Source organism: Xenorhabdus sp. NBAII XenSa04 (genome assembly GCF_963866145.1).
GTDB classification, from domain to species: domain Bacteria; phylum Pseudomonadota; class Gammaproteobacteria; order Enterobacterales; family Enterobacteriaceae; genus Xenorhabdus; species Xenorhabdus indica.
Window position 1 is genome coordinate 1 of sequence record NZ_CAWMEB010000090.1, and the last position, 212857, is coordinate 212857.

Below are 212857 nucleotides of genomic sequence, written 5' to 3' on the forward strand. Positions count from 1 at the left end.
GAACCGGATGGCTTTTTTGCATTTTGGGTAATAATTTATTTTTTCAGTTCTTATCCATTATTTTTGCGAGAATATGCAGCCAGTACGGTTCTTTCTGATAAATCCAGATAATCTTCCATTTTCTGCGTCGCTAGTTCTGTCTGGCCTGAATCCAGAAGCTCTAGAATATATGCATTCTTATCGACATAAGGAGCGTATAACAGTTCTGGTTCATTCAAAAGGCCAAAAGCTAAACGAAGTTCTGCCGAAATATTACGGTAGAATGTTATTAATCTTTCACTGTCGGTCAGTTCTACGATAGCGGCATGGAAACGCATATTGGCTGTACCAACTCCGACCCAATCTTGCCGATTTTGACATTGTTGGGCGTTTGCTACTGCTGCCCGCATTTTGGTAACAGCAGGATGCACAGGGTATGCTTGTGCAAGTGCTTGGCATTCAATCAGTTTTCTGACTCGATAGATATCAATAATTGACGCAATATCAGGTATTGCTACAAACACACCACGATTGGGTCGATGTTTTAATAACCCTTCTTGAGTAAGAGTGCGGAATACTTCTCGTAAAGTATTGCGGGAAATTCCAAGTTGTTCACTTAGGATTGCTTCTGATAAACGTTGTCCGGGTAATAATTCCCCGATAACCAGTTTATTTCTTATGATTTCTGTAATTTTCTTACTCAAAATTTGAGGAGAACTCTCTCTTTTCATAGTTATCCATTGGGTGTAGCTGAGAAAAGTACCTTTGGTGTTCAAAAGTTAATCTTCACATATTCTTGAATAACCAGCAAGTTACGATTATTTGCCTAACATAAAATAACATTATTCTTTTCATCCTAATCCTAAAATTGTGTATTTCAATGTCGTTTACCTCAATATGACATGCTTGAAAATTTGGTCGGGAATATGAATAAAGTGATCTCCGTTGGATTTTTACACTATATATACCAATTTTGTTTGATTGTTTTCTCGTCAGAAATTATCTATTGTTCAACGATATTACAATAATGATTTAACAATATGATAAATGTAATCGATTTAAACAGCGATCTCGGTGAGAGTTTTGGACAGTGGAGAATGGGAAATGATGAGGAAATGTTGGGGATTGTCAGCAGTGCAAATGTTGCCTGTGGTTTTCATGCAGGTGATCCGGCAGGAATTTTGCAAACTCTGAAATTAGCGAAGGAAAATCAGATCGTTATTGGGGCTCATGTTTCTTATCCTGATTTAGTTGGTTTTGGCCGTCGTAATATGGATCTTGCCAGCAATGAACTTACCGCAGATGTGATTTATCAGATTGGTGCTTTGCAAGGATTGGCTACATCAATAGGAACAACAATCAGTTATGTAAAACCACACGGCGCGCTTTATAACACGATAGCTAATGATAAAAAGCAGGGTCTGGCGGTTATTGAGGGCATATTGGCAATTAACCCAAATCTTGCATTGATGGGATTAGCTGGCTCAAATATCCTCCGGCTGGCGCAAAAAAAAGGTCTGAAAACTATCTCTGAGGCCTTTGCAGATCGTGCCTATACATCGAAAGGAGAATTGGTTTTCCGTCGTGAAGAAGGTGCTGTATTGCATGATGCTAACTATGTTGCACAGCGTATGTTGCAGTTAGTGACAGAGGGAGGAGTAGAATCTATTGATGGAAAATTCACCCCTATTGAAGCAGATTCTATTTGTGTACATGGTGATAGCTTAGGGGCGCTGGATATGGCCAGACAAATAAAAACTGTCTTGCAACAGGCAGGGATCACCATTCGATCATTTATCCATTCATAACCACATAGATTAATGATTTCAGGAGATAGCCTTGCGTTTTTTACCTGTTAATTTTAATTCCATTATGGTTGAACTCAGCGGATTGACAGAAACACTGATGTTGTTTGATTCGCTGAATATGACACCGCTTTCTGGGATTGAGGAGATTATTCCGGCGGCAAGAACTTTAATGATCCGTTTTCACCCGATGACAATTTCAGTTTATCAATTGGTCGATGAGATTCAGAACCGAAGTCTGCAAACATGCCGCTATGTGAGTGGAAAACAGGTTGAGATCCCTGTGTGTTATAACGGTGAAGATTTAGCTGCTGTTGCTGAAATATTGGGAACTTCAGTACAGGACGTTATACGCCAACACGCCGAAAATGAATATAGGGTGGCTTTTACTGGATTTGCGCCTGGTTTTGCTTACTTGGTTTCGGATATTGCACAATGGAATATTCCACGTCGCAAAACACCAAGAACACGTATTCCCGCGGGCACAGTTGCCTTGGCGGGGGAGTTCAGTGGCATTTATCCTCAGGCAAGTCCTGGTGGTTGGCAACTGATTGGTATTACGAATAAACGCATGTGGGATCTTTCGCGCCCTGAACCTGCTTTATTACAACCGGGTGATCGTGTCAGCTTCCGAAATGTTGAACGAGGTATTGTAACGGTAAGTCTACCTGAAAAATCGTCTATTCCTGATGAAATTTTTGCTGAAATGTCTCCAGAGGGAGTTTTTTGTTCTTTGGAAATAGTATCTGTCGGACTACAAACGTTATTCCAGGATTTAGGGCGTTTGGGAAAATCAAGTTTGGGGATATCGGCATCTGGTGCCATGGATAAAAGTGCCTTGCGTAGTGCAAACCGTATCGTTGGTAACTCTTCTGATAAAGCGTGCTTAGAAATAGTACAAGGGGGATTTAGAGCTGTCGCCAGAGGGAAAATAATTATTGGGGTTACCGGGGCTTTATGTCCAATTCAGATCAAAACCCCGTCAGGGGAAATTTTGCATGTGAATACTTACAAACCTATTGATTTAAATGATGGAGATGAAATCATATTGGGAATACCCAATGCGGGAATGCGTTCTTATCTGGCTGTCAGAGGTGGTTTTATTGTTCCTGAAGTGCTGGCCAGTCGTTCATTTGACACACTGTCTAGTATTGGCCCTGTACCACTAAAACCTGATGATAGACTTATCATAGGGGAAACATCTCATTGTACAGCGGTATCTATTTCTGAAACACCGGCATTCGTAATGCCAAATAAAGATGACGTTGTAGTATTAGATATATTCTTTGGCCCTCGTACTGATTGGTTTGAGCAGACATCAATTGATTTGTTGCGAAACCAAATCTGGCAGATAACTCCACAATCCAACAGGATTGGATTGAGGCTAAATGGTGAGTATGCACTATCACGTATTAAGCACAAAGAGTTACCAAGTGAAGGAACTTGCAGTGGTGCGATACAAATTCCGGCCGATGGGCAGCCAGTATTGTTTCTGGCAGATCATCCTGTGACGGGTGGATATCCTGTTATTGCTTCTGTGGCACATTACCACCTTGATCTTGCTGGTCAGATTCCGATTAATGGCAAAATTCAATTTAATCCTATCAATCAATTCCACGAAATCCAGGGGAGTAAATAGCAGCAATGGACCCTACTGTTAACAATGTAAAAAAGACTACAAATAAAGTATTGATTGCCAATCGTGGTGAAATTGCTGTTCGCATTATTCGTGCTTGTCGTGACTATGGCATACAGACGATAGCTGTTTATGCAGATTCTGATATCGATGCACAACACGTACAATTAGCAGATGAAGCGTACGCTTTAGCAGGAAACAGACCTACAGAAACCTATCTTAATATTCCACGCTTACTGGAAATTGCAAAGCAAACGCAGGCAACGATGATCCATCCCGGATACGGTTTTTTGTCTGAGCGAGCTGAATTTGCCCGTGCTGTAATCGATGCAGGATTGATTTGGATTGGCCCTAATCCTGACACAATTGACGAATTGGGAAATAAAGTTAAGGCACGTAAAATTGCCCGGCAAGTGGGTGCTCCTTTGGTGATAGGAACCACAGAGCCTGTCAAAGATGTGCAGGAAGTTATTGCTTTTACAGAGGAACATGGTTTACCGATTGCCATTAAAGCCGCATTTGGTGGTGGAGGTCGTGGTTTGAAAGTGGCCTGGCGACGAGATGAAGTTGAAGAACTTTACTATGCCGCAGTACGTGAAGCAACAACCGCTTTTGGGCGAGGGGAATGTTTTATCGAACAGTTCCTGAATAAACCGCGTCATATTGAAGCGCAAGTGATTGCAGATAAATACGGTAATATCGTTGTACTTGGCACCCGTGATTGTTCCTTGCAGCGTCGGAATCAGAAACTGGTAGAAGAAGCTCCGGCTCCCTTTTTAACTCAGCAGCAACGAGAACGCATTCATGAAGCGGCAAAAGCGATTTGTGCGGCAGCCAATTATATCGGAGCGGGAACGGTCGAATTTTTGCTCAGTACTGATGGCACACTCTCTTTTTTAGAAGTGAATACTCGCTTACAAGTTGAGCACCCTGTTACGGAAGAAACAACTGGGATTGATTTAGTTATTGAACAGTTGAGGATTGCAGAAGGTTATCCGTTAAGCATCCAAAAAACACCCGCACCAAGAGGGCATTCGTTTGAATTTCGCATCAATGCGGAAGATGCAGGAAAAGGTTTTTTACCCACTTCCGGCACTATTACAACGTTTCTCCCGCCTTCTGGCCCTGGTATTCGTCTGGACTCTGGTGTAATGAGTGGTTCTACCATTCCCGCTGCTTTTGATTCATTGATGGCAAAACTGATTGTCACAGGAACAACGCGTGAACAAGCTCTTGCCCGTGCACGTCGGGCATTACAAGAATTTAAAATCAGTGGAGTAGCCTCTGTTTTACCTTTCCACCGAGCTGTAATCGGACATCCTGATTTTGTCTCAGGAGATAATTTCAACGTTCATACCCGTTGGATTGAAACAGATTTTGCCGATGAACTGGAAACTTCGCTACGTCAGATCCCTGCTGAGGATAAGCATATCACCCGCACCTATATTGAAATTGATGGTCGCAGGCATGAATTGGGCTTGTCATCAGATCTATTGGCAGGTTTAGCAAGGTTAGCGTCTGTCAGTGAGAAGCAATCTTCTCAGCCGATAATAAAGCAAAAAACGCCGCAAGATCCCCACCAGGTAAAGGCACCTATTTCCGGCATTCTGCATTCTTGGTTGGTGCGGGAAGGGGAGAAAGTTAATGAAGGTGATGTGATTGCCATGATGGAAGCCATGAAAATGGAGGTACAGATCCGTGCAAATTGTTCAGGGAGAATCACATTCTGCGTTCAGGCAGGGAATTATCAGGATGCAGATAGAGTCTTAGCCAGAATAGAATATTAATATTTTATCTAAAAAACCAACGGGTATAAGTTTATACCCGTTTCAGCTTTGAGGTGAAGATCTCACTCAGGCTCTTTATCGTCATTAACTTCTTCATTCTATTCAATAAATAAACTTGTCTTTATGGACTCAGGTCGTTAACAAATCTTCGCTAGGAACTAAGAATAGTTGGATTTATTGGGACATGATTCCGAATTCAAATAGTTAAAATTAACGATAGTCACTTAAGGTTATTTACATTTCCTATAGAAATATAAATAATAATAATTATCAATCATGTTTTAACTGAAGAATGTATGTCTAAAATTACCAAAATTTACGCAAGCTTGGCTAAAAGTGGCCTGTGTGTTCCTCTGATGTCAGCATCAATGTTGACAGTCGCTGTTTCTACTAACGCATTTGCAAACACCGAAGGGTCAATCAAAAAATCAACGGCAACGGGCGATACACTCGTTGTTATTGCAGGTAACAATGCAGAACAAGAGAGTGGAAAAGTCAACCGTAACGAAATTAAAGTCAGACAGGCACAAAGCGTCGGTGAGATTTTAAAGAATGTACCGGGCGTTCAAGCGGGTCACCCTAGCGCTTTAGGGCAGCGCTTTAAAATCCGGGGCATGGATGATCAGTTCATCAACGTAACGGTTGATGGTGCACGGCAAGAGGGATATCACTTCCATCATGCGGGGAACTACGGTATAGACCCTGAAATGCTGAAGCAAATTGATATCAGCGTTGGTACGAATAGTATCACCTATGATACCGGAGCCCTTGGCGGTGCATTAAAATTTGAAACCGTTGATGCGGGTGATTTATTAGAACCGGGCCAATTATTTGGTACAAAAGGTAAATTAAGTTATGTCAGTAATGGTTCTGAGTTCCAGCAATCTTTAGCAACTTATGGCAGAGTGGGAGCCGTTGATTTATTAGGCTATTTTAACCATCGTAACATAAATGATGCTGAATCGGGCCGAGATAGCCGCGGAAGAGATTCAATTCCTACCGATGGGAAACTGGTCAATTACTTATTAAAAGCGAAATTCAATCTGACTGATGATCAGTACATCAGTGTATCAAAAGAACATTATCAGAATGATGCGGATACTAATTTCAGATTGAATTTTGGCCCGGATATCAATAAAGGGAAAAAAGGAGCGTACGCTTTAGAGCGTGATGCTTATAATCTTACTTACAGATATGTACCAGTCGATAATGACTTCATTGATTTAAAAATTTCTGCCTATCACACAGAACAAAACTTCAATCATATGAGGGAAGTCGGTGGGCCTGGAAAGGGATTTGACAGTATTGTTGAAACCCAAGGCATTAGGGCGCGTAATGTCTCTAATTTTGATACCCAGAAATTATCCCATGTTTTAACTTATGGGTATGAATATTTTGATACCAGAATGGCATACACTGATGTATCAGAAAATATACACAAAAAAGCAGTAGAAACAGGAAAGTCATCATCTGTTTATTTGGAAGATGATATTCAATTTGCTGATTTCCATATCATACCAGGTGTCAGATGGGATCATTACAAATACAACACTATCAATAAGAACCATGAACCTTTTGAGAGAACTTATGCTCGTTTCTCAAAAGCACTTGGTTTGAAATACGAACCTGGAGCATCAACCACATTATTTGCCAATTATACCGAACTTTTCAGAGGGCCATTGGGCAAAGAGATTGGTCTTGGGCCAAGCAATCACAATGCTAACTTGAAAACTACAACAGGGTACAACTTAGAAACTGGCGTAGCGGGAACATATCCTAGTGTTTTTGCTGAAAACGACTCATTTACTGTAATTGGTAAAGTATTCCAGACCAATTTCAAAAACCTGTCGACGACTTTAGCTAAAAGAGAGCTACAAAACATCCCAAAATCCAGATTAGAAGGGTTTGAATTAGCGACCAAATATAAACTGGATAACTTGTCCTTGAGAGCGACTTACGCCAAAGCGAATAATCAAATTATGCAAGGTAATGAGTTGTTTGACAGAAGATTAGAGTTCACACCAACTATTGGTGATTCTTTCACCATTGGTGGAAATTACTTGTTTGATAAAACCGACATTGAACTCGGTTGGAATTCCCGATTTGTCCGGTCAGCAGACGCGAAAGGGACAGATAGTGGTCGGGTTGTAAATGTACATAAATCAGGATATGGCGTCAGTGATGTGTATATTTCCTGGGCTCCGAAAACTGGCTCATTTAAAAACACAGAAATCCAGTTTGGTATCGATAATATCTTCGATAAACGTTACAACGAACAGTCTTACTATCTGAATATTTATAAAGGACAAGAAGAGAAAGGTCGCGCTTATAAAGCTACTATTTCTTATAAGTTCTAAAGTAAAGAAAATGCCTTAATTTTTAGGAAAAAGTCTGCGGATAAACCGCAGACTTTTTCCAAGATAGCTTGCTAAAATTAGCGCTATTACAGCGTAAAAATCCCAATCAAGGCAACCACAGTCAGAATCGCGGCTGCACCATAAAACACCCATTGACTGGCGGGAATATGAATTTTCAGATCGTGCATACCGTGATGAATACGGTGCAAACCACACCATAGTGGCAGGCTGATCATCAGTAGCAAAAAGATACGGCCAATAAAACTCTGGCAAAACATCAGAATGCGTTCATAAGAAAGCGCTTCCGGTGCCAGTCCCAGTGGCAGCAAAATACCCAGTAGCAGGATAATTGCAGGCCCAACAATGGCACTCCACATACCACCTGCCCCAAACAGGCCCCAGAAAATCGGTTCATTGGAACGTTTTGGTTCTTGATTCATCAGATCCTCCTTGGGGTTAGAGCAGTGCGACACCGAGAATCACGGCACTAGCAATGATAGTCGTTGCCCACAGTAGTTTGACAATCGGTCCTGGTAGCATTTTTTCACTTTTGACAATGATATTGAGCGCCTTAGGAGCCAGCTCAAACCACGTTTTGGTATGCAATAATGAAGCCAGCAAGGTGATAACATTAATCAGTAATATCAGCGGATTTTGCAAAAAAGAGACAAACCCCGCCCAATTTTCGGGGCCGCCTTTCAAAGCAAACAGGCCATAAAGCACTAAGAGACTGAACCAAACAGTGGGAATAGCTGTCCCTTCACGCAGCATATAGAATCGATAGAATCCCAATTTATGCCACCAATTAGGCTCCATGCCTCGTACATAAGGTTTACGTTTTGTCGCCATTACTCTTTTCTCCCTTATTATGGTTTCAGCATAGAGATAATGAAATCTTTAGCACTTTCTGCTTTGCTTTGTTGAATTGCCCCCGCTGGATCAACATGCTTTGGACAAACTTCAGAACAATAACCAACGAACGTACAAGACCAGACGCCATTATCACTGTTGATCTGTGGCATACGCTCTTTTTGGCCGTGATCTCGATTATCAAGATTATAGCGGTGCGCCAGTGTGACTGCGGCAGGGCCAATAAACTCAGGATTCAGGCCAAACTGCGGGCAAGCTGCGTAGCACAGGCCACAGTTGATACAACCGGAGAATTGATGATACTTTGCCATCTGTGCCGGAGTTTGTACATTCGGGCCATCAGAGGGTTTGCGCCCATTGCCGATGATATAAGGTTTGATCGCTTCCAGACTCTCAATAAAGTGAGTCATATCCACAACTAAATCCCGTTCAATCGGGAAATTCCCTAATGCTTCAACTTTCAGACCTTGCGGATAATCACGCAGGAAAGTCTTACAGGCCAGTTTTGGTACGCGGTTCACCATCATGCCGCAGGAACCACAGATTGCCATACGGCAAGACCAGCGGTAAGACAGGTCAGGAGCCAGATTATCCTTAATATAACCTAAGGCATCCAACAGAGAAGTCTGCTCATCGTAGGGCACTTCGTAAGTAGCAAAATATGGCTTGTTATCGATTTCCGGGTTATAGCGCATGACTTCCATTTTCATTTTTTTCATCTCAGTCATTCGCTTGCTCCTTCTGTTTTTTCTCTTGTGCTGCTGCTTCACCGCCATAGACCCGTTTTGCTGGTTGGGATTGAGTGATCTTCACATCACTGTATTCCAAATGTGGGGCACCTTCCGGGTTATAGAAAGCCAGTGTATGTTTCAGGAAGTTCTCATCATCACGTTCTGTGCAGCCTGTATCAAGGCGTTGGTGAGCACCGCGGGACTCTTTACGGTTCATGGCCGAGTGAGCCATACATTCAGCGACCTCCAGACCAAATCCCAGTTCAATGGTATAGAGCAGATCAGTATTGAATACACTGGCGCGGTCACTGATTTGGATGTGTTCAAAACGTTCTTTCAGTTCAGCAATATTATCAATTGTCTTCTGCATTAATTCAGGAGTACGATAGATACCGCACCCTTCTTCCATTGAAGTCCCCAGTTCATCGCGAATTTTCGCCCAACTTTCATTCCCTTTCTGATTCAGCAGTGTATTGAGTTTAGCTCCAATATCGCGAGCTTGCGCATCCAGTGCTTTTTCATTAGCTGATGTGGCTTCCTGAGCACGTTTGACAGCCTCTTCACCCGCCAGACGGCCAAAGACCACCAGTTCTGCCAGTGAGTTAGAGCCGAGACGGTTTGCACCATGCAACCCGACAGAAGAGCACTCCCCAATGGCAAACAGTCCTTTGATGCGGGTTTCACATTGTTGATTGGTTTCGATTCCGCCCATTGTGTAGTGCGCCGTCGGTCTTACCGGGATAGGTTCTTTGACAGGATCTACACCAACATAGGCTTTGGCTAATTCACAGATAAATGGCAAACGTTCGAGTAATTTTTTCTCGCCCAGATGACGCAGATCCAGATGCACAACATCACCACGTGGTGTTGCAATGGTTCGGCCTGCTCGCCATTCATGCCAGAATGCCTGCGAAACTTTGTCGCGTGGCCCTAGTTCCATATATTTATTTTCGGGATAGCCGAGTGGAGTTTCTGGCCCCAAACCGTAATCCTGTAGATAACGATAGCCATCTTTGTTAACCAGGATCCCACCCTCACCCCGGCAGCCTTCGGTCATTAGGATCCCTGATCCCGGTAAACCGGTTGGGTGATACTGTACAAATTCCATATCGCGCAATGGAATACCCTGGCGGAAAGCCATACCCATACCATCGCCTGTCACAATGCCACCATTGGTGTTATAGCGATATACACGTCCGGCACCGCCAGTAGCCATAATGACCGCATTTGCGCGAATTTGAACTTTGCTTCCTTCCATCATATTCAAGGCGACTAAACCACGCGCTTGACCTTCATCAACCAAAATATCGAGGACAAAATGCTCATCAAAACGCTGGATTTGAGGATATTTGAGCGAGGTTTGAAAGAGTGTATGTAGCATGTGAAAGCCGGTTTTATCGGCAGCAAACCATGTGCGTTCAATTTTCATGCCGCCAAAACGACGAACATTAATAGAACCATCTTCCTTACGGCTCCATGGGCAGCCCCATTGTTCCAACTGAATCATTTCTGTTGGACAATGTTTGACAAAATACTCAACCACATCCTGTTCACATAGCCAATCGCCACCAGACACCGTGTCATTGAAATGAAAATCATAGGAGTCATGGGCTTGAGTGACTGCGGCTGATCCACCTTCCGCGGCGACGGTGTGGCTGCGCATAGGATACACTTTGGAAATCAGGGCAATTTTAAGTTGGGGATGAGTTTCAGCCGCAGCGATAGCTGCCCGTAGACCTGCGCCACCGGCTCCGATAATTGCTAGATCAGCATTGAAGGTTTGCACTGGACTTCTCCATTGTTTAAGTGTGGGTTCAAACTAAATAAATCAAAAATCAGTTAAAAGAACCGTTGTGTTATTACTCATCTGTTTCTCTATTTTTGCTATGCTGAAGTAATATTTATTTTTATTTATCAATGCATTATTCGTAATGATGTTATGAATGATTTTCTATACTTTAACGAGGAAAGTTCACTATCTATTATTTTTTGTATGGTTTAATTATAGCGAATCGTGTCGGGGGTAAATTTGATATGAATGCGTATTTTGTGTGATTTTCCCTGCAAAACGTGATCTGACACAGATTTTCTACTTATTGGCATGATGTATGCAATGATGAAAAATAAATTTATCAAATTTTTTGATAAAATTAAGATATAAACACATACTGTAATTAATGACGATTTTATTTTTTAAAAATTATTAGTCAGAATATTAACTGAATAAAAAATACTTATTAAATAAGTCATTTAATAATAAGGTCTATCCGAACTATATTTTTAGGAAAAGCTTTATACATGATTTTTTTTAATGGAATATGGAGTTAAATATAAATATTTCTTAATTTTTGTAATGTTAATTGCGTGTTTTTTCCATTGATCAGTGATTTCAAATGTTTTCTTTGACATATCAAAAATCATCATCTAACTTTTATATATAACTTTTGATTAGAGTTTATTTTCTTTGGGGCACATTTAATAAGTTTTTAATTTTATGTTTATCCGAAGTTTAGAAGGGTAAAAAGGGAATGTAATATATTCTACTGAATAGGAGTGAGAAAATTATTGCATAATCATAAATCAATGTTTTTATCTCTATTCTATATAGGGTCTTAGCGCCAATAAAAATAGGGTGATTTCATTCTAATTAATTGGTGGTTATATTCTGATGATATTGTGATTTTCAATTCAGAATTAAATCTCTACGAATTTTGTTTGTATTTTTTATATAAATAATTATCTAAAGGAATAATCATATGAATATCAAAGATAAACCAGCATCAGCCAATACATTAACAAATACATTAACAGATGGTGAGGTAGAGTACGAAGTAAAAATTTTTAGGCTGCAGACTTATGGACGGGAAGATAGAAGTAGTAATGTTAGGATCACAATTTATCATCCCGAGTATGATTTCCTTTTTTATGAGCTTGCATCTCCTCATCAGGAGATAGGTGGGGTTGCCATATTCATGGGGTTATTGACGGCTATGCTCAACAGATCTTCAGTAAAAATAAAAGCTTCCAGATATCATGGTACACCACATGTTGGTTATATTTCAGAAGCTACATTTACCTGGGAGTAAAAATAAGTCTGACTAATTTACTTTTAAGAAATTTATTAATAACTAAAAATTAGTTAAAGGGTAATCACATGAGCAGCAATAATAAATCAGTATCAAATGAGAAACTAAACAACAATGACTCAACTGTTTTGAGCAATGTAAAAATTAAAGCACTAAAGGCTAATGTTTTATTTAGTAATATTGAAGTCTGTTTTTCGGATTCTGAAGGACATTATTTTGAAAAACATTATTTGGCATATCCTGAACACGATATAGGAGGAGTAGGATTATATTTCGTATTACTGTTAGCTTTAAATACTCCATTTCTTGTATCATTAAAACTTACCAATCATATTTCCCCAGAAGGGTTTCGTTACATTTCAGGTGTTATGGCTGATTTGATGATTGCTCCATCTGATTCAGACCCTCCTTGGGGATAAGATACATTTTTCTACTTTCTACTTTCTACTTTCTACTTTCTTTAAATCCAAATAGAATATTCTAGCACTTGGACATGGATGTCCATATTATTCAATGGAATTAAATGGCTTTTCATAATAGTGAGCCACTAAGGCTAGTGAGAGCTTGGCTCCTTGCGCCGCGAAGAGTCAAGCGGTGTCTTATCATTTTGGAAAGCTATTTAAAATGAAAGTTTAAAATTTATGTTTTATTATCTTCCATGCAGAGATAAGAGAAATTTTGGCTATTTGTATTGCCGAGAATAATTGCTCACTAATTCCATATTGAAAATTTGTCTGGCAAGCAGGATGCGGGTAAACTGCGCGTTTTGTTTTATCTTGGAGTCATTGGAACATGAACGAAGTCGCGGATTGGCAGCCAACTACCCCTATCGCCAACCTATTGAAAAGGGCAGAGATTTTGGCAGAAATACGGCGCTTTTTCGCAGATCGCGGGGTGTTGGAGGTTGAAACACCTGCCATGAGTCAAGCGACCGTCACTGACGTCCATCTTGTTCCTTTCCAGACACGATTTGTCGGGCCTGGCGCAGCGGGTGGCTTGCCTCTGTACCTGATGACCAGCCCTGAATATCACATGAAACGTTTGTTGGCAGCAGGCAGCGGTTCTATTTATCAGATGGGAAAAAGTTTCCGTAATGAAGAAGCGGGGCGTCATCATAATCCTGAATTTACCATGCTGGAATGGTATCGTCCGCATTACGATATGTATCGTTTGATGAATGAAGTAGATGATCTATTGCAGCAAATTCTGGATTGTGAAAGTGCTGAATCTCTTTCTTACCAGCAGGCATTTATTCGTTATTTGGATGTTGATCCTCTGACTGCAAGCAAGGAAAAACTGCGTGAAGTAGCGGCAAAACTTGATCTCAGCAATGTCGCTGATTGTGAAGAAGATCGGGATATCTTGTTGCAATTGCTTTTTACCATGGGAGTTGAAACGCACATTGGGATTGAGAAGCCAACATTTATCTATCATTTCCCTGCATCCCAGGCGGCACTGGCAGAAATCAGTAAAGAAGATCACCGTGTTGCCCAGCGCTTTGAAGTTTATTTCAAAGGTATGGAATTAGCGAACGGTTTCCGTGAACTGACAGACAGCAAAGAGCAGCGCTTGCGTTTCGAACAGGATAACCGGAAACGTGAAGCAATGGGGTTACCTGTACAACCGATTGATGAGTACCTGCTTGAAGCATTGGCTCATGGTATGCCGGAATGTGCCGGAGTTGCATTGGGCGTTGACCGCCTGATTATGCTGGCACTGGGTGCAGAGAGGATTAGCGAGGTGATCGCATTTCCAGTGGGGATCTCTTAACCTGGGTTTTTTGAGTATTAAAGGGGGCATTAAAGTTGTCCCCCTTTTTCATTGTGATATTGATTACTGATGTTCGTGATGTTTTTCCAGGAATTTCACGGCTAAATCAGGGAAATCTGTGAATGCACCATCAACATTCGCTTTATCAAAAACGATATCAAACAATTGATTTCCGCTGGTGGCATATTTTGGCAGTTGATCAATACGGATAGTGTATGGATGTACCACCAGATGGCTGGCGTGAGCTTCTTTCACCATGCCAGTCAACTTAATGTTGTTTGGTGTAGAATCACTGGCGATCAGCATATGGTAATCAGGGCCAATACCGTCAGCATATTTTGCCACTTCTTTCATTGCGCCTGGTTTAAACATCCAGTCATAACTGTAGTTCTGCCACGTGCCATCGGTTTTTTGCTCGTAGGTTTCATTCCAGTCAGTGTAAGCAATAAGTTGAACAAGTTTCAGATCCATTCCCAATTTTGGTTCCAGCTCATTTTTGATGCGTTTCAGTTCATTGGCATCAAAACATTGCAAATAGACTTTATCGCTCTTTTTGGTATAGCCATATTGTTTTAGGACTTCTAATACCTTAGTCGTAATATCTTTTCCTTCCTGACGATGGAACCATGGAGCTTTGATCTCAGGATAAATACCGATATTCTTTCCGGTAGATTTGTTCAGACCTTGAATAAATTCCAGTTCTTCTTGAAAAGTGTGGATACGAAAATCCGATTTTCCCATTGGAAAACGGCCAGGATAGCTTTGTACTTTTTTGCCATCCTTGATATCAAAACCTTCAGTGAATTTCAGAGATTTAATTTCTGGCAAAGTAAAGTCGATGGCATAATAACGCCCATCAGTACGGGCACGGTTTGGAAAACGTTCTGCGACATCCGTTACGCGATCAAGATAATGGTCGTGCAGTACAATAAGTTGATCATCTTTAGTCATAACCAAATCTTGCTCAAGGTAATCTGCTCCTTGCGCATAGGCCATTGCTTTGGCGGGTAATGTGTGTTCAGGTAAATAACCGCTGGCACCACGGTGGGCGATAACAATTTTATCTGTTGCGGCATGTGCAATACCTGACATTGATGATGCTAACAGAATACCAGCCATAATAGCCTTAATAGGGGTCTGCATAGGAGCTCTCCATTTATTCTAATAGGAAGTCTTGAATAAAAAATGATGATACTTACCACTGTACTGATTTTTCGTCGAAAGCCAGAGAAATAGGGAACATTCAGGCCAATTTTTTATATAAAATAAAGACATAACACAATCCTAAATATTGATTTTATCAGTGGTATGTCACAATTTTATGACATAAAAATTTTTTCGACAGGCTCTGTTTATATCTAACCCTGTTCTGTCTGTTATTAAAGGAACAGAAACATAAGATGGAATTGGTTTTTTTGTATTTAGATGATAATCAAATAGTCACTTTAAATGATGTAAACAGACACTGATAAAGTAAGAAATATTTAATATTCGTTAATGTAAGGAAAAATGTGGGATCTTTATGATTCACTTACTCTGAACTTATTCAATCCCGAATATATCAAAAATGGCAGCAGATAGAATAACGGTAATTTCCTCTATTAGACAATGTTTAGGTTGAAGGTGTTAGGGCGTTTATCTCAGAAAATGAAAGATTCAGTATTGCTAATGAAATCGCAGTACAACTTTATTGTACTGCGAATGATAGGGTTATTAATTAACGTCTTTTAGTTAATTATTAGCCTTGACGAGCCATTTCTTGCTTATGTTTGTTTTCACTTATCATAACAAACAACAATAGAATAACGGACAGGATGCTACCACCGACCATGATCATAAAGCCGCCATCCCAGCCTGCGAAGTCAACGGTGTAACCGACAATGGCGCTGGCTGCTACCGAGCCACCCAAATAGCCAAACAGGCCGGTAAAGCCAGCCGCAGTACCTGCTGCTTTTTTTGGTGCTAGTTCAAGAGCATGCAGTCCTATCAGCATAACAGGGCCGTAAATCAGGAAGCCAATCACCAGCATACAGATCATATCAACAGTCGGATTACCTGCCGGGTTTGTCCAGAAGACGATAGTGGCGATGGTAACAAGTGTCATAAAGAAGACACCAGTAGCACCACGATTGCCCTTGAACACTTTGTCAGACATCCAGCCGCACAGCAGCGTACCAGGTATACCTGCGTACTCATACAGGAAGTAAGCCCAGGACGATTTGTCCAGTGCGAAGTGCTTAACTTCTTTCAGGTAAGTTGGTGACCAGTCGAGGATACCGTAACGCAGCAAGTAAACGAATACGTTGGCAACTGCAATCATCCACAGCAGTTTGTTAGGCAGAACGTACTGCATGAAAATTTCTTTTGCCGTCAGTTCTCTTTCATCTTTTTCTGTGTAATCAGTCGGATAGTCGTTTTTATACTCTTCGACTGGCGGTAGACCACAGGATTGTGGAGTATCACGCATCAGAGCTAAGACGATCAAGGCAACCAGGATAGCTGCAAATGCAGGCATATAGAGAGCTGCTTTCCAGTCATTGAACCATGCCATACCTAGGAGGAATAGCAATGGAGGCAAACCACCGCCAACGTTATGAGCACAGTTCCAGATAGAAACAATCCTGCCACGCTCTTTTTGTGACCACCAGTGAACCATAGTACGACCACAAGGAGGCCATCCCATACCCTGGAACCAACCGCACAGGAACAGCAGAGCAAACATGATAGCGATGCTTGAGGTTGCCCACGGTACAAATCCCATAAATAACATGACGGCCGCTGCAAGTATCAAACCCGCTGGCAGAAAGACGCGTGGGTTGGAACGGTCAGACACGGAACCCATAATGAACTTCGAGAAACCGTATGCGATTGAAATACCCGATAGAGCGAAACCGAGATCACCTCTGGAAAAGCCCTGTTCTACCAAGTACGGCATTGCCAGAGCAAAATTTTTCCTCACCAAATAATAAGCAGCATACCCAAAGAAAATCCCCATAAAAATTTGCCAGCGCAAGCGACGATAGAATGGATCTATTTCTTGCGCAGGTAGCCGGGTTTTGTGGGGTGCCGGCTTGAAAATACTTAACATGTTTGTCTCCACATGACTATTTAGTATAAATAGTATGAACTAGTATGAGCGAATCACCACAGCTTACTAGTGATAAGCAGTAAACGAAAATTCGAATTGATTTTTTCTATACCGAAGGAAATGATAGCTAAAACAGGATCATACATCTATGAGGTATCGATAACATATAGATATAATTTCGTAAGGTTCGCAATTTTGAGCGATTTATGGATTTTTTGAAATATATTTTATTTTTATTATCGTGACTTACGTCACAATTAAAGATGTTTGTTTGTTATTTTTGAGCGCTTTTAGTTCGTTTGTGTTCTTTCGCACATAAAGGACTATTATTATTGAGGGAATTAAGATGTCGCTTTAATCATATGGGGATTATCTGCAAAAATATAAAAATTTTTAAACATATAGGAATGAATTAACAGTAATATTTTCTGTTTGTATTATTTCAATCGTTCACTATTTCTGTATTATGTTTCTTTTTTTAGCTATGGGAGTTATTTTTATTTACATGCTTGGCGTTTTTTATAACACAGTTACAAATAAAATGTTTGAATTCCTGTTTGGAAATAATAGATATTACCACAAATAGTTATTCATATTCATGAGATGGGTTTTCATGAAGACATGAATAGTTATTTATAAATAAAATACAATAATATCAAGACGATGAAGTGGTGTATAAGGCGTAATACACTCTATTCGTTAATAAGAATCCTATCCATTTATGGGTTGATTGTTTAATTAATAAAAAATTGCAAAAATATTAATTAATTAGTTATTAAATTTTTATGATACTTTTTGAAGTTTATTTTTTAAATTCAGTTAAAGTCAACATAAGGTATTTGTAGGATCTTGATGTGGACAATAGCTGGAATTTATTGACTAACAGCATAAATATCTCCATTCGTCATGAAAAATGATGATATAAAATGGAGAATAGAATGAGAACATCATTATGAATACTTACACACACAAGGCAATATTACACACAGCATTTACTGGGCAAAAATCCTCATTCTCCAATAACCCTGATATTAATATCAATAATATCAGTTACATGGAAAATAAACTCCAACCATGGTTTGATAATGTACCATCTCGATTAGCAAAATTGGCAAAAACCATGCCGAATGACACTGCTGTCTCGGATCAACATGGAACGCTGGCATTTGGTGAATTACAGAAACGGGTCATGAATGCAGCAAATGTTTTGCGTTGCCATGGTGTCACAATGGGAAGCAATGTTGCTATTGCAGCTGAGAGAGGTATCCCATGGTTTATCACTATGTTGGCGGCCTGGCAGCTTGGCGCGGTATACATTCCTCTCAATACTATGATGCCGGAAAAGCGTTTGAATGATATTCTCGCCAGTTTGCCGGAAAGTATTTTGGTATCTGATGATACAGTATCCATGGGACTGAAAGCATCAACACATATTCCTTTGGAACTGCTTTCAAATACTGTCGGGAAAGTAACAGAACGTATTGATCTGCCTGAGCTAGGTGATCATCCGGCCTACGTGATGTTTACATCCGGCTCTACCGGGCTGCCAAAAGCTGTACAGGTACAGCATGACAATCTGGCAGCCTGTTTGTGTGCATTTGGGAAATTGCTGTCGGTCAATCAAAACGATCGTATGCTTGCACTGACAACTTTCTCTTTTGACATTTCAGTGCTGGAGTTATTGTTGACTGTTGTTCATGGTGGCAGCATCTACATTACATCAATCGATACCCAACGTGATGCGATGGCGTTGTCTCAGACACTGTCAGATCCTCAATTTACACTTGCTCAAGCAACACCAGTCACTTGGTCAATGGCTTTGAATGCGGGCTGGGAGCCTCGCTCAGATATGAGTATGCTCTGTGGTGGAGAGGCCCTGTCACAAGATCTGGCAGATCAACTGACTGCTTCTGGTGGAACTTTATGGAATGTTTATGGCCCGACGGAAACTACAATCTGGTCGACAGCATTCTGTATGAGAAAAGGGGATAAGGTGCAATTAGGTGGGCCAATCCCCGGCACCAGTATCACAATTGTGGATAAGTATTTATATCCTGTACCTAAAGGAACTGTAGGAGAAATCCTGATTGGTGGGTTGGGTGTGACAGCCGGATACCGCAATAATCCCACTGAAACCGCTAAACGATATGTTCCTGATGTAAAACAAAAAGGTAGAAGGGCGTATCTGACCGGTGATATGGCACGTATGCTTGAAGACGGTTCTCTTATTTATATGGGAAGACAGGATGATCAGGTAAAAGTACGTGGTTATCGCATCGAATTAGGTGAAATAGAAATCGCATTGAGAAAACAAAGCGGTGTTCAGGATGCCATCATCCGTGTGGCAGGAAGTGGTGATCTTGCCAGAATACAGGCATTCGTCTTGTTTGATCCTAATATGGTTGTACCGGATGAGTGGGTTCGGGAGACTCAGTTAGCATTAAGGGAACGCTTACATGAAGCCTGGATACCTACTGAATATTATCGTATCCCCTATATCCCTTTGACGAGCAGCGGCAAGCGGGATAGAAAGCGTTTGGAAGAAGTGGCAGAACGTCTGAATGCCAGCTATGACATTGTGCAGCCTCAGACAGAAACTGAAAAACGGGTTTATGCTATCTGGCGTGAGCTGTTGGCGGTTGACGCCTTTGGCATTACGGATGATTTCTTCCAGATTGGCGGGCATTCCATCTTGGTTGCCCGCATGGTAGAGCATATTGAAAAAGCATTCTCACTCAGAGTCCCCATTTCTGGTATCTATGTTGAACCCACTATTGCCAGAATTGCGGCTATTCTGGATGAAATGATCGAGGTATATAAAAGTCATCCTGCTCAACTTGCAGAAAATTATCACAGTGAAGCACTTATCCAGCAACATGCAGAAACACTGAGAAAAGATGTTTACCTGAAAGAAAGCGTGCGCCCGGATGGGTTACCTCATGCAAACTGGTATAAACCTGATACCGTATTGCTGACGGGAGCTACCGGATATCTTGGCTTACATCTATTGGAACAATTGCTGAAACAGACTTCGGCTCAAATTATCTGTCTGTGCCGTGCTGCTGATGAAAAACATGCACGTGACAGGATCAAAGCTGGCTTTGTAAATTACCAGATTGATGTGGGTAATGAGCTTGATCGCGTAGATTTTGTAATAGGAGATTTAGGGCAGCCTCGTTTCGGTCTGTTGCCGGAAACCTGGGAGAAACTTGCGCAAGATGTTGACGTGATTTATCACAATGGTGCGTTGGTTAACTTCATTTATCCTTATAGTGCACTGAAAAGTATTAACGTTGATGGCACCAGAACCGCACTGGAATTTGCCTGTACTTCACGCCTGAAACACTTCCACTATGTTTCTTCCGTGAATGCCTTGTTTGCGACTGAATCACCTCGTCCATTTATGGAAGATGATCGTGCTATGAGTGAAACAGTACGTGATCCTTCCGGTTACTCCGGTAGCAAGTGGGTATCAGAAGGGATCATTAACATTGCCCGTAATCGGGGCGTGCCAGTGAGTATTTATCGTCCCGGTTTGATCCTTGGGCATACCCGTACTGGTGCTGCACAGGGGAATGATTATCTTGTCGCATCCCTGAAAGGTTATCTGGCAATGGGATTCTACCCTGACCATGCGTTGCTGCTTGACATTATACCGGTTGATTATGTTGCTGAGTCATTGGTGCATATCTCTAAGCAGCCTGAATCTGCCGGGAAATTCTTCAACTTGTTTAACCCTGTACAAGTCTCTATCCGGCAGTTCTTCGATTGGGTGCAGGAATTTGGTTATATTCTCAACCCAGTGCCCTTCAATGAAGGGAAAGAGAAAATTCTTGCTTTGGATGACTCGCATCCGCTGTATCCATTGATCCCATTGATTCGGGATATGGCAGAGAAACCTTATCGTGCATTGGACCCTGCTTATGTTCATGAAATCCAGCCAGAGTTGGAGTTGAAACAGACAATGGCAGCATTGGAAGGAACAAATATTCAGTGTCCGGTAATTACATCTGAATATGTCCACCAGGTATTGCGTTATTTGATAGGTACTGGATTCTTGCCACGGGTACTGTCAGAAAGCTACAAACAGGAGACTTTATCATGCAGCAACTAACAGGAAATGAAACTGAGGTTTGGATGGTTGTTATTAACATTAAAAAGCAGTACTCGATTTGGCCTGATGAATCTCTGATCCCAATTGGTTGGATGGCAACGGGTAAGAAAGGTTCTAAGGAAGAGTGTCTTAACCATATTGCGAGTATATGGCCTGAACCAACAAAACAAGTCGTTGATGTCCATTAAGAATGATGGATGAATGTGAATAGATAATATTATTTTATGGAGGGCATGGTCTTGAGAGGCCATGCCTATTTATTTTCCCATCATTTTTTTCTCTTTTATTCCTCTCGGTTATTAAAAAATGCTCAAGAAGTAGTGACAGTTCTCACGATATTAATTTTTTCCCTCTCTTACTATGCGTTTTAAGTTCGTTTTTGTTCCTTATCAAACAATTCTCGCAGATTTTGAATATATCTTGATTATGCCAACCAACATAAAATCAGAGCGGGTTTCCCCGCTCTGAAACTGATGGCCGTTCTGAAACTGATAGCATAGTCTCGCCTCATCAATACAACCAATCTTTACCCATGCGATCTGCTGCCAGAATTGCGGCATAGACTTGTTCCGGAGTTACGGTAAATGGCATATTGTGAATCGTTTCCCCTTCGGCACAACTTGTGATAGCAACCTGCATTATTTTTTTGTGTAGATTCTCATTCTCCCGTAGGCCAAGTTGCTCCAGTGTAACCGGGAGGCCGACTTGTACACAGAAGTCGAGTACTGTTTCTAACTCTTCACTTGGGCTATTTTCCAATATCAGTTGTGTCAACGTGCCGAATGCCACTTTTTCACCGTGATACAGATGGTGGCACTCTTCCAATGTGGTAAAACCATTGTGAATGGCATGGGCAGCGGCAAGCCCTGCGCTCTCAAAACCAATTCCACTATGGTAGGTGTTGGCCTCAATAATATTTTCAACTGCGGGTGTCATAACGCCGGCCTCTACTGCCAGTTTCGCTTTATAACCTTCTGCCAGCAAAGTGTCGTAGCACAGTTTTGCCAAAGTCAGCCCAGTCAGAGAAGTTCCGCCACCAGCCATGGTCAGGTTGTGGGCTGTACTACTGGCACGTGCTTCAAAATAAGTTGAGAGAGCATCTCCCATACCTGATACAAATAGGCGGACAGGGGATTTGGCAATAATATTGGTGTCTACCAACACAATATCGGGGTTTTTGGGGTAGAGCAAATAACCATCAAATTTTCCCAATTCTGTATATAAGACGGAAAGTGCACTGGTGGGTGCATCTGTTGAGGCAAGAGTCGGAGAAAGAATAGTCGGCAACTTCGCGTCGTGTGCCACTGCTTTGGCAGTATCAAGCGTTTTTCCACCACCAATTCCAATCACAGCCTGGCACTGGTTATTTGATAAAATGGCTGACAGGCGTTGTATTTCACTACGGCTGCATTCACCGTTAAAAACTTCAAAGTGGCTGGTTACCTGGTGTTCTTTCAGGCTCTTACTGACAGTATCTCCAATGAGATTCATCACAAAATTATCAGCAATCACGAAAACATGGTCAGCAAGTATTTTAGTATATTGACCGATGTGGGATATCGCATCTGGTCCTTGGATATATTTGGATGGAGACTGGATCACTTTCAGCATAAGAAATATTCCTTCTTCACTGGAAACCCGATGTAGACTGTCACAACGTTGGTGTGTGGCAGGTTATCAGTGGCTTCGGATAAAAGTATTTGTTTGCCTGTCCGCCACCACTATACGACAAAATATACGGGTAGGTGATGTGCAATAGCAGAAAATGAGGGATCTATGAGGAAAAACTGAAAGGAAATTTGCGCCCTGATTAACTTAGGACGCAATGCTGTTTTAACGGGTTTTAGCCAGTGTTTTATCTACTGAATATGAGAAAAAGAACTTGAGAATAAGATTCAGCAAAATACCATAAGCGGGCAGGAAAAAGAGCATGCAAATAAACAACTTAAATGCGTAATCTACTAATGCAATTTCTACCCAATGTGTTGCCATAAACGCATCCGTACTGCGATAGAACGCAATAAAGAAAAATGCCAGTGTATCAAGCATATTACCGAAAAACATGGCAGCAGCCGGTGCTATCCACCACCGTTGTTTTTGACGCAGTCGGTTGAAAACCCCAACATCCAATATCTGACCAAGAACATAAGCCATAAAACTTGCTGCTGCGATGCGGGCAACAAACAGGTTAAACGTTCCTAAAGCTAAAAATCCCTGCCATGTCCCCTGAAAAAATAGTGCGGAGATAAGGTAGGAGATCAGCAAGGCCGGAAGCATGACAGTCATAATAATTCGGCGTGCCAATGGGGCACCATAAATACGCACTGTTAAATCTGTTGCCAGAAAGATAAAAGGAAATGTAAATGCTCCCCAAGTGGTATGAAAACCGAAAATAGAGACAGGCAACTGTACCAGATAATTACTGGAAGTGATGATCAGAATATGAAAAAGAGAAAGCCAGATTAACACAGATACTTTCTGCTGCGTGGCTATTTGCTGCGTAGCTAATTGGAACATATTATACCTTTTTACTGAATGGGGTGAGGGAACCCAGAAACCAATTTTCCCTAAATAATCAGGGAGGACAGATCATACGCTGGCTGAACAACAAAAGCAAAATGCAGCGATTGGCAATATTATGTAATATAATCCGTCGCTATAGATTGTTTGAATTCACAGAGATTGTTATGTCCGATTTTTTTGCTAACCCTGATAAAACGCTTGATACACAGGGGTTGCGTTGCCCGGAGCCGGTAATGATGGTACGTAAGACTGTCCGTCATATGGATGCAGGGCAGACGTTATTAATCATTGCTGATGATCCGGCGACTACTCGCGATATTCCTGGTTTCTGCCGTTTTATGGAACATACGCTGATTGCTCAGGAGACGACGGAAACGCCATATAGATATCTAATCCAAAAAAATGAAAATATTATATGATGATACTGGTAGAAAAATAAACCCGTGCTAAGCTTATTAGTATGGGACTTGGGAATGAATGTTTATCACCTCACTAAGTGCCATATTTCCTTTTGTCTTAATAGCAATCTTGAGTAACTGTAGTGTTATTTTGAAAAGGTGCTTTCTTTGCACCTTTTCAATTTGTTTTCTTCACTATTTTTTATGAGTTGTTAACTATCTTATAAAGTACAACCTTTTAAATAATAATATGGAATAAATTTTAAAAAATCATAAAAGATATCAGTGAAGTCAATTTTCCATATCTTTAGCAATACTTGAAAGATATAATAATCGGTTGAAATAACGTTAATAACTCTCCTTCCCAGTTGATCGATGCCTGATTGATCTTTCAAACACTATCAGAATTTTTAATTTATATCCCCACTCATATTATGAGCAGGGGGTTCTTTCTCTAAATTATGTTTCACTACTATTTTTGTATCGGACTTAAATGGGATTGAATTCATCTTTGGGATTTAATTCGCAGCAACCGAATAGCATTTGCTGTCACTAATGCTGTAGCACCTGAATCTGCTAATACGGCCATCCATAACCCAGTGATCCCAAATAGGCTGGTGACCAAGAATATCGCCTTCAAACCTAATGCAATAGTGATATTTTGACGGATATTGTAGTGTGTTGCCCGCGACAGAGTAATAATTTCTGTCAAACCCGTTAACCGATTGTGTGTCAATGCAGCATCGGCTGTTTCCAGAGCAACGTCAGTACCACTGCCCATCGCTACCCCAATACTGGATGCCTTCATAGCAGGAGCATCGTTGATGCCATCACCGACCATCATTGTGTTGTGCTTTTCATTGAGTCGCATTACCGCTCTGACTTTGTCTTCTGGCAGTAGTCCTGCACGATAATCAATACCTAATTGACCCGCAATCGCCGCTGCTGCACGAGGGTTATCACCGGTCAGCATCACAGCATTGACACCTTGTTGCTTCAGAGACTGAATAGCTTCAATAGCATCCTGACGTAAGGTATCCTGCATAGCAATCAGGCCAATAAATTGCTCATCTTTTACCACGGCAACTGTTGTTTTTCCACTCTCTTCCAGTTCAATCACTCGCTGTTTCCATTTTAGGGATAACGTATTTTCAGGGAGTCGTTCTGGTGCCGAGACCAATATTTTTTGCCCTGATAATTGTCCTGCAACCCCGATACCTGCCAGTGCCTTACGGTTTTCTGCTTCAATAACAGTGATACCTTTACTTTCTGCCTCGTTAAGAATGGCTTTGGCTAATGGGTGATGGGAACCACTTTCTACGGCACTTGCCATGGCCAGTAATGTTTCTACTCTCATATCTTCTACAGGTTCAATATCTGTGACCTGAGGTTTCCCTGCAGTCAGCGTGCCTGTCTTATCCAGTGCAATAGTGGTGACTCTACCGAGTTGCTCTAACGCAGCACCGCCTTTGATGAGCGCTCCACGTCGGGTTGCAGCTGCGAGTGCAGAAGTAATGGCTGCGGGGGTTGAGATAACCAGTGCACAGGGGCAACCAATCAACAACAGAGTCAGACCGCGATAAATCCAGGTATCCCATGGCTCAGCAAGAAATAGAGGAGGTATTATCATGACCAGTGCCGCGAGCAAAATAATCAACGGCATATAAATACGGCTGAATTTATCAATGAAACGTTCAATCGGTGCCCGGCGTTCTTCTGCCTCCTCAATCAATTGCAGAATACGGTCAATGGCATTGTGTCCGGGTTCAGACATGACTTTCATTTGCACCGCGCTATCAACGGAAAGAGACCCCGCTGCGACTTTTTCTCCTTGCTTGCGTTCAACAGGAATAGACTCACCTGTCAGAGCACTTTCATCGAAACTGGCGAACGAGTTAAGGAGCTCAGCATCAGTGGGTAAACGGGCACCAGGAGAAATTTCGATGATATCGCCTGGACGTAACTCGGCGGCAGGAACAGTTTTCTTTCCGCCATTTGTTACGAGTAATGCTTGCTCAGGCACTAATTCCATCAATGCACTGACACCACGGCGGGCACGACCTGCGGCATAGGATTCTAGAATTTCTCCTAGCTTGAACAGCAAGATTACCATTGCAGCTTCTGAAGTAGCATCAATGAACAGCGCACCAATAGCCGCCACGCTCATTAGTGATTCAATAGCAAAGGGAGTTCCGGAGCGAAACAATTTGATGGCTTTGGTTGCAATAGGATATAACCCAATCAACACCGTTGTAATGAAAGCAATCTGCCCGGCGGGTGCGCTGATTTTCGCAATGCCTGCGCTGATAATCATTAATACAGCAAGAGTGAGGATCGGGGAGAATGTTTTCCAGAAGCTCGTCGCTGGTGGAAGTTTAGAAATTGAGTCAGTTTCTTTGATTTCGAAACCGGTTTGTTTGACCGCCTGAACAACGGCAGCACGAATATCGGAATCAGCATCTACGACCAGCTTTTCTGTTGTGAATAGCACCTTGACCTGTTTGGCTTCAGGAATTTTTTTCACGGCATTTTCAATTTTTCCTGCGCAGCTTGGGCAGTCCATGCCATGAATAACCCAGTTGAAGCGCTGGCGGGCAGTGAGCTCAGGAGGTGTTGTATCTTGTGTGACATGAGCGTGATCGAATGAGCAAGAACCACTATTATGATGTGTATGTTTTTTGTCGTGAGCATGGTTTTTTTCATGCTCATCAGGTCGTTTATGCTTTTTATCATTAGAATGTGAACGTTTACTTACATTTTTAATGTTGGCAGAACCTTGAAGGACTCTCTTTGGGGTGGGGATAGAGCCACTTTGTAATTGTTTATGTTTTTTTAAAATAGAGAACATAATGGCCTCTCAATGATGTTGATTCAGGTTGATTACCATTAACTCTACACTTTGGAGTTGACTCCAGAGTCAAACCCCAAAAGAGAAATTTCTTTGATGAATTGTGCTATTTGACATTGAGAGCATTTCGCTCACCTTTGGTGAGCGAAAATAGCGAAATAAATAATATCTCAGTACAGAATTAAATAATTAGTGAACGAATAATCAAAAAATGCCCGATAAAACGACAGGTTGCCACGATTGCTTTTGATAATTTAAAAGGGAAACGATATTGGTCAATAATACTAATACTATGTGCAAAGAGAAGTAAAATGGCTCCGGTCACGGCGGAAAAACGGCTTGCGTTGCCGAGTGCAAAATATTGTTCTCCTGCAACCCAAACCATGATGAGCACCATTATCCAGGTATCCAATACCCGCCAACGTAAAGTATCGAGACGTCTCCAGACAATAAGCATGACCACGATACCGACAACCAGCAAGATCAATGGCAATGGGAAGAAGAAACTGAATTCCATATGTAAGGCAAAGCTGATTGTATAAAGCAAATAACTCAAGAACAGCGCGACAAATGAGAATAGTAAATACTTACTGGGGAGCATTCGGAGTGAGTCAGAAAGTAAAGAAACAATAAGACCGGCAATAATGAAATAGCCTGTTGCTTCGAGATTTGGTGCCTGAAATGCCCAAAATAGTAGAAGTAACATCGTAACAGGGTAAAATACCCATTGTTGCCATCTGACGCCCCGATAGGCCGCATCAATGTATAACCAGCCAGAAAAAAACACCGCAAGAAATGGCCAACTCATATTTTTCCTTTCCTTAAATGTTCAATGCCTGTTTTATCAGGCATTGCTGTTTATGATGGGGTGAAGAGAGAGTACCAATTTTAATTCGATATTAACGATACAACCTGAAATCTATAGGGCATAAAATATAATTTGTTATTTTTTCTTCAGACGCATTTTTTTCTGCCAGGCCAATAATTCAAATACGCCAAAAAAGAAGATCTTAGTTTGTAAAAGGCCGGAAAGTTTTTGGTCTTTAGGCTGGGAATGTTTTAACAATAGCAGTTGGAAAGCATGCATGACCACCGTAAAAACCATAGCGATATCCATAAAGTATTTCAATGGCTTAGGGAAAGGGTGAATCAGATTGAGGATCATGATACCCCAAACACAAACCATAATTGCTCTTCCTAATTGAATAAACATTATTGACTCCAGAATCGTATTTAAGTAGGTCAAGCCGAAAATTACTAACGGCGGATATATAATCGGTATGCAACCTGCCCGGCAATTTTTTCCCGGTGTAAGTGCCAGTTTGTAGGAACTTCTGTCGCGGCAGATTCAGATTCTGCTTCGACATAAACCCAACTCACCTCAGCCAGCCATCCGTTAGTTTCCAGTAACTTGATGGTTTCCGTCAGCATTCCTTTGCGGAAGGGAGGATCAAGAAATACGACATCAAAAGGCGTGCCAGATTGATTGAGATATTGCAGAGTATTGCCTTGCACAACATTGCCGTTTTCTGCTTTCAATAAAGCTAAATTGTTCGACAGTTGTTTTGCCACGTTGCGATCGTACTCAATCAAAGTAGCGTTGTTTGCATAGCGCGATAAAGCTTCAAATCCAAGGGCTCCACTGCCGGAAAAACAGTCCAGACAGCGAGCGCCTTGAATGACCGGCATTAACCAGTTAAATAATGTCTCGCGAACACGATCTGTTGTCGGACGTAACCCTTCACTATCTGGAACTGGTAATTTTCTTCCGCGCCATTTCCCGCCAATAATGCGGATTTGTCCCAAAGGTGTGCGCTGTGATTTTTTAGTCATAGTTTACATAACTTAAATATTTGTTATCGCCGTGATGTAACTTCCCGTCTATTGGGTATAGGCGGCAGATACAAAAAGCGAAAATCAAGAAACCCATTGATTAATTTACCACGAAATCCTCAATAGAATATGTGTTGTGGTCTGATGAAAATGTTAGACTGGATTTTATCATCATTAGAACCTATCTCAGTAGGCGTAATTGTTAAAATATAAAGCGTCTATTGGGCTGGGTTCTTGGCTTATCCCTATATGAGTTCATGATCTGACAAAAGGTAAAGCAATCAGCTTAATGGGATGGGTTGTTACAACGCCATAATTAACCGCGAGGAGTGTAGTGGCCGATGGCAAAAGAGAAAAAAAGAGGTTTCTTCTCTTGGTTCGGACTTGGTCGTCAGGAAAAGAAACAACAAGAAGAACAAATTGAAAAAGAAAAGCGAGTAGAGGAAGAGACGGAACAGCAGCGTCTGGCAGAAGAAGCGGCCCGTCAGGCAGCGAAAGAAGCAGAGCAACAGCGTCTGGCAGAAGAAGCGGCCCATCAGGCAGCGAAAGAAGCAGAGCAACAGCGTCTGGCAGAAGAAGCGGCCCGTCAGGCAGCGGAAGAAGCGGAGCAGCAACGTCTGGCTGAAGAACAGGTTTCTCTACCTAAAGAGCAGGAACGCCCGACCAAAGAAGGTTTCTTTGCCCGTCTGAAAAAAAGTTTGGTAAAAACCCGCCAGAATTTAGGAGCCGGATTTTTCGGATTATTCCGTGGCAAAAAAATTGATGATGAACTGTTCGAAGAGTTAGAAGAACAGTTATTGATTGCAGATATTGGTGTTGAAACAACTCGTAAGATTATCAACAGCTTAACCTCTCATGCCAGCCGTAAGGAATTGAAAGATGCGGAAGCGTTATACACAAAACTGAAAGAAGAAATGTCCGGTATTCTGGCAAAAGTTGATAAGCCGCTGGAAATTGAAAGCAAATCGCCTTATGTCATTCTGATGGTTGGTGTGAATGGCGTTGGTAAAACGACGACAATTGGTAAATTGGCGCGCCAATATCAATCTCAGGGGAAATCCGTCATGCTGGCTGCGGGGGATACTTTCCGTGCTGCGGCGGTAGAACAATTGCAGGTTTGGGGAGAACGCAACAAGATCCCGGTGGTTGCGCAACATACTGGTGCGGATCCAGCGTCTGTTATCTTTGATGCTATTCAATCAGCTAAGGCCAAAGGTGTTGATGTTCTGATTGCAGATACCGCAGGACGCCTACAGAACAAATCTCACCTGATGGAAGAACTGAAAAAAATCGTGCGAGTAATGAAAAAGCTGGACGAAGAAGCGCCACATGAAATTATGCTGACTTTGGATGCCAGCACAGGCCAAAATGCAGTCAGCCAAGCTAAACTATTCCATGAGGCGGTTGGATTGACCGGTATTTCACTAACCAAATTGGATGGTACAGCGAAAGGTGGTGTTATTTTCGCTATTGCTGACCAATTTGAAATTCCGATCCGTTATATCGGTGTTGGAGAAGGCATTGAAGATCTCCGTCCATTTAAGGCTGACGATTTTATAGAGGCTCTTTTTAGCCGAGAGGATTAACTATCAATGATTCGCTTTGAACAGGTCAGTAAAGCCTATCTGGGAGGACGGCAGGCGCTGCAAGGGGTGAATTTTCACCTGCTTCCAGGAGAAATGGCATTTTTAACCGGTCATTCAGGAGCGGGTAAGAGTACGCTTTTGAAACTTATCTGTGGTATTGAGCGTCCGAGCGCAGGTTATCTCTGGTTTGGGGGACATGATATCAGCCGACTGAAATCCCGCGAGATCCCATTCCTGCGTCGTCAGATCGGTATGATTTTTCAGGATCACCATCTGTTATTGGATCGTACCGTATACGAAAATATTGCAATGCCACTGATTATCTCTGGAGCCAGTGCTGAAGATATTCGTCGGCGGGTATCGGCGGCGCTGGATAAGGTTGGCTTGTTGGACAAAGCGAAAAATTTTCCCATTCAACTCTCTGGAGGAGAACAGCAGCGCGTTGGCATTGCCCGCGCTGTTGTCAATAAACCGACTGTCTTGCTGGCGGATGAACCGACGGGAAATCTGGATGGTGAACTATCTGAGGGCATTATGCGTCTGTTTGAAGAGTTTAACCGAGTCGGTGTGACGGTTCTTATGGCAACGCATGATACAGCTCTTATTGAGCGAAGAAATTACCGTATTCTGACGCTGAATCAGGGACGTATGCAAGGAGGGCATCATGGCTAAGCATGTTCGTCATTCTGCAAAAAGAATAACGGCTTCCAAATCCCGTTCCAAGTCATTAAAAGGGGGCTGGCGTGTACAATCACGTTATGCGTGGAAAAGCACCCTGTCGGATATGTTACGTCAGCCACTAGCAACATTGTTGACCATCATGGTTATTGCTATCTCCCTGACATTGCCAAGTGTGTTTTACATTGTCTGGAAAAATGTTAATCAGGCTGTAGAACAATGGTATCCCGTGCCACAGCTTACGGTTTATCTTGATAAATCGCTGAATGATGTCAATTCCAATCAATTGATTGGCGAGCTGAAAGCCATGGACGGTGTGAAATCGGTAAATTATTTATCCCGTGAAGACGCTGTGAATGAATTTCGCGCCTGGTCTGGATTTGCTGGCGCATTAGATATGCTGGAAGAAAATCCGTTGCCCGCGGTAGCGATTGTCTCTCCTAAACTGGATTTTCAAAACTCACAAGCATTAACAACACTGCGTGACCGTGTGGCACAGTTGAAAGGCATTGAAGAAGTCAGAATGGATGATAGTTGGTTTGACCGCCTTACGGCTCTGGCTAACCTCGTTGGCCGAATTGCTGCGGTGATAGGTATTCTGATGGTAGTTGCCTTGTTATTGGTCATTGGTAACAGCGTTCGTTTAAGCATCTTTAGCCGTCGTGAAACCATTAATGTGATGAAACTGATTGGGGCAACAGATGGGTTTATTTTGCGTCCGTTTCTCAATGGCGGGGTATTGTTGGGAATTCTGGGGGCAATTTTTTCTTTACTTCTTTCATACTTGCTGGTTTGGAAACTTTCCAGCATCGTCACAGAAGTGGCCAGTGTTTTTGGTACAACCTTCAGGCTGCATGGACTGAGTTGGGATGAATCACTATTACTGATACTGATTTCAGGTATGATTGGTTGGATGGCTGCATGGTTTGCGACTATCCAGCACTTACGTCGTTTCAGGCCAGAATAGGACTATTTTGTTGGACATTAGATGAACTTTTGGGCTTAATTAAGGTCGAAGAAACTGTTACTGATTTGTGTGCGTTTTCATACAATGCAGACAATTTGAATATGATTTCCACGATGGTAGAATAGATACATCTTTGGCTTGAATAAATCTTATTGATTGCTTCGTGTGAATTCGAAAAAACATCAATTTGGTTCTTAGTTTGAGAGAATTTGAATGACAAAAGAAATGCAAACTTTAGCATTAGTTCCACAAGGTAGTTTGGAAGGATACATCCGTGCTTCCAACGCTTATCCCATGCTCTCTGCAGAGGAAGAGAAGGAACTGGCGGAAAGGCTGCATTACCAGGGAGATCTGGATGCAGCAAAACAGCTGATTCTGTCTCATTTGCGCTTCGTTGTTCATGTCGCTCGCAGTTATGCTGGTTATGGTTTACCGCAAGCGGATTTAATTCAGGAAGGCAATATCGGCCTGATGAAAGCGGTTCGTCGATTTAATCCAGAAGTGGGCGTGCGTCTGGTGTCTTTTGCTGTTCATTGGATTAAAGCAGAAATCCATGAATATGTATTGCGTAATTGGCGTATTGTGAAAGTCGCAACAACAAAAGCGCAGCGTAAGTTATTCTTCAATTTGCGTAAGGCTAAACAACGTTTGGGCTGGTTCAATCAGGATGAAGTTGAGTTAGTTGCCAAAGAATTAGGAGTGACCAGTAAGGACGTTCTGGAGATGGAATCTCGTATGTCAGCGCAGGATATGGCATTTGACATGTCATCGGATGATGACAACAGCCATGACAGCCAACCCGCTCCAGTGCTATTTTTACAGGATAAGGCTTCTGATTTTGCGGATGGTATTGAAGAAGATAATTGGGAAAACCATGCTGCGGATAAACTTTCTGTAGCAATAGAAAAGCTGGATGAGCGTAGTCAGGACATTATCCGTTCCCGTTGGTTGGATGATGACAATAAATCTACTTTGCAAGAACTGGCTGATAAATACGGTGTATCCGCTGAACGGGTACGTCAATTAGAAAAGAATGCCATGAAAAAATTGCGAATGGCGATTGAAGCCTAATGTAATTGACAATTGGCTGAGCATGAAGATTTTTTCATGCTGAATACATACGCTAGTGGATTAAAAGGCGATAAATTTATTTATCGCTTTTTTTATACATACTATTTATGTGCGTAGTGTAGTTTTTAAAGACAAAGCCAATGGTGATAAGAATAAAATGACAACAGTTTCTGCATTTGGTGCCATTACTGCATTGGTTGTTGCCATTGTGCTAGGCCATCTACCACATGGCAGTTTTTTTCATTTGTCTCAACCTTAATCTTTGGTGTATTTGGTTTTACTGGCTAAATTTTTGTCGGCCGAATATATAGGGGAGAGAGGAAATAGTTATGAAGATTGTGATTGCACCAGATTCATTTAAAGAAAGCTTAAGTGCCTTACAAGTAGCAGAAGCGATAGAACAGGGATTTCGGGAAATTCTTCCGCAGGCTGATTATATTAAGCTACCGATGGCCGATGGCGGAGAAGGTACAGTAGAATCGCTGGTGGCTGCGACAGGAGGGAAACGTATCACATGTGCAGTTACTGATCCTTTGGGGAGAACTATTGAGGCTTTATGGGGGCTGCTAGGCGATGGAAGAACCGCAGTTATAGAAATGGCAGCCGCTTCAGGTTTGCACTTAGTGCCGTTGGAACAACGTAATCCTTTAATAACAACAACATATGGCACTGGAGAGCTGATCCTGGCTGCGTTGGCGCACGGAGCACAAAATCTAATTTTAGGTATCGGTGGCAGTGCCACCAATGATGGTGGTGCAGGAATGATGCAAGCACTTGGGGCAAATTTATGGGATGGGGATAACCGCATTCTGCCATTTGGTGGAGCAGCATTAACACGGTTGGAAAGCATCGATCTTTCGGGTCTTGATCCCCGGCTCAAGCAATTGAAAATTGCTGTAGCTTGTGATGTCAATAATCCATTATGCGGTGAGTCTGGAGCATCTGCGGTATTTGGCCCACAAAAAGGAGCGACAGCAGAAATGGTTAAAATACTAGATTCAGCCTTATTCCATTATGGAATGAAAATTGAAGCGGCAACAGGCAGACATGTGATCGATGCTGAAGGGGCAGGCGCTGCGGGAGGTATGGGCGCTTCTTTACTGGGTTGTCTGGGTGCAAAATTACAATCAGGTGTTGAGATTGTGATTGAGACTCTGAAGTTGGAAAAGATGATTCAGGATGCAGATTTAGTTATTACTGGTGAAGGTCGTATGGATAGCCAGACTATATATGGCAAAACGCCTATTGGCGTTGCGCGTATTGCCAAGAAGTTCGGTATTCCTGCTATCGCTTTAGTGGGAGGAATGAGCAAAGACTACCATATAGTCCACCAACACGGTTTGGATGCTGTATTTTCTATTATCCCCGAAGTTTGTACTCTTGCTGATGCTCTGACTAATAGTGTTGATAATCTACGGGTATTGGCACGTAACATTGCGACGGTTTGGAATATGACTGGTATAGAAAAGAAAGCAGATGCCCATTGAAGAATGGATAAGTACTTGAGAGGAGTCAGAAGCCCCCATATTTTGGGGTTTGGCTCAAGCTTAATGGCAGGCTTCTGACAGTGGATTATTTTGACCATTTAACAACCATTTTTCCCTATAATTGTTTCGGCCATGGGAATGTATTGGGTATCGAGTTTATTAACAGAATCTTCCTTGTTATTCTCTTCAAAGCAGTCTTCAAAGAACCATGAAATACGGGTCTCCAGCTTCTTACTAATGGCAACCAAATGAGTGACATTAATTCGATTGGTTCCCCTTTCATAACGTGAAAGTTGTTGCTGACTAATGCCAATTTGTTTAGCTAATGCCGTTGCTGTGATACCCAACTCTTTCCTTTTAATGTAAATACGTTTTCCAATTAACATGTTTGCATCTTCCATATCTTATCCTTTTATTTTCAAATCAGTAAGTTATGGCGTTATCAAGGATAATTGCCCTAGAGCTTCAAAATGGCTTAAATTTACTTCGCCACTGTGCGTAACATAGGGCATACCTTGACGGGTTTAATACCATTCACGGTATGCCCTATTGTTACACCTGATCCGCCGTTTTGTTTTCCGACATGAGCCTTGTTTTTTTTAATGAAATAACCTTTCTTATTAACGTCTTGTAAAAAAAGAACCTTTACTGAGACAAGGTGTACTCTTCCATGATGCAAACCACATTCTCTATTTTGTTGTTACCTTGCATCTTGCAACTACTTTTCCCCCGCAATTGAGTAAAACAACAGGCTGTTCTCTTCATATGAGGAATAATGAAGAGGGCTTTAAACGTTAATTTTGCTATTTATTTTTATTTAATATATTGAATAAAAAGTATTTTTTTTAATTTAATCAATAAAATTATCAATATATTGTTCTTTTATAGAAAATCGCCATTATTTTGTATTTATCTATTTCATTAAGATCTTTCATTAGGTTAGAAACTAAACAAAATATACCAAACTGTTCTGTTTGGATTTATAATCTAGATTTGCGATTTGAAATAGAATTAAGCTCTACAAATACAAGGTGGACTGATATTAACTCTGGGTGATTTGGCTGCTATCGATTTCGAGTAAGTAACAATTTTTCATTACCAATACTATTTAAAAGGAATTAACTATGTGAATAACAAAAAAAATTCATATATTATAATAAATTAAGTGGAATGAGATTTGATATGTAATGAAATTTGACTTAAGTAAAGTTATATAGGATTATGTTTACAGTTTGGTATAAAAATGTTTCGTTTTTGAGTTAAATTTTATTAATTTTAGTTAAGTAAATAGATTTTAATCTTTCATGGCATTACTATTGCCACATCATCTATTTTCTATTAGAAAATATTACTTATAGAAACTTTTCCTACTGAATAATTTTATCTTTCAAGAAAGTAACAACTCACTCGCATTTTTGAATACTGAGAGGCAGCTTGTTTTTTTGCCTGTAATACTATAGCGTTTTTTATTTTTTAGTATAAAAACAAGAAGATATTAATTGTTACATAAAAAGCATATTTTTTATCAAATTTTACGTGTTTATTTTATGCTCTCTATTTTCAGAGAATTTGTTTACTTAGAGATTTTCTTATTGGATATGTTAAAGGAAGCCAAAAGATTCTTATTTTAATCTCGTTATTTAACAATTTGTTATTGCTATAAATAGGTTTTTTTGTGAAGTTATGTGATGTTTATCAGTTTTTGCATATTATACTGGATAATAAATAAACCTTATCTATTTTCGTTTGTTTTTTCAGTTTGCAGTACATGATGATTGGCTGAGGGAATATTTTGTAATAAAAAATTAAATTTTTTATCTAAAGATAGAGTTTCTTAATTTCTTTCATATCTGCAATGATCTAAGAAACTGAAAAAGTGTTTATAACTGTTCACCCTTTAGCATAAAACAGAAATATTAGGTTATAACAAAGTGAGGAGTTTTGTCGGTAATTATTTAATAGTAAAGGAGTTATGGTTTTCTTGGTAGGTTTAGTGTTTTTCAAACTCTCTGGTTTGTCTGGTTAATGTAATAGCCAGATAAACCAGAGAATATAAATGCAGTGCGTCAACTTCATGAAGAATTGTTATAGTTGTGACATTATATTAATAAAATTATCAATATTAAGTAATAGGTTTAATATCTTCATCGGATGACTTTACTCTGGTTTTTTGAAAAAATGTTGAAATAAAAATAAGAAATCTTCTAAAAAAATAGTGCTCAATTTTGAAACTGAATTTGTCACTATAATATATTGTGTTATGGGAAAATTTCCATAATTTTGAAGTTTTATGCTAGTTTTATTTAAAATAGACTGCTTGATATCTTGATATTTAAATTATTATATTGCATCATCATTTTTAATGAGTATATTATAATATCGAAAAAACCTTGTTATATTGTGATTGTTATGAGTGTAAATATCTTTCCCAAGATTTTTTTATTGGAGTATAAGTAATATAATTAGATCTTCAGAGGATAGAATAGTAATACAGAATATTTTTAAAGAGAAATTATTTAATTAAATCATATTATGGTAATCGAAAATCAGTAAAGAGATAAAAATATTAATTATTTAAGTTAGTTACATTAGTCGTCTGATCTTAAATTAATCAATATTAAGTAAACTTAAAGATATATTTGGTAATAATATTAAATTTATTTCAATAATTTCATTTTTGACAAAAATTTGGTGTTGATTAGGAATATTATTTATTTTTCTATTGGACGATAATTTTGAACGTGGAAGATCAATTTTTTACTCTGATGCTGTCTAATCCAGACTGTTAGTTTTTCATTTCAGCAGCACAAAAATTAGTATCGATATCGGTATTTTTTAGAATGCTATAAAACAGAGAGAAAACTATTGTAATTATTACGAATTAATATTACTTAGTATATTATTAATACGAACAGTCATTGGTTTTGTCTCTGAATTTTTGTCATCTATAAAATAGATTTAAGTTAATGAATTAATTTAAGGGAAAGAAATGAGAATTAGAAAAACTTCGTATGTTGATCGTGTTTATCTCCAAATTAAAAATAAAATTACTAATAATGAGTTTAAACCAAATGAACAACTATATGTTTCTAAATTAACTGATCAATTAAATGTTAGTTCTACTCCAATTAGAGAGGCGCTGAATAGACTTTTGCATGAACAATTTGTCATTAAAGGTAATAATAGAGGGTTCTATACACGAAGCCTGGACTATAAAGAGCAATTAGAATTGGTTACTTTACGCGAAATATTTTTGTTATCTATAATTAAATTATTTTTAAACAAAACATCTCAAGAAAATTTAAACGATTTTTCAAAAAAAATTGAGGTTTTGATAAGCAAAGAAACCAATTGTAATGATGAAAAAATAAAAAATGTTGACAGTGAATTCACTATCTTAATACTCAATGCTATAAATAATAATGAACTAAGTAGATTGTATATTAATTGTATAGAAAGAAGTAGTTATCTATGGCATACTTTCATAAAACAAAATGCAGTATATTTCCTGGATATGTACAAGAAATTATTATTTTATATAAAAAAACGGGATTTATCGAATAGCGAAGGAATTATAATGGAGATTTTTGATAAATTAAAGAATAGTAAACATATAGAGTTGTTGTGTTTGGTTAGTGATTAAATGTTTTTCAATTAAACATAATAAAAAATATATAGAGAGATGAGACAATAATGTCTCACCCTATTTTATACATGAATAACAGGTTTTCTCCCTATATAGTAAACTAAAAAGGTATGAAGGTATCGGGTGATCTGTTTCTTTCCGTTTCAAATCTAAAATCCTGTAGAGAATATTCTTTATCAGCTAATTGAATAGCTTTCTCAATACTCATAATAAGAGGCAGATTAAATATTTCTGTTATTTTAAATAGACGTTCTTTTATTGTTCCACTAATAATATAATAGGGTATTTCTAATTCATCTAGGGTTTTTAATAACATACTGTCACAATAATCTCTAAAGTTTTTATTCATTGGACGATGACCATCTTTTTTTAATGGAAGCTCGTTCTTTAAATGGATGAATACATCGAATGTACTTTTCACATGTTGTTTGAAAGCATGTGCATACTGATTAGTAACCTGTTCAAAAAATATCATTTCTGGAGAAAGACTTGATCTGGGAACTGGATCCAGATGTCCTTCTTGGTTGGGATTCATCCCATACTTAACACGGGCAGCAGCATAAATCCATTCTTGTAACGATGAACCATCAGAGACGAAATTATCTTTTAGTAGTGCTTCATGTATCGCCCTACTGGTGTGCCTTCTCATAGCTAATTGTAGAAATTCAGCAGGAGTACATTGTGCCAATCGTTTTCCGGGAACAGCATAAGGCATTATTTCACGAATTGTTTTTGCCAGGGTACGAGGATAACCAGTTAAGTGAGCTAACGCCATAACTGTTCTTGTTTTACCGGATGAATAAGTTCCTGAGATAGCTAATTTCATACCATATTTCCTATTATATATCAGAAGAAGTTGGTAATTTATGTCCTAGTGAACACTTTATTTTTATTCCTGAAAAATTCCCTTCAATATCTACATATCTCCAATATTCACCTCTAACTTTTAGTTTATAAGTAGAAGTAATACGTGTTGTAGCATCATAATTGGATTGGAAATTTCTAGTAGGTGTTGGAGCTTCGATTTCGGTTCTCAACATCCACAGTGTTTCACTATCTTTTCTATTAATATGATCAAGTTCATACATTAATACTTGAGCTAACTGTAGATTAACAACAAAACAGTCAACATAAGTGGCAGAAGGTTGGTAGTGACCATCAATTCCATTTACTGAATGATAAAATTCAGGAATATTTAATTTCACTTTTGCTGAAGCTATGTGGTTTTCACTATCGTAACTTATATTTTGGAGAGATTGTCCACGGAATTTAAAAATGTCCCCATAATAACGTGAATTACTAGGCTCAAGAATATCTGCTGGAGATCTATAGAAGCCATTTTTACAAATAATCTCTGCTACAGGATGTTCTATCTCACAACGTGCTTCCATTTTTCCTATTTGACAATCAAAAATGGAAATCATGGTAACATCATTTGATTTTAATTTTGATGTGGAGTTCCAAGTGATCTTGGCTGAAATATTATCAAGATCTTCTTGTGGAGTGGTTCCTGATTTCAACTTTAAACTTTTCAACCACATTTTTTTACAATTAAAGGAGTCGAATTGAAAACTATGTTTCAAGAAAATTTCACAGAATTGAGTACTTAAAATTAGTGTATCAATACTACTGAGATGTGGAGGTAAGTTTGTATTTTTTTTCTTAGACCAGTCTAATGGATATTCGACTGATAAGAGTGAAATTAATTTTGGATAGTTATCTCCTGAATGATTAAATTGTATATCAATATTCTTAATATTATATACAACACGTCGGTATCCCATGCCAAAAAAACGTGTTTTACTATCACCTAAATAATCATCAATTGAATGACATAGAAATTTTGAATTCATAGCTATTTCTCTTTTTTATATAAATGATGCGGGTTTAGTTAATTATTTTAATTAGATATTATCGCTTTCTATAGTATTTATATATGCATTAATAATATCTTGCACATTTCTTATGTCTGAAAAATAATAATCATTACCAAACGGTTCAACTTTTAATCTTTCATTTAACTCCATAATTAAACGGGCAATCATAAGTGATGTAAAAGCCAAATCGTCAATCAGATTTGAACTCTCATCTATTAAAATGTTATTATAATCATCTCTAATGTTAGCTTGATTAAAAATAAATCTTACTTCTTTTATTATTATTTCTTTAACTATATTTAACTCTTTTAACATGATATTCCTCCATCAACAACAATATTTTGACCTGTAATAAATGCAGCTTCATCTGAACAAATAAACAATGCTACTTTACTAATTTCTTCAATTTTTGATAAGCGACCAATAGGTGTTCTTTTCAATATCTGTTTACGTCTGTTTTCAGAAAGGTAAGACACCATCTCACTATCAAAAAAACCTGGTACTAGTGAGTTAATTCTTATATTAGCAGGGCCAAATTCACGCGCTAAGCTACGAGTCATACCATCAAGAGCAGCTTTGGTTGCTGAATATAATGATACACCTTTATGACCCTTTATTGCATTTATAGAAGAAACATTGAGAATAACTCCTGTATTCCTCTTCAGCATGCTCTTACTACATTCTCTTGTTAGTATTATGGGTGCTAGTATGTTTGTATTAAGTAAAGAAATAATCTCATTGTCCGAAGAAAAAATTAATAACCCTTCAGTTAGTTTTGCAATATTATTTATCAAAATATCGATGTGACCAAATTTTGATTTTACATTATTGACAAATGATTTTATTTTACTCAAATCATTAACATCAACAGATTCCCAATAGAAAAAATTAGCATCAGACAATTGTTTTTGAGTTATAAACTCATTTGAATGACGGCTAAAAGTAGCAACACGATAACCTTTATTAAGAAAGGCTGAAGCCATTGTAGCTCCAAGTCCTTTGCTGCCACCGCTGATGACTACAGTTTTAGGTGGTAGCATTCTTATGCTCCTTTATTTTCAATGAAGAACGCATTTTTTTAAATCGACTAGAATAGTGGGGTGTTATTGAAACCTCATAAGTCATTGGAATTTTAAATTCTTCAAGAAAGTTCTTGCAGTGAACATATAATCGAGATCTTAGATCATCATAATTTTCAGGTTTACTCAAATGTACAATAGCTTTAATTCCCATTCCTGTAATTGTGTTTGGAAATCCTATTACTGTTGCATCAGCTATATTGTTAGCTTGCAAAAGGATATTCTCTACCTCATGCGGATAAACTTTTTCACCTCCAACATTAATAATCTCTGATCTTCTTCCTAATATCTTTACATAATCTCCATCAACTTCAACAACGTCTTCAGTATTGAAGTATCCCTCTTCATCAAAAGGTGATTGAGCATTTAAATATCCTAACATAGCATAGTCTGATTTTATCCACAGAATGTTAGATAGGACTTTGTATTTAAATCCATTATTGCCAAGTTTAATCCATAATTCATTATTATTTTTAGATTTAGTTTGTAAAATGCCTACTTCAGATAGACCATATGTTTGCTTTAACTTAACGTTTGGTAATTTTTCGCTAATCCTTTTTAAAGTAACAGGAGGCATTGGTTCAGTGCCATAAGTAATTAATTTAAGGCTTGATGTATTTGTTTTTTCAATAACTCTTGATATAAGAACCATATTTAAAAAGGTAGGGGTAGTGGGCAATACTTCTACAGCCCATTTTTCTATGGCATTGAATACACTTTCAGGTGTACGTAGTAGAGGAATAATTAATGTTCCCCCATGACTAATGGTATGTAATAGAGTATTAATACCACCAATATGGTCTACGGAAAGAAATGAAAGTATTCTTCTGGGAATTTTTCTTTCTAAATGCTTATCGATTAATTTATTGAAGTCTAATACAGACGCCTTTGGTTGCCCAGTAGTGCCTGAACTAAAAAGCACTAAACCAGAATGTTTTACATCATATATTTTTTTATATAATTCATGTTCAGCAATACGACCAGTATCATTTAGTTCATAATCGTTATTACTAACTTTAATTCTTACTTCAACTTGAGAAACTTCCAAATATTCACTGAGTTTTATTTCTGGAATGTCGCCAATTGGAACGATAACATTATTGTTATTAACAAGTGCCAGAATAATAGCCAAAGTTTTTGGAGAAAACTCTCCTTCTACAGATACAATCGCTCCCTCAGGGAGACCAATGTCTTTTAAGTAATTTATAACTTCAATAGTATCAGAATATAACTCTGAGTAAAAATATCGGTTATTCTTAAAAATAATTGCTTCAGTTTTATTAAATGTATTGCAGCGTTCGATTAGCCAATTCAAAGTCATATCATTCCCTCCTGTTTATGAATGATTCTTGTTATATCACTTTTATATAAAAATGTTTCTATTTTTGAAAATATATTTAAATAGATATTATTAAAAGCCATGTTAATTATATTTATTCAAATTTTTAATTTAGGGATAGATATTAATTCATTAAAATAATCAGTAATCTGTTAAGGTAAGTTATTCATTATTTTCAATAGGATAAAAACATAAATGTTCCATTTTTTTGGGAATGTCTAAAGATATATCAAATAAAATGATAATACATAATCGCGATAATTTTATGTTCACTCATAAAAAACTAATCTTATTGATTTTTACTTTTGTCATTATCATTGACATCCTTATTAAAAATATTGATAGGACGATGGAGAAATCATGATTATGTATATTCCATCAGAACGTAAATCCGTTGTACTGGCTAAATTATTATTACTTTAATGCATGATGGTTGATATTGTTGCACAAATAAATGGGAGAAATAGTGGAAGTTATCCTGTATATAATGAGCATTAGTCAATTAAAAGCAGGGGAAAATATGATAGGATGCAGAAAAATTACTGAATAATGGCTAGCCACGTAAGAACGCTGGACATCAGCGTTCAAGTAAAATGCAGTGATTTGCATCGAATGGCTAAAGCTGAAGATAGTGAGTTCTAGGGTTTCTTCAAGGAAGATGTAAGTAACGCACTACCAGTAACACAAAAGACGGCTAAAAGAAGCATCAACGCAGCTCCAACTAATAACGTAACAAAACTGGGTATCCCTGTTGCAATGAGCGGGCCGATGCTAGCACCGATGAACAGAATGAACCCATTTAAGGCCATGCCTGCGCCACGATTGGATGCTGCTATAGAACCAAACTGAGTGATCATTGCCGGAACGGCAAGAGCTATACCAGTGACGAAAATCAAGCTACTGGCGGCGATGCTGAGCAAGGATTGCGACAACATTGCTTCTAGTGCCAGACCTGATGCTGCAGTTACGTAACCAATAATCGAGATAATCGGCATGCTAAATCGGGCAGAAAGTGGTCCAACTAGTAGTGCTGCAAACATACCGGGTAGCCCAATTAAGCGTAGTAAAATAACCTTGTCTGGAGTAATGTTCAGCATCCACAAATGAGAACCCAATGCTGTGTACATGGCGACAAATGACAGTAGTAGCGTGATATGGGCACACGATAGAAGTAATACTGCTGGTCGGATGATAATTCTGCCTAATGCCACAAAGCGATGCCCCAGATGTCCATCAACAACAGCACGCGGTGGCTCTTTGACCATTGCTGCAAATAGCGGAATAGCAACTGCCAGACATCCCCCAGTCACTATAAATACCCAACCCCAATTCCATTGTAGTACTATCCAAGCGGCTAACACCTGCCCGAAGATGCCCGCTATAAGAAATGATGTGGACATAGTACCAATAGCAGTAGCACGATAGCGTATCGGTACTGCTTCGGTAAGATAGGCTAATGCTATCGGTGCAAAACTGGATGCTGCCAGACCTTGCAATATACGCAGCCCTGCTAGCCATGATAATGATGGGGCGAAGGAACATGCGAATGTGGCGATCGACAATACAATCAATCCCACTAGCATCACTGGTCGGCGACCATATTGATCTGATATCGGTCCCCAAATGAGGAAACCACAGGCATAAGCCAGACTAAAACTTGTCGCGAGAGCAAATGTGACACTCTCTGGATTTGTTGAACCGAAATCCTGACCAACATGTGTGAGCAGAGGAATTGCCAGATAAAGCTGTGTCAGAACGAACAGGGCGATAGTAGCTAGTAAAATAACAACACTACGATTTGCGGTGTGGATCTGATCGAGTGATGCTGATTTGCTTCCTGTATCATTCAGCTTCCCTATGTTATGTGTTTGGTTACTCATGAGCTACTGTCTCCGATATTGGTATCGTTGCACCGAAAATGATGGAATGAGTTTGCCGTGTTGTATACAGTTTCCAGAACTGTTCGGCGATATCTGCCGGTTCGATTGTACTATTCTTGCCGACCCCTCCCGGTGTTCTGTTGACAAAACCATTGACAATTACTTCGCCCACATGGATGTCGTATGGTGCAAGGGTGTGAGTCAGGATTCTGGTAGCTTTGTGTTGGGCAGCTACACTGATAGCAAGCGCAGCATATCCGGTAGCAAAAATGTCGATTTTAGGATCACTGAGAGCCATGATACCGCTGGTAGTGAGTACGGACCCTTTGTGTGCTTTTAGGTCGGGTAAGCACGCCTGAACGGCGGCAATATAGCTAGTAACACGGATCTCGAAACTTTTGCTCAGATCTGAAGGTAAGGTAGACAGTAGATTGCCTTCAATGTCAAGGAAAGCGTTCCAGTGCAGGATGCCGATTGGCCCCAATGCAGAACGTACCTCTGTAACAATTAGTTTCATCTCCTCAATATCATTTAGGTTAGCGGGAAAAGCCCAAGCTTGGATGCCCTCGGCGGCAAATTCCTCCACGGCAGAGGTCAAACGTTGTGCATTACGAGCGATAAGGGCAACGGAATGTCCAGCTTTACCAAAACGCTGCGCAACGGCGTGAGAGATTCCTGGACCGTAACCACAAATTAGTATGGTATGCTTCATAATTTAAACTCCAACTAGAGCGTTGGAGTTTATTATAGTATTATTTTAGCGACGATAACAACTGATAGATGAGAAAGTATTCACAATGGCTTGGGATATCGAAGGAACAAAGCGTAAGATTTTGGAAGCTGCGGTGATAGAGTTCGCCCGATTCGGTCCTGATGGTACAACGGTCGAAAAAATTGCTAAGTTAGCTGGAGTGAATAAGGAACGTATTTATAATTATTTCGGTGACAAGCGAGCGCTATTCTCGGCCGTGCTGCGTAGAGAATTAGCTAAAGTAGCGCAAGCCGTACCTATTCTGTCTTTCGCAGCCGAAGATATTGGGGAATACGCTGGCAGGGCTTACGACTACCATTGTGAGCATCCCGAACTTAGTCGTCTAATGCGTTGGGAAGGATTGATTTTCGACGGTGAAGTTCCGGATGAGAAGCAGAGACGTGAATATTATGGTTACAAAATCCAAGCCATAGTCGATGGTCAACTTCAAGGTACAGTTACACGAACCTTAGAACCCGATCATCTGATCTTTCTGGTGTTGGCATTGGCCGGCTGGTGGTCGGCTGTCCCCCAAGTGGCACGTATGCTAACTGGTTCTGATGATCGGCAAGAGCAGGCTAGACGCAGAACCTCTGTTATTGAGGCTGCTCGTCGTTTGGCATCGTCACCATAAGTAGTGGAAACAGTATGCCTCCTCTGTCAGCATGGTTGTCACCCCCGATTAACAACACTGGAGTATGTTATGCAACTTTCAGATTTAGGAAATAGAATCTGCATTATGGGGCCTTCGAATAGTGGTAAGTCTACACTTGCTAATGCAATCTCCACAAAATGTAATTTGAAAGTCATTCATTTGGATCAGCTTTTCCATTTACCAAATACAAATTGGCAGGAACGCACCGTAGAAGAATTTATCTCACTGCATGATATGGCAATAAAAGAGGAAAGTTGGATAATTGATGGGAATTATGCAAGATGCCTGCCACAACGCTTATCCAGAGCAACGGGGATTATTTTATTAGATATCTCAATGCCATCAAGTTTGTTACGTTACGTAAATAGAACTCTGCTTCAAAGTAATCGTTATGGTGCTTTAGAAGGAGGTAAAGACTCTATCAAATGGAAAATGCTCAGGCATATTACTGTTGTTACACCAAAAAGCAGGAAACGCTATGCTGCAATGTTTGAACAACTGACCATACCCAAGATAAGACTGAATTCCATTAAAGAGATTAAGGAACAATTTGATCAATGGGAGCTTACCCGATAGTTAAATTTATAAACTGTTATCAATCATATTTGTCTATGAATGTAAAAATAACATTCGGTATATCTTGTATCAAGAAAATATAATTCGAATAATTTGTTAATCCCTCTCGCTATTAATAATATTAAAATCCATGATGATGTGAATTAAGTAAACTATTTTATAGTGTGATCATATCAAAACAATTACAACAATGTTTTTCGATAAATCTCCTAATACATTTTCATGGATTTTTATTAAATGTGAATAACAACCAATAACTGATTGATGCTTAAATGAAAAACCAAAATAGGATAATCACCTTTGTTACTAAATTAAGGACTTTTTCTTTAACTTTTTCCTCTGTTTCAATCACTTTTTTATGACTAAGTGGTTATTCTAAAATACCATATGCCATGATGGTTATCTGAGGGAGTATATTATATGTGTAGCTCTTACCTATTTTTTGTATACTGAAAATGTAAAACGGTTGGCACCAATATCCCGATCTGACTGTTTTAAAAATCACTGCTTAATTTATTTAAGTCCTGTTCAATTTGTGTTTAAAGAAAATATTAAATAATCATTTATAGCGATATATCAATCTCCAACATGAATGCGTATCTTGCATGTCTCATCCCTCATTTGCATTTCATTAAAAGTTAAAAAAATGAAATAGTTATTGGAGTGAAATTCAGGAAACAGAATAACTGATTCTAGTGTTTACAGAGAATGAGGAGTTAGTATGAATAGGCAAAAACTTATGCAGCAGCTCATTATTGCTATTCTGCTTGGAGTGATAACGGGTTGGGGGTTTCATCAATACCTTGATGCTGGTCAGACAAAAGAAGTTGCCTCCTATATCAACATCATTACTGATGTATTCCTTCGTCTGATAAAGATGATTATTGCCCCACTCATATTTGCTACGATTGTTACCGGATTAATGTCAATCGGTGGTTCATCATCGGTAGGGCGGATCACCATCAGGGCGATCATATGGTTTATTATCGCTGGCTTGGTTTCGATTAGTATTGGTATGCTGATAGTTAACCTGTTCCAGCCGGGTATTGGGTTGAATATCGCTATACCTCAACAGACAAATATCGATATTGGCCTCAATACCCGCGGATTTTCTCTGAAAAACTTTATTAGCCATATATTTCCTAGCAGTTTTGCCGCGGCTATGGCGAACAATGAGATCTTACAGATCCTGATTTTTTCTCTCTTTTTTGGCTTGGCGCTGTCATATATTTGCCGGAAAAGCCAGGAAAAAAGCCCTCTTGTAACTATGATTGAAGATTTAGCGCATGTCATGTTCCGCATTACTGATTACGTTATGTCATTGGCACCGATTGCGGTCTTTGCTGCTATTGCTTCGGCCATTACAGTGCAAGGGTTAGGTCTGCTTTATGATTATGGCAAACTTATTGGTCTTTTTTACCTTGGGTTATTTTTACTCTGGGTGGTTTTATCTATTGTTGGATTTCTTTTTCTCGGCAAGAAGATATTTTCATTACTGAGGTTGATTAGGGAGCCAGTGACACTGGCCTTTGCCACAGCGAGCAGCGAATCCGCTTACCCAAAAACGGTGAATGCACTGAATAGCTTTGGTGTCCCGAAAAAAATCTCTAGCTTCGTATTGCCTCTGGGTTATTCCTTTAACCTTGATGGCTCGATGATGTATCAATCCTTTGCCATTCTATTTATTGCACAGGCTTACAATATTGATCTGAGTATCACAGAACAATTCCTGATCATGTTGACGCTTATGATCACCAGCAAAGGTATAGCTGGTGTCGCGCGTGCTTCTGTTGTGGTCGTTGCTGCAACCCTTCCTATGTTTAAGCTGCCTGAAGCGGGTATCTTGCTGATCCTTGCCATCGACCAGCTCCTTGATATGGGGCGTACAGCAACCAATGTGGTTGGTAACAGTATTTCTACTGCGGTGATTGCTAAAATGGAAGAAAATAAAATGGAGGAAAAATAGAATAATTCTAAGCCGGAATCATAAGAAAAAGCGATTACCAACCAAGAGGATTGAATCAGGGCTTACTGTATTCCCTTGCTGAAAGATGATAGGGATATATTTCTTTATAGCATCATATAACCATTTCAGCTCAATATTATTAAATATAAAATCTGCCCTATAAAGTCACTCGTGTTGATTTCAATAAATGAAAAGCCTTGTGCAAATTCAATATAGCAAATAGAAATATTGCAATTACTAACTGTAATTGCTGTGTCAGCATAATAATTATTTTCTGAGGTGGTGTATGAAAAAAATTATTGGAATACTCGGCGGTATGGGACCGGCAGCAACGGTAGATGCAATGGCAAAGATAATTAAAAATACATCAGCAACTTGCGATCAGGAACATATTCCTGTTATTGCCATTTCTTTTCCTGATATACCTGACAGGACAAAGAATATTCTTTCTGGGGAAAAGTCACCATTAAAACAAATGATAGCCACATTAAGAATCTTAGAAGATGCAGGTGCTCAGTGTATTATTATGCCCTGTAATACCGCGCATTATTGGTATGAGGAATTAAAAGTAGAAACCAACGTTCCTTTTCTTAATATGATTGATATTACTTGTAATAAAGTTGTCAATGAAGGAATGAATAATATTGCTATTCTGGCTACGACAGGAACGATAAAAACAGAGCTTTATCAAAATAGATTGACAAAAGAGAATATAAAATTTGTTATTCCTGATGATATTCAACAGGAAATTATTATGGAAAGTATTTTGGCATATAAAAGTGGAAATGGGGAAAAAGCATATCAGTTATTGAAATCGATTATTTCTCAGCTTAAAGATATTAGTGTTGAACATTTTATTCTGGGATGTAGTGAGATACCGATTATTCTTAGTAGAGATGGTAATCATGGAGAATATATTGATGCTACGGAGGAGTTGGTTAAAAGGGCAGTAGAATGGTATTTTTACGATGGGAATTTTTCAGTTAAATAGCTTTGTTATTTTTTTAGAAAGATAGGTGAATATAATTTTCATTTTATTTTGTATTGGTGTATATAAATCAATATCTGTGGAGGCTGTTTCATCTTCTGCATCTCGATTATTCTTAGGATAAGAAGTAAATAATAGACCACTGGTATCTTGTATACCTTTATCTATTGATATTGTTGCATTTAGGTTATGTTGAGCTTTCTTTTTGGCGACGTGAACAATGTCTCTCGGTTCTTGGGCGAGTTTACCATGTCCTTGGCGAGCTTCATGAGCAGCGATTTGCAAAGTGACAGACATAAATCTGTCGTCATCTTTTTCCAGATGAGATTGCAATAACGCTTTAAGTTGCTCTGAACTCGCCATGACCTTCTTCTCGTACCGTATTAAAATAAAATAACTACAAAATTTATTCTGTCTTCTGGCATAGTGCTGATAAAAAATCCATGAAAGACTCAGATACATTTGAAATGGTGGCATAACAAAAGATATGCCACGAATAATGATGGTTATACCCCAATCTCCTTTCTCTTTACCACCCCATAAACGCTACCCGCGAGTATTGCACCAACCAAAATAGCGCCTAAATAAGTCAATACAGGCGTAATCGCTCCCGGAATTAATAATACAAACAATCCACCATGTGGTGCCATAAGTTGCACACCAAAGTACATCGAAAGCGCCTCCGTCACTGCACCACCTAGAATACAACTTGGCAATACTCTAACCGGATCTTTCGCCGCAAAGGGGATCGCCCCTTCGGTAATAAAACACAGCCCCAATACCAGTGCCGCTTTTCCACCTTCGCGCTCACTTTGCTCAAATTTATTCCGTGCAATCATGGTTGCCAGCCACATTGCTAATGGTGGAACCATCCCCGCGGCCATAATTGCTGCCATGGGTCCATAGGTCTGTGCACTTAACAACCCGACACCAAACGCATAGGCCGCTTTGTTAACTGGGCCGCCCATATCCGTACACATCATGCCGCCAAGAATCATGCCAAGGATCACCGCGTTGGTGGTTCCCATGGATTTCAGCCAGTGGGTCAGCCATTCCATAATTGTGGCTACGGGTTTACCTACGATATAAATCATGGTTAATCCGGTGACTAACGCTGCGACTAATGGGATGATTAAAATCGGTTTTAATGCCTCCATGCTTTGCGGTAGATGCAGTTTGGTTGTCAGGAGTTTGGCAACGTAGCCCGCAAGGAAGCCTGCGATAATACCACCGAGAAATCCCGCGCCAGTGCTGACAGCAAGCATACCGCCAATAAGTCCGGGCGCTAATCCGGTGCGTCCTGTGATGGAATAGGCGATATAACCTGCAAGTATGGGCACCATTAAAGCAAGTGCAGAGCCGCCACCGATTTGCATGAGTGCTGATGCTAATGTGCCGGGTTCTTTGAAGGCCTCAATGCCGAATACAAATGACAGTGCAATGCACAATCCGCCTGCGACAACCATCGGCAACATGTAGGATACGCCGGTCATCAAGTGTTGATAGATACTGAGGCTGTCCTGTTTTTTATTGGTGGACGGATTGAAAGCGTTGGCGGTGGAAGTGCTGCCTGTGGCTGTGTCAATCTCGGCTTCGGTCAATGCGTTATCCAGTTCTTGAGCGGTTCTTTTCAAGGCTGCGCCGGTGGAGGTACGATAGAGGCGTTTGCCAGAGAATGGCGAGAGATCTATATCAATATCTGCCGCTACAATCACCAAATCCGCTGCTGCAATTTCTACGTCGGTAATCGCGTTGTTGGTTCCCACGGAGCCACGAGTTTCTACTTTGATCGGCCAGCCACGGTTTTTGGCTTCGGTCTCCAGTGCTTTGGCTGCCATAAATGTATGGGTAACACCTGTCGGACAGGCGGTGATGGCGATGATATTGATGGGGTTTTGTTGATCCGTGCTGACGATATTTTGCTGTTGGTAAATATTGGCTTGTGTTTTGGCATGATGGATAAATGCTTCCGGTTCACGGATCGCTTGTTCAGCAGGGCCTGTGAAGGTTTTTTTGCCTTGCAGGTTAAGTGAGGTTGGTGCAGATTCACCGATAATGATCACCAGCTCGGCATTGTCCACATCGGTAACAAGAGAAAGTTCATGCCTGACGGCTGTATTTTCCAATATATGTTTAGCGAGGTAAGCGCGCGCCTGTCCTTGTTTATCGTTGCTGATAATGAGTGTTTTCATGATGTTCTCTTCTTATTGTTGTTTTTCGATGGATAAGTGGGGAACGCAGTCAGTTCGACTTTTGCCATGAGTCGGGCGAGTTGTTGACGGTCGATGTTCCCAATGTTGCTTTGGCTGACAGTCATGGCGGAGATGGCGGTAGCAAGGCGTAATGTGTGCTCACTGTCTTGCCCCATCATCAGGCCGTAAATCAGTCCGCCGACCATTGCATCACCAGCGCCAACAGTGCTGACGATTTCACAATGCGGTGGTTTAGCGAGCCAGATTCCCGCTGAATTGACCAAAACCGCGCCTTCTTCGCCCAATGAAACGACGACATGCGAGATTTCCGTAGCACGCAGTTGATGGGCGGCAGTGATGATATCTTCGAATGTTGGTAAAGGCCGCCCCGCCCAGATTTCCAGTTCGCGGCGGTTGGGTTTGACCATCCACGGTAGAGCCTTGAGCCCGGCAGTCAGGGCTTCTCGACTGCTATCAAATACCACGCACATACAGGTTTCGCGTAGGCGTTGCATCCATTCAGTGAAGTCATCCAGTTCTACACCCGTTGGCAGGCTGCCGCTTACGCACACCATATTGAATTCACTCAGCCATTGGATGGAATCTTTGGCGAAATGTTGCCACTCTTCTTTGCTGACGCTGGATCCTGAAAAGTTGAAATCAGTAACCAAGCCATTCTGTTCAGTCAGTTTGACGTTGGTGCGTGTTCGTCCCTCTACAACCTGAAATCGATTGACAATACCCAGTTCTGCAAAGTGTTTTTGAAAGGTATTTTGGTTTTCTCTGCCCAGAAAACCCCCTACGGTGACGTCGATACCGAGTGTTTTTAGGATCTTGCCAACGTTGATGCCTTTGCCTGCCGGATATAATCCCACGGTCTGGATGAGATTGACTTCGCCGGTTTTGATGTTTTCAACCCGTCCAATCAGATCATAAGCAGGGTTCAGAGTGATCGTCGCGACTTTTTTGTTCATGCCATTTCCTCGCCCATGTTTTTGTTAATAAGAGATTCAATGGCGAGCAGGGCCTCTTTGGCATCGGAGCCGACCGCGGTAAAGCGAATCCGTTCGCCCTGTTTAACGCCTAAGCCTGCAACTTGCATTAGCTTACTCCCATCAACGGGAGTGCTGTTTCCATCAAGATAGGTGATGGTGATTTGGCTATGGAATTGTTTGATGGTGTTAACCAGAAGTGCGCTGGGACGGGTATGCAGGCCATGTTTATTGGGTAGGATAAAATCCGCAGTCAGTGCGTTTTTTTGAGGCAGTATCGTTTCTTGTGCTACATCCATTGTCAGTCGTTCTACGATGGCTGTGCTATTTTTGGCACGCAACAGGTACTCACCTTTACCTTGTTGTAGCAGGGTGCTGAGATTATCTAGAAAACCGTGCAGTTGATCGTCTGCGCAAGCGATGGTTAATAACAATCCAACGGGTTGTTTATCAACAGTAAAAGGCGTTTTGGGGCGGGAGATAGCAATTGCATTGTGCAAATTGCCCTGCGAACTGTCACTGAGCCAGATACCTTGGCCAAGGTGTATGGGTGGCTTGGTAAAGACATCGGCCATAAATTTTTCATTCACTGCATTGGCTTGTTGTAGCCGAGCGATGTTTATTGCCTGCAAGGTTGTCAGGTCATGTGCGTCAATATCCAATGTGAGCGTGGAGTTATCCAGAACATAGGCGGATTTGGTGTTCGTTAATAAATGATAGAGTTCATTTACATCGGTGGTTTTTGCCATCCGGCTGGCGCGGTTTTCATCACCAATGATTGGGATCAACTGATGCAGCAGATTAAGGTGTTCGTCGGATTTTGCCGCAATGCCGATAACAAGGTAGACGGTTTGGTTATCGCCCCAGTCGATCCCGTTCGGAAATTGCATCACTTGTACGCCGGTTTTCAGTACGTTGTTGCGGGTTGTATGGGGGCCATGTGGGATGGCAATACCATTACGATTCAGCTTTTTAAGTAAAAAATAACATCAAATGAATTTATGTTATTTTTATTATTTAATAAGCCAATTAATTGGGTTTTTTAATATTAAATCTTTACCGGAATAATTTAATCTTGGTAATAAAGCGAACTAATATGATTTTTATTACCAGATTGTTTTATAGCTATTAATTATTTTTTGTGATGAGGGTAAATAATGTCAATTATCTGTATTATTGGGAATGTATCGCCAAAGAGTTAGCATGTAAAGTGAGGACTTGGGTTATTTTATGAAATGGTGATGGCGATCTTGGTTATTTTAATTCCAATGCAACTTATTAATAATAAAAATAATGTTAACCGAAGGAGTATTTCAATTAAAGGAAATGGTATTCAGGGATTAGAACCAGATTTAGGCTGTTACTTTTCATGCCCCAGATAAGCAGCCAGAATTCAGCCTGAAAAGTGGTTTCAAAACGGTCATTTTTAAAGAAGCGGAAAAGCTGGCTCAGATCTTCCGAGGTCTTGAGATTTTCAGCCAGCTCAGCGTCAAAAATTCATTTCCCAATCCCCACCGGATACGACGCAAACAAATACCCATCAAAATTAGGATCATCCACATCGGATAACTCAAGCAAACTCTGTTTCACATTTTCTAAATGTTGCCACATTGTTTGCTTCGCTGCCGCGGGATCTTTTTTGATCATAGCCGCCAAAATTGCCTGATGATCACTCAGCCACGCTTTACGATAGTCAGTATTGGTAATTCGGCTATGTAGTTTCATCCACATAGGGTTATTCTCACGCCATTCCCAAGATTGCTTAAGTAATTCAACCAGCATACTGTTATGCGTTGCCTGCGCGATGGCTAAATGAAATTCCCTATCACCGGATTCACTTGCTCCCGAAATCAGATCTTTTTTCTCTTTTTCTAATGCATTGCGCATATTGGCAATATCGACCGGAGTCACCTGAAGCGCTGCAAACTCAGCGATATTACTTTCCAATAATTGTCGCGCTTGTAATAACTCAAAAGGCCCGGCGGCATTGATAGTCGTATCGCTTGGATAAGAGCATGGCAGTTGGATGAGATAAATACCTGAGCTTTTGCGTACTTCAATGAGGTTTTCCAATTCCAGTACAATTAACGCTTCACGAATAAGGGTACGAGAAACGCCGAACTTTTCTGCAATTTCTCGTTCTGTAGGTAAACGATCACCGGGAGAATAATCCATATCTATAATCATCTGACGTAATGATTGGGCTACTTCATGATAGGGACGCTTGGGGTCTGCAAAGTTCATCATTAATGCCGCCGTAAGGTAATGTACTTAAGTGGAACGACTAAAAATGATGTTATTCTAAGACATCAATGCCAGAAATATAACCACCTATTCTTGTTGCAACAAAGGGTCTTGAGAGAAAATCATTCTATTTTACGCACTCTATTTACCATTTCGAATAATTCCGGTTGAGTTTTAGCAATATCGTCATACATGGGGTTAACCGCCTTTTGAAAAAGGGTCTTATCCACGACAATAAACTCAACACCTTGTTTTTCTGCTTTTGCACGCTGTTCCTGTTCTGATTTCTCCCAAAGTTGAATCATGTATTTTGAGGAGTTCAGCGCTGCTTTTTTTACAATCTCTTGCTGTTCAGTGGTTAATTTATTCAATGAGTTGTTTGATATTAACAGAACATCAGGGATCATCGTATGTTCATCCAGGGAAAAGAATTTTGTCACTTCACTATGGCGGCTTAACGTGAAAGAAGTCATGTTGTTCTCAGCCGCATCCACAACCCCTTGTTGCAATGCGGTATAGAGTTCACCATAAGCTAATGGTGTTGGACTCGCTTTTAACCTTTTCACCATTGTAATGGCCGTCGGACTAGGTTGTACGCGAATTTTCAAGCCTTTTAGATCTTCAGGCGTTCTAATCGGTTTTTTCGCATAAAAACTGCGTGCACCTGCATCATAGTAAGTGAGGCCAATAAACCCGATATTTTGACTTGAATCGAGGATTTCTTTACCGATATCACTATTGATGACGTGTTGATAGTGCGCTTTATCACGGAATAAATAGGGCAGGTTAAAAATGGAATAAGCCGGAGAGAAGGCTTCTAATTCTGCCGCATTGGATTTAGCAATATCTAAAGCGCCGTTTTGCATCAACTCGATGGATTCACGTTGGTTGCCCAATTGAGAATCAGAATAGATGCGAATACGGACTTCCCCGTTGGTTTTTTCTTTCACTTCATTAGCGAACTCGGTCATGGCTTTATGGACGGCATGGTCTCGGTTCTGGTTATGGCTAAGTTTCAGTGTCGTCACGGCGAAAGCCTGAGATGCGCTCAGCATAAGCATTACGCCAGTCGCCATACTGACTATACCTAAAACCTGTCGTTTGTTGTTCTGCATGATTGGTTCTCCAGAGATGAAGATAGGTTTTTGTTATTTTCTCATTTGGGTAAATAATAATCAGTTTTTCACATGTTAGGCAAAGATCAAAATCAAAATTGGTATTCCAATATCACAAAAATAGATGTTATTGGTTTACCTTTTTTGTTTTGTGATCTATTACTCTCTTTTTCAGATACTTATTTCAATGTCTTTAGTGCGATCAGTATAGATTATAATTTCTATGTGGTCTTTTAGTTGGTAAACCAAAATGACAGGAATGGGATAAATGAAAAACTTTGTAGAGATGACCAATAAAAGTTTGGCGTTTTTTACCATCTGCCTGCTGGCCTTTCTGGTTTTATGTGTGTCATGGCAGGTGATTTCACGTTATGTCTTAGATGCACCGAGCACCGAGACAGATGAATTAGCACGTTATCTTTTTATGTGGGTCGCAATGATTGGCGCTGCATATACCACCGGGCAACATCGTCATCTTGCTATCGAACTGCTGATGATGAAATTAACAGGAATAAAGAAAAGTATTATTGGCCTGATTATTCAGGCAGCAATTATTTCATTTTCTTCCATTGTGCTGCTTTATGGTGGCAGCCTGCTTGTTTTATCGACACTGGAAAATGGTCAAATCACACCTGTATTAGGCTGGCAGATGGGATACATCTATTTATGTTTGCCTGTTAGCGGAATATTGATGATTTTCTATGCGCTTGTTGATGTGATCTCAATTGTTCAGCATTTTTCTGGTCAACCACCCGTTATGTCTGAGAATCATTCACTTGAAAGATGAAGGGTAGATAAGAGGTTAGAGTATGGATTGGTCTGTCATTGCCGCACTCTTTGGCACATTTGCACTATTACTGGCATTGAGTGTCCCCGTTTCTTTTGCAATCGGCTTATCTTCGTTAGTCGCCATTACGATGACATTGCCGCTGGAATCTGCGATCACGGTTGTCGCACAGCGTATGGCTGCGGGAGTCGATAACTTCTCTTTATTGGCGATCCCGTTCTTTATCCTTGCTGGAAATATGATGAATCAAGGCGGGATAGCTGCACGTTTGATCAATCTGGCTAAAGTGATAGGCGGCCGTTTGCCGGGATCATTAATGCACGTCAATATCATGGCGAACATGTTGTTCGGGGCAATTTCAGGCTCGGCCGTAGCATCCGCGGCTGCGGTTGGGGGAACAATGGCGCCGATGCAGAGAAAAGAAGGCTACGATCCTGAGTTGTCTGCTGCTGTAAATATCGCTTCTTGTCCTTCTGGTTTGCTGATCCCGCCTAGCAATACCTTGATTGTGTACTCGCTGGTTTCGGGGGGAACCTCTATTGCTGCCTTGTTCCTGGCAGGTTATATCCCCGGCATTATTATGGGGATTTCACTCATGGCCGTGTCTGCCATTATTGCCAAGAGGAAGCGCTATCCTGTTTCACCCCGGCCAACTTGGAGAGAATTTTTTGCTACAGCGTGGCAAGCAATACCGTCATTAATGCTCATTGTGGTGATTATGGGCGGGATTATTGCCGGGATCTTCACGGCGACAGAAGCATCAGCTATTGCCGTTCTCTACAGTTTTATTCTCGCAGTGATTATCTATCGTGAAGTGAGTTTCAAACAACTGCCCAAAATTATTCTTGATTCTGCCGTGACCACATCGATTGTTTTACTGCTGATTGGCGTATCAATGGGCATGTCCTGGGCGATGGCCAATGCTGATCTGCCGTACCTGATTGCGGATGCGTTGATGATGGTGTCTGATAATCCGCTGACCATCTTGCTGGTCATTAATATCATCCTGCTAATTGTGGGGACCTTTATGGATATGACACCTGCCATTTTGATCTTCACACCGATTTTCTTGCCTGTTGCGATGAACATGGGGATCGATCCTGTTCATTTTGGCATCATTATGACGTTTAATCTGGCCATTGGAATTTGTACTCCGCCCGTAGGCAGTGCCTTATTTGTGGGTTGCTCTGTGGGGGATGTGAGCATTGATAAGGTACTGAAGCCACTGCTCCCGATGTATGTTGCGCTGATCTCGGCGCTGGCGCTGGTGACATATCTGCCGCAATTGAGTTTATGGTTACCTGAATTAGTCTTGAATTAGTTATAGGGGGAATGATGAAACAAACCTGGCGTTGGTATGGGCCTGAAGATCCTGTTTCATTAGCGGATATCCGTCAGGCGGGAGCAACAGGGATTGTGACGGCATTACACCATATTCCTAATGGTGAAATCTGGCCTATCAAGGAGATAAAACAGCGTAAGGCACTGATTGAAGCCTGTCAACTTGAGTGGACAGTTGTAGAAAGTGTTCCCATTCATGAAGATATCAAGACGCATACCGGGGAGTACGATCGATGGATCGAAAACTATCAACAAACCTTGCGTAACCTCGCTACTTGCGGGGTCAAAACAATATGCTACAACTTTATGCCTGTTCTGGATTGGACACGTACTGATCTTGAATATGAATTACCTGATGGCTCAAAAGCATTGCGCTTTGATCAAATCGAATTTGCTGTTTTTGATATCCATATTTTGCAACGTCATGGCGCAGAGAAGGCGTATTCCGATGATGAAATTGTGCAAGCACAATCACGCTTCACTTCAATGACGGAAGAAGAAAAACAAAAACTGACAAATACGATCATCGCTGGTCTGCCTGGTGCAGAGGAAGGTTATACCTTAGAACAATTTCGCCAACACTTAAAACGTTATAAAGGAATTGATAAGGCCAAATTGCGTGAACATTTTGCTTATTTCTTGCAAAAGATCATTCCGGTTGCGGAGGAAATCGGCATCAAAATGGCCGTTCATCCTGATGATCCCCCTCGTGAGATCTTAGGCCTGCCACGCATTATTTCTACAATAGAGGATATGCGTTGGATAGCCGAAACGATAGACAGTGATGCCAATGGTTATACGATGTGCACCGGATCTTACGGTGTGCGCGCGGATAATGATTTGGTGAAGATGATCAAATCATTTGCTTCCCGTATCTATTTCCTCCACTTGCGTTCAACTGTACGTGAAGAAAACCCATTCACGTTCCACGAAGCGGCACATCTTGCTGGTGATGTAGATATGTATGAAGTGATCAAAGCGGTTGCGGAAGAAGAGCATCGCAGGTTGTCAGTGGGTGAAAATCACCTTATTCCAATGCGGCCTGATCACGGTCATCAAATACTTGATGATTTGAAAAAGAAAATTAACCCCGGCTATTCCGCAATCGGCCGTCTGAAAGGGCTGGCTGAAATTCGTGGCCTTGAGTTGGGTATCCATCGTGCCATGATGGAAAAAAATCTTGTCACTGCGATAACCTCAGTCCCATGCCCTCACTGGACAACCGAACGCCTGACTTCCCGTATTGTGCATTTAGGCTGCGGTGCATTCCATCGTGCGCATCAGGCGCTTTATACCCATCACGTATTAGAACAAACGGACAGTGATTGGGGATACTGTGAAGTGAACCTGACGCTAAACGGTGTTTCACTGATCGAAAATCTTAAAAAACAATCCATGCGCTATACCGTCTCAGAGAAAGGGCAGGGGAAAACCACATTAAAAATTATTGGCTCAATGAAAGAAGGGATGCACCCGTTAATTGATGGTACTCAGGCAATTATCGAAAAAATGGCGAACCCTGATGTCGCAATCATCTCTTTAACAATCACTGAAAAAGGCTATTGTACCGATGCCACAACAGGGCGTTTAGACCCAAATAATGAGCTGATTATTAAAGATATTGCTAATCCTGCTGTGCCGAGATCAGCCATAGGATATATCACGGCGGCATTAAAATTGCGTTTTGAACGAAGCCTGCCTGCCGTGACGATTTTATCGTGCGATAACGTCCGGGAAAATGGGCATGTTGCCCGTGAGGCCGTGTTAGGTCTGGCACGTTTGCAGGACAAAAAATTGGCACAATGGATAGAAAAGCAAGTGACATTTCCCTGCACGATGGTGGATCGTATTGTGCCGGCTGCTACACCAGAAACGTTAACCGAAATTGCCCAACAGCTAGGTGTTGCAGATCCGTGTGCTATTGCCTGCGAACCTTTCCGTCAATGGGTGATTGAGGATAACTTCGTGAATGGGCGTCCAGATTGGGATCTGGCCGGTGCACAATTTGTGGATGATGTGGCGCCATTTGAAATGATGAAATTGCGCATGTTAAATGGTGCTCATTCATTTCTGGCCTATCTGGGCTATTTGGGCGGCTATGCGTATATCTCCGATACCATGAAAAATGCTGATTATCGTCAGGCAGTGTACGCACTGATGCTAAACGAACAAGCGCCAACACTGTCGATGCCAGAAGATAGCGACTTAATGGCTTACGCGGATAAATTGATTGAACGGTTCACTAACCCTGCGTTAAAACACCAGACAAGGCAAATTGCGACCGATGGCAGCCAGAAATTGCCACAGCGCATGATTGATTCCATTGAATGGCACCTTTTGAGGGGAAGTGATTATCGCTGTTTAGCGCTCGGTGTAGCAGGTTGGATGCGTTATATCAGCGGCGTGGATGAGCAAGGTCAACCCATTGATGTGCGTGATCCATTAAAAGAGACCTTTGCGGCGATTTTTGCCAAATACGATTATTCTGTTGCTGTGGCGGAAGATGTGGTGAAAGAGCTACTGGCAATTGAATCGATCTTCGGTAAGGAATTAGCCAAAAACCGTGACTTTATCGATAACGTTACCAAAGCCTACCAGAACTTACTCAATGTTGGCGCCCGCCAAGCGGTTGCAGCCCTTTGACCATAGAGGAAATGTAATGAAAACCTTTATGTGTGAAGATTTTCTGTTAAATAATGACGTTGCTCGCCGCCTGTATCATGATTATGCGGCGTTGATGCCTGTTTATGACTATCACTGTCATCTTAATCCCAAAGAGATTGCGCAAAATCGCCGTTTCCACAATCTTGGTCAAATTTGGCTGGAGGGCGATCATTATAAATGGCGTGCGATGCGTGCGGCAGGAATTGAAGAAGTGCTCATTACCGGTACGGAAAGCAGTGATTACGAAAAATACCTCGCATGGGCGAACACGGTTCCTCTGACGATCGGCAATCCACTTTATCACTGGACACATCTGGAGTTGCGACGCCCATTTGGCATTAACGGAAAATTATTTGGGCCTGATACCGCAGAGGCTATCTGGCATGAGGCGAACGAGAAACTTTCTCAAGGTGAATTTTCAGCCCGCGGCATTATGCAGCAAATGCAGGTACGAATGGCAGGAACAACGGATGATCCCATTGATTCTCTCGAATATCATCAACAGATCGCCAAAGATAAAGACTTTACCATCAAAATATTACCAAGCTGGCGCCCGGATAAAGTCTTTAAAATTGAGTTGCCAGATTTTTGTGACTATCTCGAACGGTTAGAAGAAGCCGCAGATGTCGCTATCGGGCGTTTTGCTGATTTATTGCAGGCATTAGAGCGTCGTCTCAAACACTTTCAGGATCACGGTTGTGTAGCATCGGATCATGGGATTGAACAATTGCGTTATGCACCGATACCTGACGAAAAAGTGTTAGATATTATTTTGCAAAAGCGCAGACAAGAGCAATTACTCAGTGAATTAGAAGTAGCACAATTCACAACAGCGGTGTTGGTTTGGTTAGGCAAGCAATACGCAAAACGCGGTTGGGTGATGCAAATACATATTGGCGCCTTGCGTAATAACAACACACGTATGTTTAATCGGTTAGGGCCAGACAGCGGCTTTGATTCTATCGGGGATAATCCTATCGCTTACCCATTATCACGCTTGCTGGATGAGATGGATAAAACAGACCAATTACCGAAGACCATCCTTTATTGCTTAAATCCTCGCGATAATGAAGTGATCGCAACGATGACGGGCAACTTTCAGGGCGGAAGCCTTGCGCAAGGTAGTAAAAATATCGGGGGCAAAATCCAATTTGGATCGGGCTGGTGGTTTAACGATCAAAAAGACGGTATGCAGCGTCAATTAGAGCAACTCTCCCAATTAGGCTTATTAAGCCAGTTTGTCGGTATGCTGACAGATTCACGAAGTTTCTTATCCTATACCCGCCATGAATACTTTCGTCGTATTCTCTGCAGTATGTTAGGGAACTGGGTCGAAAATGGCGAAATTCCCCATGATGAAAAAATGTTGGGGCAGATAGTTCAGGATATCTGCTTTAATAATGCGAAACGTTATTTTCAGGCTGTAAAGGATTAAAAGATGCAGAGGCAGAAAATTGCTCTGATTGGCGAATGTATGATTGAGCTAAATGGCATCCCATTTGGTGCTATGACACAGAGTTATGGCGGTGATGTGCTGAATAGTGCAGTTTATCTGGCTCGTGCTGGGGGCAAGAAGTTTGATGTCCATTTCGTCACGGTGATGGGTACTGATCCCTTGAGCGAAGGCATGATCTCATCTTGGCAGCAAGAGGGAATTAATACATCGTTAGTGTTGCGTGATAATGCACATCAGCCCGGTTTATACCTGATCCAGCTTGATGAAAAAGGTGAGCGCACGTTTCTTTACTGGCGTAATAACTCGGCGGCACGTTATCTCTTGCAGAATCCTGATTATCCCAGATTGCGTCAGCAATTACAGAACATGGATGTGCTTTACCTCAGTGGGATCAGCCTGGCTATTTTGCCCGAACATGATCGCCAATTGCTGCTCATTGATTTGAAAAAGTTATCTTCTGAAGGAAAAGTGATTTTCTTTGACAATAACTATCGTCCGGCCTTATGGGGAAATAAAACACAAGCCCGTGAGTGTTATCAGCAAATGTATGTTATCACTGATATTGCGTTAGTCACTGACGATGATGAAGCGAGTCTATGGGGCGATATGTCAGCTGAGGAAAGTTTTCATCGCCTGAAAAGCATGGGGGTTAAACAAGCCATTATCAAAGCGGGTGAACAGGGTTGTTTTTATCGTGACTTAAGTGGCTGCTATGCCACACAACATATTAAGACTCAACCTGTTACACCTGTTGTTGATACCACTTCGGCAGGTGATGCGTTTAATGCGGGTTTTATCGCGGGGCTGTTAAATGGGAAATCGATTCATGATTCAGCATTAATGGGGCATCAGCTCGCAGGGGTTGTGATCCAACATAAAGGCGCGATTATTCCGCAGACAGTGACACAAGGGATTACCGCTAGTTTTTTTAATTCGAACGAAATCGGAGATGAATTTTATTAAGTATCGTTTCTACACTATTATTATTGGTAATATCGTTCAATTTGAGGTTTGAAATCTATAGATTGAATGTCTTTAATTTCTTGGATTTCTGAATACATTTCTGGATAGTTCTCATCTCTATACCTGATATCTTCTAGTCATGAATAATTTCTATATTTTATTCTAGTGGATGCATCAAAATTCAGGAGTTAACCGATCAAATTAATAGAGATAACATAAATTATATACTTCCTGATAATATTTAATGGAGGTTTATTATGGAAGGTATTTTAAATTTTGTTATGAAATTACATTAATATTTCCTAAATTAGCAAGGATAACAACAAACTATGAACAATATGTCTCTATTGAAATAAGAGAAAGTAGTGAAGGACTTGGTTTTTTGATTTTTAACAATGCAGACAGATATTGCTAATTATCTGTATTGTTTGGAAAGTATCTTTAAGGTATTAAAGAATAAAGTAAGGTTTTTGATTATTCTCATAGAGGGTGATAGCGATCTTAATGATTAGAATTTTAGTAAAAATAATTAATTATAAAATGCATTATTAAAATAATAAAAAATAACTCTAATAAATGAATATCTTATATTATCAGAAAAGCGTTTTGTTTTTGTATGACAATCATTGATATGAAAAAGGCATCAGGATGTTGTGACGAAAGGAGGATATCGGCATCGGTTGGTGGCTTTAGTGAGCAGGGTAATGAAACGATTGAGGTGAAGGAAGGTTTTGATGGTTTGGGTAATTTATTGAAAGAAAAAAGATTTTTAGTTTAAAAACTAATCAATAAGAAATCATTTCCAACTGGGTAATTTGGGTTCAGAATGGCATGAAATGTCGTCATTTATGAAATGTTAATAAAAAATGGCTTATTGCCATTATTTCAGCTTTCAATTTCGGCGTACTGCGTTTATTATGCGCGCTTCGTAATTTCAACCGGCGCCACTGGCTTTGAGCTTCAGCGGAGAAATGATGCCTCCTGCTAGCTGACACAGTCTTTTCCCGTGGCGGTTCTATCTGCATTATTCCAAGGGATAGATGATAGCATAAATGACTGAGAATACCTCTCTGATACCGCTCGTTGAACTAAAAGCCTTGAGTAAGGGCTTCGACGGCAAACAAGTTATTTCACAGCTCGATCTGACAATCAATGATGGCGAGTTCTTAACCATTCTTGGGCCATCCGGTTGTGGTAAAACCACAGTACTTCGTCTGATTGCCGGGCTGGAAGATGCCGATAGTGGCAAAATTTTACTGGAAGGGCAGGATATTACCGATATTCCGGCGGAGCACCGTCACGTGAATACGGTCTTCCAGAGTTATGCCCTGTTCCCCCACATGACCGTATTTGAAAATGTTGCCTTTGGGCTACGTATGCAAAAAACACCGGAAAAAGGGATTGCTCCGCGTGTTGAAGAAGCATTACGCATGGTACAGCTTGAAGAGTTTGCTCAGCGTAAGCCCGCTCAGCTTTCCGGCGGGCAGCAGCAACGAGTGGCGATTGCCCGCGCGGTTGTTAACAAACCGAAGGTTCTTCTGCTGGATGAATCGCTGTCAGCGCTCGATTATAAGCTGCGTAAGCAGATGCAGAACGAGTTGAAAGCGCTCCAGCGTAAACTTGGTATCACCTTTATCTTCGTGACGCATGATCAGGAAGAAGCACTGGTGATGTCTGACCGTATTGTGGTTATGCGTGATGGACATATTGAACAGGATGGCACACCCAGAGAGATCTATGAAGAGCCAAAGAATCTGTTTGTTGCCCGTTTTATCGGTGAAATCAATATTTTTGATGCCAACGTGTTGTATCGTGTTGATGAGCAACGCATACGCGCTGACGTGGAAGGTCATGAATGTGACATCTTCACGCCTCTGCCAGTAACCGCCGGACAAACATTGAAGGTACTGCTACGCCCGGAAGATTTGCGTGTAGAGGAGATCAACAATGGTGAGCAGGTGTCAGGTCTGATTGGTTATGTACGTGAACGTAATTACAAAGGTATGACGCTGGACTCCGTGGTCGAGATGGAAAACGGTAAAATGGTTATGGTGAGTGAGTTCTTCAATGAAGATGATCCCGATGTTGACCATTCCCTGAACCAGAAGATTGCTGTCACTTGGGTAGAAAGCTGGGAGGTTGTGCTGGTCGATGAAGAAGACGCGTAAACTATTCCAGAATATTGTCATTACAGGCATGGTTTTTTGGCTGATATTGTTTGTTTTTCTGCCGAACTTGATGATTATCGGAACCAGCTTTCTGACTCGTGATGATGCTAATCTGGTACAGATGGTCTTTTCGCTGGATAACTATACCCGCTTGTTCGATCCGCTATACGCCGAGGTGCTGATACACTCGCTGAATATGGCTATCGTTGCAACGTTGTGTTGTCTGGTGATTGGTTATCCATTTGCCTTTTTTATGGCGCGGATGCCGAAAAAGCTGCGCCCGCTGCTATTGTTCCTGCTTATCCTGCCATTCTGGACGAACTCTTTAATTCGTATTTATGGTTTGAAGATGTTTCTCAGTACCCGCGGTTATATGAATGATTTTCTGCTGTGGACTGGGATTATCGATAAACCGCTGCGCCTTATGTATACCCCCGAAGCTGTGGTGTTGGGTCTGGTTTATATTTTGCTGCCATTTATGGTAATGCCTCTCTATTCCAGTATTGAGAAGCTGGATAAATCTTGTCTGGAAGCGGCACGTGATCTGGGCGCAGGGAAATTGCAGACTTTTGTCCGTATCATCATTCCGCTGACTATGCCGGGTATTATTGCTGGCTGCCTGTTAGTGTTGTTGCCTGCGATGGGGCTGTTCTATGTGGCTGATTTGATGGGGGGGGCGAAAAACCTGTTGATCGGTAATGTGATTAAAAGTCAGTTCCTCAACATTCGCGACTGGCCGTTTGGTGCGGCAACCAGTATCTGTCTGACGCTGGTTATGGGGCTGATGTTATGGATTTACTATCGTGCGGCTAAGCTGCTGAACAAGAAGGTGGAACTGGAATGATCGGACGCCTGTTGCGCGGTGGTTTTATGACTATCGTTTACGCTTACCTGTATATCCCGATTATTATTCTGCTGGTAAGTTCGTTTAACCAGTCACGCTTTGGCATTAGCTGGCAGGGGTTCACGACAGAATGGTACAGCCTGTTATTTAGTAATGACAGCCTGTTGCAAGCCGCAGGGCATTCTCTGACAATGGCAGTTGTTTCCGCCACATTCGCCACGATGATTGGTTCATTAACCGCGGTTGCCCTGTATCGTTATTCATTCCGTGGCAAAAAGTTTGTTAGCGGTATGCTGTTTGTGGTGATGATGTCGCCGGATATTGTGATGGCGATTTCATTGCTGGTGCTGTTCATGCTGCTGGGCGTTTCACTGGGATTCTGGTCACTACTGTTTTCTCACATCACTTTTTGTTTACCGTTTGTGGTGGTAACTGTCTATTCCCGCCTGAAAGATTTTGATGTCAAAATGCTGGAAGCAGCCCGCGATTTGGGGGCGAGTGAACTGACTATCTTGCGTAAGATTATCCTGCCGCTGGCGATGCCGGCAGTCATGGCGGGATGGTTGCTGAGTTTTACCCTGTCGATGGATGATGTCGTTGTTTCTTCATTTGTGACGGGGCCGAGTTATGAAATCCTGCCACTTAAGATCTATTCAATGGTAAAAGTGGGAGTTTCACCGGAAGTAAACGCATTAGCTGCTATTTTATTGGCTATGTCACTGGTATTAGTGCTGATTAGCCAATTTGTGATGCGTGATCGTACGGGTAAGTCTTAACTTTAATTTAAGCGTAGTCACAAGTTGGCTGCGCTTTTACTTCACTAATAACATCATTTTTATCCCAATTAACCAGAGTTTCTTTCTCAATCTCTGATTTAACAAGGAATAAGTGGCTTTACCCCATGAAATGACGCTTTTATAATGGCCGTTTTTTTGGGGTAGGTTCATGTCGAACCTGCTATATACGGTAATAACGCGATAATTACGCACCAACTGCGGGGAAACACTACATGAAAAACAGCATGAAAAAGTGGTTCTATCTGTTAGCCGCTGGGATGATGGCATTAAGCATTGGTTCGGTGAATGCTGCTGCCGCTGATGATGGCAAGACACTCTATTTCTACAACTGGACTGAATATGTTCCGCCTGGTTTGCTCAACCAGTTCACTAAAGAAACTGGGATCAAGGTGATTTATTCCACCTATGAATCTAATGAGAGTATGTATACCAAGCTGAAAACCTATAAAGATGGGGCTTATGATTTAGTTGTGCCATCCACTTACTTTATCTCCAAAATGAGTAAAGAAGGAATGTTGCAAAAAATCGATACAAGCAAACTCAGCAACTTCCACAATCTTGATCCTAATCTGCTGCATAAGTCTTTTGATCCGAAAAACGAATATTCCATCCCTTATATTTGGGGAGCGACTGCTATTGGTGTCAACAGCGACAGTATCGATCTCAAAACCATTACTTCCTGGGCTGATTTCTGGAAACCTGAGTATAAAAATAGTTTGGTATTGACGGATGATGCACGTGAAGTTTTCCAGATCGCGCTGTTAAAACTGGGCTACTCCGGTAATACAACCGATCCGAAAGAGATTGAAGCGGCGTATAATGAACTGCAAAAGCTAATGCCAAATGTACTGGCATTCAATTCTGATAACCCTGCTAATCCATTTATGGAAGGTGAAGTTGATGTCGGCATGATGTGGACGGGCTCTGCTTATGTTGCGCGCCAGGCTGGAACACCTATCGATATTATCTGGCCAAAAGAAGGCGGAATTTTTTGGATGGATAGCCTGGCTATTCCGGCAAATGCTAAGAATGTCGATGGAGCGATGAAGCTGATTAATTTCCTGCTGCGTCCTGAAATTGCGGCGCAGGTTGCCGAAAAAATTGGCTACCCGACACCAAATCTGGCCGCGAAGAAACTGCTGCCAGCGGCTGTGTCAGGGGATAAATCACTGTATCCTGATGAAGCCATGATCCAAAAAGGGGAATGGCAGAGCGACGTTGGCGGTGTTAATGTCCTGTATGAAAACTATTTCCAAAAACTGAAAGCGGGTCAGTGATCCGGGATTTAATTAGAATGAAAGGGAGTGTTTGGCTCCCTTTTTAATTCTTGCGAATTACTGTTTAAAGACCTGGCTACGATGCCAGTTAATAAAGCCTTCCAAAGGGTAATAGTCTCTGTTTTGAGGAAGCAATATATAGGCGCGCAGTATCTGCTGGCGGAAATGGGGATCGCGCATTTTACGGATATCACTTAAAGAGAAATCCAATTGATTGGCGAGTAATTCCTGTACGCTATCAGGGAAATGTTCACTAAGGATTTGTTGCGCTAATTTATCGATTAAGGCGGGTTTATTGCGTAACAACTGATAGCTTTGTTGATCGAAACCACCTTTGACGTTGAATTCAATCAGCTCGCGTTTTGGTGGCTCTTTGCTGCCTTTTTGTGGTGTGCAAAGTTCTGTATTTTGCAACTCCCAAAAACCATCACTACGCAGTCGCCAGAAAGGTAAGGTGGGATAGTGATTTTTACGTCTTGGGCCAAAATGATTAAGGAGATTCAGTAATGGCTGGTGGATCTCCTCTCCATAATCAAACAGTCGTTCATGACCTTTCTGGTATTGAGAGAGTACATACAACAACAATAACGGCTTATGTGGCGCACGTTGATCACCCTTGCGCCATACAGAAAGGTTTGAGATCGCAACTTGTAGTTCTTTGATTGTAGGCATGTAAGTTGTTTGATTAAGGGATAAAGGTATAGGTATAAAGGTATTGCGATCATGCTCGCAAAAGTGGTGAAGGGCAAGGTGTTGGTTGAAAGAGTAATACTATCTGGTATTCCGATGGAACTAAGACAAATCAAGCAATATATATCCCATTGACTTATCCCATAAGAAATCTATTCATTCCAATGAACTTAATCAGGAGGCTTTCTATTTTGAGAGAGCTGGTTTGATGGTGAAGATGTTACTTCTGATTTTATGAATCAATAGAGAACAACCAGGTGAACAGGTCAGGGAAGCTTTTATCAACATTACGGTCAATTATGTATCAACTCTGTAATATTGATAAAATTAATTTATGGTGCTGAAAGATAGACGAAACCCCAAAAGAATCTGGATATTATTGAGGAGTTCGCAGCACGTTTAGAAGTTATGATCTATGGTTTTGATGCGGTTGCTCATACTGTTCAGGTTCGCGCTGTGTTAGCAAAAAAGAAACATCTTAGTCCTTGGCTTTGGCTTTATTGTGGTAATCCTTCACGGTATTTATCCGTTTAAATAAAATATATACCAAGCTCCATTTTGGGCTGTTTTAACCCGTTGGTCGAGAAGTGAATACATTATGGAGATTCGAGCATATTATTCTTTTATTTTTATTATTTTCATTTAATCAATAGATTTTTCTGGTAGAAATAAAATTGAACTGATATCAATTTTAAATTTTATGATTCAATGAAATTGGTTTAAGGAGTATTCTTACTAAATACAGCATAATTAGAGAACTGTTTTTATGAGCCTTAAAATGATAATCGTTGTTTATATCAAATTTGTAAACGCATCATTCAACGTTATACTCCAAACTACAAGAGTTGATTTCGGGTTAAATACTCTAACCAGAGGATACATATTATGAAAAGCTTGAAGTTATCAGTTGCAGCATTACTGGTGTTGTTTTCAAGTGCAGTAATTGCAGCGCCCACGGTATCAACAGATCACACGACCAAAACGGGCACAACAGTGGAAAAGAGTGTCAAAACGACCAAAAGTAAAATGAGTTCGTTAGAAAAGAAAGCCGGTGAAAACAGTAAGAAATCAACGAAGAAAGGAAAAACTAAAGCTAAAAAAGGTGTGAATACTGCGCTTTGTAAAGACGGAACTTATAGTAAGAGTAAATCGCGTAAAGGCGCATGCTCACGCCACGGTGGTGTAGACAAATGGTTATAGTTTCACGGTGACTTTTCATTATGTCTAATCAGGGGGCTTAGGCCCCCTGATTACTTTCCAATAAGAATTTATTTTTTTATTTTTACGCTTAATATATCCGTTATTGTGAGCGTGATATTATTCTTAATATTGTGTCCTTATTTATTTAATCTCACTATTAAAACATGATTAACCACTAAAATAGATAACTAAAAATAGATAAATTTATATCTAATGATTCACATAACTAAATTAATTTCTGCATTGATAATTTAAGATGGGTGCGAAATGATTTTTTTATTAAAAATAAATGAGTTAATCATAATATTGTGAATCAAATATTCTTTATTTTAGATGTAAAATAGTAGGGAAACATGTAATAAATAACACTATTTGCCAGATAAAATCCCAATAATTATTACACTTATTTACGGTATTAAGTAAAAAATATAGATTATTGTCAGTAACGTGCTAATATTCGTTACGTAATTAACCTTACGAACCACGAATAAAGATAGCTATATATTGATTGCTTTGTTAATATTCGTGTGTTTTTTATCCAGAGTAATAAAACGAGGAGAAGCAAATGCCCTCTCGAATGATGATGAGGACAACTGCGGTCTTCGCTTTCTTTCTCTCTTTAATCTTTACTGGATTGAGCAATGCTTCAACCAATAGCTCAAAAGTGAAAGAGTATTCTCACAGTGGCATAAAGCATCATTTGCCTGATTTACGGAAATACCCTTCAGGTACGCCCAGGAAGAAAGCGTTTTTAAATATTGTTGTCCCTGTAATTGATAAGCATAATCAACAGATTATGCAAGACCGCACATGGCTCCTGTCGCACCATAAATCACATAACTGGTCTGCACAGGATATCAGGCGATTGCAGAAGATCTGCATGGATTACAAAATGACTTGTACCTCACTAAAATGGGTCGATTGGCATAATTTATTGAGTAGAGTTGATATTATTCCGACCCATTTTGTTGTGACTCAGGCTGCCGCAGAATCAGGATGGGGAACATCAGAACTGGCGCAGAAAAACAATAACCTGTTTGGAATGCGTTGTCGCTCATGCGGCAATGCTAAAGGGAAAATTAAGGGTTATTCAGTTTATGATTCGATTGAAGCTTCTGTTGTCGCCTATATGAAAAATATGAATACGCATCGTGCTTATGAGTCACTGCGTACTTCACGTGCAAGGCAGAGAATAGCACAGATGCCACTTAATACCGGCAAACTGATCGATCATCTTAAAGGTTATTCCGAATTAGGTGCTGGCTATAATCGTTATTTACATAAAGTATTTAATGGCAATAAGGAATTGATTTCACAAGTACAGGAATACGGGAAGTGATTGCCAATAAATACGAGTAATATGGTTACTCTTAAATAATCCGCACTGTATTAATTACAATGTGGATTATTTTTTATCATGATAGTCTAAAAAACCGTTAGCACATCATAGCATCGCGAAATAGATCATGCCGACAATTGCTCCTGTTGTACCTAAGATAGTTTCCATGATTGTCCATGTTTTTAAGGTCTGTCCTTCTGTTGCTCCGGTAAATTTACCGAACAACCAGAAACCAGAATCATTGACATGGCTGAAGATTAATGAGCCTCCAGCGATACATACAGAGAGTGCTGCCATTTGTGCGCCGGAATAACCCAGTTCACCGATAACAGGTAATATCAGGCCGACAGTGGTCAGACAGGCGACAGTGGCTGAACCCTGTATCACACGTACAGCGCCTGCCAGAATAAAACATGCCAATGCGATTGGCAGGCCGGCACCAACCAATGCGCTACCCAACGCCGGCCCTACACCGGAATCAATCAACACTTGTTTGAAGACACCGCCCGCACCTGTAACCAGTAAGATAATTCCCGCTGGTTGGATTGCCGCAGAGCAGACATCCATTACTTTTTCTTTGCTCATGCCACGACGAATTGCCAGGCCATAAATCGCCACCAGACAAGCAATTAAAATCGCAGTGAAAGGATGACCGATAAATTCCAGCCACTGATACAGTGCAGATTGTTGATCAACAAAACGGGCACCAATGGTTTTCAATCCGACTAATACTAATGGAAATAGTACCAGCACCAAACTGAAGGCAAAAGAAGGCATTTGGTTCTTACCAATGCTTGGTGTGCCCAGATCTTTGGGTAAATCCAGAGTGACATATTTGCTGATGAAATTACCGTATGCGGGGCCAGCCAGTAACATACCGGGAATTGCTGCGCTCAGGCCAATCAGGATCATCCAGCCAAAATCTGCTCCCATTTGAGACGCCAGCATCATTGGAGTTGGCCCCGGCACCAGAAACGCCGCCGCTGCTGCCACACCGGCAAATAATGGAACTGCCAGTTTTACCACATTACCGCCAGTCCGACGTGCAACAGCAAAAACCACGCCGATCAACAGTACAATCGCTACATCAAAAAACAGGGGTAATGCACAGATAAGGCCTGCAATACCTAGCGCATAATTAGCCCGTTTTTCACCGAAGCTGCCTAGTAACTTCACGGCGATTTGATCTAGTGCGCCAGTTTCATGCAGGATTTTGCCAAACATGGCCCCTAGTGCGACTACAATAGCAAGGAAGCCCAATGTGCCTGACATACCGTTTTGCATAGTTTGAGCGATTTTTTCTACTGGCATCCCGGAAAAAATACCGGCTCCCATTGAAACCAACATCAAAGCGATAAAGGCGTGCATTCGGGCTTTCATCACCAAAAACAGCAGCAGAAGAACAGAGCCGACAGATGTCAGCACCAGCGTTAATGTACTCATTAATACGCCTCGGTAATATGGTGGATTGTTTTAATTGTGTTTTTAATTACTTCATCAAGAGCTGATTTGATATCAATAAGATGGATATCTTTCTCATCAATTGTCGGTTCTTCTAATGCTTCAAATTGGGAGATCAACATTTGTGGTTTGAAAAAATGTCCTTTGCGTGCTTTCAGGCGGCTTTCAATTAATTCAAAATCCCCCTGCATATACAGGAATGACAAGTTTTTGTTACCGTTACGCAGAATATCCCGGTAGCGTTTTTTCAGGGCAGAACAGACCAGCAAAGAGATGTTATTGGTACGTTGCATGGCAAAAATGGCATCATTAAGCGCTTCCAGCCACGGTTGACGATCATCGTCATTCAAGGCATGGCCTTCTGCCATCTTCTTAATATTGGCGCGGGGATGAAGGAAATCTCCATCTAAAAATGCAGCATCCAGTTTACGGGTAATACCATTGGCAACGGCAGATTTACCACTGCCGGATACCCCCATTAATATAAAAACATGGTTTGGCTGTTGGATATCGCTCATCATCAAACTCCTTTGTGCAGATTTTGTCACTTGGTCGTCCTTGTGATTGAACTGCAATATTTTCTTTGTGAAATATTACCCGTGAAATGTTACCGGTAACTATTTATTAGCAACATTATCAGTAGCAAAGGACAGGGAGCAATCAATCAAGATTGCTAAAAAAGGAAAATGTGAGGCCTATTGCAATTGAAGATGGGAAAATATCATTTTAAGCTACAAAAATTAAACACTTTCACCTAATGAAAGTGTAAAGCCAACGTCAATAAGGGTTTGTTCTGGTTTTTCGCCCTTCAGACGGGCAAGCAATGCCTCTGCTGCCTTGCGTCCTATTTGGTTACGGGGGGTCAATACGCTGGCAAGTTTGGGGGTCATTACCTGACCGACATCATGTCCATGGAAACCCGCTACAGCGATGTCTCCCGGTACTTTGATCCCCTGACGCTGACATTCAAATATTGCTCCAATTGCGATATCGTCATTGGTACAGAACAGGCCGTCGACATCTGGGTATTTCAGGTAAGTTTCCTGTAAGAGTCGGGCTCCCAATGAGTATGATGAGCTGGCAGGTGTCATCACTTTTCTTGGTTGTAATCCTGCACTGCGCATTGCCATTTCATATCCTTCTAAACGGATCAACGTTCTTTCATCTTGTCGGGCGCCGAGGTAGACAACATTCTGGCAACCACGTCCGAGCATGGATTCTGTCATCTGACGTGCTGCTTCAAAATTATCGATACCAACGGCGACATCAAGACAAGGCGATACACTGTCCATCAGTTCTACAACGGGGATACCCGTGGTTTCCAATATTTTCAGGGTCTTGGGAGTATGTGTTCGTTCGGCCAAGATCAGGCCATCAATATTATAGGAAAGCAGGGAGAGCAGGCGCTCTTCTTCTTTCTGTGCTGAATAACCATAATGCGCGAGCATCGTCTGATAGCCATGACAGTTTGTCACATGTTCAATACCGCGGATAACTTCGGCGAATACCTGGTTGGTTAATGAAGGAAGTAGCACCCCGATTGTCCGGCTGGTGGAATTGGAGAGAATATCCGGCACACGGTTAGGAATGTAACCCAGTTGATCCAAAGCCGCAGCAATCCGTTTCCCTAAGGCTTCGGAAACCTGATTTCTCCCCGCGAAGCGGGGAGAAATCACACGCATCTTGAAGTTAGATTGGTATAGATATCAGGAATAGTTACTTACCCAGATCCAGTCAATTTATTGAGAGCAGATAGAAATTATCAGAGTAAAAAATAACCAGTCTGAAATTATTTGTATAAAAGTCACTCATTAAAATATTTTCAGTAATTTATTAATTTATAAGCATTTTTAGTTAAGAATGGATAAGGTGGCTTATGCTAGTCTGCCGAGTCTTTCATTTTCCTTTGAGTGTATTATGACCTTAACTAACTTCAGCAAATTGTTAGCCGCTACATTCTGTCTTGTAACTTCATACAGTTATGCAGAAAATGAGCGCCCACTGTTTTCATTGACGATGACTGAATCTGGTGTACCGCAAACGAATAGCGATGGTAGTTTGTCCCGCTCTGCAAAATCAGAATCGCGTATTCTGCCGATTTGGGGGGATGAAGCTCGTGCCAAAGGCTATGATCTTCCTGAGCCATTTGGTGTCAGTTATGGTTATATGAACCTGCGCCAGAATGTTATTGTGGATAGTATTAAGTTTGGATTTACTAATCCACTTGTACATCAGGCATGGAAAGATATGCTTGTTGTCAATGCAGGTGATACCCGGAGCAAAAATGAAACCCATTTACTGAAACTGGATACATGGGTTTTACCTTTCTTGAATGTATATGGTGTTTATGGAAAGACTAAGGGCATATCAAGAACTAATCTCGATAGTATTTACTTTGGTGATATGAGTGAACCCACAATGGAAAATATTCCTTTTGAATTAAACTTCAAAGGAAAAAGCTATGGCGGAGGTGCAACGCTTGCTGGTGGGTATAATCAGTTTTTTGCCACTTTGGATGCTAACTATACACGTACTAATCTGGATGTTTTAGACGGTGATATTAGTGCTTTTGTTGTCACACCACGCGTCGGTTATGAATTTGTTTTCAACCCCTTATTCACTGGTCAGGGAAATAGTAAAATTCAGGTATGGGTTGGTGCAATGTATCAGGATATTACTCAACGTTTTAAAGGTGATGTCAGCAAACTTGATTTGCCATCCGACTTAGCTGATTTGTTTCAGCCAGTTATTAATAATACTGCAGAAAATGGCAAATTTAGATCAGACATCAAATTCGACGTCAAACAACATCTTGCCCATAAATGGAATAACACTGTCGGTGCTCGTTTCGAAGTCACCCGTAATTTCAATATATTATCTGAAGTTGGCTTCGGTAACCGAAACAGCTTCTACGTTTCTGGTGAGTTTCGTTTTTAATGTTGAACCTTATGACGCTCAAAAGGCTGGTGATATCCAGCCTTCTTCTTTTTACAGCCACATCAGTTTACGCAGATATCTTGCCTGATCGGCAAAAAATTGATGGCTGGCTTGAAGAGTTAGGTGGCAGTAATCAATTCGATGCCAGCAAGAAGATTGACTGGGGGGTGTTGCCCGGCCCATTTTATACGCCTGAAATGGGTGTGGGGATAGGCGTGGCGGTGGTTGGGCTTTATCGCCCTGACAGTAGCGATCATATCAGTCAAAATTCTTCTCTGGGGCTTAGTGGTTTTGGATCATCCACGGGTGCATTTGGCCTGAATTTTACCAATTACAATTTTCTTGCCAATGATCAATGGAGGTTATTTATTTCCGGTACGCTCAATAACATCCCTACCTATTATTGGGGGCAAGGTTATCGTGCCGGGAAGGAGAATCGCAATAAAGAAAGCTATCGCTCGCAGGAGTTTGATATTCGCCCCCGTGTGCTTTATCGCGTTGCTGATGCAACCTACATGGGATTAGGCTGGAATTTCTCATCCGTCAATGCCAATGACACCGATGCTAAGGCGAAGAAATATTTTGCACAGTCCATTGGTGGTCCTTCTGTCATAAGTTCTGGTGTCAGTGCATATTTCAGTTATGACACACGGGATTTTTTGCCTAACCCTCAGCATGGTCAAGCTATTGAGCTTATTTATACCTATTTTTCCCCTGAATTAGGGGCAGATCATCATTTTCATATCACTCAATTACAGTTCTCGACTTATCATCAGCTATCTGAAAAAACTGTGCTAGCCTTTGATAATTATGCCCGTTTTAGTGCAGGTGATGTACCGTGGAACCAATTATCCCTGTTGGGGAATAGTCGGCGTATGCGTGGCTACTATGAAGGGCGCTATCGCGACAAAAACATCTTCACCACTCAATTGGAGTTAAGGCATAAGCTGGACTGGCGCCACGGTATTGTTGGTTGGATAGGTACGGGAACATTGAGTGATACCCCTTCAAAATTGGGTAACAGGCATTGGCTCCCTTCAATTGGCGTGGGCTATCGTTTTGAGTTTAAACCACGTATGAACGTCAGGTTAGATTTTGGTATCGGAAAAGACAGTACCGGGTTCTATTTTCAGGTTGGAGAAGCATTTTGAAGCAATTGGTAACACTGTTTCTAGCAACATTGTTTTTAAGTTTTCTGTTGATAGCGTGCCAAAGTAAATCAGCCCCCGTTACACCTACGCCTGTCGAGCCGATGCTCAGAAGTGACACACAAGAACAGGCGGAAACCGATTGGCCAGTTCTGAGCCCTCTTGATCCTCCTGAGGGGTTAAGAGCGTGCTGTGTATTCGGTTACAACCTGAAAGCAGAAGCATTGGGGATCCCTATTCCTCTCTATAGTATCGACAATATTGTTGAAGCTGAAAAATTGGGAGAACACCACTATAACGATAGTGTTTTGGGAGCGAGTGCTGCGTTATTGGGGTTCAGTAATGAAAAAATCGGTTTGCTATATACCGAGAAAGGCGGGTTTATTGATATTGCTCATGTAAGAGATACCGCAGACTATACCCTTTATTTCTTTAGCCAGATTTATGCTCATCTTGGGCAAGAGTGGGTGTTGACGCTGGATAATGAACTTGCAGCGCGTAAAATCCACTTTTTTGCATTCACACCGCCGGAAGATACCACTGAACGTTATACTCTGAGTGCTTACCTGGCCGCGAAACTCGCTTTTCAGTTAGCCGCCTGGCATGAAATTGCCCAATGGTACGGCTATCAGTCTATTCCCGGATTCTCAGAAGCTGTTTCGGCGTTTTCCCCAGAAGATCTCTATTCCAATCTGTTGGGCGCGAGATTGGCACTGACGCTGATTTTGCAAGGTCAGGCATCTTCTGTAAGTCAATTCTCTGTTGCTATCGCAAATATCCTGCCAATCGCATTACATGAACTGGGTACTTACAATAGAGCAGGTACAAAAAAGATGTTTGATGAGGTTGATGGTGTATGGTGGAACAGTTATCGGCGTGTTTCTAAAAAATTTCTGTTGCTACGCAGGAACTATGAAACCCAGGATGATCGTTATCCATTAATGCCATTTGATAAAGAAAAGTCTGCTTTACGTCTCTCTTTGCCTGAGTATTATCAACATTTCTCGCTGGATAAGTTAGCAGAATTCCAGTTATGGCCAACGGATAAGATGAAAAACCTACCTGTGCCACAACGCTATTGGACAGTGAAAGATTTTCCAATGCTGGCGGAAAAAGCTGAAAAACAGGACATGAAACAGTTGTTGAATAATAAATAGCTGTTTATGTTTTATCTCCCGACTAGATAACGACTAGATAAGGTTAAATACTAATTCTCAAGCAACTGTAATACCTAAAAGCCAATTTTGGACGACCTCAAAGCGGGGATTGAGCAGGAGTGTAGCTTAACTACACTCCTGCTATATCAATTATATCAATTATGCTGACAAGACGATTTTCAATGCTTTTTCTTGGGCCGCATGACTAAATACGTCATAAGCGGTTTCTATTTCATTCAATGGATAATAATGAGTGACCAGCTTTTCAGGTGCGATTCGGCCGGATTGAATGCTTTTCAGTAGCATGGGAGTACTGCTTGTATTGACCAGTCCAGTGGTAATAGTGATGTTTTTGATCCAGAGATTTTCCAGATGTAAATCGACGGATTTACCGTGGACTCCCACATTAGCAATAAACCCACCCGCAGCAATGATGTCCTGACATATCTTGAAAGTTGCAGGGATACCCACACACTCAATGGCAACGTCTACACCAAAGCCACCAGTCAGTTTGTTGATGATTTCTGCTACATTTTGTCGTGTCGGATTGATAATTGTGTTAGCGCCGAGCTGCTGAGCGACGCTAAGACGGTTATCATCATTATCGATCATGATGATGTGTGCCGGAGAGTAGAATTGTGATGCCAGTAGTGCCGATAGTCCGACAGGCCCTGCACCAATCAAGGCGATAGTATTTCCGGGTTGAACTCTGCCATTAATAACACCAATTTCAAAGCCTGTTGGCAGAATGTCACTCAGCATTAAGGCCGCTTCTTCATCGACACCATCCGGCAGGCGATGAAGACTATTATCAGCATGGGGAATACGTACTTTTTCTGCCTGTGTGCCATCAATCTTATGCCCCAGGATCCAGCCTCCATCTTTACAGTGCGCATAAAGCTGACGTTTACAATGAATACAACTACCGCAGACGGTGATACAGGAAATAATCACTTTATCACCGACCTTGATATTGCGGACGGATTCTCCAACTGACTCAACGATCCCAATACCTTCATGTCCTAATGTCCGGCCTTGCTCGACAGTAGGAACGTCTCCTTTGAGGATATGCAGATCTGTGCCACAGATTGTTGTTTTGACGATGCGGATGATAGCATCTGTTGGTTCGATGAGTTGGGGTGGCGCTTTTTCTTCCCAGAGTTTTTTTCCGGCTCCGTGATAAACAAGTGCTTTCATATAACCCCCTTCACAGGTGATAGTTGTCACTTATGTTATTAGTTGTTTGAAGTTTAGCAGATATATAACGTTTTCGGTCTTCGAGGGTGTTCTCTGAGCCAAATATACACAAGTTGGCCCTTGGGGTTTGTTATCTCTGGAAGGCGTGAAACAGGATAGAAACAGCCCCTTGTTGGGGCTGTATGTATCACTCATCTTGTTGTTCTTCTTTTTCTTTAGCTGCCTGGAGTTTCTCTTTATCTGTCATTTCCTGTTTCTTTTTCAGTTTTTGCCAGATGCGGCTTTCCTGACCTCGCCAGAGACGTTGGATATTATCATGGTGTCGCATAAGTATCAGACATGAAAGCATTGCGACAGGAAAGGTGAATTCCGGTTTGAACCACCAGACGTAGAAAGGCACGACGAGGGCACCAATGATTGCACCTAATGAGGAGTAGCCGCTCAATAATACGGTCAGTACCCATGTCCCGGCAACCAATCCCATTAAATCCCAACCAATGGCAGCAATAGAGCCGAATGCGGTGGCGACACCTTTGCCTCCTTTGAAATGGAAAAAGATTGGGTAAATATGTCCTAAACAGGCAGCGATGGCGATAATGCCTAAATAAAAAGGTTGAACATCGAGTTTATATGCCAGCCAAACAGGGATCATGCCTTTCAATACATCGCAGATCAGTACTGCCAGCGCGGCAGCTTTGCCGCCAATACGCAGGACATTTGTTGCTCCCGGATTACCGGAACCATGCTGGCGGGGATCGGGTAATCCTGCCAGACGACAGATCAATATCGCGCTGGATATAGAGCCACACAGATACGCGAAGATGATCATACCAAGCGCGATAGCACTCATAAGATATCTCCAATGAATAAAGGTCGTTTTCTTTACTATAACAATGGATAATACGCACATTTAGCCGGAAGTGGTATCCGGTGAACCGAAAAACGGAGAAACGGCGTGATGGATATCGTATTTATTGAACAATTAAGCGTCATTACTACCATTGGCGTATATGATTGGGAACAAACAATTAAGCAAAAGCTGGTGTTTGATATCGAAATAGGTTGGGACAATAAACGTGCAGCTTCCAGTGATGATGTTGAGTACTGTCTGGACTATGCCAAAGTCAGTGAAACAGTGATCCGGCATGTGGAAAATCAGCGATTTGCTTTAGTTGAACGTGTGGCAGAAGAAGTGGCTGATATTTTGCTGGAGCAGTTTAAGGCGCCGTGGGTCAGAATTAAAGTCAGTAAACCAGGCGCAGTAGCACAAGCAAAAAGTGTGGGTGTCATGATTGAACGCAGAGCGAATTAATGCTGATTTTGTTGCCAGTTAGTAATGGCGAATTGGCGTTGTCGCTCTAACTCTGTACGGATTTCAGCCCCCTGAAAACCACGGGCAATGATCTGTTGAACATTAACCTGACTGGCAATCGCAAAGGCTTCCCGCAAATATTTTTCAGGTGGATAAACAGACGTTTTTAGCCCTGTACAGGCAAAAGCATCGGCTTTGCTACAGACAGCTAATTGCTCAATACGTTGAGGTTTTCGCCACGCGTCAATGGTATTGAACAGTATTAGCAATTTTTCTGCCGATAATTGTTCAGCAGTATGTACCCAGTCATAATATTGCGCCACGATACCGGCAAGGTCACGTGCTGAATTAGGTATGCGTAACCGTTCGCACATCTGCTTAATCTGTTTGTTTCCGGTGTGAGTGCAAAGTGAGGCGAAGCGGATATCGATATCAGTGCTCAGTTGAGTGGATATTTGCAGGATATTCAGAGAATGAATCCCCATATCCTTCGTCATAGAAGTCACACCAAACAGATTATCGATTTCAGGGAAAAGAAGCGCCAGAGCACCACAATCACGTAAGACCTGGAAATAAACGTGGGGAGATTGTGAGGCGAGTGCTTTTTCAGTTTCCCGCCAAACCCGTTCAGGGGTTAACGATGATAACTCACCGCTCGCTGTCATTGCAGAGATAAGTGTTTGCGTTTCTTTCGCAATGGAAAAGCCTAAATGAGCAAATCGGGCAGCAAAACGTGCCAGACGCAGTACACGTAGTGGGTCTTCTGAAAACGCTTCCGAAACATGACGCAGGATACGATATTTAAGATCTTCTGTACCGTGATAAGGGTCGATCAATTCGCCTTCAGGAGTTTGTGCAATGGCATTAATGGTCAGATCCCGACGTAACAGATCTTCTTCCAAAGTAACATCGGGAGCCGAGTAACAGGTAAAGCCGGTATACCCCTGACCGGATTTTCTCTCTGTCCGTGCCAGCGCATATTCTTCATGCGTATTGGGATGCAGAAAAACCGGAAAATCTTTTCCAACCTGTTGGTATCCCTGAGATAACAGCTCTTGCGGGCTGCCACCAACGACAACCCAGTCTCTTTCTGTAATCGGCAGATCCAGCAGTTGATCACGAACGGCACCACCAACCAAATAAACTTTCACTCTAGTGTCCTTAAACTTACCGCCTTTAAATCAGCTCATCCAACGATCTTTGCGTTTACGACGTGGAACGATATGTGGCAGTACAAGACCTAACAATAAGCCAATACCTGCAACTGCACCCCCATACATGAACCACTGCAAAATAATGGCTCTTTGCTTATCATCCAGTTGTAAGTTGGCAATTTCGACTTTTTTCTCCGCTACAGTCAACTTGCTCTGGAGCTTTGCATTCTCTGTTTTTAAATCATTGATGATTTTATCGCTGGCCGCCACTTTGTTCTGCATTTCTGCGGTGCGTTGATTCCAGCTATTATCAATATTAGCCAATTGTTCGGTCAGAGTTTTGATCTTCTGCTCCATGGCGGGAATGCGTTCACGCAGGCTAGGAATAGCGCTGAGCTCACTGGTTAAGATCCAGCTTGTACGCCCTTTGTTATCCCTTACTTGTGAATAGCCATTCTCTGATTTTGGATTGACCAGAATAACCTCAGCACCGGCATTTAATGAACCCATAATGCGATGTTGATTACTGGGGCCGCTGCGAATGTAAGCTGATAATTCATCAGAGACGTAACGTTTTTCCTCAGCATACACGGATAATGGAAGTGTAAGACCGAGTAATAAAATAAGTAATCGATGTAATTTTTGCATTCTGTCTTCTACTGTTTTTGGTGTATGGGTTACAAACTGATAGGGTTGCAAACTGATAGTAAAGAGTAAAGTTTGCGGGTGCAATCAGTAAACCAGAATGAATCCTCATTTAACTGACCGAATACAGGCATTGTTAGCGTTTTTTTGCCGGAGTAATACGATTACTTGGCGATGTCACACAATTCTTATTGAGATAACACAGCCATTGTTGAAATAACACAATCATTGTTGAGATAACACACAGTTGTGGTTTATTTTTCCTGTTCCTGAAAAAGTGGTGGTTAGGATTAAACATGATCCGCCCTGTGTTAATTGAGAGAGAAAAAATATGCGTTCTATAGAGGTAGAGTTGAAACTGTCTGTAAAACCCGAAACGATATTGGCAATTCGTCACCAGTTGTTTCAGCTTCCTAATCATTACACGTCACCACAACATTTAACTAATATTTACTTTGAAACACAGAATAATCAATTGCGCCGTTGGGATATGGGATTACGTATCCGTGGTTTTGATGAACAGTATGAGATGACTATCAAAACAGCGGGGCGAGTTATCGGAGGTCTCCATCAGCGGCCGGAATTTAATGTTCCTCTTCCGCAGCCAGAACTGGATTTAGCTCGCTTTCCTGCTGAAATCTGGCCTGAGAATACTGACCTTACCCGATTGCAGGCTCAATTGACTGAGTTGTTCAGTACAAATTTTTGCCGTGAAAAATGGGTTGTGAATTATGGTCAGAGTGAAATTGAAGTTGTGTTGGATCAGGGGGAAATCCGGGCTGGAGAGAGAACCTCGCCAATTTGTGAGTTTGAACTGGAGTTGAAAACAGGCAATGTGTCAGATGTGTTGTTATTAGCAGATGAACTGGCAATACAGGGTGGCTTGCGGTTGGCGAACAAGAGTAAAGCTGCGCGGGGATATGCTCTTGCCAGTCATAAATCTCCTGCCAAGTGGGAGGAAGGAAAAACAACTGAAACACTCGAATGGCAGCAACCGTTATCTGTTCTTCTTGCCGGAATTCTGGAGCAGTGGCAGGCGCAGGAAGAAGAGTGGCTGGCAGGAATAGCCGCAGGAAAAACAGGATTAGAACAGACTCTGGAATGGGTAAAACTTCTGACTGAAAAGCAAGGAGCAACGGTTCCGGCACTGGGTTTATTATCTGAATTAAAAGAGGCGCTTTCTACCGATGATGCAGAAGTATTGTGTTACAGCGCAAAATGGTTGCAATGCAAATTGGCGTTGACTCAGTGGTTGATGGCTCAATAACAATTAAAAAAGGGAAACCTGACTTATGTTGCCACTTTCATCAATTTTAACTCAACGATTACAACAGGTTATTGCGAATTTCCAGCAAGCGACAGAAACAACAGAAGTCTTTGCACCTCATGAACAGGCAGCATTGATACTGAGTGATTTTGTCGCAGAAAACATACTGTCACATCCTGCATGGTTGGTTGAAATGCGTCAGAATCCCCCTCAGCCTGATGAGTGGCAACACTACGCAGATTGGTTGAATCAGACTTTGTCAGTGGTTGGTGATGAAAATTCACTGATGCGGGCTCTGCGTCTTTTTCGTCACAAGATGCTGGTGAGAATCGCATGGTTGCAAGCGCTGCAAATAAGCACGACAGAGCAAACGCTGCAACAGTTAAGTGTGTTAGCTGAAAGTTTGATTATCGCTGCCCGCGATTGGTTGTATCGGCATTGTTGTCAGGATTGGGGAACACCGACTGATCAAGCGGGTGTAACGCAGCCGTTGTTGATCCTTGGCATGGGGAAATTGGGAGGAGGAGAACTTAATTTTTCCTCTGATATCGATCTGATTTTTGCGTATCCAGAAAATGGGGTGACACAAGGTGGTCGCCGCGAGATGGATAACTCCCAGTTTTTTACCCGATTGGGTCAGAAACTTATCAAGGTATTGGATCAACAGACGGTGGATGGTTTTGTTTATCGTGTTGATATGCGATTACGTCCGTTTGGTGACAGTGGGCCATTGGTGTTCAGCTTTCCGGCGCTGGAGGATTATTATCAGGAACAGGGACGGGACTGGGAGCGTTACGCTTTGATAAAGGCCCGGATTTTGGGGCCTGATGATCAGGCATATTGTTATGAACTACGTCAAATGTTGAGGCCATTTATATTTCGTCGTTACATTGATTTCAGCGTGATCCAATCTTTACGCAATATGAAAGGCATGATTGAACGGGAAGTGCGCCGACGGGGTTTAAAAGACAATATTAAACTGGGAGCGGGAGGGATACGGGAAATTGAATTTATCACGCAGGTATTTCAATTGATTCGTGGAGGTCGAGAACCCAGCCTGCAATCCCGCTCATTATTACTGACACTGAAATCCATCGAAACATTGGCGTTATTGACGCCAGAGCAGGTCAGGAAACTGGAAGAAAGTTACCTGTTTTTGCGTCGGTTGGAGAATCTGCTGCAATCTATTCGTGATCAACAGACACAAACTTTACCGGAAAATGAACTGGATCGTGCCCGTTTATCCTGGGGCATGGGATTTGCTGACTGGAATGAATTAGTCGTGGAAGCAGCAAAAAAAATGTCTGCTGTCCGGGACATTTTTCAGCACCTGATAGGAGATGAAGCGGAAGAAAATAATGAGGAAGCTGCACATGTACCGTTTAAAAGTTTATGGCAGGAAAGCCTGAACAGGGATGAACTGATGGTGCTTGTTCCTCATCTGAATGAGTCTGAAGCCCAAAAAATGCTCGATATGGTTGCATTGTTACGTCACGACATCAGTAAACGCACCATTGGCCCACGGGGGCGTGATGTGCTGGATCATTTGATGCCACGCCTTTTGGTAAAGATCGCGACAAAGAAAAGGGGGGCAAGGGAAGATACAAATACTGTGTTGGAGCGGGTTATTCCTTTGCTGCTCAGTATTGTCAGCCGAACCACTTATCTGGAGCTGATGCTGGAATCAGAACAGGTGATGACCCACGTTATCCGTCTGTGTGCCGCTTCTCCGATGATTGCCAGCCAGCTTAGTCGTCATCCTTTATTATTAGATGAATTACTCGATCCTACCTCGTTGTACGAGCCTTTGCCCCTGGAGGCTTATCGGGATGAACTGTATCAATATTTATTGCGCATCCCGGAAGATGATGAAGAACAATTGCTGGAGGCGTTGAGGCAATTCAAACAGGCGCAATTATTACGGATAGCCGCAGAAGATATAGCAGGAGCTCTGCCGATTATGAAAGTCAGTGATCACCTGACTTATCTGGCAGAAGCGATTATCGGTGCGGTAGTCCAACAGGCCTGGCATCAGATGGTAAAACGTTATGGTGTACCGACGCATTTATCTCAGCGTCAGGGGCTTGGTTTTGCCATTATTGGTTATGGTAAATTGGGCGGTTGGGAACTGGGTTATGGTTCTGATTTGGATCTGGTATTTTTACTGGATTGTCCGATGGGTGTAATGACTGATGGTGCTCGTTCTATTGATGCCCGTCAATTCTATTTGCGTCTTGCTCAGCGCATTATTCACTTGTTCAGTACCCGAACAGCGTCGGGTGTGTTGTATGAAGTTGATGCCCGTTTGCGTCCGTCCGGTGAATCAGGGATGTTGGTCAGTACTCTTGAGGCTTTTGATGATTATCAGAAAAACGAAGCGTGGACGTGGGAACATCAGGCACTGATTCGGGCCCGTATGGTATTTGGCGATGAAAAAATGCGGGCGGATTTTGAACGCATTCGTCGGGAAACCTTATGTATGCCGCGTGATCCTGATCTACTGCGTCAGCAGGTACGTGAGATGCGCGAAAAAATGTACCGACATTTGGGAAGTCATCAACATGACCAGTTTGATATTAAAGCCGATCCCGGTGGGATCACTGATATTGAATTTATCGCTCAATATCAGGTACTGCGTTATGCACAGGAAAATGCCAAATTGACCCGCTGGTCTGATAATGTTCGCATTTTTGAACTCATGGCTGAACACAATATTATGGATAAACAGGAAGCAGTGGCATTAACACAGGCTTATATCAGTTTGCGCAATGAACTGCATCATCTTACTTTGCAGGCGTTATCCAATCGTGTCTCTGTTGAACGTTTCAGCCAGCAGAAAACACGGGTACACAATAGCTGGCAGAAGTGGCTTGGTGCTAATCGGGCAGAATAAACCAGAGAGGAATAGGCTTTTTCTGAGGTTCTTGCTGGTATTTAGGTTGGTTATGGTAATATCCGCAACAATTTATTTTGATATTTGGAGCATGGGATGAACGTAGCACTCCCTGATTTTCACCGCGCAGGTGTTTTGGTTGTTGGCGATGTCATGTTAGATCGTTATTGGTACGGCCCAACCAGCCGCATTTCACCGGAAGCTCCGGTTCCTGTCGTTAAGGTCGATACCATTGAGGAGCGTCCGGGAGGAGCGGCTAACGTCGCCATGAATATCGCGTCACTGGGTGCCCACTCACATTTAGTGGGATTGACGGGTATTGATGATGCTGCGCGGGCATTGAGCGAAAAACTCAGCAGCGTGAAAGTTCAGTGTGATTTTGTTCCTGTGGCAACGCATCCAACCATCACGAAGCTACGTATTTTATCCCGTAATCAGCAACTGATCCGTCTGGATTTTGAAGAAGGGTTCCAGAACGTAGACGCACAGCCAATGTTGGAAAAAATCCAGCAATCCTTGCCAAATATCGGAGCGCTGGTGCTTTCAGATTATGCCAAGGGAGCGTTGAATCAGGTTCAGGCAATGATTAAATTGGCGAATGAAGCAGGTGTTCCTGTTTTGATCGACCCCAAAGGCAACGACTTTGAACGTTACCGTGGTGCAACATTATTGACACCGAATATGTCAGAATTTGAAGCTGTGGTTGGTCATTGCAAAGATGATGACGAGCTGGTACAGAAAGGCACGCAACTGGTGCAGGATCTGGAGCTGAAAGCCCTGTTGATCACCCGCTCTGAACGAGGCATGAGCCTGCTATGTGTGGGACAGCCACCGCTGCATTTACCAACGCAGGCACAAGAAGTTTTTGATGTAACGGGGGCTGGTGACACAGTGATTGGTGTTTTGGCAGCGGCAATCGCAGCAGGAAAACCATTGGCGGAGGCCTGTTATCTTGCTAACGCAGCCGCCGGGGTCGTGGTTGGAAAATTGGGAACATCTACTGTGTCTCAGGTAGAGCTGGAAAACGCAGTACGCGGTCGTGCAGAAACGGGCTTTGGTGTGATGGATGAATCACGTCTGAAAGAAGTCGTCGAACAGGCGCGTCAGCGCGGTGAGCGTATCGTGATGACTAATGGTTGTTTTGATATTCTTCATGCGGGTCATGTATCTTATTTGTCCAATGCTCGTAAACTGGGCGATCGTCTGATCGTGGCAGTGAACAGTGATGCTTCAACCAAGCGCCTGAAAGGGAAAACACGTCCAGTGAATCCACTGGAACAACGGATGCTCGTATTGTCTGCGCTGGAATCGGTGGATTGGGTCGTGGCATTTGAAGAAGATACACCACAGCGCTTAATTGCGGGAATTTTGCCTGATATTCTGGTCAAAGGTGGGGATTATAAGCCAGAAGAGATTGCCGGTAGCAAAGAAGTCTGGGCTGCTGGTGGAGAAGTGAAGGTATTAAACTTTGAAGATGGGATCTCAACGACCAACATCATCAAAATAATTAAAAATCAGTAAGATTACCCGCATCATAATGCCGTTATGTTCCTTTCGTTATTTAATTTATGACATAAACGGCATTGCCTGAATAAGCAGGAGAATTGTCTCTTGTAGCAATTCTCCTCAATACCGTTATTCCGCTTTCTTTTCAGCACTTGGTTGTTGGCTTTCGAGACGGGCTTCCAGTTCACTCAGGCGCTGTTCCATACTAACCAATTTTTCACGAGTACGCAGTAATACCTGAGTCTGGATATCAAACTCTTCACGATTGACGAGATCCAGTTTACTCAGTTGGGATTGCAATATAGTACGCAATTTCTTCTCTACATCATCACCGAACTCTTTTACGCCTTTCGGCATAGCACTGTGGATCTGGCGGGCAATTTGTTCAATTTTTTTGGGATCGAGCATGATGATCATCCTTTTAATGGCTGCGCTGTTTAAATGACAGGGCTGTTAAATGAATAACAAAACAGTGTGTTGTTGCTATTTTAATACCTGATGACAAAAGCACAATTGATTGAGAGATCGGTTTTATATTTGCTTTTGTCGATTGCTCTGATGAATTATAAACGTTATAGTCAAATTGTTTATCTCAGGGCAGGGTGAAAGTCCCTACCGGCGGTAAAGTGAAATGACTTTTGGTGATTTCATGAAGCCCGCGAGCGCTCTGTTTGTCATTATCCTTTTTTGATAGAAACGTGTTGTCAAAAATTGGTTGTCAGAAACTAATTTTCGTACCTGATTATCATAACAACTGAGGATAAAACAGAGGTCAGCAGATCCAGTGTGATTCTGGAGCCGACGGTGATAGTCCGGATGGGAGAGAATAACAGTATCAACCGGGCGCTTGCGCTCGTCTGTTGTTTTTATTGCTGTATTTTTAAGCAATATCAACTCCTCAAAATCGCCCTGATTCTGGTAATCCATACATTTTAAAAGAGGTTTTTTTACCATGAATCAGACGCTACTTTCTTCTTATGGTACGCCATTTGAACGTGTCGAACGTGCGATAGCTGCTTTGCGTGCAGGCCATGGTGTAATGGTACTGGACGATGAAAATCGTGAAAATGAAGGTGATATGATTTTCGTTGCCGAAACTATGACTGTGGAACAAATGGCATTAACTATCCGTCATGGCAGTGGGATTGTGTGCCTTTGTATGACGGAAAAACGCCGTCAGCAATTGCAGTTACCTATGATGGTCGAAAACAACTCCAGCCAATATCAGACAGCTTTCACTGTCACTATTGAAGCTGCACAGGGAGTAACAACCGGCGTTTCTGCCGCAGATCGTATTACTACCATTCGTGCAGCCATAGCTGATGGCGCGCAACCGAATGATCTGAATCGCCCTGGGCATGTTTTCCCTCTGCGGGCACAGAATGGGGGGGTGTTAACCCGCCGTGGCCATACCGAAGCGACGATTGATTTGATGAAACTCGCGGGTTTCAAACCAGCCGGGGTGCTGTGTGAACTGACAAACGATGATGGCTCAATGGCCAGAGCGCCTGAGGTTATTAAGTTTGCAAAACAGCACGATATGCCAGTGGTCACCATTGACGATCTGGTTGATTATCGTATTAAGATGGAAAAAGCGGTTAGCTGACTCAGCATAGTTGTTTTTTTCTACTGAAATTGCCTTCCAACTAGCATGGAATACCCCATAATTCTCAATACACAGCCAATAAAACTGCAAATTGACGGATGAGGGGTAAAAATAGTTCGGCATAAAGGGTCGGACGGGGTAGAATATATCAGTTATATCGCATGTACGCTTGTAAGGCCGCAGTCCACACCCTGTGGCCTTTCAGTATTTTTGAAGTGCTCCATTATTTTTTGATTGGTCACATTCAAGGACGAAGCTTCATAATCTTGCCATAATTTTTTTGTCATTATCATAACTATCATGTTTGATTTGCCGCATGAGGGACGAAAATGAGTCTCCTGAGAATACCCGCATTATTCATTGGTCATGGTAGTCCAGTGAATGCCATTGAAGACAACTGTTATTCACGTTCCTGGTTCGAATTGGGACAAAAGTTACCCACACCAAGGGCAATTCTGGTGATTTCTGCGCATTGGTATACAAATGGCACTGCTGTGACAGCAATGGCCCAACCAAGAACTATCCATGATTTTGGCAACTTTCCCAGAGAGTTACATGAGAAACAATATCCAGCGAAAGGTTTTCCTGAACTGGCTGTATTGGTACAGGATATTCTTGAACCCATTGAGGTCGAAACGGATTTTGAAGAATGGGGTTTAGATCACGGCTCCTGGGGAATATTAGCTAAAATGTATCCTGATGCGGCTATTCCTGTTATCCAACTGAGTATAGATCGTAATCAATCCACTTCTTTCTATTATGAGATGGGTAAGAAATTATCTATGCTCCGTGATGAAGGCGTTATGATCATAGGAAGCGGGAATGTCGTGCATAATCAGCTTGCAGAGCAGTTGGGAGCTGAGCCTTATTCGTGGGCTCTGTCTTTTGAACAGTTTGTGCGCGAAAATTTGACCAGCCTTGAGGAACCACATCCTTTATTGCAGGCTCTGGACAGAGAAGATGGTAAGTTATCTCACCCGACATCAGAACACTTTCTGCCACTTTTCTATGTGTTGGGAACATGGGATAAAAAAGAGCCAATTTCGACGCCTGTTGAAGGTATTGAAGACGGCTCTTTGAGTATGTTGACAATCCAATTTGGATAAATAACTTAATCCAGAATAATGTGCGGGTAGAAACGGGACAGATCTTGTGTGATTAATTCACGATCTTCACGAATACAGATACCCGCCGCTTGATCATTGACTAACCAGCTACCTACCAGCGCATGACTATCGCCGAATTTCGGCAGGGAATGGAACTGCTGAACGATCATACCTTCTTCACCATATGGGCCATCGGCGTTGGCAATTTCCCGGCCATTTTCGATAATACGAATATTGGCTCCTTCACGGGAGAAGAAAGGCTTAATTACATAGCTGTTCATCTCTGCCGGACGTTCATCGGCAAAATAAGCAGGCAACAGATTTGGGTGATCTGGGAACATTTTCCACAGCATTGGCAGTAACGCCTTGTTGGAAATAATGCTCTTCCATGCAGGCTCTAGCCAACGGACTCCCGCATCAGCCAGTTTGGTCGAGAAGATTTCACGCAGCATGAATTCCCACGGATACAGCTTAAACAGATTGCTGATCACTTGATCCTGCAAATCCGTAAACTGCCCCTTTTCGCCAAGCCCAATTTCCTCAATAAACAGGAATTCCGTTGCCATACCCGCTTCTGAAGCACAATCCTGTAGATATTGGATTGTGCCACGATCCTCTTCACTATCCTGACAACAGGCCATATGCAGCAGGCCAAACCCGTGTTTTTCACGTAACAGTTCAAAACGCTCAATCAATTTTTCTTGCAAGCTATTGAACTGATCTGCATTTGAGGGCAGATTGCCGGCATTCATCTGGTCTTCCAGCCAGATCCATTGGAAGAAAGCAGACTCATACAGCGATGTCGGGGTATCTGCATTGTTTTCCAGTAATTTTGGTGGATTCTGGCCATCATAGACTAAATCCAGGCGGGAATAGAGTGAAGGTTGGCTGGTTACCCATGAAGAACGGACAAATTCCCAACAATGCTTAGGGATCTGAAATTTAGTCAGCAGTTCTTCATTGTTGACGACTTTTTCCACAACCTGCAAACACATCTGATGCAGTTCTTCGGTGACGCCTTCAATTTCTTCAATCTGGCTCAGACTGAATTGATAATAAGCCTCTTCACTCCAGTAGGGTTGACCATACATGGTGTGGAAATTGAAACCATATTCTGTTGCTTTTTCGCGCCAGTCCGGGCGCTCATTAATATTAATGCGTTTCATCTTTATTTAATCACTCACCTTGACTTAACCGCCCATTGAACGGGAAGAGCTGGAGCTTGAACCAGCAGATGAACGCTGCATACTGGATTGTTTTGCTACTGTATCACCGAACCCACCACGCGTAATGGTCGATGTGGTTGCTGGTTTTGGTGCCATTGCTGTTTTGGGTACAGACATGGTACGACCGCCAGCCGTAGCCGGGCCATAACTCTTACCTGTTGCATCAACAAACTTGCCATTAGCCGGGCTACTGGCAGATTTTGATGAGAACAGCGGTTGTGAAGGAGCTGAGTTTCCGCCCATCAAACGACCCATCATGTAGCCTGCCATCAACGGCATCCAGAAGCTACCGCTGCTGCTTTGTGCCTGAGCCTGATTACCAACACCGGCCTGTGCGGGGGCCTGAGTACATTGTTGTTCACCAAACTCAGCAACACAGTCTTCACGGGTTGCGTATTTCGGTGCCGTTTTTTCCGCTTCTTTCAGGGCGTTGTTATAAGCGATAGTGCATTGTTCACTTTGAGAAGGATTTGCCTTGGAACACTCATCGGCATTGGTATAAAGCGATACCGTTTCATCGTTCTGTTCACAGGCAGAAAGCATGAAAACCGCACTGACAGCGAGTGCCACAGGTGCAAGACGATAATTTCGCCATGCTTTACGAAAATTATCACGGTTAATCTCTTTTGTCCGTTTCATTGTCATAGGGGGCATCCATCTTAAAGGTATCAGATTAAGAGCGAATCCCACCAATGATGCGCAATGGGACGGCTCCTGGGGATCTTATTAAAAAATAGCCCACACAACGGCGGGCTGCTTTATTAGTATAGCGTCTTTAATATAACGTTTTTTAATTGAAAACGATAGCGCATTAATTCATCGAATTGATGGCGTTTTCATCTCTTTAATAATACTGCTAGCGGAAGTTGGAACCTGTGCACCTAACAGGTTATTCAGTGCCGCCAGATCCTCTTCACTTAAAGTACCGCGGGCCTGCTGATTAATTAACAGATTGAGCAGATAATCATAACGTACTTTAGAGAGTCTCCGCTTTGTCTCGTACAGCTTAGAGGTGGAATTCAGTACATCAACGATGGTACGAGTTCCTACATGATAACCGGCCTCTGTGGAGTGTAATGAGCTTTCGGCAGAGAGCACAGCTTGTTTGTTAGCTTCAATACTACTGATAGAGGCCGCAATATTATTGGTAGAAGAACGTACATCCTGAATTACTTTGCGGTAAGTATTTTCCAGTTCTTGGCTACTGGCGACAAAATCGTATTTGGCCTGTTCAACTTGAGAACGGGTTGCTCCGCCATTATAAAGTGGCAGATTTAAGGATACACCGACAGAATTGCTTCCAGAATATTGATTGCTGTATTCTCCATTACGGTAATGTTTATTACCGACCCCTGTACTTGCCGTTAATTTGATGGTTGGCATGTAGCCAGTCTGTGCGTCTTTAATTTGCTCGCGTTTCAAATCTTGCGTCAAACGTGCGGATAACAAGCTCAGATTGCGGGCTTCAGCTTCTTTTAGTATAACTTCGGCAGGTTCTGGCTTATTTGTCTTGAAGCGTTCAACATTTAATGAAGCCAACTGTGGATAATAAACTCCGGTAATCAGACGTAATTTTTCCAGAGAATTGTCCAGGTCGTTACGATCAGAAACTTCCTGTGCCAGAATGGTGTCATATTGGGCACGGGAGTTCTGCACGTCAGTAATGGCGGCCAGACCTACATTGAAGCGTTGAGTTGTTTGATCTAATTGTCGATACAGTGAGGCTTTCTGGGCGTCGGTATAAGTCAGAGAATCAATCTTACTCAGAACATCAAAATAGGCGTTGGCAGTATCCAGAATTAATTGTTGCTGGGTTTTTTGGTAAGTAATATCGGCAATTCCTGCATTCTTTTCAGCCTGACTCAGTTTGTTCCATGTGGACATATTAAAAATTGTCTGGCTCAGAGTTAAGTCTGCATTAGTACCATAGTTTTCTTGTTTGTTCTTGCGAAAATTTTTGCCATAGTTAACTCCCGCCCCCAGTTCTAATTGAGGTAACAAAGGACTACGGGCTATATTAATTCCTTCAAAAACCGAATTGCGGTCAGCCAGTGCCTTAAGCAATTCAGGATTAGTTTCTTTTGCCTGTTTGTAAATTTGCAATAGATCTTCTGCATGGCTTGAGGTACTGAAACCTACCAGATTTATAGCGATAAAAAGAGATAGCAATTTTTTCATTTGCGTTCCTTGTTGTGCAGCTATTTTGCCTAATTTGCCTCTGCATAAAAAACAATATTACAGATTCTAGCAGAGAATACTTGCAGGATAGGGTGGCTGTTTGTGCCATATTGCCTTATTTTCTGGTCTGTTTGTATCTTCAAAACGAATTTATTTAGACCAATATGACAAAATACATTTTAATAATAGATAAATAAAAGATAACAATCAGGAGTCTTTATGCGTGAAGATTTTGCCTCACCGCTTGTTTCTGCAAAATCCCTATCGTCTAAAAAACCACGTACTTTTACAAAACAAGATGTTGAAGTTATTTCCCGCAAGCCGCTCTATCGTGGTTTTTTTAAAATGACGGAATATCAATTCAGACACCGTCTGTTTTGTGGAGGATGGAGTGAAACCATTAAACGTGAAGTGTTTGAGCGAGGGCATGCAGGCGTTTTGTTACCTTATGATCCGATACGTGATGAAGTGGTTCTGATTGAACAAATCCGCATTCCGGCAATTGAAACCAGTCAAACGCCGTGGTTACTGGAAGTGATTGCAGGCATGATCGAAGAAGGGGAAGTTGCCGAACAGGTTGTTCGCCGTGAGGCGATGGAGGAAGCGGGTATTGAGGTCAAACGTTGTCAACCAGCATTGAGTTACCTTTCAAGCCCCGGAGGAACAACAGAGCGTATGCATATTTTTGTTGGGGAGGTCGATTCTTCTACTGCTTTTGGTATTCATGGTCTGGAAGGTGAAAATGAAGATATCCGGGTGCTGACTGTCAGTCGTGAACAGGCTTACCAATGGGTAGAAGAGGGAATTATCGATAATGCGGCTTCCGTTATTGCAATACAGTGGCTGACGTTGCACCATGAAAAACTCAAAAAAGCGTGGTTGGAGAGATAATCTCTCATTTGTCTTGGGAAACGCGAAGTGTGCCCCAGTCAGCAGATCTTATGTGAAAAAGCACGTTAGAATAATCCCCTATGATCGACAGGAAAAGGAAACCATTTGGAAAGCCTGCTTGAAATACCTGTGGCAAAAGGCGCCACAGCAAGAATATTGCAAATCACCGACATGCACCTTTTCGCCAATAAAGGTGACTCACTGCTAGGCGTTAATACCTATCGCAGTTATCATGCTGTGCTGGATGCGATCCTTGAGCAGAATCTCGATCTCGATTTGGTAGTTGTTACAGGTGATTTGGTTCAGGATCAAACTATCGGTGCTTATCAACATTTTGTTGAAGGCGTTGCCCGTTTGCTTGCCCCTTGCGTTTGGTTACCTGGTAATCATGATTATCAGCCTGCGATGGTTGATGTACTGACAGCAGCGGGGCTCCCTCTTTCTAAGCAAATATTCATTGGTCAACACTGGCAATTAATCATGCTGGATAGTCAAGTGCAGGGAGTTCCTCATGGTGAATTAACGGATTACCAGCTTGAGTGGATGACAAAATGTCTGGATGAGCACAGTGATCGTTATGCGATTGTCATGTTGCACCACCATCCTGTACTATCGGGTTGCACCTGGTTGGATCAACACTGTTTACGTAATGCTCCTGCATTAGCAGAATTCTTGAAAAATAAACCGCAGGTGAAAACAATACTGTGTGGGCACATTCATCAGGAGCTGGATGAGATGTGGAATGGTATTCGTGTTATGGCGACGCCATCAACTTGTGTGCAATTTAAACCACATTGTACTAATTTTATGCTTGATACAGTGGCCCCGGGTTGGCGTTATCTTGAATTGTCTGTGACTGGCGAGGGAGAAGCGAAATTGCAAACGCAGCTTCACAGGCTCAAGAATAATGCATTTTGCCCGGATTTAGATTCGGACGGGTATTAATGTCAACGTTACTTTATCTACATGGTTTTAACAGTTCGCCACAATCAGAGAAAGCCAATACGCTGAAAACATGGCTGCACCAACAGCATCCTGAAATAGATATGTTGGTGCCACAATTACCCCCTTATCCTGAAGATGCAGCCGCCTTGCTGGAAGAACTGGTAATAAGTCGTGCCGGGGAACAGATTGGTTTGGTCGGTTCTTCACTCGGTGGCTATCTGGCTATTTGGCTTTCACAATGTTTTGGCCTGCCAGCCGTAGTCGTCAATCCTGCGGTTCGTCCATTCGATATTCTTCAGGAGTATCTCGGGGAAAACGTAAACCCCTATACCAAAGAGCGGTATACTCTTGAACAAAGCCACATCTATGATCTCAAAGTGATGCACATTGACCCGTTGGAGTCACCGGATCTTATCTGGTTATTGCAACAAACCGGGGATGAAGTGCTGGATTACCGTCAGGCAGTTGCATACCTGATGCAGTGCAGGCAGACGGTCGAATCAGGTGGGAATCATGCTTTTATTGGTTTCGAATACTATTTTCCTCAAATTATTGACTTCTTGGGGCTAACCAGTGGCGATAGTAAAAAAATTGCCAAAAACAAGTAAGTGACTGGTATTATCAACAGTATCTACCCAATGGATTTTCGGGTGAGGCCGCAACCCATAAATCGGTAACCCAGGAAACGCAGGGTAATCAATACTGATTGACCCTCTTTAAATCATGAAGCAACCGACAGAATTACAACATGACTCAATCTAGTTATAACGCAGAGGCCATTGAAGTCCTCAGTGGCCTGGAGCCAGTTCGTCGTCGTCCAGGAATGTATACCGACACAGCCCGCCCGAATCATCTGGCACAGGAAGTGATCGATAATAGTGTGGACGAAGCGCTAGCTGGTCACGCGAAGCATATTGAAGTGATCCTCCACAGCGATCAGTCTCTGGAAGTGATAGATGATGGCCGTGGTATGCCGGTTGATATCCATCCTGAAGAAAAAGTATCCGCAGTTGAGTTGATCCTGACCCGTCTGCATGCAGGTGGCAAATTTTCCAATAAAAACTACCAATTTTCCGGTGGATTGCATGGCGTGGGGATTTCAGTAGTTAATGCTCTGTCCAAACGAGTCGAAGTGACCGTTCGTCGTAACAGCCAGGTTCATCAGATCGCTTTTGAAAATGGCGATAAGGTACAGGAGCTGGAAGTTATCGGGAGCTGCGGAAAACGTAATACAGGCACCAGTGTTCATTTCTGGCCAGATGAAAGTTATTTCGATACTCCTCGCTTCTCGACTTCGCGCTTGACCCACCTTCTGAAAGCAAAGGCGGTCTTGTGTCCGGGCGTGGAGATTGTCTTTAAGGACAATCTGTCAGGAACAGCACAAAAATGGTGTTATGCCGATGGTCTGACAGATTACTTGCTGGAAGCCGTCAATGGGCTGGTGACATTACCACAATCGCCATTTGTGGGCACTCTCAGCGGTGAAACTGAAGCGGTTGACTGGGCATTGCTCTGGCTGCCTGAAGGTGGCGAGTTGTTGGGAGAAAGCTATGTTAACCTGATCCCGACGATACAAGGTGGAACCCATGTCAATGGCTTGCGTCAAGGGTTGTTGGATGCAATGCGTGAGTTCTGTGAATTCCGCAATATACTGCCTCGCGGTGTTAAACTTTCCGCAGATGATATCTGGGATCGCTGTGCCTACGTGTTATCCCTCAAAATGCAGGACCCACAATTTGCTGGACAGACCAAAGAGCGTTTATCATCGCGCCAGTCTGCGGCCTTTGTTTCCGGTGTTGTCAAAGATGCTTTCAGTCTGTGGCTGAACCAGCATATTCAGGAAGCTGAACAACTGGCTGAAATGGCAATTGCCAGTGCACAGCGCCGTATGCGTGCAGCAAAGAAAGTCGTGCGTAAAAAACTGACCAACGGCCCTGCACTGCCGGGTAAACTGGCAGACTGTACGTCACAGGATCTAAATGTCACTGAACTGTTTCTGGTAGAAGGGGATTCCGCAGGTGGTTCTGCCAAACAAGCCCGTGATCGTGAGTTTCAGGCGATTATGCCTCTGCGTGGTAAGATCCTGAATACATGGGAAGTCTCTTCAGATGAGGTACTGGCTTCACAGGAAGTGCATGATATTTCCGTAGCCATCGGTATTGATCCTGACAGTGAAGATATCAGCCAACTACGTTACGGTAAAATTTGTATTCTGGCGGATGCGGATTCTGACGGCTTGCATATTGCAACACTTTTGTGCGCTTTGTTTGTCCGCCATTTCCCGACATTAGTAAAACGTGGTCATGTTTATATGGCAATGCCACCATTGTATCGCATTGACCTTGGTAAAGAGGTGCACTATGCGCTGGATGCAGGTGAAAAGAGCGCGATATTAGACCGCCTGAGCCGCAAGCGTGGCAAACCGAATGTTCAGCGCTTCAAAGGGTTAGGTGAAATGAACCCAATGCAATTACGTGAAACCACATTAGACCCCAATACTCGCCGTCTGGTGCAATTGACTATCAACGATGAGAATTATCAGGAAACCCTCTCTGTTATGGATATGCTTCTGGCAAAAAAACGCTCGGAAGATCGCCGTAATTGGTTGCAAGAAAAGGGTGATGCCATCGAGATTGAGTTATAGCGCAACCCGGTTATAACGCATTTAGTTATAACATTGCTTGGTTATAACACTTCTTGGTTATAACACAGTTTGTGTAACACAACTTTAGGTGTAACCAACATCAGGTGTAACCAACAGAAGCATAGCGCACGGTAGTCAAGACAGATTCTGAGGAAATTAACACATGAGTGAGATAACTCACGATGGTGTAGAGCGCCAACCGCTCCACACATTCACTGAAAACGCCTATTTGAACTATTCCATGTACGTCATTATGGACAGGGCGCTGCCTTTTATCGGTGATGGCTTAAAGCCTGTTCAGCGCCGTATTGTCTATGCGATGTCAGAGCTTGGGCTAAATAACAGTGCAAAATTCAAAAAATCTGCCCGTACTGTTGGTGATGTACTGGGTAAATACCATCCACATGGAGATGGAGCCTGTTATGAAGCCATGGTCTTGATGGCGCAGCCTTTCTCTTACCGTTATCCACTGGTGGATGGCCAGGGGAACTGGGGGGCTCCAGATGATCCAAAATCTTTTGCAGCGATGCGTTATACCGAATCCCGCCTGTCTAAGTATGCAGAATTACTGCTGAGTGAACTTGGTCACGGTACTGTAGATTGGGTGCCAAACTTTGATGGTACGTTGCAGGAACCCAAAATGCTGCCTGCGCGCCTGCCGAATATCCTGCTAAACGGAACTACGGGTATTGCTGTTGGTATGGCGACTGATATACCTCCACACAATACGCGTGAAGTAGCAAATGCGCTGATTGCGATGTTGGATAAACCCGAATGTTCACTTGATGAAGTCATGGAGTATGTGAAGGGGCCGGATTATCCAACAGAAGCGGAAATCATCACTTCAAAAGAAGATATCCGTAAAATCTACAAAAATGGCCGTGGTTCAATACGTATGCGTGCCGTGTGGTCAAAAGAAGAGGGCAATGTTGTTATTACTGCTCTGCCACATCAAGTATCCGGTGCGAAAGTGTTGGAACAGATTGCAAGCCAGATGCGTTCGAAGAAACTGCCGATGGTAGATGATCTACGTGATGAGTCCGATCATGAAAATCCGATACGTCTGGTGATTGTGCCAAGAACGAATCGTGTGGATGTTGAGCAGGTCATGAATCATCTGTTTGCAACTACCGATCTGGAAAAAAGCTATCGTGTTAACCTCAACATGATTGGTCTGGATAATCGTCCAAGTGTAAAAGGTTTGGTCGAAATCCTCAGTGAGTGGTTGGTTTTCCGGCGTGAAACGGTGCGTAACCGCCTGAATCATCGCCTAGAAAAAGTACTCAAGCGTCTGCATATTCTGGAAGGTTTGCTGACAGCGTATCTCAACATTGATGAAGTTATCCATATCATCCGTAGTGAAGATGAACCCAAACCAGTATTGATGCAGCGTTTTGGATTAACGGAAACACAGGCGGAAGCGATTCTGGAGCTGAAACTGCGTCATCTGGCGAAGCTGGAAGAAGTTAAAATCCGTGGTGAGCAGGATGGGCTGGCAAAAGAGCGGGATAAACTTCAGGCTATCCTTGGTTCTGAGCGTAAGCTGAATACCCTGCTGAAAAAAGAAATTATTGCGGATGCGGAAAACTATGGCGACGTGCGCCGTTCTCCGCTGAAAGAGCGTTCAGAAGCGAAAGCCATGAGTGATCACGATATCCTGCCATCTGAACCGATCACTGTTGTCATGTCTCAAATGGGTTGGGTACGTAGTGCGAAAGGGCATGAAATCGATCCTGCGGGTTTGAATTACAAATCCGGTGACAACTTCCGTAGTGCTGTTCGTGGTAAGAGTAATCAGCCAGTGGTCTTTATTGATAGTACAGGGCGTAGTTATTCCGTTGACCCATTGGACTTGCCATCTGCCAGAGGGCAGGGGGAACCTTTGACCGGCAAACTGGCATTACCGGCAGGGGCGTCTGTTGAACATCTGCTAATGGCGAAAGACGATCAGAGATTTTTGATGGCATCTGATGCAGGTTATGGCTTCATCTGTACTTTTAATGACCTGATTGCTAAAAACAGGGCGGGGAAAGCGCTGATTACGTTGCCACAGAATGCTAAGGTCATGCCACCATTGGAGATCACCAATGAACAGGATGATATGTTACTGGCGATCACGAAAGCCGGTCGTATGTTGATGTTCCCGGTCACAGATCTTCCACAGCTTTCAAAAGGTAAAGGTAACAAAATTGTTTCCATTACCGCCTCTCAGGCTGCTTCAGGAGAAGATATGTTGAGCTGGTTGCTAGTATTGTCTCCGAAATCCTCAATTACGCTTTATTTCGGTAAACGCAAATTGCAGCTTTACCCAGAGGATTTGCAGAAATTCCGGGCAGAGAGAGGACGCAAAGGAACTGCACTGCCACGCGGGTTACAGCGTGTTGAACGTGTAGAAGTGTTGAGTGTGTAATAAATAAGAACATCTTAAATAACCCTTAATAGCGGGTCAGTGTGGCGCTGTCCTGCCTTGCTACAGGAAACTGCAAGAGAAAACTATGTTAACCATTATTCGTGGGATCATTGTTATTTTGTTCACCATTTTGATCTGTATATTTGGTGGAATTTACTGTTTATTTAGTCCGCGTGATCCGCGCCATGTGATGACCTTTGGCCGGGCATTTGGCAAACTACACAAAATATTCGGTATCACATTGATAGAGCGCATTCCTGAAGATACTTCTCAATATGGTTCGAGCATCTATATTGGTAATCACCAGAATAACTACGACATGATAACGATGTCGAATGCCGTACAGCCACGCACGGTGACTGTTGGTAAGAAGAGTCTGCTCTTTATCCCTTTCTTTGGTCAGTTGTATTGGCTGACGGGGAATATCCTGATTGACAGGGAAAACCGGACAAAAGCGCACGGAACGATTTCACAAGTTGTGGATCAGATCAAAAAGAATCGAGTCTCTGTCTGGATGTTCCCGGAAGGTACTCGCAGCCGTGGGCGTGGTTTACTGCCGTTTAAAACTGGTGCTTTTCATGCGGCCATTGCGGCTGGTGTGCCGATTGTACCTGTTTGCGTCTCCTCAACCCATGACAGAATAAAACTCAATCGTTGGAATAATGGTGTTGTTATTGTTGAGATGTTGCCTCCCATTGATACGGCGAAATATACAAAAGAGCAGGTGCGTGAATTGGCTGAATATTGTCGCCAAATGATGCAAGCTAAGATTGAAGAGCTGGATAAAGAAGTAGACGAACTTAACAAACGTAGTCAGTTGAATTAAAACTAAATATTCTAGCATTACAGCCCCTTCCTTTCTGGTTTGGGGATGAATTCTGACTATAAATTTAAGATAGTTTTAGAATTTATCCCCTATTCGCGATATGATTGTTTTTTAATAAGTTAACGTTTTTATTAAATGCAATCGATAAAACGTAATTCGACAGAATAATAAATCCTAATATCCCCACATTGGGGAATTCATTCACTTACCACCGCGATGTCACTCGAAATTTATTGAGTGTGCATAAGCAATCAATTGGGGATGCTATTCTTTCTTGTCGTGGAGATTATTCCTGCCGTGGAGAAAATATGTCACTGAGTCGGCGCCAATTTATTCAGGCATCTGGTTTGGCAATGTGTTTAGGGGCGCTCCCTTTTGCGGTTCGAGCTAATAAAGATCAACAAACGGCATTGCCTGTTCCCCCTTTGCTGGAATCCCGTGGCGGACAGCCTCTGTTTTTGGCTCTACAGAAATCCAACTGGTTTTTTGATGGAAAAAATAAGGCTTCGGTATGGGGTATCAATGGGCTTTACTTGGGGCCGACTATTCGTGTCCGTAAAGGAGACAACGTTAAGCTGATATATAGCAACCGCTTGTCAGAGCCTGTTTCAATGACGGTGAGTGGGTTGCAAGTCCCCGGAACATTAACGGGTGGAGCAACACGTCTGATCCCCTCTAACGGAAACTGGTCCCCCGTCATTCCTATTGAGCAACCGGCAGCGACATGCTGGTATCATGCTAATACACCACACCGAATGGCGAGACAGGTTTATGCAGGACTAGCGGGAATGTGGTTGGTAGAAGATGCAAGCAGCCGTAACTTACCTTTGCCTAAACATTATGGAGTTGATGATTTCCCCGTTATTCTGCAAGACAAGCGATTGGACAATTTTGGTACTCCCCGGTATGACAAAGCCTCTGCCGCTCAGGGCTTTCTTGGTGATACATTAGTTGTTAATGGTGTGGAAGATCCTTTTATTGAAGTTGCCAAGGGCTGGATCAGACTGCGTTTATTGAATGCAGCCAATGCCCGCCGCTTCCAATTGCAACTCAGTGATGGTAGACCTTTTTATATGGTTGCGACCGATCAGGGGCTACTGCCTGCGCCGGTTGCAGTGCAGACGCTTTTTCTTGCACCGGGAGAACGTCGTGAAGTGCTGGTGGATATGTCAAAAGTGGATAGTGTGGTTATTACCGCAGGTGAGTCTGCTGGCATGATTGATCGCCTGAAAGGGCTGTTTGAACCCTCCAACAAATTACGCTCAACGAACGTTCTGACAATTAAATCGGGGGGATTATTACCCCTGGTCACGGAAGCGTTACCCTCTCAACTTGTCATGGATATGGCGGAAATTAATACTTCGATTCGCAATCGCCAGATCGTTTTAGGGGATGAAACACAAGGGATCAATGGCGCATTATTGCATTCAGGTCGTATCGATATAACCAGCCACCAGGGGGCGTGGGAACGTTGGGTAGTCACTACCTCGGTTCCACAACCTTTCCATATTGAAGGTGCCAGATTTAAGGTCATCAACCACAACGGTGTGCGGCCAGAGCCCCAGGATTATGGCTGGAAAGATACTGTCTGGGTTGATGGCAGAACAGAATTGCTGGTAAATATGATGCAGCCATCGTATGAACATTACCCTTTTATGTATTACAGCCAGATATTGGAAATGGCAGATCATGGGGTGGCAGGGCAATTAGTTGTTAGTCCGGCGGGGAGGTAAGGTCTCTTATGAGACCTTTTTCATGGTCATTAGCATGTCTGATTTGAAGGAGAAATAAAGAAAGTGGGTATTGATAATAATCAGTAAATCGTATTATTCAAATCTTTCTTATGGAAATATCTTTGGTTTAGACAAATAAATACGGCTGTAACACTAATAGTACTTATCACTTACACGGCTAAGATGAATATCTATCAATAAATATTCCCTGCATCTATTTATTGAATTATACATTTAAATCATTAATATAATTTTTAATCCGAGTTGCCATTTTTTATATTTCATATTGCTTAACAATATGTTTAGAATACCCGCGGCAAAAACATATAGGTTCAATATCCACTAATAAAATAAATGATTAACTGTAAGGAGAAACTATTCATAATTATAGATAACCCTATAATTATATAATGATATATGAAAAACCATGGAAATAAAAATAGTTAATATTCTACAAATGAGAAATCATATTTTAACCACTCATTAATAATAGGAAAGGATTTTATGATCACAATAAATATAAATACAAACGGTGTTAATGGTATTACCATTACAAATAGTAATAATGAACCTACTCCAGTATCGACAACTTACGGTCCAAATACACCAGCATCAGAACCCCTTACAGTCAGTAATTATAGTGATATCACAATAGAACCACATTCTTCTGTGCAGGCAACAAGAATTGACACGCCTATTATTCCTGAAACACGTCCAGATTACTATGTAGCCAACTCCGGCCCTGCACCAACAGTTAGGGCTGTTTTTTATTGGTCTCATTCTTTCACATCAGAATGGTTCGAATCTTCCTCTATCACAGTGAAAGCAGGAGAGGATGGAATATTAAAAGCACCTGGTAATTCTTTATATTACAGCAAAGTCGTCATTTATAATGACACCGATAAACGGGCTTTTGTTACTGGATATAATAAATAATGATATAAAATCTATTTATAATCAATGGATTTTAACTTAAGAAATATTCAATTAAGCTATTGTTTAACTACAGATTAATTAAGGTATTAAGGTAAAATAATATTATGAATACCACACCTATTACTGTATCTGAAAATGAAACATCGCCTTTACTGACTGACGTAATGCCTATGGATCTTTATGCAGTATCCACCCCTGATTATGAATGGGATATGTCGTCAATCATAAAGGATGCTATTATTGGTGGCATAGGATTTATTCCAGGTCCGGGTCCGGCATTATCCTTCCTGTTAGGACTATTTTGGCCTCAGCAGAAAGACAATACTTGGGAGCAAATTCTCCAAAAAGTAGAGCAGATGATAGAGAATGCTGTTCTACAAACCATTAAAGGAATACTTAATGGAGAAATACAAGAGATCAAAGGGAAAATGGAACATGTAGAATCTATGCTGAAAAACTCGCCGGGTAGTCAGGAAAGTCATGATGCATATATGTTCCTGGCAAGATATCTGGTGAGTATAGATGAAAAATTCAAATCTTTTGATAATAGAACAAATTACCAGATTCTCCCAATGTATACTAATACTATTATGTTACAGATCCCTTATTGGAAAATGGGAATAGAGAAGAAAAAAGATATTGGGCTGACAGATATTGAAGTCAATGAATTAAAAGAACTTATCGACAAATTAGTAGGTAAGGCCAAGAACTATATTCATACGATGTATACTAATGAATATAACGATGCTATAAACACATCAACAGCAGGGAGTGTCACTAATAATTTATTATCTGTAAGGGGATATTGTTTATTACACGGTTTGGAGTGTATTGAGTTAATTGAGCATATACAGAATAATAGCCTTGAAAGTGGTTTCTATCCTAAAACTATCAGTTATTCGACAGTGTTTGATCGTCCGACTAATAAAATGAGAATTCAGGCTCTTACAGAAGACGATGCAATGCAGGAGCCTTTCAAGCCATCTTTAATTAATGGGAAATACAATAAAATACAATCCATAATTGGATATGTACAAAGAATTGGGAATGCACCTAGAGTTGGTGGTATTAAAATTACATTTACCAATGGCTCATCTTATACACTTGGTACGGTGACCTCAGAAACAAATTCAATTGAACTAAATGATAGTGTTATCGAGAGCTTGGAAGTATGGGGAAATGGTGCTGTTGATGAGGCATTATTTAAGTTGAGTGATGGGCGTTTATTGCGTATTGGTGAGCGTTACGCGAAAAAATACAGAAAATATGCTGTTGATCATCACTATATTGCGGGAATTTACTTGGCCAGCGATGAGCCTTCACTTGCTGGTCAAGCCGCAGGTATTGCCGTTTCATATCATATGATGGCCGACAAAAAATAATATTTGTTAATAGAATTAGAATCGTAGTTTGGTTGCAATTTACTGTTAGTTCCAGGTTGTTGTTTAGTTGCAAAGAGTCCCCTGGTCACATCGTTATTGATGTGACCAGGGGTAATCTTTCCTATTCTAAATAAAGGCTAATTTACTTTATTGTTGCGTTGTTGCGATACAACTTGAAATTTATTAGATGTATAGGCTAATTATTTGTTCTGAATAAATTGCTAATTTTATCGACTGTCACTACCCCTTTCCGTATAGTGTCCACAGTTTTTATACTACATGCCTGTAAGGTGACTTAATGAATATCAGCTTGATTGCTGCGATGGCTATGGATCGAGTTATTGGTATGGAAAATACCATGCCGTGGGCTTTGCCGGGCGATTTAGCCTGGTTTAAACGTAATACACTCGGAAAACCGATTGTAATGGGAAGGGTAACTTATGAATCGATTGGTCGCCCTTTACCGGGGCGTCTGAACATCATAATCAGCCGTCAGCCAGCCAGTGACGATCGTGTAACTTGGGTAAGCTCAGTCGAAGAAGCATTGGCTGCGGCAGGTGATGTTGAGGAAGTGATGGTGGTAGGCGGAGGTAAAATTTATGAACAATTTATTCCTCTGGCTAACCGCATGTATCTGACACATATTGATGCAGAAGTGATTGGTGATACTCATTTCCCTGATTATGAACCAGATGAATGGAACTCGATCTTTACCGAATACCATGATGCAGATGAACATAACTCACATAGCTACTGTTTTGAGATTCTAGAACGGCGTAAGTGATCTTATTTGCCAATCAGATTTGAGATACGGAGTGTCAAAAGACACTCCGGCATTATCTAAATATCACGAGTCTAATCAATCTGAAGCTATAACCAAGGCTGGTTGGCTGAAATACTGCTTATCTTCCCAACGTAAAAGAGTCAGTTTGCCTCCCCAACAACAACCTGTATCCAAAGCATAGATACCGGCAGGCGTCCCCCGACCTTCGAGTGCCGCCCAGTGTCCGAACGCAATGGAATAATCCTCAGGGATATTGCGTGGTAATTCAAACCAGGGTTTCAGTGGAGCTGGCGCATTTTCAGGTTTAGACTTGCAAATCATATCTAGCTGGCCATTCGGGAAACAATAGCGCATTCGTGTTAATACGTTAGTACTGTAGCGCAACCGTGTTAATCCACTTAATTTGGGTGACCAGCTATTGGGCATATCACCATACATAGCGTTAAGAAACAGGGGATAACTGTCACTGCACAGAATCGCTTCCACTTCACGGGCACACATTTTGGCTGTATCCAGATCCCATTGCGGGGTCAGCCCTGCATGTGTCATGACCAGCTTAAGTTCATCATCGATCTGTAATACCGGCTGTTTTCTTAACCAATTAACTAACTCATCAATATCTGGAGCAGCAAGCAACTCATCCAATTGATCTTTGGATTTATTGCGGCTGATCTTGTTATACACAGCCAGCAAATGCAGATCATGATTGCCTAAAACCAGCTTAGCGGCGGAACCAAGCTGTTTAACATAGCGCAGAACAGCTAGTGAATCAGGGCCACGGGCGACTAAATCCCCCGTTAGCCATAACGTATCTTTGTCAGGATGAAAATCGACCTGTTGTAAGAGCGCAATCAGCTCACGATAACAGCCATGAATATCGCCGATAAGGTATGTAGCCATAGTTAATTTATCAGTGTTGGAATAGCCAATCGGAACACCGGAATAATCGCACGAAACGGTTGACCACTGTGATCAATCATCTCATAGTGACCTTCCATTGTCCCCAAAGGTGTTTCAAGAACAGTTCCGCTATTGTAGCGATATTCCGTTCCGGGTGGGATTACAGGTTGTTTTCCCACAACCCCTTCTCCCTGAACCTCTGTTTGGTGACCATTACTGTTGGTAATACGCCAGTAACGACTAATGAGTTGCACCGGGAAATGCCCAAGATTGCGAATTGATATTGTGTAAGCAAACACAAAACGTTGCCGTTCCGGCTCTGATTGGCTTTCTACGTAAGTGCTTTGAACTTGAATATAAACTCTTGGTTCGTTGAGCATAGCTGCCTCCTGTTACTGCAACGGATGTTCGGTAATTAGACCGTTTCAGGTTGAGACGATAACCAGTTAGCCATCTTACAGTATTGTTCGACCGAAATATTTTCAGCTCGTGTGCTCGGATCGATTCCCAACTCAGATAGCTGTTCAACTGAAAATAGATCACTCAGGCTATTACGGATAGTTTTGCGTCGTTGATTAAATGCTTGGGTGGTGATCCGGGCTAACTTGCGAATATCCTGAACCGGATAAGGTATAAGCTTATGAGGGATTAACCGTACGATGGCTGAATCCACTTTTGGAGCCGGGGTAAATGCTGTAGGTGGTACTTCAAGAACAGGGATTACGTGGCAGTAATACTGCGCCATTACACTTAAACGCCCGTAGGCTTTACTGCCAGGCCCTGCAACAAGACGATTCACTACTTCTTTTTGCAACATAAAATTCATATCAGCAATAGCATCAGTATAGCTGAAAAGATGAAACATCAACGGAGTAGAGATGTTATAGGGCAAGTTACCAAATACACGCAGAGGCTGCCCTTGCGCTTTAGCAATCTGACCAAAATCAACGGTCATGGCATCCTGCTGAATAATAGTCAGCTTGTCTTTCAATTTGGGATGGACGTGTAAACGAGCCGCCAGATCACGGTCAAGTTCGACGACAGTCAATTTATCCATACGCTCACCGACCGGTTCGGTCAGGGCTCCCAGACCCGGCCCAATTTCTACCATAGCCTGCCCAGGCTGTGGATTCATAGCATCGACAATGCTATCAATAATAAACTGGTCGGTTAAGAAATTTTGCCCAAAGCGTTTACGGGCATGATGCCCTTGGTGGACTTTATTATTCATTACTGTTTTGTATCATTTTAATTGCTAAATTCAATGCGGTGATAAAACTTCCCACATCAGCTTGACCTGTCCCTGCCAGCTCCAATGCTGTGCCATGATCGACAGAAGTTCGAATGAATGGCAGCCCCAAAGTAATATTCACGGCCCTGCCAAAACCTTGGTATTTTAACACGGGCAGCCCCTGATCGTGATACATAGAAAGCACAGCATCAGCATGATCCAGATATTTTGCCTGAAACAGAGTATCGGCAGGCAATGGGCCTTCCAGCCAAATACCTTCTTCCCTTAAGCTGTCTAATGCCGGAATAATTACATCTATCTCTTCACGCCCCATATGTCCACCTTCACCAGCATGAGGATTTAAGCCACAAACATAAATATGAGGGCGCTGGATACCGAATTTGGTTTTCAGGTCATGGTTGAGGATAGTCACCACTTCCCGCAGAGAATCAAAGGTAATCGCTTTAGGAACGTCCAAAATGGGCAAATGTGTTGTCGCCAATGCTACCCGTAATTCTTCTGTCGCCAACATCATAACGACTTTTGAACATTGGCTAAGATCAGCAAAAAATTCAGTATGTCCGGTGAAGGCTATCCCTGCATCATTGATAACGCCTTTATGAACCGGGCCTGTCACCAGTGCTGAAAACTTGCCACTCAAGCAACCATCGCAGGCTTTTGCCAGTGTTTCTGTGACATAACTACCATTTTCTCGGTTTAATTCGCCAGCAATAGCCGGAGTATGGAGAGAAACGGGCAGAATGGTCAGTGTTCCGGCAGGCTGTGAGGAAGATGAGTGTTCAGGAGCATAAGGTTGTAATTGCAGTGGAAGATTCAGTTGCCTGGCACGAGAAAGCATAAGCTCAGGATCGGCGCACACAACCAGTTGGATAGGCCATTCAAATTGTGCAAGGGCAATAACTAAATCAGGACCAACCCCGGCTGGTTCGCCGGGGGTAATAATGATGGGTTTATTATTGTGCATCGCTGCCATCTAAAATTTTCACATAAGCGGAGGCGCGTAATTCCTGGAGCCAGGTTTGCGCTTCTTCATTAAATTTACGGTTGAACAGTAATCGGTAGGCACGATCTTTTTGTGCAACATCAGTTTTGTCTACTTTGCGGGTATCCAGCAATTGGATTAAATGCCAGCCGAAAGAAGAGTGAACGGGTTGACTGATTTCACCTTTCTGGAGTTTAACCAAAGCATCGCGAAAAGCAGGAGCATAAGTACTTGGTAAATTCCAGCCTAGTTCACCGCCACGCAGGGCAGAACCCGGATCTTCAGAATACTCTTTTGCTGCTTTTTCGAAGGTAGTTTTGCCGCTTAAGATCTCTTCCCGGATCTGTCTCAATTTATCGCGGGCCTGATCATCATTCATAACAGGTGATGTTTTTAGCAGGATATGACGAGCATTGACTTCAGTAACTGCAACGGATGCATTGCCGCCACGGATGTCATTCACTTTCAGAATGTGAAAACCCACACCAGAACGGATTGGGCCAATCACCTGTCCTCTCTGAGCTGGCTGGAGTTTTTCAGCAAATAGTGATGGCAGCTCTTGTAATTTGTTCCAGCCCATATTGCCGCCTTTTAAGGCTTGTGTATCGCTGGAGTAGGTGATAGCCAGTTTACCGAAATCGCTGCCGCTCTTAAGTTCAGACAAAATTTTGTTTACAGTAGCTTCTGCTTTTTCGACCTGAGCAGGCGTCGGATTTTCTGGCAGAGGGATCAAAATTTGGCTGATATTCAATTCAGTATTCTGATTATCATGGCTACTGAGCTGATTAGCTATAGAATCAACTTCTTGTGGCAGGATAGAAACACGACGGCGTACTTCGTTATTACGTACTTCTGCAATCAACATCTCTTTGCGGATTTGATTGCGGTAGGTATCGAAATTCATACCGTCCGTAGCCAGACGTTGTTTCAGTTGAGCAACGCTCAGATGATTCTGCGCAGCAATATTTTCGATAGCAGAATCCACGTCCTTTTCAGGGACGGAAAGCTGCATCCGTGTTGCCATTTGCAGAATGATGTCATCCATAATCAGACGTTCAAGGATCTGGTGACGCAATGCTTTCCCATCTGGTATTTGTTGACCAGCTTGTTTTGCGTTGATTTTAACGGATTCTAAAAGGTTGTTGACGTCACTTTCCAGTACGACATCGTTATTAACAATGGCAGCAACCTTATTGAGTTCCTGCGGAGCTGCAATTGCGGCAGTGTTCATTGCAAACATCAACCCGAGAATAATCGTTCTCCAGTTCTTCATATGTTTCCCATCATATCAATCCCGCCATAAGACGGGGTTATTGTGTTTACATTGTGTTTAATTGGTATCAGAAAGCACGTTGATAAGGCAAAATACCTTGTTGCAGCATCTTCAGGCTACCTAAACTGTAATTATTGCTTAAGCCACGGAGTTCAACATTGAGTGACCATTTGTTGTCATATTCACTTTGGTTGTTCTTCCAGTTTACGATCTTACGTTCATAACCGACATTTACAGCCCAGCAACAGGTACTATATTGCATACCAACCATCTTGCTGGCAGGTTGCTTTTCTTTAGTATCGTAGTAATACGCTCCCACGAGCGCCCAACGATCACCTAACGGCCAACTTCCTACCATACCTACCTGAGAAATGCCCTGCTGGTATGCCGGAGCGCTCCTGAGGGTGGCCTGGATATAATCGCGATCAACAAAGCGATAGTTTAATTGTATCAGACGGTCAGCATCACGTCGGTATTCCACTACCGAATTACCCATTGCGACTTTGCTCAGGCGGGTATCGTACTGAACTCCACCTTTGAATCCCCATGATGAGCTGATTTTCCATTCAACATCACCAGCCCAGGTTGTAGGCCCTGTTCTTTTCTTAGTACCAACGGTACCTTGGCTGGCCTGAGTAGGCTCTATATCTTTAACTCGCGGAGCTTCAAAGTAATAGATTTGACCTACAGACAGACTAAAACGTTCAACTAAATCTTCATCATAGATGCGGGTAGTGATACCGCTTGTAAACTGGTTGGCTGATGAAATGCGATCCAGACCACTGTAGAAACGGTCACGGAACAAGCCAGTATAGTTGGCTTGCAGCAAAGAAGAATCATAGTTGTAAATGTGATTCTGGCTCTTATAAGGAACGTAGAGATACTGGACGCGAGGTTCCAGTGTCTGGGTATAAGCCGGATTAAAAGACATGGCGCGTTCAAACACCATCTTCGCATCCGATTTAAATTGTGGCAGAACGCGGCTTGCTGATTTTTCTAATTGAGAATTTTTTTGAGCAGCAGGAATATCTTGCTGATAATAGGTTGCCATCAACTTAACTTCATTATTGAGGCTCGCCCAGTGATTGGAAAGCGGCAGATTAATGGATGGTTCCAGATGCCAGCGAATTGCATTTGGCTGATCTTTGCCTACGCTAGTAAATTTGGCAAATTGCGCATAAGTGCGGAAATCAAATGGCCCCAAATCATTCTTATAATAATTCAGATCCAACTGAGGTGTCGCACGGTAAGCTTTTCTGCTATCACTGGCGGTAAAAATCTGAAATTGCTTGGTTGTTAAGGTTGCATTCCAGTTCTGTTGCGCATAACCAATACTGAATTTTTGTGTCGCATAGCCGTCAGTACTAGTACCGTATTGAGAGTTGAAATCAGTAAAATAGTGAGGATCGCTGACCTTAGTATATTCGGCACTGAAACGCCAAACCTGGTTCATGACACCGCTGTGGTTCCAGTAAAATAACCAGCGGTTGTTGCTGTCCCGTTCAGGTCTGAGATTGAATTTTTTATCATCTGCGTACAGGCGGTCATTACCAATCCAATCCAATGCGACAGTTCCCGAACCTGCTTTGGTTAAGTAACGGAATTCATTATTAAACTTTAGCCCACGTTTGCTGATCAGATGTGGAGTAATGGTCGCATCATAATTAGGGGCAATGTTCCAGTAGTAAGGTAACAAGAACTGGATGCCGTTTTTATTGGAAAAACTGGCATTAGGGATCAAAAAACCAGAGCGGCGTTTATCACCAATCGGCAGTTGCAGGTAAGGGGTATAAAATACGGGGACATTGGCAACTCTGAATCGAGCATTCCAAATCTCAGCCACTTCTTCCTGACGATCCAGAATGACTTCTGAACCCACAACACTCCAGCTATCATTGCCCGGCAGACAGGAAGTGAATACTCCATTATTTAAAATGGTATAGCGGTTTTCATTGCGCAGCATCATCTTATCAGCGTTGCCACGTCCCTGACGGCCGACCATTTGGTACTTGCCTTGTTCCACGTCTGTGTCTTTGGTGGTTAAGTTAGACCAGGCTCGTGGTCCTTTCAGGATAATTTGGGGGTCATCATATCTGACATTCCCTGTGGCGGTAATAGTCCGTACCGGAACTGACTCTTCTGTTTGTTCGAACCTGACTCTGTCGGCTGTCAGCGTTTTGTTGCCTTGTTGGATATCTACATTGCCGACAAATTCAACCGCGGTGGGATATTCACCATGGGTATCATCAGACTGAATATGAATCGGGAGTTTATTAGGGTCCCCTGTAATAATGGGTTTGTCGTAAACAGGGACGCCCAGCATACACTGTGCTGCAAGGTCAGCGTGTGCTTGCTGACTGTAAAGTGCTGCCCATACCATAGTGGCTAGCAAAGTGGGGTAACTTTTATTCATAGATGCTTATGCGGTTCCATCATCAGTGGCATCACGCCGACAAACGCTGAGAGACTAACGCACTTGATAGATATGCGCCAGAGTAAAGTTAAATATCACTAATCTTGCTGTTAGGCACAGAGCTTAATGAATAGTATGATAATGATGAACAGTATGATAATGCAAAATTTCGCTCAGGGCATTGAGGAATTGAAGAGTATATGCAGTATTGGGGAAAATTATTAGGGTTAATATTTGGTATTGCGTCTGGTGCCGGTTTCTGGGGCATTGTTATTGGGGTATTGCTAGGGCACATTCTTGACAAAATCAGAATACGCAATCAGGGAACGCCAGCCAAAAATCCATCCCGACAAGCACTGTTTTTCCGTAGTACCTTTCAGATATTGGGACATCTGACCAAATCGAAAGGTCGGGTGACTGAAACGGATATCCAGCTAGCCAGTCAGCTTATGGATAGAATGCAACTGCATGGTGAGGCACGGATTGCAGCGCAGCGGGCATTTCGCGAAGGTAAACATCCTGAATTTCCACTGCGTGAGACATTGAGACAACTTCGTCGAGCCTGCTTTGGACGCTTTGATTTGGTCAGAATGTTTCTCGAAATTCAGCTTCAAGCTGCATTTGCTGATGGTGAGCTGCATCCGAATGAAAGAAAAGTGCTGTTTGTGATCGCGGAAGAACTGGGAATTTCCCGCATCCAATTTGAACAATTTCTTGCCATGATGGAAGGGGGACGCCATTTCGGCGGACAATACCAGCAGCATGGTCATTATCAGGGGCCTGGTCAACAACGGGCGACGTTGGAAGATGCGTGTAAGGTGTTGGGTGTTAACCAAAATGATGATGCTACAACGATTAAACGGGCTTATCGGAAACTGATGAGTGAACACCATCCCGATAAGCTGGTGGCAAAAGGTTTACCACCAGAAATGATGGAAATTGCCAAACAAAAAACACAGTCTATTCAATCCGCTTACGATTTGATTAAAAAAGAGAAAGGCTTCAAGTAATCGTTATTGCCAATAAAAAATAAATCGTAGTCATTGAAGATAAATAGCCGCAATCAGAAGTCAGCCTTACACTCAAAATGCATTGGAGAGCTGTAGGCCGGATGAGTGATCGATAGCTCCTGAGCATGTAATTGCAGGCGGGGGGCCAGTTCCCTGGCCTGCTGATGGGCATAGAACCGATCTCCCAGAATAGGATTTCCCAGTGCCAACATATGTACGCGAAGCTGATGGGAGCGTCCAGTGATAGGAGCCAGTCTGACGCGGGTTGCCTGAGCTTCATATTCAAGTACCTGATATTCTGTCTGTGCCGATTTTCCCGTTTCAAAGCAGACCTTTTGTTTTGGTCGGTTTGGCCAGTCGCAGATCAGCGGTAAATCAACCAGCCCTTGTTCCTGTTCCAATTTTCCCCAAATGCGTGCGATATAGACTTTTTTCGGTTCACGCTCACGGAATTGCCGTTTGAGTTCACGCTCTGCCGCTTTGGTTAATGCAACCACCATGATACCACTGGTTGCCATATCCAATCGGTGAACAGATTCTGCGGTTGGAAATTCAGCCTGGATCCTCGTCATGATACTGTCTTTGTGCTCCTCTGCTTTACCCGGCACAGAAAGCAACCCGCTCGGTTTATTGACAACCATAATGTGTTCATCCTGATAAAGCACATGTAACCAAGGGTCAGTTGGGGGATTATAAGACTCCAGCATAGTAGCTCCAATGGGTTCGGAAAAAATTTGCTCAGAAAAATAACGGGGCGCATTCTAGCAGTATATGATTGAGGGTGTGAGATCAAAATAACGTGAACTGACCCAAGATCAAACAGATAAGACAACAGTAAGTAAAAAACTAAGGGATATCTCTTTGAGGATATCCCTTAGTTGCAAAATAAGTGTTATTGATAACGACTTATTAATGAGCCGTGATTGATCGTCAGTTGCCGGTCAATAGTTATTTACTGGTGAGATACTACGACCAGGCGGATAGCATCCAGACGCCAGTTTGCCTGATCAAGGTTCAGCAGTAAATGTTTATGCTCAGACTTAATCGCTTCCAGCTCATCATCACGGATGTTCGGGTTAACCGCTTTTAATGCTTCCAGACGTGACAACTCAGCGGACAATACTTCATCAGCTTCTTTTTTCGCTTTTTCGATCACTTCACGCGCCTGTTGCTCAATCAAGGGCTCAGATTGTTGCAAAATAGCATGAACTTCTTTTTGAACTGCATTAACCAACTTGCTGGCATTATGGCGGTTGATGGCATTCAACTGACGGTTAAAACCTTCAAACTCTACCTGAGATGCCAGGTTAGTGCCTTTCAGATCCATCAACAAGCGCAATGGTGTTGGCGGCAGAAAACGGGTTAATTGCAGATGTTTCGGTGCCTGAGCTTCGACAACATAAATTAACTCAACCAACAGTGTGCCAACTGGCAGTGCTTTGTTTTTCAGGATAGAAACAGCACAGCTTCCGGTATCTCCTGACAGGATAAGATCCAAACCATTACGGATGATTGGGTGTTCCCAGCTTAAGAATTGCGTATCTTCACGGGACAGCGCTTTTTCACGATCAAACGTGACAGAACATCCATCCTGCGGCAACCCTGGGAAATCAGGCACTAACATGTGATCAGAGGGATTGAGGACGATAATATTATCGTTGCGGTCTTCTTGATTAATACCAATGATATCAAACAGATTCAGAGCAAAATTCACCAGATCAGTATTATTATCCTGTGCGGCAATAATTTCAGCCAGTTTTTGTCCTTGCTCGCCACCGTTGGAATTCATCTCCAGCAGACGGTCACGGCCTTGCTCCAATTGTTGTTTGAGTTTCTCGTGGTGTTCGCGACATTCGGTAATAAACTCTTGGAAGCCTGTTTGCTCATTGGGTTTGGCAAGGAAGTTCAACAATGTTTCATAATATTTGTCATAGATGGAACGGCCTGTCGGGCAGGTGTGTTCAAAAGCATCCAGGCCTTCGTGATACCAGCACAGCAGGACAGATTGCGCGGTGCTTTCCAGATAAGGAACGCTGATCTTGATATTGCGGCTTTGACCAATACGATCCAGACGACCGATACGTTGTTCCAGCAAATCAGGATTGAAAGGCAGATCGAACATCACGAGCTGATTAGCGAACTGGAAGTTACGACCTTCGGAACCGATTTCAGAACAGAGCAGCACTTGTGCTCCTTCTTCTTCAGAAGCAAAGTAAGCAGCGGCACGGTCGCGCTCCAGCAGGGAGAGTCCTTCATGGAATACTGCACTGCGGATACCTTCACGTTCACGCAGAACCTGTTCTAATTGCAGAGCGGTTTGTGCTTTGGCGCAGATCACCAGCACTTTTTCATCGCGATTTGCCAGCAGGAAGCCAAGCAGCCATTCCACACGAGGGTCAAAGTTCCACCAGGTCGCGTTTTCGCCTTCAAACTCCTGATAGATCCGCTCTGGATAAAGCATATCTTTGGCGCGTGCTTCTACCGATTTTTTTGCCCCCATAATTTCAGACACTTTAATGGCAGTCTGATATTGAGCTGGCAATGGCAGCTTAATTTCGTGCAGTTCACGGTGCGGGAAGCCTTTCACGCCACCACGGGTATTACGAAACAGCAGGCGGCTGGTGCCGTGGCGATCCATTAACATAGAGATCAACTCACGGCGGGCGTTCTCACTCTCTTCATCCTGGTTACTGTTAGCCGCTTTCAGCAGAGGTTCAATATCTTGCTCACTGATCAGTTCAACAATCAGGTTTTGCTGGTCATTGCTTAGTACCTCGCCGGATAGTAACAGAGTTACCGCATCAGCAACTGGGCGGTACTTTTGTTGTTCATTGATAAAAGCCTGATAATCGTGGAAACGATTCGGATCGAGGAGACGCAAACGGGCAAAATGGCTTTCCTGCCCCAATTGCTCTGGCGTTGCGGTCAGCAGCAGTACAGATGGAATTTGCTCTGACAATTGCTCGATAACATGATATTCACGGCTTGGCGCTTGCTCACTCCATGCCAGATGATGGGCCTCATCTACGACCATCAAATCCCAACTTGCTTCCAGCAGATGCTCAAAGCGCTGTTTGTTGCGGCGAACAAAATCCAGAGAGCAGATAACCAATTGTTCTGTTTCAAATGGATTATCGCTATCGTGCAGAGCTTCGGCATAACGGTCATCATCAAACAGGGAGAAACGCAGATTGAAACGGCGCAGCATTTCCACCAGCCATTGATGCTGGAGGCTATCTGGCACAATGATCAATACACGTTCTGCACGGCCAGCCATCAATTGTTGATGAATAATCATCCCGGCTTCGATGGTCTTACCCAAGCCGACCTCATCTGCCAATAATACGCGGGGAGCATGACGCTTGCCGACTTCGTTGGCAATATGTAACTGATGAGGAATCAAGCTGGCACGAATACCACGCAGTCCACTCTCTGCCAGACGAAATTGTTCGCTTTGATGCTTACGGGCACGGAAGCGCAACGCAAAGCGATCCATTCGGTCAATCTGACCGGCAAACAGGCGATCTTGTGGTTTGTTAAACGTCAGCTTACTATCCAGAAACACTTCCCGCAGGCTGACATTTTCTTCTTCAGTATCTAAACGAGTACCGACATAGATCAGTAGGCCATTCTCTGGCTGAACTTCATCGATCTTGAGTTTCCAGCCTTCGTGACTGGTCACGGTATCACCTACATTAAACATAACACGGGTAATAGGGGAATCATTGCGTGAGTAGAGGCGGTTTTCTCCGCTGGCTGGAAAAAGCAGCGTTACCATGCGCGCGTCAAGCGCCACGACTGTACCTAATCCAAGTTCGCTTTCTGTATCGCTTATCCAGCGTTGACCAAGAGTAAATGGCATAAATTTTGGCTCAGTTTTCTGTTAGATAATGTTATTTATGGTTGCAGGATGGCTGCTTTTGTTGGATATCGATCATCATTGGTTATCGATAGGGTTAGTTTTTATGACTAGCTTTTCTGACTCGTTTCAGTGACACCTTTCATCACTTTTTTCGGAAAAAATAGCTCATAAAAGGGTCATTTCCCTTTAGAGGGACGTTATGTTAATTCAAGCTGAGCAAGTCGTCACCTGCAAAAATATCAATTAATCAAAAGACAGGTTCATTTGCCCCGTCAACAGGGTTATAAAGTCATCCCGAATAAATGGCAAGATAGCATCAGCAATCGGCATAATCTGCTTATTGATGTAGTGTTCATAATCTGGCGGTGAAGTCAGATTTTCCAGTGGTTGAGGCCCGGATTGTGTGATGATATAGCTGATCCAACCGCCATTTTGATACTGCAATGGGCGATTTTTCTGCTGATTATACTCATCAGCCAGACGTGCAGCCCTGACATGAGGGGGAACATTGCGCTGATAATCAGCCAGCTTTCGGCGTAGCCGTTTTCGATAAATCAGTCGCTTATCAAATTCACCTGCCAATGTGCGGGCGACATAATCACGAATATAATCCTGATAAGGTTGCTGATGAAAAATAAGGGAATACAGCTCTTGCTGGAATGTTTGTGCTAATAGCGTCCAGTCGCTTCTTACTGTTTCCAATCCTTTGAATACCATCTTGTTGCCACTCAAACCCGCATAACGTTTTTTACTGCCTTCCTCTGTGCCCCTTACTGTCGGCATAAGAAAACGCCGATAGTGAGTTTCAAATTCCAGTTCCAGTGTGCTTTCAAGATTGAATTGGGTTCTGAGATAATTTTTCCACCACTGATTGACAAACTGTGTCAGCGAGTGACCAATCAGGCTGGCCTCTTTTTCGGAATGAGGGCGTTTCAGCCAGACAAACGTGGAATCCGTATCGCCATAAATAACCTGATACCCTTGTGATTCAAGCAAATCGCGGGTTTGATGCATAATCTGGTGCCCACGCATCGTAATGGATGATGTCAGGCGTGAATCAAAAAAGTGGCAGCCTGAGGCTCCGAGTACACCATAGAAGGCATTCATAATAATCTTCAGAGCCTGAGCCAGTGGGGCATTCTGCTGTTTTTTGGCTTTATCACGCTCATACCAGATTTGCGTGACAATATCAGGCAGACAGTGCTGTGTACGGGAAAAAAATGCTTGCCGGAAACCGGGCACAGAATGTTTATTATCTGGATGGGCAAGGCCTTCTACCATCCCGACGGGATCGATAAGGAAAGTACGGATAATGGAAGGGTAAAGACTCTTGTAATCCAATACCAGCACTGAATCATACAAGCCCGGAAATGAATCCATCACAAAACCACCTGGACTGTGATCCGTGAAATCCGTTGGTTGAATAGGAGCGACATAACCCATACGGTGCATTTTCGGCAGATAAAGATGGGTGAATGCGGCAACAGAACCTCCGGCCCGATCCGCAGCCAATCCTGTTACCGTCGCTCGTTCCAACAAGAAGGCGATAAGATCTGTTTTCTCAAAAATTCGGTTGACCAGAATACAGTCCTGCAAATTGTAGTGGGCGAGAGCAGGTTTATCTTCCTGAAAGCGACGGTTAATTTCATCCATCCGATCATAAGGGCTATCAATGGCTTTCCCTTCTCCCAATAACTCCTGAGCAACATATTCAAGACTAAACGAGGGAAAATTCCAGGTGGCTGTTTTCAGTGCATCAATACCATCAATGATCAAACGGCCTTCTGTTGATGCAAAAAAGTGTCCAGACTTAAAACTGTGCTCGCGCCATTCCAACAGGCTACCACCACGACCAAATCGCAGAGGAATATTATAGCGTTCGCTATGTTGCTGTAGCACCTTTAAATCAAATTGGATCAGGTTCCAACCGATAATGGCATCGGGATCGTAAACTTTCAGCCATTCATTCAGTTTTTCCAACAGTTGTGGGCGGCCGGCAACATACTCCAGGTTGAAATCCAGCTCTCGCTTTTCACTATTTTCCGGTCCTAGCATCAACACAGTTTTCTCACCACAGCCTGCTAAACCGATGGAATACAACTCGCCATGCTGGCTGGTTTCGATATCCAGAGAAACCCATTTCAAGTTGGGTCGATAATCAGGATTCGGTTTCATCTGATAGCTCCCGTCTGGCTTCTGATGAAACCAGACGGGAGCGGTAATAAAACGTTCCATCATAAAACGATCCGGAGGGCGGATATCAGTTTCGTAAAGCGGAATGCCCTGCTCCCTGAATACTTTCTCCCAATGTTGTAATTGACGATATTGCGAACAATACAAAGCGGAGACAGCTTGGCGATTAAAATCTTTCAGTGGTAATGTCTTGAACTCACAAGATCGCTCTTGAGTCAGCAGAGGCTGCGCTTTATGTAAATCACGTTGAGGGAAAAAAGCGATGGCTTTTTGGTGAGGAATGATAATGCGTTGGCTACCTTTATCTGTGGCTAACCAATACACTAATTCGATACCAGATGGCGTATCTTTCCAGTGACGGGATAGGATGAAGCCTTGTTCAACAGGATTTATCTGCATAATATTTCGGTATTAAGGCAATAACCTGAATTATAGCATCTCATGTTTATTTATACAGTTGTTTTTGGAGCAGTTGGCAGGATTTTTACTTAATCGGGTATTTTTATTTTAAAAACTATACTAATGAATACACTATTTTAAATAACAGATGATATAAAAAATCATTTTAAATATATTGGGTATTAAGTGGGGTAATATATGCCATTTATTCCTCCTTATAGAGAAAGGTTTTATAAAGGTGATTTAATATATGGGTTATCTAGTGAAATAATAAGGAGATATAAACATACAATCAAATTTTTTGAAGATACAAAAAAACATTATGATAATAAAGGTTATCCTCCGGTAACGATTGCTAGTTATTTAATTCCTTCAGAATTGGAAAATATGTTTGATTTTCTTGAAAATATGGATGAAAAAAATCTGGAACATGTAAAAATATGCCGTGATATTCATAAGGAATTCCAATACATTGAAAATGATAACTACAAAAAATATGAAGAAAGCTTCTTTAGACATCTAAATCTGGATAATAAATATCGAAGTGTGACCGAATCCACAACATACAGACGTAAACTTGTAGGAAGGAAATGTAAAGGTGGAATATCGTGGATAAGCATGGGTGATAATGAATTAACTCTGGATATACATATACATTTCATACTTGACGGTATTAATATGGAAAGCGTCGTTGGAAAGTATGATCTAAACATAAATAATGATGATATAAACACAAATAAAAATAGTAATCAGTTTGTGAGTGTGAGTTTAGAAGGAGAGAGAAGAGGAAATATAAAAAGTATAACTGGAAAAGAGTTAAGATGGTTGTTCAGACACCGGGCCAATCCCAGAGTCGCTAAAAAAGTACAGTTTTGGGAGGGAGGCAAACCCACTACTCCACCCTGGGTGGGGGAAAAATGCCTGATATGGGACAAGTATGCCGTACATCTGGAAGAAAAAGAAAAGGTAGATGAAGATAGATATGACGGCTTATCCCGATTATTTCATATTTTTTGATCCCTCTGAAAGGCGAGGCTTTGTGGTATAGCGGATTTTGTAGTACACCGAATAAAGGAAGTTGCGGCACACATAATCAATTATATTATCCCCAAAATCCCCGCTTCAGGGGCTTCACCATTCACCAATTTCTCCGTTGCACCATCGTAATGAATGGTTCCATCCACAATCAACAGAGAACGCGGTGCGATTTTGGCGGCATCATCAAGATTATGGGATACCATCAGTAAAGTGAGTTTTCGGTCACGACATACCTGATCCAGTAATGCCAGCATTTCATTACGTAAAGCGGGGTCAAGTGCTGAAAAAGGCTCATCCAGTAATAAAACAGGTTGCTGACGTACTAAACAGCGAGCCAGCGCTGCGCGTTGGCGCTGCCCACCGGAAAGTTGGGCGGGCAGGCGGTTCAAATATTCTGTCAGTGAGACTTGCGATGCAATTTGTTGCAGCGTCTGCCGTTGTTGAGCATTTAATTTAAGACCGGGATGTAAGCCCAAACCAATATTCTGCTCAATGGTTAAATGGGAAAACAGATTATTTTCCTGAAACAGCATGGATACTGGCCGTTTGGAAGGTGCTGTATTTGTATGATTTTCCTTATCTAACCAGATATCACCACTCTTTGCGAATTGAAATCCTGCCATTAAACTTAATAATGTGCTTTTACCCGCTCCGCTAGGGCCGAGGATTGCAATACGTTCGCCGGCTTTGACGTTGACGTCGAAACGCATAGCAATCTGTTCATAGGTATAAGTAACATTTTCAAGTTTAATCATGGCGTTGACCCGGTAATCGTTCAAGAACACTAAATAAAATAAAACAGAGAAGTAGTAGCAGAAATGCAGTTACAGCACCATCTTGACTGCGATATGCCCCGATTTGTTGATAAAGGTAGAAGGGCAAGGTACGGAAATTCTCGTCTCCAAATAATGCGACAACCCCAAAATCCCCGATTGACAGCACACTGGCGAAAGCCAGTGCCTGCGCTAATGGGATTTTCAGCGCCTTAAGCTCAATCCAGCGTAGGCGATGGAGACCCTGAATATTGAGAGAGAGGCATAGCGGATTATAGCGTTCAGCCAGATCACGCATTGGATTATCCAGCACTTTTAAAGCATAGGGAATTGCCATCAGCGCATTGGTCAGGATAATCAGTTCATAAGGGGAATCCGGCAACCCAATAGTATTATTCAGCAGAATAAAAAAGCCTGTCGCAAGGACAATACCGGGCATAGCAAGAATCAATAATCCACTGCTTTCCATTGCCTGCCCCCAACGGGATAAATGGCGCAGGCGCAATTCACGACTGCTCCATAACAGCATCATAGTCAGTAAAACACATAAGAAACCCGCCCCTAGCGCGATAATTATGGAGGTCGTGAAAGCCTGCCACAAGGCGGGTTTACTGAGAACATCAAACACGGCACTGTTCAATCCATCCACAATGACGGCCAGTAAAGGCGGGAGCAAAAACAGCAATGCTGTGGTGATAAGCAATCCGTCACATAACCTTTTCAGCCATGAATCCTGTGGATTACGCCATTGTTGTTGATAACCGTGCCCCACCGAAAGAACCCCTTTGAGCTTTTGGCTCAGCAAGACCAGACCAAGACAGCAAAAGAGTTGGATCAGCGCGAGCAGAGCCGCTTGACCAAGATCGTAGTCATACTTAATAGCCTGATAAATAGCGAGTTCAATTGTAGTTGCAGAAGGACCGCCTCCCAATGCGAGTACCGCAGCAAAACTGGCAAAGCACAGCATGAAAATCAGTGCTGCCGTTGGCAAGATCTGACGGCGTAGATAAGGCCATTCGACAAAGCGAAAATGTTGCCATTCATTCATACCAAGCTGCGCTGCAAGTTGCCGTTGTTCTACTGCAATACCTTCCAGCGACTGGAGCAGTAATCGTGTTGCCATTGGCATATTAAAGAAAATATGTGCCAACAAAATGCCTTGCAGGCCGTAAGGGGTAAAACGGTATTCAATCCCTATCCATTGGCAAAGATTAGCCAGCCAGCCAATACGCCCATAAACAGTCAGTATGCCAAACAGGGCGACTAAAACAGGAAGTACCAGCGTCATGGCGCATAGACGTAAAAAAAGCGTTCTGCCCGGAAAGTGACGGCGATAGAGTGCTCTTGCCAGAAATATGGCAGGTATGACTGAGAATGAAGCAGACAAAAACGCCTGCCAGAAAGTAAAGCGAATGACATGCCACAGATAGTTGTCACTCAAAAATATCTGCCAGTGGCTTTCAGGTGCGTTAACCCAAAGTGCCCCGAAAGCTGACAGGGCAATGAGAAGCAGCAAGCCGGAGGCAATTACCCCCGGCAGTAACCAACCCGCAATTAACGGCTTACAGCACTTTGCCATGTACGGATCCATTGTGTACGGTGTTTTGCCACTTCTTCTGCATTGAATTGCAGTGATTTCTCAGGCACGGGCAGTTGTTTGAAAACGTCTGGCAGCGGTAGATCAATCACGGGATACATCCACTGGGTGGTCGGAATAGCTTGCTGGAATGCAGGTGAAACCATGAATTGCATGAATCTCTGTGCCAGTTCAGGCTGTTTGCTGGAAGCCAACTGGGCGGCGACTTCAATTTGTAAATAGTGTCCCTCGTTGAATATAGCAGCAGCGTAATTATCTTTTTTCTCGGCTACGATGTGATAGCCCGGTGATGTAGTATAGCTAAGCACCATATCCCCTTCACCTTTCAGGAATAACCCATAAGCTTCACTCCAGCCTTTGGTGACAGTCAGTGTTTTTTGGGCGATTTTCTGCCACTTTGGTGCAGCATTATCACCATAGATATCTTGTATCCAGAGTAAAAAACCTAATCCAGGAGTACTGGTGCGTGGGTCCTGATAAATAATCTTCCAATTCTGGTGGCTGTTAATAAGCTCTTCCATGCTTTTGGGGGGATTAGGTAAGGTATTTTTGTTGTAAATAAAAGCAAAATAACCGTAATCATACGGAATAAAGGTATTGTTATTCCATGTGACAGGCAATTTTAACTTTGCTGTATCAACACGGCTCGCAGTGAATAATCCAGTCTGTTGGGCCGCTTGGATCAGGTTATTATCTAACCCCAGAACAACATCTGCCGATGCTTTTTTGCCTTCCATTCTTATACGGTTCAGCAAAGATACACCATCTTCCAGGGCGACGAGTTTCAATTCACAATCACATTCTGCTTCAAAAGTTTTTTTAATAACAGGGCCGGGGCCCCACTCAGAAGCGAATGAATCATAAGTGTAAACGGTTAATATGGGCTTTGCTTGTGCTGCCTGAGCAAAGGCACATGCAGAAATCGATAATGCACTTATCGCAATAAATCTCACAATAAATCGGAAAAATAAATGATTAAACACTTTGCTCTCCTGTAGTTATTAATAATCGTTATTAAAAATAGTTATTAACAGTAGCTATTAGCGCTCATAATTAAATGCGTTATTAGCAGACTGGTAAAGGATTTGAGAAAGTGCCAGATAAAATGACTATTTATAGAATAGCAACTCAAATCCCTACGCCAGTATCAGCCGGATCAGGTTCTACGGGTTTGTTCTCAGCGATGCTGCCCGGCAACAATCGCACCCCGTTGAGGTGACTGTATTGTAGAGACTTCGGTTGTGACTGCAAAGTCCCATCATAGAGGTTTACCGCTTGAGATGAGTGTGAAACAATTAGCTATCTTTTCAAATTCGTTTTATCGAGAGGTAGTCTGGTGATCGATGATGATGGCTACCGCCCGAATGTAGGAATTGTAATTTGTAATCGTCAAGGACAGGTTCTGTGGGCTCGTCGTTATGGGCAACATTCCTGGCAGTTTCCTCAAGGGGGCATCAATCCGGGGGAATCACCAGAACAAGCGATGTATCGTGAGTTGTTCGAAGAAGTTGGTTTAAATCGCAAAGATGTACGGGTTCTCGCCTCCACCCGTAGCTGGTTGCGTTACAAATTACCCAAGCGTTTGGTGCGTTGGGATACAAAGCCCGTTTGTATCGGGCAAAAGCAACGCTGGTTTTTATTGCAGTTGCTTTGTAATGAAACAGATATTAATGTGCAGCGCAGTAGTACACCAGAATTTGATGGATGGCGTTGGGTGAGCTATTGGTATCCTGTCAGGCAAGTTGTTTCGTTTAAACGAGATGTATACCGCCGTGTGATGAAAGAATTTTCTTCCATTGTGATGCCAATGCAGGAATCTACTTCACAACCCTATTCAACCTATATATATCGTCGTAGAAGAAGTTAGATAATTAATTTAGGTAATCGTTATGCTCATGCGCTTACGGGAAATTGTTGAAAAGGTTGCGATGGCAACAAATTTATCGGATGCGCTTGGGCTATTAGTCAATGAAACCTGTTTAGCAATGAACACGGAAGTTTGTTCTATTTATCTGGCAGACCATCAGCGTTGTTGCTATTACCTGATGGCGACTAAGGGGTTAAAAAAGCCAGAAAAACGTGTAATCAGCCTCGCCTTTAATGAAGGTGTTGTGGGTGAAGTCGGGCGTTTGTCGGAATTAATCAACCTTGCTGATGTGCGTGACCATCCTAGTTTCAAATATATTCCTCAAGTAAAAGAAGAAAATCTGCGGGCCTTTTTAGGGGTTCCAATTATTTATCGTCGCCAATTGCAAGGAATTTTGGTTGTTCAACAAAATGAACGCCGATTATTTGATGAAAGTGAAGAGTCCTTTATGGTGACACTTGCTATGCAATTGGCTGCGATCCTTTCTCAAGCGCAGATCCGGGGACTGTTTGGTCAGTATCGCCAGACACGTATCAAGGCACTGGCGGTTTCCGATGGCATTGTCATGGCACAGGGATGGCAGGATTGTTCTCAGCCATCGCTCGAACAAGTATTTGAAGCATCAACACTGAATTATCAGGCTGAACGTTCTCGTTTGACCCAAGCCCTTGAACTGGCAACCGCAGAATGTCGTCGAATAAGTAAACGATTTACAGCCAGTTCACAAAAAGAAAGTGCTGCCATTTTTGATCTCTATTCCCATTTATTGAACGATCCCAAACTTAAACAGGATCTGTTTCATTCCGTTGATAGCGGCTCTATCGCAGAATGGGCGGTTAAGGCCGTGATTGAGAAATATGCAGAACAATTCGCCAGCCTGCAAGATGCTTATATGCGGGAAAGAGCCTCTGATTTACGCGCACTTGGGCAACGGGTATTGTTCCATCTGGATGATTCTTTTACTGGCAACAGCCAGTGGCCTGAACATTTCATTCTGGTTGCTGATGAGCTCAGTGCCAATTTACTGGCCGAAATACCACAGGATAAGCTGGCTGGTGTCATTGTACGGGATGGGGCAACGCACTCTCATTCCGCAATATTGGTCAGGGCAATGGGTATACCTGCGATTATGGGCGCAGACATTCAACCAGAACTACTGCATAACCGGATGTTGATTCTGGATGGCTATCGCGGAGAATTTTTTATTGAACCAGAGCCACTGGTTGTTCAGGAATATCGCCAACTTATTGAAGAAGAGCAGATGCTCAGCGAATTGGCTGAAGGCGAATTGCAACAAAAAGCACGTCTTAAGAATGGGGAAAGAGTATTTGTTCAGCTCAATGCGGGTTTGAGCTTGAAATATGAGCAACACATGGGTGATAGTATCGACGGTGTCGGGTTGTATCGTACTGAGATCCCTTTTATGTTGCATAGTGGTTTTCCATCCGAAGATGAACAGAAAAACCGCTACCAAGAAATGCTCACACTTTTTCCTGATAAGTCAGTCGTATTGCGGACGTTGGATGTTGGCGCTGACAAAAACCTTCCTTATATGCCAATTAACGAAGAAAACCCTTGTCTTGGCTGGCGGGGAATTCGCATTACCCTGGATCAGCCGGAAATATTTTTGATTCAGCTCAGAGCTATGCTGAAAGCCAATGTACAGACGGAGAACCTGAAAATATTGCTGCCGATGGTGAGCAGTATTGAAGAGATTGACGAAGCCAGGAAGTTGATCAACAGGGCAAAAGCAGAAGTTGAACGATCAGTTGCGACAACTATTACGATGCCACAAGTCGGGATCATGGTAGAAGTTCCTTCCTTGATCCTGCTGCTGCCACAATTGAAGAAACGCGTTGATTTTATCTCTATCGGTACAAACGATTTAACCCAGTATTTACTTGCGGTAGATCGTAATAATACACATGTCGCTTCTCTGTATGACAACCTGCATCCGGCAGTAATCAGAGCGTTAAAACAGATTATTGATGAAAGCCGGCGTATTGGCTTACCCGTTAGTGTTTGTGGTGAAATGGCAGGTTTGCCGATGGGGGCGCTGATTTTGATAGGTCTTGGTTATCGTAGCCTGAGCATGAGTGGTCGAAGTGTGCCGCGTATCAAGTACTTGCTGCATCATTTAGATTCGGACGAACTCAACTATTTTGTCAAAGAAGTATTAGAGGCGGAAACCAGCCAACAAGTGAGAGAGATTTCCTCTGCATTTCTGGAAACCCACGGTCTTGGTGGGTTGGTGCGTGGTGGCATTTAAGCGCCCATGCTATTATTTACGATTATTTGTCTTAGGGCATTAACACACAAATTCATTCACACAACATATTATTAGTGGGGAACGATGAGCACTAGCTACCTGGCATTTCCTAATATTGACCCTGTCATATTTTCAATCGGCCCCGTATCTCTCCACTGGTACGGTTTTATGTATCTGGTTGGTTTTGTTTTTGCTATGTGGTTAGCAAATCGTCGTGCGGCAAAACCAAACAGTGGCTGGAATAAGAACGAAGTAGAAAACTTGCTGTATGCAGGTTTTGCCGGGGTATTCATTGGTGGGCGCCTCGGTTATGTTCTGTTCTATAACCTGCCGATGTTCCTGAATAATCCTTTGTATCTGTTTAAGGTCTGGGACGGCGGAATGTCTTTTCACGGAGGATTGGTTGGTGTCATTTGTGCAATGTGGTGGTTCTCGCGCAGAACGAAACGCCACTTCCTGCAAACTGCTGATTTTGTTGCGCCACTGGTTCCTTTTGGCTTAGGTATGGGGCGTATCGGTAACTTTATTAATGGCGAGTTGTGGGGGCGTGTCACGCTTGATACACCGTGGGCAATGCTGTTTCCGGGTTCCCGTAGTGAAGATATTGCATTGGCAACCACCAATTCCTCGTTATGGCCTGTTTTGGAAAAGTATGGTGTCCTGCCGCGTCATCCTTCACAACTGTATGAAATGGTGCTGGAAGGCATTGTGCTGTTTATCATCCTGAATTTATTTATTCGTAAGCCACGCCCGATGGGAAGTGTCTCAGGGTTATTCCTGATTGGTTACGGTGTATTCCGTATCATCGTTGAGTTTTTCCGTCAACCTGATGCTCAACTTGGATTATTTGAAGGGATCAGTATGGGGCAAATCCTTTCCATGCCAATGATTTTAGCGGGGATTCTGATGATGGTATGGGCATATAAGTGTTCCCGCAACAACAATACTCGTAATAATACGCGAAATGATGAGGTACAAGAGGCAAAATGAAACAGTATCTGGATTTAATGAAAAAAGTGCTGGAAGAGGGTGCAGCAAAAGATGACCGTACAGGCACAGGGACACTTTCAATCTTTGGTCATCAGATGCGTTTCAATTTGCAAGAAGGTTTTCCGCTGGTAACAACCAAACGCTGCCATCTCCGCTCTATTATTCATGAACTGTTGTGGTTCCTGAACGGTGATACCAATATTAAATACCTGCATGATAATAGCGTTACTATCTGGGACGAATGGGCTGACGAAAATGGTGACTTAGGGCCAGTTTATGGTAAACAATGGCGCTCCTGGGGAGCAGCGGATGGTCGTCAGATTGATCAGCTAACCAATGTTATTGAACAATTAAAGAGTGATCCCGACTCCCGCCGGATCATTGTTTCTGCATGGAATGTTGGCGAATTGGACAAAATGGCTTTGGCACCCTGTCACGCATTTTTCCAGTTTTACGTGGCAGATGGCAAACTGTCTTGCCAGCTTTACCAGCGTTCCTGTGATGTATTTTTAGGATTACCATTTAACATTGCCAGCTATGCTTTGTTAGTTCATATGATGGCTCAGCAGTGTGATCTGGAAGTGGGGGATTTCGTCTGGACTGGCGGTGATACCCACCTTTACAGCAATCATATGGAGCAGACGAAACTGCAATTGAGCCGTGAACCCAAAGCGTTGCCAAAGTTGGTTATTAAGCGTAAGCCCGCATCTCTGTTCGATTATCGATTCGAAGACTTTGAAATTGTCGATTATGATCCGCATCCGGGTATTAAAGCCCCGGTGGCGATTTAATTCTGCATTATTTTTTCCATCCCTCTTTAGGGATGGAAAAAATATTTATCCGAAAAAATAATTTAGAATTTTAATTCATACCCTTATATTTCTGCCTGAAACTCATCTATTTCCTATTTCCTATTTCCTATTTCCTATTTCCTATTTCCTATTTCCTATTTCCTGATCACCAAGTCGAAGTCGTTAATTTGTGCAAATTTTAATCTCATTGGTCATGTTGTTGGACTGGCTCGCAAATAGAATGTAACAGAGCAATATACTGAGATTTCTCTTCAAATCTCCTCGCATAAATAAAAAATTACGCTTTTTATTTTCTTCCAAATTGAAGATATTTTCGCCAGCGAGAATTTAAACCAGTAAACAGAGAAATAGGCTGGATGCTGATGAGCGATAAGTACACTAACCGGCAAAGCGGATTTACATTGTTAGAGTTAATGATAGCAATGATATTAATTTCAATGAGTTTGCTCTACGGATTGCATAGTTGGGTAAATTACCAGAGTGGCTTGCAGTTGCAATCAGCCGTGCAGAATGTGTTGTCTTTTATGGAAAGGCAGCAGGCTCTGGCGAATTATATGAATCAGGAACGAACATTGTGGCTGGTGACTGGGCAATCCTGGTGTCTTGTTTCCTCAATTACCGTGAGTACAGATTGCAATGAAGGGGAAGGAGAGCGTGTCAGTTCACCACATGATGATGTGCTTCTGGTATCAACAACCAGTAAGCGAATCGATTTTTATGGTGTCAGAAATACCGCGATGCCAGCCAGCTTTGTACTGGCAAATTCTGCCGGAGAAATAAGTATCGTCATTTCAGGGAGAGGGCGAATCAGGACATGCAGTAATCATATAAATCAGCTTCCTGATTGTGGAGACATCAAAAACTCATGATATGGGCTATAAGCTGTTTCAGGCGAAACTGTTCCAGAGAAAATCAGTCAGGTTTTTCTCTGCTGGAAGTTCTGGTTGCTATGTTGATTGGCAGCGTAATTTTTATTGCGATGGCAAAGAGTTATCCTGTTTTATCCGGCCAGATACTCGATCTCTACCGTCAATACCGTCTCCACTACCTGGTGAATCGGGTAGCTCATATGATGGAAAAAGATCTCAGGCGGGCAGGCTATTGTCAGGACAGTAAACAATGTAAAGGAGAAGCGTTGGTGATTCAAAATAAAAATACCGAAGCTACCCATTCCTGTTTTATTGTCGCTTTTGACCTTAATTTAAATAATCAATGGGAAGAGCCTGAGCACACAGCCTCTGAATTTTTTGGTTACCGATTAAATAATCGTGCTCTTGAATGGAAAAGAGGAGCAGGAAATTGTCAGGAAAATAACTGGGAACGGCTTTTTGATCCCAAAGAAGTCACTATTGACACTTTTCACCTTGAAAAATCACAGTCAAAAAATAGGCTGATATTTATAACATTGTCCATCAAAGCCAGTTGGGTGAAATCTCCTTCTGTTGTTTATCACTACCAAACCATAATTCGGTTGCGCAACATAAGGAAATCACCTGGTGCATGACTTAAGCCAACAGCATAAAGACCAAAAAGGTAATGCTCTGTTGGTATCGATTCTTATGATGCTGACATTAAGTTTAATGACGCTGAAAGCACTGCATTACCAGCAAGAAAATGCCATGTTGATGATGTTTGATGAACAGAAATATCTGAATGCTTTTCAACAGGCAGAGTCATCATTGGCATGGGGTTCAGTACAGTCATGGCCGCTTCATTCACGGGAGTTGGGGAGCTGGATCTGTTTACAGAAATCAGGATCTTATTTGCAAAGTTGCCTCAGGCGTTATCAGGATGATCTTTTTCTGTTAAAGGGAATAGCATCGTTTTCTGCCGGAGAACATCTTGAACTTTATCAATGGATGAAACAGATGAAAGGTTCAAATCAGGATACACTTACTCCTGTTAAAAGTGGTTGGTTAGATTTTTGTCCTGTCATACCGATTGAATTTTGTTTATGAAAATATTTCGCAGGCATAAGCAGCAGAATGGCATAAGTTTGCCGGAAGTCATGGTGGCATCTGTCGTATTTGCTGTCTCGCTGTTAGGTTTAATGCGTTACCATCAGGCACTGTTATCAAATTTCCAGCAGTATTGGTTACAACTTAAGGCAGTAAAACTGGCACATGAGCAGTTGGAACAATATGAGTCATTAAAAGGAAAGATGATTGAAGGTGAAAAGGGATCACAACAAGGGTGGGAAACGGAGTTTCGACAGGAATTTCATCCATTGGGGTGCTATCAGATAACGGTAACTGTGACAAAAAGCTATAATCCTTCAGGTAAATTAGAACGCTGGTTTTGTGCAAGCGGGAGCATTGATGTTTAAAGTTTATCATTCAAATCAACTCGATATTCTGAAAGAGTTGATGGCGATATTTATCAGGGAGAACCCCCTCGCTAACCCATTTGACAAAGAAGTGATCCTGGTTCAAAGCCCCGGTATGTCACAGTGGCTGCAAATTCAACTGGCAGAGAAATTAGGGATTGCTGCAAATATGGAATTTCCTTTGCCGGCAACGTTTATCTGGCAGATGTTTACACAGGTATTGCCTGATGTTCCCAGAGAAGGTGCATTCAGCAAAGATGCCATGAAATGGAAACTGATGACACTTCTACCCAACCTGTTAACTGAGCCTGAGTTTGTGGTACTCAGACATTATCTCGATCAGGATCATGATAAACGTAAGATCCATCAGTTGGCAGGCAGAGTTGCTGACCTGTTTGACCAATACCTGGTTTATCGTCCTCAATGGCTGGAGAGCTGGGAAAGTGGGCAACTCATTGATGGACTAAGTGTGAACCAGGAATGGCAGAAACGGTTATGGATCGAGTTGATAGCGTACACGTATCAACTACAGCAACCTCTGTGGCATCGTGCCAACTTATATCATCGCTTTATTTCAGCATTGGAAGATGGAAATTTTCCACAGGAAAAACTGCCTTCACGGATCTTTATTTGTGGCATATCTTCTTTACCTCCCACTTACCTGCAAGTATTCAAGGCACTGGGTAAGCAGATTGATATCCACCTAATGTTCACTAACCCGTGCCAATATTATTGGGGTGATATTCAGAATTACGCATTTCTTGCTAAATTGAACAGCCGTAAACCTAGACATTACCGCAGTCAGCAATCATTAGAACGATTCAGAGATCCAGATAGTGCGCAATCCCTTTTTAATGAAGAAGGGGAACAGAATCTGAGTAACCCTTTACTGGCTTCATGGGGAAAATTAGGAAGAGATAATCTTTACCTGTTGTCCCAATTGGAGCCGGATGCTGACATCCATGCTTTTGTTGAACTGGAGCCAGATTGTATTCTGCATCAACTCCAGCGGGATATCTTGCATCTTGAAGATCATGCTCAAATTGGCTCTACAGAAAGCACATTCAAAAATAGTCTGAAGAAACGACAGATTGTCTGGGAAGATCATTCTCTGTCTTTTCATTCGTGCCACAGTCCACAGAGAGAAGTCGAGGTTTTGCAGGATCAAATACTGCGTCTGTTAGATGATAATCCTTCTCTGACACCGAGGGACATTATTGTCATGATGGCTGATATCGACAATTATACGCCCTATATTCAGGCCGTATTCGGTAACGCACCGGATGAACGTTATATTCCTTTTGCCATTTCTGATCGTAAAGCCCGTCAGGCACACCCGGTATTGCAGGCTTTTATTACTTTATTGGATTTACCTCAGAGCCGTTTTACAGCCGAGCAGGTATTAGCATTATTGGAAGTACCTTCTCTGGCTGATAAGTTCGCAATTCAGGAAGATGGGTTACGTTTATTGCGGCGTTGGGTAAAGGAATCCGGTATCCGTTGGGGGCTGGATGATGACAATATTGAAGCGCTGTCATTGCCTGCCACCGGGCAGAATACCTGGCATTTTGGTCTGACACGCATGTTGCTAGGTTATGCAATGGATAGCCACGCAGGCCCGTGGAATGAGGTTTTACCTTATGATGAATCCAGTGGCCTTGCCGCAGAACTGGCCGGGCAACTGGCTGAGTTTTTGATGGAATTAAATCGCTGGCGCAGGATTCTGAGTGAAGAGCAATCATTGACGGACTGGCTTGGTATTTGTCCACAATTGCTGGAAACCTTTTTTATTGCGGATAATGAAACCGAGCTGGTATTGGCATTGATCATCCAGCAATGGCAGAAGGTGATTGAGAATGGTTTGCATGCACATTATGACAAAAAAATACCCCTGATCTTACTGCGTGATGAGTTAGCTCTGCGTTTTGATGATGAGAAGATCAGCCAACGTTTTCTTGCGGGTTCCCTGAACTTTTGTACTCTGATGCCAATGCGCTCTATTCCCTTTAAAGTTGTTTGTTTGTTGGGAATGAATGATGGTATTTATCCACGAACAATCCCACCACTTGGCTTTGATCTGATGACAGAAAAAAGCCAGAGAGGGGACAGGAAACGGCGTGACGATGACCGTTATCTGTTTCTGGAAGCATTGATATCAGCAGAAGAGTGTTTGTATATCAGTTACATTGGTAAATCAATTCGCGATGATACAGAATGTAACCCTTCCGTATTGGTTAACGAACTGCTGGATTATGTTTGCCAGAGTTGCTGCTTGCCGGGAGATGAGATGCTCAATGTGGATGACAGTGCAAAAAAAGTCAGAAATCATCTGTTGCGGCAACATACGCGTGTCCCTTTTGCCACGGAAAACTTTCAACCCGATCATGAGCTACAAAGTTATGCGGTTGAATGGCTACCGGCAGCCAGTTTGCAAGGCATTTCCCCCGTTCATTTTGGTCAGCCGTTAGACTGCGATACTCGTGAGATAACAGAAGTGGCGTTGGATGATCTGGTTCGTTTTTATCGCCATCCGGTCAGGGCATTTTTTCAGCAAAAATTGAAAGTCCATTTTGTTATTGAAGAAACGGAATTACCTGAGGAAGAGCCTTTTGTATTGGATCATTTGCAGCGTTATCAATTCAATCAATTGTTATTGAACATTTTGCTTGAGCAGGGGCAACCTGACTCATTGTTTTATCACCTCCGTGCATCAGGTGGGTTGCCACACGGTGCATTTGGTGAAGTATATTGGCGGAATCAGCTTGAGGCGATGCAGCCATTGGCAGATAAGGTACGAGAGGAGAGAATGGACTCTTCTGTCATAGCATTACGCCATGAATTAGATGCTGTTACTCTGACCGGAAAAATTAACCAAGTTCAATCTGACGGAATTTTATGTTGGCGTCCGGCGAACTTAACTGCCAATGATGGTATCCAACTATGGATTGAACATCTTGCTTACTGCTTCTCAGGAGGAGAAGGTGAAAGTCGCATGTATGGAAGGGAAAGCAGTGTATGGCATTTTTCACCATTGACAACCGATGAAGCCAAGAACTATCTGAATCAGTTGGTTGCAGGCTATTTTCAAGGGATGTCCGAGCCTCTTCCTCTGTTCTGCCGAAGTGGTTGGGCATGGCTGGAGGCTTGTTACGACAAGGAAAGCCAGCAGATTAATTTTAGTGAGGAAGCTCAGCAAAAAGCGGAAAGCAAATTAATGCAGCAATGGCTAGGAACACAAGGAAAAAAGGGTGAATTTAGTGATGCTTATACTCAAAGAGCTTTCAGGCAGGTGGATCAATCATTTTGGGTACGCATGAAACGCGAAGTGCAGAACTACTTGTTGCCTATGGCGTACTATTTAAAGAAGAAATAGCTTAAAGAAGAAATAGGGAGAATATTAGGTTATGCCTAAATATGTTATTCGCATCACGATGATGCTTTTTCTACTTTTCTGGGGAGAAACAACATATGCCGAATCGCCTTGGCAACCGTTACCGGAAACCATTCATAAAAGTGAGCGTGATTTCCGTGAATATAAAGCTATCCAACTGAAAAATGACATGACAGTTCTGCTGGTTTCAGATGAAAAAGCAGTTAAATCATTGGCGGCTGTGGCAATCCCCGTTGGTCATATGCAGAATCCAGATAATCAGCTTGGACTGGCACACTATTTGGAACACATGGTATTTATGGGGTCTAAACGCTATCCTCAGCCCGGCAGCTTTGATGGTTTCTTACAGAAACATGGAGGGAGCGGCAATGCCAGCACTTCACCCAACCGCACAGCCTTTTATTTGGAAGTTGAGAATGGTTCTTTGGCAGAGGCGACAGATCGTCTGGCCGATGCACTTGCAGAGCCTTTGTTAGATCCTGAGAGTACTGATTGGGAGCGCCATGCCGTTGATAACGAAATGACCATTGCTCGTGCCGGAGAAGGGCACCGCATCTGGCAGATCCGTTCGGAAACCTTGAATCCGGCTCATCCGAATTCCCGTTTTGCGGGGGGAAATCTGGAAACCCTGAAAGATAAACCAGACAGTAAGTTACAGACTGCACTGGTTGATTTTTATCAGCGTTATTACTCTGGCAATTTGATGAAAGGTGTCCTGTATGGCAATCAGCCGATAGAAAAATTAGCTCAGATTGCGGTGGATACTTTTGGCCGTATTCCGAATCGACATGCTTCCGTCTCTGCCATTACGGTTCCGGCGATAACAGATAAAGAAAGAAATGTCATTATCCATTACGTGCCATTTAAACCTTATAAATCGTTGCAACTGGAATTCAGCATTGCCGATAATAGCGCTGATTTTCGCAGTAAAACTGATGCCTATATTGGCTATCTGATTGGTAACCGCAGTGAGAATACCCTGTCTGACTGGTTACTGAAACAGGGGCTGGCCGAAGGGATCAGTGCCAGTGCCAGCCCGAAAACAGATGGTAATTCCGGTTCATTCAGTATTTATGTCACATTGACAGACAAAGGGCTTGAGCGGCGTGATCAGGTTATTGCGGCTATCTTTTCTTACATTAACCTGCTAAAGCAAAAAGGCATTCAAAAAAGCTATTTTGATGAAATGGCTAAAGTATTCAATTTATCATTCCAGTATGCCTCAATCGTACGGGATATGAACTATATTCAGTCGTTAGTTGATGCCATGTTACAGGTGCCTGTTTCTCATGTGGTGGATGCTTGCTATCTTGCGGATGAATACAACCCTCAGGCTATTGCCAGCCGTTTGGCTCAATTGACACCTGAAAATGCTCGCATTTGGTTTATCAGCCCGAAAGAGCCACATAACAAAGAGGCTTATTTTGTTCAGGCACCTTATCAGGTTAATAAAATTACTCAACAACAGCGTAATGAGTGGCAAAAACTGGAAAAAGGTATTTCATTCTCTTTACCAGAACTGAACCCTTATATTCCTGATAATTTGTCCCTGATTAAGACATCTGGCAGCCAGAAACATCCCAAAATGATTCTGGAACAGCCGAGTGTTCGTCTGCTGTATATGCCAAGTCAATATTTTGCCGATGAACCGAAAGCAAGCATCGCATTGGATCTGCGCAATGCTGATGGAGTGAAGAGCGCCAAAGAACAGGTGACTTACGCTCTGTTGTCTTATTTGTCTTCTCTTGCACTGGATCAGCTTGGTTATCAGGCGTCCGTCGGAGGTCTGGCGATGACAACCGAGTATAGTGATGGGTTGCAAATCGGGGCATATGGTTATACCCAACATTTACCTGAATTGTTAACTTCTGCTATCAGCCAGTATATGGCATTTATACCAACTCCGGCTGAACTGAAACAAGCGAAGTCTTGGTATCGTAACCAGTTGGAAATCGCCAATGAAGGCAAAGCCTATGAAATGGCAATGCAGCCGGTTTCTCGTTTATCCAATGTTCCTTATATTGAACAGTCTGAACGCTTAAAAGCGATGGATAGCATCAATGTTGATGATATTGTTAAATACCGTCATAAGATGATCCACAATTCTGCTTTACAGGCGGTCGTCTTCGGTAATTTAACCGAAAAACAGAGTATTGATATTGTTATATCTGCGCATAAGCAGCTCGCCAACCAGGGTACTGTGTGGTGGAGTGGCGAAAATGTCGAATTGAAACGTAATTATGCTGTTAACTTTGAAGGCACTTCCAGTAGCACTGATAATGCACTGGCGGAAGTCTACATCCCGACGGGATATGATCGCATTAATGGATATGCCTATTCTAATCTTCTGAGTAGTATTTTATCGACTTGGTTCTATGATCAATTAAGAACAACAGAGCAATTGGGTTATGCGGTTTTTGCCTTCAATACAAGGGTAGGAGAACAATGGGGACTCGGCTTCCTGTTGCAGAGTAACAGCGAACAGCCTGATTACCTGCACCAGCGTTACCAGAGTTTCTATCAGCAAACTAAGAAAAAATTGCAGGCAATGTCTGATGCAAATTTTGAGCAGTATAAAACAGTATTGCTGACAGAGATGCGCCAACCACCACAAACGTTTTCTGCGGAAGCATCCCGTTACGGCAGTGATTTTGGTCTTAATAACTTCAAATTTGATTCAAGAGAGAAAATGATTGCCTCTCTTGAAAAAGTGACGAAAGCACAATTGATTGAATTTTATGATAAAGCAGTCATGAAACGTCAGGGTTTAGCACTGATTTCACAAATTACAGGGAAGAAAGGCTCACTTCATCAATATGCAGAGTTGAAAGGCTGGAAGACTTACCCGAATGTATCCGCTTTTCAGAAACAATTACCGATTAAGGTGAATGCTCAGTGAGCACAGAAATACCCCGTAACATAACGTCTCATAAACTTAACCCGTTAACATTGCCGCTGCATGGTCAGCGGCTGATTGAGGCTTCAGCAGGTACGGGAAAAACCTACACGATAGGTTTACTCTACCTGCGTTTGTTACTCGGATTGGGCGGCAATGCCGCCTTTTCCCGTCCGCTTAATGTTGAAGAGATCTTGGTTGTAACATTTACCAAGGCAGCAACAGATGAATTGCGTGGACGTATTCGTAAAAATATCCACCAGTTGCGACTGGCATGCATTCGGCAGAATAACGCGGTAAATGATCCGGTTTATCAGCAATTGCTGGCAGAGATCCCCGACAGGCAAAGTGCGGCGGATTGGTTACTGGCTGCTGAACGTCAAATGGACGAAGCGGCAATTTACACCATTCATGGCTTCTGCCAGCGCATGTTGGTGCACAATGCGTTTGAATCCGGCATTCTGTTTGAGCAAACGTTGATTCAGGATGAATATCCACTTCGAAAGCAAAGTTGTGCTGATTTCTGGCGGCGCCACTGTTATCCGTTGTCGCTATCAATGGCGACGGTGATCAGTCAGGAATGGAGTGGGCCAGATGCTCTGTTGGAAGATATATCTGATCATCTTCGAGGGGATATTCCATATATCATCAACGCGCCGGACGGTGATGAAACCTTAGTTAGCCGCCACGAAAAGATTATTGCTTTGATTGATGGGGTCAAACAGCAGTGGAATGAGGCTGTACAGGATTTACAAGCGCTGATTGGTAATTCTGGGGTAGATAAGCGCAGTTACAGTAAGAATAATTTACCAAATTGGCTGAATAGCGTTTCTGAGTGGGCTAAATCACAAACCAGAGATTATCAACTTCCTAAAGACTTGGATAAATTTTGCCAGTCAAGATTGGAAGAAAAAACCAAAAAGGGTGACGTTCCCCGGCATCCCGTGTTTACGGCCATTGATGACTTATATCAACAACCACTAACCATACGCGACATCATCATCTCCAAAGCGATTGTTGAAGTACGCCAGTCCATCAATCAGGAAAAACTGATGCGTGGGCATATGGGCTTTGACGACTTACTGACGCGATTGGATACCGCTTTGAAGCGTGAAGGTGGAGAAAAACTGGCGGAAACCATCCGGCAACGTTACCCCGTTGCGATGATCGATGAGTTTCAGGACACTGACCCGCAGCAATACCGAATTTTTCAGGCCATATATCGTCATCAAGCGGAAAATGGTTTGTTGTTCATTGGTGACCCCAAACAAGCAATTTATGCATTTCGCGGGGCGGATATTTTCACCTACATTCAGGCGCGTGCCCAAGTGAGTGCGCATTACACGTTGGAAACTAACTGGCGTTCTTCTGCTCCGATGGTACAAGTGGTCAATAAGTTGTTTTCCCATACAGAGCGTCCGTTTCTGTTTGACCAAATTCCGTTTATTCACGTCAACTCAGCAGAGAAAAATCACGACCTGAAATTCTTGCTCCATGAGCAGGAACAAACAGCCTTGCAGTTCTGGTTCCAGTCTGGAGAGGGAGTTTCAAAAAGGGATTACGAACAGGGCATGGCACGATTGTGTGCTGCTCAAATCAGAGATTGGTTACTGGCAGGGCAGGAAGGGAATGCGCTGTTGCAACGGGGTGAAAAAAGCAGGCCTGTTACAGCGGCGGATATTACGGTATTGGTGCGTAGTCGCAGTGAAGCCGCATTGGTTCGTGATGAGTTGAATAAATTACAGATCCCATCTGTCTTCCTTTCCAATCGTGAGAATGTATTTGATACGCCAGAAGCTAAAGACTTGCTCTGGCTTCTGCAAGCGGTGTTATCACCAGAAAAGGAACGTGTACTCAGAAGTGCATTAGCCAGTAGTTTATTTGGCTTAAGTGCCCGGCAGATTGATCAGCTAAACCATGATGAAACAGCATGGAATACGTTGGTGGATGAGTTTGACAGTTATGCCCGGTTGTGGCGCTTACGTGGTGTTTTGCCGATGTTACGGGCAGTCATGGGAAAATACCGAATTTCAGAGAATCTCTTGGCAGGATATGACGGTGAGCGTCGTTTGACTGATATTATGCATATTAGTGAACTGTTGCAGGAAGAATCGTTGCAATTGGATAGTGAACATTCAGTGGTTCGCTGGCTGGCACAGCAGATTTCCCGTCCTGATCCACAGTTAGAAAGTCAGCAAATGCGTCTGGAAAGTGATAAACATCTGGTTCAGATTTGTACCATCCACAAATCAAAGGGGCTCGAGTACCCTTTGGTCTGGCTGCCTTTTATTTGTAGCTTCAAAAAACAGGAACGGGCTATTTATCACGATCGTCAGAATTTTGAAACCCATTTCAGTATCTTTGAGGATAGTGAAAAACTGGCATTAGCCGATGAAGAGCGGTTGGCGGAAGATTTGCGTCTGCTCTATGTGGCTTTAACGCGAGCGGTGTATCACTGTAGTGTCGGTGTTGCGCCATTGATTCAGGGGAATAAGAAAAAAACCGGGGATACGGATTTACATCTTTCCGCTCTTGGTTATTTGGTGCAAAAAGGGCAGAAAGGTGATGCAGCGTTACTGGAATGTAGCTTAAATGAACTCAAAGATGACAATATTCAGGTGATACCGATAAAGGATATTGGTGATGAAAGATGGGAACCCAGAAGTGAAGATGTGTTATTACTGGCTGCCAGAAAATTCCGGCGCGCCATTCGGGATGACTGGCGGGTAACCAGTTATTCCGGCTTACAGAGTTCAGTTTCTCATAATTATATCAGCTCTCAGGCTCATGTCAGTGCGTTTGGCGAATCAGTAGAAGTGATTGTCCAATCCATTGCACCGAAACTTGATATTGACGTTCGTGGTGAAAAACAAGTTGAACCATCAATGCTGATGACACCGCATACTTTTCCGCGCGGGGCATCAGCTGGAACGTTTTTACATTCAGTTCTGGAAGAGCTGGATTTCAGCTCTCGGCCGGATCAGATCTGGTTGGCGGAAAAGCTGACAACCGCAGGTTTTGATGAGAGCTGGGCATCAGTATTGCAGCAATGGATGATGGATATCCAGACCGCAGCGTTAAATGAACAAGGAATGCGGCTTGCGGATGTTCCACATTATCATCAACAAAACGAAATGCAGTTTTATCTGCCGGTTGATAATTTACTGCGTTCCAACGCATTGGATGCCTTAACCCATCGTTATGATCCCTTGTCAGCACAGTGCGCTCCTTTGTCCTTCCATCAGGTCAAAGGTATGTTGAAAGGGTTTATTGACTTGGTATTTTGCTGGCAGGATAAGTTTTACGTGGTGGATTATAAATCGAACTGGTTGGGAGAAAGCAGCGAATCATACACTCAGGAAGCTATGGCCTCAGCCATGATAGAGCATCGGTATGATTTGCAATACCAACTCTATACGCTGGCACTGCATCGTTATTTACGCCATCGATTGACGGACTATGATTATCGGCAGCATTTTGGTGGGGTGATATATTTGTTTCTGCGTGGCATTGATAACAATAATCCGGGACAGGGTATTTATCGCTATCTGCCACCGGTTGAATTTGTTGATGCACTGGATATGCTCTTTAGTACCGTCGATTGTACTGTTGACTGTATAAACGACGATTGTGCAACTGATGAGGAACAAAGTGCATGAGTGCAGTCATGAACGTAATGCCATTATTGCAGCAAGCTGTTGCTCAAAAATTGCTGCGTCCGTTAGATGTGCAGTTTGCCTATGCGATGATTGAAGATGAAAATCCATTATTATTGCTGATTACTGCCTATTTGAGTGCAGAAGCGGGGGCGGGTCATGTTTGCCTGCCTTTGAACAGGATTTCACCTGAACATTTATTTGAAGGGCGACATCCTGAGTTAGTGGCATCACTGTGGACTTTAGTAGGAAAACCCAGTCAACAACAAATGATTGCTGTCTTGCAGGCATGCCCGGCAATAGGCGATGGGCAGTTTCCCACACCGATAATACTTTCTGGTTATCGCCTTTACTTGCAGCGGATGTGGCAAAGTGAACGTCGGATAGCCGCGTTTTTTGCTGATGTGGCACTGGCTGATGATATTGATGAAATACAGCTACGGAACATTTTAGATGAACTTTTTGGTGTCGCTGTTGAAAGTGAAATCGATTGGCAGAAAGTGGCAGCAGCAGTGGCTGTCACCAGCCGTATTTCTGTTATCTCTGGCGGGCCGGGAACCGGAAAAACAACAACAGTAGCGAAGTTGCTGGCCACATTGATTAAATTGAATGAAGGAAATCCATTGAGTATTCAACTGGCGGCTCCTACAGGGAAAGCGGCTGCCAGATTGACTGAATCGCTTGGGGAGGCAGTCAACAAACTGGCTTTGACAGATGAACAGCGGCGGAATATCCCTGAGCAGGCACAAACCATCCATCGCTTGCTGGGAGCACAGCCTGAAAGCCAAAAACTCCGTTATCATCGTGATAATCCGCTTACCCTTGATATCCTGATTGTTGATGAAGCCTCCATGGTAGATTTACCCATGATGGCGCGTTTGATTGATGCCCTGCCAGCAAAAGCAAAAGTGATTTTTCTGGGGGATAAAGATCAGTTGGCTTCTGTAGAAGCGGGAGCGGTATTGGGAGATATCTGTCGTTTTGCTGAACAAGGATACAGTATCGATCGTGCAAATCAATTGACGAAGTTAACGGGTTGCCAGTTAGTGTCATATTCAATATCTGAGCCAGAAGATATAACTCTGACAGTGCGGGATTGTTTATGTTTGCTGCGTAAGAGTTATCGTTTTAATGCTGCCTCTGGTATTGGGCAACTGGCTTCAGCAGTCAATCAGGGGGACAGTAAGCGTGTTACAACTGTATTAAGGCAATCTCTGTCTGATGTGGACTTTAATCCCCTTGCAGAAGATGAAGACTATCAGCGTTTGTTGATTGAAACTACAGAAAGTTATTCCTGCTATTTGGCGCTGGTGAACGAAAAGGCACCTGAAAAGACTATCCTGGTCGAATTTAACCGTTTCAGGTTGTTATGTGCTTTAAGAGAAGGGCCGTTTGGTGTCAGTGGATTGAACCAGCGAGTGGAACAATTGCTGCATCGTAAGGGAATGATTGCTTTACCCAAATATACGGGAAATCAGTTTATGGAGAATCGGGGCTATGCCGGACGGCCGATCATGATTTTGCGCAATGACAGCACATTGGGGCTGTTTAATGGTGATATTGGTATTATGCTTAAGGATCAGAATAATGAGTTGAAAGCCTATTTCCAGTTATCGGACGGGCAGATCAAACCTTTTCAGCCAAGCCGTTTGCCCCTGCATGAAACGGCGTATGTAATGACAGTGCACAAATCACAAGGCTCTGAGTTTGAGCATACAGCATTAGTGTTACCAACCCAGTTTTCTCCTGTTGTGAGCCGGGAGCTGGTTTATACGGCTTTGACCCGCGCTCGTGAGAAATTGACGCTATACGCACATAAGGGAGTTTTGTCTAAGGCTGTTGCGACACCCACTCAAAGGCGGAGTGGGTTAATAGAATGGCTTAAGGCATAAATCCTCAAGATTATAAACCTTCACCTATACCGTTACCTATATATGGGGGAGGTTATGTAGATCCAACATCAAGATCTTGGAACGGCGTTGGTAATTATACAGCGCCTGTTTTTCCACTGGTAACATAGTAATTTCTGCGGGTTCAAAACCTTTCTCCTGAAACCAGTGAATACTTTGAGTCGTAAGGACAAATAACTTTTCCAGTCCGATTTGTTTGGCCTGATTAATAATAGCGCCTAATAACACCTCGCCACGTGAAGAATTTTGGTAATCCGGGTGTACGGCAACACAGGCCATTTCACCGATTTTTTCCGCAGGATAAGAGTACAGGGCAGCACAGGCGATAGTGACATTATCGAGCTCTATCAGGGTAAACTTATCGATCTCCATTTCCAGTTGTTCCCGTGAGCGGCGAACCAGGACCCCATTCTGTTCCAGAGGATGAATAAGTTCGAGAATGCCTCCTATGTCGTTGATATTGGCGCGACGGATCTGTTCAGAACGCTCCATAACAATTTGGGTTCCGATGCCTTCGCGGGAGAATAATTCCTGAATTAGAGAACCATTCTCTTGATAACTGATCAAATGGCTGCGCCGAACGCCACGGCGGCAGGCTTTAATCGCGCCACGTAAAAAACGTACTGTCCCGGAGGAGTAATCTCCGGTACTCTCTAGTTTACTCAATAGTATTTCCCCCTCATTGGGGAAAATTTCTGATAAAGTATTCCCTTCCGTATCGGTGACGCCTTGTGATGAACAGAACCCTATCAGCTTTTCGGCTTTTAATTTAATCGCCAGTTGTGAAGCAATTTCTTCGGTTGTCAGGTTGAAACTTTCGCCAGTAACGGAAACAGCAACAGGCCCGATTAATACAATAGAATGGTTATCTAACTGTTGATTTATGGCTTCATCGTTAATCCGGCGAATTTTGCCACTATGGCAATAATCAATACCATCATCGATCCCTAAAGGTTGAGCAGTGATAAAGTTACCGCTGACCACATTAATATGGGCACCTTGCAATGGTGTATTACTGAGGCTCATGGAAAGTCGAGCTGTAATATCAAGTTGTAACACACCCGCGGACTGTTTGATCAAATCCAGTGTTTTAACATCAGTTACCCTGGTGTATTTATGATAAATCGGTTGATGATGATGTTGGGTGAGGTTCTGATCGATTTGTGGCCGGGCACCGTACACAACAACCAAACGAATGCCGAGACTGTATAATAAGCCGATGTCGTTAATAATATTAGTAAAGTTTTCATGGGCGATAGCTTCACCGCCCAACATAATGACAAAAGTTTTGTTACGATGTGCATTAATATAAGGAACCGAATGCCGGAAAATTTCAACTAATTCGGTACGGCGTTCTTTCATGATATTCCCCTCAATTGCATTTTTATTCGTATTTTTTATATTTTTATTCTTTGGGAGGGAAATGGCAAGAGGGAATATGGATAAAAACAAGGCTATTATTTATATTGATATTTATATTTGTTATCTTTCAGGTCGCGGCTTTTTTGCCTACGCTGCATCCTGAAGTTCATAGAGTATAGCTGTTCAGATAGCAGAAAAAGCTTTTTTTGATGACAGTCTCTTTATAATTAATTAGAGTCTTCCACCTAACTGTCGCTTAGATAAAAATTACTGTCTGGTTGTTTTTAAATGGAATAAATAATGAGTCATTCAGACCATAATTCTTCACGTCGCCGTTTGCTGAAAGGAGCAGCAGCCCTTTGGTTGTTAAGTATTAGCCCGATAGGTTATGCAGCAACGTCACAAGTGATTGCTGTGCGCATTTGGCCTGCATCAAGCTATACCAGAGTGACGCTGGAGTCTAATATTTCGCTTAAATACCGCCAGTTTTCACTTTCAAATCCTAACCGGATTGTGATTGATTTGCAGGGTATCCAGCTCAATAGTGTCCTGAGTAGTATGGGATCGCAAGTTCAGCAGCGTGATCCTTATTTGAAACTGGTACGAGCGGGGCAGTTTGATCCCAAAACTGTACGTTTAGTGTTTGAAATTAAGCAGCCGGTTGCGCCACATATTTTTACTTTGCCACCTATTGCGAAATTCAAACATCGTTTGGTGTTAGATTTCTATCCAAAAGTAGCGAAAGTCAATGATGATCCTTTGCTGGCACTGCTTGAAGAGTACAACAGCGGAAATCTGGAAAAGCATATGCCACCGACAGACAGGAAAAAAACAGGCAAGGCTGGGAAGAACAGGCCAATTGTGATTATGCTTGATCCCGGTCATGGTGGTGAAGATCCTGGCGCTATCGGGAAATACAAAACCCGTGAGAAAGATGTTGTTTTACAGATTGCCCGCCGTCTGCAAGCCCTTATTAAACGTCAGCCGGGGATGAAAGTGTATATGACCCGTAATGAAGATATTTTTATTCCGCTGACAGTCAGGGTAGCAAAAGCACGTAAAATGCAGGCGGATCTGTTTATTTCCATCCATGCTGATGCCTTTACTAATCGAGCCGCTAGAGGATCTTCCGTATTTGCTTTGTCAACGAAAGGAGCCACCAGTCATGCTGCCCGTTTTCTAGCCCAAACACAGAATGAGGCTGATTTGATTGGTGGAGTGAGTAAAAGCGGTGATAAATATCTGGATCACACTATGCTGGATCTGGTTCAAACTGCGACAATTAATGACAGCCTGAAATTTGGGGATGAAGTGCTTAAGCGCATGGGTAAAATGAATAAACTGCATAAAAACAGCGTCGATCAGGCGGGGTTTGCCGTATTAAAAGCACCAGATATTCCTTCTATTCTGGTTGAAACTGCATTCATCAGTAACCTGGAAGAAGAACGCAAACTACGTACTGCGAAATTCCAGCAGCAAGTGGCTGAATCTATTTTTGCCGGTATTAAAGCCTATTTTAAAAATGGAGCAGAATTAGCACGACGGTGAAATATCCACTCCAAATAAAATAGGGAGAACATTATGGTATGTTAAATAATTGGGAAAGTGTTTCAGAGTAGTCATCTTGGCATGCATAATTCTTCCATAGAGTTGATCTTGCTTCCTCCCAGGGTGGAGTCGTTGGGGTATCATTCAGCCAAAATTGTATTTTATTAGCGACTTGAGGATATGCTCTGTGTCTGAAAAGCCATCTTAATTCTTTTCCAGTGATATTTTTATCGCGTTTATAAACTACCGTATCCATATTTATACCATCAAGTATAAAGTGGATATGCATAGCATGAGGTAAATTTCCATTGATCATGCTTGCCCATGATAATCCACCTTTACATTTTCTTCCCATGGATCTCTTATTATATTCATTGATGTTTTCAGTAACAGTTCGGTATTTATGATGACTTTTCAGATGATTAAAGAAATCATTTTTATAGAGATTATATTTGTCTTTATCTTCTTGTTTTTCGGGTATTTCATAAGAATATTTTATATAGTATTCTTCTATTCTATTTTGAAAACTGGATTTTTCCTCATTATTTATCCAATTATTGGTTTTGTTTCTTTCTTGATACTCTTTCATAAAATTTGCGATATGGTTTAATTCGGCAGGTGTTAAATAATTATCAATAAATATTGGTGGGTAAAGAGTTTTATCATTATGATTTTTGGCAATCAGAAAGTTTTTACTTTCATTAACATATTTTTTCCTGCTATCAGTTAAACCATATATTAAATCACCTTTATGAAAATATTCTCTAAAAGGACGGGAAAATGGCATGTTGCTACCTTTATTTTAGGTTGGTTTTTAAATAGCCTAACTATAATAATAAATTGTTAATTAAATGTATTGTTTTTGTATGATTTTATAAATTACTTTAATGGAGGAGAGGCTTTTTATTTACAAATAGGGGGATTGACCACTCTGCGGTTGAATATTACGTATTGAATATACACAGATAGTGAATATAAAAAGAGTAATAGATAGCTTGAAAATTTGATAAGAAGTGAGACTTTAATCAGGAAATTGGTTGCGGGGGCCGGATTTGAACCGACGACCTTCGGGTTATGAGCCCGACGAGCTACCAGGCTGCTCCACCCCGCGTCCGTCTGCTTGCAAATGCACATCATATCTATAAAAAAACAGTATCGATAAAAACAATACTGAATTGGTTGCGGGGGCCGGATTTGAACCGACGACCTTCGGGTTATGAGCCCGACGAGCTACCAAGCTGCTCCACCCCGCGTCCGATGTCGGCACACTATACTCTGGATCGATTCCGTTGCAAGCTTTTTTGTTGATATTTACCAATTTTGTTTGTTTTTTGCTTAAAAATAAAGCTTATTGTTTTATTTTTGTTCTCATGTGATTTAAGCAGAGTCATCTATTTTTTTCTAACTACATTTTATTATTTATTGGGGTTTGATATTGTTCGCTTTCGGAACGAAATGGCGGGAGATAGAGCATTATATGAAACTTTGGGGCAAATATCTTTTATGTAGCGTTGTCGTTTTTCTGTTATCTGCTTGTCAATTGCGTCCGACGGAGCAAGGTCAGCAGTATAAAGATGGTCATTTTACCCAAGACTTCCAGCTTGTTAATACGCCAAACGCACAAGGTTCTCCCGTCAATGCCGGAGATTTTGTCACTCAGGTCAAATTAATCAACGAGTCTTCACCCCAATTGTATGCCAATCAACGCGCTACTTTTAATGCTATCGAAAACTGGGTGCAGTATGGTGGAAATATTCGCAATTTAGCTCAGTTTGGTTTGCTCGCTTACCAGATGGAAGGCGAAGATAATTACGGCAATGTCAAATTTACCGGCTACTATACCCCTATATTACAGGCTCGCCATATTAAACAAGGTGAATTTAGATATCCGCTGTACCAAATGCCAGATAAATCGTATTCCCGCTTGCCGGATCGTGCGGCTATATATAATGGGGTTCTCGATAAAAAGTGGATCATTGGCTACAGCAACTCTCTGATAGATAATTTTTTGATGGAAGTACAAGGGAGTGGTTATGTGGATTTTGGTGACGACAAACCGTTAACCTTTTTTGGTTATGGTGGAAAGAATGGTCATGCTTATCGCAGTATAGGTAAAGTGTTAATCGATAGTGGAGAAATTCCACGGGAAGAAATATCGATGAAAGCCATTCGGCAGTGGGCTGAAAAGCATAATGAATCTGAAATTCGGCAAATTCTGGAACAGAATCCTTCTTTCGTATTTTTTAAGCCTGAACCTTATACCGCAGTGCGGGGAGCCAGTGCAGTGCCTTTAGTTGCAAAAGCTTCGGTAGCATCGGATAAGGCATTAGTTCCGCCAGGAACAGTATTGTTGGCGGAAGTACCGGTATTGGATAACCTCGGCAAGTTTACCGGACAGTACCGAATGCGTCTGATGGTGGCTCTGGATGTTGGAGGCGCAATCAAAGGGCATCATTTCGATATTTATCATGGTGTTGGCAGCCGTGCCGGAGAAATGGCGGGTTTTTATAACCACTATGGATGTGTTTGGATATTGAAGAAAGCATTATCTGGCTTTTTGGCGGTAAACCAGTAAGATCCTGCTCAATTCAAACAATTGATGACTTATCTTTGCCTGATATTTTCGCGCGAAACTGCCACTAATAAATCAAAGAGGCGACGCGGAAAATAAAGTGTATCTGATGGTATAGGTTTTATTCAGGATTTATTATTGATGCAAGTTTCTCTCTCTAATGCTTATCTTCACCGTTTTGCTGGTACTGCACGATTATATGGCCAGAAAGCACTTTCATTATTCGCCCGTTCACATGTTTGTGTGGTTGGCATCGGTGGTGTCGGTTCATGGGCAGCGGAAGCGTTAGCCCGCACGGGTATTGGGGCGATTACGCTGATTGATATGGATGATGTCTGCATTACCAATACCAATCGTCAATTACATACATTAGTGCAGAATGTGGGATTACCAAAAACGGAAGTGATAGCAGAGCGGATACGGGCGATTAATCCTGAATGTCAGGTCACTTGTATTGATGATTTTGTTACGTCCGACAATGTTGCTGAATTGATATCAATGGATTTTAACTATGTCATTGATGCGATTGACAGCGTGCGTTCGAAAGCTGCCCTGCTGGCTTATTGTCGTCGTTATAAGATCCCTGTGGTAACAACGGGTGGCGCGGGTGGGCAGCTTGATCCGACCCAGATTCAGGTCGTGGATTTAGCCAAAACAGTGCAGGACCCTTTAGCTGCCAAATTGAAAGAACGTCTGAAATCTGATTATCGGGTTGTGAAGAACGGTAAAGGAAAATTGGGCATCGACTGTGTTTTCTCAACGGAACAACTGGTGTATCCACAATCTGATGGCACGGTTTGTGCGGCCAAAAGTACGGCTGATGGCTCAAAACGGATGGATTGTGCCTCTGGTTTTGGTGCCGCAACAATGGTTACGGCGACTTTTGGCTTCGTTGCTGTATCTCACGCATTGAAAAAAATGGTGGCTAAAGCGGAACGGGAAAACTGTCTTTAGTTTTGGTATGAACAAATTTAGTACGAGCGGGCAATTTCCTGCACGGCCTTAATCAACGATTTTACACCGTTGAGCCGCGATCCACTTAATTGTTGTTCGAGGCCTGCTTGCTGAAACAACTCGGTTAATGGCGTTTGTAAGACCTGTTCCGCTGTTTTTCCTTCCACTGTGGTCAGGATAAATGCTAATAAGCCTTTCACGATGCGCCCTTCGCTGTCACCATAAAAATGCAGGCGGTTTTCAGCAAGCAATTGATGCCCCAGCCAAACCCGGTTTTCACAGCCGGAAATCTCAATCTGCTGTTGTTTTAACTCATCGGGCAAGTTCGGTAGCTTTTTAGCAAGCCCGATGAGTTGCCGATAGCGATCTTCCCACAGCCGGCATTGCTCAAATTTTTCAATCAGTTGTTGCTCCGTAATTTCTGTACCAAACGGATGTGGGGCAAGGATAGGAGTTGGCAGTGATGTCATTAGTGATTTATTCCTCAAGCAGTGACAGGGCAAATTTTATTGCACTGACTAATTTATCTGCATCTTGTTGGGTGTTATAAGGCATAAAAGAAGCCCGCAGGCAACCGTTGATCCCCAAGGCATCAAGCAGAGGTTGGGCGCAGTGCTGCCCTGAACGTAGGGAAATATTCTGTTCAGCAAGCAGCGTTGCCAGATCATGATGATGTATGCCTGCAAAGTTGAAGGCCAATAGGCTGGCTCCTGTTGCACGATAACTGATAAAGCCCGGTATCGCGCTGAGTTGCTGCTCAGCATAATCTGTCAGGGTAACAGCATAGGACTCGGCAAGTGAAGTATCGAGTGTTTTTAACCATTCCAATGTAGCAGCAAACCCGATGACTCCGGCAACGTTCGGTGTTCCGGCCTCAAAACGATAAGGTACTGCTTCTGGTGTAAAACTGTCGAAGGAGATCTGTGTAAGCATTTTCCCGCCCCCTTGCCACGGAGACATGGCATTCAGCAGTGATCCTTTTCCATATAATACTCCCAACCCATTAGGCCCATAGAGCTTATGTGCAGAGAAAGCATAAAAATCGATATCTAACTGTTGTACATCGGCGGGAGTGTGAACAATGCCTTGAGCACCATCGACCAATACCAGACAGTTATATTGATGGGCGAGAGCTGTGATTTGTGTTAAATCAACAGTAGCTCCGGTCACATTTGACATTTGGCTGATAGCAATCAATCGGCTTTTTTCATTGAGTAGTTCTGCCAGTGTTTTAATTTCTGGTTGATACTGTTTTTGTTGATATTGTTTTTGTTGATATCGTTTTTCAATCGGCCACTTAACGAGTTTAGCACCAGTTTGTTCTGCCAGAATCAGCCACGGTAGTAGATTGGAGTGATGTTCTTGTTCACTGACGATAATTTCATCATCAGCAGATAAGCGGGAACGGAAATACCCTTGCGCAACCAGATTAATGGCTTCGCTGGTGCCTTTTGTCCAGATAATATTTTCAGGTTGCGATGCATTGAGCAATTCAGCGACTAAAGAACGCGCCTGTTCATAACGTGCGGTCATTGCTTGTGCAGCTGCGTGTTGACTGCGATGAACAGTTGCACTGTGATTCTGGTAATAGCGTTGAGTCGCCTCAATCATACATGTGGGTTTGAGAGAAGTCGCTGCGCTATCCAGAAACACAGTCGGTTTTGGATACTCAGAGGATGGTAGTAATGCAGGAAATTGTTGGCGAAATTTTTCTGAATCAAAGGCTTTCATAAATGATGTTAATTTGAATGCTATGTCGTATACCTTTCGTTCTACAGTCCAGAAGGTATAAAAAAATAAATTTTTCTTTAATTAAGTTTGAGGGATTTTACAGCAAAGCAGAGAAAAAAAGCACCGCAATTGCGGTGCATTAAAAAATCACTATGGACAGACAGGGTAAATGTACAGGAAGTGAAAAAAAACAGTAGCATATGCTACAAAGTCTGGTTTCCCAGACAACTTGCAAACACAACATCACAACCACAAAGCCAAAAGTATCTATGTGCTTTTACAAATTTGTATCATTCCAAATTTGCCTTGCGACAGAGCTACTTTTCGTTCCGGCTTAGGAAGTGCGCACACTATAGGGATTTGCTGGTATATCATCAATGGACAAATTATAATGATTCGGATTATAAAAACTAATACCTGATCGAAAGAGTTACCGGTATCGTAACCACCATACAAGAAATCAACATGTCCAAACGTTTACCACCACTCAATGCGTTACGAGTTTTTGATGCTGCCGCTCGTCATTTAAGTTTTACTAAAGCGGCAGAAGAATTATTTGTCACTCAAGCTGCGGTCAGCCATCAGATGAAAAGTCTGGAGGATTTTTTGGGACTGAAGCTGTTTCGTCGTCGTAACCGTTCTTTGTTGCTGACGGAAGATGGGCAAAGTTACTATCTGGATATTAAAGAAATCTTCACAGCTATCAATGAAGCTACCCGAAAACTTCAGGCACGTAGTGCCAAAGGTGCGTTGACGGTAAGTTTATCCCCTAGCTTTGCGATTCAATGGTTAGTGCCGCGGCTTTCTGGTTTTAACCAGAGTTTTCCGGGTATTGATGTCAGAATTCAGGCTGTGGATCGGGAAGAAGATAAGCTGGCAGATGATGTTGATGTGGCGATTTTTTATGGTCGGGGTCACTGGCCGGGGTTGCGGACAGACCGTCTTTATCCTGAATATTTGCTGCCTGTATGTTCTCCTTCTTTGTTAATGGGGGAGCGCCCACTGAAAACACCGGCGGATCTCGCCAACCACACTTTATTGCATGATTCTTCCAGACGCGACTGGCAAGCCTATGTTCGCCAACTTGATATACAGCAATTGATCAATGTGCAACAAGGTCCGATATTCAGCCATAGCGCAATGGTCATTCAGGCTGCGGTACATGGGCAGGGCATAGCACTTGCGAATAATGTGATGGCACAGAATGAAATTGATGCAGGCCGTCTTGTTTGTCCGTTCAATGATGTCCTGGTTAGTAAGAATGCATTTTATTTAGTTTGCCATGATAATCAGGCAGAATTGGGCAAGATAGCGGCTTTCCGTAAATGGATCCTTGCACAGGCTGCAAGTGAGCAGGAAAGATTAGGTTTTATTACTAATGAATGATACTGATGAATGAGAGTAGGAGCAGAGCGATGAACAGCCGTGCGATGCTTATTTTTTCCGGGATCAGCGGTTTCTTCTATGTAGCTTTTGGTGCAATAGGTGCCCATCTTCTGGCATCGGTATTGCGGCCACAGCAAATGGAATGGCTACAGACTGGCTTGCAATATCAAGGATTACATACACTGGCTATGATGGCTCTGGCGGCTGTATTGATATGGCAGCCATCGGTACAATTCAGCCGGGCAGGAATATTTTTTGCAATAGGGATCGTACTGTTTAGTGGCAGCCTTTATTGTCTGGCCTTTTTACCGCTAAAATTTTTGGTTTATCTAACACCTATCGGTGGGTTGAGTTTCCTCATCGGTTGGTTGTGTGTATTAATTGGCGCTTTGCGTCTAAGGAAATCGGCGCCTGGCCATGAATAAAGTTGCTTTGTATTGCCGCCCTGGGTTTGAAAAAGAGTGTGCGGCAGAAATTACAGATAAAGCGAGTAAGAAAGACATTTACGGTTTCGCTCGTGTGAAAGAAAACAGTGGTTATGTGCTGTTTGAGTGTTATCAGCATGATGATGCTGATCGTCTTATTCGTGAAATTCCATTCCGTGAATTGATTTTTGCCCGCCAAATGTTGGTTGTCGGTGAGCTGCTGAAAGATTTACCGCAGGAAGATCGTATTACACCGATCATTGGGATGCTGAGCAGCGTTATTGAGCGCGCTGGTGAACTGCGTGTGGAAGTGCCGGATACCAATGAAAGCAAGGAACTGATGAAATTCTGTCGTAAGTTTACAGTTCCTTTGCGTAATGCGATGCGGCAGGAAAAGATCCTGCTGATTAAGGAAAACTATACCCGCCCCGTGGTTCATGTGTTTTTTATTGCCCCCGGATGCTGCTATGTAGGGTATTCCTACAGTAATAATAATTCCCGTTTTTACATGGGGATCCCGCGTCTGAAATTCCCGTCAGATGCTCCGAGCCGTTCAACACTGAAGTTGGAAGAGGCTTTTCATATCTTTATTCCTTATGACGAATGGGAGGAGCGTCTCGATAGTGGCTTGTATGCCGTAGACTTGGGTGCTTGTCCGGGTGGATGGACTTACCAGCTAGTGAAGCGCAGTATGATCGTTCATGCGGTAGATAATGGGCCAATGGCTGATAGCCTGATGGATACTGGTCAGGTGAAGCATCATCGTGTGGATGGCTTTAAGTTTGAACCACTAGTAAAAAATATTTATTGGTTAGTGTGCGATATGGTTGAGAAACCGGCTAAAGTTGCACAACTTATGACGGATTGGTTGGTTAAAAGCTGGTGTCGGGAAGCTATTTTCAACCTCAAGTTGCCAATGAAAAAACGTTACGAAGAAGTTGCTAATATTTTACAAAAAATTGAACAAAAATTGAAAGAAAATGGAGTTAATGCCAAAATTCAGGCGAAACATTTGTATCACGACCGTGAAGAGATAACAGTACACATTCAACGTATCTGGTCTGTTTATGCAATGAACCGCGATTATTGATTATTTGTTTGGTATACCCGTCGTCTTTCAAGTTGCATCCAAGCTGCATCTTAAAATCCGTAGGGTATATACTCTTCTTTATTTTTCCTGCCCTTGTTGCTGAAAGCAATCTGAAAATGCCCCGGTTGTCGAATTTCTTGCGTAACCGGGGCATTTATTTATTTTTCTTTTATTAAAATAAAACCAATTAGAGATATTAACTTTAAAATATTTCTTTATTTAGATTAATTTTAGATGAGTAAGAATTAATTTGTGTATTGTTAAGAAAATATATTTTTTTGTTAACGCAAACGTTTAATCAAAAATTAATAATTAGACATATAAATTAATTTTGTTTAATGTATTTTTTAAAATGATATCTTAATCATTTTTACATGGTCAAAAACTGGCGTTATTTTATTCAAGGGTATTTATTTCTAATACCTTGCTTAGGAAGAATAAAAAAACTCAAGTACCCGTTATAGCTGATATATCGGGTCTGAGATTATGAGTCTTTTTTACAGGAGATTTACATGACCTCAAAGAAAAAATATACCTATTCGGGGTTATCTGACTCTAACTCTGTTCAGGATGTGAAAGCACTACTCTCAGCCTACGTTCCAAACTCTGATATGAATATTCGTGTCGTGCATAAGCCTTTGGGGGATAAGGCCCCAAATGAACTTTTGCGGACTGATTTTCATTGGCAAGACAGTAAAATCGGACCTTCTGGCACGTTGGAATTGTCTTATCATTTTTTAAAAACTGCACCTGCTTTAATAATGTCGAAATTTGGTATTGCAGGTTTCAGTGCTTTTAATGAGGAACAAAAAGAAGCCGCAAAGTTTTCATTACAGTCTTGGTCTGATGTTGCTAATATAAAATTTACTGAAGTCAGCTCACGTTCTGATGCCAATATTACTTTTGGCTTTTTTGATTATAGTGAGACTGATGATTATGCATTTGCAACTTTGCCGAGGGGACAAAAAACAACGTACTCTTGGTATCATGCTAAAGACGAAACTTTCAAAACAAATGATATTGGTGTGAATGGTTATGGACGGCAGACGTTTGTTCATGAAATAGGGCATACTCTGGGACTGGAACATCCTGCTGAATATGATGCTTCCGATGTCGTAAGACCAAGTTATATCACTGTCGGTGAATATTTCGAAGATAGCCGTGCTTACACCGTGATGAGTTATTTCAACGAGAAATACACCGGACAAGATTTCAAAGGAAATTTCTCATCAGCGCCTTTGTTGAATGATATCTCTGCCATTCAGGCGTTATATGGTGCCAATACTGAAACCCGTAAAGGTGACACAGTCTATGGCTTCAATTCCAATACTGACCGTGATTTTATGACAGCAACAGATGCTGATAGCAAACTGATATTCAGTGTCTGGGATGCGGGTGGAGAAGATACATTTGATTTCTCCGGTTTTACCCAAAATCAGCGCATTAACCTGAATGAAGGCGCTTTCTCTGATGTAGGCGGCTTGAAAGGTAACGTTTCTATTGCGCGTGGTGTCGTCATTGAAAATGCGATTGGCGGCAGTGGTGACGATATCATTGTTGGTAACAGTGCAGACAATACTCTGAAAGGTGGAGCCGGAAATGATGTCATTTATGGCGGCTTAGGCGGTGATCATCTCTGGGGTGGCGCAGGCAAGGACACGTTTGTTTATCTGGATGGCAAAGAATCCTTAAAAGACAATCCAGACTGGATCCATGATTTTGTGTCTGGCGAAGACAAAATCGATTTGTCTCAATTTAACTTCGGGGGCAAGGGGGATCTTAAATTTGTTGATTCATTCTCAGGTAAGGCAGGTGAAATTTTACTGACTTATAACGAATCAACAGATGTAACGGATATGTCTATCAGCCTTGGCGAAGGGTTAGCTGGCAACGATTTTCTGGTGAAAATTATTGGTCAGCCATCGCCTGAAGCTGATTTCATTGTTTAGTAACATTCATTTTAATAAAACAAACTGCTGCCTGTTGTTCAGGCGGCAGCTTTTTATAGGAGGGGCAATGTTACAACGACATTTAGTTTCCTTCAATGCGTTGTTTGCTTTGTTGAAATCTTGCACTTTATCAATAATGTTATCTTTGTTTTTGATTGGAGGATGTATGGCCAGTAGTTTGAATCTCCCTGCACCGGCTGAACTGACAGGATTATGGCAGATATCGGATAAACATCAGGTGTGCAGCGTTGAACTCACGGATACACGTTTGCCAGAAGGTTCTATCTGGGCGCTGAAAAGTGATGCTTGTCTGACAAAACTGATAGGAAATGCTGTTGCAGGCTGGCGACCAGCTCCTGATGGCATCACTTTGACAGACGCGGACGGTAATAGCCGGGCCTTTTTTGGTCAGGAATCTGAACAATGGGTGGCATACCTTGTTGATGGCAGGGAACTTGTCATGACACTCAAGAAAAAAATGTAACTGTGATCAAGAAAGCGATATTAAAAAAATAATATTAAAGATAAGAACATAATTAAACTATTTTGCTTCTGATAATGAAGGGATTTCTGTGAAATTACACCAGCCAAAAGATGAAATGACGGATGTTATCCGTGCACGCAGTAAAGTATTCTGGACGATTGGTTTATTTACAGCATTTATTAACTTACTGATGCTGGTTCCCTCCATTTATATGCTTCAAATATATGATCGCGTGCTGCCATCCGGTAACGAGATGACTTTGCTGATGTTGACGCTGATTACGCTTGGTATGTATGCCATCATCGGTGGATTGGAATATATCCGAAGTATGGTAGTGATCCGGGTCGGCAGCCAGTTTGATATGTGCCTGAACCAGCGTGTTTATACCGCGTCATATGAATCCAACCTGAAAAATGGCTCTACGGATGCGGGGCAGATGCTGAATGACTTATCAACAATTCGTCAATTTCTGACAGGCAGTGCATTATTTGCCTTTTTTGATGCCCCTTGGTTCCCTGTTTACCTCGGTGTCATTTTTCTGTTCAGTCCATATTTAGGCTTGTTGGCGCTGATTGGGGCACTGATTTTGATAGCATTGGCGGTATTAAATCAATGGGTATCTCAGTCTCCGCTGGCGGAAGCAAACCAGCTCTCTTTACGTTCCGCTAACCTTGCCAGTACCAACTTACGTAATGCCGAAGTCATTGAAGCATTGGGTATGTTGCCTACATTACGCCGGCGTTGGTTTGGCCTGCATGAGCGTTTTCTCAATTTCCAGCGCATTGCCAGTGAACGGGCGGTATCCATTACTGCAATCACTAAAACAGTACGTATGGCTTTGCAGTCATTAATTCTTGGACTCGGAGGATGGCTGGCAATTGAAGGCAATATCACGCCGGGTATGATGATTGCGGGTTCAATTTTGATGGGACGGGCATTGTCTCCGATTGAACAACTTATTCAGGCATGGAAAAGCTGGAGTTCTGCTCGTCTGTCATGGCAGCGACTGGATAAGTTACTGCAAGCACAGCCAAAGCGCGAAAGTGGTATGACATTACCCGTACCTAAGGGCGCGTTGTTGTTAGAGAAAGTTTTTGCCACTCCTCCCGGTAAAACTAAAGCAGCTCAACCGATTGAAAAGAATCAGCAGGTTTTGCAAGACATCAATTTTTCTCTGGAAGCTGGTGATGTTTTGGGCGTTATTGGCCCCAGTGCATCAGGAAAATCCACTCTGGCCCGTTTGCTGGTGGGCGTCTGGCCTGCTCAAGAGGGAGTCGTGAGACTTGATGGCGCAGATATTTACCAATGGAACAAGGATGAACTGGGTGCTTCCATTGGTTATTTACCGCAGGATATCGAACTATTTGCCGGGACAATTGCGGAGAATATCGCACGTTTTAATGACTTTGATCCGGAAAAAGTCATTGAAGCGGCGCAGAAAGCAGGCGTACATGATCTGGTGCTTAATCTTGAGCAAGGTTATGACACCGTCATCGGTGCGGGAGGGATGGGGCTGTCTGGTGGACAAAAACAGAGGATTGGGTTGGCACGGGCATTGTACGGTAATCCATCGTTAATTGTCTTGGATGAGCCTAATTCCAATCTGGATGATATCGGTGAAAAAGCGCTGAGCGGTGCGATTGGAGAATTACGGGAACAGGGAAAAACAGTTGTGGTCGTTACCCACCGCCCGGCATTGCTCTCCCAAACAAATAAGGTTTTATTGTTAGTACAAGGGAAAATGAAACTCTTTGGCCCATCTCAGCAAGTGATGGCGGCATTAGCACAGTCAAAGGCTGCTGAGCGTACAGCATCATGACCTGCCATCTTTTTCATAGCATTAATACAGTTTCAGTATGGTTTCAACATAGTTTTAGCCGCTGGCCGGGGAAAAACTTGTCCGGGAGTAAAGATGTCCTATCAGACCAAAAGTGTTCAGACTGATATAAAGAGTACACAAAATGATGAGCCAGGATTATTGCCGCTGAATGCAAATCGCTATCTGCGGTTAGGCTGGTTGATTATCGGCATTGGCATACTGGGATTTTTCATCTGGGCGGCATTTGCTCCGCTTGATAAAGGGGTTTCCTCTTCTGGCATTGTCGTGGTGGATGGTAATCGTAAAACGGTACAGTCTCCGACTAATGGCATCATCAGGCAGATCCTGGTGACAGAAGGAGAGCATGTCAGTGCAGGTCAGGTATTGGTTCAGCTCAGTCAGGTTCAAGTGAATGCTCAGATTGATTCTTTGACGCAACAGTTACATACCACATTGGCAACTGAGGCGAGATTACTGGCGGAACAACAGGAGTTGGACACGTTGGTTTTTCCACCTGATTTACTGGCTCAACGCTCAGAACCACGATTTGACAATATCCTGGCGTTGCAAAAACAGCTTTTCATGTCACGTCGGGAAATGTTGAGAAGTGATCTGGCGGGAATACAGCAGGCAGAGGAAGGATTGATTTTCCAGATCAAAGGGCTGCGGGAAGCAATGGCAAATAAACAGCGTCAGCAGGCTTCACTTAAAGAACAAATTACTAACCTGAGTCCGTTGACGGAAGAAGGCTATTTTCCCCGTAATCGTTATCTGGAACTGCAACGTAACCAAATTGAGTTAAGTGGCAGTATGGCTGAGATGGCCGGGCGAATTGGACAGCTTGAGAAGCAGCAACAGGAAACGCATCAGCGCATGATTCAACGGCAGGCAGATTATCAACGTGAAGTACGCAGCCAGCTTGCAGATATTCAGGTTCAGGCCAATGAGCTGAAAAATAAACTGGAAGCAGCGCAGTTTGATTTATCCCATACTTCTATTACGGCCTCTGTTGAGGGAACCGTTGTGGGATTGAAAGTATTTACACAGGGAGGCGTTGTGACATCGGGGGAGAAACTGATGGAAATCTTGCCTGATCAGAGTGCGCTGGAAATTGAGGCACGTTTGATGGTGCACCTGATTGATAAAGTGGATATCGGGCAGGATGTTGATCTGATGTTTACTGCATTGAACCAGAACAGTACACCTAAAGTGACCGGAAAATTATTGGTCATTTCTGCCGATCGTTTAGTCGATGATGTGACCAGAGAATCTTATTACCAAATCCGGGTAAGGGTTACGCCAGAGGGTATGGAAAAACTGGCTGATCTACATATCAAACCGGGTATGCCAGTTGAAGTTTTTGTCAAAACAGGGTCACGCTCATTGCTGAGCTATTTATTTAAGCCATTGGTGGACAGAGCATCTACGTCGCTGATTGAGGAGTAATGGGCATGTTCAGGAATCATCGAATAGCGGGGAAATCTTATGCGCGATTCTCCTTGTTGATGAGCTTGTTTTTGATCATGGTGCAGACAATGTTGTGTTCTGGCCCGGCTAAAGCACTTTCTTTGACTGAGGCTTATGTGTTGGCACTGCAACATGATCCAACATTTCAGGCCGCGATCAAAGAACTGGAAGCAGGACAGGAAGAAAAAACGCTTGGTCGGGCAGAATTGTTACCCAAGTTGTCAATTAGCTACCAGAATGCCCCGAAGAATTGGCAAAAAGTGGAAACCAATGTTTCAGAGTGGCGGAGTAATGGGGTTAAAGAGCGTTATGATCGACAGTACGACAGCTACAGTGGTGCGCTGGTCCTGACCCAACCATTATTCGATGTCGAAGCATGGGCACGTTATCAGACCCGTAAAGCTTATGCGTTGATGAGTGATGCTCGTTTTCGGGCTGACAGCCAGCAACTGGTTGTGAGAGTGGTGAACAGTTATGTGGCTGTCGCTTATGCTCAGGACAAACTGACACAGGTTGTTCAGCAGCGGATGGCTTATGAAAAGCAACTGGAACTTAACCAAAAGTTGTTTGCTTCTGGTGAAGGCACCCGTACTGATGTAGCGGAAACTCAGGCCCGTTACAGTCAGGTACAGGCTGATGCGTTAACTGTGCGGGATGAGTTAGATGCTGCGATCCGTGATTTACAGTTATTAGTAGGTATTCCGTTACCGACGGACGTACCTGTGATACGTTTATCTGATGCTAAGCGCTTCAAAGCAATCAAGCTGGAATTTGAACATTATGCCGACTGGGAACAGACAGCATTACGCCAGAATTCTCAATTAGCGGTTGCCCGCCAGAAAATTGATGTGGCGTATCATGATATTGAACGCAGCCGATCAGGGTTCTTACCGAAACTGGAGTTATACGCTTCTCATAGTGAGAATAAATCCAGCAACGATAGCAGTGTCAATCAGAAATACCGGACCGATTCTGTCGGAGTGCGTGTTTCCATGAATCTTTATAACGGTAATGCGACATCAGCATTGGTGCGTCAGTCGGCGGCTAATTATAACAAGAGCAAATTCGAAATGGATGCACAGGCCGGGGAAATACTGAATGCACTGCGACGCCATTATAATGGATGCATCAATGGTCAGAAGCGAATACGTGCTTATGAAATGGCGGTAGAAGCGGCAGAATTACAGGTTCAAGCCACGCAAAAAAGCGTTTTATTGGGGCAGCGGGTAAACGTGGATATATTGAATGCGGAGCAGCAACTTTATACTGCTCGCCGTGAGCTTTCCCAGGCAAAATACGACTATATGAAATCCTGGATTGGTTTGTTGAGTGAGTCCGGCCAGTTAAATAGTGAACACATTAAGTTAATTTCGAATTATTTTGGTTGAGCGATTTGGTCATCTCTGACTTAGATATGAATTAGCCTAATTACGGGGCAGCCTAAGTTGTTGCAAATTACCGTTCAGCGATAAATTAGTTTTTAGCGAAGCAACTTCACGGCAGATATAAGCCATTTCTTTGTCAGAGGCTAATTTGTTGCGCCATTTCTCTGGCTGAGCGTCCAAATGTTGGAATAAATTGTCTAATGAGCCCGCTTGTTGTAACAGAGCAACGGCTGTTTTTGGGCCAATCCCCTGAACACCTGGGATCTTGCTGCTACTGACACCCACCAGCCCCCAATAATCGGGAAGCTGAACAGGAGAAACGCCAAATTCCTGTTGTACAAAAGGCAAATCCAGCCACCGTTTTTGGAAGTAGTCACGAATTTGGATATTGGGGGATAGTAGCTGGCAATAACCTTTATCCGTGGAAACAATGGTCACCTGATGCCCTGTAGCTGCAACTTTGGTTGCCAGTGTTGCAGCTAAATCGTCCGCTTCATGCCCTTCAGCATGCCAGCAGGCGACACCTTGAATATCAAATGCTTGCTTAATCAGTGGCATTTCTTGCTGTAAATCTTCTGGCATAGCAGAACGCCCGGCTTTGTAATTAGGCAGTCGCTGATGGCGCCAGCTATGGTGTCTACCATCTTCATCAAATACAGCAACGGCATGGGTTGGAGAAGAATGAGAGATTAATTGCTTCAACGCATGTTCACAAGCGGCAATGCAAGGGCTTCCCTGCACAGCATGGATACGTCGAATCAAATTCAGGGCATCTACAATCAAAAGGTGTATCATGGTCTTTAACTATATACTCCATCCGTGGTGTTATTCCGTGGCGACTGCCTCATTGGGGTGCTTATCTGATGATCTTATAACATGGTTCATAAGCTGTGCCACCCGGAAGTTTCATGCGATCTTGTTTCACAAAATTTTCCAACAGATTATCCATTCGGCGCATAATTTCTGCATCACCGTGAATCTTGAACACCCCATGTTTTTCGATGGCTTGAATGCCGATCTCTTTCACATTGCCTGCGACAATGCCGGAAAATACACGTCGCAGAGCAGCCACGAGTCTTTCAGTTGACTGATTCGAATGTAAATTCTGATTTGCCATATTTTCATGAGTGGGTTCAAACGGAAACTGCAAATCGTGAGAGATTTTCATTGCCCAGTTAAAGCTATAAGCATCTCCGGTTGAACGACGGTTTTCTTTAACCTGTGGCATGGCTGTTTTCATCACTTTGGCAACTTCTGATGGGTTTTCCATAATAATGCGATAGTGATTACGGGCCTGTTCACCCAGTGTATTGACGATAAACTCATCCAGAACACGAAAATAATCAGTACTTTCTTTTGGCCCTGTTAATACCAGAGGCAGTACCTGATTCTGATTTTCAGGATGCATCAAAATCCCCAGTAGATAAAGCAGTTCTTCTGCTGTTCCAACGCCTCCCGGAAAGATGATAATGCCGTGAGCGATACGAACGAAGGCTTCCAGCCGTTTTTCGATATCCGGCATAATAATCAGTTCATTGACCAGAGGATTGGGTGGCTCGGCTGCGATAATGGAAGGCTCTGTAATACCGATGAAACGGCTGTTTTTATAGCGCTGTTGTGCATGTCCGACAGCAGCCCCTTTCATCGGTGCTTCCATTGCACCCGCTCCACAACCAGTACACACATTCAGCTCGCGTAAGCCGAGTTCGTTACCTACCTTGCGGGCATACAAGTATTCTTTTTCACTGATAGAATGCCCACCCCAACAAACGATCATATTGGGATCTTCTGCAAGAGGCAGAGCTTTAGCATTGCGCAGAATGGAGAAAACGGTATTGGTAATGTGCATACCATTTTTCAGATTCAGAGAGTCTGCTTTTTGTGCATCAACAAGTTGAGCGTGAACAAACAGAATATCCCGCAATACTGCGAATAAATTTGCTCGTAAGGATCGAATGATCTTACCATCAACAAATGCTTTTTCTGGTGGATTAACCAGCTCTAGTTTGACTCCTCGCTCTCTGCGCAGGACGTTAATATCAAAATCTTTATATTTTGACAGTAATTCTTTACCGTTGTCAGTCTGACTGCCGGAGTTGAGCACGGCCAGTGAGCAATTACGGAAAAGACGGTATAGGTCGCTGCTTGCAGTGTGTTTCAATGTATCAACTTCAAGCTGAGAGAGTAAATCCATTGACCCTAACGGGCTGACATGTGTAATCAAGAATAGCTCCTTTATACCCCAGTGGGGTTTCCTGAATAATGATTTTACCCTGAAATATGTTGGGTGCTAATTGAACATTAAAATCAGCCCATTAGGAGATTAGATATGGCATTAGGATAAATGCTATCTGTGCTAATTCAATTACTGACGGGCCAATCTTCCGGTTGTTGGTACAAATGTGTCGTTACTGCGCCATGGGTTAATATCCAATCCACCACGGCGAGTATAACGTGCATAAACAGTGAGTTTTTCCGGGCCACACAATTCGATTAAGTCGTTGAAAATACGTTCAACACATTGTTCATGAAACTCATTGTGATGACGGAATGAAACCAGGTAACGTAATAATTTTTCCTGATCGATTTTGGGGCCTTTATAGCGAATTTGTACTGAACCCCAATCAGGTTGATTTGTGATCAGACAATTTGATTTCAGTAAATGGCTGACCAGAATTTCTTCAACGACAGGCCCGGTTGCTGCATTGTTAAGATAATCGCGATTGAACTCATAATCATCAATTTCAATATCCTGATTATCAATACATTTACCTTCAAAATCGGTAATTGGCTGCTGATTGAAGCCATGCAGAGGATGTAAAACAACGTCAATATCACCTTTAGCGCAAGCGGATAAATCCTGTTGCAGTGTCTTTTGCACCGTTTCCCAATCACTAAAGCGGGTTTGGTTAAAACTGTTCAGATAAAGTTTAAAACTTTTGGATTCGATAAGATTTTCGCTGGCCGCATTCAGGCTAACGTGACCAATAGCGACTTGAGGAACACCCCGTGAATTGAGCCAGGATAGCTCGTACATTGTCCAGATATCAGCCCCGTGAAATGGGAGGTTATCAGGAAACAACCCAAGCGGCTCACGGTTCATGCTGCGAGGAACGGCTTGTAATAATGATGGCTCATAAGTATCACAATAGGAAGTGGGTTTTCCGAGAGTAAGATCGGTGAGGGCCTGATTATTTTGATACAAAGACATAAGATTCCTTAAAGATAATTACCCTGCCTGTAAGCGCTATCGGGTAGAGATTATTGTTGTTTAAATAGCTTGTAGTGTATCAAGGAATGTTGATGATTCGTATTTTTATTGTGCATTAATCATTACTTACCGTATTTATCAAGCTGGTATAGTTTAGTCGTGTAGATCCGAGCCTTCTTGTGGCGCTTTCATGTTGATTTTATACGAGAGAGGAAGTTACATAACCTTTTATAATAGTAGGTCAATTGAAAGAGTCGGTCACTTGAAGGGAACTCAGTCCGACTCTTGTGATCTGATTCATCACCAAATCATTAAGCGGACTGAGTTATGTCAATCATCAAATATCAAAAATCAGTTTGTTCTGGGTTGTTCCATATATTCCTGAAGAGAACCATCAAAGGCAATTCTCCCTTTATCGACTTTGATAACCCGCTCTGCAAGTCTAAAGACACGTGGATCATGGCTTATCATGAGCACTGTTTTACCATGAACGATATTATTCAGTGCTTCTGCAAAGTTATTTATCTTACTATTGTCCAGATAAGTGGTCGGTTCATCAAAGAGCAGTATTTCCGGCGTCTTAAGGTACAGACGTGCTAAACCAACGACTTGCCTTTCTCCACCTGACAAGGAAGAGCCTTTTTCATCAATGTGTGAATCCAGACCATCTTTCAGTTTACCTAATAGTTCACTGCCACCCGCTTTAATTAACGCAGAAATCATATCTTCTCTGGTTGATTCTGTATTGGCGATGTGCAGATTATCGTATAACGTGCCTTTTATAATCTGAGTCTGTTGTGACATCACGCCAAATTTTTGCAACCAACGCTGATTATCGGGGTTATCCAGAACTTCACCAAAAATTGAAACATAACCGTCAGTTAATGGGGTTAAACCAGTTACAATATCAAATATCGTACTTTTACCCTGACCGTTATCACCAACAATAAGGATACGTTCACCTTTTTGTATAGAGATGTTCATATCTCTGAACAAAGTATCTCTGTCATTATAGGAAAACGTATTGATGTTGATATCAATAGCATCAGGACTGTAATTGCCTGCTGATTTATTGTGTTTTTTGGGAATTGGCTTATAAGAACCTAACAATTCGAAAACCCTGTCTAACAGCGACTTGAGTGAAGCAAATTTATTTAAGTGATTGCTGTATCTCTTAATCGAATCAGACATTAATTGCTCGTAGGTAAAAGCAGCAACAAAGTTACCGGGATTGATTGTTCCATCCATCAATAACAAGCCACCATACCAAAGCACGGCAATTGTTGATGCTAACTGTGCAAAAAAGCCAAGCGGAACAGATAAGGACATAAATAACCCTGTAATCCTCTCGACGTTTTTTACTTTAGTATTGGCATCATTAATTCTCTTTTTTTCTGACTCTTCAGAATTAAAAATTTTGACAGACTTGATCCAGGAAAGAGACTCTTGTATCACTCCGGTTAATCGTGAGTTATAGATTTGTAAAATTCTTTCATAAACTGCGACTCGATTAGTGATTGGTTTGCTAATCAAGGTGGTCAGACAAACCATCATAAACGCCAAAATGGCTAATTTAATATCAATCAGAGCCATGGCAATAAATGGACCAATTATAGATAGCGTATCATAGAGAAATTCGCTATATAAATCTCTGACCCTATCCGATACGAGATAAGTATCGTTTTTTATTCTGAATGCCAGATTAGCTGAATGAAATTTTCTGGTTATATGGTAGGGGAAAGAGAGGAAAGAATCGACCAGCGATTTCCTCATATTATAACTCAGTTCTGACGCATTAATTGTCTGCATCCAGATAATAATAGCGTGACTAATAACAATTAATAATGATACTCCAATTAGAGAAGCAATTAATTGGTTAAATGAGAAGGAGAGAATCAACTTGTCCTTCAACAAGGTATTAACTAATTCCTGTACAAGAAATGGAAATACCACCTCAGCTAAAGCTGCCACTATAGTAAAAACAATAGCCAGCACTAATGCTGTTTTTTGTTTCCGTATAAAAGAGTAAAGGAATGTAATATATTTCATATACTGATCACTGTTAAGTTATCAATTTAACTAGTATAGATAACATGTTAAAGCTTTCCATCCTATAAAAAGGCAGCCGACTCCATCCCTGGAATATACCCGTTGTCTTTCAAATTGCAGTTTGAAATCCATTGGGTATATATATCCTATAAAATACAGGCGGTTTTAAAAATCATCATGGTGCCATCTATAATGGATTAAGAACCCAATAAGCACGAGCATAATATAAACCAAAGATACTATTTATATTGTAATTAACTCAATAACTATGAGTGAAAACGATGTGATCAATATTATCGCTTTGTTTATCACAATATTATATTACCTGTATTTTGTGAGAATATCTATTTAAATGCATAACCATGCAGGAAAGTAGCGCGCCGCTCTTCATATATTCAGATAAGTTGAATAGTTTTGGCGTTAATGCCAGTTTGGAACAGATTTTTTCCAATTCATGGTTTTTGTTCATTTCATAGATATAATCCTCCGTACCTGCTTTCAGGTCGTTGATATTGGATGAACAGAGAACATACTGATTAACTCTGACAGAGTTACAGATACCACTGTAAGCGATATCTTTACTGATGCTGATAATGTTAGTAACTTTTTCCAGTTCTTTCAGTTCGTCACTGCTGAACCCATCGGTATATACGAGAGTATTTTCTTTATCCAGAGAGAAGATACTGCAATCCAGGTGGTAAAGATAAGGATCTCTTTCTTCAACTTTCACGATATTAAGACCGAATTTCTCTTCCATCCAGTCGAAAGTTCTGATGTCACTTCTGATGCCATAACCGCCGACCAATACATTGTCATGCAGATATTTTAACTCAGCTTCACCCTCAAAAAAGTAAGGCGCAACTTCAGTTTTATAGCCTAATGATTCAAAGAAACGCACCCCAATAGGTGTTTCTGATCTTCTGATTTCTGATGCAAAATTGGCAACTATTGCGGTTGGATCTTCGTCACCAACAATAATTCCCAAGTTGGCAACGTATACTTGATCTTGCAGCTCTTGATGAGTGTCAGATGGCAGTAAATAAACCAATGATTGTGATGACATAAAGCTGTACAGCTTATAAAACTGTCTTAATGCGACATTACTGTTAACAGTAATAGCGGATTCATCAAGTTCCTCCATCCAAATATTATTTCTTACGTTGGTATTTAATGAAAATGGAGGAGCCAATAAAAAGGCTGGCATTTTTAAATCAGAAATGATATTGGGAGAATTCTTTAACATCTTAAAACCTCAAATCTAGTTTATATTATTCGTTTATAGAGAGTTTATTTATAGAGAGTTGTCATTGATTCTGACTAACTTAGTCATGCCACCCGTGACATGTTCTTTTTCAGTCACTAATGAGGTTAATTCATCATCATCAGTAACAGGGATGACTAAGTCAACTTGTGAGCCATACCGAATCATTGAGAATCTATCCCCCTGATATACTGGCTTATGTTGCTGTATATGGAATGGTGTGATTGTATCAACATCATAATCACCAACCTGAACCATATAGTATTCTCTATTAATGCCAGGGGAATAGACTTTATTGACGACTCGCTGATTCAGAGATAAATAATCGTCATAAACTAACTCAATATTCTCTTTATAAAAAATATTATTCTCTACATCAATCATTGGTAGATTGTTTGTTTCTAGAGGTTCATGTTCCGAGTAACTAAGGATGCCATCATAGGGAACTCTATTAATATGTACGTCATAGCATGTCATAAAGATACCAATGACAAGTGAACGCTTATCATAATGTTTATCTCTGATAATATCCTGAATGCTGTATTTTTTCCCTTTTACTTCGGTAATCGCCTCATCCGGGTTTATTATTCCGCTATAAATAACGAACCCATCAGCAGGGGATAAAAAATACCTGTCATCTGTATTAATTGTTCTCGCAGGATCCCTGAAAAAACCTTCTTGAAAATAGGTTTCATGCGGGATATCAGGTAGCCCATTAAATATCGATTTAATGGCTTCTGTCATTTTGTTATTCATTATTACCTTCTAAAAAAATGTTCATCAACTGGAACATGAAACAGAGAAAAAGCAACATAATGTAAACATTTACAGCGAGATATATTACAGCCTATTATTAATGATTCAATTTTATTTTATTTGGGGGTATCATTATTTTTTGTTGGTCAGTAAACACAATTTCACCTAAGTTACCTGGAACGTTAGATTGCTAGCTAAATCTAAATATTTTAATAATATAAATTATGGTCGTTAAGGTAGTTTATTATATATATCTGTCAGTGACATTTATCACAAATTCAGCAAAAAATTTAAATAATCTGTTTATAATAGGAACAAATTTATTTTTTATCCCTCATTGCCCGATAATTAAAACAATTTAATTCATATCGTTATACATATAATTAACCATTTCATACATTGGAAATAATTGTATATTGTTACTTTATCATTTTGTTATTACTACAGATGTTTAATTTTATTTAGCTGGAGAAATTTCTTGTATCACGCAAGTTGCAGAACAAAGTCCACAACTTGAACAACGAAAAGAATATAGCTATAACATTTAATGTTACTTGACTAAATATAATTTTTTATTTACCGGAAAGTAACTTTTCTAACAATGGTGATCTGAACAAACCATAGGGGTCAAATTTTTTTAATGTGTTGACAGTTGAATGCCAGTGAGTATCAGTGGGTAATCCATCAGTAAACGAAGCAGGAATTTTCTTGGTTAATACATCTTCGTCATCCCATGCTGCATTTTTGCTGTATGCCCAGCCTTTACTCCATTCGACACGAATAGATGCGTAAGAACCGTCAAACTCCTGAAACAACCATTGTTCAAGTCTGTTATAAAAATCAGCGGCATATTTCGTTCCCGGCAGGGTTAAAACATCAAACCAAATAGCAACATCCCATTCTGGATGATCCTGGCGTGGGCGGATCGCAGATAAACTTGGCACAACAGCATCTTTTTGTACTACCTCAGAAGGCGTATCCAGTCCTGAAACCCGGATCTCGATTGGCCCGTTGACAGGATATTTTCCATGTCTCTCATATTCTTTTATCAACGTCTTCCATTGTGAGTAAAAAAGGTTGAGGACTTTCTGAATATTATCTCGACGGGTTAATATTGCGTAACCATTTGCAGTAACACGTAATGTAGTCGGCTTGACATAGAGTAATAAGTTTTTGCTCCAACCCCAGAGGTCGGCTCCCCCAGTTAAAAAATAACTGGCCATGATAAAATATTGGCCTGCCCCAAATGCCGGCGTGATATTTGGGAGGTTATGGGTTAGATTTTTGATTAAATCAGATAGCTGAATGGGAATATTATCGGAAAATGGATAATTGTACGGTTGTGTAACCTGAACGCTGGAAAGAGGTTTTTCAGGTGAAACACTCCATACCTTTAACCAAGGATGAATTGTAAATGGAAATAAAATGGCTTCAGCACGGCCACTTTTATCAAGGAAGTGGCTGAAAGTTCTTTTATTTTTTGCGTCTTGTACGGGAGCAAATAATTCTGCTGCCGGAATATTAATAATACTTTCACACCGAAAACGTTGGTTTTTTCCTGCCTGAAGCTCGACATTTAAAATCAGAGAACACCCTAAGTGAACAAGAAGAGGCGCACAATTCGGATCATTTCGTTTAAAACGCTTAATGATATATTGTGCCTTTTTTTCATCCCACACTACAGCAGACAAAGACAGTATAGCGTTGCTGAGTGAACCATAACTGTGACCTGGCTGCGATTTTTCATTAAGTGCTTTTATACCTGTTCCATGACCTCCTATCGCCAGTACTCCCCCCAATGTTAAATCACCTGGTGCAGGGATAGCTGTAAAGCCTATTTCTTGTTCTTCCATTTTTGTTGTAAGTGTCTCCATCAATACGCCAGTTTGCGCGGTAACAATTGAATATTGAGGAAGGTGCTTAATACTTATTTGTGTAAAATGTTGTGTGAGATCGATGAGTATAATGCGGTTGTTATTTTGATCCTTCGGTGGAATGATCAGGGGAGACCAGTTATGTGATTCACCCACAACTCTCAGTTTATAATTTTGTTTCCAGGCCCAATTGACGATAGAAATAACATCTTTGTCAGAATCAGGTATACAGCATGGAATATTCTCTGCATGAATTTCTTCTGACCAATTGGTAAAACGGCGATACGTTAGTTTTATATTTTTAGGGAAATTAATTAAACTGTGTTTTTCCTTAATGTCAGTATATTCTTTATGTAGTTCACGATCTTTTTTATTTTCTGTATTCATCATGTTATTGACCTATTTTATCTAAATAAGATCACCATTCTAATTTCATGTTTTTAATATGAATATACTGTGATGTTATTTTTTATATTAATATCATGTTTATTTTATTGCTTGCAGACGTTTTTTATTGACTATTCCCAATAAATCTAAATCGAGTGCAAAAGATAGGTTACTTGAAGGGAATTAATTCTCTTTGTAACTATAAATAGTATCATTTTTCATACTATTACTTTATGGACGTGATGCCGCCAGAAATCTATTGGGTATAGTTGTTATTTCGTTGAAAAACGTATAGGAATAAGTAAAACAGTAATATTGGACTGAAAAATGGAAGAAATAATCATATGACCTTCAAAGTAACAGAGGCACTTTCTGACTTTACCAAACGCTATGTTGAACTGTGGCAGAAAGAAACAGGATTACCGCCCGCCAGCAGCGAGCTGTATGGTGTACTTTCACCTTGTATCGAACGGACGGGAGATAGTGTAGTGCACTGGTTCCCCAAACCGTTTTCTGTCCGGGAAAAACTCAGTAAGGTAGAAAATGCGCTGGAGATCCGTTTGCAAGACTCAATCCATGATTACTATGTCACGCAGTTTGCTGGTGATATGACTGTCAATTTTGAGGGGCAATTTCTCAATTTGATTCAGGTATGGAGTGAAGATGATTTCATCCGATTGCAGGAAAATCTGATAGGTCATCTTGTGACGCAGAAACGGCTGAAACTTCCACCTACGGCATTTATCGGAACAACGGATACAGAGATGCAACTGGTTTCTGTATGTAATCTGACAGGACAGGTGATACTTGAACAGTTTGGCAGCCATGAACGAACCATCTTATCTGCTGATTTAGCGACCTTTCTTTCTACTATCAGTCCTGTGACAGTTTTGTAGATGCAGATATCGGTTTAATCTTTTGTGAGATATATCTTACGTGGAATGTAAGATATATCTCATAATCATATAATGAATATCTTTGATAAATATTATTTTTATTTTATATCAATAATATGCAAATTATTATCACGATATCTTTCTTACAATGTAGTTCTTCTGCCGATTCAGATAGCTTGTTTCAACCTACCGAATAATAGATCCTTTTGTTGTTCCGTTTGGAATCATAGCAAAAAAATCATTAAGGAATCGAACCATCAGGAAGGTGGCTCAGGGACGAAAAGGTATAGGCAGGTTTGCCGAATATTACCAGTATAATGATCTTTTAAGGAATAACTGACAGGGACGTATTTTATCAGGGAATGAGCAGGAAGCGATCAATTTAGCAGGACTGCTATGACAAATCAAATAAGAGGGGGAGATTTTGTCTCCCCTCTTATTTTGTGACACTTTATCTTGTCACAAATTTTCCGCTGAAATCGAACAATGGTATTCTTACGGTCTAATGACGTGATGGCAACTTCTGTCATCAGAACATCAGTCATCAGCACAACTAAGATAAGATAAAAACCATGAGTATCGAGAAACAAATTCTACATAAATTACAGCTTATTGAAGCCACTATGAAAACCGTTGGTTTATGGCAGAGCTATCCTCCTAAAGCAGAAGCGTTCGAGAGCACAGAACCTTTTTCAATTGATACTATGGCTGCTGAAGAGTGGCTCCAGTGGGTGCTTATTCCGAGAATGTGCGCTCTGATTGAACAGAAAGCTTGTCTACCGACGGCGTTTGTTATCGCTCCTTATTTTGAAGAGGTCTATAAGGAAGAAACAAAACATTATTTGCCGTTGCTTGAGCACCTGCGCGAATTGGACAAGCTGTTTGTACAGGGACATTTTACCCAGAATAGCGACACGGAATAGTTAATATGCTGGAGATTATTTATCAGGATGAACATATTGTTGCTGTGAATAAACCTGCGGGCTGGTTGGTTCATCGTAGTTGGTTGGCTCGTCATGAAACCGTGTTTGTCATGCAGACATTACGTGATCAACTTGGGCAGCATGTTTTTCCTGTTCATCGGTTGGATAGACCGACATCGGGCGTTTTGTTGATGGGGCTGTCAAGCGAAGTGGCAAGAACACTTTCTCAACAATTCGAATACCAGCAGATGCAAAAAACCTATCATGCTGTTGTGCGTGGTTATGTCGAAGGCGAAGATATTATTGACTACGCATTAATGGAAGAATTGGATAAAATTGCGGATAAGTTCGCTGATACGGATAGGGAAGCACAATCAGCCATTACTCATTACCGTGTATTAGCGAAAGTTGAATGTCCGGTTGAAATTGGGCGTTATCCGACATCACGGTTTAGCTTGTTGGAACTGAAGCCCAAAACTGGCCGTAAGCATCAGTTGCGGCGGCATATGGCGCATATCCGTCATCCCATCATCGGGGATACTACACACGGGGATTTGCGCCAAAATCGAGGAGTTGCTAAATATTATCAAACGGGCAGATTAATGCTGCATGCAAGCCATCTTCAGTTTCAGCATCCGGTGACAGGAGAAAACTTGTTGTTGGCTGCCCGATGGGATTCACCGTGGCAGCATTTGCTTGAGCAATTTGGCTGGCAAGGTATTGTGCCAGAATTGGAATGTCCACGCCCGATAACTTTCGAGTTGTAGCCAAAAAATAGCAGCTTGAAACATAAAGGGGCCAACCCCTCACGAATAAAAGCAGTATCAAACATTAAAGAGATCATATCTATGGCAAAGATTGGTATTTTCGTTGGTACAGTTTATGGTAATGCGCTAGCGGTTGCGGAAGAAGCGCAGCAAGTTCTTGAACAGCAAGGACATGAGATCGAGGTCTTTGAAGATGCGACTCTGGAACAATGGCAAGTGTATTTGCGGCAGGTTGTTCTGGTGGTGACATCAACGACCGGACAAGGTGATCTGCCTGATAATATTCAACTGCTTTATACCGAGTTGAGTGATAAATTGGGCTATCAGCCTGATTTACGTTATGGCCTAATTGCATTGGGTGACAGTAGTTATGATACATTTTGCGGAGGCGGTCATGCCTTTGATGAACTGTTACAAGAACAGGGCGCTAAACGGATCGGAGAGGTTTTGCTGATCGATGCCGCTGAAGTGGTCGAGCCGGAAGTCTTTGCCCAGGATTGGGTTGAGGAGTGGGGAACCCTGCTATAGGATTTCTGTCACACCGCTTATACCCTTTATTTTGATCAGGTCAATTTACGAAGAGGAATAAGCGGTGTATGACACGGCTGATATCGTTACTTACGAGTCAATTTTTCCAAATCCGCTTCGATTTCTGCAATCTTATTGGCAACAACATGCTCAAGGTGACGTAAGTCATCCAGAATTTTGTGTTTCAAATCCACTTCTGACTGATCATGTTTACAGATTTGATCCAACTCTTCAAGCACATAACGCAGATTAGTGTTGATCTCTTTGACTTCTTTGTAACCTTGCCCTGAATTATTGTCAGATACCGTTTTCAGTTGGCGTGGGTATTTGAATTTAACGCTTTTGGCAAAAAATTCGCCCTTATCCTTACGAAAATAAATCTTAAGAATGTCGTTATTCGCTTCCTGACGGAGGCTATAGCGATCAATATCTTCAGGATGTGTGATCCCCAAACTCTTCAAGTTATCGTACATAGCGTGTCACCTAGTCACCTAAATGAAATGGAAGATATCAAAAAAACAGCAAATTTTTTATCTGCTATTAAAAGAATCAGTCTATTGTGCGTAGCAATTCATTAATGCCAACCTTGCCGCGAGTTTTAGCATCCACTTTCTTCACAATAACAGCGCAATACAGACTGTAGCTGCCATCTTTGGAAGGTAAGTTGCCGGATACGACGACAGATCCTGCGGGTACACGGCCGTAGTGGATTTCGCCAGTTTCACGATCATAGATCTTGGTGCTTTGACCGATGTAAACACCCATTGAGATCACGGAACCTTCTTCCACGATAACCCCTTCTACGATTTCAGAACGGGCCCCGATAAAGCAGTTGTCTTCAATAATGGTTGGGTTGGCTTGCAATGGTTCCAGAACACCACCAATACCAACGCCACCAGACAAATGAACGTTTTTACCGATTTGGGCACAGGAGCCGACAGTTGCCCAAGTGTCTACCATTGTACCTTCATCCACATAGGCACCGAGGTTGACGTAAGATGGCATTAACACTGTATTACGTGCAATATATGCTCCCTGACGGACTGCCGCAGGAGGCACGACACGGAAACCTTCTTTTTCGAAACGAGCCTGATCATAATCAGCAAATTTCATAGGCACTTTGTCAAAATAGCGGCTTTCAGCTCCTTCCATAACTTGATTGTTATTAATACGGAAAGAGAGCAATACTGCTTTTTTCAGCCATTGATGTGTGAACCATTCACCTGCGATTTTTTCAGCGACACGTAGATTACCGCTGTCCAGCATTTGAATCACTTGATTAATGGCGTTACGAGTTGCTTGGTCAACGGTTGCAGGTGAGATGCCGGCGCGGTTTTCAAATGCATTTTCAATAATGGCCATTAATTCGGTCATGGATTGTAATTGCTGCATTGGTATGGGGTCCCTCATATTTAGTCAAATATTGGTTAGTTAACGTTATACTTTATCCTTGGTGTTAAGGGCTTCTGTCAACCTTTCTGATAATTCTTCTCTGATTTTTTTATCCAGTGCCTGGTGATCTTTGTCCGCCAGCACAAAAAGATCTTCCACGCGCTCACCGATAGTTGTAATGCGGGCACCATGCAGGGAAACCCCTAATTCAGCGAAAATACTGCCAACCCGTGCCAACAGCCCTGGTTGATCCAACGCAACCAGTTCCATGTAACTACGGCGGGGATTTTGTGTCGGTAAAAAATTCACGTTAGGCGGAACATCAAAATGACGTAACTTAGCGGGTAAATTACGTGTCTTAGGGGCTTTGGGATGAGGTGCATTAATGGCTTTGAGTAAAGCCCGGCGAATGGGGTCATGACGATCTGGTGCCAGTGAGTGATCATTCAGATCCAATATGACAAAGGTATCCATCGCCATTTCATCCCGATTGGTAAAGATCTGGGCATTATGGACGCTTAAGTTGCGTCGATCTAACTCTCCAACAACAGCAGCGAAAAGAGAAGGCCGATCCTGACACCAGATGAAAATTTCCGTTCCGCCATGAGAAAATGAAGTACTGATTAATACCATTGGTTCCGGTGATTGATGGTTAACCAGATAGCTGGCGTGCCAGGCTAATTGATCCGGTGTATGACGCAAAAAATAATCTGCATGGCAGCGACTCCAAATAGAGTGTAGCTTTTGTTCGTCAATATTCTCCTGTCGCAGCAGAGCCAGTGCCTGCAAGCGGTTGTGACGGATATGATCACGTAAATCAGGTGTATTTTGTACTCCCTTGAGTAACTGAGTTTCGGTAGCAAAGTAGAGTTCACGCAGCAGGCTCTGTTTCCAATTATTCCATAGTTTGGTATTTGTGGCGCAGATGTCTGCAACGGTCAGGCAGAGCAAATAATTCAGGCGATTTTGATTTTTGACCTGACAGGCGAATTGCTGGATGACTTCGGGATCTTGGATGTCCCGACGTTGTGCAGTGACTGACATCAGTAAATGATAGTGAACGAGCCACTCTATTAATTCTGCTTCACGATTTGTCAGCCCGTGTTGTATGGCAAAGGTGAACGCATCTTTGGCACCCAGTGCGGAGTGATCGCCGTTACGTCCTTTGGCGATATCATGGAAAAAAGCAGCCAGTCGCAACAATTCAGGTTGTGGAATACGAGGATAAAGTTCGACACATACGGGGTGGAGCATGCGGTTATTTTCATCAGCAAAGCTTTCCAGCTTCTGCAATACCCGGATAGTATGTTCGTCAACGGTATAAGCATGGAACAAGTCAAACTGCATTTGACCGACAATATTATTCCAAAGTGGCGTATAGGCGCTTAAAACACTATGGCGATGCATTGGAAGCAAAGCGCTTTTGACCGCATGAGGATGGCGCAGGATCTCCATAAACATTTTTCGGGCCTCAGGCAGCTTACACAAAGGCTGACTGAGATTTCTGCGGGCATAGCGAAGTTGGCGCAATGTCGTGGAGTAGATCCCAGTGATCTCCTGATGAACAGCCATGTGATAAAACATTTTCAGAATTGCGGCAGGCTCACGGCTAAACAGTGTGTCATCAATAACATCAATAAGTTCTCCCCGTAGCTGAAATGCATCATTCAGAGCGCGTGGCTTTTCGTCAGGCTGTAGTGTCAGAATGGCTTCATCAAAGAGTTGCAGTAGCATCTCATTCAGCTCAGTGACACGACGTGTCATGCGGTAGAAATCCTTCATCATCTGCTCGACGGGTTGATTGCGTTCGCCTTCATAACCGAGTAGCCGGGCTACGCTAAACTGACGCTCAAACAGCAGCCGATTGTCATAACGGGTAACAGCCAGATGGAGAGCAAAACGGATATGCCAGAGAAAATTCTGGCATTCGTTTAATTCATTACGCTCCTCGCGGGTCAGAAAGCCAAAATCGACCATTTCATCTAAAGATGTTGCCCCGAAATGGCGATGAGCAACCCAAAGTAAAGTATGAATATCACGCAATCCCCCAGGGCTACTTTTGATATCGGGTTCCAGATTGTAGCTGGTGCTGTGATAGCGTTGATGACGTTTTTTCTGTTCGGTCAGTTTGGCAGCAAAAAATTGGGCTGATGGCCAGAAATCATCACTGAAAACTTGCTTCTGCAAGCGCAGGAACAGCGGTAAGTCACCACAAATTAAACGGGATTCGATCAGATTTGTGGCGATTGTCAGATCAGCAAGTCCTTTTTCAATGCACTCTTCGAATGTTCTGACACTGTGGCCGACTTCCAGGCGAATATCCCAGAGCAGCGTAATAAATTGCCCGATACGGGTTGATTGTTCTTCAGTCAGTGGATGTTCGCTCAGAACCAGAAGGTCAATATCAGAAAGAGGGTGCAACTCCCGTCGGCCATAACCACCGACCGCAATCAGGGAAAGTGAATCTATCTGATCAAACCCTTGTTGCTGCCATAACCGTACCAGAAGTCTGTCAATATAATCACTGCGGGTATAAATCAATGCTGTCGGGGAAATGCCAGCTTTGAATGCTTGCTCAAGCCACAATTGAAACTCATCAATATGTTGTTTCAGCGCGGGACACCGAAGGTCATCATGGGAAAATTCCACCGGAGACAGAGGAGGAATTGGGGCGTGCGCAAAAGCAATATCAACTGGCATATTCAGAAACCTATGATAAGAAAACTGTGGGATGAACAGGTGTTAGTGGTCGATGATGAAGCCTTGATGGGGACAGTTTATGTACAAGGGCTGCATTTATCAATATGCTATTCAGCAATCACCTGACAATTTTATGAAATACCAGACTCATATAAAATATTCAATGTGTGGTCAAGAATATCATTATTCAGATGCCCCACGTCCAATTAAACATTCAATCAGTTTATATCTGAAAAAACCGTCAATCTCATCGTCACAATAAATACGCAAAATATGTAAAAATTCATACTATTTTAAATTAGGGTTATATCTTCTTAAGAAGAAGAGAATTAGATTTTGTTTTTTAAGATTCCTATGTGAAATTAGTTTTTTCTCAATTATTTTTTGATACACCGAATTGGTATGAAGATTCAGTAAGAATTTGGGAAGAAAAAACTCTCAATCTGATGAGGTATCATATTTTAATTCTCTTGAGCAAATATAATGGAGATAGAAAAATATATAGCCAATAAATACAACAAACATATTATAGATAATGTGGAAAAATAGAGTGAAGTTCTTTTGTGAATGAATTAAAATTTAACTTTATGTAACTAAATTAATCTATTAAACCGTAAGATACTTGGCTAGGCATATAGATTATGCTCTTTGATATTTCCATGAAGAGAAAGCGGCCATATTATATTTAAGGAAGATTGACGTTTTGAATCGATGAGTTATTTAAGCCCAATTCGATATTGGGCTTTTAAAGTCTGGTTTTGCCTATTTGCGTAGTTATGGTTATATATTAACCAATTTGGCTGAAATATGTGGCTCTTCTTCTTTGCGCCATGTCATGATTTCACAACCATTGTCGGTAACGACAATGGTATGTTCATATTGCGCAGACCAGCCACGATCTTTAGTTTTGACTGTCCAGCCATCTTTCATGGTACGGATACGAAAATCGCCGGTATTAACCATAGGTTCAATAGTGAAGGCCATGCCTTTTTGCAGAATAACGCCACCGTCATCAGCATCGTAATGAAGCACGTGAGGTTCTTCATGGAAACCCCTGCCAATACCGTGACCACAATATTCGCGAACTACAGAGTAATTGTGATTTTCCACGTATTGCTGAATGGCTTTGCCGATGCTGCGCAGACGGATACCCGGTTTAACCATTCTCAGAGCAAGGTACAGGCTCTCCTGAGTGATACGGCACAGGCGTTCGCCCTGAATAGTGGGTGTACCGACAATAAACATTTTAGAGGTATCGCCGTGAAATTCATTTTTAATCACAGTCACATCAATGTTAACGATATCGCCTTCTTTCAGTACCTTGTCATCGCTTGGAATACCGTGGCAAACCACGTCATTGACAGAGATACAGACGGATTTAGGAAAACCGTGATAACCCAGACAGGCAGAAATGGCCTGCTGTTTATTCGTGATGTATTCGTGGCAAATGCGATCAAGTTCACCCGTGGTTACGCCAGCCTTAACGTGCGGTTCGATCATCTCCAGAACCTCGGCCGCCAGACGCCCGGCAACGCGCATTTTCTGAATATCTTCGTCTGTTTTGATAGTAATAGCCATGAAATCAGTCCATCAGAATCGGGGAGTTACCGATTCTTTGATATTAATTAAGGAAGAAATGATGATGGTAATGGTATCAGCCCACTGTATATCTAACAATAACTGCTGATCGCCAAGACTAGCAGAAAGCTGTAACAAATGTTGGTGTATGGGGGCGGTTTATGGTATAAAGCGCGCCGGTATTCTGTGTAATTGTTTCCTATAGCAGAAGTAATATTACAGAAATGCTGAATAAACTCATTTGTGTAAATAACACACACGGATCGGCACATACACCGGGGTGCTCTCATGTGGCTAATTCGTATGAATATCTTTCATATGGTATGAATAGCACACAGTTAAAGAGTCGGTGTCATGGGATCTGTGGAGGCATAACCCCAATTAACTTTATAGAGGTCTAAAATGGCAACTGTTTCCATGCGCGATATGCTGCAAGCGGGCGTTCACTTCGGTCACCAGACTCGTTACTGGAACCCAAAAATGAAACCCTTCATCTTTGGTGCTCGTAACAAAGTTCATATCATCAACCTGGAAAAAACTGTTCCAATGTTCAATGGTGCTTTGGCAGAATTGAACAAAATTGCTTCCCGTAAAGGCAAGATTCTGTTTGTTGGCACCAAGCGTGCTGCAAGCGAAGCAGTAAAAGAAGCAGCACTGAGCTGTGACCAATACTTTGTTAACCACCGTTGGTTAGGTGGTATGCTGACCAACTGGAAAACTGTTCGTCAGTCAATCAAGCGTCTGAAAGATCTGGAAGTTCAATCTCAGGACGGTACTTTTGACAAGCTGACCAAGAAAGAAGCGCTGATGCGTTCTCGTGAACTTGGCAAGCTGGAAAACAGCCTGGGCGGTATCAAAGACATGGGCGGCCTGCCTGATGCTCTGTTTGTTATCGATGCTGAACACGAACACATTGCTATCAAAGAAGCAAACAACCTGGGTATCCCAGTATTTGCTGTTGTTGATACTAACTCTGATCCAGACGGTGTTGATTTCATCATCCCTGGTAACGACGATGCAATCCGTGCAGTAAAACTGTACCTGAACGCTGCGGCTACTGCTGTTCGTGAAGGCCGTTCACAAGATCTGGCTGTTCAGGCTGAAGAAGGTCTTGTAGACGCTGAATAATAAGGCATGCTCGTTCTTGAGCCCCTTATTGACCAGGTATTGAAATATATTGGTTAGGGGGCCTATTATGGCCCCCTTTACTTATCTGATATAGAACTATTATCTGATAACTTTCCCCGCGGAATCTTATCTTCCCGCGAGACACATCGAGGAATAAAACAAATGGCTGACATTACCGCTGCTCTGGTAAAAGAACTGCGTGAGCGTACTGGCGCAGGCATGATGGAATGTAAAAAAGCACTGGTTGAAGCAAATGGTGATATCGAGCTGGCTATCGATAACATGCGTAAATCAGGTCAGGCAAAAGCAGCTAAAAAAGCAGGCCGTGTTGCGGCTGAAGGCGTTATCCTGGTTGAAGTTTCATCTGATGCTAAATTCGCAGGTATCGTTGAACTGAACTGTGAAACCGACTTCGTTGCTAAAGATTCAGGCTTCCTGGCATTCGGTAAAGAAGTGATTGCTTCTGTTATGGCTGACAAAAACGCTGACATTGATGCACTGAAAGCTAAATTTGAAGAACAGCGCACTACTCTGGTCGCGAAAATCGGTGAAAACATCAATATCCGTCGCGTTGCTATTCTGGAAGGTGAAGCGGTAGGTTCTTACCTGCACGGTGCTCGTATCGGCGTTCTGGTTGCTGCTGAAGGCGCAAACGAAGAGCTGATCAAACACATCGCAATGCACGTTGCTGCAAGCAAACCAGAATATGTAAACCCAACTGACGTTCCTGCTGACGTTGTTGAGCGTGAGCATCAGATCCAGCTAGACATCGCAATGCAGTCTGGCAAGCCACGCGAAATCGCAGAGAAAATGGTTTCTGGCCGTATGAACAAATTCACCGGCGAAATCTCTCTGACTGGTCAGAACTTCGTGATGGACCCAAGCAAAACTGTTGGTGCTCTGCTGAAAGAAAACAATGCTAAAGTTATCGACTTTATTCGCTTCGAAGTGGGCGAAGGCATTGAGAAAGTTGAAGCTGATTTCGCAGCAGAAGTTGCTGCAATGAGCAAACAGTCTTAATTGTTTAAACGGAGCCGCCGATTGGCGGTTCTGTTTTATTTAAAGATGAATTTTACATCTGGCTGCATAGCGTGGATGTGTAGTCATTGAATAAACCGTAGTAATCCCCAATAATCCTTATCTGCTTAGGACTGAACACCATGGCAACCAATGCAAAACCCGTATATCAGAGAATCCTGCTTAAGCTCAGTGGAGAAGCCCTGCAAGGCGCAGAAGGTTTTGGTATCGATGCCAGCGTCTTAGACCGCATGGCTCAGGAAATCAAAGAACTGGTTGAGTTGGGTATTCAGGTCGGTGTCGTTATTGGCGGAGGTAACCTGTTTCGTGGAGCCGGGTTGGCTGAAGCAGGAATGAACCGTGTAGTCGGCGATCACATGGGCATGTTGGCGACTGTGATGAACGGTCTGGCGATGCGTGATGCCTTACATCGCGCCTATGTGAACGCCCGTTTGATGTCCGCTATCCCGCTGAATGGCGTATGTGACAACTATAGTTGGGCTGAAGCTATCAGCTTACTGCGTCACGGTCGTGTTGTTATTTTCTCGGCAGGTACTGGCAACCCGTTCTTTACGACAGATTCCGCGGCTTGCTTGCGTGGCATTGAAATTGAAGCGGATGTTGTGTTAAAAGCAACCAAAGTTGACGGGGTCTATTCTGCTGATCCTACAAAAGATCCTGAAGCGGTTCTCTATAATAAGCTGGCTTATCAGGAAGTCTTGGAGCGTGAATTGAAAGTCATGGATCTTGCCGCCTTTACGCTGGCCCGTGACCATAACCTGCCAATTCGTGTTTTTAATATGAACAAACCAGGCGCACTTCGTCGTGTTGTCATGGGGGAAAGTGAAGGTACGTTGATTTCTCACGGCTGATTTATCACGATCGGATTTATCACTTCCCGTATTCAGAGACATTGGTGAAATTTGACGGTATGATCAGTGTCCTGATGTGCCGAATTTAATGACACAGGGCCATAGAATATCATGTTAATATTTATGGTCTAGAACATAACCAGCTCCCAAGGGTTTATAACGTGATTAATGAAATCAAAAAAGACGCACAAGACCGCATGGAAAAAAGCGTCGAAGCACTGAAAAACCAAATCAGCAAGGTGCGTACTGGCCGTGCTTCTCCTAGCCTGTTGGATGGTATCAGCGTTGAATATTACGGCGCGGCAACGCCATTGCGTCAGATCGCGAACGTTGTTGCCGAAGATGCACGTACTTTAGCGATCACGGTATTTGATCGTTCTATGACCGCAGCTGTTGAAAAAGCGATTATGGCTTCTGATCTGGGGTTAAACCCATCTTCCGCTGGAACTATCATTCGCGTCCCTCTGCCACCACTGACTGAAGAGCGTCGTAAGGATTTGATCAAGGTCGTTCGTGGTGATGCAGAACAAGGCCGTGTGTCCATTCGTAATATACGCCGTGATGCTAACGATAAGGTTAAAGCACTGCTGAAAGATAAAGAAATTAGTGAAGATGAAGAACGTCGTTCACAGGACGACATTCAGAAACTGACTGATAGTTTCATCAAAAAGATTGATGAAGCGTTGGCAAATAAAGAAGCTGAGTTGATGGATTTCTAATTGCCACTTCTCGAATCAACGCCGCAGCCCTGCGGCGTTGATCTTATTATTTAAATATTATTAATATTTTCCATTTCGTATCACATTTCTTTCTCAAGCAATGGACATGGCGATCAGGACAGATCAAACTATTGCGATTTTATGTCAGTAGAATACTTAGAGTATAAAAATGAAACGCTTAACTATCCTCGGTTCAACGGGGTCCGTCGGGAAAAGTACACTCTCAGTTGTCAGAAATAACCCAGATAAATTCCGAGTTGTGGCACTAATTGCCGGGAAAAATAGTGAACTCATGGCACAACAATGTCTGGAGTTTCGGCCTCTATATGCCGCAATGGCAGATGAATATTCAGCAACAGAATTACGGAGTTTATTGCAGGAACAAGGCAGTCAGGTCGAAGTCCTGTCTGGAAAAGATGCCATTTGTGATTTAGCAGCACTGGAAGAGGTCGATCAAGTCATGTCTGCTATTGTTGGTGTCGCCGGGTTATTGCCAACACTGGCCGCGATTCGCAAGGGTAAGCAAGTTCTACTCGCTAACAAAGAATCTCTTATTACTAGTGGCCGCCTGTTTATGGAGGCGGTTAGCCAATATAAAGCGCAATTATTACCGATTGATAGCGAACATAATGCTATTTTCCAAAGTTTGCCTGAATCAGTGCAACATAACCTCGGCACTGCGAATTTAAAAGAGCATGGTATCTCCAGCATTATTTTGACGGGCTCCGGTGGGCCATTCCGCAAAACCTCCTTGGATAAATTACCCTATGTCACACCTGATGAGGCCTGTGCTCACCCCATCTGGTCAATGGGGCGTAAAATTTCCGTTGACTCTGCAACAATGATGAATAAAGGGTTGGAATATATTGAAGCCCGTAATCTGTTTAATGCTTCTGCTGATGAAATGGAAGTACTGTTGCATCCGCAATCAGTGATCCACTCAATGGTTCGTTACCATGATGGCAGTATCATTGCGCAATTGGGAACACAGGATATGTGTACTCCGATAGCTTATGGCATGGCCTATCCTAATCGCATTATATCCGGTGCGAAACCACTGGATTTTACTGAACTCAGTACACTCACTTTTGAAGTGTTGGACTATCACCGCTACCCATGCCTTAAATTGGCAATTGATGCATGTCATGAAGGACAGGCTGCAACAACAGCATTGAATGCAGCTAATGAAGAAACCGTTAGTGCTTTTTTACAGAATAGAATTTGTTTTACTGATATTGCTATGGTGAATCGGCAGGTAGTTGAAAAATTAAATTTATCTGAACCTCAAAGCATCGAAGAGGTCTTAGAAATCGATAATATAGCGAGAACTTTAGCGAAAGAGGAAATCAAAGCCTTTGCTAAATAGCGAATTTTGCTGATAAGTATATGTTTGTTTGCGTTTGGTCAAATGATATAGTTCGCAGGTAAATCATAGTTGTTATAATAACCAGTTTGATATTTGGCATACGTTTTTGTGGGCGTATATACCCAATAGATTCTGAGTTGTTGCACAGTCAACAACGAAAGAAACAGCTTAAGAGATTAAGGGTATATCAGAGATAAAGGCTTTCATTCGGGTTTATGCCAGAAATAGCCGTGGTGATCATTAACACGGCTTTTTCATGTGTGAAAGTTCTTGAAGCACAAGAAGTCAGCTTAGTTATTTAAGGATTAGTTTGAGTGATATCGCCTAGTGATTGTGGCTCATCGCTAACGTTACCCAGACACGTTGCTATTATTATGGATGGTAATGGTCGCTGGGCAAAAAAGCGTGGGAAATTAAGAGTTTTTGGTCATCGTGCTGGAATTAAAGCTGTACGAAGCGCTGTGAGCTTTTCGGTTAAGAATAATATCGAATCACTGACATTATATGCTTTCAGTAGTGAAAACTGGAATCGTCCACAACAAGAAGTCAGTTCATTGATGGAACTGTTTGTTTTTGCCCTTGATAATGAAGTGAAGAGCTTACATAAGCACAATGTGAAATTATCTGTTATTGGTGATATCAGTCGGTTTAGCCCACGGTTACAGGAACGTATCGGCCGTTCAGTGGAATTGACGGCGGACAATACCGGATTGCAGCTTAATATCGCCGCCAATTATGGAGGCCGTTGGGATTTGGTTCAGAGTGTTAAGCAGATTGCTGAGAAAGTCAGAGTAAATCAGCTTCATCCTGAGGAAATTACCGAAGCAACAGTCAGTAGTTTCATGAACTTGAGTCAACAGCCTGAAGTTGATTTAGTGATCAGGACAGGAGGTGAACATCGTATCAGTAATTTCCTGTTATGGCAGATCGCTTATGCAGAATTATATTTTACCGATATACTTTGGCCTGATTTTGATGAAACAGCTTTTGAAGGTGCTATTCATGCCTTTGCCAAACGAGAACGCCGATTTGGCGGAACACCAGACGATGCCGAAGTGGGATCATAGGAGGAGAACTTGCTGAAGTACCGTCTTTTAACTACGTTAGTATTAATTCCACTTGTTATTGCAGCTCTGTTTTTACTTCCCCCCTCAGGATTTGGGTTGGTTGTTATTGCAGTTTCAGCACTTGCTGCATGGGAATGGGGGCAATTTGCCGGATTATTGACACAGACTAAACGTGTTACTCTGGCAGTGTTGTGTACTGTGGGGTTGCTGGTCTTGCAATACTCTTTGGCAGATCTTACTCACCTTATTGAAAAACCACAAATTGTATATCTATTGTGGGCAGGAATGCTCTGGTGGGCTGCGGCTATTTTATTAGTGATTGCTTACCCTGCTTCAGCTTCTATTTGGAAATCCTCCGTTACACTGCGTATGTCATTTGGTTTTCTGACAATTGTGCCATTTTATTGTGGAATGATGGTGTTGCGTACCCAAGGATATGAAAATAATACTTATCACGGTGCGTGGTGGCTGTTGTATGTGATGTTACTGGTGTGGGCCGCTGATTCGGGGGCTTACATTTTCGGGCGTACATTAGGTAAACATAAAATGGCACCTAAGGTGTCTCCGGGCAAAACGCTTGAAGGGCTGGCTGGTGGATTGTTGACTGCTGCGTTTATATCATGGCTGTTCAGTAAATTTGCCCCAATGCCTGTTATGCCTGAGAACTTATTGTTGATTTCCGCCGTTGTTGTTATTGCATCTGTTTTCGGTGACCTCACCGAAAGTATGTTCAAGCGAGAATCAGGAATTAAAGACAGCAGTCAGTTGATCCCAGGACATGGAGGTGTGATGGATAGGGTAGATAGTTTGACTGCGGCGGTTCCTGTTTTTGCAGGACTGGTAATGTTAATTTCTTCTGGCTTTGGTCTCTGAAGGTACATTAATGGATATTCTCTGGAATCTGGCTGCATTTATTGTTGCATTGGGTGTGCTTATCACAGTGCATGAGTTTGGTCACTTTTGGGTGGCCAGACGATGTGGTATTTACGTTGAGCGTTTTTCCATTGGGTTTGGTAAAGCACTTTGGCGTCGTACAGATAAACAGGGAACCGAATACGTTATTGCCCTTATTCCTTTGGGCGGATACGTCAAAATGCTTGATGAAAGGGTTGAAACTGTTGCTCCTGAACGTCGTCATATGGCATTCAACAACAAGACCATCGGTCAGCGTGCGGCAGTTGTCAGCGCAGGCCCAATCGCAAACTTTATTCTGGCTGTTGTCGCTTATTGGTTGGTTTTTGTGATTGGTGTGCCTTCGGTACGCCCGGTGGTTTTGGATATTAAACCCGATTCTATAGCGGCGCAGGCAAATATTTTGCCCGGAATGGAACTAAAAGCGGTTGATGGTATCGAAACTCCTGATTGGAACTCAGCAAGGCTGGCGTTAGTGAGTCAAGTTGGTGAATCCTCCGTTGAGGTGAGTGTAGCACCAATGGACTCTTCTGATGCTATTCAAAAAACACTGGATTTGCGACATTGGGCATTTGATCCATCCAAACAGGATATCTTGCTATCTTTAGGAATTATGCCTGTTATTCCACATCCCAGTTCTCAGGTGGATAAAATCCATCCTGGTTCGGCAGCCGAAAAAGCGGGTTTACAAAATGGGGACAGGATCGTTAAAGTCAATGATCAGGATATAGATGTTTGGCACAGTTTTGCATCTTATGTCAGGAAAAATCCAAATATTTCTCTAAAATTAGACGTTGCGAGAGCTGGCAGCATGATCACTTTATCATTGACTCCAACTGCTAAAAAGCTTTCCGATGGACGTGAAATAGGTTTTGCTGGTATCGAATTTAAAATCATTCCCCTGGCAGATGAATACAAAACAGTTCAACAATATGGGCCATTCTATGCTTTTTATGAGGCAGGGGATAAAACCTGGCAATTGATGAAGCTGACCGTCAATATGATTGGCAAATTGATTGTTGGAGATGTAAAACTCAATAACCTTAGCGGCCCTATTTCCATAGCCAAGGGAGCTGGTGTATCGGCTGATTCTGGCTTGGTGTATTATTTGATGTTTTTGGCGCTAATCAGCGTCAATCTTGGGATCATTAACTTGTTCCCATTACCTGTACTAGATGGTGGACACCTGCTTTTCCTTGCTATCGAGAAAATCAAGGGAGGGCCGGTCTCCGAGCGTGTACAAGACTTCAGTTATCGCATTGGTGCTATATTGCTGGTGTTATTAATGGGGCTTGCACTTTTCAATGATTTCTCCCGCTTTTAAGGTGGGAGACCAGTTAGGAAAACGCATAACAACGATGGCGATGAAAAAGTTGCTCATAGCGTCGCTGCTGTTCGGCAGCGCCACTGCATACGGTTCAGACGGATTCATAGTTCGGGACATTCATTTTGAGGGTCTTCAACGTGTCACCGTTGGTGCAGCATTATTGAATATGCCTGTTCGCGTAGGTGATACAGTCAGCGACGGGGATATCAGTCGCGCGATCCACGCCTTGTTCGCGACTGGAAATTTTGAAGATGTTCGTGTCTTGCGTGATGGCAATTCACTGGTTGTTCAGGTAAAAGAACGGCCAACCATCGCCAGCATCACTTTTTCCGGTAACAAAGCGGTGAAAGATGACATGCTCAAGAAAAACCTTGAGGCCTCTCGTGTTCGTGTTGGTGAAGCCCTTGACCGCACTATGCTGTCAAATATCGAAAAGGGGCTGGAAGATTTCTACTATAGTGTTGGTAAATACAGTGCCACAGTAAAAGCCGTTGTCACACCCCTTCCCCGTAATCGTGTCGATCTGAAACTTGTCTTTTCCGAAGGTATTTCTGCCAAAATTCAGCAGATTAATATTGTTGGCAATAAGACCTTTTCTACTAATGAATTGCTCGATAATTTCCAACTCAGGGACGATGTTCCATGGTGGAATCTGACAGCTAATCAGAAATATCAAAAACAGGAGTTAGAAGGCGATCTTGAAAAACTGCGTAGTTTCTATCTTGACAGGGGTTATGCTCGTTTCAACATTGATTCGACTCAAGTCAATCTGACACCCGATAAAAAAGGGATTTATATCACTATTAACATCACGGAAGGGGATCAATATAAAATCTCAGGTGTTGATGTAAATGGTAATTTGGCAGGATACCAATCTGAAATAACGAAACTGACTAATATTAAACCTGGTTCATTGTATAATGGAACTGGGGTAACCCATATGGAAATGGCGATCAAATATCTTCTTGGCCGCTATGGTTACGCCTATCCTCGTGTCATGACACAACCTGAAATCAATGATGCAGACAAAACTGTGAAACTCCATGTCAACGTAGATGCAGGTCACCGTTTCTACGTCCGTAACATACGTTTCACTGGTAATGACACCAGTAAAGACTCCGTATTACGCCGTGAAATGCGTCAGATGGAAGGGGCATGGTTGGGTAATGATCTGGTTGAGTACGGAAAAGAACGCCTCAATCGATTGGGCTATTTTGAAACGGTTGATGTTGCAACAGAACGTGTACCGGGCAGCCCTGACCAGGTTGATGTGGTTTATAAAGTTAAAGAGCGTAATACAGGCTCCATGAACTTTGGGATTGGTTTCGGTACTGAAAGTGGGATGAGTTTCCAGATCGGTGTTCAGCAGGATAACTGGCTAGGAACAGGTAATGCCGTGGGGATCAATGCCAGCAAGAATGATTACTCAACGTCGGCGGATTTGTCCTTTACGAACCCTTACTTCACTGTTAACGGTGTGAGTCTGGGGGGGCGGCTGTTTTATAATGATTTTCGTGCTGATGATGCCTCTCTTTCTAACTATACCAACAAATCATACGGTACAGATGGTTCTTTTGGTATTCCGCTGAATGAAAATAACTCGTTATTCTTCAGATTAGGCTATGTTCATAACTCATTGTCTAATATACGTCCTCAGTTGGCTATGTGGCGTTACATGAAGAAAATGAACAAAGATCCGGGTTTTACGGATAAGGTCAAGTTTGATGCCAATGACTTTATGCTGACAGTTGGCTGGAATTACAATAGCCTTGACCGTGGTTTCTTCCCGACTTCCGGGCTTAAAGCAGGGTTAGATACGAGAATCACTGTGCCTGGCTCAGATAACCAATTCTATAAAGTTACTCTGAACTCTGCGGGTTATTACCCTATTGATGATGATCATTCATGGGTCATAATGGGACGTGCTCGTCTGGGCTATGGTAGCGGTTTCGGTGGTAAGGAAATGCCATTCTATGAAAACTTCTATGCTGGTGGTTCCACTAGTGTTCGAGGTTTCCGCCCCAATAATATTGGTCCAAAAGCAGTTTATTTCAAAAAAGGGAAAGGTGGTCTGCCTGAAGTTGATAGCAGGGGAGTGTCTCAGGATGCAGTAGGTGGTAACGCAACAGCAGTTGCCAGTTTCGAACTGATTACGCCGACGCCTTTCCTGGATGCAAAATATTCTAACTCTGTGCGGACGTCTCTGTTTGTAGATGCAGGAACAGTATGGGATACCAACTGGAGCAATTACGCTGGCTTACCTGATTACAGCAAACCGAATAATGTCCGTGTTTCTACTGGTATTGCGTTGCAATGGTTATCACCATTGGGACCTCTAACGTTCTCTTATGCTCAGCCAATCAAAGATTATAAAGGGGATAGAACAGAGCAATTCCAGTTTAATATTGGTGGAACCTGGTAAAAATCAATCGTTCTTGGTGGAAAATCGCCTTATTATTAAATAAGGCGATTATAAATATCCCAACATGTCAATAGCGTAAGTCAAAGGAGTTTATCGTGAAGAAAGTACTGTGTGCAGCAAGCCTTGGTATCGCATTAGCTTTTTCTGCTGGTGTTCAGGCGGCAGAAAAAATCGCTATCGTGAATGTTGGTGAAATATTCCAACAACTGCCTGCTCATGAAGCTGTTGCAAAACAGTTGGAAAACGAATTTAAAGGCCGAGCATCTGATTTGCAGCGCATGGAATCCGACTTGCAGTCTCAGCTCCAAAAATTGCAGCGTGATGGTTCAACCATGAAGGCAAGTGAGCGCGAAAAATTAGAAAAGGAAGTGCTGACTAAACGTAATGAATTTGCACAAAAAGCACAGGCTTTTGAAAATGATAACCGTCGTCGTCAAATGGAAGAACGTAACAAGCTCTTGGGCCGAATTCAGGATGCAGTCAAAGTGGTTGCAGGTAAAGAAGGTTATGACCTTGTTCTTGATGCAAGTACTGCAGTATATGCTGCATCTGGCAAAGATATTACCTCAGAAGTATTGAAGCAGGTTAAATAAATAAATGGTTTCAATTCGATTGGCTGACCTTGCTCAGCAGTTGAATGCGCAATTGCATGGTGATGGCAATATCGTCGTCACTGGTATTGCCCCTATGTATTCAGCAAATAGCGAACAAATTACATTTTTATCGGATAGCCGTTACACCGAGAAACTTGCAGAGTGTCAGGCTGCTGCTGTTGTGCTGCGCGAAGCCGATTTACCTTATTGTAAGATTCCAGCGTTGGTGGTTGATAATCCTTATCTTGCCTATGCACGTATGGCGCAAATCATGGATACGACGCCACGACCCGCACAGGATATCCATTCATCAGCAGTGATTTCTCCAGAAGCAACATTGGGCAGAAATGTTGCAATTGGGGCAAATGCAGTTATCGAATCAGGTGTTGTGCTTGGTGATAACGTTATCATTGGTGCAGGTTGTTTTATTGGCAAAAATGTGCGTATTGGTACAGAAACTCGCCTTTGGGCCAATGTTTCTGTGTACCACAATGTTGAAATCGGTGAACAATGCCTCATTCAGTCAGGAGCTGTTATAGGCTCTGATGGTTTTGGTTATGCCAATGATCGCGGTAATTGGATTAAAATCCCTCAGTTAGGCACGGTAATGATTGGTGATCGTGTTGAAATAGGTTCCTGTACTACTATAGATCGTGGTGCTCTGGATAACACTGTTATCGGTAATGGTGTTATCATTGACAACCAATGCCAAATTGCTCACAACGTCACAATTGGTGATAACACTGCAATAGCGGGTGGTGTCATTATGGCGGGGAGCCTGAAAATTGGTCGTTATTGTATGATTGGTGGAGCCAGTGTCATAAACGGACATATGGAAATCTGTGATAAAGTAACTGTGACTGGTATGAGCATGGTGATACGCCCTATTACTGAGCCGGGTGTATATTCATCTGGTATGCCAGTACAACAGAATAAAGTTTGGCGTAAGACAGCTGCTTTGGTAATGAATATTAATGAAATGAATAAGCGGCTTAAATCTGTGGAACGCCAGCTTGAAGGTGACAGCAAGTAATCATACAACCGTTTTGGTTATGCTTTTATTTTTGCGGCCTGTCTGATAACTCCTCCGGGGGTTGACGCAGGCCGTGTCGTTAATGCTGTATGTTTTGACGATATTATTTAATAACACATTTTTTGATACTACGATTGGAATATAGACAGGAAGAGTATTTAGATGAGTGATAATCATACTCTGCAAATTGAAGAAATTTTGGATTTACTACCTCACCGCTACCCTTTTTTGCTGGTAGATCGTGTCCTGGATTTTGAAGAAGGTAAGTTTCTACGAGCAGTTAAAAATGTAACGTTTAATGAGCCATTCTTTCAGGGGCATTTCCCAGGTAAGCCGGTTTTTCCTGGTGTATTGATCCTTGAAGCAATGGCCCAGGCAACTGGAATTCTGGCATTCAAAAGTGTTGGTACACTGAAGCCAGGAGAATTGTATTACTTTGCAGCTATTGATGGCGCACGTTTTAAACGACCAGTTTTGCCGGGTGACCAGATGATTTTGGAAGTAGAATTTATTAAAGAACGCCGTGGTGTTGCGCGTTTCAGAGGTGTAGCAAAAGTCGATGGAGAAGTGGCTTGCGAAGCTGAAATGATGTGTGCCCGCCGCCGTGAGGCTTAATGCATGATTGATCTGACTGCTACTATCCACCCTTCTTCCATTGTTGAAGAAGGCGCTGTTATTGGTGCCAATGTTCACATTGGCCCATTTTGTTATATCGGTTCGCAAGTAGAAATTGGTGAAGGGACTGAACTGAAATCCCATATTGTGATCAACGGGATAACTAAGATTGGTCGTGATAACCAGATTTATCAATTTGCGTCAATTGGTGAAGCCAATCAGGACCTCAAATATCAGGGTGAACCCACTCGTGTTGAAATCGGTGATCGTAACTGTATCCGCGAAAGCGTGTCGATTCACCGTGGCACTGTCCAGGGTGGTGGTGTAACCAAAGTTGGCAGTGATAATTTGCTGATGATTAATGCCCATATTGCTCATGACTGTATTGTCGGTGATCGTTGTATCATTGCTAATAACGGTACATTGGGGGGGCATGTTATTCTTGGTGATTACGTGATCATCGGTGGAATGACGGCAGTTCATCAATTTTGTCAAATTGGTTCCCATGTTATGGTGGGAGGGTGTTCCGGCGTTGCTCAGGACGTGCCTCCTTATGTTATTGCACAGGGTAACCATGCCACGCCTTTTGGTTTGAATATTGAAGGCCTGAAACGTCGTGGATTTGATAAAGAATCGCTGCACGCTATCCGTAATGCGTATAAGGAACTTTATCGTAGTGGAAAAACCTTGGAAGAAGCCAGAAAAGAAATTGAAATTCAGGCTGTAAACAACCCACATGTGAAAGTATTCAGTGATTTTCTGGCGAGTTCAGCAAAATCCAGCCGTGGCATCATTCGTTAAGTAGATGAAGGACACTCCTTTGACTACCTTTTCTTCTGCCAATAATCAACGTCCACTGATAATTGGCTTAGTCGCCGGAGAAACATCTGGTGATATCCTTGGTGCGGCACTGATCCGCGCATTGAAAGCTAAAATCCCTGATGCCCGTTTTGTGGGTGTCGCAGGCCCTCTTATGCAAGCCGAAGGTTGTGAAGTCTGGTATGAGATGGAAGAACTGGCGGTCATGGGGATCGTTGAGGTTTTAGGGCGTTTGTCCCGTTTGTTGGAAATTCGTAAAGATTTAACGACGCGTTTTACTGAGCTGAAACCAGATGTTTTTATTGGCATTGATGCTCCTGATTTCAATATCACCTTGGAAGGCCGACTGAAACAGCAAGGGATCAGAACTATCCATTACGTCAGCCCATCGGTATGGGCATGGCGTCAGAGACGGGTGTTCAAAATTGGTCGTGCGACAGATCTGGTACTGGCATTTTTGCCGTTTGAAAAAGCGTTCTATGATCGATTTAATGTTCCATGCCGATTTATTGGGCATACAATGGCAGATGCAATGCCGCTGCAAACCGATAAAATTGCCGCCAGGGAAACGTTAGATATTCCATTAGGTGCTCATTGCCTGGCGCTTCTGCCGGGTAGTCGCCATGCCGAAGTAGAAATGCTGAGTGCCGATTTTCTCAGAACTGTACAATTGCTAAGGGAGGATTTGCCTGATTTGCATGTATTAGTTCCATTGGTAAATGCCAACCGGCGTGAGCAATTTCAGCGTATAAAAGATGAAATTGCACCGGAATTATCCATTCATTTATTAGATGGTAAAGCTCGTGAAGCAATGATTGCCAGCGATGCGGCTTTACTGGCATCCGGTACAGCAGCATTGGAATGTATGCTGGCTAAGTGCCCAATGGTCGTGGGCTATAGAATGAAACCTCTTACATATTGGTTGGCAAAACGCTTGGTGAAAACACCCTATGTCTCCTTGCCTAATTTGTTGGCAGGTAAAGAGTTAGTCAAAGAGTTACTACAGGATGAATGCGAGCCAAAAGCGCTGTCAGAGGCATTGCTGCCGCTCTTGTGTGGTGGTATTGAGGTGGAAGCGTTGAAACAGACCTTCCTGCATTTGCATGAAAGTATTCGTTGTGATGCTGATGAGCAGGCGGCACAGGCGGTACTGGAGTTAGCGAGAAGATAATGAATTTTGTTTATCCTCAGGCGAATTTGATTGCCGGTGTTGATGAAGTTGGTCGTGGCCCGTTAGTAGGTGCGGTGGTGACTGCGGCAGTTATTCTTGATCCTGCTAACCCCATTGCAGGCTTGATGGATTCGAAAAAACTGACAGAAAAACGTCGGGAAGCGCTTTATTTGGAAATCAAAGAAAAAGCGTTGTGTTGGAGCCTTGGTCGCGCTGAGCCAGAAGAAATTGACCAGCTTAATATCCTTCATGCCACAATGCTTGCTATGCAGCGGGCTGTTGCAGGTCTGGCTATTCAGCCTGATTATGTTTTGATTGATGGAAATCGTTGCCCTGTATTATCGATGTCAGCACAGCCGGTAGTCAAAGGGGATAGCCTGGTAGCGGAAATCAGTGCCGCTTCTATTTTGGCAAAAGTAACACGAGACAGGGAAATGACTGAACTGGATAAACAGTTCCCTGAGTACGGCTTTGCGAAACACAAAGGTTATCCCACCGCTCTGCATTTGGAAAAACTGTCTTTGTTGGGAGCGACGGAACACCATCGTAGAAGTTTTGCGCCAGTCAAACGTGCGCTGGCTTTTGGATAAAATCTGGAATAATTATCTGAGCAGATTATGACCGAACCACGTTTTGTGCACTTGCGTGTTCATAGCGATTATTCAATGATTGATGGCTTAGCCAAAACAGGACCACTGATAAAAAAAGTGGCTGAACTGGGTATGCCTGCACTTGCAATCACGGATTTTACTAATCTGTGTGGTCTGGTGAAATTCTATGGCAGTGCTCATAGTGCAGGTATTAAACCCATTATTGGGGCTGATTTCTACATGGAAAGTGATCAATTGGGTGATGAATATGCCCATCTGACCATTCTGGCCCGTAATAATGAAGGTTATCAGAATCTGACCTTACTGATTTCCGAAGCCTATCAGAAAGGCTATGGCGCAATTGGCCCAACCATCAAACAAGAGTGGCTGGTAAAATATAAAGCGGGACTAATATTGTTGTCTGGCGGACGTATGGGCGATGTCGGCAAGTTTTTGCTGCGTGGCAATCATGTGTTAGTTGAACAATGCCTTGATTTTTATCAGGAACACTTTCCAGATTGCTACTATCTGGAACTCATCCGCACCGGACGTCAGGATGAAGAGACTTATCTGCATGCCGCTGTTGAATTAGCGGCAGAAAAAAATCTGCCGATTGTAGCAACTAATGATGTCTGTTTTCTGGAAAGTGAAGATTTTGAAGCTCATGAAATTCGAGTTGCCATTCATGACGGCTATACACTCTCTGATCCCAAGCGCCCGAAAAATTACAGTCCCCAGCAATATCTGCGCAGTGAGCAGGAGATGTGTGAGCTTTTTTCTGACATCCCTGAAGCATTAGCAAATAGCGTAGAAATTGCGAAACGCTGTAATGTTACGATCCGTCTTGGTGAATATTTCTTGCCAAAGTTCCCGACAGGGGGGATGAGCACGGAAGACTATCTGATTGAAAAATCAAAACAGGGTTTAGAGCAGCGTTTAGCATTCCTTTATCCTGATCCGGCAATCAGGGCAGAAAAGCGCATAGAATATGATGAGCGCCTGGATATTGAGTTGAAAGTGATCAACCAGATGGGCTTTCCAGGCTATTTCCTGATCGTAATGGAATTTATCCAGTGGTCGAAAGATAACGGTGTACCAGTAGGCCCTGGGCGTGGTTCTGGTGCGGGTTCTCTTGTCGCTTATGCTCTGAAAATTACTGATCTCGATCCACTTGAATTTGACTTACTGTTCGAACGTTTCCTTAACCCAGAGCGTATTTCCATGCCTGACTTTGACGTCGATTTCTGTATGGAAAAACGCGATCAGGTTATTGAACACGTTGCTGATATGTACGGACGGGATGCTGTGTCACAGATCATCACTTTTGGTACGATGGCGGCAAAAGCAGTAATTCGTGACGTTGGGCGAGTACTTGGGCATCCCTATGGTTTTGTTGATCGAATATCAAAGCTGGTTCCTCCTGATCCGGGAATGACACTGGAAAAGGCATTTGTGGCAGAGCCTCAGTTACCTGAAATTTACGAAGCGGATGAAGAAGTCAAAGCGCTGATTGACATGGCGCGTAAATTGGAAGGGGTAACTCGTAACGCAGGTAAACATGCGGGCGGGGTAGTTATTGCACCGACTAAAATCACTGATTTTGCTCCTATTTACTGTGATCCAGAAGGTCAGAACCCGGTTACCCAGTTTGATAAAAATGACGTGGAATATGCCGGATTGGTGAAGTTTGATTTCCTCGGACTGAGAACATTAACCATCATCAACTGGGCACTTGAGATGGTAAATGCACGTCGCGCCAAGAAAAATCTGGAACCGATTGATATTGCGGCAATTCCATTGGATGACCAGAAAAGTTTTGACATGCTGCAACGTTCTGAAACAACGGCTGTGTTTCAGCTTGAATCCCGTGGCATGAAAGATTTGATCAAGCGTTTGCGCCCCGACTGTTTTGAAGACATGATCGCTCTGGTAGCGCTGTTCCGTCCTGGGCCACTGCAATCAGGCATGGTGGATAACTTTATTGACCGTAAACATGGGCGGGAAGAAATTTCTTATCCGGATGTCGAATGGCAACATGAGTCCTTAAAGCCTGTATTGGAACCAACCTATGGCATCATCTTGTATCAGGAACAGGTGATGCAGATTGCTCAAGTATTGGCAGGTTATACCCTCGGTGGTGCAGATATGCTACGCCGTGCGATGGGGAAGAAAAAACCGGAGGAAATGGCTAAACAGCGTTCAGTATTTGAAGATGGCGCGGTAAAACAGGGAATAAATGGCGAACTTGCAATGAGAATCTTCGATTTAGTGGAGAAATTCGCAGGTTATGGCTTTAACAAATCTCACTCTGCTGCCTATGCGTTGGTTTCTTATCAGACATTATGGCTAAAAGCCCATTATCCGGCAGAATTCATGGCTGCTGTAATGACAGCTGATATGGATAATACCGAGAAAGTCGTTGGCCTGGTGGATGAATGCTGGCGTATGGGTTTGAAAGTTCTGCCTCCTGATATTAATAGCGGTTTATACCATTTTCACGTCAATGATGAAGGCGAAATTGTTTATGGCATTGGCGCGATCAAAGGTGTTGGTGAAGGACCGATTGAAGCCATTATTGAATCTCGTCAGAAAGGTGGACATTTTAAGGAACTGTTTGAACTGTGTGCCCGTGTTGATATCAAAAAACTGAACCGCCGGGTGATGGAAAAACTGATTATGTCAGGGGCATTCGATAGGCTAGGGCCACACCGTGCAGCCTTAATGTCCTCACTGGAAGATGCTCTGAAAGCAGCGGATCAACATGCCAAGGCCGAAGCCACTGGGCAAACGGATATGTTTGGCGTGCTGGCGGAAGAACCTGAACAGGTTGAGAGTTCATATGCCAGTACACCAAAATGGCCGGATCAGGTGGTATTGGATGGTGAGCGAGAGACTCTGGGGTTATATTTGACCGGTCATCCGATCACCGGTTATTTAAAAGAGATTGAACGATATACAAATGGATTACGTCTAAAAGATGTGAATCCAACACCTCGTGGGCAAGTTACAACTGTGGTAGGTTTGGTGCTGGCATCCAAAATTGTAACGACCAAACGGGGTAATCGTATTGGTATCTGCACATTGGATGATCGCTCAGGGCGGCTGGAAGTCATGCTGTTCTCTGATGCCCTGGAAAGATATCAGCACTTGCTGGAGAAGGACAAAATTTTAATCGCAACCGGACAAGTCAGCTTTGATGACTTCAGTGGTGGGCTTAAAATGACAGTCCGGGAATTAATGGATATCAGTGAGGCCCGTGAAAAATTTGCACGTGGGCTTGCTATCTCGTTGTCAGATAGGCAAATTGATGAACAATTATTGAACCGTCTCCGTGGAACATTGGAGCCACACCGTTCAGGTACGATACCGGTTCATCTTTATTACCAGCGGGTGGATGCCCGTGCCCGTTTACGATTCGGGGCAACATGGCGGGTAACTCCAACGGATACCCTTTTGACAGATCTACGAACTCTGCTGGGTAGCGAGCAGGTAGAATTAGAATTTGACTAAAATAGGAACGTTATGATTCTGAATTTTCTGGATTTTGAACAGCCGATTGCCGAGCTGGAAGCGAAAATTGATTCGCTCACCGCAGTTAGCCGTCAAGACGAAAAGCTAGATATCAATCTGGATGAAGAAGTCCAGCGTCTGCGGGAAAAAAGCGTAGAGCTGACCCGCAAAATTTTCTCTGATCTGGGAGCATGGCAGGTTTCCCAGCTTTCACGTCATCCCCTTCGTCCCTATACACTGGATTATATTCAGCACATTTTTACTGATTTTGAAGAATTGTCTGGTGATCGTGCTTATGCAGATGACAAAGCGATAGTTGGTGGATTGGCGCGTATTAATGGTCGTCCGGTGATGGTGATTGGGCATCAAAAGGGTCGTGAGACAAAAGAAAAGATCCGTCGTAACTTTGGTATGCCTTCTCCAGAAGGGTATCGCAAGGCTCTGCGATTGATGGAAATGGCAGAGCGTTTCAAACTGCCAATCATCACTTTGATTGATACTCCGGGCGCGTATCCGGGTGTGGGAGCAGAAGAGCGTGGGCAGTCAGAAGCTATCGCTCGTAACCTGCGTGAAATGTCCCGTTTGTCTGTGCCTGTTATCTGTACGGTTATTGGTGAAGGTGGCTCCGGTGGTGCATTGGCACTGAGTGTTGGTGATAAAGTAAACATGTTGCAATACAGTACGTTTTCCACCATCTCGCCGGAAGGTTGTGCTTCCATTTTATGGAAAAGTGCTGATAAAGCACCTTTGGCAGCAGAAGCGATGGGAAATACAGCTCCCCGTCTGAAAGAGCTGAAACTGATTGATTCAGTGATCCCGGAGCCATTAGGTGGTGCACATCGTAACTACGAAGTAATAGCAGATACGCTGAAAGCACAATTACTGGCTGATCTTACTGAATTGAGTGAGCTTAGCAGTGAAGAATTAGTGAACCGTCGTTATGAACGTTTAATGCAGTACGGCTATTGTTAATAACCTGATTAAGTATAATTTTACATACCATTTTTGCAGGTAATTCTTTTACAGGTGGAAGTATTGGAGGATGGTAATTCTTCATTATTTCCACTTGTTTTATTGAATATGGTAAAAAAATCAGCAGAAACTATATTGAATGATATTATCATTTTTATCACATGTTGAGATAAATTATCTCATTTACAGGGTATTAAAAATAATAAGTTGGGTTTTCGATGGCCAAATATAAATATATTATTTATGCGTTTTCCTGTGTATTCATTTGGAGTTTCATTCCGTCTATATCGCGTTTTGGTCAGAAAGAGATGGATCATTTCCAATTTTTATTCTGGTCAAATGTACTGTCTGTTTTGGCTGTCTTTCTGGTTGCGGTCATGATGGGGAGAAACTGGAAACAACTCTTATTTATTCCTTTTCCTGTAATGATTAAGGTCTTTATATTAGGGGCTTTGGACTGTTTCTTTTATTTACTGCTCTACTATGGTTATTCCATCGAAAATGGTGTTGCTGTTTTGGTCATTCAATATAGCTGGCCATTGATGATAATCGGACTGTCATTTCTCTTGTTCAAAGAGAAATTGTCTATCAAGCAGATGATAGGTATGACAATTGGTTTTATTGCAGTTGTCATCACTTTTACTCAAGGCAATATCACCCAAATTTCTGTGCAGCATCCACAGGCTCTATTACTGGTGTTTAGCGGAGCGTTCTGTTTTGCGTTACTGTCTGTTTTATCAAAACACTTTGCTATTGATCCTTATATCAGTACGTTTTGGGTTTTCGCTAACTCAACTGTGGTATCTCTCATATTCTTATTCGCGTTTAGCAAATTCCAGTGGCCTGTGGGAGATCCCCTGATGCCAACACTGCTAAATGGCATCATATTGAATGGGATCTCCTATATTATCTGGTTTAAGGCCATGAGTAGCCCTGACTCACCGAAAATTGCCTCGATCCTATTTTTATCACCAATATTGTCGATGATGTGGTTGATTTTGTTTTTTGGTGATGAATTCGTTCCGGCTTATGTGGTCGGATTAGGGCTTGTTATCATATCTGGGGTCCTTTGTATCAGTGCAAAGAATGAAACTTCGACGAAAAATACATTGTCGGATGATTTGATTGAGGATTGATATTCCGAATTAAAAAAGAGCGTTATCCACAATGAATAGTACACATGAGCCTCTGATGATTGCATTGACGGATCAGATAGGGACACATAAAAAAATCTTGGTTGGGTTTAGTGGTGGACTGGATTCTACTGTGTTGCTGCATTTGCTGGTTCGTCTGCGCCAGCAATCTTCACAAGCGGGCGGTGATAAACAGAATTTTATCACATTAAGGGCAATCCACATCCATCATGGCTTAAACGAAAAAGCGGATGAGTGGGTTGCTCATTGTCGCCAGATTTGTGCTGACTGGCAGGTTGATTTCCACGCCGAAAGAGTGAGCCTGGATAGCCGGAAGAAAGGTGTCGAAGCTGCGGCTCGTGATGCCCGCTATCAGGTTTTTCGGCATAAGTTGCAACAGGGTGAGATTCTGGTAACGGCACAGCACCTTGATGATCAGGCTGAAACATTTTTGTTGGCGTTAAAACGGGGAAGTGGACCGGCTGGCTTATCTTCCATGCCATCCTCTATGTCATTTGCTGAGACAACACTCATGCGCCCATTACTGAATGTCAGTCGTGCAGAATTAGAAAACTATGCGCAAGAACAAGGGCTGAAATGGGTTGAAGATGATAGTAATCAGGATGATCGGTATGATCGCAATTTCTTGCGTTTGAATATCATGCCACTGCTCAACCAGCGTTGGCCGTACTTTTCACAAGCGGTTTCCCGTAGTGCCAGTTTGTGCGGCGAGCAAGAACAATTGCTGGATGAATTGCTTGATGATTTATTGAATTCGCTGATAACTCCAGAAGGAGCGATAGTCATTCCCCCTTTGGAAACATATTCTGTAGCTAAACGTAACGCATTACTACGTCGGTGGCTCAATCGGCATGGCGTGAAAATGCCCGCTCGTGAACAGCTTCAACGGATCTGGTCAGAAGTCGCACTTTCCCGACAGGATGCAGAACCTTGTTTCAGGTTAGGGCAGTTTGATATCCGCCGTTATCGACAACAGTTATGGCTAGTTTCTCAATACCAATCACTTGCTGGTATGGTTATAGAATGGAATACAGAACAGGAATTGCCATTACCAGATGGCCTGGGCACACTTTTCCTTTCCGAAAGTGGGGAGGGTAAAGAAGATACGGTTAACATCAGAGCACCTAAGTATAATGAGCGGGTTACAATCCGCTTTGGGGTTCAGGGAAATATCAGTATCGTGGGGCGGCAGCATTCCCGCCATAGTAAAAAGTTATGGCAGGAGCTTGGTGTGGCACCTTGGCTCAGGGAAAGAACGCCATTGCTCTACTATGATGATAAGCTCATTGCAGCATTGGGGGTTTTTGTGACGAAAGAGGGGCAACCTTTAGCTGAAGAGATGTTTTTTTCAGTTCAGTGGCAGAAAATTTTACCTCGTACTATCTTACTTCATATTTAGTTACTCATCGGTAGAAGCCTGAATTGCGGTTTTAGGAGATTACATTAGGAATAATGTAATCTCTTGTTGTTTAATGAATTAATTTTTAGTTATTAACGCGATAAGTGAAAAAATGTAAAATAGAAATAATTTATTATTGAAATTATAAGAACATGTGCTAAATTTTAAAGTGTAGGATAATTTTTGAGAGGTATAACCAATTATAAATTCAAATAAGTTTGATCTTGTGGAATTATTTATTATAAAAATAAATCTTACTATAAATTTAACCTCGTTTGCTCTCAAATGAGTGAATAATAAAGAATATCGGGTAATAAGATGATGTCCCAGTTTTTTTTGGGGGGATATTTTATATATGATTTTGTCATAAAAATAATTCTATTATTTATTTGGTTCTTTATTTTGATTAAGGTTATTGTTATGAGTATTGAAAATAATAAGAGTGAAATTAAGCTTCAAATTTTACAGTCATTTTCTACAGCAATGAAAGATAAACTGGATCAAAATAAGATTGATGAAATATGTCATGCATTTGTTCTGATTAAATCAAGTGATTTTTATGACGCAACTTTTAGTATTTCTAGCCTTATACTTAAAACATACATTACTGTCTATTTAAGTAGCACTGATAGGACATTCAACGGAAAGGGAGATGCGTTAGGTACACCTGGGTGGGGGAAATATTGGGGGACATGTTACGCCAGTGATTATGAAAAGCTTTTGAGATATACAACTAATTATTGGACCAACACATTTGTTGCAACTGCAGGCATATTATTTTTTGATAAGAATAATTCATTATTAGGCTTTTTCATTGGCGATGGAGCATCAACAGTTGTATCTGGAAGTCGCGGAAAAGGTGCCTGGGATGCTATTGAATGATTCGTTTTATAATTAGGTTATGTTGACATTTGCGAGTATCATGAAAAATGTTTTTTTATGTCTGATTTACATGGGAAATTTACTTTTCCAACGATAAAAGTCCTCACTTAGTATGAGGACTTTTTGTTATGTAGTTAGCCTTTGTTGTGTAGTAAACGTGTTCTACGTGCTACTTATAATGAAGAATGTTCAATAACAATTGTTCCAATATCTGGGTTACTGAAACTGATAATGTGATCTAATCTTAATTCACGGGTTTCTTCATTTGATTCTACGAGAATATATTCGACTTTTTTTCTCAAAATCAATTTATTAGCTTTTCCCTCAAATCTTTCACCATCCCGTAGCTGGATATGTAAGTGAAGCTGGTTTTGGCAAGCTAGCTCAAGGCTATCATAATCATCACAGTTAATTGGTTGATATTCAGTATCTATAGACATATTTGCTCACCACCATATTAGTGGCGGTTATCGTGCCGCCCGTGATTGACCAAACTCAAATGCAAAAATGCTACCTTCGACTATAGCATAGTAACTTTTCCTTGATGACTGGATAAGTTTGTTGAGTTACTTTGAAAAAGTCAGTAGGTTAAATCTTTACTCTACCATTACGCAACAAAATTACGCCATTATTACTTGGCTTTTCACTGTGAATTTTGAGATACAGTAAAGTAATGTCAATCTGATCAAGAAAACTTCATATCTTATACAAGACTGATGTTATAAAGATGGTGTATCTGCTAGGTGTATTGAATGGAAATGGCGATGAATAAAAACATATTACTTGCTCTTGTAGCATCAGGAGTGCTTACAGTGGTTGGGTGTCAGAATAATCCTACTCATCAGAATGATTCGACACCTCAGAATCAGTTTCGAATCAATGAGAAGGTGTTTAATGGTGTGATACCTTGCGCCGATTGTGCCGGTATTGAGACTACCTTACAGCTTTCAAATGACGGCACATATATTCTGGGACAAACTTATTTGGAATCCGGACAAGAAAAACCCTTTTTTGAGACAGGACATTGGGTCGCCAATGGTAAAAAGATAAATTTAACCGGTGATGAGGGTGAAAAAGCCTATTACCAGATGACAGGAGAGGATCTGGTTATGCTGGATATTAAAGGCGAACCTATCCAGTCAGAATTAAATTATAAGCTGGCAAAGGTGACTCCGAAGAAACTGTCAGGTGAATATCGCTATTTTGCTGACAGTGCTACTTTTATCGAATGCCACAGCGGAAAATTCTATGATGCATCGGAAAATATCGAGCTGGAACGAGGTTACAGCGCAACGGGCGTGGAAGGTGAAAAGCCTGTTTATGTGGAAGTGGAAGGGTATTATACACTTCGTCCTTCAATGGAAGATGGATTATTTGATAATGCATTAATTCAGACAGGTAAAATCCGTTTTGATAAATCCTCTTCTTGCCAGACTAAAAAGTAAGAAGTGATCTCTTTTGTCACATATAAAAAACCTGCGCATTGAGTACGCAGGTTTTTTATTACTGACTCTGCCTGAAGGCAGGCTGGATACTTAATCAGAATTAAGATGATTTAATGTTACTTTTCAGGTATTCAACCACGTTTTCCAGTTTCAGCATCTGTTTGTCACCATTGCGGCGGTATTTATATTCGATTTCGTCATTATCGAGATTGCGATCACCGATAACCAGAGTATGTGGCACACCAATCAGTTCCATATCTGCAAACATCACACCTGGCCGCTCTTTACGGTCATCGAAAATCACATCAATACCGCTGGCACGTAAGTCAGCATACAGTTTTTCGGCAACCTCTTTGACGCGATAGGATTTGTGCATATTCATTGGCAAAATTGCTACCTGGAATGGTGCAATTGCATCTGGCCAAATAATACCGCGATCATCGTGATTCTGCTCAATGGCAGCCGCGACAATACGGGTCACGCCAATACCGTAACATCCCATTGTAACAACTTGGTTATGACCATCTTCGTTCTGTACGGTTGCTTTCAGGGCATCCGAGTATTTTGTGCCGAGTTGGAAGATATGACCAACTTCAATACCACGTTTGATTTGTAATGTCCCTTGACCATCGGGGCTGATATCACCGTCAACCACATTACGAATATCTGCGATTTCTGGCACAGGCAGGTCACGCTCCCAGTTAATGCCAAAATAGTGTTTATCATCAATGTTGGCACCTGCACCGAAGTCGCTCATAACGGATACACTGCGGTCAATGATAACAGGTATAGGCAGATTCACCGGGCCTAAAGAGCCAGGGCCAGCTTTGACGATAGCACGAATTTCTTCTTCGGTAGCGAACTCTAGTGGGCTGGCCACCAATGGCAGTTTTTCTGCCTTGATCTCATTTAATTCATGATCACCACGAACCAGTAATGCCACCAGTTTGTGTCCGCTTTCTTCTGTGGCATGGACGAGTAGTGTTTTGACCGTCTTCTCAATCGGCAGATTGAATTGTTCTACTAACTCAGCAATGGTTTTTGCATTTGGTGTATCCACCAGACGCATATCTTCTGTTGGCGCTGAACGTTCCTGAGAAGGCATGACCGCTTCGGCCAGTTCGATATTCGCTGCATAGTTAGATTCTGTAGAGAAAACGATATCATCTTCCCCACTGGCTGCCAAAACCTGAAACTCATGGGAAGCATTACCGCCGATAGAACCCGTGTCTGCCTGAACTGCGCGGAAATCCAGCCCGATGCGGGTAAAGATCTTGCTGTAGGCGTCGTACATTTTGTCATAAGTTTCTTGCAGAGACTCTTGACTGGTGTGGAAAGAGTAAGCATCTTTCATGATGAATTCCCGTGAACGCATTACGCCAAAGCGCGGACGAACTTCATCACGGAATTTGGTTTGGATCTGGAACAGATTCAATGGAAGTTGCTTATAGGAAGTTACTTCGTTCCGGATCAGATCAGTAATGACTTCTTCATGGGTTGGCCCCAGAACAAAAGGACGGGCACCGCGATCTTCCAAGCGCAGTAATTCCGGGCCATATTGTACCCAACGGCCACTTTCCTGCCACAAATCTGCTGGCTGAACTACCGGCATGGAAACCTCAACTGCTCCAGCATTATTCATCTCTTCACGAACAATGTTTTCAACTTTTCTCAACACGCGGACACCGGTCGGCATCCAGTTGTAAAGACCAGAAGCGAGTTTACGGATCATTCCGGCACGAAGCATCAGCTTATGACTGACTACTTCTGCATCAGCAGGCGTCTCTTTTAAAGTAGAGAGCAGATATTGGCTAGTACGCATAGTAAGTTTCCATTGGATAGCAAGTTGCTTCTGGATGGCGAAATAAGATAGGGCCACCCAGCCCAGAAAATAAAATAAGCCGCTAGTCTACCAGTGAGTTTACGATGTCAAAAGGAGTTTTAGCGCGGTTCGATAGAAACCACTTCCGTTATGGTGTCGCTAACCAGCCAGCGTACGTTGAAATCCAGTATATGAGCTGCATATACTCGCTTTTCCTGCTCTTTCTTACGGTAGGCAGGACGCGGATCTTGAGCCAAAACTTGGCTGATAAAACGTCGTAAATGGGGATAACTTGCCTGGTGGCATAAAAGTTGATGTTCTGCGGTTGGCGAAAAACAAACATCCATATCTGCATTTGGTGTATCCTGAGCAAATCCTGCTTTGGCTTCAGGACGTGATTCAGCAAAGGGTAGATAGGGTTTGATATCGAGTACGGGAGTTCCATCCACTAAATCCAGGCTACCCAGTTGCAGTAGTACGCGATTGTTTTGACAGTCAATGCCTTTCAACTCAACTAAAGACATACCGATCGGATTGGGGCGAAAGGTTGAACGGGTAGCAAATACGCCCATTTTAGCATTGCCACCTAAGCGGGGGGGACGAACCAATGGGTTCCAGCCGTCGTTCATCGTTTGGTGAAAAATGAAAACAATCCAGAGATAGCTGAATTGTTCCAAACCACGCACAGCATCTGCCTGATTATAAGGGGCGAGCAATTCGAGTTGGCCTGTGCCATCTTCCACCAAACCCGGCTGACGGGGAATGGCAAACTTCTCTTTGTAAGGAGAGTGAATTGTTCCTATTTGAGTAAAATGAAAATCTGCCATAAGCCTTTTTCAGTACCGGATATTTTTATTAATAAATAACGTGATAATGTCTAATTCGTGGTTCTCAGCGCTGAGCCTTCACAGATAGCAATTTGATAGCACCCCTGACCAGACAGGATTGCACATTGATGCAGTAGAACGGCATTGGCATTCAGGCCAGAGGCTTTTGTCAGCATCTTCTGTCGTGCAACAGCAATACTTGCTGGAGGATCTTGTCGTGTATTTCGGCAGGATTCCCCCGCAACGATACCGAGATCTTTAAATGGTGAGCCTAATAGTTCATCTGGTTTTGTGTATAACCGAACATTAGTTGAACTCTGGTTTTTTCTGATTGAATAGTTTTCCGTCTCTGAATCCGGCCTATCAGTTTTATCAAACCGGGTTGGCAGAGAAGTACACCCAACCATAAAAAGCACCAAGAAACAGACAGGTAACATACGCATTGAGATGAATCCTTATTCTGATTGAATCAGTGTGTGGGATGATTGAGTATTGGTGAAACGATGATAACAAGCTCTCCTTTCTCCAATAAATAAAAATGGGCGGATAAAAATATCCGCCCCAGAATTTTAATCTTGATTGCCTAAATATGAAAGATTACCAACCTTTTATTGCGCCACCCTTGAAAACTTTTTGAGCTTCCTGATCGACTTCGGGTGATTGATAGGCTTTCACAAACTTTTGAACATTTTCTGCATCTTTATTGTCTTCACGACTGACGATGATATTGACGTAAGGTGAATTTTTATCTTCAACAAAGATCCCATCTTGCTCTGGCGTTAAACCAATTTGTCCTGCATAGGTATTATTGATAAGCGCTAAAGCAATTTTTTGATCATCCAGTGAACGTGGTAATTGTGGTGCTTCCAGTTGAACAATATCCAACTGCTTAGGATTGCTGGTAATATCCAGAACTGTTGGCAGCAGGCCGACACCCTCTTTCAATTTGATTAGACCTTGTTTTTGCAATAACAGCAGAGCACGCCCCTGGTTGGTTGGATCGTTTGGTATAGCAATCTGAGAACCAGCCTGTAGTTCGTCCAGTGATTTGATCTTCTTAGAGTAAGCAGCCATTGGATAGATAAAAGAATTACCAACAATTGCCAGTTTATAGTTACGCTCTTTTGTTTGCTGGTCTAAGTAAGGCTTGTGCTGGAAAACATTGACGTCAATGTCCCCCTTGCTCAGTGATTCATTCGGTAGAACATAGTCATTGAATGTTGTCAGTTCAACATCAAGGCCATATCTCTCTTTTGCTACTTGTTTCGCAACTTCAGCAACTTGTAATTCAGGCCCTGCAATGACACCCACTTTAATGTGGTTTGGGTCCCTCTGTTCTTGACCACAGCCTGCAAGTGCGAGTGTTCCCAATAATGTCCCGATTACAGCAATGGATTTCAATTTCACTGACATATTTTTACCCCTATCGAATACTGATTTATAACCTGTCTTATCAAGTTATTGCGTACTACTATAATGAGGCTTTTGGATGTAAGCCCGGTAATATACCTTTTAGATTTTAAGTTGCAGTTTTGTTTACTGCCATCTGAAAACTATCGGGTATAAGTGCCGTTAATCGGCACACTTGTTGAGTTATTTACGATTTACGGCCTTAACTAAATGGTCGCCACCTAATTGGATTAAGAATACTAAGACAACTAATAATGCTAATACGATGTTCATCACGGTTGCATTGTAGCCAATATAACCATATTGATAACCAATCTGGCCCAATCCTCCAGCACCAACAGCGCCACCCATAGCAGAGTACCCAACCAATGTAATTAAGGTAATTGTGGCTGCATTGATCAAACCAGGTAATGCTTCTGGTAGCAGAATCTTTTTGACAATCTGGAATGGCGTTGCGCCCATTGCTCGTGCTGCTTCGATTAACCCGGATGGAATTTCTAATAATGCATTTTCTACCATGCGAGCAATAAACGGTGCTGCACCAACAGTTAAAGGAACAATCGCTGCCTGTAACCCGATTGAAGTTCCCACAATCAGCCGAGTAAAAGGGATCATCCACACTAACAAAATAATAAATGGAACTGACCGCGTTATATTTACCAGTGCAGAAAGCGTGCGGTACAAAGTACCATTTTCTATGATCTGCCCAGGACGAGTAACATATAAAAGCACACCGGCAGGTAAGCCAATCACAAAACCAAAAAAACCGGAAACAAAAGTCATCACCAGAGTTTCCCAGACTCCTTTAGCCAATAATAAAATCATTCCTTCAGACATAACCGAGAACCTCTACTTTCACATGATGCTCTTTTAAGAACGTAATTGTTGATTCAATACTGCTATTTTCGCCGTCCAATTCAGCCAGCATAACGCCAAATTTAACACCACCGGCATAATCCATTTGAGAACTCAATATACTGATATCGATATTAAAACGGCGTACCGCCATGGAGATTAGCGGAGCATCAACGGATTTACCTGTAAATTCTAGTTTCAATAATGGGCAGCTATCCGGAGTTGATTCAGACTGTAATCTTTGCTGATAGTCCTCAGGAATGTCCAAATGTAGTGTGGACTTGATAAACTCTTGAGCAACAGGCGTCTTAGGATGAGAAAATATTTCGCTAACCACATCCTGTTCAATCAACTGACCACCGCTAATGACGGCAACTTGGTCGCAAATGCGTTTAACGACATCCATTTCATGGGTAATCAACAAAATAGTTAACCCTAAACGACGATTAATATCTTTCAATAACTCCAGAATAGAGCGCGTTGTTGCTGGATCCAGCGCACTGGTAGCCTCATCACACAAAAGTACTTTTGGTGAGTTTGCCAGAGCACGGGCGATGGCGACACGCTGCTTCTGACCACCAGATAAGTTGGCAGGATAGGCATCACGTTTCTCAGAAAGACCAACTAATTCCAGTAATTCATCAACTTTCGTTTTTATTTCTGCTTTTGGAGTGTTGTTCAATTCTAAAGGTAGTGCCACATTGTTAAATACTGTTCTGGATGACAGCAGATTAAAATGTTGAAAAATCATTCCAATATGACGACGAGCACGAGTCAGTTCACGTTCTGAAAGAGAAGTTAAATCCTGCCCATCAACGAGTACCTGACCGGAAGTAGGGCGTTCAAGCATATTCACACAGCGAATCAAAGTGCTCTTTCCAGCTCCAGAGGAACCAATCACACCATAAATTTGCCCTTGCGGGACATGCAGATTGATATCAGAAAGTGCTTTTATACTGCGCGTTCCTTGTTGAAATACTTTATTTATCTGAGTCAGTCTTATCATTTTTATGTTTTTCTTAGAGATATAAAAGTGAGTAACTTGAAAGCATTTGCAACAAGTCATGAATTAAAGTGGATGTTAAGGCGTCTAGACGTCTAAGTCAACTGGGAATAAATTAAATGCTGCATTCTCATTCACTAACAAATCATGCGATACTGTCTGTTCAGTACATTCTTGGAGCAATCAGGTGACTCAAGGTATTCCCGCCGTATTTTTAGATCGTGACGGCACGATCAACATTGATCATGGGTATGTCCATGAAATAGATAATTTTCAATTTATTGATGGCACGATTGAAGCCATGCTGGAATTGAAAAAAATGGGCTATGCATTGGTATTAGTAACAAATCAATCGGGAATTGCCCGGGAAATGTTCACAGAGGATCAGTTCTTACAATTAACAGAATGGATGGATTGGTCACTTGCGGACCGAGGCATTGATCTTGATGGTATCTACTATTGTCCACATCATCCAGAAGCAAGTGATGAACACTATAAAAAGAACTGTGATTGCCGCAAACCCCAATCAGGTATGTTACTTGATGCACAAAAAGCACTGCATATTAATATGGCGGCTTCTTATATGGTGGGAGACAAAATAGAAGATATGCAAGCAGCAAATGCCGCTAATGTCGGAATTAAGGTGCTCGTACGTACAGGGAAACCTGTAACACAAGAAGCAGAACAGGCTGCCGATTTGGTCATTAATAGCCTTGCAGAATTACCAAATGTGATAAAAAATAGGCAAAAATAACTCTTTTGATTAAATTTTATTCGGTTGGAAAGGAAATTATAAAAAACGCTTGCGTAAATTCGAATGCTCCCTATAATGCGCATCCG

Annotated in this window: 175 protein-coding genes, 2 tRNA genes, 2 pseudogenes and 2 riboswitches; of the genes and pseudogenes, 104 read left to right on the forward strand and 75 right to left on the reverse strand. The window is 42.4% G+C overall.

What is annotated here, in order from left to right; genetic code table 11:
- Positions 1-50 precede the first annotated feature (50 nt).
- Complete coding sequence (locus tag AAC147_RS04620) at positions 51-710, reverse strand: GntR family transcriptional regulator (protein ID WP_047679175.1); 660 nt, start codon at positions 708-710, stop codon at positions 51-53.
- Between the two features lie 309 nt (positions 711-1019).
- On the opposite strand from AAC147_RS04620, the gene AAC147_RS04625 reads away from it, so the two are divergent.
- The 4 genes from AAC147_RS04625 (at position 1020) to AAC147_RS04640 (ending at position 7564) form a co-directional block, all read left to right on the forward strand.
- Positions 1020-1787 (forward strand): LamB/YcsF family protein, encoded by a 768-nt coding sequence (locus tag AAC147_RS04625; RefSeq protein ID WP_047679177.1) that lies wholly within the window; start codon positions 1020-1022, stop codon positions 1785-1787.
- Positions 1788-1818: 31 nt separating this feature from the next.
- Positions 1819-3423, forward strand: coding sequence for a 5-oxoprolinase subunit B/C family protein (locus AAC147_RS04630; RefSeq protein WP_047679179.1), 1605 nt, complete (start codon positions 1819-1821; stop codon positions 3421-3423).
- A gap of 5 nt (positions 3424-3428) precedes the next feature.
- Positions 3429-5207, forward strand: coding sequence for an acetyl/propionyl/methylcrotonyl-CoA carboxylase subunit alpha (locus AAC147_RS04635; RefSeq protein ID WP_047679181.1), 1779 nt, complete (start codon positions 3429-3431; stop codon positions 5205-5207).
- 296 nt (positions 5208-5503) lie between these two features.
- Positions 5504-7564: a TonB-dependent receptor domain-containing protein gene (locus tag AAC147_RS04640; protein WP_047679183.1), complete on the forward strand. Its 2061-nt coding sequence runs from the start codon at positions 5504-5506 to the stop codon at positions 7562-7564.
- A gap of 86 nt (positions 7565-7650) precedes the next feature.
- Here the strand turns inward: AAC147_RS04640 and frdD are convergent, their stop codons facing one another.
- The 4 genes from frdD to frdA are packed head-to-tail and all read right to left on the reverse strand — an operon-like array spanning position 7651 to position 10951.
- Complete coding sequence (frdD, locus tag AAC147_RS04645) at positions 7651-8007, reverse strand: fumarate reductase subunit FrdD (RefSeq protein WP_187649464.1); 357 nt, start codon at positions 8005-8007, stop codon at positions 7651-7653.
- Between the two features lie 13 nt (positions 8008-8020).
- Positions 8021-8413 carry a fumarate reductase subunit FrdC gene (gene frdC / locus AAC147_RS04650; RefSeq protein WP_047679186.1) on the reverse strand — a complete coding sequence of 131 codons (393 nt, stop codon included), beginning with the start codon at positions 8411-8413 and terminating at the stop codon, positions 8021-8023.
- 17 nt (positions 8414-8430) lie between these two features.
- Positions 8431-9162, reverse strand: a complete 732-nt coding sequence (locus AAC147_RS04655; protein ID WP_047679188.1) for a succinate dehydrogenase/fumarate reductase iron-sulfur subunit — start codon at positions 9160-9162, stop codon at positions 8431-8433.
- Complete coding sequence (gene frdA, locus AAC147_RS04660; RefSeq protein ID WP_047679190.1) at positions 9155-10951, reverse strand: fumarate reductase (quinol) flavoprotein subunit; 1797 nt, start codon at positions 10949-10951, stop codon at positions 9155-9157. Before frdA ends, AAC147_RS04655 begins: the two co-directional genes overlap by 8 nt.
- Positions 10952-11921: 970 nt before the next feature.
- Between frdA and AAC147_RS04665 the strand changes: the two genes are divergently transcribed.
- The 3 genes from AAC147_RS04665 (at position 11922) to epmA (ending at position 14021) form a co-directional block, all read left to right on the forward strand.
- Positions 11922-12251, forward strand: a complete 330-nt coding sequence (locus AAC147_RS04665) for a hypothetical protein (RefSeq protein WP_047679191.1) — start codon at positions 11922-11924, stop codon at positions 12249-12251.
- A gap of 68 nt (positions 12252-12319) precedes the next feature.
- Entirely contained in the window at positions 12320-12670 is a 351-nt protein-coding gene (locus tag AAC147_RS04670) for a hypothetical protein (RefSeq protein ID WP_047679193.1), read from the forward strand.
- Between the two features lie 373 nt (positions 12671-13043).
- Positions 13044-14021, forward strand: coding sequence for an elongation factor P--(R)-beta-lysine ligase (gene epmA / locus AAC147_RS04675; protein ID WP_047679194.1), 978 nt, complete (start codon positions 13044-13046; stop codon positions 14019-14021).
- A 63-nt stretch (positions 14022-14084) separates the two neighbouring features.
- Here the strand turns inward: epmA and glpQ are convergent, their stop codons facing one another.
- Together glpQ and glpT are read right to left on the reverse strand one after the other, a co-directional pair.
- Positions 14085-15164, reverse strand: coding sequence for a glycerophosphodiester phosphodiesterase (gene glpQ, locus AAC147_RS04680; protein WP_047679196.1), 1080 nt, complete (start codon positions 15162-15164; stop codon positions 14085-14087).
- 595 nt (positions 15165-15759) lie between these two features.
- Positions 15760-17109: a glycerol-3-phosphate transporter gene (glpT, locus tag AAC147_RS04685; protein ID WP_047679198.1), complete on the reverse strand. Its 1350-nt coding sequence runs from the start codon at positions 17107-17109 to the stop codon at positions 15760-15762.
- A gap of 952 nt (positions 17110-18061) precedes the next feature.
- Between glpT and AAC147_RS04690 the strand changes: the two genes are divergently transcribed.
- Positions 18062-21223, forward strand: coding sequence for a thioester reductase domain-containing protein (locus AAC147_RS04690; RefSeq protein ID WP_047679201.1), 3162 nt, complete (start codon positions 18062-18064; stop codon positions 21221-21223).
- Positions 21211-21411, forward strand: coding sequence for an MbtH family NRPS accessory protein (locus AAC147_RS04695; RefSeq protein ID WP_047679202.1), 201 nt, complete (start codon positions 21211-21213; stop codon positions 21409-21411). Before AAC147_RS04690 ends, AAC147_RS04695 begins: the two co-directional genes overlap by 13 nt.
- 322 nt (positions 21412-21733) lie before the next feature.
- Here AAC147_RS04695 and AAC147_RS04700 read toward each other — a convergent pair whose 3' ends face one another.
- Complete coding sequence (locus AAC147_RS04700) at positions 21734-22834, reverse strand: glycerol dehydrogenase (protein WP_047679204.1); 1101 nt, start codon at positions 22832-22834, stop codon at positions 21734-21736.
- A 222-nt stretch (positions 22835-23056) separates the two neighbouring features.
- On the reverse strand, positions 23057-23740 hold the full coding sequence (locus tag AAC147_RS04705) for a 7-cyano-7-deazaguanine/7-aminomethyl-7-deazaguanine transporter (RefSeq protein WP_047679205.1): 684 nt from the start codon (positions 23738-23740) through the stop codon (positions 23057-23059).
- Between the two features lie 170 nt (positions 23741-23910).
- On the opposite strand from AAC147_RS04705, the gene tusA reads away from it, so the two are divergent.
- Entirely contained in the window at positions 23911-24165 is a 255-nt protein-coding gene (gene tusA / locus AAC147_RS04710; protein WP_047679482.1) for a sulfurtransferase TusA, read from the forward strand.
- 484 nt (positions 24166-24649) lie between these two features.
- On the opposite strand, the gene AAC147_RS04715 is transcribed toward tusA, so the two are convergent.
- From AAC147_RS04715 to rsmD, 4 genes are all read right to left on the reverse strand, one after another.
- Positions 24650-26992: a zinc/cadmium/mercury/lead-transporting ATPase gene (locus AAC147_RS04715; RefSeq protein WP_047679207.1), complete on the reverse strand. Its 2343-nt coding sequence runs from the start codon at positions 26990-26992 to the stop codon at positions 24650-24652.
- Between the two features lie 181 nt (positions 26993-27173).
- Positions 27174-27800 (reverse strand): lysoplasmalogenase, encoded by a 627-nt coding sequence (locus tag AAC147_RS04720; RefSeq protein WP_047679209.1) that lies wholly within the window; start codon positions 27798-27800, stop codon positions 27174-27176.
- 135 nt (positions 27801-27935) lie between these two features.
- On the reverse strand, positions 27936-28205 hold the full coding sequence (locus AAC147_RS04725; RefSeq protein WP_047679210.1) for a DUF1145 family protein: 270 nt from the start codon (positions 28203-28205) through the stop codon (positions 27936-27938).
- Positions 28206-28249: 44 nt separating this feature from the next.
- Positions 28250-28825: a 16S rRNA (guanine(966)-N(2))-methyltransferase gene (gene rsmD, locus AAC147_RS04730; RefSeq protein ID WP_047679211.1), complete on the reverse strand. Its 576-nt coding sequence runs from the start codon at positions 28823-28825 to the stop codon at positions 28250-28252.
- 341 nt (positions 28826-29166) lie between these two features.
- Here rsmD and ftsY point away from each other — a divergent pair, with 341 nt between their 5' ends.
- The 5 genes from ftsY to AAC147_RS04755 all read left to right on the forward strand — a co-directional run bounded on the left by ftsY (position 29167) and on the right by AAC147_RS04755 (position 34614).
- Complete coding sequence (gene ftsY / locus AAC147_RS04735; RefSeq protein ID WP_047679212.1) at positions 29167-30411, forward strand: signal recognition particle-docking protein FtsY; 1245 nt, start codon at positions 29167-29169, stop codon at positions 30409-30411.
- Positions 30412-30417: 6 nt separating this feature from the next.
- Positions 30418-31083, forward strand: a complete 666-nt coding sequence (gene ftsE, locus AAC147_RS04740; protein ID WP_047679214.1) for a cell division ATP-binding protein FtsE — start codon at positions 30418-30420, stop codon at positions 31081-31083.
- Positions 31076-32056, forward strand: a complete 981-nt coding sequence (ftsX, locus tag AAC147_RS04745; protein ID WP_047679216.1) for a permease-like cell division protein FtsX — start codon at positions 31076-31078, stop codon at positions 32054-32056. Before ftsE ends, ftsX begins: the two co-directional genes overlap by 8 nt.
- 213 nt (positions 32057-32269) lie before the next feature.
- Entirely contained in the window at positions 32270-33127 is an 858-nt protein-coding gene (gene rpoH / locus AAC147_RS04750; RefSeq protein WP_047679218.1) for an RNA polymerase sigma factor RpoH, read from the forward strand.
- 329 nt (positions 33128-33456) lie between these two features.
- A complete protein-coding gene (locus AAC147_RS04755; protein ID WP_047679220.1) occupies positions 33457-34614 on the forward strand; it encodes a glycerate kinase in 1158 nt (385 codons plus the stop codon).
- 98 nt (positions 34615-34712) lie between these two features.
- Here the strand turns inward: AAC147_RS04755 and AAC147_RS04760 are convergent, their stop codons facing one another.
- Positions 34713-35015 (reverse strand): helix-turn-helix domain-containing protein, encoded by a 303-nt coding sequence (locus AAC147_RS04760; RefSeq protein ID WP_047679222.1) that lies wholly within the window; start codon positions 35013-35015, stop codon positions 34713-34715.
- A 2588-nt stretch (positions 35016-37603) separates the two neighbouring features.
- Here AAC147_RS04760 and AAC147_RS04765 point away from each other — a divergent pair.
- Positions 37604-38257 (forward strand): GntR family transcriptional regulator, encoded by a 654-nt coding sequence (locus tag AAC147_RS04765; RefSeq protein WP_052189390.1) that lies wholly within the window; start codon positions 37604-37606, stop codon positions 38255-38257.
- A 103-nt stretch (positions 38258-38360) separates the two neighbouring features.
- On the opposite strand, the gene AAC147_RS04770 is transcribed toward AAC147_RS04765, so the two are convergent.
- From AAC147_RS04770 to AAC147_RS04800, 7 genes are all read right to left on the reverse strand, one after another.
- Positions 38361-39086: an AAA family ATPase gene (locus tag AAC147_RS04770; protein WP_052189391.1), complete on the reverse strand. Its 726-nt coding sequence runs from the start codon at positions 39084-39086 to the stop codon at positions 38361-38363.
- 13 nt (positions 39087-39099) lie between these two features.
- Positions 39100-40113 (reverse strand): AvrD family protein, encoded by a 1014-nt coding sequence (locus AAC147_RS04775; RefSeq protein WP_047679224.1) that lies wholly within the window; start codon positions 40111-40113, stop codon positions 39100-39102.
- A gap of 51 nt (positions 40114-40164) precedes the next feature.
- Positions 40165-40452, reverse strand: a complete 288-nt coding sequence (locus AAC147_RS04780) for a phosphopantetheine-binding protein (RefSeq protein WP_047679227.1) — start codon at positions 40450-40452, stop codon at positions 40165-40167.
- Entirely contained in the window at positions 40446-41177 is a 732-nt protein-coding gene (locus AAC147_RS04785; RefSeq protein WP_047679231.1) for an SDR family NAD(P)-dependent oxidoreductase, read from the reverse strand. Before AAC147_RS04785 ends, AAC147_RS04780 begins: the two co-directional genes overlap by 7 nt.
- A complete protein-coding gene (locus AAC147_RS04790; protein WP_047679237.1) occupies positions 41164-42537 on the reverse strand; it encodes an ANL family adenylate-forming protein in 1374 nt (457 codons plus the stop codon). The genes AAC147_RS04785 and AAC147_RS04790 overlap by 14 nt, the downstream gene beginning before the upstream one ends.
- A gap of 656 nt (positions 42538-43193) precedes the next feature.
- Positions 43194-44435, reverse strand: coding sequence for an MFS transporter (locus AAC147_RS04795; RefSeq protein WP_072032483.1), 1242 nt, complete (start codon positions 44433-44435; stop codon positions 43194-43196).
- The gene (locus AAC147_RS04800; protein WP_047679239.1) at positions 44428-45147 is read right to left on the reverse strand and encodes an SDR family NAD(P)-dependent oxidoreductase; all 720 of its coding nucleotides are present in this window, start codon (positions 45145-45147) and stop codon (positions 44428-44430) included. Before AAC147_RS04800 ends, AAC147_RS04795 begins: the two co-directional genes overlap by 8 nt.
- 85 nt (positions 45148-45232) lie before the next feature.
- Between AAC147_RS04800 and AAC147_RS04805 the strand changes: the two are divergent.
- The 5 genes and pseudogenes from AAC147_RS04805 to AAC147_RS04825 form a co-directional block, all read left to right on the forward strand.
- A pseudogene (locus AAC147_RS04805) lies at positions 45233-45394 on the forward strand (TetR/AcrR family transcriptional regulator); the annotation flags it as partial.
- A 9-nt stretch (positions 45395-45403) separates the two neighbouring features.
- On the forward strand, positions 45404-45820 hold the full coding sequence (locus AAC147_RS04810; RefSeq protein WP_231571330.1) for a TetR/AcrR family transcriptional regulator: 417 nt from the start codon (positions 45404-45406) through the stop codon (positions 45818-45820).
- A 69-nt stretch (positions 45821-45889) separates the two neighbouring features.
- Positions 45890-46417, forward strand: coding sequence for a GTPase (locus AAC147_RS04815; RefSeq protein WP_047679242.1), 528 nt, complete (start codon positions 45890-45892; stop codon positions 46415-46417).
- Positions 46418-47138: 721 nt separating this feature from the next.
- Complete coding sequence (locus tag AAC147_RS04820; RefSeq protein ID WP_047679490.1) at positions 47139-48383, forward strand: dicarboxylate/amino acid:cation symporter; 1245 nt, start codon at positions 47139-47141, stop codon at positions 48381-48383.
- A 286-nt stretch (positions 48384-48669) separates the two neighbouring features.
- Positions 48670-49374 carry an aspartate/glutamate racemase family protein gene (locus AAC147_RS04825; protein ID WP_047679243.1) on the forward strand — a complete coding sequence of 235 codons (705 nt, stop codon included), beginning with the start codon at positions 48670-48672 and terminating at the stop codon, positions 49372-49374.
- Here the strand turns inward: AAC147_RS04825 and AAC147_RS04830 are convergent.
- From AAC147_RS04830 to AAC147_RS04855, 6 genes are all read right to left on the reverse strand, one after another.
- Positions 49363-49734, reverse strand: a complete 372-nt coding sequence (locus AAC147_RS04830) for a hypothetical protein (protein WP_047679244.1) — start codon at positions 49732-49734, stop codon at positions 49363-49365. The two genes, AAC147_RS04825 and AAC147_RS04830, sit on opposite strands and share 12 nt — an antisense overlap.
- A 143-nt stretch (positions 49735-49877) precedes the next feature.
- Entirely contained in the window at positions 49878-51563 is a 1686-nt protein-coding gene (gene fruA, locus AAC147_RS04835) for a PTS fructose transporter subunit IIBC (RefSeq protein WP_047679246.1), read from the reverse strand.
- The gene (gene fruK / locus AAC147_RS04840) at positions 51560-52537 is read right to left on the reverse strand and encodes a 1-phosphofructokinase (RefSeq protein WP_052189393.1); all 978 of its coding nucleotides are present in this window, start codon (positions 52535-52537) and stop codon (positions 51560-51562) included. The genes fruA and fruK overlap by 4 nt, the downstream gene beginning before the upstream one ends.
- A complete protein-coding gene (gene fruB, locus AAC147_RS04845; RefSeq protein WP_081988952.1) occupies positions 52534-53523 on the reverse strand; it encodes a fused PTS fructose transporter subunit IIA/HPr protein in 990 nt (329 codons plus the stop codon). The genes fruK and fruB overlap by 4 nt, the downstream gene beginning before the upstream one ends.
- Before the next feature lie 529 nt (positions 53524-54052).
- The gene (locus AAC147_RS04850) at positions 54053-54802 is read right to left on the reverse strand and encodes an FCD domain-containing protein (protein WP_047679251.1); all 750 of its coding nucleotides are present in this window, start codon (positions 54800-54802) and stop codon (positions 54053-54055) included.
- Between the two features lie 119 nt (positions 54803-54921).
- On the reverse strand, positions 54922-55914 hold the full coding sequence (locus AAC147_RS04855; protein ID WP_081988954.1) for a TRAP transporter substrate-binding protein: 993 nt from the start codon (positions 55912-55914) through the stop codon (positions 54922-54924).
- A gap of 268 nt (positions 55915-56182) precedes the next feature.
- Here AAC147_RS04855 and AAC147_RS04860 point away from each other — a divergent pair, with 268 nt between their 5' ends.
- The 11 genes and pseudogenes from AAC147_RS04860 to potD all read left to right on the forward strand — a co-directional run bounded on the left by AAC147_RS04860 (position 56183) and on the right by potD (position 68211).
- Entirely contained in the window at positions 56183-56701 is a 519-nt protein-coding gene (locus AAC147_RS04860; RefSeq protein WP_047679253.1) for a TRAP transporter small permease, read from the forward strand.
- 22 nt (positions 56702-56723) lie between these two features.
- The gene (locus AAC147_RS04865; RefSeq protein WP_047679255.1) at positions 56724-58022 is read left to right on the forward strand and encodes a TRAP transporter large permease; all 1299 of its coding nucleotides are present in this window, start codon (positions 56724-56726) and stop codon (positions 58020-58022) included.
- A gap of 14 nt (positions 58023-58036) precedes the next feature.
- Positions 58037-59218 (forward strand): annotated as a pseudogene (gene uxuA / locus AAC147_RS04870) (mannonate dehydratase); the annotation flags it as partial.
- Positions 59210-60685 carry a fructuronate reductase gene (locus tag AAC147_RS04875; RefSeq protein ID WP_047679500.1) on the forward strand — a complete coding sequence of 492 codons (1476 nt, stop codon included), beginning with the start codon at positions 59210-59212 and terminating at the stop codon, positions 60683-60685. The pseudogene uxuA and the gene AAC147_RS04875, both read left to right, overlap by 9 nt.
- A 16-nt stretch (positions 60686-60701) precedes the next feature.
- Entirely contained in the window at positions 60702-62141 is a 1440-nt protein-coding gene (gene uxaC, locus AAC147_RS04880) for a glucuronate isomerase (protein ID WP_047679257.1), read from the forward strand.
- 3 nt (positions 62142-62144) lie between these two features.
- Entirely contained in the window at positions 62145-63125 is a 981-nt protein-coding gene (locus tag AAC147_RS04885; RefSeq protein ID WP_047679259.1) for a sugar kinase, read from the forward strand.
- Between the two features lie 616 nt (positions 63126-63741).
- On the forward strand, positions 63742-63903 hold the full coding sequence (locus AAC147_RS04890; protein WP_156115319.1) for a hypothetical protein: 162 nt from the start codon (positions 63742-63744) through the stop codon (positions 63901-63903).
- 274 nt (positions 63904-64177) lie between these two features.
- The gene (potA, locus tag AAC147_RS04895) at positions 64178-65293 is read left to right on the forward strand and encodes a spermidine/putrescine ABC transporter ATP-binding protein PotA (protein ID WP_047679261.1); all 1116 of its coding nucleotides are present in this window, start codon (positions 64178-64180) and stop codon (positions 65291-65293) included.
- Positions 65277-66137, forward strand: a complete 861-nt coding sequence (gene potB / locus AAC147_RS04900) for a spermidine/putrescine ABC transporter permease PotB (protein WP_047679263.1) — start codon at positions 65277-65279, stop codon at positions 66135-66137. The genes potA and potB overlap by 17 nt, the downstream gene beginning before the upstream one ends.
- A complete protein-coding gene (gene potC, locus AAC147_RS04905) occupies positions 66134-66913 on the forward strand; it encodes a spermidine/putrescine ABC transporter permease PotC (RefSeq protein WP_047679264.1) in 780 nt (259 codons plus the stop codon). The genes potB and potC overlap by 4 nt, the downstream gene beginning before the upstream one ends.
- Positions 66914-67158: 245 nt before the next feature.
- On the forward strand, positions 67159-68211 hold the full coding sequence (gene potD, locus AAC147_RS04910) for a spermidine/putrescine ABC transporter substrate-binding protein PotD (protein WP_047679502.1): 1053 nt from the start codon (positions 67159-67161) through the stop codon (positions 68209-68211).
- Between the two features lie 57 nt (positions 68212-68268).
- On the opposite strand, the gene AAC147_RS04915 is transcribed toward potD, so the two are convergent.
- Complete coding sequence (locus tag AAC147_RS04915) at positions 68269-68883, reverse strand: phosphorothioated DNA-binding restriction endonuclease (protein WP_047679265.1); 615 nt, start codon at positions 68881-68883, stop codon at positions 68269-68271.
- Positions 68884-69786: 903 nt separating this feature from the next.
- Here AAC147_RS04915 and AAC147_RS04920 point away from each other — a divergent pair.
- Positions 69787-70101: a DUF3761 domain-containing protein gene (locus tag AAC147_RS04920; RefSeq protein WP_047679266.1), complete on the forward strand. Its 315-nt coding sequence runs from the start codon at positions 69787-69789 to the stop codon at positions 70099-70101.
- A gap of 565 nt (positions 70102-70666) precedes the next feature.
- Positions 70667-71440 (forward strand): protein bax, encoded by a 774-nt coding sequence (locus AAC147_RS04925; protein ID WP_047679267.1) that lies wholly within the window; start codon positions 70667-70669, stop codon positions 71438-71440.
- A 105-nt stretch (positions 71441-71545) separates the two neighbouring features.
- Here AAC147_RS04925 and gntU read toward each other — a convergent pair whose 3' ends face one another.
- From gntU to gntR, 3 genes are all read right to left on the reverse strand, one after another.
- On the reverse strand, positions 71546-72883 hold the full coding sequence (gene gntU / locus AAC147_RS04930; protein WP_047679269.1) for a gluconate transporter: 1338 nt from the start codon (positions 72881-72883) through the stop codon (positions 71546-71548).
- Entirely contained in the window at positions 72883-73419 is a 537-nt protein-coding gene (gntK, locus tag AAC147_RS04935; protein ID WP_047679271.1) for a gluconokinase, read from the reverse strand. The genes gntU and gntK overlap by 1 nt, the downstream gene beginning before the upstream one ends.
- A gap of 222 nt (positions 73420-73641) precedes the next feature.
- Positions 73642-74583: a gluconate operon transcriptional repressor GntR gene (gene gntR / locus AAC147_RS04940; RefSeq protein WP_047679273.1), complete on the reverse strand. Its 942-nt coding sequence runs from the start codon at positions 74581-74583 to the stop codon at positions 73642-73644.
- A gap of 235 nt (positions 74584-74818) precedes the next feature.
- Here gntR and AAC147_RS04945 point away from each other — a divergent pair, with 235 nt between their 5' ends.
- From AAC147_RS04945 to AAC147_RS04955, 3 genes are read left to right on the forward strand one after another with little or no spacing between them, the layout of a single operon-like run.
- Positions 74819-75838, forward strand: a complete 1020-nt coding sequence (locus tag AAC147_RS04945) for a hypothetical protein (RefSeq protein ID WP_047679504.1) — start codon at positions 74819-74821, stop codon at positions 75836-75838.
- Positions 75838-76989, forward strand: coding sequence for a BamA/TamA family outer membrane protein (locus tag AAC147_RS04950; protein WP_047679274.1), 1152 nt, complete (start codon positions 75838-75840; stop codon positions 76987-76989). The genes AAC147_RS04945 and AAC147_RS04950 overlap by 1 nt, the downstream gene beginning before the upstream one ends.
- Positions 76986-78143: a DUF4056 domain-containing protein gene (locus tag AAC147_RS04955; protein WP_369793126.1), complete on the forward strand. Its 1158-nt coding sequence runs from the start codon at positions 76986-76988 to the stop codon at positions 78141-78143. Before AAC147_RS04950 ends, AAC147_RS04955 begins: the two co-directional genes overlap by 4 nt.
- 159 nt (positions 78144-78302) lie before the next feature.
- Here AAC147_RS04955 and AAC147_RS04960 read toward each other — a convergent pair whose 3' ends face one another.
- Both AAC147_RS04960 and plsY read right to left on the reverse strand, forming a co-directional pair.
- Positions 78303-79340: a zinc-dependent alcohol dehydrogenase family protein gene (locus AAC147_RS04960; RefSeq protein ID WP_047679278.1), complete on the reverse strand. Its 1038-nt coding sequence runs from the start codon at positions 79338-79340 to the stop codon at positions 78303-78305.
- Positions 79341-79527: 187 nt separating this feature from the next.
- Positions 79528-80190 carry a glycerol-3-phosphate 1-O-acyltransferase PlsY gene (gene plsY, locus AAC147_RS04965; protein WP_047679279.1) on the reverse strand — a complete coding sequence of 221 codons (663 nt, stop codon included), beginning with the start codon at positions 80188-80190 and terminating at the stop codon, positions 79528-79530.
- 108 nt (positions 80191-80298) lie between these two features.
- Here plsY and folB point away from each other — a divergent pair, with 108 nt between their 5' ends.
- Complete coding sequence (folB, locus tag AAC147_RS04970) at positions 80299-80652, forward strand: bifunctional dihydroneopterin aldolase/7,8-dihydroneopterin epimerase (protein ID WP_156115322.1); 354 nt, start codon at positions 80299-80301, stop codon at positions 80650-80652.
- Here folB and AAC147_RS04975 read toward each other — a convergent pair.
- Together AAC147_RS04975 and AAC147_RS04980 are read right to left on the reverse strand one after the other, a co-directional pair.
- The gene (locus AAC147_RS04975) at positions 80649-81803 is read right to left on the reverse strand and encodes a multifunctional CCA addition/repair protein (RefSeq protein ID WP_047679283.1); all 1155 of its coding nucleotides are present in this window, start codon (positions 81801-81803) and stop codon (positions 80649-80651) included. The genes folB and AAC147_RS04975 overlap by 4 nt on opposite strands.
- 30 nt (positions 81804-81833) lie before the next feature.
- Positions 81834-82454: a TIGR04211 family SH3 domain-containing protein gene (locus AAC147_RS04980; protein ID WP_047679285.1), complete on the reverse strand. Its 621-nt coding sequence runs from the start codon at positions 82452-82454 to the stop codon at positions 81834-81836.
- Positions 82455-82782: 328 nt separating this feature from the next.
- Here AAC147_RS04980 and AAC147_RS04985 point away from each other — a divergent pair, with 328 nt between their 5' ends.
- From AAC147_RS04985 to hldE, 3 genes are all read left to right on the forward strand, one after another.
- On the forward strand, positions 82783-83718 hold the full coding sequence (locus AAC147_RS04985) for a CYTH domain-containing protein (RefSeq protein ID WP_047679287.1): 936 nt from the start codon (positions 82783-82785) through the stop codon (positions 83716-83718).
- A 25-nt stretch (positions 83719-83743) separates the two neighbouring features.
- Positions 83744-86611: a bifunctional [glutamate--ammonia ligase]-adenylyl-L-tyrosine phosphorylase/[glutamate--ammonia-ligase] adenylyltransferase gene (gene glnE, locus AAC147_RS04990; protein WP_047679289.1), complete on the forward strand. Its 2868-nt coding sequence runs from the start codon at positions 83744-83746 to the stop codon at positions 86609-86611.
- 96 nt (positions 86612-86707) lie between these two features.
- Positions 86708-88132, forward strand: coding sequence for a bifunctional D-glycero-beta-D-manno-heptose-7-phosphate kinase/D-glycero-beta-D-manno-heptose 1-phosphate adenylyltransferase HldE (hldE, locus tag AAC147_RS04995; protein ID WP_047679291.1), 1425 nt, complete (start codon positions 86708-86710; stop codon positions 88130-88132).
- 114 nt (positions 88133-88246) lie between these two features.
- Here hldE and ubiK read toward each other — a convergent pair whose 3' ends face one another.
- Positions 88247-88525 (reverse strand): ubiquinone biosynthesis accessory factor UbiK, encoded by a 279-nt coding sequence (ubiK, locus tag AAC147_RS05000; RefSeq protein WP_047679293.1) that lies wholly within the window; start codon positions 88523-88525, stop codon positions 88247-88249.
- Between the two features lie 176 nt (positions 88526-88701).
- A riboswitch (FMN riboswitch) is annotated at positions 88702-88949 on the forward strand.
- Positions 88950-89069: 120 nt separating this feature from the next.
- Here ubiK and ribB point away from each other — a divergent pair.
- Positions 89070-89723, forward strand: coding sequence for a 3,4-dihydroxy-2-butanone-4-phosphate synthase (gene ribB / locus AAC147_RS05005; RefSeq protein ID WP_047679297.1), 654 nt, complete (start codon positions 89070-89072; stop codon positions 89721-89723).
- Between the two features lie 329 nt (positions 89724-90052).
- A complete protein-coding gene (ygiD, locus tag AAC147_RS05010; RefSeq protein ID WP_047679299.1) occupies positions 90053-90829 on the forward strand; it encodes a 4,5-DOPA dioxygenase extradiol in 777 nt (258 codons plus the stop codon).
- 5 nt (positions 90830-90834) lie between these two features.
- On the opposite strand, the gene AAC147_RS05015 is transcribed toward ygiD, so the two are convergent.
- The 3 genes from AAC147_RS05015 to tolC all read right to left on the reverse strand — a co-directional run bounded on the left by AAC147_RS05015 (position 90835) and on the right by tolC (position 94233).
- Positions 90835-91995 carry a glutathionylspermidine synthase family protein gene (locus AAC147_RS05015; RefSeq protein ID WP_047679301.1) on the reverse strand — a complete coding sequence of 387 codons (1161 nt, stop codon included), beginning with the start codon at positions 91993-91995 and terminating at the stop codon, positions 90835-90837.
- Positions 91996-92019: 24 nt separating this feature from the next.
- Positions 92020-92700: a DUF1190 family protein gene (locus AAC147_RS05020; RefSeq protein WP_047679303.1), complete on the reverse strand. Its 681-nt coding sequence runs from the start codon at positions 92698-92700 to the stop codon at positions 92020-92022.
- Positions 92701-92871: 171 nt separating this feature from the next.
- Positions 92872-94233, reverse strand: coding sequence for an outer membrane channel protein TolC (gene tolC, locus AAC147_RS05025; RefSeq protein WP_047679305.1), 1362 nt, complete (start codon positions 94231-94233; stop codon positions 92872-92874).
- Between the two features lie 219 nt (positions 94234-94452).
- Between tolC and nudF the strand changes: the two genes are divergently transcribed.
- The 10 genes from nudF to folA all read left to right on the forward strand — a co-directional run bounded on the left by nudF (position 94453) and on the right by folA (position 106784).
- Positions 94453-95124, forward strand: a complete 672-nt coding sequence (nudF, locus tag AAC147_RS05030; protein WP_047679307.1) for an ADP-ribose diphosphatase — start codon at positions 94453-94455, stop codon at positions 95122-95124.
- 105 nt (positions 95125-95229) lie between these two features.
- Positions 95230-96069: a 3',5'-cyclic-AMP phosphodiesterase gene (gene cpdA / locus AAC147_RS05035; RefSeq protein WP_047679309.1), complete on the forward strand. Its 840-nt coding sequence runs from the start codon at positions 95230-95232 to the stop codon at positions 96067-96069.
- Positions 96069-96677: an esterase YqiA gene (yqiA, locus tag AAC147_RS05040; RefSeq protein ID WP_047679311.1), complete on the forward strand. Its 609-nt coding sequence runs from the start codon at positions 96069-96071 to the stop codon at positions 96675-96677. Before cpdA ends, yqiA begins: the two co-directional genes overlap by 1 nt.
- A gap of 140 nt (positions 96678-96817) precedes the next feature.
- Positions 96818-98713: a DNA topoisomerase IV subunit B gene (parE, locus tag AAC147_RS05045; protein ID WP_047679313.1), complete on the forward strand. Its 1896-nt coding sequence runs from the start codon at positions 96818-96820 to the stop codon at positions 98711-98713.
- Positions 98714-98876: 163 nt separating this feature from the next.
- Positions 98877-101123: a DNA topoisomerase IV subunit A gene (gene parC, locus AAC147_RS05050; RefSeq protein ID WP_047679315.1), complete on the forward strand. Its 2247-nt coding sequence runs from the start codon at positions 98877-98879 to the stop codon at positions 101121-101123.
- Between the two features lie 85 nt (positions 101124-101208).
- Complete coding sequence (locus AAC147_RS05055) at positions 101209-101949, forward strand: 1-acylglycerol-3-phosphate O-acyltransferase (protein ID WP_047679317.1); 741 nt, start codon at positions 101209-101211, stop codon at positions 101947-101949.
- Positions 101950-102257: 308 nt separating this feature from the next.
- Positions 102258-103682, forward strand: a complete 1425-nt coding sequence (ftsP, locus tag AAC147_RS05060) for a cell division protein FtsP (protein ID WP_047679319.1) — start codon at positions 102258-102260, stop codon at positions 103680-103682.
- 504 nt (positions 103683-104186) lie between these two features.
- The gene (locus AAC147_RS05065; RefSeq protein ID WP_047679321.1) at positions 104187-104618 is read left to right on the forward strand and encodes a hypothetical protein; all 432 of its coding nucleotides are present in this window, start codon (positions 104187-104189) and stop codon (positions 104616-104618) included.
- Positions 104619-104722: 104 nt separating this feature from the next.
- Positions 104723-106000, forward strand: a complete 1278-nt coding sequence (locus tag AAC147_RS05070) for an insecticidal delta-endotoxin Cry8Ea1 family protein (protein WP_047679323.1) — start codon at positions 104723-104725, stop codon at positions 105998-106000.
- A 298-nt stretch (positions 106001-106298) separates the two neighbouring features.
- The gene (gene folA, locus AAC147_RS05075) at positions 106299-106784 is read left to right on the forward strand and encodes a type 3 dihydrofolate reductase (protein ID WP_047679325.1); all 486 of its coding nucleotides are present in this window, start codon (positions 106299-106301) and stop codon (positions 106782-106784) included.
- Between the two features lie 75 nt (positions 106785-106859).
- Here the strand turns inward: folA and apaH are convergent, their stop codons facing one another.
- The 6 genes from apaH to lptD all read right to left on the reverse strand — a co-directional run bounded on the left by apaH (position 106860) and on the right by lptD (position 113604).
- A complete protein-coding gene (gene apaH, locus AAC147_RS05080) occupies positions 106860-107684 on the reverse strand; it encodes a bis(5'-nucleosyl)-tetraphosphatase (symmetrical) ApaH (RefSeq protein WP_047679327.1) in 825 nt (274 codons plus the stop codon).
- A gap of 2 nt (positions 107685-107686) precedes the next feature.
- Positions 107687-108064 carry a Co2+/Mg2+ efflux protein ApaG gene (apaG, locus tag AAC147_RS05085; protein ID WP_047679329.1) on the reverse strand — a complete coding sequence of 126 codons (378 nt, stop codon included), beginning with the start codon at positions 108062-108064 and terminating at the stop codon, positions 107687-107689.
- Positions 108065-108099: 35 nt separating this feature from the next.
- Entirely contained in the window at positions 108100-108915 is an 816-nt protein-coding gene (gene rsmA, locus AAC147_RS05090; RefSeq protein WP_047679331.1) for a 16S rRNA (adenine(1518)-N(6)/adenine(1519)-N(6))-dimethyltransferase RsmA, read from the reverse strand.
- Positions 108908-109900 (reverse strand): 4-hydroxythreonine-4-phosphate dehydrogenase PdxA, encoded by a 993-nt coding sequence (pdxA, locus tag AAC147_RS05095; protein WP_197056354.1) that lies wholly within the window; start codon positions 109898-109900, stop codon positions 108908-108910. The genes rsmA and pdxA overlap by 8 nt, the downstream gene beginning before the upstream one ends.
- Positions 109890-111191, reverse strand: coding sequence for a peptidylprolyl isomerase SurA (surA, locus tag AAC147_RS05100; protein WP_047679335.1), 1302 nt, complete (start codon positions 111189-111191; stop codon positions 109890-109892). The genes pdxA and surA overlap by 11 nt, the downstream gene beginning before the upstream one ends.
- A gap of 67 nt (positions 111192-111258) precedes the next feature.
- A complete protein-coding gene (gene lptD, locus AAC147_RS05105; RefSeq protein ID WP_047679337.1) occupies positions 111259-113604 on the reverse strand; it encodes an LPS assembly protein LptD in 2346 nt (781 codons plus the stop codon).
- A gap of 200 nt (positions 113605-113804) precedes the next feature.
- Here lptD and djlA point away from each other — a divergent pair, with 200 nt between their 5' ends.
- Positions 113805-114614 carry a co-chaperone DjlA gene (gene djlA, locus AAC147_RS05110; RefSeq protein ID WP_047679339.1) on the forward strand — a complete coding sequence of 270 codons (810 nt, stop codon included), beginning with the start codon at positions 113805-113807 and terminating at the stop codon, positions 114612-114614.
- 53 nt (positions 114615-114667) lie between these two features.
- Here djlA and rluA read toward each other — a convergent pair whose 3' ends face one another.
- The 3 genes from rluA to AAC147_RS05125 form a co-directional block, all read right to left on the reverse strand.
- Positions 114668-115321: a bifunctional tRNA pseudouridine(32) synthase/23S rRNA pseudouridine(746) synthase RluA gene (rluA, locus tag AAC147_RS05115; protein ID WP_047679341.1), complete on the reverse strand. Its 654-nt coding sequence runs from the start codon at positions 115319-115321 to the stop codon at positions 114668-114670.
- A 245-nt stretch (positions 115322-115566) separates the two neighbouring features.
- Positions 115567-118476 (reverse strand): RNA polymerase-associated protein RapA, encoded by a 2910-nt coding sequence (gene rapA / locus AAC147_RS05120; RefSeq protein ID WP_047679343.1) that lies wholly within the window; start codon positions 118474-118476, stop codon positions 115567-115569.
- Positions 118477-118719: 243 nt separating this feature from the next.
- Positions 118720-121068 (reverse strand): DNA polymerase II, encoded by a 2349-nt coding sequence (locus tag AAC147_RS05125; protein ID WP_047679345.1) that lies wholly within the window; start codon positions 121066-121068, stop codon positions 118720-118722.
- A gap of 198 nt (positions 121069-121266) precedes the next feature.
- On the opposite strand from AAC147_RS05125, the gene AAC147_RS05130 reads away from it, so the two are divergent.
- On the forward strand, positions 121267-122085 hold the full coding sequence (locus AAC147_RS05130) for a hypothetical protein (RefSeq protein ID WP_047679347.1): 819 nt from the start codon (positions 121267-121269) through the stop codon (positions 122083-122085).
- Positions 122086-122165: 80 nt separating this feature from the next.
- Here AAC147_RS05130 and thiQ read toward each other — a convergent pair whose 3' ends face one another.
- From thiQ to thiB, 3 genes are read right to left on the reverse strand one after another with little or no spacing between them, the layout of a single operon-like run.
- The gene (gene thiQ / locus AAC147_RS05135; protein ID WP_047679349.1) at positions 122166-122861 is read right to left on the reverse strand and encodes a thiamine ABC transporter ATP-binding protein ThiQ; all 696 of its coding nucleotides are present in this window, start codon (positions 122859-122861) and stop codon (positions 122166-122168) included.
- On the reverse strand, positions 122854-124458 hold the full coding sequence (thiP, locus tag AAC147_RS05140) for a thiamine/thiamine pyrophosphate ABC transporter permease ThiP (RefSeq protein WP_047679351.1): 1605 nt from the start codon (positions 124456-124458) through the stop codon (positions 122854-122856). The genes thiQ and thiP overlap by 8 nt, the downstream gene beginning before the upstream one ends.
- Positions 124434-125459: a thiamine ABC transporter substrate binding subunit gene (gene thiB / locus AAC147_RS05145; protein ID WP_072032486.1), complete on the reverse strand. Its 1026-nt coding sequence runs from the start codon at positions 125457-125459 to the stop codon at positions 124434-124436. The genes thiP and thiB overlap by 25 nt, the downstream gene beginning before the upstream one ends.
- A 132-nt stretch (positions 125460-125591) precedes the next feature.
- A riboswitch (TPP riboswitch) is annotated at positions 125592-125696 on the reverse strand.
- A gap of 116 nt (positions 125697-125812) precedes the next feature.
- Here thiB and rppH point away from each other — a divergent pair.
- The 12 genes from rppH to recD all read left to right on the forward strand — a co-directional run bounded on the left by rppH (position 125813) and on the right by recD (position 144575).
- Positions 125813-126343: an RNA pyrophosphohydrolase gene (rppH, locus tag AAC147_RS05150; RefSeq protein ID WP_038259852.1), complete on the forward strand. Its 531-nt coding sequence runs from the start codon at positions 125813-125815 to the stop codon at positions 126341-126343.
- A 22-nt stretch (positions 126344-126365) separates the two neighbouring features.
- A complete protein-coding gene (gene ptsP, locus AAC147_RS05155) occupies positions 126366-128612 on the forward strand; it encodes a phosphoenolpyruvate--protein phosphotransferase (RefSeq protein WP_047679353.1) in 2247 nt (748 codons plus the stop codon).
- Positions 128613-128696: 84 nt separating this feature from the next.
- Positions 128697-129602 (forward strand): prolipoprotein diacylglyceryl transferase, encoded by a 906-nt coding sequence (lgt, locus tag AAC147_RS05160; RefSeq protein WP_047679355.1) that lies wholly within the window; start codon positions 128697-128699, stop codon positions 129600-129602.
- Positions 129599-130393, forward strand: a complete 795-nt coding sequence (thyA, locus tag AAC147_RS05165; protein WP_047679357.1) for a thymidylate synthase — start codon at positions 129599-129601, stop codon at positions 130391-130393. Before lgt ends, thyA begins: the two co-directional genes overlap by 4 nt.
- Positions 130394-130776: 383 nt before the next feature.
- Positions 130777-131283 carry a prepilin peptidase-dependent protein gene (locus AAC147_RS05170; RefSeq protein WP_156115320.1) on the forward strand — a complete coding sequence of 169 codons (507 nt, stop codon included), beginning with the start codon at positions 130777-130779 and terminating at the stop codon, positions 131281-131283.
- Positions 131280-131918: a prepilin peptidase-dependent protein gene (locus tag AAC147_RS05175; RefSeq protein WP_047679359.1), complete on the forward strand. Its 639-nt coding sequence runs from the start codon at positions 131280-131282 to the stop codon at positions 131916-131918. Before AAC147_RS05170 ends, AAC147_RS05175 begins: the two co-directional genes overlap by 4 nt.
- On the forward strand, positions 131911-132372 hold the full coding sequence (locus AAC147_RS05180; protein WP_231571328.1) for a YgdB family protein: 462 nt from the start codon (positions 131911-131913) through the stop codon (positions 132370-132372). Before AAC147_RS05175 ends, AAC147_RS05180 begins: the two co-directional genes overlap by 8 nt.
- Entirely contained in the window at positions 132369-132740 is a 372-nt protein-coding gene (locus tag AAC147_RS05185; protein WP_047679363.1) for a prepilin-type N-terminal cleavage/methylation domain-containing protein, read from the forward strand. Before AAC147_RS05180 ends, AAC147_RS05185 begins: the two co-directional genes overlap by 4 nt.
- Entirely contained in the window at positions 132733-136113 is a 3381-nt protein-coding gene (gene recC / locus AAC147_RS05190) for an exodeoxyribonuclease V subunit gamma (protein ID WP_047679365.1), read from the forward strand. The genes AAC147_RS05185 and recC overlap by 8 nt, the downstream gene beginning before the upstream one ends.
- Positions 136114-136144: 31 nt before the next feature.
- The gene (gene ptrA, locus AAC147_RS05195) at positions 136145-139030 is read left to right on the forward strand and encodes a pitrilysin (protein WP_047679367.1); all 2886 of its coding nucleotides are present in this window, start codon (positions 136145-136147) and stop codon (positions 139028-139030) included.
- The gene (gene recB, locus AAC147_RS05200; protein WP_081988956.1) at positions 139027-142686 is read left to right on the forward strand and encodes an exodeoxyribonuclease V subunit beta; all 3660 of its coding nucleotides are present in this window, start codon (positions 139027-139029) and stop codon (positions 142684-142686) included. Before ptrA ends, recB begins: the two co-directional genes overlap by 4 nt.
- Positions 142683-144575 carry an exodeoxyribonuclease V subunit alpha gene (recD, locus tag AAC147_RS05205; RefSeq protein ID WP_047679369.1) on the forward strand — a complete coding sequence of 631 codons (1893 nt, stop codon included), beginning with the start codon at positions 142683-142685 and terminating at the stop codon, positions 144573-144575. Before recB ends, recD begins: the two co-directional genes overlap by 4 nt.
- 36 nt (positions 144576-144611) lie before the next feature.
- Here recD and argA read toward each other — a convergent pair whose 3' ends face one another.
- Positions 144612-145955, reverse strand: a complete 1344-nt coding sequence (gene argA / locus AAC147_RS05210; RefSeq protein ID WP_047679371.1) for an amino-acid N-acetyltransferase — start codon at positions 145953-145955, stop codon at positions 144612-144614.
- Between the two features lie 300 nt (positions 145956-146255).
- Between argA and amiC the strand changes: the two genes are divergently transcribed.
- Complete coding sequence (amiC, locus tag AAC147_RS05215; RefSeq protein ID WP_047679373.1) at positions 146256-147503, forward strand: N-acetylmuramoyl-L-alanine amidase AmiC; 1248 nt, start codon at positions 146256-146258, stop codon at positions 147501-147503.
- A gap of 31 nt (positions 147504-147534) precedes the next feature.
- Here amiC and AAC147_RS05220 read toward each other — a convergent pair whose 3' ends face one another.
- The 3 genes from AAC147_RS05220 to AAC147_RS05230 all read right to left on the reverse strand — a co-directional run bounded on the left by AAC147_RS05220 (position 147535) and on the right by AAC147_RS05230 (position 148756).
- On the reverse strand, positions 147535-148290 hold the full coding sequence (locus AAC147_RS05220; protein ID WP_047679375.1) for a hypothetical protein: 756 nt from the start codon (positions 148288-148290) through the stop codon (positions 147535-147537).
- A 247-nt stretch (positions 148291-148537) separates the two neighbouring features.
- A tRNA-Met gene (locus AAC147_RS05225) sits at positions 148538-148614 on the reverse strand.
- A 65-nt stretch (positions 148615-148679) separates the two neighbouring features.
- Positions 148680-148756 (reverse strand) — tRNA-Met (locus AAC147_RS05230).
- A 224-nt stretch (positions 148757-148980) separates the two neighbouring features.
- On the opposite strand from AAC147_RS05230, the gene mltA reads away from it, so the two are divergent.
- Together mltA and tcdA are read left to right on the forward strand one after the other, a co-directional pair.
- On the forward strand, positions 148981-150078 hold the full coding sequence (gene mltA / locus AAC147_RS05235) for a murein transglycosylase A (RefSeq protein WP_047679377.1): 1098 nt from the start codon (positions 148981-148983) through the stop codon (positions 150076-150078).
- Between the two features lie 138 nt (positions 150079-150216).
- On the forward strand, positions 150217-151029 hold the full coding sequence (tcdA, locus tag AAC147_RS05240; protein ID WP_047679379.1) for a tRNA cyclic N6-threonylcarbamoyladenosine(37) synthase TcdA: 813 nt from the start codon (positions 150217-150219) through the stop codon (positions 151027-151029).
- Positions 151030-151046: 17 nt separating this feature from the next.
- On the opposite strand, the gene csdE is transcribed toward tcdA, so the two are convergent.
- Together csdE and csdA are read right to left on the reverse strand one after the other, a co-directional pair.
- Positions 151047-151499 carry a cysteine desulfurase sulfur acceptor subunit CsdE gene (gene csdE, locus AAC147_RS05245; protein ID WP_047679381.1) on the reverse strand — a complete coding sequence of 151 codons (453 nt, stop codon included), beginning with the start codon at positions 151497-151499 and terminating at the stop codon, positions 151047-151049.
- Positions 151500-151506: 7 nt separating this feature from the next.
- Entirely contained in the window at positions 151507-152760 is a 1254-nt protein-coding gene (gene csdA / locus AAC147_RS05250; RefSeq protein ID WP_047679383.1) for a cysteine desulfurase CsdA, read from the reverse strand.
- Between the two features lie 465 nt (positions 152761-153225).
- Between csdA and AAC147_RS05255 the strand changes: the two genes are divergently transcribed.
- The 8 genes from AAC147_RS05255 (at position 153226) to AAC147_RS05290 (ending at position 162768) form a co-directional block, all read left to right on the forward strand.
- Positions 153226-154146 carry a transcriptional regulator GcvA gene (locus AAC147_RS05255; RefSeq protein WP_047679385.1) on the forward strand — a complete coding sequence of 307 codons (921 nt, stop codon included), beginning with the start codon at positions 153226-153228 and terminating at the stop codon, positions 154144-154146.
- A gap of 29 nt (positions 154147-154175) precedes the next feature.
- Complete coding sequence (locus tag AAC147_RS05260) at positions 154176-154571, forward strand: DUF423 domain-containing protein (protein WP_047679387.1); 396 nt, start codon at positions 154176-154178, stop codon at positions 154569-154571.
- On the forward strand, positions 154564-155661 hold the full coding sequence (gene rlmM, locus AAC147_RS05265) for a 23S rRNA (cytidine(2498)-2'-O)-methyltransferase RlmM (protein ID WP_047679389.1): 1098 nt from the start codon (positions 154564-154566) through the stop codon (positions 155659-155661). Before AAC147_RS05260 ends, rlmM begins: the two co-directional genes overlap by 8 nt.
- A 512-nt stretch (positions 155662-156173) precedes the next feature.
- The gene (locus tag AAC147_RS05270) at positions 156174-157610 is read left to right on the forward strand and encodes a serralysin family metalloprotease (protein WP_047679391.1); all 1437 of its coding nucleotides are present in this window, start codon (positions 156174-156176) and stop codon (positions 157608-157610) included.
- Positions 157611-157776: 166 nt separating this feature from the next.
- Positions 157777-158094: a protease inhibitor Inh/omp19 family protein gene (locus tag AAC147_RS05275; RefSeq protein WP_047679512.1), complete on the forward strand. Its 318-nt coding sequence runs from the start codon at positions 157777-157779 to the stop codon at positions 158092-158094.
- 115 nt (positions 158095-158209) lie between these two features.
- Positions 158210-159913, forward strand: a complete 1704-nt coding sequence (locus AAC147_RS05280) for a type I secretion system permease/ATPase (RefSeq protein ID WP_187649455.1) — start codon at positions 158210-158212, stop codon at positions 159911-159913.
- Between the two features lie 93 nt (positions 159914-160006).
- Entirely contained in the window at positions 160007-161359 is a 1353-nt protein-coding gene (locus AAC147_RS05285) for an HlyD family type I secretion periplasmic adaptor subunit (protein WP_047679395.1), read from the forward strand.
- Positions 161360-161364: 5 nt separating this feature from the next.
- Positions 161365-162768 carry a TolC family outer membrane protein gene (locus AAC147_RS05290; RefSeq protein ID WP_047679515.1) on the forward strand — a complete coding sequence of 468 codons (1404 nt, stop codon included), beginning with the start codon at positions 161365-161367 and terminating at the stop codon, positions 162766-162768.
- 36 nt (positions 162769-162804) lie between these two features.
- Here AAC147_RS05290 and xni read toward each other — a convergent pair whose 3' ends face one another.
- The 7 genes from xni to AAC147_RS05325 form a co-directional block, all read right to left on the reverse strand.
- Positions 162805-163560 (reverse strand): flap endonuclease Xni, encoded by a 756-nt coding sequence (xni, locus tag AAC147_RS05295; protein ID WP_047679397.1) that lies wholly within the window; start codon positions 163558-163560, stop codon positions 162805-162807.
- A 61-nt stretch (positions 163561-163621) separates the two neighbouring features.
- Positions 163622-164989, reverse strand: coding sequence for a nucleotide 5'-monophosphate nucleosidase PpnN (ppnN, locus tag AAC147_RS05300; protein WP_047679399.1), 1368 nt, complete (start codon positions 164987-164989; stop codon positions 163622-163624).
- A 141-nt stretch (positions 164990-165130) separates the two neighbouring features.
- Complete coding sequence (queF, locus tag AAC147_RS05305; RefSeq protein ID WP_047679401.1) at positions 165131-165976, reverse strand: NADPH-dependent 7-cyano-7-deazaguanine reductase QueF; 846 nt, start codon at positions 165974-165976, stop codon at positions 165131-165133.
- Positions 165977-166327: 351 nt separating this feature from the next.
- Positions 166328-168025, reverse strand: a complete 1698-nt coding sequence (locus AAC147_RS05310; RefSeq protein ID WP_047679404.1) for an ABC transporter ATP-binding protein — start codon at positions 168023-168025, stop codon at positions 166328-166330.
- A gap of 316 nt (positions 168026-168341) precedes the next feature.
- Complete coding sequence (locus tag AAC147_RS05315; protein ID WP_047679406.1) at positions 168342-169268, reverse strand: dimethylarginine dimethylaminohydrolase family protein; 927 nt, start codon at positions 169266-169268, stop codon at positions 168342-168344.
- A gap of 48 nt (positions 169269-169316) precedes the next feature.
- Positions 169317-170042, reverse strand: coding sequence for a phosphatidylserine decarboxylase (locus AAC147_RS05320; RefSeq protein ID WP_052189396.1), 726 nt, complete (start codon positions 170040-170042; stop codon positions 169317-169319).
- 572 nt (positions 170043-170614) lie between these two features.
- Positions 170615-172306, reverse strand: coding sequence for a cholesterol oxidase substrate-binding domain-containing protein (locus AAC147_RS05325; protein ID WP_047679408.1), 1692 nt, complete (start codon positions 172304-172306; stop codon positions 170615-170617).
- A gap of 341 nt (positions 172307-172647) precedes the next feature.
- Between AAC147_RS05325 and syd the strand changes: the two genes are divergently transcribed.
- The 4 genes from syd to AAC147_RS05345 all read left to right on the forward strand — a co-directional run bounded on the left by syd (position 172648) and on the right by AAC147_RS05345 (position 175417).
- Entirely contained in the window at positions 172648-173199 is a 552-nt protein-coding gene (syd, locus tag AAC147_RS05330; RefSeq protein WP_047679417.1) for a SecY-interacting protein, read from the forward strand.
- A gap of 572 nt (positions 173200-173771) precedes the next feature.
- Positions 173772-174122 (forward strand): YqcC family protein, encoded by a 351-nt coding sequence (locus AAC147_RS05335; RefSeq protein ID WP_047679419.1) that lies wholly within the window; start codon positions 173772-173774, stop codon positions 174120-174122.
- A 5-nt stretch (positions 174123-174127) separates the two neighbouring features.
- The gene (truC, locus tag AAC147_RS05340; RefSeq protein ID WP_047679421.1) at positions 174128-174889 is read left to right on the forward strand and encodes a tRNA pseudouridine(65) synthase TruC; all 762 of its coding nucleotides are present in this window, start codon (positions 174128-174130) and stop codon (positions 174887-174889) included.
- 81 nt (positions 174890-174970) lie between these two features.
- Positions 174971-175417 (forward strand): flavodoxin, encoded by a 447-nt coding sequence (locus AAC147_RS05345; RefSeq protein ID WP_047679423.1) that lies wholly within the window; start codon positions 174971-174973, stop codon positions 175415-175417.
- 86 nt (positions 175418-175503) lie between these two features.
- Here AAC147_RS05345 and AAC147_RS05350 read toward each other — a convergent pair whose 3' ends face one another.
- The 4 genes from AAC147_RS05350 to map all read right to left on the reverse strand — a co-directional run bounded on the left by AAC147_RS05350 (position 175504) and on the right by map (position 181087).
- A complete protein-coding gene (locus tag AAC147_RS05350; protein WP_047679425.1) occupies positions 175504-175890 on the reverse strand; it encodes a DUF3461 family protein in 387 nt (128 codons plus the stop codon).
- 76 nt (positions 175891-175966) lie between these two features.
- Positions 175967-176791, reverse strand: coding sequence for a 2,3,4,5-tetrahydropyridine-2,6-dicarboxylate N-succinyltransferase (gene dapD, locus AAC147_RS05355; RefSeq protein WP_369793129.1), 825 nt, complete (start codon positions 176789-176791; stop codon positions 175967-175969).
- A gap of 63 nt (positions 176792-176854) precedes the next feature.
- The gene (glnD, locus tag AAC147_RS05360) at positions 176855-179509 is read right to left on the reverse strand and encodes a bifunctional uridylyltransferase/uridylyl-removing protein GlnD (RefSeq protein WP_047679429.1); all 2655 of its coding nucleotides are present in this window, start codon (positions 179507-179509) and stop codon (positions 176855-176857) included.
- A gap of 780 nt (positions 179510-180289) precedes the next feature.
- Positions 180290-181087 (reverse strand): type I methionyl aminopeptidase, encoded by a 798-nt coding sequence (gene map / locus AAC147_RS05365; RefSeq protein WP_047679433.1) that lies wholly within the window; start codon positions 181085-181087, stop codon positions 180290-180292.
- 402 nt (positions 181088-181489) lie between these two features.
- Between map and rpsB the strand changes: the two genes are divergently transcribed.
- From rpsB to AAC147_RS05465, 20 genes are all read left to right on the forward strand, one after another.
- Positions 181490-182215, forward strand: coding sequence for a 30S ribosomal protein S2 (gene rpsB, locus AAC147_RS05370; protein WP_047679435.1), 726 nt, complete (start codon positions 181490-181492; stop codon positions 182213-182215).
- A gap of 162 nt (positions 182216-182377) precedes the next feature.
- On the forward strand, positions 182378-183235 hold the full coding sequence (gene tsf / locus AAC147_RS05375; protein WP_047679437.1) for a translation elongation factor Ts: 858 nt from the start codon (positions 182378-182380) through the stop codon (positions 183233-183235).
- A 140-nt stretch (positions 183236-183375) separates the two neighbouring features.
- A complete protein-coding gene (gene pyrH / locus AAC147_RS05380; RefSeq protein ID WP_047679439.1) occupies positions 183376-184104 on the forward strand; it encodes a UMP kinase in 729 nt (242 codons plus the stop codon).
- Between the two features lie 161 nt (positions 184105-184265).
- On the forward strand, positions 184266-184823 hold the full coding sequence (frr, locus tag AAC147_RS05385) for a ribosome recycling factor (protein WP_047679441.1): 558 nt from the start codon (positions 184266-184268) through the stop codon (positions 184821-184823).
- 169 nt (positions 184824-184992) lie between these two features.
- A complete protein-coding gene (ispC, locus tag AAC147_RS05390) occupies positions 184993-186189 on the forward strand; it encodes a 1-deoxy-D-xylulose-5-phosphate reductoisomerase (RefSeq protein WP_047679443.1) in 1197 nt (398 codons plus the stop codon).
- Positions 186190-186563: 374 nt separating this feature from the next.
- Positions 186564-187256 carry a polyprenyl diphosphate synthase gene (uppS, locus tag AAC147_RS05395; protein WP_222941703.1) on the forward strand — a complete coding sequence of 231 codons (693 nt, stop codon included), beginning with the start codon at positions 186564-186566 and terminating at the stop codon, positions 187254-187256.
- A gap of 9 nt (positions 187257-187265) precedes the next feature.
- On the forward strand, positions 187266-188129 hold the full coding sequence (gene cdsA / locus AAC147_RS05400) for a phosphatidate cytidylyltransferase (RefSeq protein WP_047679446.1): 864 nt from the start codon (positions 187266-187268) through the stop codon (positions 188127-188129).
- Positions 188130-188139: 10 nt separating this feature from the next.
- A complete protein-coding gene (gene rseP / locus AAC147_RS05405) occupies positions 188140-189492 on the forward strand; it encodes a sigma E protease regulator RseP (RefSeq protein WP_047679447.1) in 1353 nt (450 codons plus the stop codon).
- Between the two features lie 34 nt (positions 189493-189526).
- Positions 189527-191917 (forward strand): outer membrane protein assembly factor BamA, encoded by a 2391-nt coding sequence (gene bamA / locus AAC147_RS05410; RefSeq protein ID WP_047679519.1) that lies wholly within the window; start codon positions 189527-189529, stop codon positions 191915-191917.
- A gap of 95 nt (positions 191918-192012) precedes the next feature.
- Positions 192013-192510: a molecular chaperone Skp gene (skp, locus tag AAC147_RS05415; RefSeq protein ID WP_047679449.1), complete on the forward strand. Its 498-nt coding sequence runs from the start codon at positions 192013-192015 to the stop codon at positions 192508-192510.
- 4 nt (positions 192511-192514) lie between these two features.
- A complete protein-coding gene (lpxD, locus tag AAC147_RS05420; protein WP_047679450.1) occupies positions 192515-193543 on the forward strand; it encodes a UDP-3-O-(3-hydroxymyristoyl)glucosamine N-acyltransferase in 1029 nt (342 codons plus the stop codon).
- Between the two features lie 162 nt (positions 193544-193705).
- Positions 193706-194158: a 3-hydroxyacyl-ACP dehydratase FabZ gene (fabZ, locus tag AAC147_RS05425; protein ID WP_047679451.1), complete on the forward strand. Its 453-nt coding sequence runs from the start codon at positions 193706-193708 to the stop codon at positions 194156-194158.
- Between the two features lie 3 nt (positions 194159-194161).
- A complete protein-coding gene (lpxA, locus tag AAC147_RS05430; protein WP_047679452.1) occupies positions 194162-194959 on the forward strand; it encodes an acyl-ACP--UDP-N-acetylglucosamine O-acyltransferase in 798 nt (265 codons plus the stop codon).
- A 4-nt stretch (positions 194960-194963) separates the two neighbouring features.
- A complete protein-coding gene (gene lpxB / locus AAC147_RS05435) occupies positions 194964-196148 on the forward strand; it encodes a lipid-A-disaccharide synthase (RefSeq protein WP_047679453.1) in 1185 nt (394 codons plus the stop codon).
- Positions 196148-196738, forward strand: a complete 591-nt coding sequence (rnhB, locus tag AAC147_RS05440) for a ribonuclease HII (RefSeq protein ID WP_047679455.1) — start codon at positions 196148-196150, stop codon at positions 196736-196738. Before lpxB ends, rnhB begins: the two co-directional genes overlap by 1 nt.
- A gap of 27 nt (positions 196739-196765) precedes the next feature.
- Positions 196766-200248 (forward strand): DNA polymerase III subunit alpha, encoded by a 3483-nt coding sequence (dnaE, locus tag AAC147_RS05445; protein WP_047679456.1) that lies wholly within the window; start codon positions 196766-196768, stop codon positions 200246-200248.
- Positions 200249-200260: 12 nt separating this feature from the next.
- Positions 200261-201220 carry an acetyl-CoA carboxylase carboxyl transferase subunit alpha gene (gene accA, locus AAC147_RS05450; RefSeq protein ID WP_047679458.1) on the forward strand — a complete coding sequence of 320 codons (960 nt, stop codon included), beginning with the start codon at positions 200261-200263 and terminating at the stop codon, positions 201218-201220.
- 218 nt (positions 201221-201438) lie between these two features.
- On the forward strand, positions 201439-202356 hold the full coding sequence (locus AAC147_RS05455; RefSeq protein ID WP_047679460.1) for a DMT family transporter: 918 nt from the start codon (positions 201439-201441) through the stop codon (positions 202354-202356).
- Between the two features lie 31 nt (positions 202357-202387).
- Positions 202388-203773, forward strand: coding sequence for a tRNA lysidine(34) synthetase TilS (gene tilS, locus AAC147_RS05460; RefSeq protein WP_047679462.1), 1386 nt, complete (start codon positions 202388-202390; stop codon positions 203771-203773).
- 420 nt (positions 203774-204193) lie between these two features.
- A complete protein-coding gene (locus tag AAC147_RS05465; protein ID WP_187649381.1) occupies positions 204194-204655 on the forward strand; it encodes a VapA/VapB family virulence-associated protein in 462 nt (153 codons plus the stop codon).
- 173 nt (positions 204656-204828) lie between these two features.
- Here the strand turns inward: AAC147_RS05465 and rof are convergent, their stop codons facing one another.
- Positions 204829-205095, reverse strand: coding sequence for a Rho-binding antiterminator (rof, locus tag AAC147_RS05470; protein ID WP_047679466.1), 267 nt, complete (start codon positions 205093-205095; stop codon positions 204829-204831).
- A 324-nt stretch (positions 205096-205419) separates the two neighbouring features.
- Between rof and nlpE the strand changes: the two genes are divergently transcribed.
- Complete coding sequence (gene nlpE / locus AAC147_RS05475; RefSeq protein WP_047679522.1) at positions 205420-206100, forward strand: envelope stress response activation lipoprotein NlpE; 681 nt, start codon at positions 205420-205422, stop codon at positions 206098-206100.
- A gap of 100 nt (positions 206101-206200) precedes the next feature.
- Here nlpE and proS read toward each other — a convergent pair whose 3' ends face one another.
- The 6 genes from proS to metN form a co-directional block, all read right to left on the reverse strand.
- The gene (gene proS / locus AAC147_RS05480) at positions 206201-207922 is read right to left on the reverse strand and encodes a proline--tRNA ligase (protein WP_047679468.1); all 1722 of its coding nucleotides are present in this window, start codon (positions 207920-207922) and stop codon (positions 206201-206203) included.
- Positions 207923-208041: 119 nt separating this feature from the next.
- On the reverse strand, positions 208042-208749 hold the full coding sequence (gene tsaA / locus AAC147_RS05485) for a tRNA (N6-threonylcarbamoyladenosine(37)-N6)-methyltransferase TrmO (protein ID WP_047679470.1): 708 nt from the start codon (positions 208747-208749) through the stop codon (positions 208042-208044).
- 50 nt (positions 208750-208799) lie between these two features.
- The gene (rcsF, locus tag AAC147_RS05490; RefSeq protein ID WP_047679472.1) at positions 208800-209192 is read right to left on the reverse strand and encodes an Rcs stress response system protein RcsF; all 393 of its coding nucleotides are present in this window, start codon (positions 209190-209192) and stop codon (positions 208800-208802) included.
- A 154-nt stretch (positions 209193-209346) separates the two neighbouring features.
- Positions 209347-210162, reverse strand: coding sequence for a MetQ/NlpA family lipoprotein (locus AAC147_RS05495; RefSeq protein WP_047679474.1), 816 nt, complete (start codon positions 210160-210162; stop codon positions 209347-209349).
- Positions 210163-210342: 180 nt separating this feature from the next.
- Entirely contained in the window at positions 210343-210996 is a 654-nt protein-coding gene (locus AAC147_RS05500; RefSeq protein WP_047679476.1) for a methionine ABC transporter permease MetI, read from the reverse strand.
- Positions 210989-212020 carry a methionine ABC transporter ATP-binding protein MetN gene (gene metN, locus AAC147_RS05505; protein ID WP_047679478.1) on the reverse strand — a complete coding sequence of 344 codons (1032 nt, stop codon included), beginning with the start codon at positions 212018-212020 and terminating at the stop codon, positions 210989-210991. The genes AAC147_RS05500 and metN overlap by 8 nt, the downstream gene beginning before the upstream one ends.
- A 184-nt stretch (positions 212021-212204) precedes the next feature.
- Between metN and gmhB the strand changes: the two genes are divergently transcribed.
- Entirely contained in the window at positions 212205-212771 is a 567-nt protein-coding gene (gene gmhB, locus AAC147_RS05510) for a D-glycero-beta-D-manno-heptose 1,7-bisphosphate 7-phosphatase (RefSeq protein WP_047679480.1), read from the forward strand.
- The last annotated feature ends 86 nt before the right edge of the window (positions 212772-212857 follow it).

Bases quoted from the DNA above. Each gene is read 5' to 3' on its own strand.
- AAC147_RS04655 (WP_047679188.1), bottom strand. From the start codon at position 9,162: ATGACTGAGATGAAAAAAATGAAAATGGAAGTCATGCGCTATAACCCG.
- uppS (WP_222941703.1), top strand. From the start codon at position 186,564: ATGGATGGTAATGGTCGCTGGGCAAAAAAGCGTGGGAAATTAAGAGTT.
- AAC147_RS05255 (WP_047679385.1), top strand. From the start codon at position 153,226: ATGTCCAAACGTTTACCACCACTCAATGCGTTACGAGTTTTTGATGCT.
- AAC147_RS04950 (WP_047679274.1), top strand. From the start codon at position 75,838: ATGTTGAACCTTATGACGCTCAAAAGGCTGGTGATATCCAGCCTTCTT.
- AAC147_RS05320 (WP_052189396.1), bottom strand. From the start codon at position 170,042: ATGAATAACAAAATGACAGAAGCCATTAAATCGATATTTAATGGGCTA.
- AAC147_RS05345 (WP_047679423.1), top strand. From the start codon at position 174,971: ATGGCAAAGATTGGTATTTTCGTTGGTACAGTTTATGGTAATGCGCTA.
- AAC147_RS04885 (WP_047679259.1), top strand. From the start codon at position 62,145: ATGCAGAGGCAGAAAATTGCTCTGATTGGCGAATGTATGATTGAGCTA.
- recC (WP_047679365.1), top strand. From the start codon at position 132,733: ATGTTTAAAGTTTATCATTCAAATCAACTCGATATTCTGAAAGAGTTG.
- rseP (WP_047679447.1), top strand. From the start codon at position 188,140: ATGGATATTCTCTGGAATCTGGCTGCATTTATTGTTGCATTGGGTGTG.
- AAC147_RS04635 (WP_047679181.1), top strand. From the start codon at position 3,429: ATGGACCCTACTGTTAACAATGTAAAAAAGACTACAAATAAAGTATTG.
- AAC147_RS04820 (WP_047679490.1), top strand. From the start codon at position 47,139: ATGAATAGGCAAAAACTTATGCAGCAGCTCATTATTGCTATTCTGCTT.
- bamA (WP_047679519.1), top strand. From the start codon at position 189,527: ATGGCGATGAAAAAGTTGCTCATAGCGTCGCTGCTGTTCGGCAGCGCC.
- csdA (WP_047679383.1), bottom strand. From the start codon at position 152,760: ATGAAAGCCTTTGATTCAGAAAAATTTCGCCAACAATTTCCTGCATTA.
- yqiA (WP_047679311.1), top strand. From the start codon at position 96,069: ATGTCAACGTTACTTTATCTACATGGTTTTAACAGTTCGCCACAATCA.
- amiC (WP_047679373.1), top strand. From the start codon at position 146,256: ATGAGTCATTCAGACCATAATTCTTCACGTCGCCGTTTGCTGAAAGGA.
- AAC147_RS04925 (WP_047679267.1), top strand. From the start codon at position 70,667: ATGCCCTCTCGAATGATGATGAGGACAACTGCGGTCTTCGCTTTCTTT.
- AAC147_RS04875 (WP_047679500.1), top strand. From the start codon at position 59,210: ATGGAAAAAAATCTTGTCACTGCGATAACCTCAGTCCCATGCCCTCAC.
- dnaE (WP_047679456.1), top strand. From the start codon at position 196,766: ATGACCGAACCACGTTTTGTGCACTTGCGTGTTCATAGCGATTATTCA.
- AAC147_RS05070 (WP_047679323.1), top strand. From the start codon at position 104,723: ATGAATACCACACCTATTACTGTATCTGAAAATGAAACATCGCCTTTA.
- AAC147_RS04915 (WP_047679265.1), bottom strand. From the start codon at position 68,883: ATGCCTACAATCAAAGAACTACAAGTTGCGATCTCAAACCTTTCTGTA.
- AAC147_RS05495 (WP_047679474.1), bottom strand. From the start codon at position 210,162: ATGTCAGTGAAATTGAAATCCATTGCTGTAATCGGGACATTATTGGGA.
- AAC147_RS04700 (WP_047679204.1), bottom strand. From the start codon at position 22,834: ATGCTGAAAGTGATCCAGTCTCCATCCAAATATATCCAAGGACCAGAT.
- folB (WP_156115322.1), top strand. From the start codon at position 80,299: ATGGATATCGTATTTATTGAACAATTAAGCGTCATTACTACCATTGGC.
- AAC147_RS05500 (WP_047679476.1), bottom strand. From the start codon at position 210,996: ATGTCTGAAGGAATGATTTTATTATTGGCTAAAGGAGTCTGGGAAACT.
- ispC (WP_047679443.1), top strand. From the start codon at position 184,993: ATGAAACGCTTAACTATCCTCGGTTCAACGGGGTCCGTCGGGAAAAGT.
- thyA (WP_047679357.1), top strand. From the start codon at position 129,599: ATGAAACAGTATCTGGATTTAATGAAAAAAGTGCTGGAAGAGGGTGCA.
- tolC (WP_047679305.1), bottom strand. From the start codon at position 94,233: ATGAAAAAATTGCTATCTCTTTTTATCGCTATAAATCTGGTAGGTTTC.
- rlmM (WP_047679389.1), top strand. From the start codon at position 154,564: ATGAATAAAGTTGCTTTGTATTGCCGCCCTGGGTTTGAAAAAGAGTGT.
- rof (WP_047679466.1), bottom strand. From the start codon at position 205,095: ATGTCTATAGATACTGAATATCAACCAATTAACTGTGATGATTATGAT.
- thiP (WP_047679351.1), bottom strand. From the start codon at position 124,458: ATGGCAAAGTGCTGTAAGCCGTTAATTGCGGGTTGGTTACTGCCGGGG.
- AAC147_RS04785 (WP_047679231.1), bottom strand. From the start codon at position 41,177: ATGCTACCACCTAAAACTGTAGTCATCAGCGGTGGCAGCAAAGGACTT.
- tcdA (WP_047679379.1), top strand. From the start codon at position 150,217: ATGCAAGTTTCTCTCTCTAATGCTTATCTTCACCGTTTTGCTGGTACT.
- AAC147_RS04795 (WP_072032483.1), bottom strand. From the start codon at position 44,435: ATGAGTAACCAAACACATAACATAGGGAAGCTGAATGATACAGGAAGC.
- AAC147_RS04705 (WP_047679205.1), bottom strand. From the start codon at position 23,740: ATGTTCCAATTAGCTACGCAGCAAATAGCCACGCAGCAGAAAGTATCT.
- parC (WP_047679315.1), top strand. From the start codon at position 98,877: ATGAGTGAGATAACTCACGATGGTGTAGAGCGCCAACCGCTCCACACA.
- AAC147_RS05185 (WP_047679363.1), top strand. From the start codon at position 132,369: ATGAAAATATTTCGCAGGCATAAGCAGCAGAATGGCATAAGTTTGCCG.
- AAC147_RS04815 (WP_047679242.1), top strand. From the start codon at position 45,890: ATGCAACTTTCAGATTTAGGAAATAGAATCTGCATTATGGGGCCTTCG.
- ubiK (WP_047679293.1), bottom strand. From the start codon at position 88,525: ATGCTCGATCCCAAAAAAATTGAACAAATTGCCCGCCAGATCCACAGT.
- rsmD (WP_047679211.1), bottom strand. From the start codon at position 28,825: ATGACTAAAAAATCACAGCGCACACCTTTGGGACAAATCCGCATTATT.
- AAC147_RS05275 (WP_047679512.1), top strand. From the start codon at position 157,777: ATGGCCAGTAGTTTGAATCTCCCTGCACCGGCTGAACTGACAGGATTA.
- AAC147_RS05020 (WP_047679303.1), bottom strand. From the start codon at position 92,700: ATGACAATGAAACGGACAAAAGAGATTAACCGTGATAATTTTCGTAAA.
- fruA (WP_047679246.1), bottom strand. From the start codon at position 51,563: ATGAAAACACTCATTATCAGCAACGATAAACAAGGACAGGCGCGCGCT.
- AAC147_RS05465 (WP_187649381.1), top strand. From the start codon at position 204,194: ATGAGTATTGAAAATAATAAGAGTGAAATTAAGCTTCAAATTTTACAG.
- thiQ (WP_047679349.1), bottom strand. From the start codon at position 122,861: ATGATTAAACTTGAAAATGTTACTTATACCTATGAACAGATTGCTATG.
- rpsB (WP_047679435.1), top strand. From the start codon at position 181,490: ATGGCAACTGTTTCCATGCGCGATATGCTGCAAGCGGGCGTTCACTTC.
- rapA (WP_047679343.1), bottom strand. From the start codon at position 118,476: ATGCCATTTACTCTTGGTCAACGCTGGATAAGCGATACAGAAAGCGAA.
- glnE (WP_047679289.1), top strand. From the start codon at position 83,744: ATGTTGCCACTTTCATCAATTTTAACTCAACGATTACAACAGGTTATT.
- ftsY (WP_047679212.1), top strand. From the start codon at position 29,167: ATGGCAAAAGAGAAAAAAAGAGGTTTCTTCTCTTGGTTCGGACTTGGT.
- ptsP (WP_047679353.1), top strand. From the start codon at position 126,366: ATGCTCATGCGCTTACGGGAAATTGTTGAAAAGGTTGCGATGGCAACA.
- surA (WP_047679335.1), bottom strand. From the start codon at position 111,191: ATGAAGAACTGGAGAACGATTATTCTCGGGTTGATGTTTGCAATGAAC.
- AAC147_RS04855 (WP_081988954.1), bottom strand. From the start codon at position 55,914: ATGCAGAACAACAAACGACAGGTTTTAGGTATAGTCAGTATGGCGACT.
- AAC147_RS05015 (WP_047679301.1), bottom strand. From the start codon at position 91,995: ATGAAACGCATTAATATTAATGAGCGCCCGGACTGGCGCGAAAAAGCA.
- lpxD (WP_047679450.1), top strand. From the start codon at position 192,515: ATGGTTTCAATTCGATTGGCTGACCTTGCTCAGCAGTTGAATGCGCAA.
- AAC147_RS04760 (WP_047679222.1), bottom strand. From the start codon at position 35,015: ATGGAAGATGCAAACATGTTAATTGGAAAACGTATTTACATTAAAAGG.
- potC (WP_047679264.1), top strand. From the start codon at position 66,134: ATGATCGGACGCCTGTTGCGCGGTGGTTTTATGACTATCGTTTACGCT.
- AAC147_RS04725 (WP_047679210.1), bottom strand. From the start codon at position 28,205: ATGTTTATTCAATTAGGAAGAGCAATTATGGTTTGTGTTTGGGGTATC.
- AAC147_RS05260 (WP_047679387.1), top strand. From the start codon at position 154,176: ATGAACAGCCGTGCGATGCTTATTTTTTCCGGGATCAGCGGTTTCTTC.
- hldE (WP_047679291.1), top strand. From the start codon at position 86,708: ATGAACGTAGCACTCCCTGATTTTCACCGCGCAGGTGTTTTGGTTGTT.
- AAC147_RS04920 (WP_047679266.1), top strand. From the start codon at position 69,787: ATGAAAAGCTTGAAGTTATCAGTTGCAGCATTACTGGTGTTGTTTTCA.
- AAC147_RS04775 (WP_047679224.1), bottom strand. From the start codon at position 40,113: ATGAATTCAAAATTTCTATGTCATTCAATTGATGATTATTTAGGTGAT.
- frdC (WP_047679186.1), bottom strand. From the start codon at position 8,413: ATGGCGACAAAACGTAAACCTTATGTACGAGGCATGGAGCCTAATTGG.
- plsY (WP_047679279.1), bottom strand. From the start codon at position 80,190: ATGAGTGCTATCGCGCTTGGTATGATCATCTTCGCGTATCTGTGTGGC.
- ftsP (WP_047679319.1), top strand. From the start codon at position 102,258: ATGTCACTGAGTCGGCGCCAATTTATTCAGGCATCTGGTTTGGCAATG.
- parE (WP_047679313.1), top strand. From the start codon at position 96,818: ATGACTCAATCTAGTTATAACGCAGAGGCCATTGAAGTCCTCAGTGGC.
- AAC147_RS04825 (WP_047679243.1), top strand. From the start codon at position 48,670: ATGAAAAAAATTATTGGAATACTCGGCGGTATGGGACCGGCAGCAACG.
- AAC147_RS04780 (WP_047679227.1), bottom strand. From the start codon at position 40,452: ATGTTAAAAGAGTTAAATATAGTTAAAGAAATAATAATAAAAGAAGTA.
- glpQ (WP_047679196.1), bottom strand. From the start codon at position 15,164: ATGCAGACCCCTATTAAGGCTATTATGGCTGGTATTCTGTTAGCATCA.
- AAC147_RS05325 (WP_047679408.1), bottom strand. From the start codon at position 172,306: ATGATGAATACAGAAAATAAAAAAGATCGTGAACTACATAAAGAATAT.
- potA (WP_047679261.1), top strand. From the start codon at position 64,178: ATGACTGAGAATACCTCTCTGATACCGCTCGTTGAACTAAAAGCCTTG.
- dapD (WP_369793129.1), bottom strand. From the start codon at position 176,791: ATGACCGAATTAATGGCCATTATTGAAAATGCATTTGAAAACCGCGCC.
- rcsF (WP_047679472.1), bottom strand. From the start codon at position 209,192: ATGCGTATGTTACCTGTCTGTTTCTTGGTGCTTTTTATGGTTGGGTGT.
- xni (WP_047679397.1), bottom strand. From the start codon at position 163,560: ATGATACACCTTTTGATTGTAGATGCCCTGAATTTGATTCGACGTATC.
- AAC147_RS04620 (WP_047679175.1), bottom strand. From the start codon at position 710: ATGAAAAGAGAGAGTTCTCCTCAAATTTTGAGTAAGAAAATTACAGAA.
- AAC147_RS04640 (WP_047679183.1), top strand. From the start codon at position 5,504: ATGTCTAAAATTACCAAAATTTACGCAAGCTTGGCTAAAAGTGGCCTG.
- tusA (WP_047679482.1), top strand. From the start codon at position 23,911: ATGTCCGATTTTTTTGCTAACCCTGATAAAACGCTTGATACACAGGGG.
- apaH (WP_047679327.1), bottom strand. From the start codon at position 107,684: ATGGCTACATACCTTATCGGCGATATTCATGGCTGTTATCGTGAGCTG.
- nlpE (WP_047679522.1), top strand. From the start codon at position 205,420: ATGAATAAAAACATATTACTTGCTCTTGTAGCATCAGGAGTGCTTACA.
- fabZ (WP_047679451.1), top strand. From the start codon at position 193,706: ATGAGTGATAATCATACTCTGCAAATTGAAGAAATTTTGGATTTACTA.
- AAC147_RS05270 (WP_047679391.1), top strand. From the start codon at position 156,174: ATGACCTCAAAGAAAAAATATACCTATTCGGGGTTATCTGACTCTAAC.
- rnhB (WP_047679455.1), top strand. From the start codon at position 196,148: ATGAATTTTGTTTATCCTCAGGCGAATTTGATTGCCGGTGTTGATGAA.
- pyrH (WP_047679439.1), top strand. From the start codon at position 183,376: ATGGCAACCAATGCAAAACCCGTATATCAGAGAATCCTGCTTAAGCTC.
- AAC147_RS04850 (WP_047679251.1), bottom strand. From the start codon at position 54,802: ATGATGAACTTTGCAGACCCCAAGCGTCCCTATCATGAAGTAGCCCAA.
- AAC147_RS04755 (WP_047679220.1), top strand. From the start codon at position 33,457: ATGAAGATTGTGATTGCACCAGATTCATTTAAAGAAAGCTTAAGTGCC.
- metN (WP_047679478.1), bottom strand. From the start codon at position 212,020: ATGATAAGACTGACTCAGATAAATAAAGTATTTCAACAAGGAACGCGC.
- gntR (WP_047679273.1), bottom strand. From the start codon at position 74,583: ATGCGTGTGATTTCTCCCCGCTTCGCGGGGAGAAATCAGGTTTCCGAA.
- lgt (WP_047679355.1), top strand. From the start codon at position 128,697: ATGAGCACTAGCTACCTGGCATTTCCTAATATTGACCCTGTCATATTT.
- folA (WP_047679325.1), top strand. From the start codon at position 106,299: ATGAATATCAGCTTGATTGCTGCGATGGCTATGGATCGAGTTATTGGT.
- AAC147_RS04665 (WP_047679191.1), top strand. From the start codon at position 11,922: ATGAATATCAAAGATAAACCAGCATCAGCCAATACATTAACAAATACA.
- AAC147_RS04860 (WP_047679253.1), top strand. From the start codon at position 56,183: ATGAAAAACTTTGTAGAGATGACCAATAAAAGTTTGGCGTTTTTTACC.
- AAC147_RS04980 (WP_047679285.1), bottom strand. From the start codon at position 82,454: ATGCAAAAATTACATCGATTACTTATTTTATTACTCGGTCTTACACTT.
- uxaC (WP_047679257.1), top strand. From the start codon at position 60,702: ATGAAAACCTTTATGTGTGAAGATTTTCTGTTAAATAATGACGTTGCT.
- rluA (WP_047679341.1), bottom strand. From the start codon at position 115,321: ATGCTGGAGTCTTATAATCCCCCAACTGACCCTTGGTTACATGTGCTT.
- argA (WP_047679371.1), bottom strand. From the start codon at position 145,955: ATGAAAGAACGCCGTACCGAATTAGTTGAAATTTTCCGGCATTCGGTT.
- AAC147_RS04945 (WP_047679504.1), top strand. From the start codon at position 74,819: ATGACCTTAACTAACTTCAGCAAATTGTTAGCCGCTACATTCTGTCTT.
- AAC147_RS04790 (WP_047679237.1), bottom strand. From the start codon at position 42,537: ATGACTTTGAATTGGCTAATCGAACGCTGCAATACATTTAATAAAACT.
- queF (WP_047679401.1), bottom strand. From the start codon at position 165,976: ATGTCTTTGTATCAAAATAATCAGGCCCTCACCGATCTTACTCTCGGA.
- truC (WP_047679421.1), top strand. From the start codon at position 174,128: ATGCTGGAGATTATTTATCAGGATGAACATATTGTTGCTGTGAATAAA.
- epmA (WP_047679194.1), top strand. From the start codon at position 13,044: ATGAACGAAGTCGCGGATTGGCAGCCAACTACCCCTATCGCCAACCTA.
- recD (WP_047679369.1), top strand. From the start codon at position 142,683: ATGAGTGCAGTCATGAACGTAATGCCATTATTGCAGCAAGCTGTTGCT.
- AAC147_RS04720 (WP_047679209.1), bottom strand. From the start codon at position 27,800: ATGAGTTGGCCATTTCTTGCGGTGTTTTTTTCTGGCTGGTTATACATT.
- AAC147_RS04960 (WP_047679278.1), bottom strand. From the start codon at position 79,340: ATGAAAGCACTTGTTTATCACGGAGCCGGAAAAAAACTCTGGGAAGAA.
- potD (WP_047679502.1), top strand. From the start codon at position 67,159: ATGAAAAAGTGGTTCTATCTGTTAGCCGCTGGGATGATGGCATTAAGC.
- lpxA (WP_047679452.1), top strand. From the start codon at position 194,162: ATGATTGATCTGACTGCTACTATCCACCCTTCTTCCATTGTTGAAGAA.
- nudF (WP_047679307.1), top strand. From the start codon at position 94,453: ATGCGTGAAGATTTTGCCTCACCGCTTGTTTCTGCAAAATCCCTATCG.
- map (WP_047679433.1), bottom strand. From the start codon at position 181,087: ATGGCTATTACTATCAAAACAGACGAAGATATTCAGAAAATGCGCGTT.
- AAC147_RS05285 (WP_047679395.1), top strand. From the start codon at position 160,007: ATGTCCTATCAGACCAAAAGTGTTCAGACTGATATAAAGAGTACACAA.
- AAC147_RS05175 (WP_047679359.1), top strand. From the start codon at position 131,280: ATGATATGGGCTATAAGCTGTTTCAGGCGAAACTGTTCCAGAGAAAAT.
- lpxB (WP_047679453.1), top strand. From the start codon at position 194,964: ATGAAGGACACTCCTTTGACTACCTTTTCTTCTGCCAATAATCAACGT.
- AAC147_RS05065 (WP_047679321.1), top strand. From the start codon at position 104,187: ATGATCACAATAAATATAAATACAAACGGTGTTAATGGTATTACCATT.
- glnD (WP_047679429.1), bottom strand. From the start codon at position 179,509: ATGCCAGTTGATATTGCTTTTGCGCACGCCCCAATTCCTCCTCTGTCT.
- AAC147_RS05290 (WP_047679515.1), top strand. From the start codon at position 161,365: ATGTTCAGGAATCATCGAATAGCGGGGAAATCTTATGCGCGATTCTCC.
- AAC147_RS04890 (WP_156115319.1), top strand. From the start codon at position 63,742: ATGACAATCATTGATATGAAAAAGGCATCAGGATGTTGTGACGAAAGG.
- ribB (WP_047679297.1), top strand. From the start codon at position 89,070: ATGAATCAGACGCTACTTTCTTCTTATGGTACGCCATTTGAACGTGTC.
- apaG (WP_047679329.1), bottom strand. From the start codon at position 108,064: ATGCTCAACGAACCAAGAGTTTATATTCAAGTTCAAAGCACTTACGTA.
- ygiD (WP_047679299.1), top strand. From the start codon at position 90,053: ATGAGTCTCCTGAGAATACCCGCATTATTCATTGGTCATGGTAGTCCA.
- AAC147_RS05055 (WP_047679317.1), top strand. From the start codon at position 101,209: ATGTTAACCATTATTCGTGGGATCATTGTTATTTTGTTCACCATTTTG.
- tilS (WP_047679462.1), top strand. From the start codon at position 202,388: ATGAATAGTACACATGAGCCTCTGATGATTGCATTGACGGATCAGATA.
- gntK (WP_047679271.1), bottom strand. From the start codon at position 73,419: ATGAGCGATATCCAACAGCCAAACCATGTTTTTATATTAATGGGGGTA.
- tsf (WP_047679437.1), top strand. From the start codon at position 182,378: ATGGCTGACATTACCGCTGCTCTGGTAAAAGAACTGCGTGAGCGTACT.
- AAC147_RS04715 (WP_047679207.1), bottom strand. From the start codon at position 26,992: ATGTTCTCTATTTTAAAAAAACATAAACAATTACAAAGTGGCTCTATC.
- AAC147_RS05350 (WP_047679425.1), bottom strand. From the start codon at position 175,890: ATGTACGATAACTTGAAGAGTTTGGGGATCACACATCCTGAAGATATT.
- AAC147_RS04690 (WP_047679201.1), top strand. From the start codon at position 18,062: ATGAATACTTACACACACAAGGCAATATTACACACAGCATTTACTGGG.
- AAC147_RS04625 (WP_047679177.1), top strand. From the start codon at position 1,020: ATGATAAATGTAATCGATTTAAACAGCGATCTCGGTGAGAGTTTTGGA.
- syd (WP_047679417.1), top strand. From the start codon at position 172,648: ATGACCTTCAAAGTAACAGAGGCACTTTCTGACTTTACCAAACGCTAT.
- ftsE (WP_047679214.1), top strand. From the start codon at position 30,418: ATGATTCGCTTTGAACAGGTCAGTAAAGCCTATCTGGGAGGACGGCAG.
- AAC147_RS04985 (WP_047679287.1), top strand. From the start codon at position 82,783: ATGCGTTCTATAGAGGTAGAGTTGAAACTGTCTGTAAAACCCGAAACG.
- mltA (WP_047679377.1), top strand. From the start codon at position 148,981: ATGAAACTTTGGGGCAAATATCTTTTATGTAGCGTTGTCGTTTTTCTG.
- AAC147_RS04765 (WP_052189390.1), top strand. From the start codon at position 37,604: ATGAGAATTAGAAAAACTTCGTATGTTGATCGTGTTTATCTCCAAATT.
- AAC147_RS05170 (WP_156115320.1), top strand. From the start codon at position 130,777: ATGAGCGATAAGTACACTAACCGGCAAAGCGGATTTACATTGTTAGAG.
- glpT (WP_047679198.1), bottom strand. From the start codon at position 17,109: ATGTTAAGTATTTTCAAGCCGGCACCCCACAAAACCCGGCTACCTGCG.
- djlA (WP_047679339.1), top strand. From the start codon at position 113,805: ATGCAGTATTGGGGAAAATTATTAGGGTTAATATTTGGTATTGCGTCT.
- csdE (WP_047679381.1), bottom strand. From the start codon at position 151,499: ATGACATCACTGCCAACTCCTATCCTTGCCCCACATCCGTTTGGTACA.
- AAC147_RS05125 (WP_047679345.1), bottom strand. From the start codon at position 121,068: ATGCAGATAAATCCTGTTGAACAAGGCTTCATCCTATCCCGTCACTGG.
- rpoH (WP_047679218.1), top strand. From the start codon at position 32,270: ATGACAAAAGAAATGCAAACTTTAGCATTAGTTCCACAAGGTAGTTTG.
- AAC147_RS04800 (WP_047679239.1), bottom strand. From the start codon at position 45,147: ATGAAGCATACCATACTAATTTGTGGTTACGGTCCAGGAATCTCTCAC.
- fruK (WP_052189393.1), bottom strand. From the start codon at position 52,537: ATGAACAAAAAAGTCGCGACGATCACTCTGAACCCTGCTTATGATCTG.
- AAC147_RS05455 (WP_047679460.1), top strand. From the start codon at position 201,439: ATGGCCAAATATAAATATATTATTTATGCGTTTTCCTGTGTATTCATT.
- ftsX (WP_047679216.1), top strand. From the start codon at position 31,076: ATGGCTAAGCATGTTCGTCATTCTGCAAAAAGAATAACGGCTTCCAAA.
- rsmA (WP_047679331.1), bottom strand. From the start codon at position 108,915: ATGAATAATAAAGTCCACCAAGGGCATCATGCCCGTAAACGCTTTGGG.
- gntU (WP_047679269.1), bottom strand. From the start codon at position 72,883: ATGAGTACATTAACGCTGGTGCTGACATCTGTCGGCTCTGTTCTTCTG.
- AAC147_RS05310 (WP_047679404.1), bottom strand. From the start codon at position 168,025: ATGAAATATATTACATTCCTTTACTCTTTTATACGGAAACAAAAAACA.
- potB (WP_047679263.1), top strand. From the start codon at position 65,277: ATGAAGAAGACGCGTAAACTATTCCAGAATATTGTCATTACAGGCATG.
- AAC147_RS05280 (WP_187649455.1), top strand. From the start codon at position 158,210: ATGACGGATGTTATCCGTGCACGCAGTAAAGTATTCTGGACGATTGGT.
- AAC147_RS05130 (WP_047679347.1), top strand. From the start codon at position 121,267: ATGCCATTTATTCCTCCTTATAGAGAAAGGTTTTATAAAGGTGATTTA.
- tsaA (WP_047679470.1), bottom strand. From the start codon at position 208,749: ATGGCAGATTTTCATTTTACTCAAATAGGAACAATTCACTCTCCTTAC.
- proS (WP_047679468.1), bottom strand. From the start codon at position 207,922: ATGCGTACTAGCCAATATCTGCTCTCTACTTTAAAAGAGACGCCTGCT.
- AAC147_RS05220 (WP_047679375.1), bottom strand. From the start codon at position 148,290: ATGCCATTTTCCCGTCCTTTTAGAGAATATTTTCATAAAGGTGATTTA.
- AAC147_RS05335 (WP_047679419.1), top strand. From the start codon at position 173,772: ATGAGTATCGAGAAACAAATTCTACATAAATTACAGCTTATTGAAGCC.
- AAC147_RS04865 (WP_047679255.1), top strand. From the start codon at position 56,724: ATGGATTGGTCTGTCATTGCCGCACTCTTTGGCACATTTGCACTATTA.
- AAC147_RS04770 (WP_052189391.1), bottom strand. From the start codon at position 39,086: ATGAAATTAGCTATCTCAGGAACTTATTCATCCGGTAAAACAAGAACA.
- ptrA (WP_047679367.1), top strand. From the start codon at position 136,145: ATGCCTAAATATGTTATTCGCATCACGATGATGCTTTTTCTACTTTTC.
- AAC147_RS04695 (WP_047679202.1), top strand. From the start codon at position 21,211: ATGCAGCAACTAACAGGAAATGAAACTGAGGTTTGGATGGTTGTTATT.
- lptD (WP_047679337.1), bottom strand. From the start codon at position 113,604: ATGAATAAAAGTTACCCCACTTTGCTAGCCACTATGGTATGGGCAGCA.
- AAC147_RS04830 (WP_047679244.1), bottom strand. From the start codon at position 49,734: ATGGCGAGTTCAGAGCAACTTAAAGCGTTATTGCAATCTCATCTGGAA.
- accA (WP_047679458.1), top strand. From the start codon at position 200,261: ATGATTCTGAATTTTCTGGATTTTGAACAGCCGATTGCCGAGCTGGAA.
- pdxA (WP_197056354.1), bottom strand. From the start codon at position 109,900: ATGCACAATAATAAACCCATCATTATTACCCCCGGCGAACCAGCCGGG.
- AAC147_RS05315 (WP_047679406.1), bottom strand. From the start codon at position 169,268: ATGTTAAAGAATTCTCCCAATATCATTTCTGATTTAAAAATGCCAGCC.
- AAC147_RS04670 (WP_047679193.1), top strand. From the start codon at position 12,320: ATGAGCAGCAATAATAAATCAGTATCAAATGAGAAACTAAACAACAAT.